This window comes from Actinoplanes sp. NPDC049681 (assembly GCF_044465265.1).
In the GTDB taxonomy this organism is placed as follows: Bacteria; Actinomycetota; Actinomycetes; order Mycobacteriales; family Micromonosporaceae; genus Actinoplanes.
Genome location: NZ_JBITLP010000009.1, coordinates 168228 through 396855, shown reverse-complemented (window position 1 = coordinate 396855; position 228628 = coordinate 168228). Strand labels below are relative to the sequence as shown.

Annotated in this window: 199 protein-coding genes and 1 pseudogene (2 of these 200 only partly in view); 107 read left to right on the top strand and 93 right to left on the bottom strand. The window is 71.7% G+C overall.

Going from position 1 to position 228628, the window contains the following annotated elements:
- The 13 genes from ACIBO8_RS31770 to rsgA form a co-directional block, all read left to right on the top strand.
- Positions 1–123, top strand: the end of a protein-coding gene (locus tag ACIBO8_RS31770) for a GNAT family N-acetyltransferase (RefSeq protein WP_396119084.1). 399 nt of this gene lie to the left of the window's left edge; 123 of the gene's 522 nt are visible here — the last part of the coding sequence; its start codon lies off the left edge, out of view; it ends in the stop codon at positions 121–123.
- Positions 120–1433 (top strand): acetyl-CoA carboxylase biotin carboxylase subunit family protein, encoded by a 1314-nt coding sequence (locus ACIBO8_RS31765; RefSeq protein ID WP_396119083.1) that lies wholly within the window; start codon positions 120–122, stop codon positions 1431–1433. Before ACIBO8_RS31770 ends, ACIBO8_RS31765 begins: the two co-directional genes overlap by 4 nt.
- Positions 1430–2143 (top strand): thioesterase II family protein, encoded by a 714-nt coding sequence (locus ACIBO8_RS31760; RefSeq protein ID WP_396119082.1) that lies wholly within the window; start codon positions 1430–1432, stop codon positions 2141–2143. The genes ACIBO8_RS31765 and ACIBO8_RS31760 overlap by 4 nt, the downstream gene beginning before the upstream one ends.
- Positions 2144–2174: 31 nt before the next feature.
- Positions 2175–4607, top strand: a complete 2433-nt coding sequence (locus ACIBO8_RS31755; protein ID WP_396119081.1) for an amino acid adenylation domain-containing protein — start codon at positions 2175–2177, stop codon at positions 4605–4607.
- Positions 4604–4873, top strand: coding sequence for an acyl carrier protein (locus ACIBO8_RS31750; protein ID WP_396119080.1), 270 nt, complete (start codon positions 4604–4606; stop codon positions 4871–4873). Before ACIBO8_RS31755 ends, ACIBO8_RS31750 begins: the two co-directional genes overlap by 4 nt.
- A complete protein-coding gene (locus ACIBO8_RS31745) occupies positions 4870–9297 on the top strand; it encodes an amino acid adenylation domain-containing protein (protein WP_396119079.1) in 4428 nt (1475 codons plus the stop codon). The genes ACIBO8_RS31750 and ACIBO8_RS31745 overlap by 4 nt, the downstream gene beginning before the upstream one ends.
- Positions 9294–10871: a hypothetical protein gene (locus ACIBO8_RS31740; RefSeq protein WP_396119078.1), complete on the top strand. Its 1578-nt coding sequence runs from the start codon at positions 9294–9296 to the stop codon at positions 10869–10871. Before ACIBO8_RS31745 ends, ACIBO8_RS31740 begins: the two co-directional genes overlap by 4 nt.
- Positions 10868–11929, top strand: a complete 1062-nt coding sequence (locus ACIBO8_RS31735) for a class I SAM-dependent methyltransferase (RefSeq protein ID WP_396119077.1) — start codon at positions 10868–10870, stop codon at positions 11927–11929. The genes ACIBO8_RS31740 and ACIBO8_RS31735 overlap by 4 nt, the downstream gene beginning before the upstream one ends.
- 40 nt (positions 11930–11969) lie before the next feature.
- Entirely contained in the window at positions 11970–12341 is a 372-nt protein-coding gene (locus ACIBO8_RS31730; RefSeq protein WP_396119076.1) for a cupin domain-containing protein, read from the top strand.
- The gene (locus ACIBO8_RS31725; protein ID WP_396119075.1) at positions 12338–13366 is read left to right on the top strand and encodes a pyridoxal phosphate-dependent aminotransferase; all 1029 of its coding nucleotides are present in this window, start codon (positions 12338–12340) and stop codon (positions 13364–13366) included. Before ACIBO8_RS31730 ends, ACIBO8_RS31725 begins: the two co-directional genes overlap by 4 nt.
- A complete protein-coding gene (locus ACIBO8_RS31720) occupies positions 13360–14646 on the top strand; it encodes an MFS transporter (protein WP_396119074.1) in 1287 nt (428 codons plus the stop codon). The genes ACIBO8_RS31725 and ACIBO8_RS31720 overlap by 7 nt, the downstream gene beginning before the upstream one ends.
- Positions 14643–15416, top strand: a complete 774-nt coding sequence (locus ACIBO8_RS31715; protein WP_396119073.1) for a GNAT family N-acetyltransferase — start codon at positions 14643–14645, stop codon at positions 15414–15416. The genes ACIBO8_RS31720 and ACIBO8_RS31715 overlap by 4 nt, the downstream gene beginning before the upstream one ends.
- A gap of 70 nt (positions 15417–15486) precedes the next feature.
- Positions 15487–16527 (top strand): ribosome small subunit-dependent GTPase A, encoded by a 1041-nt coding sequence (rsgA, locus tag ACIBO8_RS31710; protein WP_396119072.1) that lies wholly within the window; start codon positions 15487–15489, stop codon positions 16525–16527.
- A gap of 13 nt (positions 16528–16540) precedes the next feature.
- On the opposite strand, the gene ACIBO8_RS31705 is transcribed toward rsgA, so the two are convergent.
- Together ACIBO8_RS31705 and ACIBO8_RS31700 are read right to left on the bottom strand one after the other, a co-directional pair.
- On the bottom strand, positions 16541–19111 hold the full coding sequence (locus tag ACIBO8_RS31705; protein ID WP_396119071.1) for a S8 family serine peptidase: 2571 nt from the start codon (positions 19109–19111) through the stop codon (positions 16541–16543).
- A gap of 187 nt (positions 19112–19298) precedes the next feature.
- Positions 19299–19592, bottom strand: a complete 294-nt coding sequence (locus tag ACIBO8_RS31700) for a hypothetical protein (RefSeq protein ID WP_396119070.1) — start codon at positions 19590–19592, stop codon at positions 19299–19301.
- Between the two features lie 267 nt (positions 19593–19859).
- On the opposite strand from ACIBO8_RS31700, the gene ACIBO8_RS31695 reads away from it, so the two are divergent.
- On the top strand, positions 19860–22532 hold the full coding sequence (locus ACIBO8_RS31695) for an NB-ARC domain-containing protein (protein ID WP_396119069.1): 2673 nt from the start codon (positions 19860–19862) through the stop codon (positions 22530–22532).
- Here the strand turns inward: ACIBO8_RS31695 and ACIBO8_RS31690 are convergent.
- Positions 22493–23674 (bottom strand): PucR family transcriptional regulator, encoded by a 1182-nt coding sequence (locus ACIBO8_RS31690; protein ID WP_396119067.1) that lies wholly within the window; start codon positions 23672–23674, stop codon positions 22493–22495. The two genes, ACIBO8_RS31695 and ACIBO8_RS31690, sit on opposite strands and share 40 nt — an antisense overlap.
- A gap of 139 nt (positions 23675–23813) precedes the next feature.
- Between ACIBO8_RS31690 and ACIBO8_RS31685 the strand changes: the two genes are divergently transcribed.
- The 4 genes from ACIBO8_RS31685 (at position 23814) to ACIBO8_RS31670 (ending at position 30087) form a co-directional block, all read left to right on the top strand.
- Positions 23814–25370 (top strand): GMC family oxidoreductase, encoded by a 1557-nt coding sequence (locus ACIBO8_RS31685; protein WP_396119066.1) that lies wholly within the window; start codon positions 23814–23816, stop codon positions 25368–25370.
- Positions 25367–27076 (top strand): aldehyde dehydrogenase family protein, encoded by a 1710-nt coding sequence (locus ACIBO8_RS31680; RefSeq protein ID WP_396119065.1) that lies wholly within the window; start codon positions 25367–25369, stop codon positions 27074–27076. Before ACIBO8_RS31685 ends, ACIBO8_RS31680 begins: the two co-directional genes overlap by 4 nt.
- 51 nt (positions 27077–27127) lie before the next feature.
- On the top strand, positions 27128–28711 hold the full coding sequence (locus ACIBO8_RS31675; protein WP_396119064.1) for a diguanylate cyclase: 1584 nt from the start codon (positions 27128–27130) through the stop codon (positions 28709–28711).
- 116 nt (positions 28712–28827) lie between these two features.
- Positions 28828–30087, top strand: coding sequence for a PP2C family protein-serine/threonine phosphatase (locus ACIBO8_RS31670; RefSeq protein WP_396119063.1), 1260 nt, complete (start codon positions 28828–28830; stop codon positions 30085–30087).
- Between the two features lie 138 nt (positions 30088–30225).
- Here ACIBO8_RS31670 and ACIBO8_RS31665 read toward each other — a convergent pair whose 3' ends face one another.
- Positions 30226–30384, bottom strand: coding sequence for a hypothetical protein (locus tag ACIBO8_RS31665; protein WP_366153337.1), 159 nt, complete (start codon positions 30382–30384; stop codon positions 30226–30228).
- Positions 30385–30472: 88 nt separating this feature from the next.
- Entirely contained in the window at positions 30473–30934 is a 462-nt protein-coding gene (locus ACIBO8_RS31660; protein ID WP_396119062.1) for a hemerythrin domain-containing protein, read from the bottom strand.
- A gap of 539 nt (positions 30935–31473) precedes the next feature.
- Here ACIBO8_RS31660 and ACIBO8_RS31655 point away from each other — a divergent pair.
- Entirely contained in the window at positions 31474–32298 is an 825-nt protein-coding gene (locus tag ACIBO8_RS31655) for an ATP-binding protein (RefSeq protein ID WP_396119061.1), read from the top strand.
- A gap of 163 nt (positions 32299–32461) precedes the next feature.
- Here ACIBO8_RS31655 and ACIBO8_RS31650 read toward each other — a convergent pair whose 3' ends face one another.
- The gene (locus ACIBO8_RS31650) at positions 32462–32686 is read right to left on the bottom strand and encodes a hypothetical protein (RefSeq protein WP_396119060.1); all 225 of its coding nucleotides are present in this window, start codon (positions 32684–32686) and stop codon (positions 32462–32464) included.
- A gap of 278 nt (positions 32687–32964) precedes the next feature.
- Here ACIBO8_RS31650 and ACIBO8_RS31645 point away from each other — a divergent pair, with 278 nt between their 5' ends.
- Entirely contained in the window at positions 32965–33486 is a 522-nt protein-coding gene (locus ACIBO8_RS31645; RefSeq protein ID WP_396119058.1) for a GAF domain-containing protein, read from the top strand.
- Between the two features lie 315 nt (positions 33487–33801).
- Here the strand turns inward: ACIBO8_RS31645 and ACIBO8_RS31640 are convergent, their stop codons facing one another.
- The 3 genes from ACIBO8_RS31640 to ACIBO8_RS31630 all read right to left on the bottom strand — a co-directional run bounded on the left by ACIBO8_RS31640 (position 33802) and on the right by ACIBO8_RS31630 (position 36618).
- Positions 33802–34494, bottom strand: coding sequence for a DUF4389 domain-containing protein (locus tag ACIBO8_RS31640; RefSeq protein ID WP_396119057.1), 693 nt, complete (start codon positions 34492–34494; stop codon positions 33802–33804).
- Positions 34495–34861: 367 nt separating this feature from the next.
- A complete protein-coding gene (locus ACIBO8_RS31635) occupies positions 34862–35317 on the bottom strand; it encodes a hypothetical protein (RefSeq protein ID WP_396119056.1) in 456 nt (151 codons plus the stop codon).
- Between the two features lie 233 nt (positions 35318–35550).
- Entirely contained in the window at positions 35551–36618 is a 1068-nt protein-coding gene (locus ACIBO8_RS31630) for a fatty acid desaturase family protein (RefSeq protein ID WP_396119055.1), read from the bottom strand.
- A 464-nt stretch (positions 36619–37082) separates the two neighbouring features.
- Here ACIBO8_RS31630 and ACIBO8_RS31625 point away from each other — a divergent pair, with 464 nt between their 5' ends.
- Together ACIBO8_RS31625 and ACIBO8_RS31620 are read left to right on the top strand one after the other, a co-directional pair.
- Positions 37083–37253: a hypothetical protein gene (locus tag ACIBO8_RS31625; RefSeq protein ID WP_396119054.1), complete on the top strand. Its 171-nt coding sequence runs from the start codon at positions 37083–37085 to the stop codon at positions 37251–37253.
- A gap of 234 nt (positions 37254–37487) precedes the next feature.
- Positions 37488–38279 (top strand): ATP-binding protein, encoded by a 792-nt coding sequence (locus tag ACIBO8_RS31620; RefSeq protein ID WP_396119053.1) that lies wholly within the window; start codon positions 37488–37490, stop codon positions 38277–38279.
- Between the two features lie 21 nt (positions 38280–38300).
- Here ACIBO8_RS31620 and ACIBO8_RS31615 read toward each other — a convergent pair whose 3' ends face one another.
- From ACIBO8_RS31615 to ACIBO8_RS31590, 6 genes are all read right to left on the bottom strand, one after another.
- Positions 38301–39200 (bottom strand): YihY/virulence factor BrkB family protein, encoded by a 900-nt coding sequence (locus ACIBO8_RS31615; RefSeq protein ID WP_396119052.1) that lies wholly within the window; start codon positions 39198–39200, stop codon positions 38301–38303.
- A 141-nt stretch (positions 39201–39341) separates the two neighbouring features.
- Positions 39342–40073: a GAF and ANTAR domain-containing protein gene (locus ACIBO8_RS31610; protein WP_396119051.1), complete on the bottom strand. Its 732-nt coding sequence runs from the start codon at positions 40071–40073 to the stop codon at positions 39342–39344.
- Between the two features lie 37 nt (positions 40074–40110).
- Entirely contained in the window at positions 40111–40833 is a 723-nt protein-coding gene (locus tag ACIBO8_RS31605; RefSeq protein WP_396119187.1) for a GAF and ANTAR domain-containing protein, read from the bottom strand.
- 493 nt (positions 40834–41326) lie between these two features.
- Complete coding sequence (locus ACIBO8_RS31600; RefSeq protein ID WP_396119050.1) at positions 41327–42088, bottom strand: ATP-binding protein; 762 nt, start codon at positions 42086–42088, stop codon at positions 41327–41329.
- Between the two features lie 330 nt (positions 42089–42418).
- On the bottom strand, positions 42419–43396 hold the full coding sequence (locus ACIBO8_RS31595; protein WP_396119049.1) for a nitroreductase: 978 nt from the start codon (positions 43394–43396) through the stop codon (positions 42419–42421).
- The gene (locus tag ACIBO8_RS31590; protein ID WP_396119048.1) at positions 43396–43794 is read right to left on the bottom strand and encodes a DUF5994 family protein; all 399 of its coding nucleotides are present in this window, start codon (positions 43792–43794) and stop codon (positions 43396–43398) included. Before ACIBO8_RS31590 ends, ACIBO8_RS31595 begins: the two co-directional genes overlap by 1 nt.
- A gap of 285 nt (positions 43795–44079) precedes the next feature.
- On the opposite strand from ACIBO8_RS31590, the gene ACIBO8_RS31585 reads away from it, so the two are divergent.
- Entirely contained in the window at positions 44080–44532 is a 453-nt protein-coding gene (locus ACIBO8_RS31585) for a DUF5994 family protein (protein WP_396119047.1), read from the top strand.
- An 82-nt stretch (positions 44533–44614) separates the two neighbouring features.
- Here the strand turns inward: ACIBO8_RS31585 and ACIBO8_RS31580 are convergent, their stop codons facing one another.
- Both ACIBO8_RS31580 and ACIBO8_RS31575 read right to left on the bottom strand, forming a co-directional pair.
- Positions 44615–46072 (bottom strand): hypothetical protein, encoded by a 1458-nt coding sequence (locus ACIBO8_RS31580; RefSeq protein ID WP_396119046.1) that lies wholly within the window; start codon positions 46070–46072, stop codon positions 44615–44617.
- A 7-nt stretch (positions 46073–46079) separates the two neighbouring features.
- Complete coding sequence (locus ACIBO8_RS31575) at positions 46080–46580, bottom strand: hypothetical protein (protein ID WP_396119045.1); 501 nt, start codon at positions 46578–46580, stop codon at positions 46080–46082.
- A 300-nt stretch (positions 46581–46880) separates the two neighbouring features.
- Here ACIBO8_RS31575 and ACIBO8_RS31570 point away from each other — a divergent pair, with 300 nt between their 5' ends.
- The 3 genes from ACIBO8_RS31570 to ACIBO8_RS31560 all read left to right on the top strand — a co-directional run bounded on the left by ACIBO8_RS31570 (position 46881) and on the right by ACIBO8_RS31560 (position 49089).
- Positions 46881–47210 carry a BON domain-containing protein gene (locus ACIBO8_RS31570; RefSeq protein WP_396119044.1) on the top strand — a complete coding sequence of 110 codons (330 nt, stop codon included), beginning with the start codon at positions 46881–46883 and terminating at the stop codon, positions 47208–47210.
- Between the two features lie 214 nt (positions 47211–47424).
- Entirely contained in the window at positions 47425–48294 is an 870-nt protein-coding gene (locus ACIBO8_RS31565; protein WP_396119043.1) for a universal stress protein, read from the top strand.
- A gap of 105 nt (positions 48295–48399) precedes the next feature.
- The gene (locus tag ACIBO8_RS31560) at positions 48400–49089 is read left to right on the top strand and encodes a CBS domain-containing protein (protein ID WP_396119042.1); all 690 of its coding nucleotides are present in this window, start codon (positions 48400–48402) and stop codon (positions 49087–49089) included.
- A 259-nt stretch (positions 49090–49348) separates the two neighbouring features.
- Here ACIBO8_RS31560 and ACIBO8_RS31555 read toward each other — a convergent pair whose 3' ends face one another.
- Positions 49349–50311: a zinc-dependent alcohol dehydrogenase gene (locus ACIBO8_RS31555; protein WP_396119041.1), complete on the bottom strand. Its 963-nt coding sequence runs from the start codon at positions 50309–50311 to the stop codon at positions 49349–49351.
- A gap of 130 nt (positions 50312–50441) precedes the next feature.
- Positions 50442–51029 carry a hypothetical protein gene (locus ACIBO8_RS31550; RefSeq protein ID WP_396119040.1) on the bottom strand — a complete coding sequence of 196 codons (588 nt, stop codon included), beginning with the start codon at positions 51027–51029 and terminating at the stop codon, positions 50442–50444.
- Between the two features lie 639 nt (positions 51030–51668).
- Here ACIBO8_RS31550 and ACIBO8_RS31545 point away from each other — a divergent pair.
- From ACIBO8_RS31545 to ACIBO8_RS31530, 4 genes are all read left to right on the top strand, one after another.
- Entirely contained in the window at positions 51669–52130 is a 462-nt protein-coding gene (locus ACIBO8_RS31545; RefSeq protein WP_396119039.1) for a GNAT family N-acetyltransferase, read from the top strand.
- An 848-nt stretch (positions 52131–52978) separates the two neighbouring features.
- Positions 52979–53476, top strand: coding sequence for a cyclic nucleotide-binding domain-containing protein (locus ACIBO8_RS31540; RefSeq protein WP_396119037.1), 498 nt, complete (start codon positions 52979–52981; stop codon positions 53474–53476).
- A gap of 127 nt (positions 53477–53603) precedes the next feature.
- Entirely contained in the window at positions 53604–54638 is a 1035-nt protein-coding gene (locus ACIBO8_RS31535) for a zinc-binding alcohol dehydrogenase family protein (RefSeq protein WP_396119036.1), read from the top strand.
- A 43-nt stretch (positions 54639–54681) separates the two neighbouring features.
- The gene (locus ACIBO8_RS31530) at positions 54682–54804 is read left to right on the top strand and encodes an Hsp20 family protein (RefSeq protein WP_396119035.1); all 123 of its coding nucleotides are present in this window, start codon (positions 54682–54684) and stop codon (positions 54802–54804) included.
- Positions 54805–54868: 64 nt separating this feature from the next.
- On the opposite strand, the gene ACIBO8_RS31525 is transcribed toward ACIBO8_RS31530, so the two are convergent.
- The gene (locus ACIBO8_RS31525; RefSeq protein WP_396119034.1) at positions 54869–55342 is read right to left on the bottom strand and encodes a universal stress protein; all 474 of its coding nucleotides are present in this window, start codon (positions 55340–55342) and stop codon (positions 54869–54871) included.
- A 243-nt stretch (positions 55343–55585) separates the two neighbouring features.
- On the opposite strand from ACIBO8_RS31525, the gene ACIBO8_RS31520 reads away from it, so the two are divergent.
- Positions 55586–55861, top strand: a complete 276-nt coding sequence (locus ACIBO8_RS31520; protein ID WP_396119033.1) for a hypothetical protein — start codon at positions 55586–55588, stop codon at positions 55859–55861.
- A gap of 78 nt (positions 55862–55939) precedes the next feature.
- Here ACIBO8_RS31520 and ACIBO8_RS31515 read toward each other — a convergent pair whose 3' ends face one another.
- The 5 genes from ACIBO8_RS31515 to ACIBO8_RS31495 all read right to left on the bottom strand — a co-directional run bounded on the left by ACIBO8_RS31515 (position 55940) and on the right by ACIBO8_RS31495 (position 61246).
- Positions 55940–56878 (bottom strand): universal stress protein, encoded by a 939-nt coding sequence (locus ACIBO8_RS31515; protein WP_396119032.1) that lies wholly within the window; start codon positions 56876–56878, stop codon positions 55940–55942.
- Between the two features lie 52 nt (positions 56879–56930).
- Positions 56931–58655, bottom strand: a complete 1725-nt coding sequence (locus ACIBO8_RS31510; RefSeq protein WP_396119031.1) for a GAF domain-containing protein — start codon at positions 58653–58655, stop codon at positions 56931–56933.
- Between the two features lie 166 nt (positions 58656–58821).
- Positions 58822–60279 carry a DUF4389 domain-containing protein gene (locus tag ACIBO8_RS31505; RefSeq protein WP_396119030.1) on the bottom strand — a complete coding sequence of 486 codons (1458 nt, stop codon included), beginning with the start codon at positions 60277–60279 and terminating at the stop codon, positions 58822–58824.
- The gene (locus ACIBO8_RS31500; protein ID WP_396119029.1) at positions 60242–61072 is read right to left on the bottom strand and encodes a universal stress protein; all 831 of its coding nucleotides are present in this window, start codon (positions 61070–61072) and stop codon (positions 60242–60244) included. Before ACIBO8_RS31500 ends, ACIBO8_RS31505 begins: the two co-directional genes overlap by 38 nt.
- 48 nt (positions 61073–61120) lie before the next feature.
- The gene (locus ACIBO8_RS31495) at positions 61121–61246 is read right to left on the bottom strand and encodes a universal stress protein (RefSeq protein WP_396119028.1); all 126 of its coding nucleotides are present in this window, start codon (positions 61244–61246) and stop codon (positions 61121–61123) included.
- Positions 61247–61398: 152 nt separating this feature from the next.
- On the opposite strand from ACIBO8_RS31495, the gene ACIBO8_RS31490 reads away from it, so the two are divergent.
- The 4 genes from ACIBO8_RS31490 (at position 61399) to ACIBO8_RS31475 (ending at position 66219) form a co-directional block, all read left to right on the top strand.
- The gene (locus ACIBO8_RS31490) at positions 61399–62094 is read left to right on the top strand and encodes a CBS domain-containing protein (RefSeq protein WP_396119027.1); all 696 of its coding nucleotides are present in this window, start codon (positions 61399–61401) and stop codon (positions 62092–62094) included.
- A 20-nt stretch (positions 62095–62114) separates the two neighbouring features.
- Positions 62115–62981, top strand: a complete 867-nt coding sequence (locus ACIBO8_RS31485) for a universal stress protein (RefSeq protein ID WP_396119026.1) — start codon at positions 62115–62117, stop codon at positions 62979–62981.
- A 144-nt stretch (positions 62982–63125) separates the two neighbouring features.
- Complete coding sequence (locus tag ACIBO8_RS31480) at positions 63126–65834, top strand: cation-translocating P-type ATPase (protein WP_396119025.1); 2709 nt, start codon at positions 63126–63128, stop codon at positions 65832–65834.
- A gap of 223 nt (positions 65835–66057) precedes the next feature.
- Positions 66058–66219, top strand: coding sequence for an acylphosphatase (locus ACIBO8_RS31475; RefSeq protein ID WP_396119024.1), 162 nt, complete (start codon positions 66058–66060; stop codon positions 66217–66219).
- A gap of 181 nt (positions 66220–66400) precedes the next feature.
- Here ACIBO8_RS31475 and ACIBO8_RS31470 read toward each other — a convergent pair whose 3' ends face one another.
- Complete coding sequence (locus ACIBO8_RS31470) at positions 66401–67201, bottom strand: hypothetical protein (protein ID WP_396119023.1); 801 nt, start codon at positions 67199–67201, stop codon at positions 66401–66403.
- A 199-nt stretch (positions 67202–67400) separates the two neighbouring features.
- On the opposite strand from ACIBO8_RS31470, the gene ACIBO8_RS31465 reads away from it, so the two are divergent.
- The 3 genes from ACIBO8_RS31465 (at position 67401) to ACIBO8_RS31455 (ending at position 69600) form a co-directional block, all read left to right on the top strand.
- Positions 67401–68024, top strand: coding sequence for a hypothetical protein (locus ACIBO8_RS31465; protein ID WP_396119021.1), 624 nt, complete (start codon positions 67401–67403; stop codon positions 68022–68024).
- Between the two features lie 13 nt (positions 68025–68037).
- Positions 68038–69000 carry an Acg family FMN-binding oxidoreductase gene (locus ACIBO8_RS31460; protein ID WP_396119020.1) on the top strand — a complete coding sequence of 321 codons (963 nt, stop codon included), beginning with the start codon at positions 68038–68040 and terminating at the stop codon, positions 68998–69000.
- Between the two features lie 303 nt (positions 69001–69303).
- Entirely contained in the window at positions 69304–69600 is a 297-nt protein-coding gene (locus tag ACIBO8_RS31455; protein WP_396119019.1) for a hypothetical protein, read from the top strand.
- Positions 69601–69783: 183 nt separating this feature from the next.
- Here the strand turns inward: ACIBO8_RS31455 and ACIBO8_RS31450 are convergent, their stop codons facing one another.
- Positions 69784–70785 carry an Acg family FMN-binding oxidoreductase gene (locus tag ACIBO8_RS31450; protein WP_396119018.1) on the bottom strand — a complete coding sequence of 334 codons (1002 nt, stop codon included), beginning with the start codon at positions 70783–70785 and terminating at the stop codon, positions 69784–69786.
- Positions 70786–70905: 120 nt separating this feature from the next.
- Here ACIBO8_RS31450 and ACIBO8_RS31445 point away from each other — a divergent pair, with 120 nt between their 5' ends.
- Positions 70906–71238 (top strand): hypothetical protein, encoded by a 333-nt coding sequence (locus ACIBO8_RS31445; protein WP_396119017.1) that lies wholly within the window; start codon positions 70906–70908, stop codon positions 71236–71238.
- Between the two features lie 29 nt (positions 71239–71267).
- Here ACIBO8_RS31445 and ACIBO8_RS31440 read toward each other — a convergent pair whose 3' ends face one another.
- From ACIBO8_RS31440 to ACIBO8_RS31430, 3 genes are all read right to left on the bottom strand, one after another.
- Complete coding sequence (locus tag ACIBO8_RS31440) at positions 71268–71780, bottom strand: flavodoxin family protein (protein WP_396119016.1); 513 nt, start codon at positions 71778–71780, stop codon at positions 71268–71270.
- A gap of 662 nt (positions 71781–72442) precedes the next feature.
- The gene (locus tag ACIBO8_RS31435; protein WP_396119015.1) at positions 72443–73312 is read right to left on the bottom strand and encodes a universal stress protein; all 870 of its coding nucleotides are present in this window, start codon (positions 73310–73312) and stop codon (positions 72443–72445) included.
- A gap of 82 nt (positions 73313–73394) precedes the next feature.
- A complete protein-coding gene (locus tag ACIBO8_RS31430; RefSeq protein WP_396119014.1) occupies positions 73395–74279 on the bottom strand; it encodes a universal stress protein in 885 nt (294 codons plus the stop codon).
- A gap of 317 nt (positions 74280–74596) precedes the next feature.
- Between ACIBO8_RS31430 and ACIBO8_RS31425 the strand changes: the two genes are divergently transcribed.
- Complete coding sequence (locus ACIBO8_RS31425) at positions 74597–75076, top strand: spore germination protein GerW family protein (protein WP_396119013.1); 480 nt, start codon at positions 74597–74599, stop codon at positions 75074–75076.
- 72 nt (positions 75077–75148) lie between these two features.
- Here ACIBO8_RS31425 and ACIBO8_RS31420 read toward each other — a convergent pair whose 3' ends face one another.
- Both ACIBO8_RS31420 and ACIBO8_RS31415 read right to left on the bottom strand, forming a co-directional pair.
- Positions 75149–75640 (bottom strand): hypothetical protein, encoded by a 492-nt coding sequence (locus tag ACIBO8_RS31420; protein ID WP_396119012.1) that lies wholly within the window; start codon positions 75638–75640, stop codon positions 75149–75151.
- Between the two features lie 17 nt (positions 75641–75657).
- On the bottom strand, positions 75658–75906 hold the full coding sequence (locus ACIBO8_RS31415) for an SHOCT domain-containing protein (protein WP_396119011.1): 249 nt from the start codon (positions 75904–75906) through the stop codon (positions 75658–75660).
- Between the two features lie 251 nt (positions 75907–76157).
- Here ACIBO8_RS31415 and ACIBO8_RS31410 point away from each other — a divergent pair, with 251 nt between their 5' ends.
- Positions 76158–76772: a CBS domain-containing protein gene (locus tag ACIBO8_RS31410; RefSeq protein WP_396119010.1), complete on the top strand. Its 615-nt coding sequence runs from the start codon at positions 76158–76160 to the stop codon at positions 76770–76772.
- A 326-nt stretch (positions 76773–77098) separates the two neighbouring features.
- Positions 77099–78025 carry a universal stress protein gene (locus tag ACIBO8_RS31405; RefSeq protein ID WP_396119009.1) on the top strand — a complete coding sequence of 309 codons (927 nt, stop codon included), beginning with the start codon at positions 77099–77101 and terminating at the stop codon, positions 78023–78025.
- A gap of 112 nt (positions 78026–78137) precedes the next feature.
- Here the strand turns inward: ACIBO8_RS31405 and ACIBO8_RS31400 are convergent, their stop codons facing one another.
- The 5 genes from ACIBO8_RS31400 to ppdK form a co-directional block, all read right to left on the bottom strand.
- A complete protein-coding gene (locus tag ACIBO8_RS31400) occupies positions 78138–80633 on the bottom strand; it encodes a cation-translocating P-type ATPase (protein WP_396119007.1) in 2496 nt (831 codons plus the stop codon).
- Between the two features lie 25 nt (positions 80634–80658).
- Complete coding sequence (gene pflA / locus ACIBO8_RS31395) at positions 80659–81417, bottom strand: pyruvate formate-lyase-activating protein (RefSeq protein WP_396119006.1); 759 nt, start codon at positions 81415–81417, stop codon at positions 80659–80661.
- A complete protein-coding gene (gene pflB, locus ACIBO8_RS31390; RefSeq protein ID WP_396119005.1) occupies positions 81417–83657 on the bottom strand; it encodes a formate C-acetyltransferase in 2241 nt (746 codons plus the stop codon). The genes pflA and pflB overlap by 1 nt, the downstream gene beginning before the upstream one ends.
- A 79-nt stretch (positions 83658–83736) precedes the next feature.
- Entirely contained in the window at positions 83737–84039 is a 303-nt protein-coding gene (locus ACIBO8_RS31385) for a hypothetical protein (RefSeq protein ID WP_396119004.1), read from the bottom strand.
- 8 nt (positions 84040–84047) lie between these two features.
- The gene (gene ppdK / locus ACIBO8_RS31380) at positions 84048–86705 is read right to left on the bottom strand and encodes a pyruvate, phosphate dikinase (RefSeq protein ID WP_396119003.1); all 2658 of its coding nucleotides are present in this window, start codon (positions 86703–86705) and stop codon (positions 84048–84050) included.
- Positions 86706–86833: 128 nt separating this feature from the next.
- On the opposite strand from ppdK, the gene ACIBO8_RS31375 reads away from it, so the two are divergent.
- Both ACIBO8_RS31375 and ACIBO8_RS31370 read left to right on the top strand, forming a co-directional pair.
- Positions 86834–87874 (top strand): alcohol dehydrogenase catalytic domain-containing protein, encoded by a 1041-nt coding sequence (locus ACIBO8_RS31375; protein WP_396119001.1) that lies wholly within the window; start codon positions 86834–86836, stop codon positions 87872–87874.
- Positions 87871–88617: an SRPBCC family protein gene (locus tag ACIBO8_RS31370; protein WP_396119000.1), complete on the top strand. Its 747-nt coding sequence runs from the start codon at positions 87871–87873 to the stop codon at positions 88615–88617. The genes ACIBO8_RS31375 and ACIBO8_RS31370 overlap by 4 nt, the downstream gene beginning before the upstream one ends.
- A 20-nt stretch (positions 88618–88637) precedes the next feature.
- Here the strand turns inward: ACIBO8_RS31370 and ACIBO8_RS31365 are convergent, their stop codons facing one another.
- Together ACIBO8_RS31365 and ACIBO8_RS31360 are read right to left on the bottom strand one after the other, a co-directional pair.
- Entirely contained in the window at positions 88638–88778 is a 141-nt protein-coding gene (locus tag ACIBO8_RS31365; RefSeq protein ID WP_396118999.1) for a hypothetical protein, read from the bottom strand.
- A 251-nt stretch (positions 88779–89029) separates the two neighbouring features.
- The gene (locus ACIBO8_RS31360) at positions 89030–89281 is read right to left on the bottom strand and encodes a YncE family protein (RefSeq protein WP_396119186.1); all 252 of its coding nucleotides are present in this window, start codon (positions 89279–89281) and stop codon (positions 89030–89032) included.
- Positions 89282–89576: 295 nt separating this feature from the next.
- On the opposite strand from ACIBO8_RS31360, the gene ACIBO8_RS31355 reads away from it, so the two are divergent.
- On the top strand, positions 89577–89741 hold the full coding sequence (locus ACIBO8_RS31355) for a hypothetical protein (protein ID WP_396118998.1): 165 nt from the start codon (positions 89577–89579) through the stop codon (positions 89739–89741).
- An 18-nt stretch (positions 89742–89759) separates the two neighbouring features.
- On the opposite strand, the gene ACIBO8_RS31350 is transcribed toward ACIBO8_RS31355, so the two are convergent.
- Positions 89760–90098: an STAS domain-containing protein gene (locus ACIBO8_RS31350; RefSeq protein ID WP_396118997.1), complete on the bottom strand. Its 339-nt coding sequence runs from the start codon at positions 90096–90098 to the stop codon at positions 89760–89762.
- 88 nt (positions 90099–90186) lie between these two features.
- A complete protein-coding gene (locus ACIBO8_RS31345; RefSeq protein WP_396118996.1) occupies positions 90187–90363 on the bottom strand; it encodes a hypothetical protein in 177 nt (58 codons plus the stop codon).
- An 80-nt stretch (positions 90364–90443) separates the two neighbouring features.
- Here ACIBO8_RS31345 and ACIBO8_RS31340 point away from each other — a divergent pair, with 80 nt between their 5' ends.
- The 3 genes from ACIBO8_RS31340 to ACIBO8_RS31330 are packed head-to-tail and all read left to right on the top strand — an operon-like array spanning position 90444 to position 93463.
- Entirely contained in the window at positions 90444–92036 is a 1593-nt protein-coding gene (locus tag ACIBO8_RS31340; RefSeq protein ID WP_396118995.1) for an epoxide hydrolase family protein, read from the top strand.
- The gene (locus tag ACIBO8_RS31335) at positions 92033–92803 is read left to right on the top strand and encodes an SDR family oxidoreductase (protein WP_396118994.1); all 771 of its coding nucleotides are present in this window, start codon (positions 92033–92035) and stop codon (positions 92801–92803) included. Before ACIBO8_RS31340 ends, ACIBO8_RS31335 begins: the two co-directional genes overlap by 4 nt.
- 54 nt (positions 92804–92857) lie before the next feature.
- Positions 92858–93463 carry a YdeI family protein gene (locus ACIBO8_RS31330; protein ID WP_396118993.1) on the top strand — a complete coding sequence of 202 codons (606 nt, stop codon included), beginning with the start codon at positions 92858–92860 and terminating at the stop codon, positions 93461–93463.
- 611 nt (positions 93464–94074) lie between these two features.
- Here the strand turns inward: ACIBO8_RS31330 and ACIBO8_RS31325 are convergent.
- Both ACIBO8_RS31325 and ACIBO8_RS31320 read right to left on the bottom strand, forming a co-directional pair.
- A complete protein-coding gene (locus ACIBO8_RS31325; protein WP_396118992.1) occupies positions 94075–94980 on the bottom strand; it encodes an alpha/beta hydrolase family protein in 906 nt (301 codons plus the stop codon).
- Positions 94981–95001: 21 nt separating this feature from the next.
- Positions 95002–95172 carry a hypothetical protein gene (locus tag ACIBO8_RS31320; RefSeq protein ID WP_396118991.1) on the bottom strand — a complete coding sequence of 57 codons (171 nt, stop codon included), beginning with the start codon at positions 95170–95172 and terminating at the stop codon, positions 95002–95004.
- Between the two features lie 36 nt (positions 95173–95208).
- On the opposite strand from ACIBO8_RS31320, the gene ACIBO8_RS31315 reads away from it, so the two are divergent.
- Positions 95209–95448: a hypothetical protein gene (locus tag ACIBO8_RS31315; RefSeq protein WP_396118990.1), complete on the top strand. Its 240-nt coding sequence runs from the start codon at positions 95209–95211 to the stop codon at positions 95446–95448.
- Between the two features lie 69 nt (positions 95449–95517).
- Positions 95518–96549 (top strand): GGDEF domain-containing protein, encoded by a 1032-nt coding sequence (locus tag ACIBO8_RS31310; protein WP_396118989.1) that lies wholly within the window; start codon positions 95518–95520, stop codon positions 96547–96549.
- Here ACIBO8_RS31310 and ACIBO8_RS31305 read toward each other — a convergent pair.
- The 4 genes from ACIBO8_RS31305 to ACIBO8_RS31290 are packed head-to-tail and all read right to left on the bottom strand — an operon-like array spanning position 96501 to position 101777.
- A complete protein-coding gene (locus tag ACIBO8_RS31305) occupies positions 96501–98606 on the bottom strand; it encodes a 3-hydroxyacyl-CoA dehydrogenase NAD-binding domain-containing protein (protein ID WP_396118988.1) in 2106 nt (701 codons plus the stop codon). The two genes, ACIBO8_RS31310 and ACIBO8_RS31305, sit on opposite strands and share 49 nt — an antisense overlap.
- Positions 98606–99829: an acetyl-CoA C-acetyltransferase gene (locus ACIBO8_RS31300; protein ID WP_396118987.1), complete on the bottom strand. Its 1224-nt coding sequence runs from the start codon at positions 99827–99829 to the stop codon at positions 98606–98608. The genes ACIBO8_RS31305 and ACIBO8_RS31300 overlap by 1 nt, the downstream gene beginning before the upstream one ends.
- A complete protein-coding gene (locus ACIBO8_RS31295; RefSeq protein WP_396118986.1) occupies positions 99819–100958 on the bottom strand; it encodes an acyl-CoA dehydrogenase family protein in 1140 nt (379 codons plus the stop codon). Before ACIBO8_RS31295 ends, ACIBO8_RS31300 begins: the two co-directional genes overlap by 11 nt.
- 18 nt (positions 100959–100976) lie before the next feature.
- Complete coding sequence (locus ACIBO8_RS31290) at positions 100977–101777, bottom strand: alpha/beta fold hydrolase (RefSeq protein WP_396118984.1); 801 nt, start codon at positions 101775–101777, stop codon at positions 100977–100979.
- Between the two features lie 47 nt (positions 101778–101824).
- Here ACIBO8_RS31290 and ACIBO8_RS31285 point away from each other — a divergent pair, with 47 nt between their 5' ends.
- From ACIBO8_RS31285 to ACIBO8_RS31270, 4 genes are read left to right on the top strand one after another with little or no spacing between them, the layout of a single operon-like run.
- A complete protein-coding gene (locus ACIBO8_RS31285; protein ID WP_396118983.1) occupies positions 101825–103486 on the top strand; it encodes a GMC oxidoreductase in 1662 nt (553 codons plus the stop codon).
- A 25-nt stretch (positions 103487–103511) separates the two neighbouring features.
- Entirely contained in the window at positions 103512–104138 is a 627-nt protein-coding gene (locus tag ACIBO8_RS31280; RefSeq protein WP_396118982.1) for a TetR/AcrR family transcriptional regulator, read from the top strand.
- 42 nt (positions 104139–104180) lie between these two features.
- The gene (locus tag ACIBO8_RS31275; RefSeq protein ID WP_396118981.1) at positions 104181–105920 is read left to right on the top strand and encodes an AMP-dependent synthetase/ligase; all 1740 of its coding nucleotides are present in this window, start codon (positions 104181–104183) and stop codon (positions 105918–105920) included.
- On the top strand, positions 105917–107398 hold the full coding sequence (locus tag ACIBO8_RS31270) for a flavin-containing monooxygenase (RefSeq protein ID WP_396118980.1): 1482 nt from the start codon (positions 105917–105919) through the stop codon (positions 107396–107398). The genes ACIBO8_RS31275 and ACIBO8_RS31270 overlap by 4 nt, the downstream gene beginning before the upstream one ends.
- Before the next feature lie 5 nt (positions 107399–107403).
- Here ACIBO8_RS31270 and ACIBO8_RS31265 read toward each other — a convergent pair whose 3' ends face one another.
- Positions 107404–108042 carry an acetoacetate decarboxylase family protein gene (locus tag ACIBO8_RS31265; protein WP_396118979.1) on the bottom strand — a complete coding sequence of 213 codons (639 nt, stop codon included), beginning with the start codon at positions 108040–108042 and terminating at the stop codon, positions 107404–107406.
- Between the two features lie 55 nt (positions 108043–108097).
- Here ACIBO8_RS31265 and ACIBO8_RS31260 point away from each other — a divergent pair, with 55 nt between their 5' ends.
- Positions 108098–109192 (top strand): CaiB/BaiF CoA transferase family protein, encoded by a 1095-nt coding sequence (locus ACIBO8_RS31260; protein ID WP_396118978.1) that lies wholly within the window; start codon positions 108098–108100, stop codon positions 109190–109192.
- Positions 109193–109197: 5 nt separating this feature from the next.
- Here ACIBO8_RS31260 and ACIBO8_RS31255 read toward each other — a convergent pair whose 3' ends face one another.
- Positions 109198–109614, bottom strand: a complete 417-nt coding sequence (locus tag ACIBO8_RS31255) for a class F sortase (RefSeq protein ID WP_396118977.1) — start codon at positions 109612–109614, stop codon at positions 109198–109200.
- 468 nt (positions 109615–110082) lie between these two features.
- Here ACIBO8_RS31255 and ACIBO8_RS31250 point away from each other — a divergent pair, with 468 nt between their 5' ends.
- From ACIBO8_RS31250 to ACIBO8_RS31235, 4 genes are all read left to right on the top strand, one after another.
- Entirely contained in the window at positions 110083–110271 is a 189-nt protein-coding gene (locus ACIBO8_RS31250) for a hypothetical protein (protein WP_396118976.1), read from the top strand.
- Positions 110272–110427: 156 nt separating this feature from the next.
- Positions 110428–111006, top strand: coding sequence for an RNA polymerase sigma factor (locus ACIBO8_RS31245; RefSeq protein ID WP_396118974.1), 579 nt, complete (start codon positions 110428–110430; stop codon positions 111004–111006).
- Positions 110960–111682 carry an anti-sigma factor gene (locus ACIBO8_RS31240; RefSeq protein WP_396118973.1) on the top strand — a complete coding sequence of 241 codons (723 nt, stop codon included), beginning with the start codon at positions 110960–110962 and terminating at the stop codon, positions 111680–111682. Before ACIBO8_RS31245 ends, ACIBO8_RS31240 begins: the two co-directional genes overlap by 47 nt.
- Positions 111683–111786: 104 nt before the next feature.
- Entirely contained in the window at positions 111787–112440 is a 654-nt protein-coding gene (locus tag ACIBO8_RS31235) for a fasciclin domain-containing protein (protein WP_396118972.1), read from the top strand.
- 269 nt (positions 112441–112709) lie between these two features.
- Here the strand turns inward: ACIBO8_RS31235 and ACIBO8_RS31230 are convergent, their stop codons facing one another.
- The 4 genes from ACIBO8_RS31230 to ACIBO8_RS31215 are packed head-to-tail and all read right to left on the bottom strand — an operon-like array spanning position 112710 to position 117838.
- Complete coding sequence (locus ACIBO8_RS31230) at positions 112710–114038, bottom strand: ABC transporter substrate-binding protein (protein ID WP_396118971.1); 1329 nt, start codon at positions 114036–114038, stop codon at positions 112710–112712.
- Positions 114039–114069: 31 nt separating this feature from the next.
- Complete coding sequence (locus ACIBO8_RS31225; RefSeq protein WP_396118970.1) at positions 114070–114972, bottom strand: carbohydrate ABC transporter permease; 903 nt, start codon at positions 114970–114972, stop codon at positions 114070–114072.
- Positions 114969–115850: a carbohydrate ABC transporter permease gene (locus tag ACIBO8_RS31220; protein ID WP_396118969.1), complete on the bottom strand. Its 882-nt coding sequence runs from the start codon at positions 115848–115850 to the stop codon at positions 114969–114971. The genes ACIBO8_RS31225 and ACIBO8_RS31220 overlap by 4 nt, the downstream gene beginning before the upstream one ends.
- Positions 115847–117838 carry a beta-galactosidase gene (locus tag ACIBO8_RS31215; protein ID WP_396118968.1) on the bottom strand — a complete coding sequence of 664 codons (1992 nt, stop codon included), beginning with the start codon at positions 117836–117838 and terminating at the stop codon, positions 115847–115849. Before ACIBO8_RS31215 ends, ACIBO8_RS31220 begins: the two co-directional genes overlap by 4 nt.
- Positions 117839–117967: 129 nt before the next feature.
- Here ACIBO8_RS31215 and ACIBO8_RS31210 point away from each other — a divergent pair, with 129 nt between their 5' ends.
- The 10 genes from ACIBO8_RS31210 to ACIBO8_RS31165 all read left to right on the top strand — a co-directional run bounded on the left by ACIBO8_RS31210 (position 117968) and on the right by ACIBO8_RS31165 (position 125952).
- Positions 117968–118990, top strand: a complete 1023-nt coding sequence (locus tag ACIBO8_RS31210) for a LacI family DNA-binding transcriptional regulator (protein ID WP_396118967.1) — start codon at positions 117968–117970, stop codon at positions 118988–118990.
- Positions 118987–121071, top strand: a complete 2085-nt coding sequence (locus ACIBO8_RS31205; RefSeq protein WP_396118966.1) for an alpha-galactosidase — start codon at positions 118987–118989, stop codon at positions 121069–121071. The genes ACIBO8_RS31210 and ACIBO8_RS31205 overlap by 4 nt, the downstream gene beginning before the upstream one ends.
- A gap of 32 nt (positions 121072–121103) precedes the next feature.
- Entirely contained in the window at positions 121104–121781 is a 678-nt protein-coding gene (locus ACIBO8_RS31200; RefSeq protein WP_396118965.1) for a glycerophosphodiester phosphodiesterase, read from the top strand.
- Positions 121782–121883: 102 nt separating this feature from the next.
- Positions 121884–122498, top strand: a complete 615-nt coding sequence (locus tag ACIBO8_RS31195; protein WP_396118964.1) for a hypothetical protein — start codon at positions 121884–121886, stop codon at positions 122496–122498.
- Positions 122498–122860 carry a hypothetical protein gene (locus ACIBO8_RS31190; RefSeq protein WP_396118963.1) on the top strand — a complete coding sequence of 121 codons (363 nt, stop codon included), beginning with the start codon at positions 122498–122500 and terminating at the stop codon, positions 122858–122860. Before ACIBO8_RS31195 ends, ACIBO8_RS31190 begins: the two co-directional genes overlap by 1 nt.
- A 16-nt stretch (positions 122861–122876) precedes the next feature.
- Entirely contained in the window at positions 122877–123725 is an 849-nt protein-coding gene (locus ACIBO8_RS31185) for a hypothetical protein (protein WP_396118962.1), read from the top strand.
- Complete coding sequence (locus tag ACIBO8_RS31180) at positions 123722–124315, top strand: hypothetical protein (protein WP_396118961.1); 594 nt, start codon at positions 123722–123724, stop codon at positions 124313–124315. The genes ACIBO8_RS31185 and ACIBO8_RS31180 overlap by 4 nt, the downstream gene beginning before the upstream one ends.
- Positions 124312–124569: a hypothetical protein gene (locus tag ACIBO8_RS31175; protein ID WP_396118960.1), complete on the top strand. Its 258-nt coding sequence runs from the start codon at positions 124312–124314 to the stop codon at positions 124567–124569. The genes ACIBO8_RS31180 and ACIBO8_RS31175 overlap by 4 nt, the downstream gene beginning before the upstream one ends.
- 234 nt (positions 124570–124803) lie before the next feature.
- The gene (locus tag ACIBO8_RS31170) at positions 124804–125175 is read left to right on the top strand and encodes a hypothetical protein (protein ID WP_396118959.1); all 372 of its coding nucleotides are present in this window, start codon (positions 124804–124806) and stop codon (positions 125173–125175) included.
- 21 nt (positions 125176–125196) lie between these two features.
- Complete coding sequence (locus ACIBO8_RS31165; protein WP_396118958.1) at positions 125197–125952, top strand: ZIP family metal transporter; 756 nt, start codon at positions 125197–125199, stop codon at positions 125950–125952.
- Between the two features lie 18 nt (positions 125953–125970).
- On the opposite strand, the gene ACIBO8_RS31160 is transcribed toward ACIBO8_RS31165, so the two are convergent.
- Complete coding sequence (locus ACIBO8_RS31160; protein ID WP_396118957.1) at positions 125971–126831, bottom strand: ABC transporter substrate-binding protein; 861 nt, start codon at positions 126829–126831, stop codon at positions 125971–125973.
- Between the two features lie 148 nt (positions 126832–126979).
- On the opposite strand from ACIBO8_RS31160, the gene ACIBO8_RS31155 reads away from it, so the two are divergent.
- Positions 126980–128566 (top strand): methyl-accepting chemotaxis protein, encoded by a 1587-nt coding sequence (locus tag ACIBO8_RS31155; RefSeq protein ID WP_396118956.1) that lies wholly within the window; start codon positions 126980–126982, stop codon positions 128564–128566.
- Between the two features lie 181 nt (positions 128567–128747).
- A complete protein-coding gene (locus ACIBO8_RS31150) occupies positions 128748–129425 on the top strand; it encodes a hypothetical protein (RefSeq protein WP_396118955.1) in 678 nt (225 codons plus the stop codon).
- 94 nt (positions 129426–129519) lie between these two features.
- Here ACIBO8_RS31150 and ACIBO8_RS31145 read toward each other — a convergent pair whose 3' ends face one another.
- Together ACIBO8_RS31145 and ACIBO8_RS31140 are read right to left on the bottom strand one after the other, a co-directional pair.
- Positions 129520–130809, bottom strand: a complete 1290-nt coding sequence (locus ACIBO8_RS31145) for a GAF domain-containing protein (RefSeq protein ID WP_396118954.1) — start codon at positions 130807–130809, stop codon at positions 129520–129522.
- Positions 130810–130968: 159 nt separating this feature from the next.
- Positions 130969–133200, bottom strand: coding sequence for a putative bifunctional diguanylate cyclase/phosphodiesterase (locus tag ACIBO8_RS31140; RefSeq protein ID WP_396118953.1), 2232 nt, complete (start codon positions 133198–133200; stop codon positions 130969–130971).
- A 173-nt stretch (positions 133201–133373) separates the two neighbouring features.
- Here ACIBO8_RS31140 and ACIBO8_RS31135 point away from each other — a divergent pair, with 173 nt between their 5' ends.
- Positions 133374–134639, top strand: a complete 1266-nt coding sequence (locus ACIBO8_RS31135; protein WP_396118952.1) for a calcium-binding protein — start codon at positions 133374–133376, stop codon at positions 134637–134639.
- Here ACIBO8_RS31135 and ACIBO8_RS31130 read toward each other — a convergent pair.
- The 3 genes from ACIBO8_RS31130 to ACIBO8_RS31120 are packed head-to-tail and all read right to left on the bottom strand — an operon-like array spanning position 134626 to position 139529.
- Positions 134626–135819 (bottom strand): MalY/PatB family protein, encoded by a 1194-nt coding sequence (locus ACIBO8_RS31130; protein ID WP_396118951.1) that lies wholly within the window; start codon positions 135817–135819, stop codon positions 134626–134628. The two genes, ACIBO8_RS31135 and ACIBO8_RS31130, sit on opposite strands and share 14 nt — an antisense overlap.
- A 2-nt stretch (positions 135820–135821) precedes the next feature.
- Positions 135822–138284, bottom strand: coding sequence for a fibronectin type III domain-containing protein (locus tag ACIBO8_RS31125; RefSeq protein WP_396118950.1), 2463 nt, complete (start codon positions 138282–138284; stop codon positions 135822–135824).
- A 30-nt stretch (positions 138285–138314) separates the two neighbouring features.
- Positions 138315–139529 carry a polysaccharide biosynthesis protein gene (locus ACIBO8_RS31120; protein ID WP_396118949.1) on the bottom strand — a complete coding sequence of 405 codons (1215 nt, stop codon included), beginning with the start codon at positions 139527–139529 and terminating at the stop codon, positions 138315–138317.
- 48 nt (positions 139530–139577) lie between these two features.
- Here ACIBO8_RS31120 and ACIBO8_RS31115 point away from each other — a divergent pair.
- Positions 139578–141128: pseudogene (locus ACIBO8_RS31115) on the top strand (hypothetical protein); the annotation flags it as partial.
- A 74-nt stretch (positions 141129–141202) separates the two neighbouring features.
- Positions 141203–141379 carry a hypothetical protein gene (locus ACIBO8_RS31110; protein WP_396118948.1) on the top strand — a complete coding sequence of 59 codons (177 nt, stop codon included), beginning with the start codon at positions 141203–141205 and terminating at the stop codon, positions 141377–141379.
- On the opposite strand, the gene ACIBO8_RS31105 is transcribed toward ACIBO8_RS31110, so the two are convergent.
- The gene (locus ACIBO8_RS31105; RefSeq protein ID WP_396119185.1) at positions 141364–142533 is read right to left on the bottom strand and encodes a glycosyltransferase family 4 protein; all 1170 of its coding nucleotides are present in this window, start codon (positions 142531–142533) and stop codon (positions 141364–141366) included. The genes ACIBO8_RS31110 and ACIBO8_RS31105 overlap by 16 nt on opposite strands.
- Positions 142534–142720: 187 nt before the next feature.
- On the opposite strand from ACIBO8_RS31105, the gene ACIBO8_RS31100 reads away from it, so the two are divergent.
- On the top strand, positions 142721–146914 hold the full coding sequence (locus ACIBO8_RS31100; RefSeq protein ID WP_396118947.1) for an alpha-(1->3)-arabinofuranosyltransferase family protein: 4194 nt from the start codon (positions 142721–142723) through the stop codon (positions 146912–146914).
- Here ACIBO8_RS31100 and ACIBO8_RS31095 read toward each other — a convergent pair.
- Positions 146824–148023 carry an acyltransferase family protein gene (locus tag ACIBO8_RS31095; protein ID WP_396118945.1) on the bottom strand — a complete coding sequence of 400 codons (1200 nt, stop codon included), beginning with the start codon at positions 148021–148023 and terminating at the stop codon, positions 146824–146826. The genes ACIBO8_RS31100 and ACIBO8_RS31095 overlap by 91 nt on opposite strands.
- 109 nt (positions 148024–148132) lie before the next feature.
- On the opposite strand from ACIBO8_RS31095, the gene ACIBO8_RS31090 reads away from it, so the two are divergent.
- Complete coding sequence (locus tag ACIBO8_RS31090) at positions 148133–149230, top strand: DUF3068 domain-containing protein (RefSeq protein WP_396118944.1); 1098 nt, start codon at positions 148133–148135, stop codon at positions 149228–149230.
- A 187-nt stretch (positions 149231–149417) separates the two neighbouring features.
- On the top strand, positions 149418–151682 hold the full coding sequence (locus ACIBO8_RS31085; RefSeq protein WP_396118943.1) for an Orn/Lys/Arg decarboxylase N-terminal domain-containing protein: 2265 nt from the start codon (positions 149418–149420) through the stop codon (positions 151680–151682).
- 11 nt (positions 151683–151693) lie between these two features.
- On the opposite strand, the gene ACIBO8_RS31080 is transcribed toward ACIBO8_RS31085, so the two are convergent.
- Positions 151694–152515 (bottom strand): hypothetical protein, encoded by an 822-nt coding sequence (locus ACIBO8_RS31080; RefSeq protein ID WP_396118942.1) that lies wholly within the window; start codon positions 152513–152515, stop codon positions 151694–151696.
- A 391-nt stretch (positions 152516–152906) separates the two neighbouring features.
- On the opposite strand from ACIBO8_RS31080, the gene ACIBO8_RS31075 reads away from it, so the two are divergent.
- Both ACIBO8_RS31075 and ACIBO8_RS31070 read left to right on the top strand, forming a co-directional pair.
- Positions 152907–153215 (top strand): ATP-binding protein, encoded by a 309-nt coding sequence (locus ACIBO8_RS31075; protein ID WP_396118941.1) that lies wholly within the window; start codon positions 152907–152909, stop codon positions 153213–153215.
- 44 nt (positions 153216–153259) lie between these two features.
- Positions 153260–153616 (top strand): nitroreductase family deazaflavin-dependent oxidoreductase, encoded by a 357-nt coding sequence (locus ACIBO8_RS31070; RefSeq protein ID WP_396118940.1) that lies wholly within the window; start codon positions 153260–153262, stop codon positions 153614–153616.
- A 65-nt stretch (positions 153617–153681) separates the two neighbouring features.
- On the opposite strand, the gene ACIBO8_RS31065 is transcribed toward ACIBO8_RS31070, so the two are convergent.
- The 5 genes from ACIBO8_RS31065 to ACIBO8_RS31045 all read right to left on the bottom strand — a co-directional run bounded on the left by ACIBO8_RS31065 (position 153682) and on the right by ACIBO8_RS31045 (position 157159).
- The gene (locus tag ACIBO8_RS31065) at positions 153682–154812 is read right to left on the bottom strand and encodes an SPFH domain-containing protein (RefSeq protein WP_396118939.1); all 1131 of its coding nucleotides are present in this window, start codon (positions 154810–154812) and stop codon (positions 153682–153684) included.
- A gap of 27 nt (positions 154813–154839) precedes the next feature.
- Positions 154840–155079, bottom strand: coding sequence for a hypothetical protein (locus tag ACIBO8_RS31060; RefSeq protein ID WP_396118938.1), 240 nt, complete (start codon positions 155077–155079; stop codon positions 154840–154842).
- A 60-nt stretch (positions 155080–155139) separates the two neighbouring features.
- Positions 155140–155793, bottom strand: coding sequence for a hypothetical protein (locus tag ACIBO8_RS31055; protein ID WP_396118936.1), 654 nt, complete (start codon positions 155791–155793; stop codon positions 155140–155142).
- The gene (locus tag ACIBO8_RS31050) at positions 155790–156317 is read right to left on the bottom strand and encodes a SigE family RNA polymerase sigma factor (RefSeq protein ID WP_396118935.1); all 528 of its coding nucleotides are present in this window, start codon (positions 156315–156317) and stop codon (positions 155790–155792) included. The genes ACIBO8_RS31055 and ACIBO8_RS31050 overlap by 4 nt, the downstream gene beginning before the upstream one ends.
- 98 nt (positions 156318–156415) lie before the next feature.
- Complete coding sequence (locus ACIBO8_RS31045) at positions 156416–157159, bottom strand: hypothetical protein (RefSeq protein WP_396118934.1); 744 nt, start codon at positions 157157–157159, stop codon at positions 156416–156418.
- Between the two features lie 311 nt (positions 157160–157470).
- Here ACIBO8_RS31045 and ACIBO8_RS31040 point away from each other — a divergent pair, with 311 nt between their 5' ends.
- Positions 157471–159300 carry an arabinofuranosidase catalytic domain-containing protein gene (locus ACIBO8_RS31040; RefSeq protein ID WP_396118933.1) on the top strand — a complete coding sequence of 610 codons (1830 nt, stop codon included), beginning with the start codon at positions 157471–157473 and terminating at the stop codon, positions 159298–159300.
- Between the two features lie 99 nt (positions 159301–159399).
- Positions 159400–160053, top strand: a complete 654-nt coding sequence (locus ACIBO8_RS31035; protein ID WP_396118932.1) for a DUF4232 domain-containing protein — start codon at positions 159400–159402, stop codon at positions 160051–160053.
- 73 nt (positions 160054–160126) lie between these two features.
- Here the strand turns inward: ACIBO8_RS31035 and ACIBO8_RS31030 are convergent, their stop codons facing one another.
- The 10 genes from ACIBO8_RS31030 to ACIBO8_RS30985 all read right to left on the bottom strand — a co-directional run bounded on the left by ACIBO8_RS31030 (position 160127) and on the right by ACIBO8_RS30985 (position 170080).
- The gene (locus ACIBO8_RS31030) at positions 160127–160486 is read right to left on the bottom strand and encodes a hypothetical protein (RefSeq protein ID WP_396118931.1); all 360 of its coding nucleotides are present in this window, start codon (positions 160484–160486) and stop codon (positions 160127–160129) included.
- Positions 160483–161235, bottom strand: coding sequence for an FHA domain-containing protein (locus tag ACIBO8_RS31025; RefSeq protein WP_396118930.1), 753 nt, complete (start codon positions 161233–161235; stop codon positions 160483–160485). The genes ACIBO8_RS31030 and ACIBO8_RS31025 overlap by 4 nt, the downstream gene beginning before the upstream one ends.
- A gap of 171 nt (positions 161236–161406) precedes the next feature.
- Positions 161407–162444, bottom strand: a complete 1038-nt coding sequence (locus ACIBO8_RS31020) for a response regulator transcription factor (RefSeq protein ID WP_396118929.1) — start codon at positions 162442–162444, stop codon at positions 161407–161409.
- Positions 162445–163459: 1015 nt separating this feature from the next.
- The gene (locus tag ACIBO8_RS31015; protein WP_396118928.1) at positions 163460–165409 is read right to left on the bottom strand and encodes a GMC family oxidoreductase N-terminal domain-containing protein; all 1950 of its coding nucleotides are present in this window, start codon (positions 165407–165409) and stop codon (positions 163460–163462) included.
- A complete protein-coding gene (locus tag ACIBO8_RS31010; protein WP_396118927.1) occupies positions 165402–166817 on the bottom strand; it encodes a hypothetical protein in 1416 nt (471 codons plus the stop codon). The genes ACIBO8_RS31015 and ACIBO8_RS31010 overlap by 8 nt, the downstream gene beginning before the upstream one ends.
- A complete protein-coding gene (locus ACIBO8_RS31005; protein ID WP_396118926.1) occupies positions 166768–167532 on the bottom strand; it encodes a FadR/GntR family transcriptional regulator in 765 nt (254 codons plus the stop codon). Before ACIBO8_RS31005 ends, ACIBO8_RS31010 begins: the two co-directional genes overlap by 50 nt.
- A 61-nt stretch (positions 167533–167593) precedes the next feature.
- Positions 167594–168373 (bottom strand): thioesterase family protein, encoded by a 780-nt coding sequence (locus ACIBO8_RS31000; RefSeq protein ID WP_396118925.1) that lies wholly within the window; start codon positions 168371–168373, stop codon positions 167594–167596.
- Between the two features lie 172 nt (positions 168374–168545).
- Entirely contained in the window at positions 168546–168812 is a 267-nt protein-coding gene (locus ACIBO8_RS30995; protein ID WP_396118924.1) for a hypothetical protein, read from the bottom strand.
- 197 nt (positions 168813–169009) lie between these two features.
- Positions 169010–169180: a hypothetical protein gene (locus ACIBO8_RS30990; protein ID WP_396118923.1), complete on the bottom strand. Its 171-nt coding sequence runs from the start codon at positions 169178–169180 to the stop codon at positions 169010–169012.
- 273 nt (positions 169181–169453) lie between these two features.
- Positions 169454–170080, bottom strand: a complete 627-nt coding sequence (locus ACIBO8_RS30985) for an FMN-dependent NADH-azoreductase (RefSeq protein ID WP_396118922.1) — start codon at positions 170078–170080, stop codon at positions 169454–169456.
- An 89-nt stretch (positions 170081–170169) separates the two neighbouring features.
- Here ACIBO8_RS30985 and ACIBO8_RS30980 point away from each other — a divergent pair, with 89 nt between their 5' ends.
- Positions 170170–170607, top strand: a complete 438-nt coding sequence (locus ACIBO8_RS30980; protein ID WP_396118921.1) for a MarR family winged helix-turn-helix transcriptional regulator — start codon at positions 170170–170172, stop codon at positions 170605–170607.
- Positions 170608–170626: 19 nt separating this feature from the next.
- On the opposite strand, the gene ACIBO8_RS30975 is transcribed toward ACIBO8_RS30980, so the two are convergent.
- Together ACIBO8_RS30975 and ACIBO8_RS30970 are read right to left on the bottom strand one after the other, a co-directional pair.
- Positions 170627–172138, bottom strand: coding sequence for a diguanylate cyclase domain-containing protein (locus ACIBO8_RS30975; protein WP_396118920.1), 1512 nt, complete (start codon positions 172136–172138; stop codon positions 170627–170629).
- Between the two features lie 147 nt (positions 172139–172285).
- Positions 172286–175267 (bottom strand): heparin lyase I family protein, encoded by a 2982-nt coding sequence (locus ACIBO8_RS30970; protein ID WP_396118918.1) that lies wholly within the window; start codon positions 175265–175267, stop codon positions 172286–172288.
- Positions 175268–175466: 199 nt separating this feature from the next.
- On the opposite strand from ACIBO8_RS30970, the gene ACIBO8_RS30965 reads away from it, so the two are divergent.
- Positions 175467–177932 (top strand): LuxR C-terminal-related transcriptional regulator, encoded by a 2466-nt coding sequence (locus ACIBO8_RS30965; RefSeq protein WP_396118917.1) that lies wholly within the window; start codon positions 175467–175469, stop codon positions 177930–177932.
- Here ACIBO8_RS30965 and ACIBO8_RS30960 read toward each other — a convergent pair.
- Entirely contained in the window at positions 177925–180279 is a 2355-nt protein-coding gene (locus ACIBO8_RS30960; protein WP_396118916.1) for a LuxR C-terminal-related transcriptional regulator, read from the bottom strand. The two genes, ACIBO8_RS30965 and ACIBO8_RS30960, sit on opposite strands and share 8 nt — an antisense overlap.
- Positions 180280–180379: 100 nt before the next feature.
- Here ACIBO8_RS30960 and ACIBO8_RS30955 point away from each other — a divergent pair, with 100 nt between their 5' ends.
- Complete coding sequence (locus ACIBO8_RS30955) at positions 180380–181105, top strand: DUF72 domain-containing protein (RefSeq protein ID WP_396118915.1); 726 nt, start codon at positions 180380–180382, stop codon at positions 181103–181105.
- Here the strand turns inward: ACIBO8_RS30955 and ACIBO8_RS30950 are convergent.
- Positions 181071–181772 (bottom strand): HEAT repeat domain-containing protein, encoded by a 702-nt coding sequence (locus tag ACIBO8_RS30950; protein WP_396118914.1) that lies wholly within the window; start codon positions 181770–181772, stop codon positions 181071–181073. The genes ACIBO8_RS30955 and ACIBO8_RS30950 overlap by 35 nt on opposite strands.
- Positions 181773–181960: 188 nt before the next feature.
- On the opposite strand from ACIBO8_RS30950, the gene ACIBO8_RS30945 reads away from it, so the two are divergent.
- Complete coding sequence (locus ACIBO8_RS30945; protein WP_396119183.1) at positions 181961–183547, top strand: MDR family MFS transporter; 1587 nt, start codon at positions 181961–181963, stop codon at positions 183545–183547.
- A gap of 78 nt (positions 183548–183625) precedes the next feature.
- Entirely contained in the window at positions 183626–184885 is a 1260-nt protein-coding gene (locus ACIBO8_RS30940; protein WP_396118913.1) for a cytochrome P450, read from the top strand.
- A 21-nt stretch (positions 184886–184906) separates the two neighbouring features.
- On the opposite strand, the gene rox is transcribed toward ACIBO8_RS30940, so the two are convergent.
- On the bottom strand, positions 184907–186331 hold the full coding sequence (rox, locus tag ACIBO8_RS30935; protein ID WP_396119182.1) for a rifampin monooxygenase: 1425 nt from the start codon (positions 186329–186331) through the stop codon (positions 184907–184909).
- A gap of 20 nt (positions 186332–186351) precedes the next feature.
- Complete coding sequence (locus tag ACIBO8_RS30930; RefSeq protein WP_396118912.1) at positions 186352–187161, bottom strand: class I SAM-dependent methyltransferase; 810 nt, start codon at positions 187159–187161, stop codon at positions 186352–186354.
- A gap of 74 nt (positions 187162–187235) precedes the next feature.
- Here ACIBO8_RS30930 and ACIBO8_RS30925 point away from each other — a divergent pair, with 74 nt between their 5' ends.
- Positions 187236–188462, top strand: coding sequence for an amidohydrolase family protein (locus tag ACIBO8_RS30925; protein ID WP_396118911.1), 1227 nt, complete (start codon positions 187236–187238; stop codon positions 188460–188462).
- Here the strand turns inward: ACIBO8_RS30925 and ACIBO8_RS30920 are convergent.
- Positions 188438–189112 carry a response regulator transcription factor gene (locus tag ACIBO8_RS30920; RefSeq protein WP_396118910.1) on the bottom strand — a complete coding sequence of 225 codons (675 nt, stop codon included), beginning with the start codon at positions 189110–189112 and terminating at the stop codon, positions 188438–188440. The genes ACIBO8_RS30925 and ACIBO8_RS30920 overlap by 25 nt on opposite strands.
- Positions 189113–189200: 88 nt before the next feature.
- Between ACIBO8_RS30920 and ACIBO8_RS30915 the strand changes: the two genes are divergently transcribed.
- Entirely contained in the window at positions 189201–190574 is a 1374-nt protein-coding gene (locus ACIBO8_RS30915) for a sensor histidine kinase (RefSeq protein WP_396118909.1), read from the top strand.
- Here the strand turns inward: ACIBO8_RS30915 and ACIBO8_RS30910 are convergent.
- Both ACIBO8_RS30910 and ACIBO8_RS30905 read right to left on the bottom strand, forming a co-directional pair.
- The gene (locus ACIBO8_RS30910; protein WP_396118908.1) at positions 190567–191652 is read right to left on the bottom strand and encodes an alpha/beta hydrolase; all 1086 of its coding nucleotides are present in this window, start codon (positions 191650–191652) and stop codon (positions 190567–190569) included. The two genes, ACIBO8_RS30915 and ACIBO8_RS30910, sit on opposite strands and share 8 nt — an antisense overlap.
- Entirely contained in the window at positions 191627–192694 is a 1068-nt protein-coding gene (locus tag ACIBO8_RS30905) for a hypothetical protein (RefSeq protein WP_396118907.1), read from the bottom strand. The genes ACIBO8_RS30910 and ACIBO8_RS30905 overlap by 26 nt, the downstream gene beginning before the upstream one ends.
- Before the next feature lie 97 nt (positions 192695–192791).
- On the opposite strand from ACIBO8_RS30905, the gene ACIBO8_RS30900 reads away from it, so the two are divergent.
- From ACIBO8_RS30900 to ACIBO8_RS30855, 10 genes are all read left to right on the top strand, one after another.
- On the top strand, positions 192792–194570 hold the full coding sequence (locus ACIBO8_RS30900; RefSeq protein ID WP_396118906.1) for a phosphatidylglycerol lysyltransferase domain-containing protein: 1779 nt from the start codon (positions 192792–192794) through the stop codon (positions 194568–194570).
- 57 nt (positions 194571–194627) lie between these two features.
- Entirely contained in the window at positions 194628–195383 is a 756-nt protein-coding gene (locus ACIBO8_RS30895) for an SGNH/GDSL hydrolase family protein (RefSeq protein WP_396118905.1), read from the top strand.
- A 245-nt stretch (positions 195384–195628) separates the two neighbouring features.
- Positions 195629–196165: an ATP-binding protein gene (locus ACIBO8_RS30890; protein ID WP_396118904.1), complete on the top strand. Its 537-nt coding sequence runs from the start codon at positions 195629–195631 to the stop codon at positions 196163–196165.
- Positions 196166–196252: 87 nt separating this feature from the next.
- A complete protein-coding gene (locus ACIBO8_RS30885) occupies positions 196253–196591 on the top strand; it encodes a hypothetical protein (protein ID WP_396118903.1) in 339 nt (112 codons plus the stop codon).
- A gap of 300 nt (positions 196592–196891) precedes the next feature.
- On the top strand, positions 196892–199819 hold the full coding sequence (locus tag ACIBO8_RS30880; RefSeq protein WP_396118902.1) for an AfsR/SARP family transcriptional regulator: 2928 nt from the start codon (positions 196892–196894) through the stop codon (positions 199817–199819).
- A gap of 85 nt (positions 199820–199904) precedes the next feature.
- Positions 199905–200201, top strand: a complete 297-nt coding sequence (locus ACIBO8_RS30875) for a hypothetical protein (protein ID WP_396118901.1) — start codon at positions 199905–199907, stop codon at positions 200199–200201.
- A 13-nt stretch (positions 200202–200214) separates the two neighbouring features.
- Positions 200215–202125, top strand: a complete 1911-nt coding sequence (locus ACIBO8_RS30870) for a RiPP maturation radical SAM C-methyltransferase (protein ID WP_396118900.1) — start codon at positions 200215–200217, stop codon at positions 202123–202125.
- Between the two features lie 123 nt (positions 202126–202248).
- A complete protein-coding gene (locus ACIBO8_RS30865) occupies positions 202249–202800 on the top strand; it encodes a GNAT family N-acetyltransferase (RefSeq protein ID WP_396118899.1) in 552 nt (183 codons plus the stop codon).
- A gap of 252 nt (positions 202801–203052) precedes the next feature.
- Positions 203053–204051, top strand: a complete 999-nt coding sequence (locus ACIBO8_RS30860; RefSeq protein WP_396118898.1) for a hypothetical protein — start codon at positions 203053–203055, stop codon at positions 204049–204051.
- Positions 204048–204911 (top strand): formyltransferase family protein, encoded by an 864-nt coding sequence (locus ACIBO8_RS30855; protein WP_396118897.1) that lies wholly within the window; start codon positions 204048–204050, stop codon positions 204909–204911. The genes ACIBO8_RS30860 and ACIBO8_RS30855 overlap by 4 nt, the downstream gene beginning before the upstream one ends.
- Before the next feature lie 86 nt (positions 204912–204997).
- On the opposite strand, the gene ACIBO8_RS30850 is transcribed toward ACIBO8_RS30855, so the two are convergent.
- From ACIBO8_RS30850 to ACIBO8_RS30840, 3 genes are read right to left on the bottom strand one after another with little or no spacing between them, the layout of a single operon-like run.
- Positions 204998–207496 carry a hypothetical protein gene (locus ACIBO8_RS30850; RefSeq protein WP_396118896.1) on the bottom strand — a complete coding sequence of 833 codons (2499 nt, stop codon included), beginning with the start codon at positions 207494–207496 and terminating at the stop codon, positions 204998–205000.
- A gap of 21 nt (positions 207497–207517) precedes the next feature.
- A complete protein-coding gene (locus tag ACIBO8_RS30845; protein ID WP_396118894.1) occupies positions 207518–208492 on the bottom strand; it encodes an Acg family FMN-binding oxidoreductase in 975 nt (324 codons plus the stop codon).
- Positions 208493–208497: 5 nt separating this feature from the next.
- Positions 208498–210435, bottom strand: a complete 1938-nt coding sequence (locus tag ACIBO8_RS30840) for a glycoside hydrolase family 15 protein (protein WP_396118893.1) — start codon at positions 210433–210435, stop codon at positions 208498–208500.
- Positions 210436–210638: 203 nt separating this feature from the next.
- Between ACIBO8_RS30840 and ACIBO8_RS30835 the strand changes: the two genes are divergently transcribed.
- Both ACIBO8_RS30835 and ACIBO8_RS30830 read left to right on the top strand, forming a co-directional pair.
- Complete coding sequence (locus ACIBO8_RS30835) at positions 210639–211850, top strand: hypothetical protein (protein WP_396118892.1); 1212 nt, start codon at positions 210639–210641, stop codon at positions 211848–211850.
- Positions 211851–212062: 212 nt separating this feature from the next.
- Positions 212063–213538 carry a diguanylate cyclase gene (locus ACIBO8_RS30830; RefSeq protein WP_396118891.1) on the top strand — a complete coding sequence of 492 codons (1476 nt, stop codon included), beginning with the start codon at positions 212063–212065 and terminating at the stop codon, positions 213536–213538.
- Between the two features lie 7 nt (positions 213539–213545).
- Here ACIBO8_RS30830 and ACIBO8_RS30825 read toward each other — a convergent pair whose 3' ends face one another.
- The gene (locus ACIBO8_RS30825; protein WP_396118890.1) at positions 213546–215027 is read right to left on the bottom strand and encodes a gluconokinase; all 1482 of its coding nucleotides are present in this window, start codon (positions 215025–215027) and stop codon (positions 213546–213548) included.
- Between the two features lie 105 nt (positions 215028–215132).
- Complete coding sequence (locus tag ACIBO8_RS30820; RefSeq protein WP_396118888.1) at positions 215133–217535, bottom strand: putative bifunctional diguanylate cyclase/phosphodiesterase; 2403 nt, start codon at positions 217533–217535, stop codon at positions 215133–215135.
- A gap of 230 nt (positions 217536–217765) precedes the next feature.
- On the opposite strand from ACIBO8_RS30820, the gene ACIBO8_RS30815 reads away from it, so the two are divergent.
- The gene (locus ACIBO8_RS30815) at positions 217766–219388 is read left to right on the top strand and encodes an FG-GAP repeat protein (protein WP_396118887.1); all 1623 of its coding nucleotides are present in this window, start codon (positions 217766–217768) and stop codon (positions 219386–219388) included.
- 50 nt (positions 219389–219438) lie between these two features.
- Here the strand turns inward: ACIBO8_RS30815 and ACIBO8_RS30810 are convergent, their stop codons facing one another.
- Positions 219439–221022 (bottom strand): carboxylesterase/lipase family protein, encoded by a 1584-nt coding sequence (locus ACIBO8_RS30810; RefSeq protein ID WP_396118886.1) that lies wholly within the window; start codon positions 221020–221022, stop codon positions 219439–219441.
- Positions 221023–221360: 338 nt separating this feature from the next.
- On the opposite strand from ACIBO8_RS30810, the gene ACIBO8_RS30805 reads away from it, so the two are divergent.
- The 5 genes from ACIBO8_RS30805 to ACIBO8_RS30785 are packed head-to-tail and all read left to right on the top strand — an operon-like array spanning position 221361 to position 226721.
- Positions 221361–222377, top strand: a complete 1017-nt coding sequence (locus tag ACIBO8_RS30805) for a GlxA family transcriptional regulator (RefSeq protein ID WP_396118885.1) — start codon at positions 221361–221363, stop codon at positions 222375–222377.
- Positions 222374–224074, top strand: coding sequence for a thiamine pyrophosphate-binding protein (locus tag ACIBO8_RS30800; protein WP_396118884.1), 1701 nt, complete (start codon positions 222374–222376; stop codon positions 224072–224074). Before ACIBO8_RS30805 ends, ACIBO8_RS30800 begins: the two co-directional genes overlap by 4 nt.
- Positions 224046–224699 carry an SRPBCC family protein gene (locus ACIBO8_RS30795; protein WP_396118883.1) on the top strand — a complete coding sequence of 218 codons (654 nt, stop codon included), beginning with the start codon at positions 224046–224048 and terminating at the stop codon, positions 224697–224699. The genes ACIBO8_RS30800 and ACIBO8_RS30795 overlap by 29 nt, the downstream gene beginning before the upstream one ends.
- Complete coding sequence (locus ACIBO8_RS30790) at positions 224696–225721, top strand: 3-oxoacyl-ACP synthase III family protein (RefSeq protein ID WP_396118882.1); 1026 nt, start codon at positions 224696–224698, stop codon at positions 225719–225721. The genes ACIBO8_RS30795 and ACIBO8_RS30790 overlap by 4 nt, the downstream gene beginning before the upstream one ends.
- Positions 225722–225725: 4 nt before the next feature.
- Positions 225726–226721 carry a histidinol-phosphate transaminase gene (locus ACIBO8_RS30785; RefSeq protein ID WP_396118881.1) on the top strand — a complete coding sequence of 332 codons (996 nt, stop codon included), beginning with the start codon at positions 225726–225728 and terminating at the stop codon, positions 226719–226721.
- Positions 226722–226747: 26 nt separating this feature from the next.
- Here ACIBO8_RS30785 and acpA read toward each other — a convergent pair whose 3' ends face one another.
- Positions 226748–228388 (bottom strand): acid phosphatase, encoded by a 1641-nt coding sequence (acpA, locus tag ACIBO8_RS30780; RefSeq protein ID WP_396118880.1) that lies wholly within the window; start codon positions 228386–228388, stop codon positions 226748–226750.
- Positions 228389–228590: 202 nt separating this feature from the next.
- Between acpA and ACIBO8_RS30775 the strand changes: the two genes are divergently transcribed.
- Positions 228591–228628, top strand: the 5' end (the start) of a protein-coding gene (locus ACIBO8_RS30775; RefSeq protein WP_396118879.1) for an aromatic acid exporter family protein. 1429 nt of this gene lie beyond the right edge of the window; 38 of the gene's 1467 nt are visible here — the first part of the coding sequence; its start codon is at positions 228591–228593; the stop codon falls past the right edge of the window.

Sequence of the window (228628 nt, the reverse complement as noted above, 5' to 3'; positions counted from 1 at the left end):
CCCGACCATGTCCCGTCGCAGCGTGTGCTGACCCGAGCGGGCTTCGTCTTCACCGGCGTCGAGGATGGCGAGAACCGCTACCGCTTGCCGCGGCCCGCCACCGCAGGCGGAGCCACCCCGTGAACGTCGTCGCGTACTTCGAGTCGGCCGGATCGGCCAACCTCGCCGACCTGCTCGACGTCGCCCACGGCTGGTGCGAGCTGGTGGTCGTCAACGCCGGAGACCGGCCCTGGGGGCCCGGCGACGTCGCGGCTCTCAGCGGGCTTGCCCGGCATGTCGACGGATCGGGGCTCGACCCTGCTGGCCTGGCCGTCGCCCTGGGCGGGCACGGCGTCACCGGGCTCATCACCTTCGGCGACGATCTGCTGCCGCTGGTCGCCGAGGTGGCTCAGCTGCTGGGTCTGCCGTACCACGAACCGGCGACCGCCGAGGCGCTGCTGCGCAAGGACGTCCAGCGACGACGGCTGGCAGAAGCGGGCGTCGAGACACTGCGCTGCGCCACTTTCGACGACGCGGCCTCGCTCGCCGCGGCGGTCGCGCACGTCGGCTTCCCGGCCGTGCTCAAGCCGGTCGTGGGCAATGCGAGCACCCATGTCACCCCGGTGGACGACCTCGACGCGCTGCACGCCGCCCTCCGGGTGGCCGAAGCCGACCTCACGATGCCGGCCATGACCGGCGCCGCGTTCGGCTTCGACGCCGGGTACGCCTGGCAGCTCGAGGAGCGCCTGCTCGACGGCGTGCATCCCGCGGGGGAGTGGCTGGGCGACTACGTGTCGGTGGAGAGCGTGGCCCTGGGCGCAGGCAAGTACCGGCACTTCGCCGTCACGGACCGGCTTCCGCTGACCTGGCCGTTCCGGGAGACGGGCCTGCTCACTCCGACGCAACTGCCGGCGGACCTGCTGGAACGCGTCCTCGCCGTCGCCGAGGCGGCCCTGACCACGCTCGGTGTCGCCCACGGACTGACACACACCGAGATCAAGCTGACGCCGGACGGGCCGCGGATCATCGAGGTCAACGGACGGCTCGGCGGCTTCGTGACCAATCTCCTCGGCCGGGTCGGCGGCCCGGACCCGGTGCGGCTGGCACTGCGCGCCGCGGTCGGCGAGCTCGCCGACGAGCAGCTGCCCACCCCGGCCGGGTACGCGCTCGCCATGCTGGTCCAGCCACCCCCGGCGGCGACCCGCCTGGAGCGCCTCGCCGATCTTGCCGCGCTGCGTGCCGTCGACGGCGTCTGGCGCGTAGACACCCGGGTCGCGCCCGGTGAGGCGGTCGACTACCGGACCGGCACCCTCGGCCGCGTACAGACCGTGTGGGTCGCCGGACGCACGGCCGCGGAGCTGCACACCTCGATGGTGCAGGTGCAGGACGTGCTGGCGGCCGGCAATCGCTACCACTGTCCCCCTCCGGCTGCCGACACGAGAGCGACGCCATGACTGCCGTTCCCCTGATCTGCTTCGCACCGGCCGGAGCCGGTGCCGGCTTCTTCCACGACTGGCGCGGGGTGCGCTCCGCCCTTGACGTACGGGGTGCCGAGCTGCCCGGCCGGGAGAAGCGGTTCGCCGAGGAGCCGCACACCGACATGGCGACCCTGGTGGCGGATCTCGTTCCCCGGATCCAGCAGGAGACGGCGGGGCATCGCGCCGTGGTGGTGTTCGGCCACAGCTTCGGCGCGTCCGTCGCGTACGAGGTGGTGCGGGCTCTCGCCGCCGCCGGACGCACCGGCCTGAGCCTGGTCGTCAGCGGCGCGGCGGGACCGGGCGGAGACCCGCGCCCGCAGATCTCCCACCTGCCGGACGAGGAGTTCGTAGCCGCCGTACGCCGCACCGCCGGCTACCACCACCCGGCGCTCGACAATCCGGAGCTGCAGGAGCTGCTGTTGCCCGTGCTTCGCGCCGATGTGGCACTGCACGAGCGGTACCGGCCGGCGGCGGAACCCCGCCTCACCGTGCCCGTGCTGTCGCTGCGCGGATCCGCCGACGACCTGGTCTCGGCCGCCGACACCGCGCGGTGGTCCGATGTGACCGACGGCGCCTACCGCTCCGCGGAATTCCCCGGGGGTCACATGTACCTGGTGGACCGGGCGGACGCCGTCCTCGCCCTGGTGGAGCAGGAACTGGCGGCCGCAGGGCAGCACAGTGGGTGAGCCTGTGGCGCGGGCTGCCACGGCAGGCGCCATGGGCGGATGGCCGCGCGGCGACGCACCGGCCGGCGCCCCGGCACAGCGGCACACGATGTCGGTCAAGGCGCCGGCGCTCCCGCGCGGCGACGCGGCGACCGCCGACCTGCTCGCGGCGTTGTCCCTCGTCCTCACCCGCTGCGGCGCCGGGGACATGCCCATGGTCCTGCTCGACGGTCACGGCGGTGAGTCAGACCGCATCCGCGCCGTACCGGTCGGCATGCCCGCCGCCGACGGCACCGTCGGCGAGTACCGCAAAGCCGCCTCCCGCCGCATCGAGGCGGCCCTGCAGGTCGCCGGGGCGGCCGCCGACCCCGCCGTCGGCCTCTGCCTGACCACTGGCAGCAACCCGGCACGGGCATCCGCGCTGCCGGTCCACCCGATCACGGTCCAGGTCGACGTGGCCGGAGACGGTCGATGGCGTACGGACTGGTGGTACGGACCGGACCAGGTGCCCGGCTGGTGGGTCGAAGAGCTGGCCGGGCTGTTCGCGACCGCGCTGGACGTGCTCACCGGAGGCGTTCAGGACGGCCCGGTGGACGAGCTGGCCCTGCTGGACGCCGAGGGGCGCGACCGGGTCCTGCGCCTCGGGGGCCGGCCGGCCGACGCCGCGCCCGAACTGGTGCACGAGCGGTTCCGGAAGGTCGCCGCGCAGAATCCCGCCGCCGTGGCGCTCACCGACGGCGCTGCCCGGATGACGTACGGGGAGCTCGACGCCCTTACGGATCGGGCGGCCGCCGCGCTGAGGACGGCCGGCGTCCGGACCGGCGACCGGGTCGGCGTATGCCTGGATCGCGGCATCGACCTGCCCGTCGCCCTGCTTGCCGTGCTCAAGGCCGGCGCCGCGTACGTGCCGCTCGACCCCGGATATCCCGAGGCGCGGCTGTCCTTCCTCGTCCAGGACGCCGGACTGACCCACGTGGTCGTGGACGGCCGGGGCGCCGCCCGACTGCCGGCCGCCGGCACGCTGATTCCCTGGCCGGAGGTGCTTGCCACGTCCAGCCGCGACGACGCTCCGGAGCCCCCCGGCGCGGATGGGGCCGGTTCCGCCGCCACCGCGTACGTGATCTACACGTCCGGCTCGACCGGGCGTCCCAAGGGCGTCGTCGTGCCGCACCGCAACGTCGTCGCCCTGATCGATGCCGTACGCGACGACTTCGGCCTCGGCCGCGACGACACCTGGTCATGGTTCCACTCGGCCGCGTTCGACTTCTCCGTCTGGGAGATCTGGGGCTGCCTGCTGAGCGGCGGCCGCCTCGTCGTCGTGCCGTACTGGACGTGCCGCTCACCCGAGCAGTTCCGTGAGCTGCTGGCCCGTGAGGCCGTGACGGTGCTCAGCCAGACGCCCTCGGCGTTCGCCGGGCTGCTCGAGCTGGAACGACGTGGCGGACCCACCCTGCCGCTGCGGCTGGTGGTCTTCGGCGGCGAGCCTCTCGACACCCGGTCGCTCCTGCCCTGGTTCGACCGGTATCCCCCGTCGCGATGCCGGCTGGTGAACATGTTCGGCATCACGGAGACGACGGTGCACGTCACGGCGGAGACGCTCGGCCGTGAGCACGCCGAGACCGGTTCCCGATGCGTCGGTGCGCCGATCCCGGGTTGGGCGGTGCGGGTCGTCGACCCGGCCGGCCGGCTCGTACCCCCGGGTGTGGTGGGCGAGATCGCCGTGGCCGGTGCCGGACTCGCGGACGGCTACCTGCATCGGGCGCAGTTGACCGCTCAGCGCTTCGTCCTGGACCGGCAGTCCGGCGAACGCTGGTACCTCAGCGGTGATCGGGGCCGGCTGCTGCCCGACGGGCGGCTCGAGCATCTGGGCCGCATCGACGGCCAGGTGAAGCTGCGCGGGCATCGCATCGAACCGGACGAGATCCGTGGCGTGCTGCTGGAGGATCCGGCCGTGGTGGCGGCTGCCGTGGTGCTGCGTTCCGGCATCGCCGAGGCGGCCCGGCTCGATGCGTACGTGGTGCTGGCCGCAGGCACCGGCCCGGACACGGTGGCTGCCATCCGGCGGCGGGCGTCCGAGACGTTGCCCGAGTACATGGTTCCGGCCACGGTCACCGCTCTGCCGGTCCTGCCGTTGACCGTGAACGGCAAGCTCGACGTGAGCGCCCTGCCGGAACCGGACCTCCGTACGGTCGATCCGGCATCCGGACCGCCCGTCACGCCGACCGGGAACGACGTGGTGGACGCGCTGCTGGGCGTCTGCCGCTCGCTGCTGGGCTCCGCGCTGCGGCCCGACGACAACTTCTTCGACGCCGGCGGCAACTCGCTGCTGCTCGCGCGTCTGGCCGGGGCCCTGCGCGCCGGCGGATTCCCGGGCGCCACCGTCCGGGCGCTCTACCTGCACCCCACCGCCCGCCGACTCGCCGACCACCTGGCCGGTACGCCCGCCGGCGGGACGGCATCGATCCGAGGGAACCAAGCGCCATGACCACTCCCGTCTTCTCCGACACCGACCTCGCCGCCGCCATCCGCCGGGAGTGGAGCACCGCGCTCAGGCAGGAGGGGGTCACCGACGATGAGAACTTCTTCGCCGCCGGGGGGAACTCCCTGCTCGCCATCGCGATGGTGGGCCGGCTGAGCGCCGTGCTCGGCGTCCGGCTACCGCTGCGGCTGGTGTTCGATCATCAGAGCGTCGCCGAACTGACCCCCGCCGTCCGGCAACTGGTGCCGTCGGACGGCGGAACGCCGCGATGACCACACCATCGACGGGGCCGGCGCTGGCCGCGCGCCCGGCCACCCCCGAGCAGCAACAGATGTGGCTGGCCGTCCAACGCGAACCCGAGTCCGGCAGATTCAACAACCCCATCGACCTGGAGATCCGGGGGCCGCTCGACACGGCTGCGTTGCACGCGGCGCTCGGCGACCTCCTCAGCCGGCACGCGGAGTTGCGCAGCGCCTTCGACACCGAGGGAGGCGAACTTCGGCAGTCGTTCCCGACGACGGTGCCCGTACCGCTGCGCGAGCACCGCCGACCGGGGCCGTACCGCAGGAGCGAAGCGCTGCAATGGGCGGCCGCCGCCGGCGCCCGGCCGTTCGACCTGACGGCCGCGCCGCTGATCAGGGCCGACCTGCTGCACTTCGACGACGGCGCGCTCCTGGTGCTGACCGCGCACCACCTGGTGAGCGACGGCTGGTCCTCCGGCGTCCTGGTGGAGGACCTCATCGGCTTCTACCGTGCGCGGGCCACCGGCACCGCGCCGCAGCCGACGGCCACCCCGCCGGCACCCCGCCCGCAGCCCGGCGAAGCCGACGTACGGTACTGGCGGGCGCTGCTCGACGGGGACTGCGGTCCGCTGGCTCCCGTACCCGATCTGGTTCGCCGGGGTGAAGGGCCGGGCCCCGCCGCCCACCTGCAGTGGTCGCTCGACGACGCAGCCCGGTGCGACCTGTCCGGCCTCGCGCAGCGCGAGCAGGTCTCACCCGCGGTCACGGCGCTGGCATTGTGGGCCTTGCTGCTGCACGCCTGGAGCGGCGAGGACGACGGCGTGCTGGGCATGCCCTTCGCGGGACGGCTCGACCCGGCCACGCACACCGAGGTCGGCCTCTACACCCGGGTCCTGCCGGTCCGCACCCGGCTGCTGCCCGGGCGCCCTTTCCGGGACATGCTGGCCGAGCTACGGGAGCAGGTTCTCGACTCGCTCCTGCACTCCGACGTGGACACCGGCACATTGCGCTCCGGCAGCCCGGCCGCGCGTGAACTGCGCGCCGTCTTCGCCCACCACGGTCGGACCGTGGAACGGTGGACCGCCGAGCGCACCGAGTGGCTGATGGTCGAGCACGAACTGGAGGCGGCCAAGTACGATCTCGCCCTGGCCGTCGTGGAAACGGGCGGCTCGATTCTGCTGCGCATCGACTACGACGCCGCGGTGTACACCGCCGGCACCGTCCGGGAGCTCGGCGAACAGCTGCGCGAACTGCTCACCGTCGCCGCGGCGGATCCGGGCAGCAGCTGTCTGGACCTGCTTGCCGCTCTGGCCGACAGGCGGCCGCAAGGGCACCGGCACGGCCCCGCGCTCGCCGCGACCGGCCCGACGCTGGTCCCGGAACGTGTGCTGGCGCACGCCGCCCGCCGTCCCGGCTCGGTGGCGGTGCAGCACGGCGACGAGGTGCTCAGCTACGGCGAACTCGTCGAGCGTGCCGGTGCGGTCGCCCACTGGCTCACGGGGAAGGCGGTGCGTCCCGGCGACATCGTCGCGCTCCTCCTGCCGCCGGGCATCGACACGGTGGTCGCCATGCTCGCCTGTTCGCTGGCCGGCGCGGCGTACCTGCCGCTCGATCCCGCCTACCCCGACGCGCAACTGGAGATGGTGCTCGCCGACGCCGCACCGGCACTTCTCGTGGCGGCGCCGGACTGCGTGCGGCGGTGCAGCGGTACCGCCACCTCCGTGTACGGCCTGGACGAGGTGATGGACGCCGCGTCAGCGCTGCCGCCCCGCGCGCCCGACGTGCGGATCGACGGCAGCACGGCACTCAACGTGCTGTACACCTCCGGGTCGACCGGGCGGCCGAAGGGCGTCGTGCTGCCGCACCTGGGCGTCGCCCGGCTGATGGGCCACCCCGCCTTCCTCCCGCTCGGCGACGACGACGTCCTGAGCCACCTGTCCCCGCTCAACTTCGACGGCGCCACGTACGAGATCTGGGGAGCGCTCGCGCACGGAGCCCGCCTCGTCGTCCTGGACAAGGAACTCGTCCTCGATCCCCGGGCACTCCGCACGGCCCTGCGCCGGCACGGGGTCACCACGCTGCTCGTCACCACGCCTCTGCTCAACCGCATCATCGAGGACGCGCCCGATGTGCTGCAGTCCCTGCGCCGGGTGTACTTCGGTGGTGAGCTCATCTCCGTACCGCACATCCGCCGGGCGTTGCGCTGGTGCGGTCCCGGCACGCTGCTGCACAGCTACGGGCCCACGGAGAACTCCTTCACCTCCACCTGGTACCCGATCGAGGAGGTGGCCGAGGACGCCCGGACCGTGCCGATCGGCCGCCCGGTGCCCGGCACGAGCGCGTACGTCGTGTTCGAGGGCACCCTGCGGCCCACGCCGCCCGGCGTACCCGGGGAGCTGGTGCTCGGCGGTGCGGGAGTCGCGGACGGCTACCTCGACGACGCGGACCGGACCGCGGCGAAGTTCGTCGCGGACCCGTTCGACCAGCGGCCGGGGGCCCGGCTGTACCGCACCGGCGACCGTGTCCGCTGGACCGTCGACGGGGAGCTCGAGTTCATCGGGCGCAACGACAACCAGGTGAAGATCCGCAGTCAGCGCGTCGAGCTCGGCGAGGTGGAGGCCGCCGTCCTGGGCCATGAGGCGGTCGAATCGGCATTCGTGACGAGCCGTACGAACGCGCGGGGCGAGAAGGAGATCGTCGGTTACGCGGTGCTGGCGCAACCCGATGCGCTGCCCCGATTGCGTGAGCATCTGCGCAGTCGCCTACCGGCCTTCGCCGTGCCACGACACCTCGTGCCGGTCGACCGGCTACCGCTGAAGCCCAACGGCAAGATCGATCGCGCTCGCCTTCCGCAACCGGTGGAGCAGCCGGACCGCCCCGCCGCGCGCCCCCGGCCGCGACGCCGCGGTGCTGACACCGGCGGCACCGCGCGGGTCCGGGCCGCCTGGGCCGAGGTGCTCGGTGGCCAGGCCTTCGGCGACGAGGACAACTTCTTCGAGGTCGGTGGCCACTCCCTGCTCGTGGTCAAGCTCTCGGCGGCGCTGCAGCGGCACACCGGTACGGCGCCGACCATTGCCGACCTGTTCCGTGCGACCACGGTCGCCGCACAGGCTCGGCTCCTGATCGGTGACCGTCCGACCGCTACCGCGGCGATCACCGAGATGGCCGCGAACGGGGACCATGCCGACGACGACATCGCGGTGGTGGGCATGGCCTGCCGGTTCGCCGGATCGCCCGATCTCGCGGCGTTCTGGCGCAACCTGGTCGAGGGCCGGGACTGCCTGCCCAACGGCGACCGGCCCGTCGCCGAGGAGCTTCCCGACGGTCGCCGCCGGATCGCCCGCTGGGGCATGCTCGCCGACGGCCCGGGCTTCGACGCCGCGATGTTCGGCTTCGACGCCGACCAGCTCAAGACGGTCGATCCGCAGCACGGCATCCTGTACGAGTGCCTGTGGGGAGCGGTGGAGAACGCCGCCCTGCGGATGTCCGACATCCACACCCGCACCAGCCTCTACGCCGGCCGGGCCAGCTGGCCGGGGGACCGGGGCCTGCCGGTGCGCGAGGAGATGACGCGCGCCGACGAGGTGGTCGGCAGCGACGCCACCTTCATGCCGAGCCGCTTCTCGTACTGGTTCGACCTGTTCGGGGAGAGCCTGCTGCTGGACACCGCGTGCTCCACCTCGCTGGTCGCCGTCCACCTCGCCTGCGAGAGCCTGCGGCGTGGGGCCAGCGACTACGCCCTCGCCGGCGGCGTGTCGGTGGCCTACCCGGATGACGGCAGCTACCTGTACGTCCCCGGCCACCTCTACGCCCGGGACGGCTTCTGCCGTCCGTTCGACGAGCGGGCCAGCGGCACGGTGGGCGCGGACGGCGCCGGTGCGGTGCTCCTGCGCCGCCTCGGCGACGCCGTACGCGACGGTGACCCCATCCACGCGGTCATCCGAGGCAGCGCCGTCAACAACGACGGACGCGCGAAGGTCGGGTACACCGCGCCCGGCGTCGAGGGCCAGGCCCGGGTGATCCGGCAGGCGCTGGCCTCGGCCGGACTGGACGGTACGGACATCGACTACGTCGAGGGCCACGGGACCGGCACCAGGCTCGGCGACACGATCGAGGTCGCGGCCCTGACCGAGGCCCTCGGCCAGGAGGGGCCACCGGTGGCGGTCGGGTCGGCGAAGGCGTCCATCGGGCACACCAACACCGCCGCGGGCGTGGCGGGTCTGATCAAGACCGTTCTGGCGGTCAGCCACGGGTTCCTTCCGGCGACCCCGCACGTCGGGGAACCGATCGGTGAGCTGCGCAGGCACGGCGACCGGTTCTCCCTGCTGCCCACCGGCCGGGCGTGGCCCGAGCACGACCGGCCGCGCACGGCGGGAGTCAGCTCCTTCGGTGTCGGCGGCACGAATGCGCACGTCATCGTTCAGCAGTACGTACCGGCGGGGGAACTGGCATGAACGCCTTGGTGGAACGACCCGGCGGCTGGCTGGTGCCGGTCTCGGCCCGCAGCGCGAGCGCCCTGGCGGCACTGCGGGTGCGGCTGGCGGATCACCTCGAGGCGCACCCGCAGCTGTCCCTCGATGATGTGGTCACCACGATGGTGCGGGGCCGCGAACCCTTCCCGCACCGCTGCGTGGTCCGCGCCGCCGACCGGGCCGGGATCATCTCCGCCCTGCGCGGTGGACCCGGGGCGCGGCCGGGCCCGGCCGATGCCGGATGGTTCTGCGGGGTCGCGCCGGCCGACCGGCCACCGCGGCTGGTGTTCAGCTTCGGCGCCGGAACGGGCTTCGGCCCCGGTGCCTGTGAGCGCCTCGCCATCGTCCGGCGCTGCGTCGACGAAGCAGAGGCCCTGCTTGTGGAGGGCGGCTCCGGCGATCGGGCGGCGGCAATGACGGTGGCGACCGGGTACGGGGTCGCCGAGCAGCTGCGCGAGTGGGGCCTCGTCCCCGACGGCGCGGCCGGAGTCGGGGTGGGCGCTCTCACCGCGGCGGCGGTGAACGGGCACCTGGACTTCGGGCAAGCCGTGCAGCTCGCGTGGCGTGGCGAACCCGCCCCGCAGCCCGCTGCGGCCGACGCGGCGCCGGAGGCGACCTCCGCCGCCGGGGAAAAGGTCCTGTCGGTGGAGATCAGTCCCGAAGGGCTCACCGCGGCGGCCGGCGACGTCTGGGACGTCGTGGTCGCGGTCGTCCCGCACGCCGACGCGCCGACCTCCGTGGCCAATGCCGTGGCGGAGGCGTGGTGCCTGGGCGCGGACGTGGACCTGCCCACCTTCGGCAGGCGGGTGCACCTGCCCGGCTACCCGTTCGAGCGGGAGCCGGCCGTCGACGCGCCGGTGCCCGTACACCGGGCCGTCGAAACGGCATGGACCGACGTGTTCGGTGCCGAGTCGGCGGTCGACATTCGACCGTGGCAGGCCGTGCACCTGCGCCGGGCCGTGGCAGCACACCTGGGCCACGCTCCGGCCCTGCCCCGGATGGCCGCGGTGACCACCTCGGCGCAGCTGCTGGCGTGCGTGTCGGCAGCGGACGCCGACCGCAGCGGCGGTGCCGAGCATGTCCGGCCGCTGACCGCCCGCGAACAGCGCCTGGTCTTCCACGACGCCGTACGGGCCGGCAGCACCACCGATGAGCACACCGTGGTGGTGACGGTCCGGCTGGACGTGCCGCCGGAGACGGCGGAGCTGGAGCGCGCCCTGCACCAGGTCCAGGCGGACCGGCCGGCCCTGCGGACGATCTTCCGTCGCGACGGGGACCGCTGGACGGCCGTACGCATGCCGGAGCCCCTGGTGACGCTGAGCCGCTCGGCCGCAGGCGGCGGTCCGGACCGCCCCGCCATCCAGCCGGTGGATGCGCCCTTGTTGTACGTCGGACTGCACCCCGCCGGTGACCATGCGGTACTCGTCGTGGCTCTGCACCAGGCGCTCGCCGATCACATCGATGTCGACGAGTTGACCGCCGACCTGCTCGACCGGGCGGCAGGTCGCCACGACCGCACCGCCACCGCCACGACTTCCGCGAGGAGCACAGCATGACACTGTCCCACCCCACCGACCAGATCATGGCGACGCCCGCCGTACCCGCGGACTGGCACGGCACCGCCGCCGTGCCCGTGGACGCGGACCAGGCGTTCAACGGCTACGTCGCCGCCAACGTCGTCTTCGCGCTGGACCGCCTCGGCGCGTGGGCCCGGCTCGTCGAGGGAGACCTGGCGGTGGCACCGTTCGCCGCCGCGCTGCAATTGGACGAACGGATGCTGCGTGAGCTGCTCCGCGCCGCCGCCACATTCGGCTACCTCACCGGCGACGCCACGACCGTGCGCCTCACCGAGGCCGGTGCGGCGATGGCGGCCATGCGCGGCTACTTCACCTGGGCCGTCGGCGGCTACAACGAGCTGTTGGCCGGCGCGGCCGGCGTCGTCTCCCGCGACCGCCGCTTCGGCGTGGACATCCATCGTGACGAGGCGATGGTGGCCATGGGTTCGGCGCAGAACGACGGCTCGTTCATGGCCTCCATCCTCGACGAGGTCCTCGCTGATCTGACCTTCGACGTGCTGGCGGACCTGGGCAGCGGCGTCTCCGCCAGGATCTGCCGCGTCCTCGCCGACCGGGCGGGGGCCCGCGGTCTGGGTCTCGACATCAGCGGCCCCGCCACGAAGCTGGCGGAGCGCACCATCGGGCAGGCGGGTCTCACCGACCGGGTCCAGGCGATGCAGTGCAACGTCCTGGACGTGTTCCTGCGCCAGGAGCACCGCGACGCCCTGGCCGGCGTCGACACGGTGATGAGCTTCTTCCTCATGCACGATCTGCTGGCCGACCCGGCCAGCCGTGCGCAGGTGCTGCCGCGCATGCGGGAGGCGTTCCCGGCGGCCCGGACCTTCGTGCTGGCCGACACCATGCTGCGGCCGGCCGGCGACGAGTCGGCACTGCCCATCTTCTCCTCGGGATACGAGCTCGCTCACGCGCTGATGGGCGTGCCGCTGCACACCCGGGACGAGTACGAGAGGTTGTTCGCCGCCGCCGGCCTGCGGATCAGGCGGATCACGCCGTTCGGTACGCCGCACTCGTGGCTCTACGTCCTCGACGCCGACTGACCGGCGACGCACCTCCGACCGCTGTCCTGAAGGGACCCCCATGACCTCCGCCCAGATCCGCACCGACCTGCCCATCCCGATCGCGGTCGCCGGCCACCACCAGCCGGCGCCGTTCTACCTCACCTCCGACATGTTCGGTGGCGTGCCGGTGCAGATCGCCGGCGGGGAGCTCAGCGACAAGGTGGGCAAGCCGGTCGCCGACCCCCACCGGCACACCGTTCCCGAGATCTACCTGCTGGTGTCCCCGAATCCGGGCGGGGCGCGGATCTCCGTGCTCCTCGACGGCACCGAGCACGAGCTCACCTCGCCCGCCACGTTGTACATCCCGGCCGGCGCGGAGCACCGGTTCGTGACGCTCGCCGCCGAGCCCGGCAGCTACTGCTTCGGCGTGCTCCTGGGAGAGGACGTATGACGGCCGCGCCGACCGATGCCCGCATCAGGCTGCACCTGAGCGAGAACCCGATCGGCCCCAGCCCCGCCGCCCGGGCGGCTGCCCACGCTGCCGTCGACCGGATGCACGTCTACCCCGACCCGGCCCGCACCGGTCTGACCGAGGCGCTGGCCGCGCACTACAAGCTCGATCCCGGTCAGGTGGCCGTCGCGAACGGCAGCGACGAACTGGTGCTGCTGTCGACGCTGGTCATCGGGGACCGGAACCGGCCCGGCCTGGTCAGCGCTGCCACCTTTCCCGGATACCGCATCTGCCTCGACACCGTGGGGCGCGGTCACCGTGCGGTGGCCCTGGCCGGGGGACGGCTCGACGTGGCGGCGTTCACGGCCGGCCTGGCCGACGCCGGAGTCGGCTATGTGTGCAACCCGCACAACCCGACCGGCGGGGCGTTGAGCGCCGGCGACTGGGACGAGCTGGTGGCGGCAGCCGGGCGAACCGGCGTACCGCTCGTCGTGGATGAGGCATATCAGGAGTTCGCCCCGGCGGGTACCCCGTCCGCGCTGGACTACCTGGACAGCGGGGCGCCGGTGCTGGCGCTGCGTACCTTCTCGAAGGCGTACGCGCTGGCGGGTCTGCGGATCGGCTACGCGCTCGGGACCCCGGACCTGATCAGCCGGCTGCGTTCGGCGCAGGGCACCATGCCGTTCTCGGCGAACCGTGCGGGGCAGGCCGCCGCGGTGGCTGCGCTGGCGGATCAGGCACACCTCGCCGGCGTACGGGAAGAGACGCAGCGACGTCGCGACTGGTTCGCCGACCGGCTCTGTGCCCGCGGACGGGCGTACCTGCCCTCGGTGACCAATTTCGTCGCCGTCGCCGTCACCCGTGACGGCGCCTGCCTCGAGCGGGAACTCGAGCAGCGCTACGGGATCCTGGTACGCGATGCCGGACGGTTCGGATTCACCGGGTACCTGCGGGTGTCGCTCGGCACCGAAGCCGAGCTGGACGCCCTGCTGGACGCGCTGACCGAGCGGGATCCGTCGTGCTGAGGTCGAGCTGGTCGCGGGTCGCGGCGCTGCCGGGCCGGGCCAAGGTGCTGCTGTGGACCAACGCCGTCAGCTCGTTCGGCGGAGGCCTGGTGCTGCCCTTCCTGTGGGTGTACCTGCGGGACATCCGCGGCCTGCCGGTCTGGGTACCGGCGGCGACTCTGGCCGTTCAGGCCGCCACCGCCGTTGTCGGGGGACTCGTCTGGGGCGCGTTGCTGGACCGCATGCCGTATCGCGTCGTCGTGCCGACCGTCATGACGATCGCCGGTGTCGGCACCGCCGCGTACGCTCTCGCCGGCACCCCGGTCGTCGCGCTCACCGCGGCCGTCGTCTACGGGATCGGCATCAGCGGCGTCGGCACCGTACTCCGCACGATGTACGCGGCGGTCACCGAGGGAGCGCAGCGCAGCCTGGTCTTCTCCCTGGACTTCGCCGTGTTCAACGGGATGACCGGAGTCGGTGTGGTGGCCGGCGGCCTCGTCAGCGTCGCCCACCTGGGCACCGCGGTCGAACGCTTCTCCGCCCTGTACGTGGCCGACGGGCTCACCTTCGTCATGACCGCGCTGGTCACGGCGGCGCTCCTGCCGCGGGGAACGGCGGACGCCGACCGGCCCGCCGAGCGTCGCCCCGGCAGCTACCTGTCGGTTCTGCGGGACCCGCGGCTGCTGGCGATCCTCGCGGTCATGCTGCTGACCTCGGTGGTCTGCTACGGCCAGTTCCGCTCGGGTCTGCCCGGATACCTCACCGCCAGCGGCGCACTGGGCGCGGGGGGCCTCTCGTTCGCCTTCGCCCTCAACATCGTGGTCGCGGTCGTCACGCAGTTCGCCCTCATGCCGGCGTTGCAGCGGGTGCGGCGCACGACTCTGGTCGGGCTGAGCGGCTTGCTCTTCGCCGGCTGCTGGCTGCTGGTCCTCGTCGCGGGCACCCAGCGCGGCACGGCTGCCGTCGTCCTCGCGGCGGCCGGCGTGACGCTGATGTCGGTCGGCGAGGTGCTGGTCGTTCCGGTCCTGAGCGCGCTGCTCAACGACGTCGTCGGTGACGAGGTGCGCGGCCGGGCCAACGCCCTGTTCTCGACCATGCTGTCGTCCGGAAGCGTGCTGGGCCCGGCCGTGGCGGCGATTCTCCTGCCCCCGTCGAAGGGACTGCCCCTGATGGTGTTCCTCATCGCCGGCAGCCTCCTCACCAGCGGCCTCGTCTGGGTGCTCCGGCGCCGGATCACCGACGATCTCGACCTCGAGCGCACCGAGGAACCCGCCCCGGCCGAACCCGCCCTGCAGTCATGACCCTTCTCGAGAGGAACACCATGCTTCATCACTGGCCACTGTCCGGTCTGCGCCTGCGCACCCCCCGCCTGGAACTGCGCTGGCCCGACCACCAGGACCTGGATGCGCTGGCCGACCGGGCGGCGGAGGGTGTGCACGAGCCCGGGTTCATGCCGTTCTTCTCCCAGTGGACCGACGGCGATCCGGACGTGGTCGCCCGGCGAGTGCTGCAACGGCAGTGGCACGCTGCCGCGACCTGGACGCCTCAGGACTGGACCCTCTACCTCGTCGTCGTCCATGACGGCACCGTGGTGGGCACCCAGAGCCTGGGTGCGAAGGATTTCGCCCTCGGCCGGGAGGCCTTGGTCACCGCCTGGCTGGGCCGGCGATTCCAGGGCAGAGGATTCGGTACGGAGGCCCGCGCGGCCATGCTCGCCCTGGCGTTCGAGGGGCTGGGCGCCGACTACGTCCTGTCCGTGGTCCGCCAGAACAACCTGCCGTCGCTGGGGGTCAGCAAGAAACTCGGGTTCACCAAGGACGGCATCCAGGTCAACGTCGTCCGGGGTGAGCAGGTGCGAAGCGACCGGCTGCGTCTGCACCGCGACTCGTGGGCGACGCACCAGGACGTACCGGTGACCATCGAGGGGCTCGCCGGTGCCCTGGCCATGTTCGGCGCGGACAGGGACGGGCCGGCTCCCGAAGGCGTGGTGACCGTGGTGCCGCAGGCGTCGGTATTGTCGGGCATTCGATACATCGACGAGGCCGACGATCTGGACATGACGGCACGCTGAAACCCGGCGTCCGGTAGCCCGGATGCGAGGATGGCCTCGATGGTGCCGCGCCGACGAAGGGTTCGCTCGCATGGTCTCGTCCTCCCCGGTCCAGGAGGAGCTCGGCAGGCTCGGCTGGTCGCCGGCCGACAACCTTGACTTCGTCGAGGCAGACGACGGCCGGCGACCCGGCCGGGTGGTCATCGCCCATGGACCGACGGTCGAACTCGCGTGGTTCCCGGGTGCCGGGCCGGCCGTGTTCGAGACGTTCGACCTGCGCCGCGACCTGAACCTGCGCCCGGTCGCCGGCGACTGGGTGGCCGTCCAGGACGGACGGATCGTGGAGGTCGGGCCGCGGCGGACCGTCCTGCGGCGACCGGACCCCAACGGCAGGGACACCCAGGTCCTCGCCGCGAACATCGACACCGTCATGATCGTTCTGGCGATCGATCGCGACCCCAGCCTCAAGGCGCTCGAGCGCCTTCAGGTGATGGCCTGGGACAGCGGCGCCGCGCCGGTCCTCGTCCTCACGAAGGTCGACGAGTGCGCCGACCCGGCTGCCGCCGTGGAGCGCGCGACCCAGGCGGCACCGGGCGTCCCCGTCGTCGTGACCAGCTCCTATCAGCGTCTCGGCCTGGACGAGCTGCGCTCGTACCTGGGTCCCGGCACGACCACGACGATGCTCGGCGCGTCCGGCGCCGGGAAGACGTCGCTGCTCAACGCCCTCGAGGGCCGCAACGAGAACGTACGGGAGGTCGGCGCGGGCGGGCAGGGCCGGCACACCACCACGACACGCCGGCTCTTCTTCACCTCCGGCGGTGGTGTCCTCCTCGATGTGCCGGGCATCCGGTCCCTGGATCTCCAGGCCTCCGAAGAGGCGGTCGACGAGACGTTCACCGACATCCTCGAGGCCGCCCACCACTGCCGGTTCCGCGACTGCAACCACGCCGGCGACCGGGGATGCGCCGTCGAGGAGGCGGTCGCGCAGGGCACGATACCGTTGCGCCGGCTCGAGAGCTGGCGGTCGATCCAGCGGGAACTGGCGTACCAGGAACGCAAGAACGATCCGATGGCCATGGCGGAACAGCGCAAGGTCTGGAAGCAGATGTGCAAGGACATCAAGCGACGCTGACCGCCGGCCGTTCTCACCGGAGCCGGGTGACCCGGGGCACGAGCGGTCCGTCCTGGTAGCCCGGCACCGCCGACCCGCCGGTGGTGGCGACAGCGGCGTACGTGCCGTCGCGCGAGAGCACCGCGCCGTCCCAGGCACGCCTCGTGCCGGTGAAGTCGTCCGGGAGCGGTACGTACCAGGCGCCCAGGCGGGCCGTCGTACCGGAGAACCCGGGCACGGAGATGACGCTGCGCCGGTCCTTGGCGGGGTCGAAGCCCGGGTCAGGCCGCTCCACGACCACCAGGGCCCGCAGCCCGTCGCGTGACAGGCGGCCGGCCACCACCCGGTCGGCCGTGGCGGCGGCGCCCGGGTCGCGGCTTGCCACCGCCGTGGTGCCGGTGGTCAGGTCGCGCCAGAAGGCCTGGGTGGTGTACGAGCCGACGTCGCCGGTGAGGTGATCCCAGGAGGTGAACAGCGCATACCTGCCGTCGGCGGACAGGTCGAGCAGTTCGCTCCACGTGTCGGCCCGGCCGTCCGCCCACGCTGACACCATGCGGGTGCCCGCGCTGGTCAGGTCGCGGCGGTACGCGTGTGCCGAGGACGGCGATGCGCCGGTGGCGGCGCTCAGATCCCTGGCGCTGGAGGTGAATCCGACGTAGCGCCCGTCGCCGGAGAGCACGGGGCCGGAGCTGGCGGCGTCACCGGGTGCGCCGGAGCGGTCGACGCTGACCAGGGTCTGCGTGCCGGTGGCGACGGCGGCGACGAGGACCTGGTCGGTGATGGCGTAACCGGTGCCGTTCCACAGTGCCGGTTCGGACGACACGTACCCGACCTTGGCGCCGTCGCTGTTGACCGAGGGTGAACCGCTGTGGCCCGCCGCGTTCCTGCCCGGCGGCCGGCTGATCAGCCTGACGGTGCCGGTGGTGCGGTCGGTCAGGTAGACGTCCGCGGTGTCGTTGGTGTCGGACGTCGACAGCGGCGCGGTCGAGGTGAACGCGATCCAGCGGCCGTCCGCCGAGATGTCCGCGTCCCAGCTTTCTCCGTCTCCGGCGGCGCCGGCCGGCAAGCGACTGATGAGGGCCGTCGTGGCGGTGGACAGGTCGGTGACGTACACGTCGGCCTTGCCGTTGGTGTCGGCGGCGACCACCGGTGCCGAGGTGGTGAAGGCGACGTAGCGGCCGTCGGCGCTCAGCGTGGGGGAGCCGGCGTCGCTGGACAGCTGCCCTCCGCCGGATGCGCGTACCACCGGCACCGACTCGTTCAGCGCCGGCAGCGCGGGGGACCGGGCTGCGACGGTGACTGCGGATGTCGCGCTGCGGCCGGAACTGTCCCGTACGAGCACGGAGAAGGTGACGGGCGACCCGGCGGCCGACGGCGTACCGGACAGCACACCCGCGGAGCTCAGCGTGAGTCCGGGCGGTGGCGCGCCCGCCGAGAGGCCCCAGGTGTACGGCCCGAGTCCTCCGGTGGCCTGCAGGGCGATCCGGTAGGAACGTCCGGTGAGGGCGTCCGGCAACCGCAGGGACCCGGGTACGGTCAGCGGCAGCGCCGTGGTCAGCGTGGTGAGCAGAAGGTTCGCGGTGTCCCCCGGCACGCCGGTGATCACGCGGGGCGTGGCGAGAGACGTGAGCCGGGCGGCGACGGTGGCCGGGCTCAGCGCCGGTTCCCGTCCCAGCAGCAGTGCGGCCGCGCCGGCCACGTGCGGCGTGGCCATGGACGTGCCGGACATCGTGGTGGTGGCCGTGTCCGACCAGTTCGCGGCCGAGGTGATGCTGTCGCCGGGCGCGAGGACGTCGACGCAGGGTCCACGGTTGGAGAAGCCGGCCAGCGTGTCGGTCTGCGTGGTGGCGCCGACCGTGAGCGCGGCGGGCACCCGGGCCGGACTGACCAGGCATGCGTCCCCGCTGTCGTTGCCGGCCGCCGCGGCCACGGTGATGCCGTCGGCGATCGTTGCGGTGACCGCCTGGTCGAGCACCGCGGAGGGGTCACCGCCGAGGCTGAGATTGACGACGGCCGGGCCGCCGGTGTGGTGGGCGATCACCCAGTCGAGGCCGGCGGCGACCGATTCGTCGGTGCCGTTGCCCTGGCAGTCCAGCACCCGTACGCCGATGATGCGGGCCTTCTTGGCGACCCCGTACGTGGTGCCCGCGACGGTGGCGGCCACGTGCGTGCCGTGGCCGTTGCAGTCGGTGGTGCCGAACGGGTCGTCTACGGTGCTGATGCCCGCGGTGCTGCGTCCGGCCAGTTCGGTGTGCGTGGTGCTGACGCCGGTGTCGACGACGTACACGGTGACGCCGGCGCCACCGCCGGTCCAGGCATACGTCCCGTTCAGCGGCAGGGCCCGCTGGTCGACCCGGTCGATGCCCCAGGTGGCCCCGCTCTGCGTGTCGGTCGCATGCACCGGGTGCACCATCGTCACGGCTGCGATGCCCGGATCGCGGCGCAGCCGGGCCGCGGCGGCCGGGGTGAGGTCGGCGCTGAAACCGGGCACCGAGTGCCGCAGCACACGCCGCACCCGTACGCCGGAATCCCGCAGCCGTTCGACCACCCCGCTGCTCTTGACCGTGACCACGTAACGATGGGCGGGTTCGGCGGCAGCAGCCACGGACGGCACTGCCGTCACGGCGAGCAGTGCCGTTGCCGCCGACGCGGCCCACCCTGCCTTGGCGCTGCGGGAACGTTCGTTCCTGACGTGACGCATCATTCTCCGATCGGTCGCGGCGACGGCCCGGCCGCCGACTTCGTCGGCCGTCGCGTCGCTCCACTCTGGTCGTGCCGGCCCGGTTCGACTGTCAGGTGTGCGACCGCCCGCGCCCGTCGGCGCGGCGCACCCGTTCCGCCGCGAGAATCTGCTTGGCTTCCTCGTTCGTGAGCCCGAGCTCCTTGAGCAGGCGACGCTGGGGGATCAGCAGCAGCATGCCGATCCCCACGCCGACGACCGGGCCGGCGACCACCGGCACCCCGGCAACCGCGAGAGCGACGATGACCGGCACGATCAGGACCAGCGTCGCCACCGCCGAGATCTTGAGGTTGCGATGGGAACGGATCAACCGGTCGAGTTCGTTCCGCCGCAATGCGCGCGCCATGGGGCCACCTTTCTCTCGTACGGGCACCGCTCCCGGTCCCGGACGGCCGACGGTAGGCGGTGAGCAGTCCCGGCAGCGGGCGACGGTCCGGCCGCACCACGGATCCGCCCAGGTCAGCGCCCCGCCGCCGGGCGCGTACCGGTCCCCGGGGCGGCCCGGTCCGGGAGGCGGCCCCGACGCCGGCGCCCGGACTTCTACAATCGCGGGAACCCCCGGGCCGAGGAGTCGCGCATGGCATCCGGATCACCACGACCTGATGACGACGCCATGGATCCCCGCACGGCCTTCGCCGCCGCGCTCGTGCAGCTGCGCCGGCGGCTGCCGGAGCTGTCCGACGAAATGCTCGCCCGCCGGGCCTCCTCGGCACCCCTGCCGTCCGGGCGTCGCGTCACCGTCAACGCCCGCCGTGTCGGCGAGTGGTTGCACGGCCGCTCGGTGCCCCGCGACTTCGAGCAGGTCGCCGCGCTGGTGCGGGCGATGGAGACGGCGGCCGGAGGCGTCGCCGCAGGCCGGGAACCGGGCCGGCCGGTCGAGGCCTGGCGCCGGCTGTGGCGTGCGGCGCGGGAGCACCGCACCGCTGCTGCGGCACCGGTGTCGCCGCCCGCGCCCGCGGGACCGGTGCCTGCGCTGGTGGTGGGCCGGCCGCCGAGCGACGCGGCATCGCTGCGCGTACGACCGGCCCCGACCACCAAGATCGACGAGGCACTGCGGGACCAAGCGGTGCGTCAGGTGCTGCTGACCGGACCGGGTGGTGCCGGCAAGACTCAACTCGCAGCGGCGGCGTTCCACCGTGCCCGCGCCGGTGGCGGGCTGTTCGCCTGGGTGCCCGCCTCCTCGCGGCAGTCCGTCCTGACCGCGTACGCCCGGGTGTGGCGAGCCATCGCGAACGGGGCGCTGGACGGGTCCACCTTCGGCACGGACGGCCACGGTCACGAGGAGGAGACCCAGGCCGATCTGCTGATGGCGTGGCTGCGGGCAGCGGACCGCCGATGGCTGATCGTGCTCGACGACGTCGAGGACCCGGCCGAGCTGGACGGACTGTGGCCGACCGGGGAACGGGGGCGCACCATCGTCACCACGCGCCGGCGAGACGCGATGATGATCCGGCCGTCGGTGCGGGTGGTGCCCGTCGGCATGTTCGACCCCGCCGAATCCGTGGCCTACCTGCGCAGCCGGCTGTCGCTGGACCCCGTGGTCGGCCCGCCCGAACCGGCGGACGCCGAACTCGCCGCGCTGGCCGCGGCACTCGGGCACTTCCCGCTCGCACTGTCGCAGGCCGCCGCCTTCCTCATCGACACGGGCATGGACGTGTCCGCATACCGGCGTCTCGTCGAGGACGATCGCGAACGGCTCGCCGACCTGTTCCCGCCGTCGTCACCGGCCGACGGCCATGACCGTACCGTCGCCACCACCTGGCGGCTCGCCGCCGGCCGCGCCGCGGCTCTGGCGCCGCCGGGGACCGTCATGCCGATGCTGCAGCTTGCCGCGGTCCTCGCCCCCACCGGTACGCCCGAGCCGGTACTGATGAGCGCGGCGGCGTGCGAGTGGATCGGGGGAAGCCGGCGGGACGCGCTGCTGGCGCTCCGCGCCCTGCACCGGCTCAGCCTGCTCGACCACCATCAGGGCGTCGTGGTGATGCATGCGCTCGTGCAACGGGCGGTCCGGGAAGCCGTCGCCCCCACCGTGGTGCCGCAGCTGGCCCGCGCGGCCGCCGACGCCCTCGACGAGGCGTGGGCCGCTGCCGACGGCGAGCCCGCGCTCGCCGCCGCCGTGTACGACGGAGTCGCGGCGGTTCGCCGGGCGGTCGGCGACCACCTGTTCGACGGGGGTATGCACCCCGTGCTGCGCAGGGTCGCCGAGTACCTGGCGGCCGTCGGACGCTCGGCCGCCGCCAGGGACGCCGCCGAGGACCTGCTGCGGCAGGCTCGTTCCCGCCACGGCGAGCGGCACCGCGACGTGGTGTTCCTGCAGACCCAGGTGGCGCGGGCCCTCGGTGACCTCGGTGATCCGACGGGCGCGTACGAGTTGCTGGTGCCGCTGCGCCGGCAGGCCGAGCGGCTGCTGGGTCCCCACGATCCGGACACCCTGGAGGTGCGCCTGCACGAGGCCCGGCAGCAGTTCGAAGTCGGCGCCGCGCAGAACGCCCTGCGCGACATGCTGTCCGTCGCGGAGGTTGCCGGCGCGGTCCTCGGCGACGACCACGGGCTGACCCTGCATGCCCGGCGCTACGTCGCGCTGTGCCGGGGCCTGTCCGGCGACCCGGCCGGCGCCCGCACCGGACTGGCCGAGCTGGCGGAGGACCTGTGCGAACGGCTCGGGCCCCGGCACCCGGAGACGCTTCAGGCGCTGTCCGACTCGGGGCGCTGGATCGGCGAGACCGGCGACCCGCACGGCGCCGTCGCGACGTACGAGTCCGCCGTGGAGGGGTTCACGGCCGTTCTCGGCCCGCTGCACCACGAGACGCTCGCCGCGCGGCACAACCTGGCGTACTGGCGGGGCCTGGCCGGCCGGCTCGATCTCGCAGTCGACGAACTGGCTGTCGCCGCCGAGGACGCCGAGCGGGCACTCGGCCGCAGGCACCCGACCACGGTCACGTTCCGCACCAACCTCGCCTACTGGCGGGGGATGGCCGGCGATCCGGTGCGAGGAAGAGCGGAGTTGGCCGCCCTCAAGGAGCTCGTCGACGACATCGTCGGCCCCGCCCACCCGCGCGCCTTGCGGGTCCGGCAGCATCTCGCCGAACTGCGCCACCGGGAGGGGGACCGGGCCGGGGCGGTCGAGGAATTGACGGCCACCGTGGCGGCGATGGGTGAGATCCAGGGTGCCGAGCACGCCCGTACCCGCGAAGCGGCCGAGCTTCTCTCCCGCTGGACCACCGCGGAGTCATCGCCCGCCACCCCTCACACCGCACCGAGTCGGACGGCGCGCAGGCCGAGGTAGAGCTCGGCGCACTCCTGCGCGTGAGCGGTGTGCCGGCCGGTCAGTTCGGCGATGCGGTTGAGCCGGTACAGGACCGTATTGCGGTGGCAATGCAGCCGCTCGGCCGCCCCCGCCGTGGAACCGCCCGCGGCGAACCAGGCGTCCAGGGTGCTCAGCAGGAGAATTCGCTCGTCCGGCGGGAGGCCGTGCACCGGGCCGAGGATCGCGTGGGCCGCCTCGGCGGCCACGTCGGGGCAAGCGGCGGTGAGCATGTCGACCGGTGCGCTGCCGTAGACGTGGGCGCCGCGGACGCCGGACGGCAGGCACCGAACTGCGATCTCCGCCTGCCGTCGCGCGCCTGGCACCTCCACAGGAGAGGTGAACGGCCGGCTGATCCCTACGCGGGCGACCGCGGCGGCCGAGAGCTGATCACGTACCGCGCCCGCCAGCTGTTCGTGCGGCAGGGCGAGCAGGCCCATCCGGTTCCCGCCGTACTCCACCCACTGAGTGTCCACTCCGATCCGGCGCATTCCGTATTCGTCGGCCGGTAGCGGTTCGGCATCGTCTCCGGTCTCGGCGCACACGACGAGAAACGCACCTTGGCGGTCGAGGTGCAGAACTCGGATGATCTCCAAGGCCGCCGTAGCCGTGCCGGCGGTGCCGTCCAGCAACGTGGTGAGCATGAGACCCCGGACGTCCGCGTCCCGGGCCGCCTGTTCGTCGAGGGCCGCCTGGTACGCCTCGGCCGCGGCGCCGGAATACTCGTCGATGACCGCCCACACGTCGGACGCCTTGTGCAGCAACCGGGTCGCAGTCTCCTCGTCGCGGGCGATGCTCAGCAGCCGGTCCCAGAGGAACCTGCCGCCGAGCCGGAAGGCGTGCAGCACGGCGGCGAGCGGGATGCCCTGCTCGGCTTTGAGCCGGCCGGCCGCGCGCGGGGCGCTGAGCGATGTCGGGCCGCCGCGCAGCGCCAGCAGCATCGTCTGCAGGTTGTCGTGCACGGCTGTCCGCAGCTGATCGTGGCTGATCCGGGTGCTTTCGGCGTACGAGTGCTCGCCGCTGAGGATCTGCGAGGTCAGCTCGTCGGTGAGCGCGTCCACGCGGCTCAGCAGCCGGTCGACGAGCTCTGCCACGTACCCGTCTGCGTGCACGGCCGTCGTCATCGTCGGAGTCTGGACCACCGTTGTGCGGCTGCACAAGAGCCGCGTCCGAAGTCCCGCCCGCCGCCTATGGCCCGGATCCGCGGACCGGGTGACTATGCAGGTCACCGGGACGGCAGCGCTCCGGTGAGGGAGGAATCGGATGGACAGCTACGACTACGTCATCGTCGGAGCCGGCTCCGCGGGGTGCGTACTGGCCGCTCGGCTGTCAGCGGACCCGGACGTCCGGGTCGCGCTCATCGAGGCGGGCGGTCCGGACACCGCCCAGGAGATCCATGTTCCGGCCGCCTTCAGCCAGATGTTCATGACCGACCTCGACTGGGCACTCGACTCCGAACCCGAGCCGGGCCTGGACGGTCGGCGGATCTATCTGCCCCGGGGCCGGATGCTCGGCGGCTGCAGCTCGATCAACGCCATGATCTATATCCGGGGGAACCGGGCGGATTACGACGGGTGGTCCGCCGGTGGCGCGACCGGCTGGTCGTACGAGGAGGTGCTGCCGTACTTCCGGCGGTCCGAGGACAACCAGCGCGGCGAGAGCCGGTTCCACGGCGCGGGCGGACCGCTGACGGTCTCGGACGGCCGGTCCCACCACCCGCTCGCCACCGCGTTCGTCGAGGCGGCGGTGCAGGCCGGGTACAAGCACAACGAGGACTTCAACGGCGAGGCGCAACTGGGTGTCGGTGCGTACCAGCTGACCCAGCGGGCCGGCCTGCGCTGCAGTGCCGCGGTCGCGTATCTGCACCCCGCGATGGCGCGGCCGAACCTGACCGTGTTGTCCGGTGCCCGTGCCCACCGCCTGGTGTTCGAGGACGGCCGGGCGGCGGCGGTCGACGTCGAGCGCAACGGCACCGTAGCGCCGGTCCGGGCGGAGCGTGAGGTCATCGTCTCCGCCGGGGCGTACGAGTCCCCGAAGCTGCTCATGCTGTCCGGGATCGGGCCCGCGGCGGTGCTCGCCCCGTTCGGTATCGGCGTCGTGGCTGATCTCCCGGTCGGTGAAGGGCTGCAGGACCACGTCATGTCGCTGCTCAACTTCCGCACCGACGTGGAGTCCCTGCTGACCGCGGCCACCCCGGGGAACGTCGAGCTGTTGCAGCGCGAGGGGCGCGGACCGCTGACGTCCAACGTCGGTGAGGCCGGCGGCTTCTTCTGTACGCGCGCCGACTCCACCGTGCCGGACGTGCAGTTTCACGCCGCCCCGGTGCTGTTCCATCAAGGGGGCCTCGGCCCGGTCCGGGAGCACGGGTTCGCGTTCGGTCCCGCCGTGGTAGCGCCGACCAGCCGCGGGTACGTGACGCTACGGTCGGCTCGGCCGGACGCTGCGCCGCGGATCCTGCACAACTACCTGACCACCCCGGAGGACCGGGAGTCGATCGTCGCCGGGGTGCGCATCGCCCGGGAGATCGCCGCGCAGCGCCCGGTGGCCGGCCTCGTCACGGGTGCGTTCGACGTACCGGCGTCCGACTCGGACGCGGACGTCCTGGCCTGGGTCAGGCGGGTCGGCATGACGCTTTACCATCCCACCTCCACCTGCGCGATCGGCTCCGTCGTCGATCCGCAGCTGCGGGTGTACGGGGTGGCCGGACTGCGGGTCGTCGACGCGTCGGTCTTCCCGTCCGTGCCCCGCGGCAACACCAATGCGCCCACCATCATGGCGGCGGAGAAGGCCGCCGATCTCATCCAGGAGGTGACCCGATGAACTCAGCACTCGCCGCCGACCAGGCGCAGGTCGTCGACCGCGCCGTGGCCGATCTCGCCCGGGGCGAATACACGTGGGCGGGGTACGACGTAGCCCGCCGCCGGGAACTGCTGCAACGGGTGCACGCGGCCACGGCTCAGCAGGCGGAGGCCTGGGTCCGCGCCGCGGCGGCCTACAAGAGGCTGCCCGAGGACAGCCCGTTGCTCGGCGAGGAGTGGATCAGCGGCCCGTACGCGGTACTGACCGGCACCGCCGCCCTCGCGGAGAGCCTGCGGGCCCTGGAGCGGGGTGCCAGCCCGGTCGACGGCTATTCGTTCGGCCGGGCGCCCGGTGGTCGGGTCGCGGTCCGGGTCCTGCCGCACACCCTCTACGACCGGCTGCTGCTGAACGGGTTCAGCGCCGAGGTGTGGATGCCGCCCGGGGTCACGGAGAACGCGGTCCGCGCCGGGGCCGGTCTCGGCCAGCGCCGGCCGACCGAGACCGGCGGCGTCGGTGTGGTGCTGGGCGCCGGGAACGTCACCTCGATCCCGGTCCTGGACGTGCTGTACGAGCTGTACGCGCACAACCGGGTCGTGGCCCTGAAACTCAATCCCCTCGCCGACGGAATGCTGGACGTGTTCCGCCGGGTACTGGCGCCGCTGATCGACGCCGGCCTGGTCCGGGTGCTGACCGGAGGCGCGGACCTCGGCGGGTACCTGGTCCACCACCCGGGTACCGCGCACGTGCACCTGACGGGCAGCGCGGCCACGCACGACGCGATCGTCTTCGGTACCGGCCCGGAGGGCGCCGCCCGCAAGCAGGCCGGCACGCCTCTGCTGGAGAAGCCGGTCACCAGCGAGCTGGGCGGAGTGTCCCCGACCATCGTGGTGCCCGGCACCTGGAGCCCCGCGGACCTGCGTTTCCAGGCCGAGCATGTAGCCACCCAGCGGCTGCACAACGGCGGCTACAACTGCATCGCGGCGCAGGTCGTGGTGGTCAGCTCGGACTGGGCGCAGAAAGACCGTTTTCTGACCGAGTTGCACGCCGCGCTGGCCAGGACCCCGGACCGGCCCTGCTACTACCCGGGCAGCGATGACCGGGTGGCCCGGGCCGTCGCCGCGTACCCGGGCGCGCAGCGGATCGGGGAGCGGGTGCTGATCGGGGGCCTGGACCCGGCGGATCCCGGCCCCGCGCTGGCCGACGAGTACTTCGCGCCGGTCCTGGCCGTGCTCGAGTTGCCCGGCGACGCCGCGTCGTTCCTGGCCGAGGCGGTCGCCACCGCGAACACGGCATTCACCGGAACCCTCGGAGTGAACGTGGTGGCCGATCCGCGCACCATGGCCGCCCTCGGTCCGCGGTTCGACCAAGCGATCGCGGATCTGCGGTACGGCACGGTCGCGGTCAACGCGTGGACCGGGGTCGGCTATCTGACCCCGACGGCGACCTGGGGGGCGTACCCGGGACACACCATCGGCGACGTGCAGAGCGGGATCGGTGTCGTGCACAACGCCGTCCTGCTCGACGGCCCGGAGCGCAGCGTGATCCGGGGTCCGTTCCGTCCGGCGCCCCGCTCGATCATGCACGGCGAGTTCGGGCTGTCGCCGAAGCCGCCGTGGTTCGTCACCAACCGAACCGCGGCCACCACCGGCCGGCTGCTCACCGGCTTCGCCGCCGCGCCGCGCTGGTCCGCCCTGCCGAGGATCTTCGCATCGGCCCTGCGCGGCTGACCCGGCAGAGTCTGGCCCGTCACCGTTGCCTGCCGCAGCGTCGCGGCCGGCATGGCAGGGCTTCCGCAGCTCGGCGCCGCCGCCCATGACCGTCCTCAGGTATGCGGGTTTCTGTCCGATATACCGACCGTGGCAGCCATGGTGCGAAGCCGGACCGGTGAGCGCACGCCGGACCGCGCTCGGCGGGTCGGCCTGGTGTTCGTTCTCGTCGGCGCGGCCCTGGCGCTCACGGCGGCGGTGGCGGCGGTTCTGGGGCCGCGTGTCGCGCTCGGTCGCCCGGGCGTGTTGTACGACGTGTACACGGCATCGATCGTCGTCGCCGCGCTGTCGTGTCTCGCCAGGGCGGTCATGAGTCCTGTGGAGCGCCTGGCCTGGTCGTGCATGAGCGCGGCGCTGGCCACGTGGGCTGCCGGCAACGTCTATTCGATCCTCGAGTTGCAGGACCTGGCCGCATACCCGGTGTTGAGTGCCGGGGACGCCTTCTGGATGTCCTGGTATCCGCTGGTCGGGGCCGGCCTGGTGAGTTTGCTGCGTCGCCGGATCGCCGCCGTGCCTCGCAACCTGTGGCTCGACGGGATCGTGGTGGGTGCGGCGGCGGGCGCCCTGTACGCCGCGACGATCCTGGATTCGAGCCTGCACCCGGACGTCGGCAACAACCCGGCCGCCGTCTTCGCGGCCTTCGCCTACCCCATCGGCGACATGCTGCTCCTCGCATTCGTCGCGAGCATCCTCGGCGTGCACGGCTGGCGGCTCTCGGGAAGCTGGGCCTGGCTTGTCGCCGGCCTCCTCGCATCGACGGTGATCGACGGCGCGTACCTGTCGTCGCACCTGACCGACCGGGTGCTCTACGGCTGCTGGCCCCTGGTCGGGGTGGCGCTCGCGCGTGCGGCCTGGCATTCCGGCGAGAAGCTGGCCCGAGTCGAAGTCACCGGGCGTCGCATGTTCGTGGCGCCGGCGGGATGCGCGCTCGTGATCCTCGCCGTGTTCCTCTACGCCGCGGTAGCACGAGTCAACCTGCTCGCGGTGGGGCTGGCCGCAGTCAGCTTCCTCGCTCTGCTGGGACGGGTGGGACTGCTGTTCGCCGACGTCCGCCGGGCAGCCGCGGCGCTGGAACAGGCCCGCGCGGAGGCCGACCACCTTTCCCGGGTCGATCCCCTCACCGGAACCGCGAACCGGCGCGCCTTCGGCGAGGCCATGAAGGACGTCCGGTCCGACGACATCGGCACCGGCATCCTTCTGGTCGACATCGACCATTTCAAGGGCATCAACGATCGGTACGGCCACGACGCCGGGGACGCGGTGATCGTCGAGGTGACCCGGCGCATGACGGCGAACGTGCGGCGCGACGATGTCGTGGGCAGGTGGGGCGGCGAGGAGTTCTGTGCCCTGCTGCGCCGGATACCCAGTTCGGACGTGCTCAGCCTGATCGCCGAGAACCTGCGGCTGGCGGTCTGCGACCGGCCGATCGACCTGCCCGATGGCCGGACGATCAAGGTGACGGTATCGATCGGAGCCGTTCTGCTCGATCACGTCACCACGCTCGACTTCGCGATCAACGCGGCGGACAAGCATCTGTACGAAGCGAAGGGGAGTGGCCGCAACCAGGTCCGCGCCGGGCTGGCCGTGCATCCTTGAGCTCCACGGTCGGTGTCCTTCCGCTCCCGCGTCACCTCGGCGATGACGATCGAAGAGTTACGGCGGCTGGGGTTGGCGCAGTTCCACCAGCATCGTGCGGGTCTAGGCTCCGCAGCGTGACCACGAACGACATGAGCGGCTCGGATCTCAACGACGTGCTGCTCGCGGTGGAGAAAGCCGCCCCGGTCGACGCTGCGCAGGCGGTGACGCGCACCATCGGGTTGAGCGTCGACGCGTCGTGGGTCTCGTTCCTGGTGGCGGACATGAGCGGCCGTGCCCTGGTACGTCTGGCTCACGTCCCGATCGGTGCCGTGGCCGGCGGCCGCCGGCAGGACGAGGACGTTGCGGTGGTGCTGCCCTTCGACGGCGGCTCTCAGGAGCAGGCCCTCCGCGCTCAGCGGGTGCTGGTCGAGGACGTCGACGGGCAGCACGTAGTGCGCGCACCGGTCACCCAGCGCGGCGAGGCTATCGGGCTGTTGGAGGTCGCGCTGCCGATTGCACCGACCGAAGACGTCCTGCAGCGGGTGTCGCGGGCCGCGCACACGTTGGCGTTCGTGGTGATCGCCAACCGTCGGCACACCGACCTGTTCGAGTGGGGCCAGCGGACGAGTCCGTTCACTCTGGCCGCGGAGATCCAGCGGCGGCTTCTACCCTCGTCGTTCACCTGCGAGGCTGACTCGTTCACGCTGGCCGCATGGCTGGAACCGGCGGCCAGTATCGGCGGCGACACCTTCGACTACAGCCTGGCCCGGGATCTGCTGCACCTGAGCATCACCGACGCGGTGGGCCACGGCGTGCACAGCGCGCTTACCGCGACCCTGTGCGTCGGCGCCCTGCGCAACGCCCGCCGCCGCGGCGGGACCTTGCTCGAACAGGCTCAGGCAGCGGATGATGCGCTCACCGACAACGCCGCCGCCCAATCCCCCTTTGCCACGGGGCTCCTCGGCCGCCTCGACCTGGCCACGGGGACCCTCCACCTCGTCAACGCCGGACATCCCCTCCCGCTGCTCATCCGCAACGGAACCACCGAACCGTTGACGCTGCCCGCCAATCGGCCGTTCGGGGTGCTGCGCCGCAAGCCCTATCAGGTTGCGGAGATCGAATTGCGGCCCGGTGACCGCCTGGTGCTGCTTACCGACGGCATGCTGGAGCGCGGCGCCGCCGCCCTGGACCTGTCCACCCGGCTACAGACCCTGGGCGAACTGCACCCCAGAGAGGTCGTACGTGTCCTCGCCGACCTCGTCCTCGACGTCGCCGGCCCCGTTCTACCCGACGACGCTTGCCTTCTGATCCTCGACTGGCACGGCGGACACGGCACCACCCGACACACCGCAGCCGGCGCGGAACCCCACCGCGCAAGTAGATCGAGCGGTTGACGAGAAGCACTGAGATCGGCGTCGCCGTGTGTCTGGCAGGCCACGGATCCACCGCCGGGATCGGGCTGTTGGGCTGCTGAGCTTGATGGCGCCGGTGCCCGGTATCGCGGCCGTTCGACGCCGAGGGGCGCCAAGGGCTCAGCGGCGCAGTGCCCGACGCCGAACCATGCCGATCGCAGCGGTTCCCACGAACAGGACGATCCCGATGATCGCCAGCCACAGCAGGCCCTTGATGGCAAAGCCCACGATCGCCAGGATGAGCCAGAGCACGAGAAGAACGATCAGAAGTACGAGCATGAGGGCCTCCGTCTCCACTTGGGGCACTCGCAGCGGCCGACCGCGACGACGCCTCGGCTTCAGGTCTTGTGCTGGCACGCGCCAGGTATCAGCAGCGGGCCATGGTCTGAACGTCATGCATTTCGCTGGCCATCATGTGCAACCGTTGGGTGGGCACGTAGCGGCGCAGGAGCGGAAATTCATCGCGTTCTTGATGCAGGGCATGGTCGGCCAGCGCGTCTGCCAAGACCTCGAACCTGGCGTCGAAGTCGGGATGCGTAGCGCCGAGGTGGCCGATTTCGGTGAGCAGACGTTCGACTTGTTCACCGTTGGCCTGAGAGGTGAGGGCAACGGCGTCACCTTCTGCGCTGCTGTTGCGGGCGGCCGGGTGAGCGACACTGAGCTCGCCGAGCTGGTGCAGGTGGACGGCGTGTTGCAGGGCGATGAGGGAACGCTTCTTCCGATCCGGTCCCGCCTCTTGTACGTCGGTGCACAGCTGTCGGATCTGCCGGTGCTCATGACGCAGGACGTCGACGATGTCGGGTGAGATCACTACCTGGAAAGCTTCCATGGCCGCCTCCTGGCGTGCCGAGCGGAGCGCCGAGGTCCAGGGCGGTGTCACCACCAACAGTACGCCCCCCCAGGGCGTGCACATCGGTACGGCAGGAAGCTGGTTTAGGGCACCGACGACGGTGGGGGACGCGCATCTGCACCGCGCGCCCGTCACCAGATCACGCTGGCGGGCGGCCGCCCCATCGCATGTCGCGGCCACGATCGCGATAGCGGCATCGCTGCCGCCGACCCCTGAAGTGAATCGCCGGTTCAGGGCCCTGGCAGCGCCAAGCGGGCGCACGACCCCGGGCCCGGCGAAACGTGATGCACGTCCGCGACCCTTCAACCATCCCTCTCAGGGTGACCAGTGAACCCGCCGACCCTGATATAGCGTGGCGGTGCCGGAGATGGCGATTGTCGCCGGCCCGCTGCCCCAGTCCTCGGTGGCGCACCAAATCTGACAAGGTGCCGGGGAGCAGCTGTGGTCGTCCTAGACCCGTCGCAACACCTATCCGTTGTGCGACAGGGTGACACCCTCGTACGGGTGGAAGGTTCACGGTGACGGCGGCGGGTCGTCACGCGCAAGTGCAGCCGCTCGAGTCCCCGTACCTGCTCACCTCCGCCGCCGATCGTCTTGGCACGGGAGTGGCGGTCACCGGTGACGTCGGCATGGTGGTGGTGGAGGTCGCGGTCTACGGTCGGTGGTCCCCACAGCTGAGTGAACAAGTCTCCGCCGCCTTGCATATGTGCTTGGCCGGGCCCTCTGCTGCGATCATCGTCGACCTGCACGATCTGGGGGATCCTCACGGAGGGAGCCTTCCGTTCTGGTTGGCGCTGTGGCGACAGGCCCGGCTCGGAGCCGCGCCGGTGTACGTGACTTTCTGCCTGCCCACCGCAACAGCGTTGAGTCGGCGCCTCCGATATCTCCAAGGACCGCAACCGCGCGCGTACACCACCCTGCCCGAGGCGCGAGCGGCGACCGCCGGGCGAATGTCTCGCGCGGATCGTCTGCAGATCCGGCTGGAGCCCCGGCCGGCATCGGTCAAGGTCGCCCGCACCCTCGTCACGCGGGCATGTCGTGCATGGGATCGGCAGAAGCTGCTGCATGACACCTGGCTGATCGCGTCCGAGCTGGCGGCCAACGCAGTGGAACACGCTCGCACCGACTTCGTCGTGACCGTGTCACGCAGCAACGCAAGACTGCACGTGGCGATTCATGACTGCGTCGCAAGGTTCCCGCACGCGAGTGAGCTGATGCTCATCGCCCCGCAGGCATCGCTCGGCGAACGGGGACGAGGACTGCGGCTGGTGCACGCGACAGCCGCCTCGTGGGGCACCGTGCCGACGCACGACGGCAAGGTGGTGTGGGCCGCCGTGATCTGACCGGAACGGCCGTCGTATCGATCTGTCGCCTGCCGGCGCAAGATCGCGTTGCGGCGACCAGCCGCCGGTCCCGGACGCACCACCAGGACCGTGCCGGATGATCCGGCTACCGCGCCGCACGAGGTCCGTTCCCGGAGCTGGACGCAGATGCCCACGGTCCCCTTCAGACCACGGCCCCGCGCGGCGCGACCTCGATCGCAGCGACACCCCGGCCGTAGAGCACGACGAGTCGCCCGCCATGTTCCGTGCGCAAGGCTCCGGAATCTCGTGCCAAGGTCGAGACCACGTGTTCCAACAGCTGATCCTCATCGGAGATATCGGGCTCGTCGTACGTGATGTCCATACGGTCGCCGCCGACGAGCCGTACGCGTAGCACCGTAGTCGCCATGTTCCCAAGCTACTCGAGCCGGGATGCCAGGTGCCGTGACGCGTTCGCAGGATGCTCGGCCGGCCCGGGCATGGCTGCTGCCGGTCCGGCGAGTTCAGCGGGTGTAGCGTTGCAGGCGTTGGACTCGTTCGGGTGACTTGGTCCTATTCGACCCGGCCTACCGACTATCGCCTCCGAACCGGGACGGGTGTCGTGAACTCCCCATGATCGGAGGCTCTGATGAGCTCTCTGTCCGTCTTCGCCGTGCCCGCCGTGGACCGCCCATGGCGGTGGGCGTCGTGACCGGCCGATTCGGTACTGAGCCGCCGCGGCAGGACACGCCCGGCGAGCTGGTGACGACTCTGCGAGCCGCGGGTGGCATCACCGCTGTCTGCGGCCACTGCCGCGCCTCGCTCGATGCCATGTCCGGGGTGGGGTTGACCGTGTTCCCCGGCGCGGCGCGGCGGTTCGTGCTGGGAACCGACGGGTCGTTGATCGACCAGATCGAGGACCTCCAGATCAGCCTGGACCAGGGCCCGTGCCTCGACTCGGTGCGTTCACGCACGCCGGTGCTGGTCGAGAACCTGGCAGACTCGGGGGCGACCGTACGGTGGCCGGCATTCACCGCCGAGGCGCGGCACCGAGGTGTCGCGGCGATGTTCGCCTTCCCGATACTGGTCGGTGGGGCGCCGGTGGCAGTGCTGGACCTGTGCCGGGCCAGCCCCGGCCCGCTGTCCCGTTGCGACCATGGCCGGGCCACCTCCTATGCCGCCGCGGTGGCGGTGCTACTCGTCGACGACCCCGCGAGCACGACCCACTGAACCTCGGCCCCGCCCCGCGCGGATGACCGCTCCGGCCGGCTCCGGCGACCGGGCGCTGTCCGCGCAACGCGTCGGCGAGGTCCGCCCGGCGCTCGCCGACACAACTCGCCGAGGACCGGCAGAGCCCCGCCGCCGGTCACCCACCGCGCGGGTTTTCCGACCGCACGGCGCCACCGTCGTCCTGGCCGTTCACGGCGGATGGAGTGTGGCCGGTCAGCGAAGCCGCTGAAGGCCCGGATGGCGCTGAACTACCTGATCCGGTGGCCGGCCGGTATTGCACACGCCCGCCGTGTCGCGCGCGCTCGGGCCCCGGCGCTACCCGATGGACTCGATGACGGTGGTCGCGGGATCGGTCCCGCCGGCGTCGAGGCGGAACGGCGGGTAGACGTCGGTCATCAGCGCGGTGTAGGCGGCCACCCGCAGGACCCATCGGTTGAGGCCGAGGATGAAGTCGTAGAGGCCGCGCGGATATGTGCCGGTGACGGTCAGGATGACCGCTGCGATCAACACCAGCAGGCCGATGAGCCCGCCGGCGGTCCAGCTGTACCCGTGGGTGTCGGAGTTCGCGGCGAACCACGCGCCTCCGCCGGCCAGGATTCCCACGATGACCAGGTGTGGCAGGACGAGCAGCCACCATTTCACCAGGACGAGTCCCCGGGAGAGGCGCTCCGGGTAGGTCACGTACAGGTGGGCGGGATAATCGGGGTCCTCGGCCAGTGTGAACGGCGGATATCGGTCGGTGCCCAAGGCGCTGTAGGCGTAGTAGCTTACTCGCCAGCCCCAGCGGAGCACGCCGACGTTGAAATCAAAGATCGCCCGCGGATAGCGGCCGGTGAACAGGATGGCGAAAAACGCGATGACGGACGACACGAGGAAGGCGACCCATAGGAAGAACAGCACGATGTAGTGCGGAATCGTGAGGACCCATTTCACCAGCCACAGCCAGCGGGACAGGTTCGGTTCCAACTGCGCGTCGACGCGTACAGGATAGGCGGATGTCACGGTCATGACGGTCCTCCTTCAAAGGTGTGGACGGTCGACCGGCACGTCGGCGTGCACCGCAGAGCCGTCGGAGCGCGGGCCCGGTCGGGAATGGTTGGCTCGGGAGTGGCTTTCCGGCGTACGGTGCACGGACCGGCTGCTGGGCGCGTGCCGATTCGATTCCCTGCAGTTGATTCCGCTCAACGCTGCTGGACGCAGCCGGCGTCGCCGCAGGGGGCTGCCGGGGTCTCGAACAGCGTGCCCGGGAGTGACGTCGATGTTCCGACGAGGCCGGACGCCGCTGACTCTACGCTTCATCCCGGTCGGGTAGTACCGACGATCAGGTGTTTCGCCGAGGCAGGACCATCGGTGCCGGCGAATCGGCGAGACGCGGTCAGGGTTGTCGTAAACAGTCGACCGGCCGGTTCAGGAGGGCCGCGACCTCCAGCTCGGCATAGCTGGGCCGCAAGCCCTCCAGGACGGTACGGGCACCGGGCCGAACGGTCTCCCGAGACGCCTCGGCGATCCGGCGCCGTACGATGCTGATGATCCAGCCGATGGCGTCGGCTTCCAGCGTGCGATGGTGACCCGCCAGCCACCACACCTCGGCGTAGCTGGCGGCGAAGATCTCACCGGTCCGGCTAGTACCCGTCAGCTCGACCGTCAGCTCGGTGTGGACCGCCTCCGATGTCCGGTCGAAGAGGGCGACGAAGGCCGGGACACTGCCCTGGGAGATCAGATCGATCAGGACGGAATCGGTGGCCTGCGGGATGTCGATCGTTGCCGGTCCGGCACCGGCCGTTTCGGTGCGCGGTCGGCGGTCGGCTGGTTCGCGAGGATCGTTGATCATGGGACTCCAGGCGGTCGGACATCAGAGGCCGCCGAGGTCTGGAGCGACAGGCACGTGGTCATCGAGCTCTGCCGTCACCGTACGGCCTGCCGGTGCCCCGCAGCCACCGGGTCCCTCGTCCGGGGCCGGTGGCAGAACCGCCGGACCGCCGGACCGCCGGGCCGCCGGACCGCCGGACCGCCGGACCGCCGGACCGCAAATCCTCGCGGGCTGCGCCGGTGGCTGACAGAGACTCAGCGGGATGGGCTGGTGAAGCGGCGGGGCGACAGAACCCGCTGCGGTCGCGCCTCGCGCAGCGGCGCCCCCACGGCGTGCAGATGGCGCAGCGCCTGGCGGTACGAATCGATCAGGCTCGTCTCCTCGTAGGGGACCCCGACCCGCGTGCAGTACGCGCGGACCATGGGTTGCGCCTTGGACAGGTTCGGCGTGGGCATCGCCGGGAACAGGTGGTGCTCGATCTGGTAGTTCAGGCCGCCGAGGAGCACGTCGGTCACCCGGCCGCCGGTGACGTTGCGCGAGGTCAGCACCTGTTTGCGCAGGTAGTCCTCGCCCCCGTCGGGATGCGGCATGCCCTTGTGGTTCGGGGCGAACGTCATGCCCAGGTACACCCCGAACACCGCGTGGTGCACGAGGAAGAACGCCAGGGCCTGGAGCGGCGACAGCACCACGAGCAGGGCGGACACGTACGCGATCCCATGGAGGGCCAGCAAGCCGGCCTCGAGGCCGCGACGCTTCATGCCCGGCCGCAGCAGCGCTTTGACGCTCGAGACACGGAGGTCGATGCTGAGCAGCGTCAGCAGGGGGAAGAACAGCCCTGCCTGGTGGCGGCTGACGAAGCCCTTCACGCCCCGCCGGCCCCAGGCGGACTCGGTGGCCCAGATCAGGAGCTCCGGCTGGACGTCCGGGTCGAGCTCGTCGTGATTGGGGTTGTTGTGGTGGCGGGTGTGCTTGTCCGTCCACCAGCCGTAGCTCATCGCGACACCGGCGTTGGCCAGGATCCGGCCCACCAGTGCGCTCGGTTTCTTCGTGCGGAACACCTGGCGATGAGCGACGTCGTGGCCCAGCAGGCCGACCTGGGCGAACGTGACTCCCAGGAAAACGGCGACCAGCAGGGTCCACCATGACGAGCCGACCATGGCGAAAGCGATCCAGCCACCGGCGAACATCGCGGTGACGACGATGAGGCGTACGGCGTAGTAGATCGGCCGCCGATCGAGCAGCCCGGCGTCGATGATCTGACGATTCAATGCGGCGAAATCGCTACCGGACGATTTCGGCCGTTGCTTGACAGGTGCGCTCATGGCGCGACTCCTAGAAGAAATGCCTGGCAGGAGCGGAGGTGCCGGGCTGGCGAACCGTGAATTGACGACGAGGGCCGCGGAGTCTGGACGGCCGCGTCGCCGCGAGGGCTTGGCTGTGATGAGCTATCCTACCCGGCTGCGAACCGGGCAAACCGGTGCAACGGTTTCCCTGGGACAGGCCGTCGGCACCCACCTGACGCCGATCGCTCTCGACGGCGCGTACAGTGGGCGACGTCCGATGGATCGCCATCGGCGCGCCGGCCTCGGCCGGCGTGGCGCGGTCCGCAGCCCGGTGATCCGGATGCTGATCGCACGATTTCCGCAGACACCGTCCGCCGCCGGGCACGCCGGAGGAGCGGACGGGTCAAGCGCTTCGTCTCCGGTCACGTGTGACGCGGGTGTGCAAGCCGTGACGACCGTGGACCGCCTGTCGCTCAGCGACACCATTCATCAGAGGAATGTGAATGACACCGAATCACGACCACGCGACCCTTTTCGTGGCGCCGCCTATGCCGCCCGGCACCGCCGCGGCCGTCCGGGAGCGCCCGGCCGTCGACGATCAAGGCGAGGCCATGGACCGGCTCCGCCATCCGTTCGCGGTCGGTGGCAACCCTGCGGTCGTGCCCGCTCACTGACCCGGCCCGAAGGTTCCACCCTCTGGTGAGCGTCGATCTTCGGCCGCTTGCTCTATCGTTGAGTCACGTGGGGAGGCTTCCTCCTCGCCAGCTGCTCCGGTCCTCGGCAGTGCGCCCGTACTGACAGAGCGCCCGGGAGCAGCTGTGCTTGGGGATGACCGTCCCGTTCCGCCGGACCATGCGAACGCCGGTAGTGGCCGGTCCACGATGACCGACGCCGCTGACAAAGACCGCGTGGCTCCGCTGAAGCCCCCCTATCTCCTCACCACCCTGACCGATGGTCGCGGTGTAGCGGTGGCCGTCACCGGCGACGCGACCACGGCGGTGGTCGAGATGGCCGCCCACGGGAGCTGGTCGCCGCACTTCGGTAACCAGATCTCCGCCTGCCTGCGGCTGTGCCTGGCCGGCCCGTCCGCCTGGGTCCTCGTCGATCTGCATCATCTCGACGATCCGTCCGGGCTCAGCATGCCGTTCTGGATGGCGGCGTGGCGCCGGGCCTGGCTCGCTGTGCCGCCGGTCAGCCTGGTGTTCTGCCTGCCCGGCAGGAGCACGTTGGGCGGGCGGTTGCGTGTCGCCGAGGCACCGCGACCGCCGCTGTTCACCGGCACGGCGGAGGCGCGCCTCGCCATCGCTGCGCTGGTGTCCCAGACGGATCGGGTGCAGGCGCGGCTGACGCCGCGGCCGGATTGCGTACGCCTTGCCCGCGACCTGGTCAGAGACGCTTGTCGCGCCTGGGCCCTGCCCCATCTGGTGCACGACACCTCGCTGATAGCGTCCGAGCTGGCTACGAACGCGGTCGAACACGCCGGCACCGACTTCGTCGTCACCCTGTCCCGCCGGGCCCGCCGGTTGCATGTGGCGGTGCAGGACGGCGCCACCGGGTTCCCGCGTCTGCCTCGACCGGCGTCGGCCGGTCCCGCAGCATCGCTGCACGGTCGCGGTCTGCTGCTGGTGAACACGATCGCCGCCGCGTGGGGGGCTATGCCGACACGCGGCGGGAAGGTCGTGTGGGCCACGCTGACCTGACCGCCTACCGGGTCGGCGCCGTCAGTCAGCTCGAGGACCGTGGTCGCGGTCCGCGAGGTCGGACGGGCTCCCGGCAGTACTCGTCGCGGTGAGCGCCGCAGCGAACAGCACCATTTGGTTGATGGCGTTCAGGAAGACGAGGAGTCCGACCGATCCGGCGACGAGCTGATAGGTCGGGTTGGTCTCGGTGTGCAGCACATAGAGGCGGCCGAGCGTCTTGAGCAGCTCCAAGCCGAGGGCGACCAGCAGTGCCGGACCGAGCAGGCGGCGCAACGGCATCCGGATGCGGGGGAGCCCGGTGAGGGCACCGCCGGCGAGAACGGCGTTCATCCCGACGGCTACCAGGAATCCGACCGCGCTGAGCAGCCATCGGGACAGGTCCACGCCGGTGTCCGCCGCGTCGACCAACCGATTCGCGACGACCGTGGTCAGTGAGGCCACCGCCAGCGAGGCCGCCAGCAGCAGTCCCAGTCCCGCGAGCACCAGAAGGTCCACGACCACTCGGACGACGATGTTGCCCGGATACTCGGGCAGCTCCCACATCCTGCGGATCGACGACCGCAATGCATCGACCCAGAACCAGCCGGTGATCGGCAGACCGATGAACGCGATGACGCCGATGGTGCCGCGGGCGTCGCGCAGCGCCTGCACGTCGAGGCGGGGCAGATCTTCCGCGACGTACCGCTCGACCGAACGCAGCACCGCCGGGTCGTCCAGGACGAAGCCGAATACGGCGACGCCCAGCAAGCCCAGCGCGAACGTGGCGAAGAACGCGTAGTAGGTCACCGCGGCGGCGAGCCGGCCGCCGTCGGCCCGGTCGTAGCGGACCCCGGCCCGGATCAGGTGATCGAGCCACCCGACCCGGTGCCGCACCTGCCGGAAGGCATCCGCGAGCCACCGCCCAGAACGCTGATCCCCCACGTTGCGGTGATACCCCTGGGCGGTCCCGTTACGCGGACGACGCGAGAGACGTCGTCCGGCCGCGCGGGCGGAACCACCAGCGTCCTGACGACGTGGACCGCCGTCGGCCGGATGTCTTCTCCCGTACACGAAGGTCCGCGATCAGGGGGAGAGGATCCGCGCGGCCAAGCCGGGTTCCGCCGTGACAGCATGGGCGACATCCGTCAGTTTGCGGTTGTGATTGCGGGCGAATCGGCGGATCGCGGTGAACGCCTCGTCCACGGAGACGCCGCACGCCTGAGCGACCGCACCCTTGGCCTGTTCGATGACGATCCGGCTGTTGAGCGCGCCCTGGAGCTGTTCGGTCAGGATCTCGCCATGGCGGATCGTACGTTCCTGCAGGAGCCCGATCGCCGCGATGTCGGTGAGGGCTTGCATGATCGGTACGTCGGCGCCGGTGAAGTCCCCGCCTTTGGTGCCGCCGAAGACATTCAGCGCACCGATCACCTGCTGGCGTACCCGCATCGGGAAGGCGTGCACCGACTGGTAGCCGGCCGAGGTCGCGCGAGGTGCGAAGCGGGGCCAGCGTCCGGCGGCCGCCGCGAGGTCGACGTTGATGACCGGCTGCCCGGCGGTGAACGCCTCCAGACAGGGCCCTTCCTCGTTCTGCAACTGGAACAGCTCGAGCAGCTTGGCGTCCTCGTCGGAGGCGGCCATGAACTCCAGGCGCCCGCGCTGGTCGGCCATGACCAGTCCGGTGGCAGCGGCGCCGACCAGGTCGGTGGCCCGTTCGGTGAGCATGTGCAAGAACTCGATGAGGTCGAAGTCGTCGACGAGAGTGTCGGCCGCCTCGACGAAGATCGCCGCGAGTCGCTCCGCGGATACGGTCGTCATGCCTGCCTCCCGGCTTGCCGTGCACTGTCGCGGTCGGTCATGAAGAGTCCTTTTCGAGGCGCAGACGGCGGGTGACGATGTCGCGCGCCACGTCATCGAGAGGGCGGTTCTCTGCATAGGCGTAGGCGCGCATCCGGGACAGCGCCTCAGCGAGGCTGACGCTGAGCTGGATCATGACCATGCCCTGGGCCTGGAACACCGCCGCACGGTTGCCCACGTCGGCGGCCTCCCTGCCGGGCGTCACGGTGCCGTCTTCGGCCCCGCGTTGCCGGTCGAGCAGCGCCTCCACGGTCACGTCCGCGAATGCTAGTGCCAGCGGAAGCTCCTCGTCGGTCAGCGGCCCGGCCCGCTGCCGGAACACGTCGAGAATGCCCAGGCGGGCGGCGCCGACCTGCAACGGGAACGCGAACACGGCGCGTACACCGTCCTGTACGGCGGCCGAGGCATAACTGGGCCACCGGCGGTGCACCGCGCTGCCCCCGAGGTCGGCGATTAGGACCGGCCGGCGTGTCGTGAACGCGTCGATGCAGGGTCCCTCGCCCATGACGAATTGCAGGTCCTCGGCGCGTTCGCTCAGCGGGTCGGACGCGGCGCAGACCCCTCGGGTGCCGTCGTCGGTCATCACGCTGATGCCGGCACCCGACGCCGACAAGGCCTGCGCGGCCGTGCGGCATACGTCGCGAAGGAAGTCACCGGTCGTCCTCTGCTGCTGCGTGGAGGCGGCTACCAGGCGGCGGACGGCCCGAGTCGGCTCATCCATCGGTTTCACCGTCGAGAGTCGCCAGGGCCGGCCTGCGGCCTGATCGCCTGTTCGACGCCATTCGTCGCATAGCCGCACCCTTTCCTTTGGGTGCCGCCGAGGCCGAGGCAGCAGATCCGTAGGTAGCCTATCGTGCCGCCGGAGTCTGGCCGTTGAAGCGGCGAAAGGGCTCCGTCGCCGGCAGCCCGCCATCGCGGCGGCCCCGAAAGCGGCACCAGTGGACAGAGCAAGCACAACCCGGTGCTGGCGGGGCCGTAGGTAGTGACCAGATCCCACACCGGGTCCCGGTGCTGCCTTCCGCAGAGAATGCTGGTCACCTGCCGTCATCGGGAGACCTCGTGTCCGCCTCGGCGCCACCGTGACGAGTTCGGACCCGGCACCACAGACGCCGGCATCCCACCGAAACGAAGGGATCCTCCGCCTCCCGGCGGCGTTCACTCCACGCTACCCCGGGCGGCTGGAAATGGCCGCACGTACGAGGGGTGATAGCGGGTCAGTGGGGTGGTGGCGGCCGGAGGGTGGCCCACACCATCTTGCCGTTGCGGGCGGGCAGTGCTCCCCAGGTGGAGGAGGCGGCCTCCACGACGCGTAGTCCCAGGCCGCTTCGTACAGCGGGTGCGGTGTTGCCGGACACGGGCCGTTGCGGCAGTCGAGGATCGCGGTCGCAGACGGCTAGATGCAGCCCGACGTCGCGGTTGGTGCTGCCGAGGCGGGAGATGATCAGGTCGATCGGGGTGCCGGCGTGGTCCGTGGCGTTGACGATCAGTTCGGAGACCACCAGACGGGCGGTGTGGATCAGGGCCGTGAGATGCCATCGCCGGCAGGCGTCGGCGACGGCCTCTCGGGCTGTGACGGCGGCGGCCGGCTCGGGCAGCAGCGGTAGCCGCAGTTGGTCGCTGAGCGGGCCCTGCCCGGCGAGCGCGGCGTGCGCGTCCGCGACGGTGGCGGACACCGGGAGACGGCGGCGGGCGCCGGGCCGGGTCAGTCGGGCTGCCAGCGCCGTCGTGGCAGGCAGAGTCGCCAGCACCGGCACCGGTGGGTACAAGGCGGCGCCCTGGGCGCGGGCGGTCAGCCACAGTGGAACGCTGTCGGCGCGTGGATCATCGAGGCGGTGCAGGTCGATCACGATGCCACCGGCAAACCCGGCGAGGCATGTGGACACTGCCTGGTGCGCCTGCTGCCATAACGGGAGCCTCCAGCGGCCGTGCACGGCGAGGTCGATGATTCCGGTGTCGCAGTCGACCACCGTCGTCACCGATGCATCGTGGTCGTCGTGGTGGTGTCCATACAGTGGGCCTGGCTCCACGCCGACGCCTCCAGCCGGGCAGTCCGCCTCCCCGCGACCGGCGGAGTATCCAGTTACTCACCGATACTACGCCTATACAAATCGTGAGGCCGAATCACGTCGGACCGGGGCCATGCGGACACGCCGGATCAGCCACAGGCTCGCATGCTGGCAGTGGGGGACCCGGTGATCCGGTGGGATCTCGAGGCCGGCGGACAGGCCGGAACCCGGACGGGGATCCAGGCCGGTGCGTGGCCCCCATGATGAACAAGCTCTCCCGGCCCCTCCGCTGAGGGATGGTCAGCTCTCTGCCGGTCCCGGTACCGCGGCGTCCTGACCCGGACGCTTCATGGTCTCAGCGGCCGTCAGACGCGTGCTGCGCGGCGCGGCCGTCGCGGTCGCGTGACGACCGAGACGCAGCATCAAGTACGGGCAGCCGAACTCGGGAATCGCCCGTCGCAGCAGCTCCCGAGCGCCGGCGTGCTCGATCGGTGCGCTGAAAGGCAGAACGGACACCCCCATGCCGGTGGCGACGAGGGAGCCGGCGGACAGCGCCTCGCCGGCGTGCAGCCAGTCGAGGTCCTGGTCACGTGGGCCGTGCAGGACCGCGAACGTCGCGGCTCGGTCGTGCTCGCCGTGCGCGATGGGCAGCGGCAAGCCGTCGGCGGCACCGGCGATCCGATCACCGCCGGTCCACAGTGCCAGCTCCGCATGCCATTGAGCGTCGACCGGTTCAGTGTTGTCGGCGCGGCCTGTCGCCACCGTGAGGCCGAGCACCTGGTCCGGACGGAGCACGCCGAGGCGGACATGCTGCGCCTCGAACGCCGCCCTGATGGTGTCCAGATCCTCCGGCTCGATCGGGTCACCGGTGACCGGGCGCGGATCCGTGTGACGCAGCGCGATGGCCCGGGCCAGGTCGGCGGTGTCCGGGCTGACCGGGGCGGCGCCGTCGATGTGCAGGCGCGCGAGGTGGTCCGGGTCGGCGTCGTCGGGCCGGCGGGTAACCGTCACCCGCCAGCCCCGCGCGGCGAGGGTGAGCCGCGCGTGGTGCAGGGCGGCGCCGCAGCCGATCGTGGCGAGCCGCCGGTCAGGCTCGCCGAGATCTACCATCCGGGCGTGGTCCGCGAACAGGTCCAGAACGCCGTTGCTCACGCGCCATCGCCACGGCTGTGTGTTGTACGCCGACGGTGCCTTCCCGGCCGCGACGACCGCTCGGTAGAAGGCCTCGTTCGTGATCCGGCCGCTGATGGGGCGTACGACACCCGGCGAGGCTGCCATCATCGGCCTGCCCGCGTGCCTAGTGGACCGGGTTCCCGCTCACCTGGTGGTGGCCCGGGCGGTGCCACCCGCAGGGTGAAGGTTCCGCCGTCGGCGCAGATGACGGTGATCATCGCCGGCGATCGGCCGGCCACGTAACCCACGGTGATGACACGGCCGGCCGTGAAGAGGTGGTGGGGCCGGATCGCCCAGTTCGCGGCGCCGAGCAGCAGCCGCGTCACCGGTCCGCGGACCTGCTCGAGGACCGGAACCAGTACCCGCAGCTCCGCGCTGAGATCCGTCGCGCTCGGCCGCCAGGTGCCGTCGAGCAACGTGTAGTGGAGCCGGACCGACGCCAGTCGTGCTCGGGGTCGGCCGGTCGGGGCGGGCGGTGCGGACTGGGTGATCAGCGATGCCATGGCGTTCCCGTCGTCCGGGACCAACGCAGGCGCCGCCTGCCCCGATGACAGGGGCCGGATCGAGGTCCACCGAGGCCTTGAGGGGGCGCGCCCGGCGACCGCCGGGTCAGCGCACGCCGGCCGGAGCCGGCACCGACGGCGGAGCCATCGGTCGCGACATCACTGTACGCGTGTTCGACGCCGGGAGCGTACGGTGAAGGGACACCGGCTTCTCGACGTTTCCCGACGAGCGCACGTCGCGCTCGATCTCGATGGCGCGGATGTCGTCCAGAGAGAGGCATCGTCATGACTCCGACCAGCGTGGCCCCGGCCGCACCACCACTCGATGACGCCGTACGCCTGCGGCTGGACCCGCATCCTTCCCGGACCACCGTCCTCGACGGGGCCTGGTGGCCCCGATCGACCGATGTCGTCGCGGAACTCCCTTCGCTGGTGGAGGCTCTGGCCGGGCTCCGGGGCGAGACCACGCACGTGCTGCTGAACACCGCCGAGTGGGACCTTCCCCACCCACGGCGGGCCGCCGTCGGCCACCGGGCGGTGCGGCTGGGGTGGTTCACCTCCCAGCCCGCGGGGTTGGTCACCATCATCTGCGAGTACGGGCACGACCGCTTCGATCTGCTGGTCGTACCGCCCGATGCGAGCCGGGCATCGGCCGACATCGCGTCGACCGCCGCGGCGGACGCCACCGACAAGCGCCACACGCCCGAACTGCTGACCGGGATCGAGCACAGCGGCTGACCGCGGAGCGTCGCGACCGCCGGAGTCGTCCTCGTCGAGCTCGCGCCGCCCAGCCAGGAAAGGCCACTCCGCGGCGCAGTGGTCAGGTGAGGAGCTCGACGAGGGGGAACGAGCGGTTGCGGCGCGGCGGGATCACGTAGTTCTGCCGGTGCGAGGCGCGCATCATGCCGTTGATGCCGCTGTCGCGCGCTGCGATGTTGTAGGGCGCCTGGCGCAGGTCCGTACCGTCGGGAAGCATGCCGTCCATGGCGAGCCGGGCCCGGTGGAACAGGTGATGTCCCGGTACGAAGGCGACGAAGTGCAGCCCGGGTTTGTCGGCGGGACCGACGCCGCCCGGTGCCCACGAGAACGGGTCGTCGAGCGTGTTGAAATCCTCGCGCAGCGGCACCGCGGTCCCCTTGGTGCGGGTACGCCCGTAGTTGTCGATGACGTCGGCGCCCAGCCGGGTGGCGAGCTGCAACAGCGAGTTGTGCCCGCTCTGGTGCAGGTTCGCGGCGTCCTGCTTGACGTCCGCCAGGCTCGCCACCTGGGCGGCGCCGTTGGGCACGGTCACCGTCCCCGGGGCCTGCGCGGGCGTACGGGGCGAGAACATCCGCTTCGTCCGCGTGCTGAAGTCGAAGCTCCGGTACCAGGTGTCGATGTCCAGGTACAGGTGCGACAGGTGCATGGCGCAACCGGCAGCGAAGTATCCGCCGGGCCATTGGTCGGTGATCCTCGGCAGGGTCTCGAAGCTGGGGACGTTGTCCGGAGCCAGCGCCTGTGTCTGCGTGCTGGTGAACCCCATCATGAGCTGGGCGCGGTCGGGGATGCTGCTCGCGCCCGGGACACCGGCGGCGAGTGCCAGGGTACGGCCGATGCTCGGCTTGTCGAAGCCGCGGCCCAGGAAGCCGGTGCGCTTGCTCGTCAGGTCGAACAGGTCGCCGATGTAGGCCTTGCTGCTCTGGTCCTCGAACAGTGCCCGCTCGGCCCCGCTGACGATGTTCGAGGAGTCGCTACGGAACTTGAACATGACGTGGTTGTCTTCCAGGACCATGCTCGCGTCGTCGCTCGGGAACCGGATCGCGTCGAGGACGGCGTACTGCCGAGGATCGGTGCCGGGGATGGCCGGCAGATATGCGGGCCACAGCGAGGGTACGAACGTCCGGAAGAACGGCAGTCCCCACCCGACGACCATCGTGAGCCCGGCGGCGTTGGACGAGTACGGGCTCTCCACGGCGGCCAGCGCGTTCTCGACGCGCGTCTTCGCGTTCTTGAGCGCACTCACCGTCCACGCGGTCCGGCTGGTCAGCTTGGCGGTGATGACGTCGTTGTACAGCGGCGGGATCGCGACGGTGACGCCGTTGTCCAGGATGACCTCGACGTTGTCGACCAGGTACTGCTCCTGGCGCCGCCTCGGCGGGGCGGCCGCCGCCCGCGCCGGTCCACCGCCGAGCTCGTCGAGCAGCTCGTATACGCCGCGGGAGCTGATCGCGGCCAGCGACACAGCGGCCGTACGCCGCAGCAGTCCCCGGCGGGTGGTCCCGCGATCCGGTGTCGTCATCGGCACCTCACCCTCGTCCCCGGCAGCTCATCGACCACTGCTCGGCGGCCACGTCGGCCCCGCCCGATCCGTCGACCGTCTCGCGTACTGTCGCGGACAGCTCGTAGTTGGGCGTCTTGCCCTGGCTGATCAGCAGGAACGAGTAGACGTCGCGGTGCACCGCGGGCAGGTCCGGGCCGGTGGACCATGACCCGTTGGTGGTCTCGTTGCTGAGGTACTTCGTGCCCGTGGTGATGCTGACGCCGCTCAGGTGGGCGTTCAAGTGGTCCTTGACCTGGTATCCGGTGCGGCCGTTCGCGGTCGTGGTGATGACGATGTGGATGTCGCCGTCGAGGTTCAGGACATCGCCGGGAGAACACGGGTTCGTCCGCACGTCGGCGGGAACGTGGATCGTGGCGTTCACGACAGTGGCCGCTTCCGCGGGCAGCACGGCGATCGTCGCCGTCCCGGCGACGAGCGGGGCGGCGACCAGAACGGGAAGCGTGCGCCTGACGAGTCTTCTGCTCATGGAAAGTCCCTGGACGCTGGGGGCGGATATCGACGATCATCTAGGTCGTCGCGCTTGGGTGAGCCTGCCAGGACGGTTCCGTGATCGGTACCACTGCGCGCGGAAATGGGCCGATCGTCCGGGTGGGCCTCGTCCGGCCCGTCGGATGCGCCCGCCGGAGCGGGGTTGTTCCGCCGCCGCGACCGCGGTTGCTCAGGTCCCCCGGCAAAGGGACTGGAGCCTCTGCCGCCGCAGGCTTGACGGAGGGAAGGTCACGTCGGGAGGTGTCCTGCAGCCTCACGCCCGGCAAGTGGCTGGGCGATGGATGGCGAAGGCGTCAAGCGGCTGCCGGTCATCAACGATCTCGGACGGCCGGTCGGGATCCTCGCCCGCGGTGATCTGCTAAAAGTGCATCTGCGCCCGGACGACGACATCCGCGGTGACGTCATGGACGCGATTGTTGACGTGATCGGTGCCCAGGCATCGGGCGAACTGACGGTCGATGTCCGCGACGGCGTCGTGACTCTCGGCGGCCGGACCGACAGGTGGTCCACGGCAGACATCGCGGCACGCCTCACGCGCCTGATCGCGGGCGTAGCCGAGGTCGTCGACGACGTGTCGTGGGACCACGACGACCGGGGTGCTCCATAGCTTGTCCCCACCGGACCCTCGTCGCCGCCGCCTGCGTCGCGCCGGCGTTGTGCCGGGACGTACTCCCGGCCACCGGCCGGCGGCGCCGGCGGCGCGCCGGGGGCAGAGCCGCAGGTCCCGTTCGACCCCAGTCAGCCGGCAGCCCAGCGGCGGGTGACGCCATGACGGACCTTCGGCCCTGTGCCGTGGCGGCGCCGCGCGGAAGGCTGGAACCATGACCGGACACGCACCCCGATTGATGATCGGCTTCGACGGTTCCCCTTCGGCGATGGGCGCGATCGATGCCGGCGCGGCGTTGTTCCCCGGCGCGCATGCCAGCGTCGTCCACCTGTGGACGCCACCGTTCGCCAGTGACGCGCTACGGCACCGGCTCTGGACCGGAACGGGCGGGGTCGACCCGTTCGTCGAGGCGGTCGAGCGCGAAGGCGCTCGCGAGGCGGAACGCATCGCGCGGGCCGGTGTCGTCCTCGCGCGTGCCGCGGGCTGGGAAGCCGAGCCGGTGGTCGAGCGCGGCTACGGCGGCGACGGAGTTCAGTTCGCCGAGCTGGCCGAGAAGCTCGACGCCCAGCTCGTGCTCGTGGGCTCTCGAGGGCTGGGCGGCACGCGGGCGTTGCTCGGCAGCGTGTCCGACATGGTGGTCCACTACGCCCGGCGGCCCGTCCTGGTGATACCGCAACCGCTGCTGGCCGACGAGGCCGCAGCCCTGACCGCCGGCCCGATCGTGACCGGCTGGGACGGCTCCGCCGACGCCCACGCTGCCCTGGTGGCCGCCGGAGAACTGTTCGCAGGGCGGGAGATCGTCCCCGTCGGTGTGGAGGACGGGACCGGGCACGGGCCGCAGGTCGGCGGCCGGGCCGTCACGGTGCTCCACCGGGAGGGCTTGCTGCCCGGATCCGCACGGTCGACGGCCGCTGCGCTGTGCGGGTACGCCCGCACCCGGCGGGCGGCCGTCGTCGTCGTGGGCTCGCGTGGCCGTTCGGCGGTCGAGGAGATCGTGCTCGGTTCCGTGGTCATGGCGACGCTGCACCACGCGTACCGGCCGGTTCTGGTGGTGCCCCGGACCACGCCGCGTGGCCGTCGCTGACGGTCCCCAGCCGTGCCGCAGGGCCTGCTGGTCCGGGACCGTCGGCCCCTGACCGATGCCGGGTGTGCCTTCTAGCGTTCGACATGACGCGACAAGGAGGTTGTGATGAAGAACTGGCATGTGGACGACGTCATGACGCAGGCAGTCGTCACGGTCACGGAGGACACGCCCTATCGGGCGGTGGTGGACCTGCTCATCCGGCACCGACTCAGCGCCGTACCCGTGGTCGACGACTTCGGGCGGGTCACCGGCGTGGTGTCGGAGGCCGACCTCCTGCGAAAGATCGAGTACGCGGGCGACGAGAAGCCCCGGCTGTTCGAGGGCCGGCGCCGTCGCGGCGAGCGCGTCAAGGCCGACGCGCGGACCGCCGCGGACCTCATGAGCTCCCCGGCGGTGGCCGCGCTGAAGGGCACCCCGATCGCCGCCGCAGCCCGCGAGATGGACCGGGAAGGCGTCAAGCGGTTGCCCGTGGTCGACGACCTGGGCCGCCTGGTGGGGATCGTCTCCCGCGGCGACCTGCTCAAGGTTCACCTGCGCCCGGACGACGACATCCGCCGCGACGTGCAGGAGGGCATCCTGCACATCTATCTCGCGGACGGCGGCCCCCGGGTCGAGGTCACGGTGCAGGACGGCCTGGTCGCTCTCAAGGGTCACGTCGACCGGTGGTCGAGTGCGGACATCGCCAAGCGGCTCACCCGCCAGATCGCCGGCGTCGTCGGTGTCGTCGACGAACTCGAGTACGACTACGACGACAGCAACATCCACGGGACCGGCATCGCGTTCGGCGCCGCCTGACGCCGACACCTCGGCCGGGAGCTGTCGGTGCGGTTCCTCGGAGTGCTCGCCGACCGGCTCAAGCGATGCGGGTACGCCTGGCCGAGGTGTGCGCGTACGCCGACGAACCGGCGGATTCCGGCGAGCCCGGACCATGAGATTCTGCGCCTGCCCGGAAAGCGCTCACGGAACGGCCCAGGACCGCCGCAGGTCCCGGACAGCGCAGCCGTCCGGGACCTGCAGGTGCGGGCGCGACTCGGCGTCGACCCTGGGGATCGGCTCAAGGCAGCAACAGGAGGTGGGCCGGGACTCCGGCCGCGAGGACGTCCTCCATCGCCGAGTTGATGTCGTCCAGAGCGCGCGGCTCGACCATGACCCTCGTCCGTCCGGCGGCGTGCAGTCGGAAGACCTCGGCGAAGTCCGCGCGGATGCCCTTGAGGACGGTCTGGAAGATCGGCAGGGCCATCGTGCTGCCCTTGGGCGAGGACACGAGGATCAGCCGGCCGCCGCGGCGCAGCGACGCGTGAGCCTGCTCTATGATCCGCGGGCTCGCGGCGAGCACGACGGCGACGTCGGCACCGCCGAGCGCCTCGATCGCCGCGACCGGGTCCGTGGTGGCCGCGTTGACGACGTGGGCGGCCCCGAGCCGCTTGGCAAGAGCAAGCTTCTCCTCGGTGACATCGATGGCGATGGTCTCGCCGCCGAAGATCTGGGCGTACTGCTGGGCGAGGTGTCCCAGACCGCCGATCCCGAAGATCGCCACGCGGTCGCCCGGGCTGACCCCACCGACCTTGACCGCCCTGTACGTGGTGACGCCGGCACAGGTCAGCGGTGCGACCTCGGCCGGGTCGATGCCTTCGGGTACGCGCACGACATAGCGGGCGTCGGCGAGGGCGAACGCGGCGTGCCCGCCGTCGACCGAGCAGCCGGTGTTCTGCTGTGCCTCGCACGGCGTCTCCCACCCCGTGACGCAGTAATCGCAGGTGCCGCAGGCGTGCCCGAGCCAGGGGATCGCGACGCGGTCGCCGGTGGTGTGCTCCGTGACACCGGGGCCGACGAGCTCCACGATGCCGACCCCCTCGTGTCCCGGCAGGAACGGCGGAGTGGGCCGGGCCGGCCCGTCGCCGCGGGCGGCGTGGATGTCGGTGTGGCACAGCCCGCTCGCCTCGATGCGGACGAGCAGCTGACCGGCGCCGGGGGTGGGCGTCGGCACTTCCTTGATTTCCAGCGGCTCGGCTCGCATGGCGTTCCTCCCTCGCTGTCCACCGGCCCGTGAGCCGCCCGGCCAGGTAGCGCCGTGAGGCTCCGGCCGGGCGGATGACGAGTACCGACTGATCTGCACGTGTCCCGTTCGGCGGGTCGCCGGCCGGGGATCAGATCAGCCAACGGTTGCGCTGCACGAAGGGCAGCCCCGCCCACCAGCGGCCCAGGCCCCAGGTGTGCCCGGCGTACGTCAGCGCGAGCGCAATGGCGCCGGCCGCGTACATGAAGTGGTAGTCGGTGATCGGGTTCGTGGAGCCGCTGGGCTTGCCGGCGCTGGTGTGCTGAGCGAGCGGGAATTCGGCGAGCCACATGAACGCCATCATGAGCGTCGCTGCCCCGGCGGCGATGCGCATGCCGATGCCCAGGATCAAGGCGAGACCGATGCCGAGCAGGCCGAGCATGAACAGCCGGTCGGCCCACGGGTCGCCGGCGATCGAGTGGGCGGTGCCCTGGAACGGACCGACGTCGATCGACGACAGGAAGCCCTTGGTGGGGGAGCCGCCGTTGATCCAGGCGCGTTCGGACGGGGTTGCGTAGTTCCAGCCGAAGGTCTTGTCGAGGAACGCCCATAGGAAGACGAAGCCGAGCGAGATGCGGAACACGGCCAACGCCCGCGCGGCGGTCTTGGTGAGCATGGAGCCGGGTGCCTCGACGCTTTCGAGATGGTGAACCGCGGGTCCGCGGCCGATGGTTGTCATGGTGTCCTCCCCAATTGATGTCTTGACCTGACGATGCTCCGCTCGCCACGGCTACGCCCGGGTCTGAGCGCCCGATCCCGTCGGGACTTAGGTCCCGATCAAGGGGCGGTAGCCGGGAAACGGCAGCCGGGCCGTCCTCGCCGCCGCGATCACCTCGTCGGCATCGGAGACGCTGCTGGTACGCCGGGCCAAGCGTGTCGACACCGTCGCCGGGTCCGCCACGCAACGGAGTTCGGTGAGCACGGCTGTGGCAGAGCCGGGCAACGTGCGGGCGGCCGCCGGTGGCGGTCGCGGTTCCACGAGGCGTCGAGTACGACGGTCTCGCCCTGCGCCAGCAGCGTGCTCGCCCGGCGCAGCACCTCGGCGTACACCCGAGCAAATCAGGACGCAGGCGAGGCTGACGGCGCCGTCGTGGATGTCGAGGCGGCGTTCGAGCGCACGGCGAGACGGCGGAATTGCTGCAGCAGGGCGAGGGGCGGGTCGCCGACGGGTAGACCTAAACCAGCTGGCGAATGGCCCCGCGCGCCGCCGGTCAAGCGGGTAGAACCGGCCAGGAAGATACTGGACATGGATAACGCGCGGGAGGGTGTCTCCCTCCGTCCGGGACTCAGGCAAGACGTTGCTGCGGTCGTAGCCCTGATGGACGGCGCCGTGGAATGGCTAGTCGCCGGGGGCCGTACCCGTCAATGGGGAACCGACCCGTATTCAGCCGACCCGCGGCGGGTTGCCGTGATCACGGGCCTAGCCTCCGGCGGAAACCTGTACGTGGCTGTCAGCGGGGGCATCGTGGCCGGGGCGCTGGGCCTCGGTCCGGCACCGAGCTACGTGCCTCCTGCGGTGGAGCCGGAACTCTACATCCAGCTGTTAGTGACCGACCGCGCTTGGGCCGGGCGCGGAATCGGTGGCCGATTGCTCGAGCACGCACGCACGATCGCTCGCGCTGCGGGTGTGAGGCTCCTTCGCCTCGACTGCTATGCCGCTCCGGACCGGGCCCTGGTTCGCTACTACGAGCAGCAGGGATTCACCGCGACCGACAGCTTCGAAGTCGAAGGGCCATCCGGACCGTGGCCGGGCCAGGTGCTTGAACAGCGTCTGACCTGATGCCGTCGGCGAAGGTCTGCTCCACGACGTAGCGCAACCCGCCACGCCCTTCAACGCCGGGCGTCTTGGTACAACGTCGTCGGCGGGGACGCCGAGGTGACGATGCCTTTCTCGCCCACGGTGGCGTCGCCGCCGAGCACCCCAGTAGTGCGGTCCACCCGTGCATCGCCAGGTGGCCGGGCCACGCCGCCGGAGAACGGCCGCGCAGGCTGAGCGTCAACTGACGGCGGTGCCGACCAATTCCCCGACGCCGAACGTGACTGCCATGGCCGCGCCGCCCCACCGACCAGCCGGGATGGCCTTCGGCGCGGGCTGGATTGCATGCGTCGCCGGCGAGGCGCCACCGGGGCCACGGCTGCTCAGCGGCCGGACCAGGTCCCGTCCTGACGACGGTGGGTCTGGTGGCGCTGAGGCCATCCCTTCATCTCCTCGGCCCGGTTGCTGTGCCGGAGCTCCGGTGGCGTCGAGTTCAGCATCGCTCACCGCTGCCGCAGGTGGCAGGGCCGATGGCCATCGAAACCGGCGGGTAGCACGTCCCGGCGGCCCCGGCCTCACGACCCTGTCCGCCGGCCGCACCGTCGGGCAGCATCAAGCCACGGACGCCGCTGTCCTCGTCGCGACGAGGAGATCAGAGGGAGGACGATGATGACGACCTTCCATCCCCCGGGGTCACCTCGATGAACGACACCGACCAATTGCGCCGGCCGCCAGTCACCCGGCGGAGGATCGCATCCGGCGGGAGATGGACCAGCTCAGCCGCGGCTGAACGTGACCGCACCGGTCTCCTCGCCCGGACCGCGTCGCCAACCGGGCGGTCCGGTCGCGGCGACAGCACTTGGAGGAACAGCATGACTCCGCTGACCGTCTTCGACCGTCTTGCGCTGCACCCGTTCACGGGTGACCTGCGCACCGAGTGGTTGCGGAAACTGGGCGCGCTGGGCCGGCCGGTCCTGCGTCACCCGGGAGTCCGCCTGTTCCACGAAGGTGCCCCGGCGAACAGCTTCTGGCTGCTCACCGCCGGCGCGGTCGCTCTCGACTTCGCGGTCCCCGGGCGCGGTGACATCGTGATCGAGCGGGTCGATGCGCCGGCGCCGGTGGGCTGGTCGTGGATGCTGCCGCCGTACCGGTGGTCGCTGGGCGCTGTGGTCGCCGACGAGTGCCACGCTATCGAGTTCGACGCTCCGCGGGTGCGCGGGCTCATGGCCGAGGACGGCGAGCTGGGACGGGAGCTCGCGATGCGCTTCAACGCGGTGCTCGCCGACCGGCTGAAAGCGGCGCGGGTTCGCCTGGCCGAACTGTACGCATACCCCGCCGCGCCGAGCGAGGCGGAACGGCCTGCCGGCTGAGGACGGGACCTTCGGCGCGATCGGTCGACGGTGGGTCCAGTGGCCACAGCGTCGCAGTCGACGGCCCCGTCGCACGCCGGCGCTGAGCGGGCCGGTCGGCCCTGGGCGGTGCTCCGGCGGCACGGCCATGCTGGACGCTGACGTCGACGGTGGGGAGGCCTCCATGCTGGGCTGGCAGGTGCGTGAGCCGGGTCCCGATCTCGCCAGGGCGGTGCGGCGGGTGCCGATGCCGGTGCCGCGGCCGGGTCCCGGCGAGCTGCTCGTGGCGGTGGACGCCTGCGGCGTGTGCCGCACGGATCTGCACGTGGCGGCCGGTGAGCTGCCCGTGCACCGTGCCTCGGTCGTGCCGGGTCACGAGGTGGTCGGGCACGTGCTCGAGCTCGGCGACGGCGTCACCGGCTTCCGGCCGGGCGATCGCGTCGGGGTGGCCTGGCTGCGTGAGACGTGTGGGCAGTGCCGCTACTGCCGGTCGGGCGCGGAGAACCTGTGCGCGCGGTCGCGCTACACCGGCTGGGACGCCGACGGCGGCTATGCCGACTGCACGACGGTACGCGCCGACTTCGCTTACGTCCTGCCGGACGGATACCCGGTCGTGGAGCTGGCGCCGCTGCTGTGCGCCGGCATCATCGGCTTCCGGGCGCTGCGGCGCGCCGAACTTCCGGCGGGCGGCCGACTGGGGATCTACGGCTTCGGCGCGTCGGCACACCTGACGGCTCAGATCGCGATGGCGCAGGGGGCGCGGGTCCACGTGCTCACGCGTTCCACGTCGGCGCAGAAGCTGGCGCTCGAGCTGGGCGCGACCTCCGCTGGTGCCGCGGACGACGCCCCACCGGAACCTCTCGATGCCGCCATTCTGTTCGCACCGGTCGGCGAACTGGTGCCGGTGGCACTGCGAGCCCTCGATCGTGGCGGTACGCTGGCGGTCGCCGGGATCTATCTCACCGAGATTCCGCCCTTGCATTACGACCGCGAGCTCTTCCAGGAGCGCACGCTGCGCAGCGTCACCTCCAACACCCGTATGGACGGCCAGGATCTGCTGGCCTTCGCCGCCACGCATCACCTGGCCGTCGCGACCACCGCCTATCCGATGGCCGGGGCCGCGCAGGCCCTGGCTGATCTTGCCGCGGACCGGGTCAACGGCGCTGCGGTGCTGGTCTGCTGAGGCAGGAGCAGGGCGGATAGGACGACGTGCTAGCCGCGTCGTCATGGAGGCCGCCGATGAGGCGGGAATCAAGGCCACGTATCGCAAAGGGATCCTGGAGGTGGTCGTGCCGCTGACCGCGCCGGCGCCGTCCGCCCGTGAGATCGAGATCACGGCCGGCGAGTGACGCCGGAATCCGCGACGGGCCGGTACCTCACCGGCCCGCCCCGGCATGCGTCGGGCGGTGCAGGTCACTGGCGGACAGCCGGTTCGGACGCCGGTTGCACCCGGTCCGCCGGAACGGGGATCACCACGACGGGACATGCGGCCTTGCGGATACATCCTTCGCTGACCGACCCGAGCACGGTGTGCCGGATGCGGCTGTGCCCGTGGCTGCCCAGCACCAGCAGGTCCGCCGTGCGACCCGCGGCCGACAGGACATCGGCCGGACTTCCCTCGATGACCTCGCCGGCCACGGGCACGCGGGAGCCGAACCGTGCGACCAGTGCCTTGATTTCACGGTCGAGAACCTCGCGGGCGTGCGCGGCAGCTTCCTGCGGGCTCGTGGCAGCAATCGGGCCGTACTCCATGCCGTCCCAGGACCAGGCGATGACGGCCTGGACGGCGCCGCCTCGCCCTGCTGCCTCGGTGGCTGCCCAATCCAGGGCGCGCCGGCCTCCTTCGGAACCGTCGACCCCGGCGACGATGAGGTACGTGGCACTCATGGCTGCTCCTTTCGTCAGGCCGTTTCACTGCGGCACTCCCATTGACGTCCCAGGCGTGAAGCCGGGGTAGGGCGGATGTGCCCGTGCGCCCGGGACGTTGGTCGTCGTGCCGACCTATCCCCGCGGAGGACTGGCGGAATGGCTTTCGCCGGTCCGGCCCCGTGGCCTCGCAGCGTCGGGACCTCTGGCCCGTGTCCCGCATCGGTCGCGCGTCGAGGATGGACGGTGAGGCAGGGGGCGACGATGCTGATTATGGTGGTCATGACGGTCATGACTGCGTTGGTGGTGACATCGACGTGGTTGGGGATCAAGGACTGGACGCGCAACCTGGCGGAGGACCGCGATGATCCACCAATGTCGATGACGGTGCCGGAAACGCTCGAAGGCGTCCTGGTGCGGCAGGTGATTGACCACGAGATCACCGGGCAGCAGTACCGCAATGCCATGCACCGGCTCGCCGAGCGCGACGCCGACCTGCACCCGTTGCCTGGCCTGCCGGATGACTCGCCGCCGCGCTGATCCGCCGGAGGAACGGCTGCCGTTCAGTGCAGCAGAACGTCGGCGACGTCCCGGCGCGGTGCGGTTCGCCGTAGCCGTTCACAGCGGTTCTCCTTCGCGCTGGTTGACCGGGACGACGGCGACCGGGCAGGGCGCCTGAGCCGCCACGGTCAGGGGCACGTCGCCGGTCCGGACGCGACTGACGACTCCGCGGTGCTTGTCGCCGACCACCAGCAGCCGGGCCCCCGCGCCGGCCCGGATGAGCGCACCGGCTACGGATCCGTGCAGGACGGCGCGCCGTACAGCGACCGCAGGGTCTTTCAGAGTCCACGGTTCGGTCTCCGCGGCCAGCAGCTCCAGGGCGTGCGGCTCGGTGGCGAAATTGGTTGACAACGTCACGTCGTCGTAGAAGTAGTCGTCCCGGCTCACGTCGGAGACGTGCACGGCGGCCAATGGGAAGCCGCGCTCGGCGGCGTAGCCGAAGGCGAACTCCATGGCGGTCCGAGCGGCCGACGATCCGTCCAGACCCACCACCACGTGTCCGGCCAGCGGCGAGGCGGAGGCCGGCCGCATCTGCGGCCTGACGACAACGACGGGACAGTGTGCGTGCCGCAGAGTGCGGTGTACCGTTCGGCCCTGATCGCCGGCGCCGATCACCAGCAGGCGCACCCCGGCCGACGCCTCGGCCATCTGGACCGCCGGGTCGCCGCTGCGGATCCGCAGCGCGACGCGCTGGCCGCCGAGGCGTGCCCGCGCCTTCGCCACGGCCCGGGCCAGCGGCGGATCGACGACCTCCACCTGGGCGATCACCGGTTTGCCGGTCATCCGTTCCAGAGGTGAGCCGGGCGGGCAGATGTGCAGAAGCACGAGCCGGGCACCTGTCAATTCGGCGTGCTCGACGGCCCACGCCAACGCCTGCCATCCGCCGGCTCCGCCGATGCCGGCCGCGATCGAGGTGCCCATGGCGGTCGTCTGCTTCCTCTTGGTGGTGACGTCGTACGTCCCGCCGTCACGGCGGAATCTGTGCCGTCCGGTCACCTCCCACCGTGCCGCCTACCAGCATCGACCGCTCAGGGTCCAAAGTCCTGTTTCAGTCCGTGATGGGGACCCGCCACGTCAGGACCGTTCCGCTGCCGTCGGAGCGGGCCTGCACCTGAAACCCGCCGCCGAGGTCGTGCGCCCGTTCGGCCATGTTCACCAGACCGCTGCGAGCCCGTGCCGGGTCGAAGCCGACCCCGTCGTCCTCGACGCTGAGCACGGCTTCATCGCCGGTGGCGCGCAGGGAGATCCGCGCCGTGCTTGCCCGGGCATGCCGGGCGATGTTCGACAACGCCTCGCGGAGCACGGCCATCAGCTGCGGCTGGATGTCGTCGGGGATCGCGCTGTCGATCGGCCCGGACGTCTCCAGGATCGGCCGGAACCCCAGCCCGTGGGTGGCGGCCTCCAGGGCGTCGTGCAGGTCGGTGCGCAGCGACGGACCGGTCGGGGCACGCAGTTCGAAGATCGAGCGGCGGATGTCCCGGATGGTGGCGTCGAGTTCGTCGACGGCTGTGCTGATGCGGGTGGCCACTTCCGGCTTGACCGCCTGGTGCACGGCGCCCTGCAGGTGCATGCCGGTGGCGAACAGCCGTTGGATGACCACGTCGTGCAGATCCCGCGCGATGCGTTCCCGATCCTCCAGCAGGACGAGCTGCTGGCGTTCCTCCTGCGCCCGGGCCCGTTCGAGCGCCAGTGCCGCCTGCCCGGCGAAGGTCGACAGCTGCACCGCGTCCTCGTCGGTCGGTGGCTGCCCTGCGGGCTGGGTCACGATGAGGACACCGTGCAGAGTGTCCGGGCCGGCCAGCGGAACGGCCATCGCCGGACCGTCGGGCACGGCGGCGGGCCAGTCGGTGACCGTACGCAGATTCTCCAGAGTCCGGTACTTCTCGCGCCCGAACTCGGCAGCCGCCGCGTCGTCGACCGGAATGATCTTCCCGACGAGATCCACGCACGAGGGATCGGCGCCGTCGGCGACCTCGATGGTGTAATGGGCTTCGTCCTCGTCGTAGAGCATGACCAGGACCAGCTCTGCGCCGGCGACCTCGCGGGCCCGGCGCGCGATCAGCCGGAGCGCCTCGGTGCGGTGTACCTGGCCGAGCAGCACGCCGGTGATCTCGGCGCTGGCGGCGAGCCAGCGTTCCCGTCGTCTCGCCAGGGCGTACAGGCGGGCGTTGTCGATCGCCACGCCCGCGGCCGCTGCCAGCGCGACCACGATCTCCTCGTCGTCGTCACCGAACTCGGCGGCCCCCTGCTTCTCGGAGAGGTAGAGATTGCCGAAGATCTGGCCGCGGGTGCGGACCGGGACGCCGAGGAAGCTGTGCATGGGCGGGTGATGCGGCGGGAAACCGTACGAGTCCGGGTGCTTGCGGATGTCCGGTAGGCGTACCGGACGCGGATCGGTGATGAGCAGGCCGAGCACGCCGCGGCCGCGTGGCAGGTCCCCGATCCTGGCGTGGACCGCCGGGTCCATGCCGTGGGTGATGAAGTCGACGAGGTCGGTACGGTCGGCGCCGATCACGCCCAGCGCGCCGTAGCGGGCACCCACGAGGGCGCACGCGGCTTCGACGATGCGTTGTAGCGTGCTGCGCAGATCAAGGTCGCTGCCGATGCCGACCACCGCGTCCAGCAGGGAGCGCAGCCGTTCCCGGCTGGCCATGACGTCACCGACGCGGTCGAGCATCTCCTGCAGAAGCTCGTCGAGCCGCACGCGCGAGAGCGGGCTGAGTCCGAGCGACGGAGGGGAGAGCCGGTCCTCGTGCTGGAGTCCTTCGGCCATTGGCTCAGGCTAGCCCCAGCCCGATGCCGGGCGACAGGGGTTCGGCTCCGGGAGGGGCCACGGTGCGCGGAACGTAAAGAGATTGGTACATGTCGCTCTTAGCGGTCATATTCAACTGCGCGAGCGCGCCGAGGCGTACGCCTCGGCGCGCTCGAATGCACCGCGATCAGGTCGAGGTCGTCACCGTCGGCCGATCCGTCCCGTACGGCGGTGGCGAAGTGCCGCCCGGCGGCGCGGGAGGCATCGGCGGTCCGGTGTGCCGACGGCCCAGCGCGGTGCCGCCGACGACGATCAGCAGGACCGCCAGGACGCCGAGAACGAGCCCGGTGATGAGCAGCCCGGCGCCGAGTCCGGTGAGGTCGGGCACCTGCACCGCGGCTCGCACATCGGCGGAGACGCCGGTGGAGCCGTCGGCGTTGGCCAGCACCACCGCGAAGTCGCCGTCGACGACGCGCCACGTGACCTCCGCGCCCGACGTGCCGGTGACCGACGCCAGCCAGAAGTCCTGGGCTCCGGGTGCCGGCACCGCTCGTACCGCGCCGGCCTCGCGCCGGTAGCTGACCGTCCGGCCCGTCACGTCGCTGATCCGATCACGGGCCGTCCCGGCCAGCCACCGGTCCACATCCGCGCGGCGGCCGATCCCGACGAACACCGCCTCGCCGCTCGCGCTGTCGGCGATGATCCGCATGCCACCCACGTCGGCGAGGGACCGAGTCCAGACGTCGGCGTTCTCGATGGTGATGTCCTCGCTGGTTACCGCGGCGGTCGCGGTGCTGAGCTGCCAGAGCGGGCTAGTCACATACCCGGCGCGGTCGCGGGCACGGTCGAAGGCCAGCAGGGCGCCCCCAGCCATGCCCGCGCCCACCGCCGGCAGTAACAGGATCACGCCGGCCACCAGGGCGGTCACCGGCGCGGCGACCGAACCCTCGGGAACGTTCCGGCGGGCCGGCGCGCCAATCGGCGGGTCGTCCGGGGCGTCGTCCGGCTCCCGCTCGCCCTGATCCAGCCGGAACGGTGGGTACGGCGTGAGCAGCGCAAGATACGCGATCACCCGCAGACTCCAGCGGGCTATGCCGACGAGCAGGTCGTACAGGCCACGCGGGTAACGGCCGGCGAACAGCAAGCCGATCCCGGCGATGAGGACGCCGGCGCTGACCACACCGATCGGCACGTCGGCGCCGACGGTGTCACTGTCGAACACCAGGGTCGCGGCGCCGGTGAGGGCTCCGACGAGCGCAAGGTGTGGAATCGCGAAGAGCCACGCGACCAGCGGCAGCCAGCGCTGCGGCCGTGCGGGTTCGTCGACCCGCAGGCGAGCCGGATAGTCGGGTACGTCGGCCAGCGTGAACGGCGGGTACCGGTCAGTGCCGAGCGCCTGGTAGCCGTAGTAGCCCACGCGCCACGTCCAGCGCAGCACGCCGACGTTGTACGCCTGGATCGCGTGCGGATACCTGCCGGTGATCAGGACAGCGAGGTACGCGACGACGGTGAGCACGGCGAAGCCCACCCAGAGGACGGCCAGGATGAGGGAATGCGGAATCAGAAGCAGCCATTTGACGAGCCACAGCCACCGGCTCAGCGGCTCGTCACGGCGTGCCTCGACCCGCAGCGGATAGCGGTTCATGACACCTCCTGCAACAGTCGCCTCCACCAGACCGCTTCAGGCACCGCCGCCGGCAGGGCCACACGTCCCCTTGCAGCCGGACACCTGGCAGGGCCGTAGGGCCACTGTCCCAGCAGCCCACAACGCGGGTATGCACCACGAGCACCGGGCAGTCCGCGTGACGCAGCAGGGACAAGGTGGTCGAACCCAGAAGCGCGCTCGCGATCGCGCCGTGCCCGTGGCGGCCAACTATGAGCAGCCGAGCCAGCTGCGACGCAGCGGTCAAGGCGCTCGCGGCGTTCCGGTGCGACAGGCCCAGTGTGGAGTCGACCTGAGGATACTCGTCCTGCCAGGGTGCCAGCAGCGCGTACAGCCGCTCTCGTTCTGCCTCCTCCAGCAGGCCGATCTCGCCGAGGGTGGGCGGAGCGGTACCGGCCCATGGCAGCATGGCCGAGCTGTAGCTGTGCACCACACGCAGACCGCATCCCAGCGCGTCGGCCGTCTCGTACGCCTGCTGCAGGACCGTCTCGCCGCGCGGCGAGGAGTCCACTCCAGCGGCGACCGGCCCGCCGCGCGCATCTGTGCGCCCTCGCACGACCACGACCGGGCCCGCGGCGTGCAGGGCGACTCGCCGGCCCACCGCATCCCGCTGCAGGCCGGTGCGCCGTCCGCGTGCCCGGCTGCCGACCACGACGAGACCGACGGTGCCGGAGAGCTCGATCAGGTGCGAGGCCGCGTCACCGATCAGCGAGTCAGCCTCGAGCGAGATGCCGGGGGAGGCGGCGCGGGCCTGCTGCAGTGCGGCCGAGACCACGGCGTCGGGCGAGTGGCTGTCGCCTGCCTGCCGCGGGGCGTCGTAGTCCTAGTCGAAGCAGTGGACGACGCGCAGCAGAACGCCGCGCCGGGCGGCCTCCGCTGCGCCCCACCGGACCGCCGCCTGCCCTGCGGGCGTTCCATCGGTACCCACGACGATGTCGCTGCGTGCCATAGCGCGCCTCCTTGTACCGGCTTCAGTCATCGTCGGCCGGCCCGGAGGTCGCGAGGTAGGGCAGCCGGTCCCGCTGCCAGGGGGTCGCACGACTCTGCTGGTCCGGTCCCGCCGCCCGTAGCGTCGAAGAGGAAGGAGACGGAGGTGCGGCCATGAAGCTGTGGCGGGTGGACGACGTGATGACCAGGGACGTCGTCGCTGTTGAGGTGGGGACGCCGTACCGGACGGTCGTGGACCTGCTGGTCGGCCGGCGCATCAGCGCCGTGCCGGTCGTTGATCGGTCCCAGCGGGTCGTCGGCATCGTCTCGGAGGCCGACCTGCTGCACAAGGTCGAGGCCCCCGGGACCGTGCGACCGTGGTTCCGGTTCAGCCGGCGCCGCCGGGCGGAGGACGCCAAGGCAGCGGGCCGTACCGTCGAGAATGTGATGACTGCGCCGGTGGTCACGATCCTGCCCTCCCAGTCCGTCGCGGCCGCGGCCCGTCGGATGCACGATGTCAAGGTCAAGCGCCTGCCGGTCGAGGACGACCTGGGCCGGTTGATCGGCATCGTCACCCGCAGCGATCTGCTCAAAATCCATCTCTGCAGCGACTCGGACATCCGCCGTGACGTGACCGACGAGGTCCTGCCGCACGTTCTGGGTGCCCCGGGCGCGACGGTCCGCGTGGAGACCAGGGACGGTGTGGTGACGCTACGCGGTCGAGTGCACGTCCGGGCGGCCGCGCAGCGGATCGTGTCGCTGGCGGGTCAGGTTCCCGGAGTGGTCGACGTGACGGACGAACTTACCTACGACGTCGACGACAGCATATTCGTCGGATCCGACCGCGGGATGCCCTTCGGTGTCGCCTGACAAGCCGGAAGGTTGCCATCATGACCAGAACCGCACTCCGAGTGACCGTCGGCTTCGACGCCTCTCCGGCGTCGACCGCCGCCATCGACGCCGTCGCACGGTTGTTCCCCGGCGCCCATGCGAGCATCGTTCACCTGTGGACGCCTCCGTTCGCCAGCGATGTCCTTCGGCGGCGCCTCTGGTCGGGCACGGCGGGGCTCGACCGCTTCGTCGAGGCGGTCGAGCAGGAAGGCGCCAGGGAGGCCGAGCGTATCGCCGGCATCGGCGTCACCCTCGCGCGCGCCGCTGGCTGGGAGGCGGAAGCCCTGACTGCACGTAGCTACGGCGGTGACGGAGTGCAGGTCGCCGAACTGGCAGAGAAGCTCGATGCGCAGGTCATCGTCGTGGGTTCGCGAGGGCTCGGCGGTACTAAGGCGCTGCTGGGCAGTGTCTCCGACATGGTCGTGCATTACAGCCGGCGGCCCGTGCTGGTGGTGCCGCACCCGCTCCTGGCCGGCGAGTTCGCGGCCCTGGCCGCCGGCCCGGTCGTCACCGGTTGGGACGGATCCAGCGGCGCTTCGTCTGCCCTCGCCGTCGCAGAGTCCCTCTTTGCGGGGCGGGAGATCATCCCGGTGGCCGTGGAGGATGGTGCCGGGCACGGGGCCGAAGCCAGCCGCACCGCCGTGACGGTGCTACCGCGCAGCGGCATGCTACCGCGCACCGGCCGGTCCACAGCCGAGGTATTAAGTGCGTATGCCCGCACGCGGGCGGCGGCCGTCGTCGCGGTGGGCTCGCGGGGCCGTTCGGCGATCGCGGAGATCCTCCTCGGTTCCGTGGCGATGGCCACGCTGCACCACGCCGACCGACCGGTCCTGGTCGTGCCCCATGTGATGCCACGTAAGCAGTAACGACGTTCGGCGGCGGCGCGGCCACCATCGCGCGCTGACCGGCGTACGGGAGCGGACAGGTGCCGGGCGCATCCTGCCGTTGGACCGCCCGGCCCGGGCCGGTCGGCCCTGTCCGTGCCCGCGACCGCGCAGAAGCCTGAAACCATGACGCAGACGACCACGGAACCTGTTGCAATCGACGAACGGCGGCCTCCGGTCGAACTCTTCCGGGATCTGCGCACCGGTCCCGCCGGGCTGGGCACCAGGGAAGCCGCCCGCCGGCTCACCGTTTACGGCCCCAACGAGCTGTCCCGTCGCGGCGGCCGGCGGTGGCCGCGTGAGCTGCTGGCGCAATTCACCCAACCGCTCGCCGTCCTTCTCATGGTGGCTGCGGTCCTCGCTTGGGTTGGCGGGACGCCTGCCCTGGCGGTTGCCGTGGTCGCCGTGATTCTGCTGAACGCCGCCTTCGCGTTCGTTCAGGAAATGCAGGCCGAACGGGCGGTCGAGGCGTTGGCGGCGTACCTGCCCGTCTCCGCGCGGGTGCTGCGCGACGGGGTGCTGTGCGACGTACCGGCCCGGGAGCTGGTCCCGGGCGACGTCATGGTCGTCGAGGAGGGTGACCGGATCTGCGCCGACGGCCGCTTGGTGGAGGGCTCGCTGTCGGTGGACTTGTCGGCGCTCAACGGCGAATCGGTGCCGGCGACGCGCTCGGCGGATGCACAGGTGGTGGCCGGCCCCTTGCTGGAGGCTCGGGAGCTGGTGTTCAGCGGGACGGTGTGCACGGCCGGCGAAGGGCGGGCGGTCGTCGCCCGTACCGGTATGCACACTGAGATCGGCCGTATCGCCGCGCTCTCGCAACGCGGCCGTAGCGAGCCCAGCCCGCTCGAGCGTCAGGTCCGCCGGGCGACCTGGATCATCGCGGGTGTGGCCGTCGCCGCCGGGGTGGCGTTCCTGCCGATCGGCGTCGTCGCCGGGCTGAGCTGGGCCGCCGCCATCAGTTTCGCCATCGGGCTCATCGTGGCCAACGTGCCCGAGGGCCTGCTGCCGACGATCACGCTCGCCCTGGCCGTCGGGGTGCGGGAACTGGCCCGGGCCGGCGCGGTGGTCAAGCGGTTGTCCGCCGTGGAGACCCTCGGCTCCACATCGGTCATCTGCACGGACAAGACGGGCACCCTGACGGAGAACCGCATGCAGGTGGCCCGCGTGTGGCTGTACGGCACGGAACTCGAAGCCGCCGCCGCGTCGGGCGACGGACGAGCCCGGGAGCTCGCCGGCGTGGCCGCCCGCTGCACGACCGCACGAATGGCGGGCGACGGGGCGCCGCACGACACCGGAGACCCGATGGAGCTGGCGCTGCTCCGCTTCGCGGACCGGCTGTCGGTGCCGGTGCACGCCGCCGAGCGTGACGCCGAGCGGACTCTGCTGTACGCCTTTGACAGCCGCCTCAAGCGAATGTCCACGGTCGATGGGGCGCGGGTGCACACCAAGGGTGCCGTGGAGTCTCTGCTGCCGCTGTGCCACCGGGTCGTCGACCCGCAGGGCCGCAAGGTGGAACTCACCGCCGCGGTACGCGCCGAGCTGCAGGCCGCCGTCGACCGTTACGCCCACGCGGGTCTCCGGGTGCTGGCTGTCGCCTGTGGCTTCGCCGGTAACGGCCACGCCGCGCAGCCGCGGGACAGAGCCGAGGCGGACATGACGCTGCTGGGACTGCTCGCCCTCGCGGATCCGCTGCGCCCGGGGGTTGCCGGGGCGGTCGCCGACGCGCACCGGGCCGGGATCCGCGTCCACGTCATCACGGGCGACTACGGGCCGACGGCGGCCGAGATCGCCCGTCAGGCGGGTATCGCCGCCGGCGGGCGGGTCGTCACGGGGTCCGAGCTGGAGGCGATGGGCGACATCGACCTCGACAGGTTGCTCACGAGGGACGAGGAGATCGTCTTTGCGCGCTCGACGCCTGAGGGCAAGCTGCGCATCTGCGAGGCGCTGCGGGCGACGGGCCGGATCGTGGCGATGACCGGGGACGGGGTCAACGACGCCCCCGCCCTGCGGCACGCCGACATCGGCGTGGCGATGGGCTGCTCCGGCACCGACGTCGCCCGTGAGGCCGCCACGATGGTCCTCACCGATGACAACTTCGCCACGATCGTCCGTGCCGTGCACGCCGGGCGGCGCGTCTACGACAACGTTCGCAAGTTCGTGCTCTACATCTTCGCTCACGCCGTACCCGAGGTCGTGCCGTTCCTGATCTTCGCCCTGTCGGGCGGGGCGATCCCGCTGCCCTTGACCGTATTGCAGATCCTCGCCATCGACCTCGGCACTGAAACACTGCCGGCGCTGGCGCTGGGGCGCGAACCGGCGGAACCCGGCCTGATGAGCCGTCCGCCGCGTTCAGCAAAGGTCGGTGTCATCGACAGGTCCCTACTGCTGCGCGCCTGGGGGCTGCTCGGGGTCACGTCGGCCGCGCTGGTCATGGCCGGGTTCTTCTGGTCGCTGTGGCGGGCCGGCTGGCACCCAGGGGCGGCGACCGGCGCGGGCAGCCCGCTGCACGAGGCCCTCCGGGTAGCCACCACCATGACCTTCGCCGGGATCGTCGCCTGCCAGATCGGTACGGCGTTCGCGGCGCGCACCGACCGGGCCTCACTGCGTTCGATCGGCGTCTTCAGCAACCGCCTACTGCTGGGAGGTATCGCGTTCGAACTGCTGTTCGCCGCGGCCGTCATCTACCTGCCGCCGTTGCAGGCCCTGTTCGGCACGGCCGCCCTCGGCCCCGCGCACCTGGTCTTCCTGGCCCCGTTTCCGCTGCTGGTGTGGGGGGTGGACGAGCTGTATCGACGGCACCGCCGGATCAGGGAGGCGCGAGTGCTGTCCTCCTGAGGGGCGAGGGCAACGCCGGGCCCGCTCGTGCGGACCCGGCGTTGCCGGCGTCAGCTGTCACCCGGTCGCCTGCCTCACGGTCGACGGTCGTCAGTTGAGCGCTGCCCGTAACGTCGCCGACGGTGAGATGCCGTACTTGGCCTGGTAAGCGGCAGGGAATCAGCCCAGGTGCGATCTCGGCCACGGAGCGGGCAGCTCCGCCACGTGACCTGGTGAGTCCGGCATGACGAAGCTGGACACCTGTCGCCGGCACACCGCCTGGCGCATGCGGTTATGCGGAACCGTTCAAGGGGTGGGCTTCCGGCCGTTCGTGCACCGGATCGCGACCGGGCTCGGCTGGACGGCGTTGTCCGCGACGTCGACGGTGACGTCTGCATCGCAGTGAGCGCGACCGCGGCGAACGGGTCGACGCCCACGTCGACGTCAACGGCGTCCCGGTGCACGTGCACGCGGTGGGCAGCGGGCTGCAGGAAGCCACCGACCTCATGCAGCAGAAGCTGCGTTCCTGCCTGCGCCGCATCCGGCGCCGCCCGGGGCAGGGGCCGCCCGCGCCAACGGTGAGCGGCTCACCACAGTGGGGTGAGCAATCCCAGATGTCCGTCGAAGCGCTGATAGAGCACGGCCGCCCGGCCCGAACCGATTCCGGTGAAGGCCAGGAACGGCGCCGGTGAGGCGTCCAGCGCCCGGGCAGCTTCGGGAAGGGTGAGGCCGGGCAGGCGCGATGGCCCGCCGGCGACCGGTACGCCGGCGGGCGCAGCGCCCAGCAACTCCGGGCGGTCGGCGGCGAGCCGGTATCCGGCGGCACCGGCACGCGTGGCGACGGTGTCCTGGCCGCTCGACTCGTCCACGAACAGGTGGAAGTCGTAGTGGCGCAGGTCCATGGTGAGCGCGGCAGCGCCGAAGTCCTGCACCGCCGGCGGACAGCTCTTGTACCGGGCGACCCGCCGTACCCTTCCACCGACCTTGATCACGGGCGGGATCACCCGCGCCGGCCGCAGGTCCCATGGTTCGCCCGCGAAGGACGGTGGACCGGCTTCGCTGCCCGTCAAGCGACGGTGCAGGCGGCGGACGCGCGGCACGAGCGCCGCCACCGCCTGACCGACCGCGTCGGCGCTCGTGCCGGCTGCCGTCTGACTGCGCACCATCCGGCCGGACAGCTCCACGTTGATCTGGGCGATGGCGACGGTTTCCCGGTCGGACCCGCGATACGCGGCGAGCTTCACCCGGACGTGATCGCCTCCGGCGGCCGTCAGCGGCGCCGTGGCGAGGGCATGGTGCACGTACGCGATGTCCTCGGTGGTCACCGAGCCGCGCACGAGGATGTCGACGTCGAGGTCGGGCACGACCGCGGTTCTGAACCCTGGCATCGGCAGCTCCTTCCGGTGCTCCACTCTGTGTGACTGAGTGATCACCTGCAAGGGGTCGAAGGACCCGAGTTTCGGGTTTCCCACGCGTCGGGAGTCCGGCAGGCCCGCGGGCATGGGCCGGGCGGCTCTGGTCCCGGCCGGTCCCTGGGGGACATGCTCGACCAGGGACAAGGCCATTTCCGGACGCAGGGAGGCTCCGATGAAACGGATGTTCGGGCGCATGCTCGCCGCCCTCGCCGGGGCCGCGGTCCTCCTGGGAGGATGCGCCGGTAACAGCGGTAGTACACCTCAGTCGACCGGCTCGGCCTCCGCGCCCCGGCCGGTGATCACCCGGTCACTGACCCGGACGCCCACGCCGGACCGCAGCGGTGCGCCCGCGGCGTCCCCGCAGTCCAGCTGGACCTCAGGGCCGGTCGCCGTGCGGCACGATCCACCCGTACCCCCGGTCCCGGTCGTCTCCTCGATCCGATACGCGGCCCATTCGCAGGAGGGCTTCGACCGGATCGTCCTCGACATCCAGGGCGCCCTTCCGGGCTACTCCGTCCGCTACGTGCCGGAGGTCCGCGCCGACCCCTCCGACCAGCCGATCCGCATGCCCGGCCGGCGGTACCTGCTGATGGTGCTCACCCCTGCCCAGGCACACCGCGACGACGGCACCGCGACGGTATCGACTGTTCACCCCACCGGCCTTCCGGTGCTCAAGGGGTACGCCGTCGCCGGTGACTTCGAGGGCCATGTCTCCGTCGCGCTCGGGCTCGACGTCGTCGTCGGTTACCGCGTCGGCGAGCTGCCCGGCCGCATCTACCTCGACGTTGCCGCCTGAAGGGACCTGACCGATGACCTCGTCGCCGACCCTCTCGCCGACCGCTCTACAGGAATGCGTACGAGCCGCCACGGCGGCGCCGTCGCTGCACAACAGCCAGCCGTGGCTCTTCCGGGTCACCAACGGCGGCGTGGACGTGTACGCCGACCGCCGCCGCAGGCTGGACGTGCTGGACCCGGCCGGCAGGGAGATGCTCATCAGCGTCGGCGCCGCCGTGTTCACCCTGCGCCTGGCGATCCGGCGCGCGGGCTTCCTCTCCCGGCCGGTCCTGTTTCCCCACTCCGGCGATCCGGACCTCGTGGCCCGGGTGAACATCGACCGCCCGGCACCAGCCGGTCCGGCGGTGGAAGCACTGGCCGAGGCCATAGCCCATCGGCACACCAACCGGCGGCCGTTCGCCCGTTCCGCCGTGCCGGCGGCCGTCATGGAGCACCTGCGGGATGCCGCGCGCCGGGAAGGCGCCGTGCTCCTCGTCGCGGACGCCGCCACGAGAGACGCAATCGTCGCGCTCTCCCGCGCGGCGGACCATGCTCTCCGGACCCGGGGCGGCTACCGGGCCGAGACGACGCGGTGGACGCGGCCGGCCCGGCGCGACGGGGTACCCCGTACGGCGATCGGACCGTGGGAGGCCCTGGAGACCGTGCCCAGCCGCGACTTCGGGCTGCTTCCGGCGCTGCCGCCGGAGACGGCCGTGTTCGAGCCGTACCCGACGATCCTGGTGCTTGCGACGACGGGCGACCACCGCCATGACTGGGTGACCGCTGGCCAGGCGCTGCAGCGGGTGCTGCTCGCCGCGACGTGGCAGAACCTGGCCACCACACCGGTCAGCCAGCCGGTGGAGGTGCCGGCGATCCGCCGGCGGCTCACCGCCGGCACCGAGGGCTTGTGGGCCCAAATGGTCGTCCGCATCGGGTACGGCCGTCCGACGCCGGTCACCTCGCGTCGCCAGTTGTCCGAGGTGCTGGTGCAGGTGTGACTTCCCACGTCGTCTGGGCGCTTCTTCGTCGCATCTGCCGCCCGCGCACGACCGGAGAAGCCGGTTGCACCCGGAGCCGCGGTAGCACGGTGCTGCCGTTACCGGGGTCCAGGTAGAGGTCGTTGCTGGAGGTCAGCACGGCGACCAGGTCGAGATAGCCGTCGCGGTCGAACTCGCCATGTCTCGTTGTGCGCTTGCCGCCCGCTCGCGGGCAGAGCATCTGTGCCCGATGACGAGGGACTTTAGGCCATGCCGCCGACCCGGCCGGGCATTGAACATGGGCGATGAGAGGAGGTGGTCCGAATGCTCGGCGTGGTCTTTCTGGTCGCGCTCTTGGCGGCGCTCATCGTGGCCTCGGCCTGGCTTTCCCTCCGCGGCTTGGTGAACGAGAGTGCGGATTCCGTCAGGACGGTGGACGAGGCCGCGACGACCGCACCCCGGCCCCGAACCCTCGAAGGAGTCCTGGCCGGCCAACTCATCGACCACCAGATCACCCGCCGTCAGTACCGGCGGGCCATGCACGGCCTGGCTGAGCGGGATGCGGAAAGGCATCCGTTACCCGACCTGCCGGAAATCCCGCCCGGCGGCGCGACGACGTGAAAGCGGAGTCGTCGACGGGGTCGAGGAGGCACCATGCCACCGTCCACGCACCAGCGACCCGGCCCGGCGGTGGCCTCGCGGCCGCGACGCCGTCCGCATCGGCACGGTGGTCGAGGGCGAACCGGGCAGGGGCCGCGGAGCCGCACCTCGACCGGGGCGCCGGTGGCCGGCCGGGCGCCGCGGTCACTCGTCGCAGATCTCGATCACCTCGGCGGCCGGGCGCCGCGGGGCCGGCGGCAGCTCGTCGGCGGAGTCGAGGTGACCCAGACGGATCACCACGTACGGCTCGCCGACGCCCGCCAGCAGGTCGGTGAGCAGGCGCCGCGGCCACTCCACCTCGATGGTGTCGCTCAGCGGCGCGGTGGCCAGGCCCTCGGCCGTGGCTGTCAGCAGCAGAGCGGACAGCGCCTCGCCGCCGCGGAGGAGGTCTTCCGGACGTTCGGAGAGTCCGAAGAGCACGACGTACGCAGCGCCGAGATCGAAGCCTTCACCGGGAGCGAGCCCTGCAGTGCCGTCCGGCGCGTAGTCGCGCACCGGCACACGCCGGGGCGCCCGCTGCACCGCCGTGCTGGCCGGCACCCCGTCACCGCTGTCCTCCGGGCGGTGGGTCCATCGCCACAGCTCTTCCCGGTACGCCGGGTCGCGCAGCTCCGCGTCGGCGGCCCGGCCGGTGGAAGTGGCCAGCATCGGCATCTGATCACGGCGCACGACGTGCAGGTACGCGCCCTCGGCCTCGACCGTCCGGCGCAGCCTGGTCAGTGTGTCCTCGGCGACGGGCTGCTCGCCGAACGACCGACGGTCGGTGCGACGGCGGGGGATCGCGGCGGCCATGCGCTCGGCGTCCGGCTCGGCCGTCGCCGTACCCGTGAGCGTGATCAGCGCAAGCAGGTCGGCATCGCCACCCTCGGGCAGGCGGATCACGTGCGGGGTCCAGCCCGCCGCTGCCAGGGCCACCCGGGCATGGTGCAGCGCGGCACCGCAGCTGAGCATGAGCAGCCGGCGGCCGGGGTCGGTCGCGGTGAGGGACCGGCTGAGGTCGGCGTACAGCTCGAGCCGGTCCCGGCTGAGGCGCCACCGCCACGGCTGGGTGTTGAAAACGGAAGGAGCGTGCAGCGACGCGCGCGCCGCCGCCTCGAGTGCCTCGGCGGCCCGGCTTCGCGCCGGTCGCTCGGACGATGCGGTCATGACGGAGACCTCCTGCCTTCCCTTTCCACGGTGAGGGATCGGGCTGGCCCTGATCAGGGCCGAAAGTCCTCTGCACCATGACGTATCCGACCTGGCAGCCCGGCTCACGGTGACGAAACTGTGCCGCCGGACGCGGCGCTGCGGTACGCCTTCGTGGAGGCCGGGCGCCGGGGTTCGGAGGTCCTGGTCCTCGCTGTCGGACGGGTGACCCCGTCCGACAAGTATCCGGCGGTCGCTTCGACCTTCGAGACCCGCCGTACGGGCGATCCGGTGATCGTGCTCTGCGCGGCCAGCCGGCGATGCGCGCTGGCGGTGCTTCCTCGCAAGGAAGATGCGCTCGGCGTGGCGGTCCTGCGTTTCCAGATCCGTTGCTCCCATTGCCCGGTCGTGGTGATCGGTGACGGCGACGGCCGTCGATCACCCGGCAGGACTGGTGCCGCACGCCGGCCCTGATCGTCTGGACGTTCCTGCTGCGAACGAGCTCACACGCTGTGGAGTGGGAGGGCGGCGGCCGCGAGCTCGGCGCCCCACCGGCGGGCCCGCCGTTCCTCGTCCGGCGCTAGCGGCCCGGCCGTCCCGGTGACCACGAAACTCTGCGCGGGCCGCACGATGCGGCACCCCAGCCGGCGGAGCTGCTTCTGCGCCCTACGGGCCGCGGACCCCGGCAGGAACGGCTTGTTGATTTTGGTGTCGAAGGCGGCCGCCGCCACGCCGCCCAGCGCCGCGGCGCAGGCCAACCACTCGCGTAGGCCGGCATCGACCGCACCGGGCCGTACTTCGCCCTGCTGACGCGCCTGTTCCCGCGTCGACGGGCGGGTCATTCCGAAGGCGTGGGTCGGCCCGCCGGCGACGATCAGATCGACGCCGAACGCTCGTGGCATCGTGGCGACGTCCGCGACGGTGACCTCGTAGCCGTCCCGCAGTCCGTCAGCGATCGCCAGTGCCACCCTCTCGGTGTTGCCGTACATGGATTCGTAAACCACCAGTGCTTTCATGACCGCCTCCCTCCTGTCCTCCACCTTCGTCTCGTCCGCCTGAAGTGCCCAGGGTCGAACGGCCCTCGTTCGCCCGTCGCGGGTCGGAGGCCGGACGATCGCGTTCGCGGCTGCCGTGATCCTCGCTCCGCCGCTGCAGGCCTCTTCCGTACGTAGAGGGAGGAGCCGGTCAGTCGACCAGGGCCACCCGGGGTGAAGACCATTCGGTGCATCGGGTCGGTGCGCTCGGCCGCAGACAGGGCGTCGCCGGGAATTCGTCCCGCCACGGTGGCCCTCCTTCCGCGATGTCGGCATAACCGACGATGCGCTGCCCGGCTCATGAGCAGCCGGGCCTCATCTCCCGACCCTGCCGGACTTGCGTCCCTGCGCGGCTCGTACGAGGCGCTGGTGCGTCGATGCCGCACTGCCGTCCTGCAGCGCATGTCCGTGCTCGTCGTCGCCGATGTGCGCGGTGCACCGTTTTACCTCGGTACAGCTCTCGTGACGGCCGACCTCAGCGACTGTCCCGAGCAAACTGTGAGCATGCGTCGGCCGAGATGGTGCTACCCATCCGCCGATAGGTCCCGGCTTCGGGCGTCGGCCCGACCGTTCTAGCTCGACCCCGGGGCTCGCGCAGACGGCGTACGCACCGTGGCGCTGAGCCCCGATGCATACGCCTCGCATTATGCCTCGTGTCGCTCGTGCACGATGGCCACGTTGCACGCGGCATGGTGGAGCAGGTGCTGGCTGACGGATCCGAGGACCATGCCCCGTAGCGCGCCACGACCGCGGCAGCCCACGACCACCAGCCGGGCATCGCTACCGGCCCGGGTCAGTGCGGCCGCCGGGTGCTCCGTTACCACTTCGGATCGCATCGTGAGCTGCGGGAACTTGTCCCGCCAGGGCGCCAGCAGCTCGTCCAGCGACCGGCGCAGCACGTTGAGCGACGCCTGGACCTCCTCCGGGCTCTCGACCCAGAGGCCCGTCAACGGCGGGCGTGCCCGCAAGACCCTCAGGGTGGCGCCGCGGGAGGCGGCCTGCTCCACGGCGAAGCCCAGAGCGAGCTGGGCGGCGTGGGAGTCGTTGACACCCACGACGATGTCGCCGCCGGCCGCCGCCTCCCCGCGTACCACGACCACCGGGCAGTGCGCGTGCGCACTGACCGCCACGCCGACCGATCCCAGGAGGTTGGCCACCGCGCTGTGACCCCGGCTGCCCACGACGACCAGTCCGGCGTGAGCGGACCGCTGGACCAGGCTCAATGCGGCGGACGCCTGCAGGGAGGAGATCTCGGTCTGTACCTGCGGGTGGCTGATCGCGGCGGAGGCGACCACCTCGTGCAGGGATTCGTCGATCGCGCGTTCCGTTTCACCGTCGGGCCACACCGCCGGAGAAGGGACGCCGGCGGCAGCGGGCGCCCAGCTCGGCCATTCGTACGCGTAGAAGAATTGCACCGATGCGCCGGTCAGCGCCGCTTCGTCGAGCGCCCAGGCGGCCGCGGCTCGTGCCTCACTCGACCGGTCGTATCCGACGATGATTTTCTGAGCAGTCATGATGGCGCCCCCTTCGCGAGCGGTCCGATGGTCGAAGCCGGCGCAGTGCCGGGATCCGGCTCGGTGCCGACGAGCCGGGTGCTCACACCGTCTGCCGTTGCGGGGGGCGGGCGATGTAGACCGGGCAGTCGGAGTGGTGCAGGAGCTGCAGGGTGGTCGATCCCAGGACGGCGCCGGCCATGACGCCGCGGCCGTGGCTGCCGGTCACGAGCAACTGGGCGCGATGGGAGATTCCGGTCAGCGTGGCGGCGGCGCTGTCGTGCGAGAGCATGGTGCTGACCGAGACCGAGGGGTACTTCGCCTGCCAGGGAGCCACGAGCTGGTCGAGTCGGTCCCGTTCGCTGGCGTCCTGATCCGGGACGGCGACGTCGGTCGCCGGCACGCTGCTTGTCAGCCACAGTGGCACGACGGGCAGGTAGGCACGGACGACAGCGAGGGCGGCGCCGCGTCCGGCGGCCGCCTCGAAGGCGGTGCCGACCACGTGATCGGCGGCCGCCGAGTCGTCGACACCGACCGCGACCGGACCGCTGGTGATGTCGTCGCGGCCGCGGACGACCACCACCGGGCACGGGGCGTGGACGGCGACGCGCTGGCTCACCGAGCCGAGCAGCAGGCTGGCGAAGCCGCCGCGGCCGCGGTTGCCCACGACCATGAGTTCGGCTCTCTCGGCGGCGGCGAGCAGCTGGGCGGCCGCGTGGCCCATGAGCGTGTCCATCTCGATCCGCACGTCGGGGGCGACCTTACGAGCCTGGTCGAAGCCGGTCGCCGTCACCGCCTCGGCCATCTGGCGGGCGATGTCTACGTACTGGTTGCCGGAGTCGAAGCGGGCCTCGCGCCATTCCCAGTCGTACGCGTACACGATCCGCAGCAGCGCATCGCGGCGATCCGCCTCGCGCGCCGCCCACCGTACCGCTGCCTCGGCGGACGCCGTCCCGTCGGTGGCAACGATGATTGCTCTGGTCGTCATGGTTCCCCCTTCGTCATCCCCGATCGTCGACCCCGGTCGATGGCCGGAGCAGGGCACAAGGTCCTGCTTCCGGAAGCCGGTCAGCGCTTCCACCCGGCGCGCAGCTGAGGTCCTTCGGCTCTGGTGACGTCACGCCGGTGGGCGCACGATGAGAGTGAACCCACCGGTACCGGGGTGAAAGCCTCGGGTGGCGGAGGTGGTGACGGGACCGCGGCTGCGAGTCCACCGACGGCCGTCGCCTTTCCCGCCGCAGGGCTCGAGGAGCGCCCGCCGGTGGGTCCGCATGAACGACGCCTTCGAGGAAGGAGCTGAGTGCCATGACGGTTGCGCCCACCCAGGACGCCCGACTGCTCGACATGCTTCGGGAGGTGGTGGACAACGCCACGGTCGGCAAGGTGTTCGGTGCCCCGATCACCCAGGGCCAGACCATCGTGCTACCGGTCGCCAAGGTCGGTGGCGGCGCCGGCGGAGGCAGCGGCACGGGACCGGCGCCGGACGGGCAGCCCAACGGGGGCACGGGTGGGGGGCTCGGGATGTCGGCGAAGCCCTTGGGGGTGTTCGTGCTGAGCGCAGGAAAGGTGTCCTGGCATCCCGCGATCGACGTCAATCGCGTTGTGCTCGGCGGCCAGGTGGTCGCCGTAACGGCGCTGATTCTGGCCCGGACCCTGGTCAAGGCGCGCGCGGATACGGCCCGGCATCGCGGTGCGATGCGTCGGCTGTACGAATCATCCAGCCGCCTGCGCCGGATCGGCCGCCCGTCCCGGTCGTCACGCATGCGTGCCAAGCTCGTCCGGTAGCAGGAAGTGGCACGGTTCCGCCGCGAAACGGCAGCGGAACCGTGCGCACAGCCGTCCCCGTCATCGCGGAACTCAGTGGGCCACAGCGATGTCGCGGCGTGCGAACAACGGCATTGCCGCCGCCACGACGACGGCTGCCACCGTAGGCATCAGCAGGTACGCCGCCCGGAACCCCGCCCCGACCGGCCCGTCGCTCAACGCCTGCGAGAACGGTGACAGCGGCTGCCATGGTTCGACCGAGGCGACGAGCTCACCGGCCACGTACAGCAGGTACGCGGCGACCGCTCCCGCCGCCGCGACGCCGATCGCCATGCCGCGGCGTCCGGTGACCGCACCGACGGCCAGCGCCAGGGGAGCCGAACGGGCGCCGCGGCCGATCGCGTACGTCAGGAAGGGCACCGGAACCAGGGCGCTGGACAGCTCGGCATTGACGAAACCGGTACCCGTACCGAAGTCGTCCAGGTTGAACAGCTTGCGCATCGCTTCCGGATAGGTGGCGAGGAACTGCTGCAGGTCCGGCATCTTGCCGATCGACGGCCAGAGGGCCGTTTCCAGCAGCACCACGGGCGGGGACAGGGCCGCTATCGGCGTGAGGCCCGCAGGACGTGGAGGCGCTGCTCGTACTCGTCGGTGGTGATGTCACCGCGGGCCAGCCGGTCGGCCAGCACCTTCTCGGCGTCGTCCACCGAGCCGCCCACTGCGGGAGGCACAGTGTCGCGGCTGACCAGCGGACGCACGACCACGACGACCAGCAACGTGAGGAGCAACGCCACGGTGAGAAGCATGAGGATCCAGCCTCCGGCGCCCATACCGCTTCCGTAGTACATCATGATCCAGGCCCCCTTCTGTGCGGCTGAGGTCCATCCTGCTCCCGAGCCGGGAACGGCACACGGGCCGAACGGCCCGACCGTGCCTTGCCGGTGTTGCGGCGATGGATGGCGCAGGAGCGGCCCGGCGTCACAGGCCCTTCGGCCCTGCCCCGGCCACCCGCTCAGCGAAAGGCTGGAGGCGAAAGCAAAAGCGGGAGGCTGACCATGACCTACCGCATCTCACCCAGCAGATGCCACCCGGAGGTGACACCTTGCGCGCCAAGGACATCATGAGCAGCCCGGTCCACGCGGTCCGGCAGAACGCATCGGTCGAGAGCGCCGCGGAGCTCATGGCCGCCAAAGCGGTGACCGCCCTGCCGGTGCTCGACGCCGACGACCTGCTCGTCGGCATGGTCAGCGAGAGCGACCTGCTGTGGCACCGGGTGCCCTCCGACCCCACCGCCCACATGCGCCGGCATGCCGACACCGACCCGGCGTACCGACCGGGCATGGTCGTCGAGGTCATGTCGCCGTACCCGCTGGTCACCACGCCCGACACCGACGTCGCCGACGTGGCCGAGGGCATGCTGCGGCATGACGTGCGGAGCATGCCGGTCCTCGACGGCCGCAAGGTCGTGGGCATCATCAGTCGCCGCGACATTCTGCGCGCGATGGTTCGCAGCGACGAGGTGCTGGCCAAGGACGTCCAGCACCGCCTCGACGAGTACGCCGACGGGGAACACCGGTGGACCGCGGTCGTGGACGGCGGCGTGGCCACGGTCGAAGGCACCTTCACCGACGACACCGAGCGCGCGGTGGCCGAGGTCCTGGCGCGGACTGTGCCCGGCGTGGCATCGGCCAGGATCAAGGTGGTGACACCGTCCTGACGGCCGTGACCACAAGGGCTGCTCCGCGTTGTCGGAGCAGCCCTTCGTCGCATCAGCGGTACGAAGAGATCAGCGGCATGAAGGGTGCACAGCATCGGGTCGGGCTCGGCCCCGCCGGCGGCAGGCCGCAGCTTCACGTCCACCGCCCGGACTCCGTGCGGTCCGGGCGATGTAGACCGGCAGTCGGCATGGTGCAGCAGTTGCATGGCGGTAGAGCCCAGGAAGGCGACGGCTGGGCGGGGCGTTGCCGAAACATGCCGAAAGACCCGTACGAGGCGGTCCGCCGGCCGTGACGCCGGGGTGCCGCGCGCGCCTACGGTGCGGGTATGGACAGCGTCGAGTCGTGGAAACGAGACCTTCCCGTGGTGGCCGGCATCGACGGGTCGCGCTCTCACCCGGAGATCGTCGACCTCGCCGCCGACCAGGCCGCCCGCCACCGCGCGCCGTTGCTCATCGTCCACGTCGGGCCTGGCCACTACTCAGGCGCGTTCCGGGTTCGCGGTGTGGTGCCCACCCCGGACGACGGACTGCACCTTCTGGACCTGGCGGCGCGCCGGGCCGCCCTGCGGATCCCCGGCCTCGAGGTCGCCACGGAGCTCGCCGACGGCAGCGCCGCCCAGGTGCTGGTGGCCCGCTCCGAGCGCGCCCGGCTCGTAGTGGTGGGCCACCGGGACGGCCTGCTCGCCCAGCCGAGCTGGGGGTCCACGACCGCCTACCTAGCGCACCACGGGTCTTGCCCGTTACTGGTGCATCGGGGGTCTGTCCCCCGCAGCGGTCCGATCCTCCTGGCTGTGTCCGGGCAGACCTGCACGACCTTGACCATCCGGTCTGCCTTCGAGGAAGCCGCCGCCGGCGGATGCCGGCTGGTCGCGTTGCACGTCTGGACGTACACGGACCCCGCACCGGCCGGAGGGACGACCGCGGCGGCGCTGGTCGCCGCGCGGCGCGACGCCGAGGCGCGGCTCGCCGAAGTGATCGAAAGCCGGGCCCCGCGGTTCCCGGACGTCGAGGTCGAGCGGCTGCTCGTGCGTGATGTGGAACTCGGCTACACGCTGGAGCGGGCGTCTCGGCGCGCGCAGCTGCTGATTGCCGGCATGGGACGCAGCGGGCGGTTCGTAGAACTGCTCTACGGCTCACCCGGGCCTGTGCTTCGGCACCCGACAGCATGCCCGGTGTTGCTGATCCCGGCGCACCGGGTGGCTCCCGGACCGGCGCAGGAGTCACGGCCCGCCGCTGCCGCCGACCGGAGCTGACCCTGCTTCGCCGGTAGGCCGCCCGAGGGCACAGCCGCGCAGGGTGATCCGGTCGGTTCTCGAGGTGCTCGAGGTGAAAGCGTCCTACCCGGAATGAATCGTCCGCCCGGCGTCAGGTGGTGAAGCGGTTTCGGTGCACGAGGCGCAGTGCCACTCCCGGGATCGCCGCAACGCCCGCGCACATGAGCAACTCCGGCACGGTGAGCGCCTCGGTGCCGAGCAGTGTTTGCAGCGGCGGCAGCAGCACGCCGCTCACCTGCAGGATGGCGGACAACGTGACGGCTGCGATCAGTGAACGGTTGCCCGGAGTGCCGGGACCGGCCTTGGCGCGTACGGCGAGGGCGACGCCCAGCTGGGCAAGGCCGAGAACGACGAACATCACCGACTGCCACGGCCGTCCACCCTGGTGTGCGACCACACCGGCGGCGAGGACCACGGTCGCCAGGCAGAGGCCGCCGGCGAGCACGCTGGCGAGCAGCCCGTCGCCGAGCACGGATTCCTGCGGCGAGCGGGGCCCGCGGCGCAGCACGCCCTGCTCGGCCGGTTCCGCGCCCAGCGCCACGCCGGGCACGCCGTGGGTGAGCAGATTGATCCAGAGCAGCTGGCCGGGCAACAGGGCCAGTGGCATCCCGAGCAGCGGCCCGGCGAGCATCACCAGCAGTTCGGCGATGCCGCCGGACAGCGCGTACCGCAGGAACCTGCGGATGTTGTCGTAGATGCGGCGGCCCTCGCCGATCGCGTCCGCCACGGTGGCCAGCGTGTCGTCGACGAGCACGAGCTCGGCAGCTTGCCGGGCGACCTCGGTGCCGCCGCCCATGGCGACGCCGATATCGGCGCGGCGCAGCATGGGCGCGTCGTTCACCCCGTCCCCGACGGCCGCGACCACCTCACCCCGCCGCTGCAGGCCGGCGATGACGTCGAGTTTCTGTTCCGGCTGAACGCGGGCGAACACCCGGGCCTGCGCGATGTCGCCGGCGCTCGACGGGCTGGTGGCGACGCGGTCGCCGGGGCCGAGAATGCCGAGCCGGCCGCCGATGGCGCCGGCGGTGGCAGGATGATCGCCGGTGATGAGCAGCAGGCGAATACCGGCGGTCTCGAACGCCGCGGCAGTGTCCCGGGCGTCCGCACGGAGCGGGTCGCCGATGCCGAACAGGCCGGCGGTTCGCAGGGGTGGCAACGCCCCCGGGTCTGCCGGTGAGGTGGTGACGGCGGTCGCAACGGCCAGTACGCGGAGTCCGTCGGCCGCCAGGACCGCAGCGGCGGCGAGCAACGCAGAATCGCTCCCGGGGTCCAGAACGCTCTCCGGCGCGCCCTTGCGGACGACGAGGAACGTGCCGTCGGGTTGCCGATGCACGGTGGTCATCCGGCGAGTGGCTTGGTCGAAGGGGTCTTCGGCGATCCGGGGCATCGCGGCTCGTTCTGCGGCGATGTCCACGCCGCAGCGTGCGGCGAAGGCGACCAAAGCGGCCTCCATGGGATCTCCCGCCGCGGTCCATTCGGTGTGCTCATGATCGGGAGCGACGAGATCCGCGTCGTTGCACAACGCGCCCGCGCGGGCCAGCAGTCGCAGCGCGGCCGGCCGGTCCACCGGACAGATCTCGCCGTCCGGTGCGTAGCCCGTACCGGTGACGGTGTAGAAGGTGCCGTCCGCGGTGACGGCTTGCTGGACCGCCATCCGGTTCTGCGTCAGCGTGCCGGTCTTGTCGGACGCGATGACGGTGACGGAGCCGAGGGTCTCGACCGCGTGCAGGCGGCGCGGGATCGCCCTCGTCCGGGCCATCCGCCGGGCTCCGAGCGCCAGGGCGAGGGTCACCACGGCGGGCAGGCTTTCGGGTACGGCGGCCACGACGAGGCTGACGGCGGTGAGGGCCATCCGGGCGAGCGGCTGGCCCGCGAGGACTCCTAGAGCGAAGACGACGGCGGAGACCGCGATCGCGGTCATGCCGAGGATGCGACCGAGCCCGGCGATGCGCCGCTGCAGGGGGGTCGGCCCGGGCTTGGTGCCGGCGACCAGAGCGGTGATCCGGCCCAGCGCGCCCGCCGCGCCGGTACGGACGACGATCCCGGCGGCGCGTCCGGTAGTCAGCACCGTCCCGGAGGCGGCCTCGTCGTCGACGACCCGGGACACCGGTACGGACTCACCGGTCAGTGCGGATTCGTCGAAGGTCGCGCGCTGCGCCTCGGTGAGCCGTACATCGGCCGGGACGACATCGCCTGCCTCGAGGCGTACGAGGTCATCGCGGACCAGATCGGCGGCGGGCAGGATCATGTCTCTGCCGTCCCGGACCACGCGGGCTGTCGGGGCGGCGAGACGGTCGAGCGCCGCTATCGCCGCGTCCGCGCGCACCTCCTGGACCACGCCGATCAGCGTGTTGACGGTGACGACCAGGACGATGACCGCGGTGTCCGCAAGATCACCGAGCAGACTGGTGATCACCGCCGCGACGAGCAGGAGGGCGATCAAAGGGTCGGCGAGTTGCCGTCCGACGCGGGCGGCGAGGCGGCGGGGGGCCGGCGCGGCCACTGTGTTGGGTCCCTCCGACCCCAGCCGTGCCACTGCCTCCGCGGTGGTGAGTCCGCGACCCGCCGCCGCTGTGGTTGTGCCCACGGTGCCCCCTCCCTCGGTGGACCGATCAGTACACGGTCAGCCCGTGCCCGCGGAACTGTGTGCGAACTCGTTCCACCAGCGCCGCGTCGGGTGCCGGCGTGCCGGTGAGCGGGAACGGAATGCCGAGGACGGCGTACTTGGGCGCGCCGAGGCGGTGGAAAGGCAGAACCTCGACGCGGGCGACGGTGGGTATGGCCGCCGCGATCGAGGCGACCGCGTCGACGCCGGCCGGGTCGTCGGTGAGGCCGGGTACGAGCACGAACCGCACCCAGATGGCGATGCCCCGGTCGGCGACGCGGTGCGCGAAGCGTACGGTCGGTTCCAGTCGTCCGGTACGGGTGACCCGCCGGTACGTGGCGGGATCGCCGGCCTTGATATCGAGCAGCACCAGGTCGGTCGCCTCGAGCAGGGCGTCGTCGGCCTGGTCACCCAGAAAGCCGCTGGTGTCCACGGCGGTGTGCAGGCGCATCTTCTTGCATCCGCGCAGCACCTCGCGGGTGAAGCCGGGTTGTTGCAGCGGTTCGCCGCCGCTGATCGTCACCCCGCCGCCGGCGACCTTGAGGAACCGCTCGTAGCGGCGGATCTCGGTGAGCAGCTCGTCGGCGGTGGTGGGCCGGCCGTTGCGCCGGTACCAGGTGTCGGGGCTGTGGCAGTACTGGCAGCGCAGCGGGCAGCCGGCGAGGAATGCGACGAAGCGGGTGCCCGGCCCGTCCACTCCGGTGGAGATGTCGAAGGAGTGGAGGGAGCCGGTCACCGGCGGGGCCGCCGCGGTGAGGGTGGTCATCACAGCGACCCGTGGAAAGTCCGCGACAGCACGTCGCGCTGCTGTTCGGCGGTCAGTTTGACGAAGTTCACCGCGTACCCGGACACCCGGATGGTCAGCTGTGGGTACTTCTCGGGGTGCGCCATGGCATCCTCGAGCGTTTCGCGGTCGAGCACGTTGACGTTCATGTGGAAGCCGCCGCCGTCGGTGTACCCGTCGAGGACCCCGGCGAGGTTGACGATGCGCTCGTCGCGGGAGTGGCCGAGGCCGTCGGGGGTGACGGTGATGGTGAGCGAGATCCCGTCGCGGGCGGACCGGTAGGGCAGCTTGGCGACGGAGAGCGCGGCGGCGACCATACCGTGCTTGTCGCGGCCGTTCATCGGGTTGGCGCCGGGTGCGAACGGCTCGCCGGCGCGCCGGCCGTCGGGGGTGTTGCCGGTGTGCGCGCCGTAGACGACGTTCGAGGTGATGGTCAGGACGGACAGGCTCGGCTCGGCGCCGCGGTAGGCGGGCTGCCGCCGGATCTTGGTCATGAACCGCTCGACCAGGTCGACGGCGATGGCGTCGGCGCGGTCGTCGTTGTTGCCGTAGGTCGGGAACTCGCCGTCGACGCTGTAGTCGACGACCAGGCCGGTCTCGTCCCGCAGCGCCTTGACCTGGGCGTACTTGATGGCGCTGAGACTGTCCGCGGCGACGGACAGCCCGGCGATGCCGGTGGCGAGGAACCGGTGCACCGGGTAGTCGTGCAGCGCCATCTCGAGGCGTTCGTACGCGTACTTGTCGTGCATGTAGTGGATGACGTTGAGTGCGTCCACGTACGTCTCGGCGAGCCAGTCCAGCATGCGGTCGTAGGCGGCCATCACCTCGTCGTAGTCCAGGACATCGGCGGTGACGGGCGCGGCCTCAGGAGCCACCTGTTCGCCGGTCATCTCGTCGCGGCCGCCGTTGATCGCGTACAGCACAGCCTTGGCGAGGTTCGCGCGGGCGCCGAAGAACTGCATGTCCTTGCCGACACGCATCGCCGAGACGCAGCACGCGATCGCGGTGTCGTCGCTGTAGGCGGGGCGGATGAGCTCGTCGTTCTCGTACTGGATCGAGCTGGTGTCGATCGACACCTGCGCGCAGAACCGCTTGAAGCCCTCCGGCAGTGCCGGTGACCAGAGCACGGTGAGGTTGGGTTCGGGTGCGGGGCCGAGGTTGTAGAGGGTCTGCAGATACCGGAAGCTGGTGCGGGTGACGAGCGGGCGGCCGTCGCAGCCGATGCCGCCGAGGGCCTCGGTGACCCAGGTCGGGTCGCCGGAGAACAGCTGGTCGTACTCCGGGGTGCGCAGGAACCGGATGATCCGCAGTTTGATCACGAAGTCGTCGACGAGCTCCTGGGCCTGCCGTTCGGTGAGCCGGCCCTCGGCCAGATCACGCTGCAGGTAGATGTCGATGAAGGAGGAGGTACGGCCCAGCGACATCGCGGCGCCGTTCTGTTCCTTGGTGGCGCCCAGGTAGGCGAAGTACAGCCATTGGATCGCCTCGCGCCCGGTGGCGGCGGGACCGGAGATGTCGTGGCCGTAGCGGCCGGCCATGAACCGGAGCTCCTGCAGCGCGCGGATCTGCTCGGCCAGTTCCTCGCGGTCGCGGATGACCTCCTCGGACGACAGCTGCTCGTCCAGTTCCGCCCTGTGCTCCTGCCGTTCGGCGATGAGCCGGTCCACGCCGTAGAGGGCGACCCTCCGGTAGTCCCCGATGATCCGGCCGCGGCCGTAGGCGTCGGGCAGACCGGTGATGATGTGCGAGCGTCGCGCGGCCTTCACGTCGGCGGGGTAGGCGTCGAAAACGCCGTCGTTGTGGGTCTTGCGGTACCGGCTGAAGATCGCCTTGACGGCCGGGTCGAGGCTGTACCCGTACGCCGCAAGCCCGGCCTGCACCATCCGCAGCCCCCCGTTGGGCATGACGGCCCGGCGCAGCGGAGCGCTGGTCTGCAGTCCGACGATCAGCTCGTGATCCCGGTCGACGTAGCCGGGCTCGTGCGAGGTGATCGTGGACGGCGTGTGGGTGTCCACGTCGTAGATGCCCCGGCGGCGCTCTTCCACGAACATCCGCTGCAGCTGCCGCCAGATCCGCCCGGTGCGGTGCGTCGGACCGGTCAGGAACTCCGCCCCACCGGCGTACGGCTCGATGTTGTCGTGGATGAACCCGCTGACGTCGATCGTCTTACGCCAGCCGGTGCCGCGGAAGCCGTGCCAGGCATCGTGGGCTGTGGTGACCATGGGCCCTCCTTCGTCTGCCTCCAGCCTTCCTGCGCCGGCGCCGGCCGAGCAGGGCCGGAGGTCCCGGCCGCGCGGGCCCTCAGTGCTCCTCGACGAGCCGATGAGCGCGAAGCAGCCGAGCCCACCAGGGACGCGCAGCTCGCAGGGGCGGGCGGGTGGTGTGCTTGAGGCTGATCCAGCCGCCCGGACCCATGGTCACCGCGCCGATCGCCGGGCGCCGGCGCACGGCCAGGCCGATCGACACGCCCGCGCTCGCCACCGCGGCGGTCGCCAAGGCGGCCAGCGCGACGGCGGTGGCATCCACGGCCGGCACGAACCGGCCGTCGATGTAGGCACCGATCTCCCGGTCGCCTCGGCGCACCGGAGTAACCGTGGTGACCATGACGCCTCCTATCGGCTGTCGGAACCGCCTGCCCGGCAGGCGGCACGTCCGGCCTCGAGCCGGGCTACGGGTACGCGGAACGGCGAGCAGGACACGTAGTCGAGGCCGGCGTCGTGGAAGAACCGCACCGAGGCGGGGTCGCCGCCGTGTTCGCCGCAGACGCCCACGGTGAGGCCGGGCCGGGCGGCGCGGCCGCGGTCGACGGCGATGCGGACGAGCTCGCCCACGCCGTCGGCGTCGATGGTCTCGAACGGCGATGCGGCGAAGATGCCGAGTGCCAGGTAGCGGCAGAAGAACGCGCCTTCCACGTCGTCGCGGGAGAATCCCCACGTCATCTGGGTCAGGTCGTTGGTGCCGAAGGAGAAGAACTCGGCCGCGCTCGCGATCTGCCCGGCGGTTAAGGCCGCGCGCGGCACCTCGATCATGGTGCCGATCCGGATCGGCGGCGCGCCGGGCACGCCGGCCAGGACGGACTCGGCTTCGCCGCGTACCGTCTCCAATTCCTGGACCGCGCCGACCAGCGGAACCATGATCTCCGGTCGCGGGTCGCCGCCGTCGGCGACCCGCGCGGCCGCGGCCTGCGCGATCGCCCGGACCTGCATGGCGAACAAGCCGGGTACGACCAGACCGAGGCGTACGCCGCGCAGGCCCAGCATGGGGTTCTGTTCGTGCATCCGGCGCACCGCCGCGAGAAGGCTGCCGTCACGGCCGGGGTCCTCGCCTAGCGCCTCGGCCCGGGCCACCCGTGCGGTGAGCTCCTCCAGCGGCGGTAGGAACTCGTGCAGCGGCGGGTCGATCAGCCGGATCGTCACCGGCAGGCCGTCCATGGCGGCGAGCAGGTCCTCGAAGTCCTTGCGTTGCAGGGGAAGCAGCGCCGCCAGCGCTTCGTCGCGCTCGGAGTCGGTGTCCGCCAGGATCAGCCTTTCGACCAGCTGCCGACGGTCGCCCAGGAACATGTGCTCGGTGCGGCACAGGCCGACGCCGGTCGCACCGAAGCGGCGGGCGCGGGCGGCGTCGGTGGCCGTGTCGGCGTTGGCGTGCACCGCGAGCCGGGCGCGGTGACCGGCGTGGATCATCAATCGTTCCACCGCCGTCAGCAGGGGGTCACCGTTTGCGGACAGCTCGCCCTCGAAGTACCGCACGACGGGCGAGGGGCGGACGGGTACCGCACCGGGATAGATCTTGCCGGTCATGCCGTCGATCGAGATGACGTCCCCAGCGTGCAGGGTGCGGCCGGCCACCGTGACGGAGTCACCGTCGATGCGAAGGTCCTCGGCGCCGCAGACACAGGTCTTGCCCATGCCGCGTGCCACCACGGCGGCGTGCGAGGTCTTGCCACCGCGCGAGGTGAGGATGCCCTGGGAGGCGATCATGCCGGGCAGGTCGTCGGGGTTGGTCTCGCGGCGTACCAGGATGACCGGCCCGGTGGCCGCGGCCGCCGCGGTGGAGTCGAAGACGATCGCGCCGACGGCTGCGCCCGGAGATGCGGGTACGCCGACGGTGAGCGGCGGGGGAGCGGCGTCGGTGTCGAAGCTGGGGAACATCAGCTGGGCGAGTTGCGCGCCGGAGACCCGCTGCAGCGCCTCGTCGAGACTGATGGTCCCCTCGTCGACCAGTTGCGCGGCGATGACGAAGGCCGCGGCAGGGGTTCGTTTGCCGACGCGGGTCTGCAGCATCCACAACGTACCGTTCTCGATGGTGAATTCGATGTCGCACAGGTCGCGGTAGCGCTGTTCGAGGCGCTGCATGACGGACATCAACTGCCGGTAGCTCACCGGGTCGATGGTGGCCAGCTCGGTGAGGCTCACGGTGTTGCGGATGCCGGCGACCACATCCTCGCCCTGGGCGTTGCGCAGGTAGTCGCCGTAGACGCCGCGGCGGCCGGTGGCCGGGTCGCGGGTGAAGGCCACACCGGTGCCGGAGCTGTCGCCCCGGTTGCCGAAGACCATGGCCATGACGTTCACGGCAGTGCCGAGATTCTGAGGGATGCGCTCCTGGCGGCGGTAGAGCACGGCGCGTTCGGCGTTCCACGAGCGGAACACCGAACCGATGGCCAGGAACAGCTGTTCATGCACGGCCTGCGGGAAGGCGCGGCCGGTGTGTTCCTGAAAGATCTTCTTGTACGCGTACACCAGGTCTTGCAGCTGGGCCGTGCTCAGCTCGGCGTCCGTGGCGACGCCGGCGGTGGCCCGGGCAGCGGCCAGTTCCGTCTCGAAGGCGTCGGCGGGCACGTCGAAGACCGTCCTGCCGAACATCTGGATGAGCCGCCGGTACGAGTCCCAGGCGAAGCGCTCATCGCCGCTCTGCCGGGCGAGGCCGGCGACAGTCACGTCGTTGAGGCCGATGTCCAGAATCGTCTCCATCATCCCGGGCATCGAGAACTTCGCGCCCGAGCGAACCGACACCAGCAGCGGATCGCGCGAGTCACCGAACGTCTTCTCGATCCTGGCCTGCATGAGCCGAAGATGATCTTCCACGTCCGACAGCAAGCCGGCGGGCATCGCGCCGGTACGCAGGTATTCGCGGCAGGCCTCCGTGGTCACGGTGAAGCCCGGCGGCACCGGCAGGCCCATCCTGGTCATCTCGGCGAGGTTGGCACCCTTGCCGCCGAGCAGATCCTTGAGGTCCTTGTTGCCCTCGATGAAGTCGTACACGTATCGGGTCATCGCGGTCGCACCCCTTCTCTTTCCTCGTTGGTAGCCGCGTGGAGGGCCCGCCTTGTAGGGCCGGACGTCCCTACTCACCGGGCCGCGACAGGACGAGCGTGGAGGCGAGGACAGCGAAAGGAGCCGTCATGAAAGGGCTTGTCTACGGCGGACCGGGAGTCCGGTCCTGGACGGAGATTCCCGATGCCCGAATCCAGGATCCGCGTGACGCGGTCATCCGGGTCGACGCGGTCACCATCTGCGGTACGGACCTGCACATCCTGGGTGGCGACGTGCCCGAGGTGGCTTCCGGCCGGGTGCTCGGACACGAGGCCGTCGGTACGGTCGTCGACGTCGGCGGCGGCGTCGCCGGACTGACACCGGGAGACCGGGTAGTGGCGTCGTGCATCTCCGCCTGCGGGATCTGCCGCTACTGCCGGGAGGGCGTGTACGGCCAGTGCCGTGGCGGTGGCGGCTGGATCCTCGGCCACCTCGTCGACGGCGTCCAGGCGGAGTACGCACGGATCCCGTTCGCCGACCTGTCCACGTACAAGCTGCCGGAGCAGGTCAGCGACGAGGCGGCCGTGCTGCTCGCCGACATCCTGCCCACCTCGTACGAGGTCGGCGTCCTCAACGGCCAGGTGCGCCCGGGCGACACCGTGGTGATCGTGGGTGCCGGACCGATCGGGCTGGCGGCCGTGGTGACCGCGCGGCTCTTCTCGCCCGCCCACATCGTGGTGGTCGACAAAGCGGAGAGCCGGCTGCAGGCGGCGAAGATGTTCGGCGCCGACACGACGGTGGTGGCCGGCGCGGAGGACCCGATGTCCGTCGTGCAGGCGCTGACCGGCGGGCTCGGCGCGGACGTGGCGATGGAGGCCGTCGGCACGCCGCAGACCTTCGAGCTGTGCGCGACGCTGGTGCGGCCCGGTGGCCGGGTGGCGAACATCGGCGTGCACGGCAAGCCGGCCACGTTGCACCTGGAAGACCTGTGGATCCGTGATGTCACGATCACCACCGGCCTGGTCGACACGTCGTCGACGCCGAAGCTGCTCGCCATGCTCGTCGCCGGGCAACTCGACCTCGGGCACATGGTCACGCACCGGTTCGGCCTCGAGGAGTTCATGGCGGCGTACGACGTCTTCGCGGACCCGGCACACTCGGGCGCGCTGAAAGTGGTGCTGTCGCGATGAGAACCCCGACACTGCTCGCCGCCGCCGTCCTGACGGCGGCGGCCGTGGCCGGCTCACCGCCGGTCCGGCACCGGATGCTCACGTGGGGCGCCACCCCCGAGGAAGCGGCCGGGCCCCTGGCCGGCGACGACCTGCTGCCGGACGCCCCGCTGATCTCCACCCGCGCGATCACCATCGGTGCCCAGCCGGCGGCCGTCTGGCCGTGGCTGGTGCAGATGGGCAGCGGCCGCGGCGGCGCGTACACCTATGACTGGATCGAGAACCTGTTCGGCCTGAACATGCACAGCGCCGACGAGGTCCTTCCGCAGTTCCAGCAGCTCACCGTCGGCGACGTCCTGCCGCTGGGCGCGACCGGGCCCGCCATGCGGGTCGAGATCTGCGACAGGGAGCGAACCCTGGCCATCCGCTCTACCGACGGCGCCTGGGTGTGGATCTTCGCGCTCCGCCCGGAGGCCGGCGGTACGCGACTCATCAGCCGGAACCGGATCAGGATCTCCGGCGCCGGCCCGGTCCGTCGGTTCCTCTACGACCTGGTGATGACGCCCGGCAGTCTCGTCATGGAACGCCGGATGCTGCTGGGCATCAAGCAACGCGCCGAGCGGCCCGGAGCACATCATCCGGCGTCCTCGGCATCGTCCGGGCGGACAGGCCTGTGCCTCGGCGCGAGTCGAAAGGCCCCAGCCCGCCCGCCCTCCAGTCCTCCAGCCGACCAGGCGCAAGCGGGGCCGGCAGCACATCGTTGAGGCGTCGACAAATGCAGCCCTCATCCCGGGCCGACCGGGCCTCCGCCGTGGACCAGGATCAGGCGGACCGGCTCCTTCGCATAGTGCCGGAGTTTCCCTGCGCCACCTGGGGAGGCGACGAGCAGCGCACCGGCGGACATGTGGAACTCCAACTCGCTCATCTCGTGGGCGCTGGCGGTGAGCGGCCACCCGGTCCGGCACATAGTTCCGCCGCCGGGTGGCCGGGCGCCGGGCTGGACAGCCGGCCTTGTGGTCGCCGCCCGGCAGCGGCCAACGCAGCAGACCGGTCAGCGGCCCGTCCGCCGCGCCGCGGGCCTGCGGCGCGGTGACGATGCCGTAGCAGAGGGCGGACATGACCGCGGCCGTCATGGGCGGGGCCGGCGCGGTACGGAGAGCTCCGGCGCGGCGTCGGTCACCGAAGGATGCCGGTGTGCCCGAGGGAGTAGCGGCCCGGCTGGGGCCATACGCACAGGCCGTACGGTTGCCGGCCGGTTTTGATGCGCGCGAGCAGGTGCCCGGTGCCGGTGTCGATCGCGTACACCTCGGCGTTGTAGCGGCCGGAGAGCCACAGCACCTTGCCGTCGGCGGAGACGCCATCCATGTCGGGGCTGGTGCGGCCGGGTAACCGCCACTTCCTGACCACGCTACGGGTGGCGAAGCTGATCACCGACACGCTGCCCTCGCCCCGGTTCGCGATGTACAGCAACCGGGAGTCCCGGCTCGGGTAGAGGCCGCGCGCCGGCGCCGGTCGGCTCGAACGACGGCATGGTGAAGCGGTCGCCGTGAAGCGGCGCGTCGGCGGGACGCACCAGGCCGGCGGCAGGATGCGAGGTCGTCGTCGATCGCCGGACGGCCGAAGCGGTCACGGTCCGGCTGAGCCCGGCCGTCCAGGACAGCGGTCACCGCCCGGGCCGGCGGGTCGGTCCAGTCGGTCCCGGGTCATCGGTACGCCCTGCGGGGTGAACCAGCCCATCGTGCCCCGCCGGGCGCCACACGCCTTGGAACCGGTGGACGTCGGCGGGCTCGACCAGGCCGCGAACGTCGAAGGGTTCGCCCGCATGAATGTCAACCTCGGCTTCGGGCAGGGCCGGGGAACAGTTGTGTACCGCTATGACACTCGCTGACGAGCGCGGGACTACTCGTCACGCCGCTGCGTCGGTCCGGACATGCCGCAGGCGCTGGCGCGGCACCCCGGCCGCGCTCAGCCGGCCGGCGACCTCGGTCGACGAGTTGTCGAGGAACACCGCGACCTTCAGGTCCTCGCCGAGGTCGCATGCCGCGACGAGCGCGCCCAGGTTGATCGGGTCGAGGTCGTCCAGGTCCCGCAGGTCGAGGATCAGCCGCAGCGGGCGGATGTGGCGGACCGCCCGCACGAGGATGCGACGCAGCTCGACCGCATCGTCGGCGTGCAGGACACCGTGGGGCTGGATGACGAGGTTTCCGTCGGGGCTGGTTTCAACGTCGACCGTCGCACCGGTCATCGTGTCGCCTTCCACTACCGGGGATGCTCCGAGCCGCCAAGACTAGGCGCTGAGCGAACGCCCGTCGACTTCTTCGGGAAACTTCACCTCACAGTGCTGTCACGATCGCTGCCGCGCTGAGGGCCAGGCCGACGATCAGGCACAACGCCAGCCCGGTAGCGGTGAGGCGGCGGTTGAGGGGGCGGGCGCCGGACGCGGGGGCGCTCTGAGCCAGCCAGGTCGTGCCGCCCAGGAGCAGCAGTACCGCGATCTCTGCGAAGATCATGTCGATCACCTCAAGCAAGCGGTCTGTTGCTCTCAGTGTCGGCTGGATCGCGGAACCGCCACGTCGCGCGGGAGTGAACGTTGCATGAACTGCGGCTCGTCGCACGGACCGAGCAGGCCGATCTGCCACGCGGCTCGTACACGGCGGTGTCGTGCACCAGCGTGCGGGACGACATTGGTTCCGGGCATCAGGTTGAGGTGCTGCAACATCAATTTCCCACGGGAGGCCCTCTGCGGCCTGGTACGGCGAGCCGGCTCGGAACCTCCCATTCCGTCACCGCGTATTCGGTCACGATCCGCGCTTCAGGGAATCAGCCGGCAGGCCGGGAATGTAAGCGTGCGCCGGCGCGCCGGACATCATCCCGGCGGGGTGAGGTATCGCCGTTGCAGAGTTCCGACAATTCCGCCAGCCCCTCATCGAGCGGGCCAGGGTTGCGAAAGAGGGGAAGTGCTGACATGACCACACGCGAGCGGCGGCCCGACGGCCGCATCCGGCCGTTCACCGTACAGATTCCCAAAGACGCGCTCGACGATCTCCAGCGTCGTCTGGCGGCGACGCGCTGGCCGACCGGAGAGATCGCCAGCGACCGGTCTCAGGGTGTGCAACTGGCAGTGATGCAGGCGCTGCGCCAGTACTGGGCGACTCAGTACGACGGACAGCGGGTCGAATCCCGGCTCAACGCACTGCCGCAATTCATCACCGAGATCGATGGGGTGGACATCCACTTCGTGCACGTCAGATCCCACCACCGGGACGCGCTGCCGCTGATCATGACCCACGGCTGGCCGGGCTCGGTCATCGAGATGCTCGACTCGGTCGGCCCGCTCACCGATCCCACCACGCACGGCGGCACCGCCCAGGATGCGTTCCACCTCGTGCTGCCGTCGCTGCCCGGGTACGGCTTCTCGGGTGAGCCGGCCGAGCTCGGGTGGGATCTCGTGCGGACCGCGCGCGCATGGTCGGAACTCATGCGCCGACTCGGCTATGACCGCTATGTGGCCCAGGGCGGTGACGTCGGCGCCGGTGTCACCGACGCGATGGGACGTCTGGGTCCCGATGGGCTGGCGGGTATCCACACCAACCTGCTCGTACCTGCGCTCAACGACCCGACGTCGCTGCCGAGCGACGCGGAGCCGGAACGTGCGGCGCTCGCCGCCATCAAGACCTTCCAGACCAGCGGGAACGGCTACTTCGTGGAGATGTCCACCCGGCCGCAGACGATCGGGTACGCGCTGCTGGACTCGCCGGCCGCGCTCGCCGCCTGGATGGTCGACCACGACACCGACGCCTACTACAAGATTGCCCGCGCGTTCGTCGACGGTCAGCCTTCGGGCAACCTCACCCGCGACAACATCCTCGACAACATCACGGCCTACTGGCTGACCGGCACCGGCGCATCCGCGGCCCGGTCGTACTGGGAGGCTTACGGGCCGGACGCGCCCGCCGCGGGCAGCGCGCCGCTCCCGCCGCCCCGAGTGCCGGTCGGCTTCAGCACGTTCCCGGGCGAGATCTGGCGTACGCCGCGCAGCTGGGCCGAGAAGGCCTACCCGACTCTCGACTATTTCGGCGAGGCCGAACGCGGCGGCCACTTCGCTGCCTGGGAAGAGCCGGAGCTGTTCGCGGCGCAACTCCGTGCCGCCTTCCGTCCATTGCGGCGGGAAGGTCTGTCATGAAAATCGTCGTAGTCGGCGGAACCGGCCTGATCGGTTCGAGACTCGTGACGAGACTCGGGGCGCAGGGCCATGAAATGGTGGCGGCAGCCCCGAACACGGGGGTCGACACGCTCACCGGTGACGGGCTCGCCGACGCGCTGGAGGGTGCGTCAGTGGTGATAGACGTGTCGAACTCGCCGTCGTTCGAGGACGACGCGGTGATGAGGTTCTTCGACACCTCCACCCGTCATCTGCTCGCCGGTGAAGCCCTGGCCGGCGTCGCCCACCACGTCGCGCTGTCGGTGGTAGGGGCCGACCGGTTGCCCGAGAGCGGCTATTTCCGGGCGAAGGTCGCTCAGGAGCATCTGATCGAGAGAGCTTCGGTCCCGTATTCGATCGTGCACGCGACACAGTTCTTCGAGTTCGTGAGCAGCATTGTCGATGCCGCCACCGTCGACGGTACGGTGCGGGTCGCGCCGGTCTGGTTCCAGCCGATAGCGGGCGATGACGTGGCCGAGGCGGTCGCCCGCATCGCGACCGGGCCGCCCTTGAACGCCCACGTCGAGGTCGCCGGGCCCGAGCGGTCCCGGATGGACGATTTCCTCCGGAGAGTGCTGGCCGCTCGTCACGATCCGCGTGAGGTCGTCACCGACCCTCACGCCCGCTACTTCGGCGCCGAGCTGAGCGAGGGGACGCTGGTGCCGCGCGGTGACGCGATCCTCGCCGAGACCCGCTACCGCGACTGGGCGGGCCGGACGACGGTTGCCGGGATTTCGTTCTTGCCGTGACGGAGCGACCCATGTCCGGCCCGAGCAGCGCATCCCGTCGGTTAGCCTGCCGTCATGGCGAGCGCCGAGCTGGATGAGTTGATCGTCGCGGACGCCGAGGCGCTGCGCGCGTGGTTGTCGGCCCACCACGCCACGTCGCCCGGAGTTTGGCTGGGCCTGACCAAGAAGGGCGGCACGGTCACCACGCTGACCTGGCAGCTGGCGGTCGATGAGGCACTCTGCTTCGGCTGGATCGACGGGCAGACCCGGAAAGGGGATCACGAGATCTCCTGGATCCGGTATACGCCCCGTAGACCCCGCAGCGCCTGGTCACAACGCAACATCGCCAACGTGGCTCGGTTGGAGGCGCAGGGACGCATGCTGCCCCCGGGCCGCGCCGCGGTAGACGCCGCGAAAGCGGACGGGCGGTGGGCGACGGCCTACGCGCCTGCGTCAGAAGCCGAGGCACCGGCCGACCTCCTCGCCGCCATCGCCGCCGTACCGGCTGCCCAGGCCATGTTCGACGTACTCACCAAGACCAACCGGTTCGCTCTCATCTACCGGCTCAATGCCGTCAAACGAGCGCAGACCCGCGAGCGGAAGATCGGCGAGTTCGTCGCCATGCTGGCCCGTCACGAGACGATCTATCCGCAGAAAGCCAAGCCTCCGACTTCGCGTTGATCGCTCCTGGACGCTGTGGTCGGATATCGACGATCATCTAAGGTTGTCGCGCTTGGTGGGCCTGCCGGCCCGTTTCGTGATCGGTGCCGCGGCGTGCGGAAATGGGCCGATCGTCCGGGTGGGCCTCGGTCGGCCCGGCAGTCTCGGACCTGGGAGACCAACTATCTGGATCTCATCCTCGACAGCCCTGATGAGACTGGCTCCCGAGCATTCAGGAAGTTCCTGGAACTCTGCCGGGCGGAAGCCCGCAGGTCGGCATCGACCCCCGCTGGGCGGCTCGAACACATGCCGCGATGCGCCGTGCCGGCCTGTCCGAGGTCACGACCAGCACGCACGCAAGCTCCTGGACCGGTGGGACGGGAGCGTGCGTCCTCCACCGGAGCAACACCTTCCAACTCGAGAGCAAGCTCATCGAGGACGGCTTCACCGAGGAGGAACTGAAAACGCTCCGGGAAATCCTCCTCCACTCCCGCTTCGCCATTTCCTCATATCTCATGTTCACGACGGTGGGACGGCGACGGCAATAGCGAGCTGGCTGCCCTCCGCCGGCCGTGGTACGGCCGGCGGCACCCGGCTGTAGAGCTCGGTTCGGCTCGGGCGAGCAGCAGCGCTCAGCTCACGCCCTCGAACCGAACCTGCGGGTCGTCCTTGGCCTGGGCCCCCCAGACCGCGTCGTAGCGGGAGGTGTCACCGGACAGCGTGTAGCGGAACCAGTCGGTGAGCAGCCGGCGGGTCAGCTTGAGTTGCGTGGCCCGGTCGATGGTCCCGCTGTCGCAGAAGATGCTGGTGCTGTCCATGAATCCGCAGTGGTAGCCGCCGATGATGGTGCGCAGCTGCTTCGGGGCCGGTTTGGCGTTGTAGATGGGGATCTGGTGGTCGGCCGGCGGCGCGATCGTGTCGTGGTCGCCTGCCACGAGCATGGCGGGGATCCGTACGGTCGCGGCGGCCGTCACCGCGGACGGATTCGTCTCGGCTGCGGCCAGGTTGGCGACCGAGCGTACGTTCGGGTTGCGGGCCGCCGCCAGGATGCTGGCGCCACCGCCCATCGAGTGGCCGGACAGGGCGAGGGCCTTGGGGTCGACGTGGCCGGCGAAGCGTGAACCTGTGGTGGTGTCCTGGACGACGAACCAGGTCAGCGTGGCGTTGAGGTCGTCGGCGAAGGCCGAGTGGCTGGGGGACAGGCCGCCCTGTGACGTGGGTGCGGCCACGATGTAGCCCCACGAGGCCAGGTGGGACAGGGTCGAGGTGTATTTCCCGACGCTCTGGAAGAAGCCGTGCCCGAAGGCGATGACCCCGAAGTCGCCGGCGGCCACGGGCTGGTTGGCGCCGGCCGTCGTGGCCGGATACCAGACCTTCGCGGTGAACGACCGGCCTGAGGCGTTGACGGTGACGTCGGTGCTGCCGACGGCGTAGGCCCCCGGCGCGGAGCTGTCGTCGGCGGTGGCGGCGAGCGCCGGGGCCGGGGCGACGAACATCGATGAGGCGAGAGTGAGGGTGGCCAGTGCTGTCCGGAACATCGTTCCTCCAGGTGGGAAGGACTATGCCATCTGTTTCAGCGCTTCCGGTGCCGACTCGGCGGGTTGCGCCGGTCGCCGCCCGAGCAGCGCGAACGGCCAGATCAGAAGAACCAGTACGGCGAGCAGGAGGTACTCGATCATCGGGATGCGCACGATCTCGTCGAGGCGGGCGAAGCCGCGCCACGAGTACACGCCGATCGCCGCCGCTGCCGGGTAACCGACCAGACGATGAGCCGCACGATCGAGCGGCTGGACCGTACGGGTCACGTGCAGCGCGCGGCCGACCGGCGAGATCGCCGGCGCATCCTGGTCGCGATCAACGACGAGGGCGTGACGGCGCTGGCCGCCGCTCGGCGCGAGGAGCGCCGGTCCGAGCTCCTGCTCGGCGCGGTGGACGACTACGACCACCTCCGCCACCAGCTCATCACCTTGATCACGGTGGCCGCACCGCCCGATGCCGCACCTTGACGCGGTGCTAAACGGTAGCGATCTTCGGTGCTGCTCAGCGTGCTCGGCCGGCGTCCGATCGGATCCCCTGTGACGAGGTTCGCACCGGACGCGCCGCGGTACCGCCGCGACATGCATCTGGCCGGCATGCTGACGATGATCAACTTCGCCATCGGCACGGGCTACTGCCTCTTCACGCTCGACCAGCCGCACCACCCGGTCATCCTCGCTGTGTGGAGCTTCGGCGTGCTGATGGGCATCGCGGTCCTCGTGCGCCGGGTGCACAGCCTGGGGCGGGCGACGCGGCGTGCACTGATGGTCGGCCTGTCGATGACCAGTACGGCCATCGTCACCATCGGCGCGATGCTGGACGGCGGTGCCGGCTCGCCCGCGGCGTTCGGGTTCTTCCCCGTCATGATCTTCATCGCGATCAGCACTCCGCCCCGGGTGCTCATCCCGTTGGAGGTGTTCAACGGCGCTGCGTATCTCGTCGTCGCCGCGGTCGGTGCCCCTACCCGGCCGGGCTACGTGTTCATCAGCCTGGCCGGCATGATCGGTACGATCAGCATCTGCGCGATGCAGGGCAGCCTGGTGGCGCGTCAACGTGCCGAACTGCGTCTCATCGCTCACCTCGATCCGTTGACGGGAGCGCTGAACCGGCGCGGCCTGGAGTTCCGGGCCGCCGATTCGGCCGCAGCGGAGGCGGCGGTCATCTGCCTGGATTTCGACGGCTTCAAGCAGCTCAATGACACCCAGGGCCACGCGGCCGGTGACGACCTGCTCTGCTGGTCGGTGGCGGCCATGCGTACCGTGCTGCGCGCGGATGATCTGGTGGTGCGCCTCGGCGGGGACGAGTTCGCTGTCGTGCTCTCCCGGGTCGACGACGTCGAGGGGGTCAAGACCAGGCTGGTTCGCGCGCTCGGTGAACGGATCGCTGCGAGCGCGGGAACCGCATCGGCGCCCCGGGACGGCGCGACGGTCGCCGATCTGATGGCCGTGGCCGACAAGCGGCTCTACGACGTCAAACGGAACCGGAAGCGGTCCGCGCCGCTGCCGCAGGCGGACGACATCGCTCAGGACGTCCACCCGGCGCCGGCCGGTGGGGCGAAGCGGTCGCCGTAGAGGTGCGCCAGCTCGCTCGCGCGGGCCGCGAAGCCTGCGGGGCCGCCGCGGAACTGGCGTACGAAGCGCAGCACTCCGCCCGTCCACGCGGGGAATCCGATGCCCAGCAGTGAGCCGATGTTGCCGTCGGCTTCCGAGCGCAGCACACCTTCGTCCAGGCACCGCAGCGCGTCGAGCGATTCGGCGAACAGCAGCCGGTGCTGCAGATCCGCCAGCGGAAGCTGGCGACCCGCGGGCGTCTGCATGGCTGCCAGGCCGCTCCAGAGCCGCCGGCGGCGCCCGTTCTCGTAGTCGTAGAAGCCGCGGCCCTCGGCTCGGCCCGGACGCTCGTGGCCGTCCAGCAGCTCGTCGACGACGGCGTGGGCCGGCAGGGCGACGAAGTCAGGGCCCAGGGCCGACTCGAACTGGCGCCGGATCCGGCGGATCAGGCTCAGCGAGACCTCGTCGGCGAGCGCGAGCGGGCCGGTCGGGTAGCCGGCCTGCAGCGCCGCCTGTTCGATCGAGGGTGCCGGGACGCCTTCGGCGAGCATGCCGATCGCCTCGTCCAGGAAGCGGCCGATCACCCGGCTGGTGAAGAAGCCGCGTCCGTCGTTGACCACGATCGGGGTCTTCCCGAGGCGCCGGGCCAGGTCGAAAGCCCGGGCCACCGCGGCGTCCCCGGTCTGCTCGCCGACCACGATCTCCAGCAACGGCATGCGGTCGACGGGGGAGAAGAAGTGCATCCCGAGGAAATCAGCGGGCCGGCTGACGCCGCCGGCCAGGCCGGATATCGGCAGTGTCGAGGTGTTGGAGGCGAGTAGCGCTCCCGGTGCGAGCACCGGTTCCACCTCGGCGAAGACCGTACGCTTCAAGCCGGGGTCCTCGAACACCGCCTCGATGACGGCGTCGCAGCCCGCAAGCGTCCCCACGTCGGCCGTCGTGGTGATCCGTGCCGAGATCTGCGCCGCCCGGTCATCGCCGCGGCGGCCCGCCAGCATCTGCGCATGTGCCAGCGCCTTCGCGGCCGCCTCCTCGGTCACGTCCTTGACGACGACCTCCAGGCCCGCCCTGGCACACGCGTAGGCGATGCCGGCGCCCATCATGCCCGCGCCGAGCACCGCGACCCGGGTCACCGCGGGCACGTCGACGGCCGGCCGGCTCGCGCCACCCTCGACCGCGTTGCGGTCGACGAAGAAGGCACCGATCATGTTCTTGGCGATCTGACCGGTGAGAACGCTGATCAGGTATTGGGTCTCGATGCGCAGGGCGGTGTCCAGGTCGGTCCGCGCCCCCTCCACGGCCGTGGCCAGGATGGCCTCGGGTGCCGGCATCCGGTTGCCTTTGAGCCGTTTGCGCAGCCCGGCCGGCAGTAACGGGAGCTGCGCGGCCAGCGAAGGGCTGGACGGCGTGCCGCCGGGCATCCGGTATCCGCGGCGATCCCACGGCTGGTCCGCGGCCGGGTTCGCGGCTATCCACTCGCGGGCCTGGGCGAGCATGTCGTCGGGGGTGGCCGCGACCGTGTCGACGAGTCCGGCGGCCAGGGCGTCGGCCGGACGGAATTGCCGACCGGTCAGCAGCACGGTGGTCAGGGCCGTCGTCAGGCCCATCATCCGTACGGTACGGGTGATGCCGCCCGCCCCCGGCAGCAGCCCCAGGGTGACCTCGGGGAGTCCGATCCGGGATCCGGGCGCGTCCAGGGCGATGCGGTGATGGCAGGCCAGCGCGATCTCGAACCCGCCGCCGAGTGCGGTGCCGTTGATCGCCGCGACCACCGGCCGGCCCAGCCGCTCCAGCCTGCGCAGGTCGTCCTTGATCCGGGTGAGCAGCGCGTCGAGCGCGGGCGAGTCCGCCGGCGTGGCGGTGATCATCGAGGACAGATCACCGCCGACGAAGAACGTGTCCTTCGCGCTCGTGACGATGACCCCGGTGACGGTGTCCAGCTCCGACTCGAGCCGGTTCAGCGCGGCGCCCATCGACTCGGCGTACGCCTGGTTCATGATGTTGGTTGACCGGTGCGGGTCGTCGAAGGTGAGGGTGACGATGCCGTCGCCGTCGTGCTGGTAGCCGACCGTTGTCATCAGGAGACCCGTTCGATGATCGTGGCGACGCCCATGCCGCCGCCGATGCAGAGGGTGATCAGGGCGCGCTGCCGGTCGCGGCGTTCGAGTTCGTCCAGGGCCGTGCCGAGCAGCATCGCGCCGGTGGCGCCGAGGGGGTGGCCGAGGGCGATCGCCCCGCCGTTGACGTTGACCTGATCCGGATCGAGCTCCAGATCGCGGATGTACTTGAGCACGACGGCCGCGAAGGCTTCGTTGATCTCGTAGAGGTCGATGTCGGACGGAGTGAGCCCGGCGATGGCCAGCGCCTTGCGGGTGGCCGGGATGGGACCGGTCAGCATCAGCGTCGGGTCGGCACCGCTGACCGCGGCGGCGATGATCCGGGCCCGGGGGGTGAGGCCCAGGTCCTCGCCGGCGGAGCCGGAGCCGATGAGGACGAGCGATGCGCCGTCCACGATGCCGGACGAGTTCCCGGCATGGTGGACGTGGTCGACGGCTTCGAGCCAGTGGAACTTCTGCAGCGCCACGGCGTCGAAGCCGCCTTCCTCGCCGAGATCCGCGAAGGACGGCTTGAGGGCGGCGAGGGTCGCTCGGGTGGTTTCCGGGCGCAGATGCTCGTCAGCCTCGAGGACGACGCTGCCGTTCCGGTCGCGCACGGGGATGACGGACCGTGCGAAGTGCCCGCCGGCCCACGCTTTGGCGGCCCGTTCCTGCGACACCTGCGCCCATCCGTCGACGTCGGTGCGGCTGAAGCCCTCCAGCGTGGCGATCAGGTCGGCGCTGATGCCCTGCGGAACGAACGACGTGGCCAGGGCGGTCTCCGGGTCATCGGCCCACGCGCCGCCGTCCGATCCCATCGGCACCCGCGACATCGATTCGACGCCGCCGGCCAGCAGCAGGTGGTCCCAGCCGGAGCGGATGCGCGCCGCGGCGGTGTTGACGGCCTCCAGTCCGGAGGCGCAGAAGCGGTTGAGCTGAACGCCGGCGACGTGGTCCGGCAGGCCCGCGAGCAGTGCCGCCGCCCGGGGCAGAACACCGCCCTGTTCCCCGATCGGCGTCACGATGCCCATGACGAGGTCGTCGAGGCGGGCGGTATCCAGGCCGGGTTGCCGTTCGCGGAGTGCATCGATCAAGCCGACCACCAGGGAGATGGGCTTCGTCGCGTGCAGCGAGCCGGTTCGGCGGCCGCGTCCGCGTGGGGTGCGGACGGCGTCGTAGACGTACGCGTGGCCGTCAGAGGGCACGGGCGATCAGCTCCTTCATGATCTCGTTGGTGCCGCCGTAGATCTTCTGGGCGCGGGCATCGGCGTACATCCGCGCTATCGGGTAGTCGGTGGTGTATCCGTTACCGCCGAACAGTTGCAGGCATCTGTCGACGACCTCGCACTGTCCTTCGGTGAGCCAGTGCTTCGCCATCGCCGCGGTGGCGGCGTCCAGCTCGCCGCGCAGGTGCCGCGCGATGCAGTCGTCGAGGAAGACGCGACTCACCCTGGTCCGGGTCGCACACTCGGCGAGGACCATGCGGGTGTTCTGGTGACCGATCAGCGGTCTGCCGAAGGCGGTGCGCTCTTTCGCGTACGCGGTCGTCAGTGCGAGCGCGCGTTCCATCACCGCCACCGCGCCGACGCCGATCACCAGGCGTTCCTGGGGCAGCTGGTGCATGAGCTGGGCGAAGCCCAGCCCCTCGGCGCCGCCGAGGAGGTTGCCGGCCGGGACCCGGAAGTCGTCGAAGAAGAGTTCGGCGGTGTCGTTGTCCTTGAGGCCGAGCTTGGACAGCAGCCGTCCCCGCAGGAAGCCCGGCGGGTCGCCGACGACCTCGCAGACCAGCAGCGAGATCCCGGCGGCGCGGGCGGCCGGATCGGTCTTGACCGCGAGGATGACGAGGTCGGCGAGTCCGCCGTTGCTGATGAAGGTCTTGGCGCCGTTCACCACGTAGGCGTCGCCGTCGCGCCGGGCGCTGGTCCGCATGGCCTGGAGATCGGAGCCCGCGTCCGGTTCGGTCATCGCGATCGCTCCGAGCAGGTCGCCGCGGCACAGTCCGGGGAGCCAGCGCTGCTTCTGCTCCTCGCTGCCGTAGGCGACGAGATATCCGGTGACGATGCCGCTGTGCACCGCGAGGCCGAGGCTGGTGTCGCCGGAGTACGCCTGCTCGTGCAGCAGGACGGCCTCATGACTGAAGTCGCCGTCTCCGCCGCCGTAGGCCGCCGGTACGGACAGTCCGAGCAGGCCAAGCTCGCCGGCCTTGCGGTAGTGCTCGCGGTCGGGGTGGCCCTGCTCGAGAAGACGCGCGGCATGCGGCAGCACCTGCTTGGCGAAGAACGCGCGGATCAGCTCGGCGAGGTCGTCATGCTCGGGTTCGCGCCATGAGGACATGGCGTTTACCTTCACCGGCTATTGGCAAGCTGTCAATAGCTCCGCGCAACGCCGCGGATCGTCGAGGAACGGAAGGTGCCCGCAGCCGGGGAGGAGCACGTGGCGAGCGCTCGGAAGGGCGGCGCGAGCCCGTGCGGCCTGCCCGCGGTACGGGAGGACCAGGTCGCGCGTACCCCAGGCGACGGTCACCGGGATGCCGGCCAGCGCCCCGGGGTCGTGGGCGATCTCGTGGTGCCACGCACCGAATGCCCGGCGCGCCGTGTCGAAGCCGGGTGCGGTGACCAAGGCGCGAGCCGAGCCGAGGCATTCCGCCGCGGACAGTCGCGACGGGTGGCCGTAGAAGGGCGAACACAGCGCCGTCCGTGCGGGCCGGAACGTCACGAGGCGGGGCAGGACCGGATCGAGTGCGGCGCTCAACCTGCGGCTGCCGCCGACCACCGTCTGGCACCACCGTCGCCCGGCCCGCCGCCAGAAGCCGACCGGTGCGAAGGCTGTGACGGCGCTCGCCCGGCCGCGCCGGCCCAGCTCGAGAGCGATGCCACCGCCCAGGGAACTGCCCGCCACCTCGGGCGCCGCAAGACCCAGCGCATCCAGGAAATCCGCGACCAGGCCGGCCAGGTGGTCCACCGATCCGGCGCACGCGGTGCGCGGCGGAGGTTCCCACGCGGGGGAGGCGCCGAAGCCGGGCAGGTCGAGCGCGATCACGTCATGATGCCGGCTGGCCTCGTCCAGGACCGGCTCCCACACCTGCCACCGGCTGCCGATGCCGTGGATGAGCACGAGCGGCGGTCCGCTGCCGCGCCGATGATGAGCGAGCATGCCCGGTCCCTTGTTGACAGCCTGACAACAGGGTGCCACGGTAGCCCATGGCGTACGACTACGGCGTCCTGATCATCGGCTCCGGCTTCGGTGGCGGGGTCGCGGCCCTGCGGCTCGCCGAGAAGGGCTATCGCGTCGGCGTGCTCGAGGCCGGTCGTCGCTTCGCTGACGAACACTTCGCCAAGACCTCCTGGCGGCTGCGCGACTACATCTTCGCTCCCGCTCTCGGCTGCTACGGCATCCTGCGGCTGACCCTGCTGCCCCACGTGCTGGTGATGTCGGGTGCCGGGGTGGGCGGCGGGTCGCTCGGCTACGCCAACACCCTCTACGAGCCGCCGGACGCCTTCTACGCCGACCCGCAGTGGGCGTCGATCACCGATTGGAAGGATGAGCTCGCCCCCTCCTTCGACCAGGCGTCGAGGATGCTGGGGGTGGTGACCAATCCGATCGAGACACCCGCGGACCGGACCCTGCGCGCCGTCGCGGACGATCTCGGCGCCGGGCACACGTACCGGCGTACGCCGGTGGGTGTGCTCTTCGGCGACGTGCCCGGCACCCCTGTCCCGGACCCCTTCTTCGGCGGGGCCGGACCCGCGCGCCGGACCTGCACCAGCTGCGGCGCCTGCATGACCGGCTGCCGCGTGGGCGCCAAGAACACGATCGTCAAGAACTACCTGCACCTCGCCGAGGCGGCCGGCGCGGTCGTTCATCCGATGACCACCGCGGTGGGCGTCGTGCCGCTGGCGGGCGGCGGGTACGCGGTGACCACCCGTGCCACGGGCGGAGTGCGCCGCCGCCGCTTCACCGCGGAGCAAGTGATCTTTGCGGCGGGGGCGCTCGGTACGCAGCGACTCCTGCACCGGATGCGTGCACGCGGCGTCCTGCCGCACATCTCTGCGCGACTGGGCGAACTCAGCCGCACCAACTCGGAGTCGATCCTGGGCGCGCGTTCCCGGCGGCGCGACGTGGACATGAGCCGCGGCGTCGCGATCACATCCTCGATCCACCCCGACCCGGTGACCCACGTCGAACCCGTACGCTACGGGCCCGGCAGCAATCTGCTGGCGCTGCTGGCGACCGTGCTCGTCGACGACACCGGGGGGCGGCGGCGCTGGGTGGCGGGCCTGCGGGAACTGGCTCGGTCGTGGCGCGATCTGCGCCTGCTGACGTCGCCGCGGCGCTGGTCGCAGCAGACCATCGTGCTACTGGCCATGCAGCCGCTCGACAACTCCCTGACCCTGTTCCGGCGGCGGGGCAGGCTCGCCAGTCGTCCCGGGGTCGGCGCGCCGAGTCCGGCGTGGGTGCCCGCCGCGCACGATGTCGCGCGCCGGGTGGCCGAGAAGGTGAACGGCGTACCGCTCGGCGCGGTCACCGAACTCGTCGGGCGGCCGGTGACCGGGCACTTCATCGGCGGCTGCGCGATCGGCCGTGACCCGGCGAGCGGCGTGGTGGACGCCTACCACCGGTTGTTCGGTCATCCCGGGCTCCATGTCCTCGACGGGTCCGCGGTCGCCGCGAACCCGGGCGTCAACCCGTCGCTGACCATCACCGCGCTCGCCGAGCGCGCGGTCTCGTTCTGGCCCAATGCGGGCGACCCCGACCCGAGGCCGGAGCCCGGCATGCCGTACGCCCGCCTCCTGCCGGTGCCTCCTCGCCAACCCGCCGTCCCCGCCGCGGCTCCCGCCGCCCTGCGCCTTCGCCGACTGTGAAGGAGGCGAACGATAGGGTCGGCGCGTGGGTGAGGAGACGGCGCAGACGCGCAGACGGCTGGAACCGGACGTCCGGCGAGGGCAGATCCTGGCCTGCGCGGTGCGCCTGTTCGCCGAGCGGCCGTTCGCCGAGGTGTCGACGACCGACATCGCCCGTACCGCCGGGGTGGCCCGCGGGCTGATCAACCACTACTTCGGCACCAAGAAGGACCTCTACCTGGAGGTCATCAGGTCGATGCTGACCATTCCCGAGGTGGCCGTCGAGCGGCTGCCGGCCGGCGACCTGCGTACCCGTGTGGACGCGAGCGTGGCCTGGTTCCTCGACGTGGTGTCCAGGCACAGCACGTCGTGGCTCGCCGCCGCGGCCGCCGGAGGCATGACCCATGACGCCGATGTGGAGCGGGTGCTGGCAGAGGCGGAAGACGTCGCGGCGGACAGCATCCTGGTGGCGGTCGGGCTGGCCGACGTGAGCGAGCATCGGGAGCAGTTGCGCGGCATGACGCGCGCCTACGTCGGCCTCGCTTCCGCGACCGCGAAGGAATGGCTCAGGCGCGATGTGCTGAGCCGCGAGCAGGTGCATCTGCTGCTCGCGACGACGCTGATGGCACTCGTGGAATCGGTGTTCCCGACGGTCATGACAGCCTCGCGGTAAGCCTATTGGCAACCCGCCAACAGGTTGCTAACGTTCGGCACCATGACGGCCACCCTGGGTGGCACTGCCACCCCTACCACCATGTGCGAGGCGTTCCAGGCCACCGTGGTGCGCCAGCCCAGCACTGTCGCGTTGCGTACCGCGGGCGGCGGCACGGTCCTGACCTGGGCCCGCTACGCCGCCGAGGTCCGCCGGATCGCGGCCGGGCTCGCGGCCCTGGGCGTGCGCCGCGGCGACCCGATCGCCTTGCTGCTGACCAACCGCCCCGAGTTCCACCTCGTCGACACCGCGGCCCAGCATCTCGGCGCCGTACCGTTCTCCTGCTATCACAATGCCGCGCCTGCCCAGATCGCCCACCTGCTGAACGACTCCGGCGCACGCCTCGCCGTGACGGAGCGCCGGCTCAGTGCCCTCCTGACCGATGGCCCGGCCCGGCCGTCGCGGCTCATCGTCGTCGACGGCCCCGCCGGGAGCCTCACCCTCGACGACGTCGCCGGCCGGGGCGCACCCGGCTTCGATCTGGAAGCCGCCGCCCGGGCCGTCGCCCCCGGCGACCTGCTGACATTGGTGTACACCTCAGGCACCACCGGGGCGCCCAAGGCAGTGGAGATCACCCACGCCGCCATGGCGGCCATGGCCACGTCCAGCGCGGCCGCGCTCGGCATGCGCGCCGGCGACCGGCTGATCTCCTTCCTGCCCTCGGCGCACATCGCCGACCGCTGGGCCAACCATTACCTGCACAGCTGGGTCGGTACCGAGGTGACCACCCTTGCCGACCCGCGCGACATCCTGGACGCTCTGCGCGACGTCCGTCCCACGTTGTTCGGTGCGGTTCCGCAGATCTGGCAGCGGCTCGCCGCCGGCGTACGCCACATGCTCGGGGCCGACCCGCACCTGCAGCACGCGGTCGACGTCGCTCTGCAATACGCCGCGGCCCGGCGCTCGGGCGAGGTGCCGGCCGACCTGGCGGCGGCCTACCGGGTGGCGGACCAGCGCGCGCTGAGCGGCCTCCGTGCTCACCTGGGACTGGACCGGGTTCGGCTGGCCGTCACCGCCGCCGCCCCCGCGCCGCCGGCCATGGTGGAGTTCGTCAACGCCCTCGGCGTCCCGCTCAGCGAGGCGTGGGGCATGTCGGAGCTGTCCGGCATGGCGACCATGAACCCGCCGGGGGACATCCGTCCGGGAACGGTCGGGCGGCCGCTGCCGGGCGTCGAGATCCGCCTCGCTCCGGACGGCGAGCTCCTGGTCCGCGGCGCCATGGTGATGCGCGGATATCGCGGGCGCCCGGAGGACACCCGCGCGGCTGTGGACCCCGACGGCTGGCTTCATACCGGCGACGTCGCCATCGTCGATGCCGACGGCTACGTGAGCATCGTCGATCGCAAGAAGGAAATTGTGATCACCTCGGGTGGCGAGAACGTCGCGCCCGCGCGGGTGGAGTTGGCGATCAAGACACACTGCCCGCTCGTCGCCCACGCCGTGGTCGCCGGCGACGCCCGTCCGTACCTGGTCGCGCTCCTCGTGCTGGACCCCGAGGCGGTGGAGGCGTCCGCGCTTCCCGATCCCCAGGCGCTCCGGAAGGTGATCGACGCCGGCATCGACGCGGCGAACGGCACCCTGTCGCGGGCGGAACAGGTACGGGCGTTCACCGTCCTCACCGACGGCGCATGGACGCCCGGCGGCGACATGGTGACCGCGACCATGAAGGTGCGGCGACGGCCGGTCCTGCAGGCGTACGCGGAGCGCATCGAGGCGCTGTATGCGCAGGCGCAGCGCCCATGACGGCCCGGCCCCGGGTGGTGATCATCGGTGGCGGCTTCGGCGGCGTGGCGGTCGCCGCGGCGTTGCACCGCGCCGGCTTCACGAACGTGATGCTGCTGGAACGAGCTGACCGCATCGGGGGAGTGTGGCGCGACAACGGGTACCCCGGGTGCGCCTGCGACGTCCCGGCCCCGCTGTACTCGTACTCGTTCGCCCCCAACCCTGAGTGGTCACGACGGTTTCCGTCGCACGCGGAGATCCTGGCTTACCTGGACCGGTGCGTCACCGACCTCGGGCTCCGGCACCTCGTGCGCCTCGGTACCGAGGTGACCGATGCCGGCTGGGACGAGGACGGCCAATGCTGGCGGCTCCGTACGGCGGGAGGCGAGGAGATCATCGCGGACGTTGTCGTGCCCGCCTGTGGGCAGCTGTCACGTCCCGCGGTCCCGGACATTCCCGGGGCCGCGTCATTTCGCGGTCCCGCCCTCCACACCGCCCGGTGGGATCCGGCCTTGCGAGTCGACGGCAAGCGGGTGGCGGTGATCGGCACCGGCGCGAGCGCGATCCAGATCGTCCCGGCCATCGCCGGGGCCGCCTGCGGCGTCATCGTCTTCCAGCGCAGCGCTCCGTGGACTCTTCCCAAGCCTGACCGCCGCTACGGGAGAACACGGCGGGCTCTGTTCCGGCGATTTCCGTTCCTCATGCGGGCGTCGCGGGCCGGAACCTATGCCATGACCGTCTTCACCGGAGCCGCGGTCCTCGGCAACCCGGTGGCAGGCGCCGTGCTGCGCGCGGCCTCGCGGGTCCAACGCCGGTGGCAGATCCGCGATCCCCGGCTGCGGGCTCGGATCACGCCGGTCGAGCCGATGGGCTGCAAACGCGTGCTGTTCACGAGTTCGTGGCTGCCCGCGCTGGCCCGCCCCGACGTCGACCTCGTGACCGAACCGATCGTGGCGGTGACGCCGGACTCCGTGCGTACGGCGGACGGCGTCGATCATCCTTGCGACGTGATCGTCTACGGCACGGGTTTCACGGCGACGGAGTTCCTCGTGCCGATGCGCGTGGCCGGGCGGGACGGTGCGTTGCTCGACGACGTCTGGCGCGACGGCGCGCACGCGTACCTCGGCATGACCGTTCCCGGGTTCCCCAACATGTTCCTGGTCTACGGCCCCAACACCAATACCGGAAACACTTCGGTCATCCTCTTCCACGAGGCGCAGGCCCGTTACATCGTCCAGGCGGTCTCCCGGATCGCGCGCGGGAACGGCCCGCTGGACGTCCGGCCGGATGTCGCGGCGGCCTACGACGAGGAACTCCAGGCCCGCCTGGCCGGCAGCGTCTGGACCGCCTGCCGCAGCTGGTACCGGACGGCGAGCGGGCGCGTCGTCACCAACTGGCCCGGCAACGCCCGTGAGTACCGGCGCCGGACGGCCCGCTTGCAGCCGGACGACTTCCGTGCCGGCGTACGGACCGCCCGCAGGACGGCTTCCGGCCGATGAAGGAATCAGGGGCGCCCCGCGGGGGTGGACGGCTTCACGCCGAATGTCAGCCGGAAATCGGTCAGCGCCAGCGTGAGCAGCGGCCGCCGACCGGCAAGGTAGCCCAGCGGCCCGCCCGGCTCGGCCCGCCAGGCAGCCCGGTGCAGCCGCAGGCCCGCCCGGCCCCGTACCGTGGTGCGCTTGACGGTGCCGCCCAGGTCCTGCACCACGCGCATCGGCGTCGGCCATCGCCCCGGCAGCCGCACCCCCGCACGGAAGGATGCCGAACCGATCGCGCCGGCGACTCCGTCGGTGCGGCCGTCCGGCGCCGTCCGCACGCTCAGCTCGGCGAGGTCCTTCGGAATGCCCCAGAGTTCGCGCCCGCCGTCGCGCGACTCCGCGCTGTCCACCCAGATCTCGGTGATGCATACCCGCGGGCGCCACCCCTCGCGCACCAGCACCGCCGACAGCAATTCCTGGTAGTGCAGCACGCCACCCGGCTCGTAGCGCACCCATGCCGCGCCGACGAGGGCCTGCCGGCCGAACGGCAGCCGCCGCACGGTCGTCGCGAGCCCGCCGGGCAACGGTGCCAGGGCCGAGCGGGGCACGGCGAAGAGCGACAGATAGAGCTGACCGCGCAGGTTCCAGGGCTCGGGCGGATACATGGCAGGCGACCTCCCGGGCATCATCGTATCGATATCGGACTATCAGGAGCAGAGGGTGCCGGACAAGGGTGGACCGCTGGGCGGCCTCAAGGTCGTCGAGCTCGGCGGGATCGGACCGGCGCCGTTCGCCGGGATGCTGCTGGCCGATCTGGGCGCCGACGTGGTGCGGGTGGACCGGCCCGGCCCGGGCTCGCCGCTGGCCGGCGATCCGGGCCTCGACCTGCTGAACCGGGGAAAGCGCTCGATCACGGCCGACCTGCGGCGGGACGACGGTCGCGAACTCGTGCTCGACCTGGTCGAGCGGGCCGCCGTGCTCATCGAGGGTTTCCGGCCCGGTGTGGCCGAGCGCCTGGGAGTGGGCCCCGAGCCGGCGCTGGACCGCAACCCCGCCCTCGTCTACGGACGGATGACCGGCTGGGGACAGGACGGCCCCCTCGCCGCCAGCGCCGGCCACGACATCACCTATCTGGCCATCACCGGTGCGTTGCACGCGACGGGCCGGGCCGGTGGGCCGCCGCAGGTGCCGGTGAACCTGCTCGGGGACTTCGGTGGCGGCGCGCTCTACCTGGTGGTCGGCGTGCTCGCGGCGCTGCGCAGCGGCCGTGGTCAGGTCGTCGACGCCGCTGTCACCGACGGGGTCGTCCATCTCACCACCCTGCTGCACGGACTGATCGCCGAGGGCCGCTGGCGCGACGACCGCGGGGTGAACCTGCTGGACACCGGCGCGCCGTTCTACGACGTCTATCGGGCCAAGGACGGCGGCTATCTCGCCGTCGGTGCGCTCGAACCGCAGTTCTACGCCGAGTTCATCCGCCTGCTCGCGCCCGGCGGCGACCTGCCGGAGCAGCACGACCGGGCACGGTGGCCGGAACTGCGCGCCGCCATCGCCGCCGCCTTCGCGACCCGGACCCGGCAGGAGTGGGCCGCCGTCTTCGAGGGGACCGAGGCCTGCGTCGCCCCGGTCCTGTCCCTCGCCGAAGCCGCCCGGCACCCGCACCTGGTGTCGAGACAGACCTTCGATCGGCGCGGCGGCGTGCTGCAACCGTCGGCGGCGCCGCGATTCTCGGAAACCCCGCTGCGGCCCGCACGGCGTCCCCCGGTGCCCGGCGAGCACCTTCGCGAGGTACGCACGGATTGGGGACTGGAGTGAGAGCACTATCGCGGCACCGCGGTCACCACGACGTTGTCGCGGTAGCGGCGGATACGCCGGTCGAACGGGCCACCACACGTGATCAGGGTGAGGCGGAGCCTGCCGTCCCGGGCGAAGTAGCGGTCGAGGGGGATTCTCGTCTTGGCGTACCGTTCGCGGCCGACGACCTGGAAGACCCGGCCGGCGCCGGCCCGGCCGGTCAGGGTGATCTCGTCGCCCGGCGCGAGGTCGCCCAGCCGGAAGAGCGCGCCCTTGCCCCGATCCGCGCTGTCGACGTGACCGGCGATGACGATCGAGCCGGCGTCGGCCGTCACTCCCGGCCCGAACTCGTACCAGCCCACCCGGTCGATGCTGGACGGCACATCGAGTTCACCGGTGGCCGTGTCGACACCGACCGCCGCGACCATGGCAGTCAGGTCCAACGCCGGAATAATCAGGATCTGCGGCCGGTCCGTCGCTGTCCCGGTCGGCAGGGCACCGTCTCGCACCGGTACGCCCACGGCTGCGGCGTAGCCGAGGGAGCGGGTGCACCGGCCAAGGCGGAGACGGCGGACGCACCGACATCCGGCGTAAGCCGCGAGCGGTACGCGGCGACGCGGCCACCAGCAGCTCGAGCGTCGTCCCGCGACGATGGCGACGGCGCGCCCCCGAGGCTTCCTCGGCGACGAGCCGCGCAAGCGGGATGCGATCGCCTGGAAGGCGGCACAACGCCGTCCGCCGGGCGCGCCGTCCTCGGACAAGCCGCTCAACGCCGGGCGGTGGCGGTCCCGCGACCACCGCGCAGCCGGAGCGCACCGGCCAGAATCACCAGGAGGCCGGCGGTGCCGAGGGCGTACCAGGGCAGGGTCGGCGAGGCCACCGGTGCCGCTGGGCACGACGCCGGGTGCGGAATGCAGACCGCCGATCGTCTGCGCGACCACGTCCAGCGACTTCTTCTCGGCCGAGCCGACGGCGTGGACGATGGTCGCCGTGTCTTCCTTCAGGTCGGGCCGATCACCGGACAGGTTCTTGAAGATCGGTTCGCCGCGGTGTGCCGCACGATCAGCCGGGCCCGGCCCGGGCGGCGCGTCGTAGCGTGAGGATGGGCATGAGAGCTCCCTGTCGCATCGAGCTTGGTGATTTGGTCTTCGATCCGGCGCACGCCGATGGATGCACGCCCGCACGAGACGAGTCGATGCATCCGAACGGGCCTGTGCGGGCGTACCGGGTGTGGAGGACGTGGTGGAGGGAGGTCGATGGGTCCCGGGGATGAGCTCGCCGAGCAGTTGCGCGACGGCGACGAAAGAGCTTTGCGTACGGCTTACGAGCAGTACGGCGGCGCCGTGTTGCTGCTCGCCCAGCGGGTGCTCGGCAATCGCGCCGACGCCGAGGACGTCACTCAGGCGACGTTCGTGGCGGCCTGGATGGGACGCGAGACGTTCGATCCGGAGCGCGGCTCGGTGCTGGGCTGGCTCCTGGGCATCGCCCGGCGCAAGGCGGTGGACCGGATCCGGTCGGCCGCCCGCGAGGAACGGGTCAGCGACACCGTACGGTCGCAGCCGTTGCCCGCACCGCCGGTCGACACCCCGGAGCGGGTCGTCGACCGGCTGGTGGTCGCCGACGAGCTGAACCGGCTGCCGAGTGAGCAGCGGCGCACGCTGGAGCTGGCGTTCTTCGACGACCTGACGCATCCGCAGATCGCGGCCGTGACAGGGTTGCCGCTGGGCACCGTGAAGAGTCACATTCGCCGTGGGATGGCGAACTTGCGACGTCGATGGGAGGTGGACGGTGCAGCATCTGGACCCCGATCGGCTGGTCCTTCTCGCGCTCTCTGAGGACGCGGCGGATCCTGACGAGTCCGTTCACCTGGCCGGCTGCGGCGGTTGCCGGGACGAGCTGCGGGCCCTGCACCACGTCGCCGAGCTGGGCGTGGAGGCCGGCGACCTGCGGGCCCTGCCCCCGCCGCCCGAGCACGTGTGGGCCGGTATCCAGTCCGACATCGCCGCCATGGCGCCGGTCGCCGGGCCGCGGCCGGCCGCCGTCGTGCCGATGGGTCGCCGGTCGGCCCGCCGTCGGCCCCGATGGGTGGCTCCGCTGGTGTCGGCCGTGGCCGCCGCGGTGGTCGCGATCGCCGGTACGGCCGTCGCGATGGGCGCCTTCGACCGCTCGCCCGACGCGGACGTCACCGCCCGGGCGACATTGTCGCCGTTACCCTCGGCGCCGGCCGGTGCGTCGGGCAAGGTGCGGGTGCTGAGCGACGGCGAGATGGTGGTGGACGTGCGTCATCTTCCGCTGACGACCGGATTCCACGAGGTGTGGCTCATCGATCCCGACGACCAGAAGAAAATGATCTCGCTGGGAAGCCTGTCCGGGCGGCCCGAGGTGGTGCTGCCCGTTCCGCCGGGCACGGACCTCAACCGCTACCGGCTGGTGGACGTCTCGGACGAGGCTCACGACGGCGACGCGGCCCACTCGGGCAAGAGCCTGCTGCGCGGCACGCTGACCTACTGAGCCGGCCGGCCGCAGCGGGAGTGTGCATCCAAGGCGGTGGTCACGGACGAAGTACGGGGCAGTGGCACCGACGCCACCACCCGTACCGGAAAGGACGCACGAAGATGTGGTTCACCCGACTCGGTAAGCGTGCCGTAGCAGTGACGACCGCCGCCCTCTTCGCCTCGGCCCTGACCTCAGCGCCGGCCATGGCGAACGGCAAGACGCAGACGCTGGGCACCAAGTCCCTCGCCGAGGTCCTGACCGCCGACAAGAGCGGCTTCGACCACAAGGGCAGCGACTACGACATCCTGACCGCCGCGGTGCTGGCCGTGCTGGACGCCAAGCCCGCCAGCCCGGTCGGCGTGCTGGCCGACGGCTCGACGGCGCTCACCGCGTTCATCCCGAACGATCGCGCGTTCCAACGGCTGGTGGCGGACATCCAGCACAGCAGGACCCTCCCCAGCGAGAAGAGCGCGTTCACGGCGGTCGCCGGGCTCGGCATCGACACGGTCGAGTCGGTTCTGCTCTACCACGTCGTGCCGGGCGCCACGGTCGACCGCAAGGCCGCCTTCAAGTCGGACGGCGCGCGGCTGACGACGGCGGCGGGGGCTCCCGTCACCGTGGACGTGTACGGCACCTGCTGGAAGCGGATCAGGCTGATCGACGCCGACCGCAACGACCGTGACCCGCGCGTCGTCAAGTACGACATCAACAAGGGCAACCAGCAGATCGCCCACGGCATCGACCGGGTTCTGCGCCCGATCGACCTGCCCTGACATCCGGTTCGGGCGGGTGCCGGCCGTACGTGCGGCGCCCGCCCGAGGCCTCAGGTGCGGGCCGGGCCCCGACGAGGTGGCGGACGCTCCGGGCGGCCGGTGGCGCGACTGAGCGGAGTGACGTACGGGGGATCCGGAGCCGGGCGTGGCAGCGCTCGTTCGCACCGACACGAGCCGCCCGGCTCCGGATCATTTCCGGCGCGGGCCCGATGCGGGGGGAAAGAGCCCAGCGCTGGTCGTGGTGCCGTCGGATCCGACGGCGCCGGTCGCTACTCCTTGACCGGGATGGATTGCGACTTGAGAGTGGCCACGGTGGACTGCTGGGCGGCCGTCAGCGCGTCCATCAGCGTGCCCCGCCCCGACACCGCCGCCTTGAAGCCGTCGGAGGCGTCGGCGTACGTCTTGGTCATCGTGGGTCCCCAGGTGAAGTCCGGCTTCACCTCGGCGGAGGCCTCGGCGAACAGGTCGTAGATGGGCTGGTCGCCGTAGAACTTGACACCCTTCTTCAGTACGGGCAGCTGGGTGCCGGTCCTGGTGGCGGGGTAGAGGTTCGCCTTCTCGTTGAGCAGGGTGAGGGCCTCGTCGGACGTGTTGAGCCAGAGCGCGAACTGCGCGGCCTCGTACGGGTGCTTGGAGCCCTTGAAGACGACGGTGCTGGAGCCGCCCCAGTTGCCCGCCACCTTGTCGCCGGCGTTCCACTGCGGCATCGGGGCGACGGCCCACTTGCCCGCGGTCTTCGGAGCGCCGGTGGCGATGGAGTTGGCACCCCAGACGGCGGAGACCCAGGTCCACGCCTTGCTCGAGTTGTAGGCGTTGTTCCACTCCGGCGTCCACGGCGGCACGGACGAGACCAGCTTGCGGTTGATCAGGTCCTGCCAGTAGCCGGCCACCTTGGTCGTCGCCGGGTCGGTCAGGCTCACCGACCAGGTGTTGCCGTCGTTGGCGAACCAGTGACCGCCCGCCTGCCACGCGAAGCCGGCGAACTGGTTGATGTCGCTCTGGGAGAAGTTGGTGATGAACCCGCCGGCGGCCTTCACCTTGGTGGCGGCGTCCGCGTACTCCTGCCAGGTGGTGGGCACCTTGATGTCGTTCGCCTCGAAGAGATCCTTGCGGTAGAACATCGCCATCGGGCCGGCGTCCTGCGGGATGCCGTACGCCGACCCCTGCTCACCGAAGCTCACCTGGTTCCAGGTCCAGTCCACGAACTGGCTCTGTGCCTTGGTGACGATGTCGCAGCCGCCGAGGTCGGTCAGGCCGTCCTGGACCCGGAAGCTGGGCAGCGCGTCGTACTCGACCTGGCCGAGGTCCGGGGCATTGCCGGCCTTCAGCTGGTTGAAGAAGTTCTGGTAGGTGCCGGCGTTGCCGGCGGGCCCGGTCTGCACCTTGACCTGGATGTTCGGGTTCTTGGCGTTCCAGACGTCGACCACCGACTGGATCTCCGGGACCCAGGAGGTGAAGGTGAGATCCACTTTACCGGCCGACGGCGCACAGGCCGCCTTCCCGGCGGAACCGGAGGCCGGGTCGTCGCTGCCGGAGCAGCCCGACAGGGCCAGTGCCGACAGGAGCACGACGGCTGTCGTTCGCATCGTGGTGCGCATGGTCACTTCCTTGTTGAGGGCGGGGGGAGTGTCACTTGAGCGAGCCGGTGCCGAGACCGCCTCGCCAGAAGCGCTGCAGAAGCAGGAAGATGATGATCATCGGAATGATCGAGACGAGCGCTCCGATCAGGACCAGCCCGCGCAGCTGGGGGTTCTGGTCGGCCTGGGAGTTCCAGGTGTAGAGGCCGAGCGTCACCGGGAACAGCTTCTCGTCGCCCAGCATGATGAGCGGCAGCAGGAAGTTGTTCCAGATGGCCACGAAATGGAACAGGAAGATGGTGATGAAGGCGGGGACCATCAGCCGTGCGGACACGGTGAAGAAGGTGCGCGCCTCGCCGGCCCCGTCGATGCGGGCCGCCTCCAGCAGATCGTCGGGAACGCTCGCGGAGGCGTAGATCCGGGCCAGGTAGACCCCGAAGGGATTGACCAGACTCGGGATGAAGACCGACCAGAAGGTGTTCGCGGCGTGCATCTTGCTGAACATGAGGAACAGCGGCAGCGCCAAGGCGGTGGCGGGCACGAGGACGCCGCCGAGGATGACGTTGAACAGCACCTCGCGGCCCCGGAAACGGTATTTCGCGAGGGCGTAGCCGCACATGCCGCTCAGGAGCGTGCCCAGCAGCGCGGCGCCACCGGTGTAGGCCAGGCTGTTGCCGAGCCAGCGGACGAAGATGCCGTCGCGGTAGCTGAACAGTGCCCGCAGGTTCTCGGCGAGCCGGAAGTCGTCGAACCACAGCGGGGAACCGTCGACGAGCTGCGCCTGGCTCTTGGTGGCGCCCACGAGCAACCACCACAGCGGCACGAGCACGTACACGGCGGCGACCGTCATGATGAGCATGCCGGTGATCCGGCCACCGAGGCCTCTGCCGGACGGGGACTTCGGCGGCGCGGCCGGTTCGCGCAGCGGCCGGCGTGCCGCGGAGATGACGCTCATCGGATCTCCCGGCGCTGGGTGACCTTCAGGAAGGCGAAGGACAGAACGAAGATCGACAGGGCCAGCACGACCGAGAAGGCGGCGGCGAGGTTGAAGTTGGGGATCGACGAGGTGGAGTAGACCGTCAGGTTCGGCGTGTACGTGCTGGAGACGGCGGAGCTGAAGCTGCGGAAGACCTGCGGCTCGGCGAGCAGCTGCAGGGTGCCGATGATCGAGAACACGGTGGTCAGCACGAGCGCCGGCATCACCAGCGGGATCTTGATCGACACGGCGGTGCGGATCGCGCCGGCGCCGTCCAGCTTCGCCGCCTCGTAGATCTCGGTCGGGACGGCCAGCAGCGCCGAATAGATGATCAGCATGTTGTACCCGACGTAGACCCAGGTCACGACGTTGGCCATCGCCCACAGCACCAGATCGGCGGAGAGCAGGTCGACGTTGCGGGTCACCGCGGTGAACGGCGACAGGTTGGGGGAGTAGAGGTAACCCCACATGATCGCCGCTACGACGCCCGGCACCGCGTACGGGAGGAAGAACGCCAGCCGGAAGAGCCGGCGGCCGCGCACCAGGCCGGAGTCGAGCAGAAGGGCGAACAGCAGGGCGAGGCCGAGCATGATCGGCACCTGCACCACGCCGAAGAGCAGGACCCGACCGACCGAGGACCAGAAGGGACCGTCGGCGAAGACGCGCTCGTACTGGGCGAAGCGGCCGAACACCTCTCGCGCCGGCCCGAACGTGCCGGTGCGCTCGACGACGTAGAGGGACTGGATGACGGCGTACACGATCGGAATGACGTAGAACAGGGCGAACAGCACGCCGAAGGGGAGGACGAAGAACAGGACGGCGCGGGTGTGCCGGTTGACGGCTGTGGACGTACTCATCGCGGTTGTTCCTCCCTCACGACCCGGACCGCACCTGCGGGAACGAGCAGGGAACCGGTGATGTCCCGGTCCTCGACGAGGTCGCGGCCCGTGGCGGGAACCTCGACCTCGGCGGTGCCGTGATTGATGACGAACAGGTAGCTGCGGTCGCCGCCGCAGCGACGCACGACTTCGAGGCTGCCGTCGCTCTCCGGACCGGTACGCGCCACTCCGGCCGCGGTGAGCGCCTGACTCAGGACGTCGCGCAGAGCTGCCGGCTCGAGCTGGGTGGCGACGTACCAGCCGGTGCCCTCGCCGAACGCATTGCGCGTCACCGCAGGGACGCCGGGGAGCGGGCCGTCGGTGTACGTGCTGATCGCGGTCGCCGTGCGCAGGTGCAGGTGCTCGGCCCACACGCCGGCGCGGCCGCCGGAGCTGAGCTCGAGGGTGTCGCCGGGCAGCAGCGGGAAGAACTCCTCGACCGAGATGCCGAGCATGTCGCGGAACGCGCCCGGGTAGCCACCCAGGCGGACCCGGTCGGCCTCGTCGGCGATCCCGCTGAAGAAGGTGACGAGGGCGTGCCCGCCGGCGGCGACGTAGTCGTTCAACGCCTGCGCATCCCCGTCGGAGACGGCGTAGAGGCACGGTACGACGACGAAGCGGTAGCCGCTCAGGTCGGCGCCAGGGGCGACGACGTCCACGGTCACCCCGAGGCGGCGCAGCTCGCGGTGCACGGCGTGGACCTGGTCGAGATAGCCTACGGCCTCCGACGGGCGGCCCTCACCCTCGGCGGACCACCACGCCGGCCAGCTGAACACCAGTGCCGTGTCCGCGACGACCCGGGTGCCCGCCACTTCCGCCAGGCGGCCCAGCACGGCCGAGAGGTGCAGAACCTCGCGCCAGACGGCCGTGTCGGTGCCCGCGTGCGGCACGAGTGCGGAATGGAACTTCTCCGCGCCCTGCGGCGACGCCCGCCACTGGAAGAAGCAGATCGCGTCCGCGCCGCGCGCCACGTGGGTCACGGAGTTGCGCACCATCTGCCCGGGGGTCTTGGCCACGTTGTACGGCTGCCAGTTGACGGCGCTGGTGGACTGTTCCATCAGCATCCAGGGCCGGCCGCCGGCCAGTCCGCGGGTCAGGTCCGCGGCGAACGACAGTTCGGCCACGGGGTCGCCGAGCCGGTGGTCCAGGTAGTGGTCGTTGGCCACCACGTCCATGTGCGGCGCCCATTGCCAGTAGTCCAGGTTCCGGATGTGGGCGGTGACCATGAAGTTCGTCGTCACGGGGATGGCGCTGTGCCGCCGGATCACCTCGGCCTCGGCGCGGTAGCAGCCGAGCAGTTCGTCGGAGCTGAACCGGTGGAAGTCGAGGACCTGTCCGGGGTTGCGCAACGACAGCGCGGCGCGCGGTGGCTGGATCTCGGCCCAGTCGCCGTAGCGCTGGCTCCAAAACGTGGTGCCCCACGCGGCGTTCAGCGCATCGATGGTGCCGTGCCGCTGCTGCAGCCAGGTGCGGAACGCGGCGGCGCTCGTGTCGCAGTAACACAGGGCGTTGTGGCAGCCGAGCTCGTTGGAGACGTGCCAGAGGGCGACGGCGGGGTGGCGGGCGTAGCGCTTGGCCACCTGCTCGACCAGGGCCAGGGCGTACCGCCGGAACACCGGTGAGCTGGGGCACCACGCCTGGCGACCGCCAGGGTGGCGGGTGGTGCCGTCGGCGGCGACCGGGAGCACCTCGGGGTGGCGGGTGGTCAGCCAGGGCGGCGGCGACGCCGTACCGGTGCCCAGGTTGATCCGGATCCCGCGGGAGTGCAGCAGGTCGACGACGGTATCGAGGCGCTCGAAGTCGTAGTCGCCGGCCCGGGGCTCGACGTCGGACCAGCCGAAGATGTTGATGGCCACCAGGCCGACCCCGGCCTCGGCCATGAGCTCGACGTCCTCTTGCCACACGTGCGGCGGCCACTGTTCCGGGTTGTAGTCACACCCGAGCGTGATGGCGCCCGCTGTGATCATTCCTGCTCCCTCCCGGTGTGTGTACGTGCACACATTCGAGCGAAGGATATTGCCGGACGCCGTGTGTGAACGTGCACACATTAAGATGTGGATCTCGTGGAGGTCAAGGCCAGCCGATAAAGTGACGCCGTGCCGTTGTCCCGCCCCTCCTCACGCCGTGCGACCGTGCACGACGTGGCCGCCGCCGCCGGCGTCTCGCGGGGCACCGTCAGCCGGGTCATCAACGGCGGGTACGTCTCGCCGCAGGCCCGGGCCGCGATCGAGGCCGCCATCGCCCAGGTCGGCTACGTGCCCAACACCGCCGCCCGCAACTTGGTCCGGCAGCGTTCCCAGGCGGTCGGGTTCGTCGTCCTCGAGCCGCACATGCTGTTCCTCGAGGACCCCAACATCGGCGCGATCATGCTGGGGGCCAACGCGGCGTTGTCGGACGCGGACTACCAGATGGTCAACCTCGTGGTGGACTCGGAGCGCGACACCGAGCGGGTCAGCCGCTACCTCAGCGGCGGGTTCGTCGACGGCGTGATCATCGTCTCGGCGCGTACCCACGACCCGATCATCCGGGTCCTGGCCCAGCTGGCCATCCCGGCCACGTACGTCGGCCACCCCCGCGACATCGACCCCGGCATCCCCTTCGTCGGCATCGACAACGTCGGGTCGGCCCGGCTGATCACCGAGCGGCTCATGGCCACCGGGCGCCGGCGCATCGGCATGATCGCCGCCGCCGTCGACCGGGACAGCGGCGCCGACCGCGTCACCGGCTTCCAGCAGGCGCTCGGCCGCCGCTTCCGCCCGGAGATGGTCGCCGAGGTGCCGCTCTACGACTACTCGTGGGGCACCAAGGGGATGCGCGTGCTGCTCGAACGCGACCCGGACATCGACGGGGTCTTCGCCGGCTCCGACGCCCTCGCGGCCGGCGCCCTGGAGGCGTTGCGGGACGCCGGACTGGCCGTACCGCGGGATGTCGGCATCGTGGGCTTCGACGACAGCTCCTGGGCCCTGCGCACCCAACCCCATCTGTCCACCGTCCACCAGCCGGCGACGGACCTCGGCGCTCGTGCCGCGGACCTGGTCCTCAGGCAGCTCCGCGGCGACGATGTCGACGCGGGGGGAGTCCTGCTGCCCACGCCGGTCGTCTGGCGAGGTTCCGCTTGAGCTCGATCGAGATGTCCGGGGACGGCGCCACCGTGGCGGTCCATACCCGGAGCACCACGTACGCCCTGCACATCGACGCCGCCGCCGGCAGCCTGCGGCCGGTCCACTGGGGATCGCGCCTGGACCTGGCCGCGGCACGTGCCCTCCCCGCACGGCCCTCGGCGCACACCGACACCTTCGAGGCGCCGTGGGAGGCCGCGGAGGACTACCCGGCCCAGGGCTCGCGCCGGTTCGGCGCCGCAGCGCTGGGCGGATGGTTCCCCGACGGCTCCGCCGACTGCGAGCTGACCGTCGTCGACCAGCGCGTCGACGGGGACCAGCTCACCGTCATGCTGACCGACACCCGTCAGCCACTCGCCGTCGACCTGCACTACCGGCCGGTGGCCGGCACCGACGTCATCGAACGCTGGGCGGTCCTGCACCACACCGGCGATGCCGGCATCATCGACCTGCATCGGTACGACGCCGGCGCCTGGTGTGTGCCTCCGCGCGACGACTACCGCATCAGCCACGTCACCGGCGCGTGGTCGGCGGAGGGCCTGGTGCACCGCACCGCCCTCCCCGTGGCCGAGACCCACTTCACCAGCCGCCGCGGCGTCACCGGACACCATGCGAACCCCTGGGTCATGGTGGACGACGGCACGGCCCGGGAAGAGCACGGTGAGGTCTGGTCGATGGCGCTGGCGCACAGCGGTTCCTGGCGCATCACCGCCTCACGCAGCCACGCCGGCCGCTGTGCGGTCCTGGGCGGTGCGGGGCACGAGGGGGTCCGCCACCGGCTCGGCCCGGGGGAGGCGTTCACCACCCCCGTCTTCGCCGGCCTCTACACCGGCGGAGGCTTCGGGGCGGCGAGCCGGGGCTGGCATGCGTACCAGCGCGGCCACGTCGTCCCGCACGCGAGCGAGCTGCGGCCGGTGCTCTACAACTCGTGGGAGGCCACGACCTTCGACGTCACCCAGGAAGGTCAGCTCGCCCTGGCGAGGCTGGCCGCGGACCTGGGTGCCGAGCTGTTCGTGGTCGACGACGGCTGGTTCGGGGCGCGCACCAGCGACCGCGCCGGCCTGGGCGACTGGACACCGAACCCGCACCGCTTCAGGGACGGGCTCGGCCCCGTCGCCGAGGAGATCCGCGGTCTCGGTATGGGCTTCGGCATCTGGGTGGAGCCCGAGATGACCAACCCCGACAGCGACCTCTATCGCACCCACCCGGACTGGGTGCATCACACCCCGGGTCATCGGCGTACGGAGCTGCGCAATCAGCTCGTGCTCGACTTCGGACGCGCCGATGTGCGCGAGTGGGCCTGGCAGTGGCTCGACGGCCTGGTCCGCGACACCGGGGCGGCGTTGCTGAAGTGGGACTTCAACCGCCCGATCACCGAGGCCGCGCAGGACGCATGGACCGGTCATGCCCGGGGCGTGTACGCCGTCGTCGACCGCCTCCGCGCCGCCCACCCGCAGCTGCGCATCGAGTCCTGCGCGGGTGGCGGCGGACGGGTCGACCTCGGCATCATGGCCCGTACCGACCAGTTCTGGACCAGCGACAACACCGACGCCGTCGACCGGCTCACCATCCAGCACGGGCACACCCAGCTGTACGCGCCCCGCTCGATGGTCGCCTGGGTCACCGACAGCCCGAACCCGCTGACCGAGCGGGTCGTGCCGCTGCCGTTCCGGTTCCACGTGGCGATGACCGGCACCCTGGGAATCGGCGGCGACCTGACTACCTGGGACACCGGCGAACTCGCCAACGCCCGCCGGCTCGTCGCCCAGTACAAGGACATCCGGCCCGTCGTGCAGCATGGCGAGCTGTACCGCCTGCGCGATCCGCGCGAGACGGTGTCAGCTGTGCAGTATCTGCACGGCGACCGCGTCGTGGTCTTCATTTTCCAGGTGGGCGCGCAGTTCGCTGCCCCGCTGCGGTCGCTGCCGCTGGCCGGGTTGGATCCCACCGCCACCTACCGCGACGACGACACCGGTGACGTGTACGGCGGGGCCACGCTCGCCGGACCGGGCCTGCCCGTGCGGCTGCCCGGCGGCGACTACGCGAGTGCCCTCGTCCGCCTCACCCGGCTGAGGACGTAACTCCACGGGCTGGCCGTGGATACCCTGCGAGCATGGCTGATCACCGGATGCTCGCCGTCGCTCACCGGGCCGGCAACACCGTCGCCGGGCTGCGGGCCGCGTTGACGTCCGGGGCGGATCTCGTCGAGGCGGACGTGCACCTCTACCGGGGCGCCCTCGAGATGCGGCACAGCCGCGCGCTCGGGCCTCACCTGTTCTGGGACAGGTCGGGCGGCATCGTCCGGCGGCGCACGGTCGCGGTGCCGGAGCTCGACGAGATCCTCACGGTCGCGGCCGGGGATCCGCGGCTCTTGCTGGATCTCAAGGGTCGCTCCCGTGCGGTCGCGCATCGGGTCGCCGAGACGTTGCAGGCGCGGTGTCCGGGCGTACCGGTTGCGGTCTGTACGAAAGAGTGGGCGATGCTCGAGGCGTTCCCGCCGCAGATGAACGTGCGGCGGATCCTGTCCGCCGCCAGCGCGCTCCAACTGGCCCGGCTGCGTGTACGGATGCGCCGCGAACGCGTGGACGGCGTCTCGATCCGGCTGCGATTGCTGAGCGCCCCGGTGGTGGCCGAGCTTCGCCGAGCCACCGACCTGGTGCTGGCGTGGCCGGTCGATTCCGAGGCCGAGCTCGCGCACGCGGCACGGCTCGGCGTGACCGGCGTGATCAGTAAGAACATGACGATGGTGAGCCGGCTGGCGCACCATCGCGGGGTCACCGATCCGGCCTAGCTTGGGTACCATGACCGGGCTGGAAGATCGGGGGATGTTCTGACCAGGGATTTAGAGGCGCGGGAATTCGATGCCTATCGCATCGGTGACACCAGCCGGTTCGTGACCAACCTCGAGGACGAGATGCGCGATGCCCGTCCGGGGGAACCCGTGCGCGGTCTTGACGCCATCGAGGGCTCGGATGCCTCGGGCACGGTCTACTGCGTGGTGGATCTGACCGGTGCGGTCGTCCAGGTCGGCATCACCGACGGCTGGTGGGAGGAGGTCGGTGCGCACGGGGTGGCGCCGGCCGTTCTGCAGGCATTGCAGCTCGCGCGCGAAAAGGCCGGTATCGCGAAACTCATGCTTGCTCGATACGGCCGCCCGCTTCCCTCGCCGAGCCCGGCCGTGAGCCACGCCGAGCCGGAGCCGGAGTATGCCGGGCCGGAGTACGACGACCAGGCCGGCCGGGCCGAGGCCGCGCGCCGGAAGATCGACCGGGCCGCCGCCTCGCTGGCCGAGTCGAGTCGTTTCCTGCGAGCCGTGAACAGTGGCGAGCGCCGGCAGGTGGTCGGGCCGCGTGGCCTTTTCCGGGTGCACGTCGAGGGTCTCCGCGTCGTCGGTGCGTCGGTGAACGAGCATGGGCTGCGCGCGGATGACGCCGCTGCGCTCGCCGATGATGCTCGCGAGGCGTTGCTCGCCGTCCGGGGCCGGCTCGCTGACCATGGGGAGAGATGATGGGCGATTACAACTGGTTCTCCGAGGAGAACCTTCAGGTCGCGACCGAGGGTCTGTACGAAGAGGCCAAGAAGTGGGAGGGCCTGGCGGACCGGATGCTGTCCGTCGTCTCGCTCGCCGCCGGTCAGAGCCTTCAGCCGAGTGCGTTCTCGGTCATCGTGGACGGGCCGGTCGGTCTCGCCACCACCAGCGACCTCAACGGCGGCTACCAGAAGATGTTCGACTGGCTCAACGCTCTGTTCCAGCAGGGTGCCGTCCAGTTCGAGGCCATGGCCGTCGCGTTGAAGAACAACGCCGAGTGGTACGACCACACCGACGCGAACACGGCGCAGAACTTCGACGACATCGCCAAGCAGTCCTGACGCAACGGGAGAAACGGTGACTAATCCGCTGCCTCCGGGCGCGACCGGTACCGATCAGACCTTCGCCCCCGCCCTGCTGGGGGCCTTCCGGGACGGAGTGTCCGTGCTGGAACAGGGGATCCAGCAGATCCAGGACGCCTGGAACGGCCTGATCAACGCGGTCAACGGCTTCATCCAGCGCGTCAACGACTATCTGGACAACCGGCACTTCTGGCAGAAGCCCTTCGACTGGCTCTTCGACGACCTGCAGGAGGGCTGCGAGAAGGTCAAGGCGGTGATCCTCAAGGTCCAGGAGAAGGTGAACTCGGTCCTGGACACGGTGCAGAAGGCGGTGAACGGCTCGATCCCGGTCTTCTCGCTCTTCGAGGTCGGCATGGACTGGGGCACCAAGATCAAGACGCCGCTCTCCGACATCGCCCCCGACCTGACCCCGTCCGGCAAGATCGACAGCTGGCGCGGTCCGGCGCATGAGACCTTCAAGACCCGGGTCCAGGATCAGGCCGACGCGATCGACGCCGTGGTCGGCAAGGTCACGGCCACCAGCACCTGGTTGTCCAGCGTGGCGGAGGCCAACGTGGACTTCGTCGCCGACCTGACCACTCAGGTGTCCGACGTCGTCTCCACGCTCACCGCTGTCGGCGCCGACGTGGCCGAGGTCGCCGCGACCGACGTGGCGGGCGCGTTGCAAGCGTCGAATCACGCGTCCGAGGGCACCGGCCAGGCCGTGGCGCTGATCCTCAACTACCTCGCCAGCCTGGCGAGCCGCCTGGCCGGAGTGGTGGCTCAGATCAACGAGCTGGCCAACGAGTACGGCGACCACACGGGGCTTCCCCGCGGTCAGTGGCCCCAGGCGGTCAACGCATGAGAGGCCGCCCGATCGCGTGGGGACTGATCGCTGTGGCCGCCCTCGCGGGATGCTCGAGCCCCGACGTGTCGCCGATCGACTCGACGATCCCCACGCCGTCCGGCCCGGTGGCGTCCCGTTCACTGCCGCCGGTCGCGCACAAGTGGAGCGTCGCGGCAGTGAAATGCCCGGAGTTGACCGTCGCCGCTGCTCAGCAGCTCAAGGTCGGCGGCAGGGGAACTCAGACCAGGTCCACCGGGTCCGACGACTTCAGCAAGATCGTCGAGTGCCGCTGGGGTCCGGAGGACCGGAGCGCCACCTCGGTGACCGCGAAGCTGTCGGTGTGGGCCGACCAGGCCGGCGCCGACGCGGGCTGGCAGACCGTCAGCACCGCCCTCGTCAAGCCCGAGCCGCTGGCGGGGGTCGGTGAGGAGGCGTTCGTGTCCCGGCCGCTGGACCTTCGCGGCGTCCAGGTCGACGTACGTACCGGGAACGCCTACGTGACCATCCACCTGATTCCCGCCGCCGGTGCCGCCGGTGGCGACGCCGAGCTGCGCGAAGCCGCTGCGGCGATCGCCGGCGACGTCATCGACGATCTGGTGCCGGCGTGACGCTTCCCCGGCCGTCCCGTGAGTTCATCGCCGAGGATGTGCTCTCCGGGCGCGCCAACCCGGACACCTTTCCCTTCCGGTACATCTTCCTGACGAGTGGGGACGCGGCCAGCTTCCGCGCCGGCCATGCCGGCCTCCTCGCCCGGGCGGACGTCGTCTTCACCGCGGTCGAGCTGCTGGAGACGCGAGGCTGGGAGTTCCTGCACGTTCTCGAGGGCGGCCAGGTCGCCTATCTGCGCCGGGCGGCCCGCTGAGTTCTGCGCCCTCACGAAGGTGCGCCACAAGACGCCACGGAGCATGTGCGGGGCCGCGGCCTCTGCCGGCCAATATCTTTGCCATGTGCAACGTTTGTCTTGTGCATGGAGGGTTATGTCAGGGGGCGTACTCGTCCCGGCCGACGACCGGCCGAGCCACGGCCTGGAGTTCCCGGACGAGGCCGGGTCCCCGTACCGGATCGCCTGAGCAGCAGAGATGAACAGGAGTAGACCATGATCGCGGTCGTTCGCGCGGCGGGCTCCGACTCCACCCGCTGGCATCTGGTACGCCGTACCGGCGTGAGCGCCGACGTCCTCGCTCACGCCGTCGCGCCGCTCCCGGCGAGCCCCGGCGACCGCTGCGGGCAGCCTTGGCTGCCGGCTGTACGCAAGCTGCGCGACGGCGACGGAGTGATGACGGTCGCGGCCACCGGCGACGGGCATTTCCGCTGGACCCTGACCGGCGCGCACGACGCGATGGTCGCCGAGTCGCCGGGGGTGTACCGCGACGCCGAGGCCTGCCGGGAAAGCTTCCGGGCCGCACAGGACGCCGCCCGGCTCGCCCTGGGCGGCCGGCAGCACCACGACCTCCTCCGTGTCCCGTAAGCCCCGTCGAGAGGAAATGCCATGCCACAGTGGTTGCAAGCCGGTGGCTGGGGTCTGCTGGCCGGATCCGCCCTGCTCATCGGCGCGGCGATCGGATATCTGGCCCGCGTGCCGCGGCATGTCGTGGCGTCGGTCATGGGCTTCGGAGCCGGTGTCCTGCTCTCGGCGGTCGCCTTCGAACTCATCTCCGAAGCCCACGACCGTGCCGGGCTCACCCCGACGGTGATCGGCGCCGTCATCGGCGCCGTGACCTACACCGGATGCAACGTCGTTCTGGCCCGTCGAGGCGCGCGCCACCGCAAACGGTCGGGCGATCAGCAGCCGTCCGAGCAGCAACAGTCCGGCTCGGGCACGGCCATCGCACTGGGCGCCCTGCTCGACGGCATTCCCGAGTCGATCGTGATCGGAACGAGCCTGCTGGGCGGCGGCGCCGTCGGCGTGGTGACCGTGGCGGCGGTGTTCATCAGCAACGTTCCCGAGGGCCTGTCCAGCGCCGCCGGCATGCGCCACGGCGGCCGCAGCCCCCGGTACGTCTTCGGGCTCTGGACGGCGATCGCCCTGATCAGTGCGCTCGCCGCGATCGCCGGGTACACGCTGCTCGGCGGTGCGCCCGCTGCCGTACTGGCCGGGGTCACCGCGCTGGCCGGCGGCGCGATCCTGGCGATGGTCGCCGACACGATGATTCCCGAGGCCTTCGAGAACGCCCATCTGCTCATCGGCCTGGTCACCGTGGTCGGCTTCCTGATCGCGTTCGGCCTGTCGACCGCCGGCCAGTAGCAGCGGCGGGCCGGCCCGTCAGACCCCGCCGTCGATGGCGGCGGTGGTCAGCGCCTCGGCCCCGAGGCCCCACTTGTCGAGGATCTTGGTGTAGGTCCCGTCGGCGATGAGTTCGCGCAGGGCGAGCTGGACGGCGTGGCGCAGTTCCGGCCGGTCCTTGGCCAGGCCGATGCCCATGGGGCTGGCCTCGAGCTGGACCCCGGTGAGCTTGAACGCGCCCTGGCCGGCCTTGACCTGGGCGGCGGCGCTGGTGTACCCGTCGACGACGGCGTCGACGGTGCCCTTCTTCAGCATCGGGTACGCCTCGCCCGAGCCGACGGCCCGCACCCGCGGGGCGGCGCGTCCCGCGGCGGTGCACAACTTGGCCTGCGACGCCACGAGGTCGGATTGGGTGGTGTCCGCCTGGAAGCCGACCGTGCGACCGCAGACCGCGTCGAGGCCGTCGATGCCGGCGGGGTTCGCCTGCGCCACGACGACCTGAGATCCCTCGACGAGATAGTCGACGTAGGTGAGCTTCTGCTGCCGCTCGGCGTTGTCGGTCATGCCGGACATGACGGCGTCCGCTTTGTGCTGGGCGACGGTGGGGATGATGTCGTCCCAGGCGACGTTGCGAAACTCCAGACGCAGGTTCAGCCGCTCGGTCAGGGCGACGGCGAGATCGTAGTCGACGCCCTGCGGCTGCTTCTGGTCGTCGTAGAACTCGAACGGCGGGTAGGCGATCTCCGCCGCGACGACGAGGACGCCGGCCTTGCGTACGTCGGCGGGGACCGCGGCCGCCGCGTCGCCCTGCCGGTTCGGCGCCGCGACCGAGTAGCTCGCGCCGCCGATGATCACCACGGCGCCGACGGCCAGTGCCGTCATGACACGGACTGCGCGCATGAGCTTCTCCCGGGACCTCGACTACGTCTGTTCCTCCCATCGGCCGGCGGCTGCGCGGGATGAGGGACTGAGCCACGGCTCAGCTTTTTCCGGAGTCGGCCGAACCGTATGACGTCTACTGCATCGGAAGGTCACCATGGTCCGAGTTGTGCCGCGCCTGACGCTGGGCCGCAAGATCGTCACGCTGGCAACGGCCGGCCTGATGCTGGTCCTGGCCGTCGGTGGGATCGGTCTGCTCGCGGGCGCCCAGCAGCAGCGCGCCCAGGAGCGCCTGGTACGCGCCACGGACGCCGTCCGGGCGGACCGGGCTGTCGCGGCCGCACAGGCGGTGTTGCGCGGAGACGTGCTCGCATCCATGGTCGCCCGCACCGCTGAGCAGCGCCGCGCCGCGCTCGACGGCCTCGGCGGTGACGCCGCGACGCTGCGCGACAGCATCGCCGCCCTGCACGCCGACAGCGCCCCCGCACCGGTACGCGCGGCGGCTGCGGGCCTGGACGACAAGGTCGAGCTGCTGATCACGCTGAGCCAGCGGCTGGTGAGCCTGGCCAACCTCGGTGTCACCGACCCCGGCCAGGACCGGGCCCGTGCCGCGCTGCCCGAGTTCCAGAAGTCGTCCGACGCCCTCGGCGCCTCGCTGAAGCCGGTCGAGGCGGCCATTTCCGCGGAGGCCCGCCAGGCCCGCCTCGACGCCGACGCCGCCCAGCGTTCCGCCCGCACGCTCACCATCGCCGGCAGCATCGCCGCCGCCGTGCTGCTGCTGGGCTCCGCCGTCGTCCTGGCCCGGCACACCAGCCGCCGCCTCAAGGACTGCCTGCACGTGGCCAACGCCATCGCCGACAAGAACCTCACCGTCCGGCCGCGCGTCACGGGGTCGGACGAGCTGACCGAGCTGTCTCTGGCGATGGGCCGGGCCACCGAGAACGTGCGTACGGCCATCACCGAGCTGGACGAGGCGGCCGACACCCTCGCCAGCGCGTCCGAGGAGATGCACGCCACGAGCGGCAGCATGACCCACGGCGCCGAGACGACGGTGGAGCGTACGTCGGTCCTGTCTACCGCGGCCGGCACGGTCCACGAGGCGGTGAACGCGGCCGCGTCCAGCGTCAACAGCATCGGCGACTCCATCGACGAGATCGCCGCACGCACCGACGACGCGCGGCGGATCGCCGCCGACGCCTCCGGTGCGGCGGAGACGTCCGGGCAGCTCGCGCAGCGTCTCCACACCTCGAGCGCCGCCATCGGCGACGTGGTCAAGCTGATCAACTCGATCGCCGAGCAGACCAACCTGCTCGCCCTCAACGCCACCATCGAGGCCGCCCGGGCCGGAGAGTCCGGCAAGGGCTTCTCCGTCGTCGCCGGTGAGGTCAAGGACCTGGCCCGGGAGACCGCCGCGGCCACCGAGGACATCTCCCGGCAGATCGACGCCATCCAGCGCGACTCGCAGGCCATGCGCGACGGCATCGCCGAGGTCGCCCGCATCGTCGGCGACATCAACGGCACCCAGGACGTCATCGGCAACGCCGTGGACGCCCAGAGCCGCGCGACGGCCGAGATCTCCGCCAGTGTGGAGCGCGCCGTGGCCGCCGTCGACGGCATCACGAACAGCCTCGAAGAGGTCGTCCAAGGGGCATCCCTGACCAGCGTCGGCGCCGGCGAGACCCAGAGCGCGGCGACCGACCTGGCCCGGCTCGCGGCCCAGCTACGAAACCTCGTCCGCGAGTTCCAGCTCGCCTGATCTCCGTTCCGGAACGCCGTGGTCCGTCCACAGTGCTGCCGCAGCGGTAGCAGCGTTGGCACGTTTCCGTGAGTTGCCGCGGCGGCGGAGCCGCCATGCTGATTCCTGCCCGCGCATCACGAGAAGTGAATGCGGGAAGGCGCATCGCGCCGCATGAATCTCACGGGGAAGGAACACTTCGATGCATCGTCTCGCCCAGGTCTTCGGGGCTACCACGCTGGTGGCCCTCGCTGCCGCCTGCAGCAGCACCACGACCCGGCATGAGGACGCCGCCGCGGTACCGGCCGGTGCCGGTTCGTCCGCGGCCGCACCGGCCGCATCGGCCGGCAATGCTCCGGCAGCCACACCCACGCCCCGGGCGTCGTCGAGCGCGTCGCCGACGTCCCAGCCGGTCAAGATGACCGATCCGGCCCACCTGACCATCCACCCGGACCACATCGGACCGCTGAAGATCGGCATGAGCCTGCGTGCCGCCAAGGCGACCGGCCTGATCGTCGTCAACACCGACCAGGACGCTGCCGGTTCCGGCGGCTGCGTGAGCGCGCACTGGAAGGGCCAGTCGGAGCACGTCTGGATGGTCTTCAACGGCAGGTACGGGCTGCGCGCCCTCGACTCGTTCGGCGACCAGAAGACGCCGGAGGGCATCAAGCCCGGCAGCACGCTGGCCGCGGTGCGCCGGGCGTATCCGCACCTCACGTGGCGCGTTGACGGCGACGAAACCCCCGATGCGCGGCGAACCGGCGGCGACGCCTTGGTGGACGCCGTGAAGGGCGACGGCGCGCACTACCGGATCAACATCCAGAAGAAGAAGGTCACCGACGTGCAGCTGGAAAGCGACCGAACCGGCTGCTACGAGTGACAGCCCGCGCCCGCATGCACTGACGTCGGAGGCCGGGGCCTTCCTCCAGCGCTGGTTGGCGGAAGGCCCGGCCGGGCCCCTGACACCTCCGCCGTCAGCGGTGCACGTAGGCGGCGAGGCCACCGAGCTCTTCGCTGGCGATGAATACCGACCGTACGTTGATGATGGCTTCCTCGGCGTGGGCGGTGCAGCCCCACGCCGAGTCGCCCCACGAGTCGGCGACCTTGAGTTCGGCCGGTGCGGTGCACCCTTGCTTGCCGCCGAGCTGACAGTGTGCGGGGCGCGGGGTGGCGGCCTGCGCGGCCGCGGCGGCGCGCATCCGGGCAGCGAGTTCCGCGGCTGCGACGGCGCGCTGTTCCGCATCGGCGCGCAGCTTCCGTTCTGCTTCCACCGCTTCGGCCAGGGCGTCGTGGGCTGCCTTGGCGCGTGCCTCGGCGGCGGTCTTCGCCTGCTCGATGTGGTGGCGCTCGATGGCCAGGGCCGCGGTGTCGGCGAAGACGCGGGTGAGCGCGAGATCGCTCTCCTGCGGGACGCGCGGGGTGCGGTGGTAGATGGCGAAGGTGCCCAGCAGGGTGCCGTCGCGAGCCAGGATCGGCGCGGACCAGCAAGCGGCGAGCCCGGCCCGCTCGGCCAGGTCGCGGAAGTCGGTCCAGAACGGGTGGGCGGCGATGTCGCTGACGATGACCGGTTGCCTGCGGTGGGCGGCCGTGCCGCAGGAGCCGACACCCTCACCGGTGGCGATCCCGTCGATGGCCTGGTTGTAGAAGTCCGGCAAGCTCGGCGCGGCGCCGTGACGCAGGTGCTGCCCGTCGGACTCGGCGAGCAGGATGGAGACGAGCATCTCCTGGGGAGCCACGTTTTCGATACAGCGGGCCATCCCGTCGAGCACTTCGCTCAGGGGTGCCTGGCGGGCGATCTGTTCGAGGACGGCGCGGTGTTCGGCCATCAGCCGCTGGGCGTGCTTGACCTGGGTGATCTCCACGCCGATGACCCGGATCGCCGTCACGCTGCCGTCGGCGTCCCGGCGAGGCTCGTACGTGAAGTCGAAGAATGCCTCCCGCGCGTGCACTCCGGTGCCCACTGTGATGCGTACATCACTGCCGGTGAAGGACTCGCCCGTACGGTAGACCTGATCCAGCAGCTCGACGAAGCCCTGGTCCGCCAGTTCGGGCATCAGCTCGGCGACCGTGACGCCGGTGCGTGCCCGTTGCTCGCCGATGGCGGCGAAGAAGGCCGGGTTCGCCGCCTCCACCATGTGCTCCGGCCCCGTGAGCAACGCGAAAGCGACGCTGGACTGCCCGAACAGGGCCCGCAGGTCCTCGTCTGCTGCGCCCCCGGCACCAGCCGGATCGGCGGTGGCGCGTTGGTCTGGTACCGCCGTCATGGTGTGCGTCCCCTCATCCTCTGCGCTGCGAATGGTAGATGGATCGGGTGCCGGCCGCAGTGCGGCACGACCGTCCTCGCCGAGCACGACGGACCGGGGACCACCTTCCACATCACCATGCCCGCCAAGATGCCGAGCTGACTCGACGACCGATCCGCGTCACGGCGATGCGGGTGGTGCATGCGCAGGCGTCACGGTCGCGAGGGGATTCGCCCGCGAACTCGTACCGGCAGTGCTGCGCCGGCGTAGGTAGTCGTACAGGTCGGCCAGCGGCGCGGGCCTGGCGAAGAGGTATCCCTGGGCGAGATCGCAGTGCAGGGCGCGTAGTCGTTCGGCCTGGGTGGGGGTCTCGACGGCCTCGGCGATCGTGGTGAGCTCGAGGCTGCGCCCGAGTTCGACGATCGCGCGGATGAACGCGAGCTCGCGCACGCCCCCGGTCTCGATCTGCTGTGCGGTGAAGGAGCCGTCCATCTTGAGGATGTCGACGGGCAGTTCGCGCAGGTACGCCAGGGAGGAGTAGCCGGTGCCGAAGTCGTCGACGGCGATACGAACCCCGTTCTCGCGCAGTTGTTGCAGTTGGGCGGTGACAGTGGCGGCATCGGTGATGGAAGTGACCAGGACCGTTTCGGTGATCTCGACGATCAAGGCCGGCCCGGGTACGTCGCTGGTGTGCAGCAGGTGCAGCAGCCGGGTCGCGAACAGTGGGTCGCGCAGTTGATGCGCGGAGACGTTCACGGTGACGGCGACCCCGTTCTCGCGCCAGAGCCGGCGAAGGTCCGTGCTGACCTGGCGGAGAACCCAGTCGCCGATCGCGGTGATGGCACCGCTCTGTTCGGCCAGCGGAATGAAACGGTCCGGAGGGATGCGGGTTCCGTCGGGACGGGTCCAGCGCAGCAGCGCTTCCGCAGCCACCACGTCCCCGGTGGCCAGTTCGACGATCGGTTGGTAGTGCACCCCGAGTTCGCCCGCTTCCACGGCCTGGTGCAACTGGGCCACCAGTTCGGTGTTGGCCAGGCGCTCTGCGTGCACGGCCGGGTCGAAGAACGCGACCTGGTCCCCACCGCGTGCTTGGGCAGTGCGCCGCGCCAGGTCCGCGTCGCGCAGAGCCTGCGAGCCCGGTTGCCCGGCCGGTACGCGAACCGCGCCGATGCTGACGGCGAAGCGTCGTGCGCCCAGCCCGCGCAACCGGTAGGGGCGGTGCACGGCGGCGAGGACGCGCCGGCCGAGATCGTCCTCGTCGGCATCGTCGTACACGGCGAACTCGTCGGCCGCCAGGCGCACCACGGTGGCATCGCTCGGTACGGCGGCGCGGATCCGTTCGCCGGTCTCGACCAGGATTTCGTCGCCGGCCTGCTGGCCGAAGGTGTCGTTGAAGTCGCGGAAGCCGTCGAGGTCGATCAGCCACAGCAGGTGGGAACGCCGGCCGGGCCGGTCCAGCCGTTCCTGCAGCATGACGCGGTTGCCCAGGCCGGTGAGCGGGTCCAGCTGCGCACGGTGGTTCAGCAGCGCGGCGAGTTGGGACAGCCGGACGATCAGCAGCGCGGACATCGCGGAGCCGAGGACTTCGAGCACGACCAGCCGCGTCACCTGATCGCGAGGCACTGCCGTGACGAGGCCGGCAATGCTCAGCAAGCTGATGCCGGCGGTCAGTGACACGTAGGCCGCCAGCCGGCGCCGGGACGCCGGTGACGGGTTGCCCGGCACGCTGCCGGTGCTGCGCGCCATCGACGGGTGCAGCGCCGCACCTCCGATGAGCAGGTAGGAGCCCAGATAACCGATCCCGGTGTACTTCTCGCGGCCGTCGCCGGCGATCAGCAGTGCGTGATAGCAGGTGTCGGTCAGCACGAGTAGTGCGGCCGAGGTGACCATCAACCGGTAGGCGGGGGTGCGTACCCGGGAGATCACCACGACGCGCACGCTCAGGACGAGGATCAGCAAGTCCATGCCGACGTAGAACAGGTAGCTGCCCAGGCGAAGCCCGGAGAAGCGACTGTCGAACAACAGGGGCGCGAACACCAGGATCCACAGCGCGGCGCCGCCGCCGACTGCCGCGATGGCGGCATCCACCGCCCCGTTGCGTTGGCGAGCGGGTCGCACCCACCGGTAGACGCTGGCCGCCAGGAACACCAATGCGCCCGCGTAGCAGGCATCGCCGGCGGAGGGAAACCGTGGCACCCCGCTCTCGTCCATCGCCAACGCCCAGCCCACATTGGCGAGCAGGGACATGGCGACCGACAACGCCAGCAACCACCAGGGTGCGGGCCAGACCGGCCGGTATCGGCGTACCCCCGCCGCGATCGCCACGATCACCGAAGCCGCGACAGCGACGTACACCCACACCCGCACCGACGGCGGAGACAGCGACCCCCCGACGAGTACGACGGCGCCCACGCTGAGGTACCAGCGGTACAGTCCCGCTACACCGGTGGTGGGTACCGACCGCGGAGAAATCTGGCGGCTCACCACCTATGGATAGCAACGCCCGGTTGCGACCGAGTCCTAATCCCCAGTACCCGCGGGCCTCCAGCGGTCTGACCTTTGCGACCTGCAAGGGGCAGCAAGCCGTGGCATTCGTGCTTTACGATGCGGGCCGCCCGGATTACCGCTGCTCGTGTCATGGAGGTCGCCCGATAATGTCGCACCGTTCCTGGTCTGCTGGAGTCGGCACTGCACTGACCGTCACCCTGACGGCGGTCGGACTGGGCGCGCCGGCGCAGGCGGCCGCTACCGGTACGGCGAAGGTGGTGGGCACCACCAAGGTGACTTTCACGGCAGCCTCCGGCAAGGCGAACTCCGTCACGGTGACCCGTTCGGGCAGAGTGATCACGATCGATGACAAGGTCGCCGTCAAGCCCGGTCACGGTTGCCGGAAGGACGGCCACGACGCCACGAAGGTGGCTTGCACGACCCCCTCGACGCCGACGCTCGTCACCATCGATGCGGGTGACAAGAACGACGTCATCACCAACAAGACCAACCTCGAGATGATCGGGCTCGGCGGCAGCGGGAACGACACCATCACGGGCGGCAGTGTCCGGGACTCGCGGCTCGACGGTGGCGCCGGCAACGACAAGGTGTACGGCGGGGGCGGCAACGACGACCTCTACGGCGGCTCGGGCAACGACCGGCTCAACGGTGGTGCGGATGCCGACGAGCTCGACGGTGGAACCGGGGCCGACCTTCTCCAAGGTGGTGCCGGCAGTGACCACGCCATCTACTGGACCCGGACACGAGGCGTGAACGCCGACCTGGACGGAAAGGCGGACGACGGGGAGCGGGGCGAGAAGGACACCATCGCGACCGACGTGGAGAACCTGTGGGGAGGCTTCGGCAACGACACCCTGACGGGTAACGAGCAGTCGAACTACATCGACGGCGGGGGCGGCAAGGACCTCATCCGCGGCGGTGCGGGCAATGACCTGATCGGCGCCGAGGGTTCACTGGGTAACACCATCTACGGCCAGGCCGGTGACGACTACATCAACGCCGGCGACGGCAACGACATGGTGTGGGGCGGCGCCGGCGCCGACTTCATCTACGGGGAGTCCGGCAACGACAAGGTGTACGGCGAGGCCGGCAAGGACGTGGTCGAGGGCGACGAAGGGAATGACGACCTGCGGGGCGGCCCGGACGACGACTGGCTGACCGGAGGCGCGGGCAACGACAAACTCTTCGGTGAGGCCGGTGACGACCAGATCCGGGGCACCGGTGACATCGTCTCCGGAGAGTCCGACACCGAGCTCGACGCGGCCGACGGTGGACCCGACGGCACCGAGGCGGGCGACACCTGTTCCGTCGGCGCTGCCGGTACGAAGGTCAACTGCGAATAGCCGCGCCCATGCGTTGCACGGCTTCGCGCAGGATCGCGGAGGACGTCCCGAAGTTGATCCGGACGAACCCGGCTCCGCCCGTGCCGAAGACGTGGCCCGAACTCAGCGCCACTCGAGCCTCGTCGAGAAACATCTTCGCGGGCCCGGACAGGTCGCCCACCACACCGGGTGCGTCCGGTGCGCCGGTCGAGTGCAGTCCCAGCCGTCGGCAGTCCACCCAGGCGAGGTAGGTCGCCTCAGGGCGGACCATGTCGACGAGCGGCAGATGTTCGGACACCAGCGACGCGAGGAGACTGCGGTTCTGGTCGAGGCCCTGCAGGAGGGCATCGAGCCAAGCGCGACCATGATTGAGGGCGGCGGTGTGGGCCAGGACGCCGAGATGGCTCGGTCCGTGGCTGACTTCTTCGGGCAGCCGGGCCAGGTCGGCGGCGGCCGCGGGCCCGGCGACCAGCAGAGCGGCCTTCAGGCCCGCCAGGTTCCACCCCTTCGACGCGGAGAACAGCGCGAACGCGTCCTCGGCTCCGGGCACGCTCAGGTACGGGACGAACTGCGCGCCCGGCAGGACCAGGGGTGCGTGGATCTCGTCGGCGACGACCCGTACGCCGTGCCGACGCGCGAGCGCCGCAACGGCGGTCAACTCGGCGCGGGTATGCGCGGCGCCGGTCGGATTGTGCGGGTTGCACAACAGCAGCACCGCACGGGGCGAAAGCCGTCGGGCCGCGGTGAACGCCCCGGCGAGCGCATCGAGGTCGAGCCGCCCGTCAGGGCCCAGCGGTGCCTCGACCACGCGGCGGCCGGCGTGGCTGACGAAGGCGTAGAACGGTGGATAGACCGGGGCGCAGACGACGACGGCGTCACCGGGTTCGGTGATCAACCGTAAGGTCTCCACGATCCCCATCATCACGTCCGGCACGACGGCGGTCCGTTCGATCGCGATCCCGTCCCAGTCCCAGCGGTCCGCCGCGAAGCCGGCCAGCGCGTCGGCGTAGGCACGGCCGCCGGGGTAGCCGGTGTCACCCGCATCGATCGCCCGGTGCAGGATCTCGGCCACCGCGGGGGCGAGCGGGACGTCCATCTCGGCGACCCACAGCGGCAGCACATCGTCCGGGTGAGCGGTCCATTTGATGCTGGTGCGGGTGCGCAACTGGTCGAGTGTCAACTGCTCGAGCGGGTTGGCCATGCCTACGACACTAGGGCCGCGGCGACCGGCGAGACCGACTCGTCCGGCAGCACGATCCGGAACTCGTACCGGTGGCCGCTGGTCAGCCTGGCCGTCTCGAAACGGTTGCCGTACACCGGGAAAGGGTCGGTGCGCCAGTCCTCGCCGGCGGTCGCATCCCGCAGCTGGATCCGGTACATCAGCCCGCTGCGGTTCTCCTGCCAGGTGACGGTGGCCGCGCCGGCTGTCTCGCTGAGGGCCACGATGAGGGTGGGCATGGGCGCGGCGAGGCGTACCGTGACGGCCTTGGACCGGGGACCGGTGTCGCCGTCGCGGAATGCGGCCACCTGGAACTCGTACGTGTGGCCGTCGATCAGGTTGTGCACCGTCGCCTCGGTGCCCTCGACCGGCACCTCCTCGCGGACGAACTGCCGCTCGCCCGCGGTCACGTCGCGCCGGAACAGCCAGTACCAGGCCGAGCCGGTGGATTGCCAGGTCAGCTTGCCGAAGCCCGGACCGGCCTCCGCCTTCAGCCCCGCCGGCACCTCGTCCCCGGCGGCGACATCCGCCCGCGCGGTGACCGTCGGCGACCACGGGCTCTCCCCGCCGTCGTTGACCGCGGCGACCGCGAACTCGTACTCGTGGGCCGGGGTCAGCGGGCCGGTGTCGAAGGTGGTGCCCATCGCCAGGCCCGGCGGCCCCCACCGGGTCTCGTCCCGGGTCAGGTCGCGGCGATAGATCCGGTAGCCGATGTCCGGCGCGACCTGCTGCCAGGTCAGCTGGATCGAGCCGTCGGCCTCGGCCTCGGCGGTGGGCCGGCCGGGTGCCGGAGGTACGGCCACGGTGGGCGTGATCTGTACGGGCTGAGAAGGCCTGCTGCGGCCGCCACCGCCGACGGCCACCACCGTGATGTCGTACCGGTGGCCGTTCCGCAGCGGGCCGATCGTGGCGCTCAGGCCGGGGTACGTGCCGGCCGACGACGGTTCGGCGGTGCGGTCGCGCACGACCACTTCGAACAGCTGGACGTACGGGATCGGCTGCCAGTGCACGGTGACCCGGCCGTCCGGTCCGGACTCGGCGCGTACTCCGGTCGGGGCGCCCGGAGGTGGCACGGTGGCCCGCATCGTCGCGGTGGCGGACAGCGGGCTCTCCCGGCGGCCGGCCACGGCGGTCACGGCGAACGCGTACTCGTGCCCGTTGACCAGGAAGTCCGAACGGAAACTCGTCGCCGGGCCGGGTCCTTCGCCGGGCAGGCGTACGAAATGCGTCTGCGCCTCGGTGACGTCGCGCCGGTAGATCCGGTAGGTGATCCCGTCGCCGCGCACCGGCTGCCAGGTCAGGCCGGCGGTGCCGGCGCCGTCGGCGGAGGCCGTGAGGCCGTGCGGTGCCGGCGGGCGCCGGGCCGAGGAACCGGAAGGCGGCCACTCGACCTCCACGAACCGCGGCCGGTAGATGCTCGCGTCGGCATAGGTGACCGCCAGGTCCAGGTCGTTGACGTTGTAGGAGATCAGCAGCCGGCCCTTGCGGGCGAGGTCGAGGTGCAGGTCGGCGTCGTAGACGATGTGGCCGGCCCGGACCTCGGGCGCGCTGAACAGGTAGTGCGGACCGCCGAACGGGCCGGTCGGCGACGTCGCGGTGTACGCCACGAAGTCCGCGCTGAAGGTCAGATTGTTCTCGTGGGTGACCAGGACGTAATAGCCGCCGACCCGGCGTACGCCGAAGTTCGTGCCGACGCCGCTGAGCAGTCGCGCCGACTCGGACTCGGTGGTGGACCACGCGGAGCCGGTCCAGAATTCCCAGGAGTGCGTGAGGTCCGTGCCGTGCACCCGGGCCAGGTGCGCGAATTTCATGGCACCGGCCGCCTCGGTGCCGTAGACGTATGTCCACTCGCCGTCCGGCATCACCTCGGAGCCCCACGAGATCGTGGTGCCCAGCGGCAGCTCCCGCACGGTGCCGAGGGCCAGACCGGGCAGCTCGAAGGTGGCCAGCCCGGTGCCGGTCAGCCGGTGGTCCAGCGGGCCGGCGCCGGTGCGCCGATACCGGTTCACCAGCACCTGGACCGTGCCGCCGGTGACCGCCGCGTCGCCCACCCAGGAGAACTCGTCGTCCGGCTCGGTGGGCACCAGCGACGCTCGCCGCTCGGGCGTACCGCCGGAGCGCAGCGGGCCGAGCTCCGTGCCGGTCTGCACGATCGCCGAGTTGTGGATCAGCCCGGAGGTACGGGGCCGGGAGCCGTCCGCGCCGGGGCTGCCGAGGTACGTGTCCGAGAAGAGCCAGAGGGTCCGGCCGTCGGGCAGCGGCACCGAGGCCGTCCGGTCGGCGCCGAGCCAGGTGCCCGACGTGTCGCCGTACCGTTGGAACATCGCGGTCAGCTCGTCGGCGGCGATCCCGCCGCCGTCGTCCGGTGAGCCCGGCGAAGCTGCCGCCGCCAGGGTCGCTGCCGCCAGCGCCACCGCCAGCACGCATCCCAGCGTTCGCCGCGCCACCCAGTGCACTTCCGCCCCCCCGTCCGATTCTCAGCCGACCGAGAGACTTTCATCCTCTGGTCGCACGTCGGGAACGGGTGTGCGGACCCGGAGCGCCACCAGCCCGCCCATCACGATCAGGGCGGCCGCGGCGGCGCCCAGCGCACCCAGCGCGATGCCCTCGACGGTGTGCGGCAGCACGAGCCAGGCCGCGAGCACGAACACCGCGGTGATTGCGCACAGCGGCGCCGACGGCCACTTCGCCCCGGCCGCCACCTGCGCGTTGACCAGCATGAACACCACGCCGTAGCAGGCGCCGGTGGCCGCGAAGATCCAGGCGTGCCGCCCGAGTTCCACGTAGCCCGGGCCGCCGGCGAGCCGGAACGCCAGGCCGCCGACGAGGGCCGCGGCGGACACCAGCACGGCGCCGCACGCGCCGACCAGCAGCAGGCCGAGGCGCAGCGTGCGGCGGTTGCCCTGGGCCAGCCGGGGCAGGGCCAGGATCGTCACCACCTGCGGTGCCCACAGCGCACCCTTGGTGAGGACCGTGCCGACCGCGTACGCCCCGGAGGCGTCCGGTGCCAGGAAGCGGCGGGCGAGCAGCAGGTCGGCGTACGAGACCACGAGCATCGCGAGGGTCGCTCCGCCGGCGGTCAGCACGGCACGCAGGGGGAGCGGCTCGCCTTCCTTCGGTACGCCCGTTCGGCGGGCGAGCAGGTGGAGCACCGGCAGGGCGAGGATCGCGGTGGCCGCCCCGATGAGCAGCGACGGGATCAGCCCGGCGCCGGCGGCCAGGCCCAGGACGACGCCGCCGTACCGCCCCCCGGCCACCACCGCGATGCCGGCCGCGAGCGGCAGGAACCGCTGGTCGCCCTGCATCTCGCCGAGCCACCGGCCGGCGGCGACCACGCCTACCGTGGAGACCGCGGCCAGTGCCGTCGCGGCGGCCGGAAGGTGCAGCACGGTGACCGCGACCGGCATGGCGAGCAGCAGTGCGCCGGCGGCCCCGAGCACCGTGTAGAGCGCGGACCGGGTGGTGGGCACCGGACCGGAGCGAGCCCGGTGTACGGCCACCGCGATCTGCAGTCCGGTGCTCGCCACCCCGGCGATCGCGGTCATGGCGAGCAGCGTGGCCAGCGCGCTGAGATCGGCGGCGGTGAGCTTGCGCGCCCCGAGCACGGGTACGACGTACGCCAGCGCGTTGGCCAGCACGCCCGCGGCGGTGACCGCGAGCCCCGCCGTGCCGATCCCGTTACCTTTCGCCATTCCTGCCCGTCCTGGTTCCTGTCGTGGCCGCGTGGATCAGACTAGGTCGTGACATTGCGACGGCTCGCCCTTCCGACGACGGCGCTCCTGGTCACCGTGCTGGTGCTCGCGCCGCTGGCCGCGCCGGGTTACGTCCTCTCCTACGACATGGTGTTCGTGCCCCGTCAGCCGCTGCGCTGGGAACTCGTCGCGCCGTCGGCCACGCTGCCGCGGGCGGTGCCGCTGGACGCGCTGGTCTCGCTCGTCACCCAGGCGGTGCCGGGCTGGCTGGTGCAGCGGGTGGTGCTGGCCGCGGTGCTGCTCCTTGCGGCGCTCGGCGCGGGCCGTCTGGTCCCGGCCGGGCGGCTCGGCACCCGGCTGATCGCCGCAGTGGCGTACGCGTGGACCCCGTACCTCGCCGAGCGGCTGCTGCTCGGGCAGTGGGGACTGCTGCTCGCGTACGCCGCCCTGCCCTGGATCGTGTCCGCCGCCCCGCGCATCCGTGAGGGTGACCGCCGGGCCCTTCCCGCGCTGCTCGGATTCGCCGCGCTGGCGGCGGTGACCCCGACCGGCGGGGTGATCGCCCTGGCGGCCGTCGCGGCGCTCGCCGCGCGCCGTACCGTCCTGAGCGCCGTGGCGGTGGCCGGGACGGCGCTGCTCAACGCACCCTGGCTGATCGCCGGCGTGCTGACCGACGCCGACGCCCGCACCGACCCGGCCGGCGTCGCCGCCTTCGCGGCCCGCGGTGAGGGCTGGAGCGGTCCGCTCGGTGCGCTGGCCGGCACCGGCGGGATCTGGAACGCGCAGACCACGCTGCCCAGCCGGGCGTCGGTGCTGGCCCCGCTCGGCACGCTGCTGCTGGTCGGGCTGGCGGTGGCCGGCTGGCGTCCGCTGCGGGACCGCTGGCCGGCGGGCGTCGCGGCGCGCCTGCTCGCGCTGGCCGGCGGCGGCTTCCTGGTCGCCGCGTTCGTGCTGCTGCCGGGCGGCCGGGCGGTCCTGGAGCGGCTGGTCGCGGTGGTGCCCGCGGGAGGCCTCTTCCGGGACGGTCACAAGTTCATCCTCCCGTACGCTCTGCTGCTCTGCCTGCTGGCGGCCCTCGGCGCCGAACGCGCCGCGACCGTCGCCCGGGATCGCGCCGGCCGGGAGAGCGCCGCGCGGGTGGTGCTGGCCGGTGTCCTGCTGCTGCCGGTGGCGTTGCAGCCCGATCTCGCCTACGGCGCCGGGGGCCGGCTGCGGCCGGTGCCCTACCCGGCGGACTTCGCGGCGGTGGCCCGGATCGTGGCCGACCGCCCGGGTGCGGTGGTCTCGCTGCCGTTCGCCGCCTATCACACCTACTCCTGGAATCGTCGGCGGACCGTGCTGGATCCGCTGCCGCGCTACCTCGACGCCGAGGTGCTGACCGACGACCGGCTGGTCGTGGGGAATCTGGTGGTGGCCGGGGAGGACCACCGGGCCACCGCGGTCCGGCAGGCCCTGGCTTCCGGTGCGCCGCTGTCCCGGCTGGGGGTGCGCTGGGTGGTGGTGCAGCAGGTCGCGGGGGGTGTCCCGGTGCCGGATGCCGCCCTGGCCGGACTCCGGCTGATTCACGACGGACCGTTCCTGGACCTGTACGAGAACCCTCTTCGCAGGGAAGTTACTAGGTGGTAGCGTCCCCGCCCACGCAGAGCCGACAAGCTTCTAGGAGGAGTCACATGATGAGCAGAGCCCTTCCGCTGCTGCTGGCCGGGGTCGTGGCGCTCGGTCTGGGCGCGCTCGGCACGGCGGCCCTGGTCAACAGCCTCGCCGGCTCGTCCAAGGCGACGGCGGGCAGCGTGAACGAGGAACAGGTGACCCGGGACGTCCTGCAGACGGGCGTCTACGGCACCAGGTGAGCGCGCGGTCCCGGCGTGCGAGGCGCCGGGACCGACGCCCTCGGCAGCTCCACCAGAGCGGCGAACTTCTCCCCGGCCGACGGCCAGGTGAACCGGTCCGCGTGTGCCCGGGCCGCGCTGCCCATCTCGGTGCGCAGCGCGTCGTCGGCGAGCAGCACACGCACCTTCGCGATGAAGTCGGCGTGATCCTCGGCGAGCAGGCCGGTACGGCCGTCGACCAGCGATTCCTCCACCCCGCCCGCGCCCCGGAACGCGATGTTCGGCGTGCCCACCGCGCCCGCCTCCACGATGGTGAGGCCCCAGCCCTCCTTGAGCGAGGGCGTCAGCGCGAGCCACGCCTCGCTCATCAGGACGCGCTTCTCCTCGTCGCTGACGAAGCCGGCGAATCGCACCCGCTCGGCGATGCCCAGATTCTTCGCGTACGCCCGCAGCTCGTCCTCCCACCAGCCCTGGCCGGCCACCACCAGGCTCAGGCCGGGGAACTGCGAGCACAGTTCGGCCACCGCGTCCAGCGCCATCTCCACCCGCTTGTGCGGCACGAGGCGGCCCACCACCACGAGCGACGGCTCCGGCGTACGGGCGACCGGCGCGGCCGGGGCCATCTCCGGCGTGCCGTTGTGAACGATCGTGACGCGCTCCGGGTCGATGCCGAGGACGGCCAGCTCGTCGCGGGTCGCGGCGGAGACGGTGACGTAGCGGCACCTCCGGTAGACCCGCGGCGCCAGCCATGACTCGATCCACCAGCCGATCCGGGCGAGCCGCGGCGTCAGGACGACCGGCCACTGCTCGCGGTGCACGTGGTGCACGAGGGCGATGACCGGACGGCGGCACCACAACGGGGACAGGAAGGGCAGGCCGTTACCGACGTCGACCAGGACGTCGGGCCGGCCGCCGCGGCGCCGGCTCAGCGGGCCGAGGCCGACCATGCCGAGCAGGTAGGCGAGCGCGGCACGCAGGTAGACCGTGTGACGGCCGCCGCGGCGCAGGACGCGCAGTCCCGCGGCCGTCGTCTCCTCGGCCGGGCCCTCGCTGTGAGCCGCGCAGAAGAGGGTCGCCCGGTGCCCCCTGCGGATCAGTTCCTCGGCGATCTTCTCCACGTAGACCTCGGAACCACCACCATGGGGATTGCGGGTGTCCCGCCAGTTGAGGAACATGACGTGCCGGTCGGTAGCGGCTGATATGTTCACATTCACCTCTACTGGTGAGTAACATTGTTGGCCGCGTCACACTATGGGCGGTCCGGGGACGCCACAATGGCGAAACAGGAGGACGATGCATCACCCACTTAACCGAGTCGAACAGGCCGAAGTGGGTGGTCGAGTTCCTCGTTCGGTCTGGCGGATGCGCCTGCTCACGGTCTGCCTCGGCCTCACCGCGCTGGCCTTCCTGCAAGATCCAGGGCTCACCGTGATCGACACCAAGGTCGACCTCACGGTCGACCCGGCGGGGTGGCTGGCCCGCGCGCTGCACGTCTGGGATCCGGCCGGCACGTTCGGGCAGCTGCAGAACCAGGCGTACGGCTACCTCTGGCCGATGGGCTCGTTCTACCTGGTCGGCAAGCTGCTCGCGATCCCGGCCTGGGTGACCCAGCGGCTCTGGTGGACCGTGGTCATGACGGTCGCGTGCACCGGCCTGGTGAAGCTGGCCGAGCGGCTCGGCATCGGCTCGCCGTGGGCCCGGCTGATCGCCGGCGCCGCCTTCGCGCTCTCGCCCAGAATGATCACGGAGCTCGGCCCGATCTCCGTCGAGGCGTGGCCCAGCGCGCTGGCGCCGTGGGTGCTGATCCCGCTCGTCGGGCTGGCCCGGGGCGCACCGCTGCTGCGCTCGGTGGCCCTGTCCGCCCTGGTCGTGGCGTGCGCCGGGGGCGTGAACGCGACCGCCGTCATGGCCGTGCTCCCGCTCGCCGCGCTCTGGCTGCTCGGGCTGCGCCCGCCCGCTCTGCGGATCAAGGCGCTCGTCGCCTGGGGCGTCGCGGTCGGCTGCGCCACCGCGTGGTGGGTGGTGCCGCTGCTCCTGCTGGGCCGGTACAGCCCGCCGTTCCTGGACTACATCGAGACCGGGGCGGTGACCACGGCGCCCACCGACATGGTGTCGGTGCTGCGCGGGGCGTCGCACTGGCACGCGTACCTGAGCAGCTCGTTCGGCCCGCCGTGGACGGCCGGCTGGCGGCTGGCCACCGAGCGGCCACTGGTCGTGGCCTCCCTGGTGGTGGCCGGCCTCGGCATCGCCGGGCTGGCCCGCCGCGGCATGCCGCACCGGTGGTTCCTGATCACCGGGCTGCTGGTCGGCCTCGCCCTGGTCGGCCTGGGGCACGTCGGCGCGGTCCCCGGCCTCTTCGCCGAGTCCCAGCGGGCGTTCCTCGACGGGGCCGGCGCACCGCTACGCAACGTGCACAAGTTCGATGTGATCGTCCGGCTCCCGTTGATCCTCGGTCTCGCCCACCTCCTCACGGTGTTCGCCCGGGCGGCCAGCACGGCCACCGGCCCGCGGGTCGGCCCGGCCCGGTGGCGCGCGGGCGCGCTGACCGGCGTGGCCCTGATCGGCGTGGCCGGGGTGGCGGCGCCCGCCCTCGGCGGCGGGCTGGCCGCGCAGGGCAGCTTCCGGACCGTGCCGGGCTACTGGCGGGAGGCGTCCGGCTGGCTCAACCGGCACCTCGACCAGGAGCACGTGCTGGTGGTCCCGGGTAGCCGCTTCCCGCGCTACCTGTGGGGCAGCCCGAGTGACGAGATCACCCAGCCGCTGCTGGACAAGCGGTGGGGCGTGCGCAGCTCGATCCCGCTCACTCCGCCGGAGACCATCCGGGTGCTGGACGCCATCGACCACACCCTGACCAGCGGCGCCGGCTCGGCCGGGCTGGCGCAGTACCTGGCCCGCTCCGGGGTGCGCTACCTGCTCCTGCGCTCGGACCTGGACTACGGCCGCTCCGGCGCCACCCAGCCGGCGATCGTGCGGCAGTCGCTGGCCCGCTCGCCGGGACTGCGCCAGGTCGCCGGATTCGGCCCGGACGTGGGCGGCGGTCACCTGCCCGGCATCTTCGTCGACAACGGGCTCAACCCGCGGATCCGGGCGCTGGAGGTCTGGGAGGTCACGCAGGCCGTCGCGCCGGTGGTGGCGTACGACGCCGGCCACCTCACCACGGTGGTGGGGGGCCCGGAGTCGGTGCTCGACGCGGCGGCCGCCGGAGTGCTGCCGGCCGGGCCCACGGTGCTGGCCGGGGACCGTACCAAGGAAACCGCCGCCGGGCCGGTGCTGCTCACCGACGGGCTGCGCCGCAGGGAAGTGTCCTTCGGCCTGTCCCACGACAGCGCCTCGGCCACCATGCAGGCCGGCGAGCGGGGCCGGCTCGACGCACCGGCCCGCGACTACCTGCCGGCGTGGAGCGAGGGCAACGAGACGGTCGTCGGCTACCGGGGGATCCGGACGGTTACGGCCTCCAGCTCGTTCGCCGAGGCGCAACCGTTGTCCGGGGCGCGGCCCGCGTACCAGCCGTTCGCGGCGCTCGACGGCGACGCCGACACCTCGTGGCGCTCGGCGCCCGGGACGGTCGCCACCGACCAGTGGTTCGAGGTACGCCTGCCGGACGCCCAGCTGATCCGCGAGGTGCGGCTGACGTTCGACCTGGGCACCGATTCGATACCCACCCGGATCACCGTGACCTCCGGGCCGAACCCACCGGTGAGCCTCGACGTCACCGGCACGACGATGACCGTGCCGTTGAGCGCCGCACAGCGCTCCGACCGGATCCGGGTCGCATTCGACCGGGTCCAGGACGTACGCCTGGGCTTCGGCGGCGTCGGCATCACGGAGCTGACCATCCCCGGGCTGCGCGCCGAGCGGACCCTCGTGGTGCCGCGCAGCCCGGTACCCGGCGTGGCGCCCGGCATGGTCTTCACCGCCGCCCCGGCCGTGCCCGCCTGCTACTTCGTGAACGACGGCCACCCGGCCTGCAACGGCGACCTGGCCCGCGCCTCGGAGGACGGCACCCGGATCGACCGGACCGCGACCGTCCCCGTCGCCGCGCGCTACGACCTCACCGTCAAGGCTCGCCCACGACCCGGTTCGGCGCTCAACGCGCTGCTCGACGCCGGCGGCCGGGCGGCGGTGGCCCAAGGGATCATCCCGACCGTCACCGCGTCCAGCATCGGCGTGCTGGAGCCGTCCGCCCGCCCGGGCGCGGTCGCCGACGGCGATCCGGGCACCGCCTGGTACGCCGCCGACGACGACAAGCACCCGTGGCTGCGGATGGTCTGGCCGTCGAGCAGGAAGATCTTCGGGGTACGGCTGACGGTCGGGGCCGACACGGCAGCGGCCCGGCCGTGGCAGATCACCGCGATCGGCGACGGGGACGTCCGCAACGGCTTCCTGGACGACGGCGGGACGCTGCTGTTCGATCCGCCGATGACCACCGACGAGGTGACCCTGCTCATCGCCGACACGGTGCGCGCGGCGTCCTACGACCCGTACCGCAACGTGCAGCGCGAGCTACCGGTGGCGGTCGGCGAGTTCACCGCGCTGCCGGACCCCGCGCCGGCCCGGGCGCCGGAGACCACGACGGTCGACCTTGGCTGCGGCAGCGGGCCGCAGGTCGTGGTGGACGGCGTCGCCCGGTCCACGGCGCTCGTCGCCAGTCGCCGTGACCTTCTCCAACTGCGCGAGGTCGATGCTCACGTGTGCGGCGCCGGAGCGGCGGACCCGGTGCCGGTGGCCGCCGGCGAGACCCGGATCGTGGCCGCCGCCTCGAAGCTGGCCACGCCCAGCAGCCTGGTCATGACCCCGGTGAGCAACCGGCGCGGCGTGCCCTGGCGGGACTTCGGCGACGCGGCCGCCGGGACGGGCCCTGAGACTCCGGTACGGGTCGACGCCTGGGCCGCCACGACCCGCCGGCTGCACCTGGACGCCTACCCGAACCAGCGGGTCATCGCACTGCGCGAGAACGCGAACGTCGGCTGGAGGGCCAGCATCGGCGGCCATGTTCTGCCGTCCGTGGTGGTCGACGGCTGGCAACAGGCCTGGCTCGTGCCGCCCGGCGCGAGCGGCGAGGTGGTGCTGCGCTTCGGACCGGACCGGGTCTACGGCGCCGCCATGATCGGCGGCGCCGTGCTCCTCACCGGTGTGGCGGTGACCGGTGCCCTGGCCGGACGGGACGGGGGCGGCCCTCCCGTCCCGGTGCCCGCCTACGGCCGGCGACGCCGCCGGGTGGTGCTGCCGCTCGTGTTCGGCGGTGTCGCGCTGGTGTCCGTGGGCGGTGTGGCGGCGGCCGGCCTGGTCCTGCTCGGCGCGGCCGCCGTCCTCATGGCACGGATCCTGCAGCCGTACCTCGTGCACCACGACCGGCGGCGGCTGCGCCGGCTCGGGCTGCTGGCGGGCTGGCTGCTGCCGGTCGGGTTCTTCGCACTGGCGGGCCTGCTCGCGGTGCGCCTCGGTGGGCACACCGCGGCGCTGCCTCAGCTGACCGCGGTCGGCTCGGCCGTCATGCTGTGGCTCTCCGTGGTGCTGGGCCGCGGCGGTCTCGGCCAGCGGTGGCTCAAGCGCTGAGCCGGCTTCTCGATCAGGTAGTAGCTGAGGGCGGCGAGCGTCAGCCCGCCACCCACGGTGATCAGGTACGTGGACAGCAGCGGCCCCGTGAACTCCGGCCGCCCGGTCAGCGCGTACAGCTCCTCGAGCACGAACGGGTGCCACAGGAACAGGCCGTACGACACGGTGCCCAGCCAGCGGGCCGTACCGCCGCCGAAGATCTCCTTGGTCCGGGTGTGCGGCCCGAACGCCAGCGGCACCACGATCAGGATCGCCAGCAGGGTGTAAAGCAGCAGCTTGAGCCCGAACTCGGTCGCGGTCGGTTCGGCCAGGTCCCGCGGGCCAGCGATCGGCGTAGTGGCGATCGCGTAGACCGCCAGTGCGCCCACCCAGCAGGTCAGCGGCGCCGCTCCGACCTCGTCCAGGAAGCGCCAGCGTGGCCGGTGGCCGTGCCGCAGAGCCACGTGCACCGCGGCCAGTGCCATGCCGCCGCCGAACCACAGGCCGTACGCCGGCAGCCACATGGTGTGCAGGCTGCCGGACAGCACCCCGGCGCCGATCAGCCCCACCCACGTGCCGGTGATCAGGAACCCGCCGGCGATGATCGCCCATGGCCGCCCGGTCCGCTTGCGCCCGCTCACCAGCAGCGCGGCCAGCAGCGGCAGCACCGCGTAGAACGCCACCTCGGTGGCCAGGCTCCAGGTCTGGCTCAGGCCGTGCCGGAGATGGTCGGGTGCGTAGATCTGGGTCAGCGTGAAGTGCCGCAGCCAGTCGCCGGCCGTGGCGTCGTCGTTGCGCGGCAGCACCAGCAGGCAGACGGCCACCGTCACCCAGTACGCCGGAAGCACCCGCAAGGCCCGCCGCCACAGGTAGCGGCCGGTGCCCGGACCCGGCTCGCCGGAGGCCTGAGCGTGCGCCCAGGGCCGGTACAGCAGGAATCCGGACAGTACGAAGAACACCGCCACTCCGGAGTCCATCCGGGCGAACCAACCGCTCCACGGTCCGCCGCCGGTGTTCAAACCGGTCGCGAAGCCGACGTGGTGGCCCACCACCGCGAGCGCGCCGATGACGCGTACCGCGTCAAGTGCGGGAACGCGATGCAGCGTGGCAGGCGAAATCGGTGCAGACATTGGGCCGTCCAAGGGTTCCGTAACTATGTGACTGGCGAGTAACCTCCCGGCAATTATCGGCGACGGCCCCCATGCGGAACAGCGGCCGGCCGGCTGAAGGGAAGGTTCGATGAAAGCTCGCTTGGGTGTCGTCCTGTTCGGCATCGGCGTTTTCGCCGTGGTAATCGCCGCGGGGCTCGCGTTCTACGTCGCGCCGTCGGTCGCCCGGCTCCCGTACGACCTTAAGCTCTGCACGGCGACGGTGAAGCAGGACTGCCTGCAGCCGAGTGTCGCCGAGGCGCAGAATGCCCATTTCCTTTACACCAAGGGCGGCGACGCACCGGAAGTCGGAATCAAGACCGGCACGCTGCGGTCCACCACCGAGATCTCCCCGCTGCCGGACACCACCGACAAGGAGCTGACCGGTGACCTCGCGGGCGAGGCCGTCGTCTGGAGGGGCCTCGGTACGGTCGTCTGGACCGAGAGAAACGAGATGGTCAGCCAGTACGAGGCGCTGATCGCCCTCGACCGGGACACCGCCGCGGGCGTCGACTGGAAGGGCCAGCGGCTCAACGACGTGGCCGCGCCGGAGGTTCCTGATCCGGTCTCCTACACCGGCCAGCTGTACAAGTTCCCGTTCGGCACCGAGCGGAAGAACTACGAGTACTTCGACCGGGACCTGCGCAAGGCGCTGCCGATCCAGTACAAGGACACCGAAAAGATCGACGGGCTTGAGGTTTATCGCTTCGAGCAGGTCATTCCGGAAACCACGGTGAATATCTCGCAGGACCGCATCGCGTCGCTGATCGGCACGTTCGCCAAGACGGCCACGAGCGGCGAGGTGAAGTACAGCAACACCCGTACCATTTGGGTCGAGCCGGTGACCGGGAACTTCATCAAGGTGTCCGAGCAACAGCGCAAAACCTTCGTGCCGGACAAGGGTGCGCCGACCGAACTTCTCAACGGCGACTTCGTGTACACCCCCGACACGGTGTCGCACAATGTCGCGTCGGCCGGTGAGACCAAGCGCCAGATCCAGCTGATCAGCCTCTGGGTGCCGATCGGCCTGGCCGTGCTCGGCGCGATTCTGCTGATCGTCGGACCCTGGATGGTGACCACGGGCCGCAAGGCCGCCCGCGGCCGCCACGAGGAGCTCACCGGCGAGAGTGACGTGCCCGAGGGCGAGGCCGCCGAGGGCGAGGACGAGGACGGCAGGGTCACGGCCTGACCGCTCCGCAGACCAGGCCCGCACCCCCGCCAGGGTGCGGGCCTGCTCCTTCGGCACCGCCGCCCGGCGGATGTCACCCGGCTCGGGGACCCGTACGGGGTTCCCGCCCGGATCGCTCTCGTCCTGGCTAGGTTCACGGCGATGCAGATGCCCCGCTGGGCCAGCTACCGCCGAGAGGGCGTTCACCTTGTCGTTCCCGGTCACGATCGTCACGCCCGCGGGAGGTCCCGCCGGGGCGCAACGGCCACTGGAACTTCTGGAAGATGCCCTGGTCCGCGCGGGTCTGGAGCTCGGGCGGTTCGGTGACGAAGGGCGCGGCACCGAGCGGCTGGGGATGCTGGCGCACGTGGCCCGGTCGAGCTCGGCTGTTCTCTACACGCTGAAGCTCACCGTCCACCGGTCCCACGACGGGCCCGAGGAACCCTCCGACGTGGCCGCCGTCCGGGCGGCCGCCGAGTTCGTGCAGGTCGTCCGCGCGCACAATGACCGCGTACCGATCCTGCTGTTCGGGGAGCAGTTGACGGCGCGACGGATTCCGCAGTCGGTGCTCTCGCGGATCGACGGTGTCGTCAACGCGTACGAGGACACTCCGGACTTCCTGGCTCGCAAGATCCAGCGGGAGGTCAGCCACTATCTCGGCCAGCTGGCGCCGCCCTTCTTCGCGGCGCTGATGCGCTACGCCAACGACGGCGCCTACTCCTGGCACTGTCCCGGGCACTCCGGCGGCACCGCGTTCCTGAAAAGCCCCGTCGGCACGCTCTTCCACGACTTCTTCGGCGAGAACCTGCTGCGTGCCGACGTGTGCAACGCCGTCGAGGAGCTGGGGCAGCTGCTCGATCACACCGGCCCCATCGCCGACAGCGAACGCCTCGCCGCCAGGACGTTCCGCGCCGACCACCTCTACTTCGTCACGAACGGCACCTCCACCTCCAACAAGATCGTGTGGAACTCGCTGGTCGGGCCGGGCGACATCGTCGCGGTGGACCGCAACTGCCACAAGTCGGTCCTGCACGCCATCATGCTGACCGGGGCCGTACCGATCTATCTGATGCCGACCCGCAACAAGGCCGGCATCATCGGACCCATCCCGCGCAGCGAATTCACCGCCGCCGCGTTGCAGGCGAAGATCGACGCAAGCCCGCTGATCGCCGACAAGAGCAGACGGATCCGCCTGCTGGCCCTGACCCAGTCCACCTACGACGGCATCATCTACCGCGCGGACGAGTTGCGGAGAAGCCTCGACGGCGTCGTCGACGCCCTGCACTTCGACGAGGCCTGGCTGCCGCACGCCGGTTTTCACGAGCTGTACGAAGGGATGCACGGCGTCGCCAACGACCGCGAGCGCACCGAGCGGACCGTGGTCTACTCCACCCAGTCCACCCACAAACTTCTCGCCGGCCTTTCCCAGGCGTCCCAGATCCTCGTCCAGGACACCGCCGGCGGCCACTTCGACAGCCGGGTCCTGGCCCAGGCGTACCGCATGCACACCTCGACCAGCCCGCAGTACGCCATCATCGCCAGCTGCGACGTGTCCGCCGAGATGATGGCCGGCAGACGCGGCCCGGCCCTCGTCGAGGAGAGCATCACCGAGGCGATGGAGTTCCGCCGCACCATCATCCGCGTCGGCCAGGAGCGCGAGGACTGGTGGTTCGACGTCTGGGGACCGGACACCCCGCCCCGGACCGGACTGCCCGACCGCGCCGAATGGGAGCTGACCGCCGACGCCGCATGGCACGGCTTCGACCGGGTCGACGACGGTTTCACCATGCTCGACCCGATCAAGGTCACTCTCACCATGCCGGGCCTCACCGTGCACGGCGAATTCAGCGAACCCGGCTCGCCGAGCATCCCGGGCGTGGTGCTGGCGCGCTACCTCGCCGAGCACGGCGTCGTGGTGGAGAAGACCGGCCTGTACTCGCTGCTCGTGCTCTTCACCATCGGTATCACCAAGGGCCGCTGGAACTCCCTGGTCGCCGAGCTGCACCGCTTCAAGAGCGCCTACGACGGCAACGCCGCGATCGAACGGCTCATGCCGGCCTTCGCCGCGGCCTATCCCGGGTACGCCGGGCTCGGGCTGCGCGACCTCTGCGATGCCCTGCATGCCACGTACCGCGACGCCGACCTCGCCGAACTGACCGCGGCGATCTACACCGAGCCCGTCGAGCAGGTGACGCTCCCGGGCGACGCGTGGACCGCCATGGCCGCCGGGCGGGTCGAACACGTGCCGGTGGAGGACCTGACCGGCCGTACGACGGCGGTGCTTCTCACCCCGTACCCGCCGGGGATTCCCCTGCTGGTCCCCGGCGAGCGGATCAACGCGACGATCGTGCGCTTCCTCCGGCACGAACAGGCCCTCGCCCAGCGGTGGCCCGGCTTCACCGGCATCACCCACGGCGTCGCCGACGAGGGCCCCGGCAATCAGCGTACGGTCGCCTGCCTGCTCGCCCCGTAGCCGGCCCGGCGTCAGGAGCGGGGGTGCAGCCGCCGCTCGAAGCCCGGCATGTCGATGTGCGGGTCGAGGCCGTCGCCGGAGGAGACCTGGGCGGCCATGCGCTGGGTGAGGCGGCGGGCCCCGGGCCGGCGGCGGCCGTTGGCGTCCGGCACCTCGGGCTGGCTGAGCAGCTCGGCCATGTCGCCCATCGAGCGGGCGATCTCCTCGAACGGGATGTACAGCGCGCGGTTCGCGGGCGAGCCGAGGTACTCGAAGGGCGGGGAACCGGCCATCGCCACGAACCGGACACCGAGCATGTCGAGGTTCCGGAAGGCGGCCGAGTCGAGCATGCAGACGACGTGCCGGACGTTCCAGCGGTGACCCGCGTTGATGAACGTACGGTAGAGCATGCTGCTGACGGTGAGGCCGTTGCGATCGGCGCGGTAGCGGGGGAGCACCGCGAGCGTCGCGTAGTCCCAGATCTTGCCGCCGTCGTGCATGCCGTGCGCCTCGACGATCTCGGACAGCGACACGCCGATCAGACCGGGCGCATCATCCAGCGTCTTGCCGCCGCCCTCGATGGCCCGTGCGGCGCCCGCCGGCAGCCCGGTCTCCCGGTCGAGCACCAGGAAGAAGTAGCTCTGCTCCTCGTACGGGGTGTACTCGGCGAGCATCGCGGCCTCGTCCAGCGCGAACGACTCCTCGAACACGATCCGCTCGACGGTCCGCGCGACGTCCGCCAGCGGGTCGTGCGAGGCGAGGGCGAGGGCGACGAAACGGTTCTCCGACGCGTGTTCCCTGAGCGCCTCCGCGCAGAGGTCACCGATGGTGGCGTCGTCGAGGGCATAGGTCATCTGGGGGGCTCCTAGCGGTGCCGGCGAGGGGGACGGGCTGCGCGCTTCAGGCATACCGGGCGAATCGAACTTATGAAGGATTAGGCATGAATCGGGCGACGTCAAGAAGGTAAAAATCACACCGGCGGCGGGCCGTCAGGCGCGGTGACGGAAGTGACTTGGCAGGCTTCAGCGGTATCCCCATGGCGTCGACGCGCGCCCACGCTCGTCCGGGTTGACCTGTGAGCGGAAGGGTGTCGCGGTGCAGGAACCGGTGCGGTGCGACATGGTGGCCGGTGACACGGCGCGCGCGCCGGGTCGGAGTGCACATGGACATCGTGGCGGCCGACCCCGACATCCGGCGTGAGCTGCGGGCCGCCGGCCTGACGCAGCTCCATCCGCCTGTACCTGCGTGCACCTGGCCGATGAGTTCCACCGCTACCGGTTCCTGCTGGCCGTGAGCGAGATGATGAGCAATGCGGTCTGTCACGGCGGGGGTAGCGGACGGCAGCGGATCTGGTGCACCGGCGGCGCCCTGCTGGCCCGGATCAGCGACCACGGGCGGGGCATCGCGGGCGGGACGGGCCCGACGGAGCCGCGGGCGGGTCCCGGAGCCGGCCGAGGATTGTGGCTCGCGCGCGAAGTGCGCGCCGGCGTACACGTCAGTACGAGCCCGGCCGGCACGAGCGTGCTGCTGCGCTACCTTCTCCCGCCGGGCTGAACGCACCTTGACCTGAAGTCCACTTCAGGTACGAGCATGGGTGCGTGACGGTGACGGATGACGTACGGCAAGCGCTGGACCGGCAGCGGACGATCGAGATCACCACGACGGGACGCCGGAGCGGGCAGCCGCGGCGGATCGAGACGTGGCGCTACCGCGCCGCGGGACGCTACTGGCTGACCGGAAGCCCGGGCTCCCGCGACTGGTACGCCAACCTGCTCGCCGAGCCGGCGTTCACGCTGCATCTGAACGGTATGGACGTTGCGGCACGAGCGCGCCCGGTGACCGATCCCGGCGAACGCGCACGCGTACTCGGTGAGATAGTGGCGGCCCTGAACGGCGCCGGGAGCCTGGGGAGCTGGCTCGACGGAAGCCCTCTGGTGGAAATCGAGCTTGGCTGACGAACCGTGCCGGCCGGTGCGGCATCCCCCGCCGGGGCCCGGGTCGGGAGGATGCCGCGAACCGCTCAGGCGTTCTGGCGCGTCTCGACCCGGTTGCCGTTGAGCGGCGCCACGTCGGTGCCGGGCGGGTTCGCGCGCAGGCCCGCGCGGATCGTCTCGAGCATCGCCGTGCCCTGTGCCGCGAGCGACGCCACCACGCTGTTCAGGCCTTCGGCGCCGTCCAGCACGGTGACGTTGGCGCCTTGCAGGCCCTGGGCGGCGGCTCGGAGCAGTTCCGGCAGCTGCTGGATCACCATCTGGTCCAGGGCGATCCGGTCCTGCGCGGCCGCTGCCTCGGCGGACAGTTTGGTGGCGTCGGCCTCCGCCTGGGCCAGGGTGCGGATCCGCGCGGCCTCTGCTTCAGCGGGGCGGACCACCTCGGCGATCAGTTCGGCCTGGCGTAGCTCGGCGTTCTTCTGGGCGACGAGCGACCGTTCGACCAGCACGTCCTGCTGGGCCCGGGCGGCGGCCAGGGGGCCGGCCTGGGCGGCGGTCTGCTGAGCCTGGTCGATCTCCGCCTGGTACTGGGCTCGGGCGATGGCCGTCTGCCGGGCGTACTCCGCCTGGAACCGGGCGCTTTCCTGTTGTGCCATCGCGCTCGCCTGATCGGCCGCCGCCTGGGCGATCGCCGCGTCCTGGTTGACCTTCGCCTGGTGCGGGGCGGCGAGCGCCTGGATGTAGCCGACGCCCTTGTCGTCGATGCTGCTGATCTGCAGGGAGTCGACGGCGAGGCCGATCCGCGCCATCTCGGTCTTGCTGGCGTCGACGATGGCGTCGGCGAGGGTCTGCTGCTCGCGGATGATCGCCTCGACGGTCATGCTGCCGATGATGCTGCGCAGGTGGCCGCTGAAGATCCGGCCGACCAGGGTGGGCATCTGCCGCTGGTCGCCCTGGAAGCGGCGCGCGGCGGCGGCGATGGACTCGTGGTCGTCGCCGACCTTGAACGCGATGACGGCCTGCACGGCGAGGGTCAGGCCCTGCTTGGTGTAGCAGTCCTCGATCACCTCGGCCTCCTGCATGGCGAGGGTGAGGCGGGTGGCCTTGGAGATGACGGGCGGGACGAAGACGCCGTGCCCAGTGACGATCTTGAACGGCAACGCGTCCGCCCCACGCTGCTTCCGACCGCTGATCAGAAGTGCTTCGTTGGGGGCGGGCACCCGATAACCGAACACGTTAGAGCCCTTCTAGGAAGCCTCGGGCGAAACCGTCCGCGGCACAGACGGCCATGGCTCCACGTCGACCTGACGTGCGCCACGGTTGTTGATGACGAGGACCTCCGTGCCGGCGGCCAGCGCGGTCGCGGCGTACCCGAGGTAGTAGTGCGCGATCCCTTCCACCACGACCCGGACCTCCCCGGGGAGGTCGCCGCCGCGGATCCCGATGCTCACGGTTCCCACCTTGCCGACCACCGTCTGCCTCGCCACGGCTGCATTGTGCGCCTCGGATGCCAGCGCTGGACAGCCGCCGTGCGGAGAAGTGATCAGTCAGCCTTCGGCGGTGCAGAACCCGGTGTTCTTGGGGATGCCGTACTCGGAGCAGGAGAACGAGCTGCCCTCGGCCTTCCTCTTCCAGGCCTTCGTGGTCGCGTCGTACTTGAACAGGACGAGGCCGTCGCCCTGCTGCTCGGGCGTGGGTGCGGTGAGCTCGGAGGTGGCCCAGCCCTGGGAGCAGCGGATGCTGGACGCCTTGATCCGCCAGCCGGCGTCGAGGTGGGCCGCTTCCTGCAGGGTGGGCGCCTTGACCGGGCAGCCGTCCGTGACCGCCGGGGACGACGACGGCGGACGGCTGGTTGCCTGGTTGTGGGTGGCGGGTGTCGTCGGGGTCGTCGTGCTGGTCCTGGGTGCGGCCGGCCTGCTCGGGGGTGTGGCCCGGTGGAGGGGATTCGCCGTGCTGGGCGCGGTGCTGAGGCTCGGGGCGGGCGCGGCGGGGGTCGCCGGGGGCTGCTGGCGATGCACCAGGGCGATCGGTACGCCGATGGCGAGCACCGCCGCGGCCAGGGCGGTGCCCGATACGACGGCGCGGCGGCGGGCGAGCCGGCGGGAGGTCCGCAGCGTCCGTTCGTACAGATCGCTGGTGCCGCCGTGCTCCGCGAGGTCGGCCATGGTCCGGCGAAGGTGATGCAGGTCGTCGTCGCTCATCGGGCTGCTCCCTTCGTCGCCGAGGATTCGAGCAGGTCAGGGGCGATGGTGCGCAGACGGGCCAGCGCCTTGCTGGTCTGGCTCTTGACGGTGCCGATCGAGCAGGACAGCAGGGTGGCCGCCTCGGCCTCGGTGCGGTCCTCGAAGTAACGAAGCACCAGGACGGCGCGTTGCCGGCGGGTCAGCCGGGCCAGCGCCTGATGCAGGCTGATCTGCAGGTCGACGCGGTCGCTGTGGTCGCCGGCGGGGTGCGGCGCGTCCTGCAGCTCGCCGGGCAGTGACTCGGCGAACCGCCGGCGGCGCCACCGGCTGATGTGCAGGTGGTACATCGCCGTGCGGGTGTACGCCTCGAAATGCCCCTCGTCGGCCAGCTTGCGCAGCGCCCGGTGCGTGCGGGCCAGCGCGTCCTGCACCAGGTCCTCCGCCAGGTGCCGATCGCCGGTGAGCAGGAACGCGGTGCGCAGCAGGGCCGGCGTACGCGTACGGACGAAGTCGCTGAAGTCAGCAGCAACCGCATCATCCACGCCTGGCCCGCCCCCAAGATCTTTTCATCGGCGGCACTGTACCGAAGCTCCGCACCCGCAGGGGTGGCCCGCCCGCCCGGGCGGGCCACCACGACGGATCAATCCTGGTGGGAACAGAGGCCGTACGTGGCGCAGTCGATCGAGCTGCCCTCGGCCTTCTTCTTCCAGGTGTGGGTGGCGGCGGTGTACTTGAACAGGATGACGCCGTCGCCCTGCTGTGCGGCGGTGGGGGCGAGGGGCTCGGCGGTGGCCCAGCCCTTCGCGCAGCGGATGCTGGACGCTTTGATCCGCCAGCCGTCGGACAGGTGCGCCGCCCGCTGCAGGGTGGTGGCGCTCACCGGGCAACCGTCGTCGCTCGGCGCGGAGTGCGCGCAGGCCCCCAGGGTCGCGGTCGCACCGGCCGGCACTCCGAGCGCCGCGCAGTCGAGTGAGCTGCCCTCGGCCTTCTTCTTCCAGGTGTGGGTGGCGGCGGTGTACTTGAACAGGATGACGCCGTCGCCCTGCTGTGCGGCGGTGGGGGCGAGGGGCTCGGCGGTGGCCCAGCCCTTCGCGCAGCGGATGCTGGACGCTTTGATCCGCCAGCCGTCGGACAGGTGCGCCGCCCGCTGCAGGGTCGTCGCGCTTACCGGGCAACCACTGGTTCCGGCGGTACGGGCACTGCCGCCGTTCCCGGCCGTACTGACGATGGGCGAGGTGCCGGTCTTCGGGGCAGGGCCGGCGGCGACGGACGCCGAGGGCGCCGGGGCTGCCTGGGGGGCAACGGCATCCTGGCCGTCGCACGCCGCCAGGCCGAACAGGGCGGCACCGGCGGCCACGGCGAACAAGTGAGCACGCAAACGCATCAGAGAACCTCTTCGTGAGTCAGGGAGAGTGCACATCCGGCGCTGGCTTCACCGGTATCCGCCAACGCTGTGCCGGTCGCCGCGCCCGCCGGCCGAGCGGACCCATGAGCGACCTGCACACCTGGGTACACGCCACCTCGGGGGCCGGGGTTGCCGCCACTTCCCAGAAATCTGGACCGAACAAAAAGCAACATTTGCAATCGCATATTGACTGGATCGACCAGCGAGCGTAATTTCCCGTTCAAAAGGTCGACCACCGTCAATGTCTGCCATGCCGGCACTGCGCAGACGGTCGTCAGGAGTGCATCCCCATGCGCAGAACTCGCTCCCGGCTCCTCGCCATCGGCGCGGCGCTGGCCATCGTCCTCGGCACGCTCTTCGGCATGCCGGGCCCGGCCTCCGCCGCCACGTCCCTGCCCTGTGACATCTACGGCGCGGCAGGTACGCCCTGCGTCGCCGCCCACAGCACCGTGCGTGCGTTGTTCGCCGCGTACGCCGGACCGCTCTATCAGCTCACCCGCGCCTCCGACCGCGCCACCCACGACGTCGGCCTGCTCGCCGCCGGCGGGTACGCCAACGCCGGTGACCACGACGCCTTCTGCAACGGCACCACGTGCGGCATCACGAAGATCTACGACCAGAGTGCCCGGCACAACGATCTGACCGTGTCGCCCGCCGGAACCGCCGGGCCGGCCGACTATCCCGCCGATGCGAGCGAGATCGCGATCACGGCCGGCGGCCACAAGGCGTACGGAATCTGGATCTCACCCCAGCACGGTTACCGTCACTACGTCGGTTCCGGGGTGGCCCAGAACGGCGCCCCCGAGGGCATGTACATGGTGGCCAGTGGAACGCACGTCGGCTCCGACTGCTGCTTCGACTACGGCAATGCCGAGGCGCAGGTCGCCGACACCGGCAACGGGCACATGGACGCCGTCAGCATCGCCACGACCTGCTACTTCCCGCCGTGCACCGGGTCCGGGCCGTGGGTGGAGGCGGACCTGGAGAACGGCATGTTCCAGGGCGCCAACGGCTCCAACACGGCGAACCTCGGCAACAACAGCACCTATGTCACGGCGCTTCTGAAGAACAACGGCCAGACGACGTACGCCCTCAAAGGCGGCAACTCGCAGTCCGGCGGCCTGAGCACCTGGTGGAACGGTGCCCTGCCCAACCGCGGGGGCTACATCCCGATGCACCAGGAAGGGTCGATCATCCTCGGCACGGGCGGTGACAACAGCAACCGCAACATGGGTACGTTCTTCGAAGGCGTGATGACCTCCGGTTACCCGACCGACGCCGCCGACAACGCCGTGCAGGCCAGCATCGTGTCCGTGGGCTACTCGGGACAGACCAACGTGCCCAACGGCCCGAAGGGGACGATCACCGGCCCCGGCGGCAAGTGCGTCGACGTCGCCGCCGACGACACCGGCCAGAATCTCGCCGCGGTGCAGTTGTGGGACTGCCAGTCGTACGCGTCGGACCAGCACTGGGCCCACTTCGCCGACACCACGCTGCGCACACTGGGCCGCTGCCTCGACATCAACGGCAACGGTACGGCCAACGGCACGCAGGTCGAGCTCTACGACTGCAACGGTGTCGGTGGCCAGAAGTGGGTGCAGCAGGCCGACGGCTCGCTGCGCAACCCGCAGTCCGGCCGGTGCCTCGACTCGCCCAGCGGCGCCACCGGCAACGGCACGCGGCTGCAGATCTGGGACTGCAACGGGTCGGCGGCCCAGAAGTTCGCCGTCAACGGCGGCGGCACGACGGTCGGCCCCGCCGGCAAGTGCGTGGACGTCGCCGCCGACGACACCGGCGGCAACGGTGCGGCCGTGCAGCTGTGGGACTGCCAGTCGTACGCGGTGGACCAGCACTGGTTCCACAACGCCAACGGCTCACTGCGTACGCTCGGCCGCTGCCTCGACATCAACGGCAACGGTACGGCCAACGGCACCCAGGTGGAGCTCTGGGACTGCAACGGTGTCGGCGGGCAGGTCTGGCAGCAGCAGGCCGACGGTTCCCTGCGCAACCCGCAGTCCGGGCGATGCCTCGACTCGCCCAACGGCGCCACCGGCAACGGCACCCGGTTGCAGATCTGGGACTGCAACGGCTCGGCGGCCCAGAAGTTCTCGCTGAGCTGACGAAGAGGGGGTACGGGCGCCGGGCCCGTACCCCCGGCTTCACCGGACTGGCACGAAGCGGGGATGGAAGGCGGCCGCTGTCTTCCTAAGGTCGATCCCATGAATTGGCGTCCTTTGCTTGCCGTCCCCGCCGTCTGCACCGCCGCGCTTCTCGCCCTCACCGCGTGCGGTCAGGACACCTCGTCGACTCCGCCGGCTGCCGGGGGGTCCACGGCCTCCTCGTCGGCTCCGGCGGCCGCGGGCGGGTCCACGGCCTCCCCGGCCCGCAAGGGATCGGCCCCCGCTGGGGTGAAGACCTCGCCGGCGAAGCCGACCGGAGGTGACCCGGGCGCGCCCACGTGCACGACTTCCGGCCTGAAGATCACGGTCGACGCTCCGGACGGAGGCGCCGGGCACAGCATCGCCGCGGTGCACTTCCGGAACACCGGTGCGACCTGCCGGATCAAGGGCTACCCGACCGTCGTGGGCCGTGCCGCGGACGGCACCGTGGCGCAGACCGCGCGGCAGACCCTGAGCGGCTACGCCGGTGGTGTGCGCGGCGAGATCTCGCCGTACCTGCTGCACGAGGGCGACACCGCGACGGCGCTGATCGAGACCCTCAACGCCAACGAGGACGGCACCGCCTGCGAGCCGGTGACCGAGCTGCGGGTCAGCCCGCCCAAGCAGACCGGCTCGGTGACCGTGCCCTGGTCCGGCGGCTGCGCCCGGTTCGAGGTGCACCCGGTGGTCCGCGGCCTCACCGGCCGGGAGTGACGACTGCGGCCGGATCCGAGTTCCGGCCGCAGCCGGTCGAGCGTCCGCCGGCGGCGGTGCCGACCGGCGGTCGTCAGATCAGCGGCAGGCCGACCAGCGCGCCGAGCGCGCGCAGCGAGGTGAGCAGCGCGGTTCCGGCGGTGGCGAGGGCGCCGGCGTCCCGCAGCCCGGCGACGAACCGCTGCAGATGCGAGGCCGCCGCGGCCTTGTCCGGCAGCGCCTTCTCGGCCTCGTCGAGCCGCGCCTCAGCCGCCTTGCGCTCCGCGCCGGTCAGGCGGAGCTCGTCCAGCGCCTCGCGGAGGCGGTTCAGCTCCACCGCCGTGCCACCGCCGATGGTCTGGTCCCGGCCCGCGACGTACTGGTCCCGGCCGGCGACGAACTGATTGCCCGAGCCGGTATTGACCGGTCCGTTGACGTTGCCGAACGTGTTCATGCGCCGCCCCTCCGTTCCTCACGTTTGCGGGCCGCCTTGGACATGCCGCTGCCGATGCCCGCCAGGATGCCGCCGAGCAGGAACGCGCCGGCGCCGACCGGCAGGATGGGCACCCCCGGCACCAGCTCGGCCGCCATCGGGTTCTGTCCCACCGGATCGTCGATCGAGGAGCCGAACGCGATCATGAAGAAGTAACCGACCAGCGCGAATCCGCCGAGCGCGAGCAGCATGCCGACGATCATCAGGAAGCGGCCGAAGCCCTTGCCCTGGAACATCTCGTCCGAGGCGTCGTAGTCGTTGGTGTGCGTGATCCGGTCGCCGATGTGCAGGTCGCGCCCGGCCACGTGCTGATCGCGCCCGGCCACGTACTGGTTGCCCGAGCCGGTGTTCACCGGTCCGTGCACGTCGCCGAACCGTGTGGGCTGTGGCTGCTGCGGCGCCGGTGTGTCGTACCGGAGCCGGACGTGGCCCAATTGCACGGTGTCACCGGGGAACAGCGGCCGGGCCTGGTCCCGCAGCCGGTCGTCGTTCACCCACGTGCCGTTGGTCGAGCCGAGATCCCGGAGCACGACCCGATCGCCGTGCCGGGTCACCAGGATGTGCCTGCGGCTGACCGAGCCGTCGGTGACGAGGCCGGCCGGACTGTCCCGGCCCACGGTGGTGTCGCCGAACGGGATGTCCCACGCCGCGTGCGTCGTCGGCCCGTCGATCACGACCAGCCGATGCGGTGCGCCCCACCTCGGGTCCATGCCTTAGAGTGCGCGCCCACCAGGCAGGAGGAACGCATCTGTCGACAACCTGACCAGGGCGGACCGATCGCGCGCGACATGCGAGCGCTACTGGTCGCCGCTCGCCCAGCGGCACGTGCTCGCCGCCGGGCAGTCAGCACTTCTCGGGCGGCTCTTCGACTGAACGAGCGATCATGGCGTGGCGCCGGCTCGCGTGAGTTCCGCCGGGATGTACAGGCCTTGACGCTGGGCGCGCATCGTGGCCAAGGTCCTCGAGGAGGCGTCCAGTTTCACCAGGATGTGCTCGATCTCGGCGACGATCGTACGGATCGGGACGTGCAGGGTCGCCGCGATGTGCGCCCGGGAGCCGCCCGCGATCAGCAGGCCGAGGATCTGCAAATCGCGCGTCGTCAGCCCGTGCAACGGCGGTGGTGGCGACAGCAGCACCACCATCTGCAGGCGGCTCGCGGGCTGCGGTGGACAGGAGAACGCGGTGACCCGCAGCAGCGGTGGGTCCTGCCCGCTCGCGTCGTCGTGCCGGCACAGGAACGCGGTCCGGACCTGCCCGTCGGCCACCCGCGCGGCCGCGGCGGCCAGTACGGGCTCACCGCGCGCCAGCAAGGCATGACCGCGTAGACCGGGCAGCGCGGTGGCGCCGCCGTCCTGGCTGACGACCACGCCGGCGACCGCATCTGTCACCACCGAGGCGAGGACGTCGAAGGTGCGCAGCGGATCCACCGCATCGGCGATCAGCGGCATGACCATGTGCAGCAGGGCGCAGGTGGCCTCGCTGGCCGGCCGGGGATCCGCGGTGTTGATGGTGAACAGGCCGAGGAAGCGACCGTCTGTGGTGTACAGGCCGCTGCCGAGGCCTTCGCGAAAGCCGGCCGGATACAGGTACTCGGCCCACAGGGGCAGCTCGTCCGGGATCGGCGCCAGGTCGCTGACCCGCAGCGGCCGGTGACTTCCGTGCAGGTCCACCTGCTCCAGGTCGCTGACCAGGGCCGGACTGTCCAGATACCCGCGCGCCGCGTCGAAACCCAGGCGAACCAGCGGCACATGCCGGCGGTGTTCGGCGTCGAACAGGGTGATGAACGCGCCGTCGAAGGGAGCGATGCGTTTCAATGGTTCCAGCAGTGCCTGGGCCCGGTCGGCGATGCTGCCCGGGATGGTCGCTATGCCGGCGATCTCAGCCGCCACCTGCGGCGCGCAGGCAGGCAGCCCAACCATGTCTCACCATCCAGACGACATCGGCGGCGGTGGGTGCTACTCATTTTTGCACCTTCCGGTCGGAGTAACCTAATGAGGCCTGATTGACACCCGGTTGTGGACTCGGCTGACCATCGGACAGGACCAGGCCATGAACGCACATCGCCCCTCGCCCGCGGAGCTGGCCGCCGACATCATGGCGCTCGGGGCCCGGCCGGCACCTCTCGTGGCACGCGCCAGGACGCTCCTGCAGATCCTGCAGCCGCTGGTCCGTTTCGATGCGGCTCACCTGGACCTGCTCGACCCGGAACGCCAGACCGTGCCGTCGCTGGCCCGCTACGGCTACCCGGCCCAGGTCGAGCGTTATCTCGACACCCCTGCGCGGATCCACGACCTGGAACTGGCCGGGATCCTCCAGCGATATCGGCCCCAGCAGTTGCACGAGCTTCCGGTGCCGCCCGACGAGATATCCGCCTGGGTCGAGTACCTGCGACCGGCCGGCTTCGGCAACGGCATCGGCGTCCCGTTGGTGACCCCGGACGGCCGCTACCTCGGCCTCTTCTCCGCCCACACCGAAGAGACCGCACCTCTCGGCGACGACGCCTGCGGCGTTCTCGCCGGGCTCGCCCCGCTGATCGCCCGCGCCGTCGACCCGTTACGCACCCTGACCGCCCTGGCCTCGCTGGTCACCGATGCGGTCGCCGGCGTCATCATCACCCGCGCCGGCAACACCGCTCCACTGCCCGGCCTGCCCGGCCACCCGCTGCTGGCCCCGGGCTCGCCGGTCGTCCGTGAGGCGGTCGACTGCCTGGAGTCCCGCGACATCCATGCCACGTTCGTGACCACGGCCGGCCGTTCCGGCGGCTATCTCAAGGCCACCGTCCTGGCCAGCCCGGAACAGCCCCTCGGACATCTCGGCGGGGTCGTGCTCCTCTCGCCCCCCGGCGACCTGCACGGCCTCACCCACCGGGAGCTGACGATCCTCGGCATGCTGCTCGCCGGCTGGCCCCAGCAGCGCATCGCCGCCCGCCTGCACCTACCGGCCTTCGCGCTGCTCACGGTGCTCGAGCGGATCCGCGTCAAGTTCCGCGCCCGCACCCGGGACACCGCCGTCATGCGCGCGGCCGGCATGGGCCTGTTCCTGCCGCCGCGTCTCACCCGACGACAACCGAGGTGAGCCCTGCGCCTCGGCTGCCGCCGCCCGGCCGACGGCCAGGGCGATCGCCATGATGCTGAGCTGGGGATTCACCTCCGGACAGCCGGGCAGTGCGGACGCGTCGGCCACCCATACCCCGCGTACGCCGCGCAGCCGTCCGTCCGGGTCCACCGGCGCCCGCTGGGGGTCGGCGCCCATCCGCACGCTGCCCGTCGGGTGGAACGCCGCAAGGTGCAGCTGCCGGGCATCGGCTGTGGAGACCGCGTCGCGCAGCTCGGCGAGGCTGTACGCGTACGGGCGGTGGCCGAGTCCGGTGAGGACCACGCCGGCGCCGGCGGCGAACAGCAGCTCCCCGATGGCCACGATGGCGAGCCGCAGCCGGTCGGCGTCGCCGTCAGCCAGCCGGTAGCGCACCAGCCGGGCCCCGACCCGGCCGCCGGGCCGGTCGGCGATCATCGCCCCCACGGTCGCCAGCCGGTCCGCGGAGGCGAGCTCGGCGTGCAGCTCCCTTCCGATGCCGGGTGGCACGAACGACATCAGCCCCGGGGGACCGGCGGTGGCCTCGATGAGGACGCCGTCGTCGTGCAGCTGCTCGACGCCGACGCTCTGCAGGACGCCCCGCCAGGCGGTCACCGGCTCGCTGAAACGGCCGGCCACACTGACGGCGGGGTGCACGGCGAGCCCGCGGCCGACTCCGGGATGGCCGTGCAGCCCCGACCTGGCCAGCAATCGGGGTGTCTCCACCGCCCCTGCCGCCGCCACGACGAGCGGTGCGGCGATCAGCCGTGCGCCGAAGCGCACCCCGACGGCGCGCCCGCGGGCCGTGACGATCCGCTCCACCCGGGCGCCGGTCACCACGACCGCACCGGCGGCGCACGCCTGTGGCAGGGCATTGAGGTGTACGCCGTTCTTGGCGTTGCGCGGGCAGCCGACGACGCACTGGCAGGAGCCGGCACACCCGGGGGCGTTGCGGCGCATCGGCGCAGCCTTCCAGCCCAGCGCTGCGGCGCCGGCCAGCACCAGCTCGCCGTTGCGGCCCAGCCCGTTCAGCGGCTGGGGTGCCACCCGCAGCGTGTCCTCGACCTCGTCCAGCAACGGCGCGAACCGTGCCGGGTCGGCCAGCGAGACGCCGTGCACATCGCGCCAGCGCCGCAGAACCCGTTGCGGTGTGCGGTAACAGGTGCCCGAGTTGACGAGCGTCGTGCCGCCGACGCCGCGCCCCTGCGGCAGGAGCACCGGCGGGTTGCCGAGCGCGAAGGTCGCGCCGCCGTCGCGATAGAGGTCCACGAAACGGTCGGCCGGCGGCCGCTCGCGGAACTCGGCCGCGGTGAACCGCCGGCCCTCCTCCAGGACGACCACCGACAGTCCCGCCCGCGCCAGCTCACGGGCCGCCATCGCGCCACCGGCCCCGGAGCCGATCACGACGGCGTCCGCACGGCTGCGCCGGGGCCAATCGCCGACGGCCACGCAGGTGAGCGCCGGTTCGGGGGCCGGTGGGGAGGCCGGTGCCGGGGCCGTACGCTCGGGGTGCCCCGCCGCCGCGGCCAGCAGCAGCGGCATCTTCACCGCATCGAGCAGCGCCCGGCCAGCGGGCCGGCCGCTGACAACGGTGAGGACGGCCTCCCGGGTGGACGGGTCGAGCCGGGCGAGCGACTCGCCGCTCAGCATCCGGGCGGCCAGGTCCAGCCCGCCACCGGCGACGCCGAGCCCGAGCCGTACGGGCCGGGGGAAGGCGGCCGCCAGCCGGGTCAGCTGGCTGGCGATCCGGCGACCCTCGTCGGCGTCGGTCCCGAGCAGGGCAGCGGCCAGGGCGCCGAGGCGGTCAGTCACGCTCGCCCACCTCCGCGTGTGCGGTCCCGGTCAGCTTCCAGCGCCGTTCCTCGTGCCAGCCGCGGCGGTGGCGCCGTTCCAGCAGGACGACGGCGTCGGCCACCTCGCAGTTGTGGCAGACCGCCGGAGCCCCGTCCGGGTCGGCGTACGGCACGGCGACGGTGCGCTCGGGCGGCATGGTCACGGCTACGGAGATCCGGTGGTTGCCGCCGCGTCCGGTGACCGTCCAGTGCGGCCGTCCCAGGCGGGCGCGGAAACGCAGCGCCGCCAGCAATGGATCGCCGGCCGGGTACTCGGCGCCGCCGACGCGCAGCCGGACGAACGGCAGGGCGGGCAGCCGGTTGAGTCCCGGCCGGGTGGAGACGGCCGCCACCACCTCGCACACGTCGCCGTCGCCGAGGTCGGCGTGCAGCCAGGCCCACCGGCGGGCGTTGCCGTGGCCGTAGATGCGGGCGACGTTCCCCGGTGCGTCGGCGAGAGCCAGCTCCCGCTCTCCTACCTGGATCGTCCCGGTGAACCGTCCCGTCGGCACGGGGAGGATCTGGGCGGCCGGCAGCAGCTCGCGGTGCCAGGCCCAGCGGGGGAAGGTGAACATCGGTGCGCCGGCGCCGGTGACCCGCAGCCGCCAGCTCAGGTCACCGGCCGCGCCGGCCAGCTCCTGCGCGGTGACCGTGATTCCGCCGGCGTCGAACCCGGTGCCCGGGCGCTCGGCGGGCCAGGGGACCGGGCCGAAGCGTTCCCAGACCGGTGCGGCGTCACTCGGGAAGACCGCGGCCCATCCGTGTGCCCGAGCGGGGGAGCCGTCGGCCGGGGCCACGAGCTCGTGGTGCAGCCAGACGCCGGTGCCGGTCTTCGGGTCGGTGACGGTCGCGTACCAGACCTCGAGCCGCCCGGGCTGACCCCGCCACCGGGACGGCAGCAGGTCGTCCGGCCGGGGGAGCGGCGCGCCCCGGGTGCCCGGCGCCGCCGGCCAGGGCCGTCGTCCGCGGCTCAGCCGCATGCTGGACAGGAACGGCAGGAGATCACGGCGAAGGTCGAACACCAGCCGGGCGTCGCCCACGACGGTCCCGTCGGCGTCCAGCAGCCGGGCGGTCAGCCTGGTCATGCTCATCAGCGGATGGCGTACGGTCACCGCCTTGCCGCCGTCGAGCCGCAGCCGCCTTCCGTCGAGCGCGGTGAAGGCGAGCCGGTAGCCGATCCGGCCGGCCCGCAACGGAGCGATCTCCATGCTGCCGGTCGCCGCGGGATCGTCGGCGAACCCGGTTATCCGTACCCGGCCGGTCGCCCCGGCCCGCAGGTCGACGAGGGGGTGCAGGGCGCCCGGTGCGGTGAAGCGCAGGCTCAGCGTGATGGGCCGCTCAGCGGTCTCCCCGCTCAGCCGTACCGCCCCGGTCATCACTTCTCGCATCGTCGTGAACACCGTCGCCTCCCAGCATGAGTCGTTCGGTGACGAGGTAGTAGGCGTCGGCGGCGGCGTGTGCCGCTGCCGGGTCTCCGGATCGGACGGCCTCCACCAGCGGGGTGATCCGCCGCGCGGCAGCGGCGGCATCGGCGAACGGGCCGGCGAAGAGTTCCCGTACGTCGTCGTAGGCCCGCAGCAGAGAGTTGACCAGCAGCTCGTACACCCGGTTGCCGGAGGCTGCGGCGAGAGCGCGATGAACCTCGGCCTCGGCCCGCTGAGCCGGGCCCGGACCCGGCGCGGCGGCGATCGCGTCGCGGAGCCGGGCCAGCCGCTCGCGGTCCGCCTCGCCCGCGTGCTCGGCGGCGTGGGTCGCGATCAGCGAGCCGATCTCACGGCGCACGGCGAACACCTCGGTCAGCCAGCTCGGCCCGTCCAGCGACACCAGGAAGGGCAGCAGATCGGGGCCCGCGGTACGCCGGAAGTCGCGGACGCGGGTGCCGATCCCGTGGCGGGTCTCCAGCAGGCCCGCCTCCACGAGACGGACCAGGGCGTGCTTGAGCGACGTACGGGTCACCCCGTAGCCCGCGGCCAACTCCCGTTCGGGCGGGAGCAGGCTGCCGGCGGCGTACCGCTGGGCGAGCACGTCGGCGCGCAGCCGCTCGACCAGTTCGTCGACGACGGAGCTGCGCGCAATGGGCGAGTGGATCGGTGGATCAGCCACTCGACCACAGTGTCAGAGACGTGCATGCTCGTCAATGGGTGGCCGCGATCTCCCGGGCGCGCTACCGGGCGGCGACGAACAGGCTCTGGGCCGCCCGGCCGAGGCTGCCCGATTCGTCGTGCAGGGCGCTGTCCGCGAGCCCGATGCCGTCGGCCTCGATGACGGTACGCGCGTCCAGGCAGACCCACTCGCCGGCCGGGTAGCGGTGCAGATGCACGTCCAGGTCGGTATTGACGAACAGGTGGGTCCGGAAGTCCAGCACATTGCTGACGCCGTTACCCGAGTCGGCGGCGACCAGGACGCGCGTCAGCGGGCTCGGCGTCTCACCGTCCACCAGCGGCACCCGCATCCGCATCCAGCACGTCGCCGGCCCCGGCTCGAGGAACGATCCCGCCGCGAACCGGGTCTCCATCGCCGTGTGGTAGCCCTCGTCGTAGGGCACCGGGAAGAACGGCCGATCCGGTGCGGATTCCGGGCCGGGCGGCGGTGCGGCGCCGGGCACGCCGGGCGCGGCCCGCTCGGCGGTGCGGATGAGCACCGCCGTGGCGCGCATCGCTGCCGGCCCGCCGTCCGGGGTCAGCTCCGCCTCGACCACCTCCACGCTGCGACCTGCACGCACCACCCGTGTGCTGATCGTCAGCGGTCCGATGGGTACGGGCCGGGCGATGTCGAAGGTGAGCCGGGCGACCCGGGCGTCGGCGCGCGCACCCGGCCGGCGCTCGACGGCCCGGCCGATCAGCGCGGCGGGCGGGCCGGCGTGCTGGGAAGCGGCATCCCACGGTCCACGGGTGAGCGGCGTTGCCTCGAACCGATCCTCGGCCACCTGGCGATAGAACGACACGCCGCGATCCTACCCACCGGTAACCTCACGGACGTCGACGATGTCGGCCTTGAAGCGGATGCGCCGGTGACGCGCCAGGTGGAATCCGGCGGCACCGGCCGCGACGAGGAACGCACCCGGGTAGGGATCGTCAGTACCACGTACGCGGGGGATCCGCTGCGGTGCGCCCAGTTCAGCCTGGACGGCCCGTTGTTGCGGACGCCGATGGTCGCCTCCTCCTCTCGCCGGCGCGCCCGTGCACCGCTTCGCCGAGCGCGACCAGGTCGGTGCGGTGCTTGCCGGCAGCGGTGACCCTCAGCCTTGCGGTGTTGTTCTGCGGATGGAAATCGGCCTGCGGCGGTCCTACGACGACCGGCTCGGGGTGCCAGCTGACGTCCTTCAGCGCGAGCTTAGGTCCGCTGCCGCGGATCGGCGAGGCGATGCCCGGCGGCCAGGCCATGCTGGAACGCCATGTCCGTCTCGTGGAGGCGTCCCGGCTTGAGGTCGTCCTCGAGGGTGCAGACCCTCGCGACGCCGCCCGCGGTTCCGGCAATCGCTGAACCGTTCCGGCGTCTGGAACGCGTAATCGGTGCTGCCGGCGAGTGAGACTCCGTGCACCACCGTGGTGCCGCTGTTGGCGAGCCGGAGCTTGGCCACCTACGACTTGCCCGATTGCACGTCGCCGGGGCTCATGCTCGCGCCGAGCTCGACCGGCTCGGCGATGGTGACCGTGCTGGTGGCGCTGACCGGTGCGACCCGGTCCGCGAAGAACGTCGCGGTGATGCCGCCCACCGTGCCGGCCGCGGCATCCAGTCCCGGTGGGCACACTGGAACTGCACCTCGGGGTCGCCGGTGCAGCTGCTCGACCCCTCCGCCTCGAAGAGGCTGACGCCGGGCAGGCCGGTGAGCCGGTGGATGAGCCGGGGATTCGTGAGCGACGCCACGCGGTCGGCCTTGATGCGCAGATGCGAGTCCCGGCCGTGGCCGGCCGGCAGCGCCAGGTCGGGGAAGCGGACGCTGACCACGGCAACCGTCGGCGCGGGCGGAGGCCGGCGTGGCCACCCCGAGAACGGCCGCGACGGCGAGACCGGAGCTCGTGCCTCAGAAGACCTTGGCGAGATCTCGTGCCTGGGCGTGAGCCAGCCGGCGACCCTCCTCGGCGTCGGCGGTGGCGAGGTTGGGGCGGAAGTGGATGGTGCGGATGTCGTCGACACCCGCCCAGCGCAGCCAGTCCTCGAGGTAGGGCGCCTGGAAGTCGGAGCCGAAGCCGGGGCCACGGCCCGGACCGTAGACGGCGCTGGTGTAGATGACGGCGGCCCGCTTGCCCTTCAGGAGTCCGGTGTATCCCGCGGTGGGGTCGAAGCCGAACACCATGCCGGGCTGGCTGACGACGTCGATGAATTGCTTGAGGATGTACGGGATCCCGGCGTTCCACATCGGCACGCTGAACAGGTAACGGTCGGCGGCGTCGAAGCGGCGGAACGTCTCGATGGCGGCGTTCCACGCGCCGGCGGCCGTGCCCTGCGGTTGTTCGCCGGCGAAGACGGCCATCTTGGCGGCTGCGGCGTCGGGCCCGAACGCGGGCAGCGTGCCGTCCCACAGGTCGTACTCCTCGATCGTCAGGCCGGGGTCCGTGTCGCGCGCGGTGCCGAGGAACGTGGTGGCGATGGCGAGCGATTCGGAGCGCGGCCCGCGGGGCGACGCGGAGATGTGCAGCAGCTTGGTCATGGCGGGTTCTCCTTCGATTCCATATGCGTGCGCACGCACATTCTTACTCCGATGCGTGCGCACGCACAAGAATGGCGTAGGATCACGTGATGAGCGACACCGATGTGGCCGCCTGGGCGGCGTTGCTGCGCGTGCACACCGCCTTGGTCCCGCGGCTCGACCGGGAGCTGCAGGCCACCTGTGGGCTGCCGTTGACCTGGTACGACGTCCTGCTGGAGCTCAACTCGGCGCCCGGTCGCCGGCTCAGCATGGGGGAGCTGGGGGAGCGGGCGGTGGTGAGCCGCACCCGGGTCAGCCGCGTCGTCGACCAGCTCGTGGCGGCCGGCCTGGTCGCGCGCGAGGCGAACCCGGACGACCGGCGATCCGCCTTCGCGGCGATCACCGATCCCGGCCGTGCCCGCCTCCGCGCGGCTGCCCCCGTGTATCTGGAGGGCATCCATCGCCACTTCACGTCGCGCATGACGGCCCGGGAGTCCGCCACTGTCGCCCGCGCGCTGGAGAAGGTGCTGGCGAACCCGCCCGGATGACTTCGCCTCGGCGGTGGCGTCAGGCGGCTTGCACCGTCTCGCCGTCGTACTGCCGCCAGGTGCTGGCACCTGACCGCTTGGCCTCGTACATCGCCAGATCGGCGCGGTGCAGGAGTCCGTTGACGGTGTCGGTCCCGGGCAGACTGATCGCGATGCCGATGCTGGCTTGCGGCTGCATCGGAACGCCGGCCACCAGCACGGGGTTCCGCATCTCGGACAGGATGCGTTCGGCGACGGCGTGAGCCTTCTCCTCGGTGCCCGGGCCGCCGAGGGCGATCGCGAATTCGTCGCCACCCAGCCGGCTCACCGTGTCCGAGCCGAGCACGCAGCGGCGCAGCAGCGCGGCGTACGCGGACAGCAGCTCGTCGCCGGCCTCGTGCCCCAGGGTGTCGTTGATCTGTTTGAAGCCGTTCATGTCGATGAGCAGGACGGCGACCGGGTGGCCGGAGCGCTGCGAACGGGCCAGGGCGAGGCCGAGCTCGTCGCGCAGCCGGGCCCGGTTCGCCAGGCCGGTCATGGAGTCGCTGGTGGCCAGGGCGTGGTTCTCGCGCAGCGCGACGACCTGCCGCAGCACCACCAGCCCGGTGATCATCATGGAGCCCAGAACGAGACCGCCCCAGGGGTACAGCGGCTGCCGTACGGCTACCAGGATCATGATGAGGTAGCTGACGCCCACCGCGGCGTACGGCATGGCGGCGACCGACGGGGACCGTCCCTGTCCGGTCGCGACCACCCGGTGCCGGCCGGCGGTGTGGCACTGCTCGACCGCCGCCAGCGCCATCAGCAGGTACGCGGTCAGCCAGCAGATGAACTGCCAATACTGATAGTGCTGGACCGCGTGCGCGCTGCGGGAGTAGCCGAGGTAGGCGTCCCCGACGATGAACAGGCCCATCGCGGTGGCCAGCATCGTCAGCGGGCGCCGGAGGGTTGCGGACGCGCCCCGGAGAAGGACGACAGCCGCGCCGAAGGCCAGCGCGAGATCGCCCACCGGGTAGGCCACGGCGACCAGGGTCACGTGTGCGGGCACCCCGCGGGCGGCCAGCGCCGGCCCGAGCGTGAACTGCCACATCACGACAAATCCGCCGGCCAGCACGGTGGCGACGTCCATCAGCAGCTTGCGGCCCTGCCGGGCGGTCCGTGCCCGCAGCGGGAACAACAGGAGCCCGGCCAGCATCACCGGGACGAAGGCCAGCCGGACGGCATCGCCGACGGAGGGGAAGCGGGTGCCGGACACCTGAAAGCCGACCGTTGCGGCCCCCAGCATGGCGAAGCTCACCGCGGTGAGGCCCCATGCGGCGCGGGTACGCCGGTCCAAGCCCGATCGCGTGGCCGCGCACCCCGCGAGCACGGCCGCCAGGACGGTGTAACCGAGCAGGAACGGACCCACGATCAGCTCCGGAGGTGTCCCGCCGTCACGCCCGATGATCACGCGCACCACCGGTACCAGGTACACCAGGCACAGTCCGCCGGCCACCAGGCGCCACGGGTTCCCGCGCACACCGGAGACGGTGCGGATCACTGCCTTGATCATGCCGGTGTTCCTCCGGGAGCTCGCGACGACGGCCGGGTCCAGCGGGACTTGCTGAATCAGCGATCGGACGGGCGGCGAGCCACCTGAGGAAAGCGTGCGCACGGCAACGGCCCCGCCCCTGACGGGACGGGGCCGCGGCGCGGTCCTTCAGCGCACCCGGGCCGTGCCCCACAGCGCCGGTTGCGCGAATCGGGTCAGGCCTGCCCAGTCGTACGAGACGGGCTTGGCCGCCTGGTCGCTGTCCGTGTCGTTGTTCGCCAGGTCGAGGCCGAAGGAGGAGCCGGTACGGGGCACGCCCCCGATCGCGGACCACGGGACGGTCAGCTCAACGGTGTAGCCGGTGCTCGTGCGGCTGACCTGGGACGTGGCGCCGGCGTTCCAGCTCCGGTCCCAGCCGGCCGCCGACCCCCGCTCGTCGGTCAGGGCGTTGGTCGCGCTGACCAGCAGGTGGTAGTCGTCCGGGTCCACCAGGGCGGGCCGGGTGGTGTTGCGGTCGATCATGAGTTCGATGCCGTCGCCGTTCCAGACCTCACCGTCGCGCCCGGCCCCGGAGGGGAGCACGGCTGCGTCCGTGACCGTGGCGGTGAGGTGCAGATTCCGGTCGTCGCGGGACAGCCGGGCGGTCATGGTGTTGTCGGCGCCCTTGAGCGTGATCGCGGAGCCGGCCCTCGTCAGGTCGTACGTGAGTGCCGGGGCCGGAGCCGATCCGCCGATCAGGGCGGCCAGCTTGGCGCGGGCGGTGTCGATCGCGGCGGCGGCCGGGGCGGCCGCGTGCGTCGACGGGTAGAGGGTGCCCGCCACGGACCGTGCCTCGGCGGCGTGGCCCGCCTTGTCCGCCAGCCTCAGGTATTCGTAGTCCTGGTATCCGTTGCGGATCATCTTCATCCGCAGTGACTCCAGTGGGATCGGCGTGGTGCCGCCGATCCGGGACGTCGTACCCGGGTAGAACAGCGTGCCGTCGCCGTTGCCGCCGAAGCCCCACTGGTCGGTCCAGGCCGTGGCCAGCTGCTGGGTCGTGGAGTAGTACAGTTCCCCGCTCGCCCGGTAGCGGTAGGCGAGCCAGCCCATCGCCCGGTTCTGGGCCGCCTGGGTGTCGATCGTGTAGTCGAGCCACGGCTGCGCGAACTTGGCGTCCCTCTCGTTCGCCCCGCCGCACCCGGACACGTCGCAGGAGGTGTAGAGCCACATCTCCTTGCCGGGCTTCGCCGTGAAGGCGCGGTAGGCGGCCGGCTGGTCGCCGGAACTCTCGTCGAGGTGATCGACCACGGGGGTGATCACGTCCGTGATCGCGTGCTGGGGGTCGTACCGGTCGGCGTCCGCGAGGTCGGCGGTCATCACGTTGGGCAGCCCGGGCCAGGTCCTCTTGTATCCGGTGACGGCGTTCCGGCAGGCGCTCCACTTGGCCGCCCGGTCGCCCGGCTCGTCGCAGTTGTGCGCGTCGTAGGTCACCGCCCGGCCGGCGAAGCTGCCGGCTTCCGCGACCGTCTTCCAGTCCGGCAGGTGCCGGGTGTCGACGGCGACGGTGGTCAGCCGGGCGCCCGGCAGCTGGGTGTTCGCCGTGCCCTTGATCAGGGGCAGCAGGTACGTGTCGAAGGCGGCCCGCTGCGCGCCTGCGGTCGGTGGCTGGAACTGCGCGTTGGCGATCGTCATCCGGTCGTCGAGCGCCAGCCGGGCGAAGTCCGCGTTCGTGCGCCAGGCACGCTGCAGGTTCGCCGCGCTGGACCAGGCGTCGCACGAGCCGTAGAGCGCGTCGCAGCCGGCGGACCAGCCGATGCTCCACAGCGACCGCAGGGACGAGGTGGACGGCAGGGTGAAACCGCGGACGTCGAGGTGGATCGGCACCTCGGCCCGGCCCCGGCTGCCGGTGACCGTCAGCGAACCGTCGTACCCGCCGGCGGCCTGGTCGCGGGGAACGAGCACGTCGGCGAAGACCACCCGGTTCTGCCCGCGCGGGACGTCGACCGGGAAGGCGTTGCGGCGCTGGCCGTAGAGCCGGTCGACCGCGGGGATCAGCGCATCCGGCCAGGCCCCGACGGCCCGGCCGCCGGCGGACGCCTGCCGGGTCGTGAGGTAGTCCTCCCGGTACAGCGTGACGTTCGCGTTCGGGATGGTGCCGCCCGTGCCGGTCAGCGGCCGGCCCGGGGCGACCGTCACGCGCTCCTGGCCGCCGGCGAGGACGACCTGGAACGAGACGAACTCGTTGCGAGCGCCGGCCAGCGTGGCCGTACGCGTGCCGGCCACGCTCGTGGCGTTGCGCATGACCTTCTGGGTCGCCGGCACCACGGTGTATCCGGCGTCGGAGGCGGGCGGCGGCGCCGCAGTGGTCGCGGTGGGGGCCGGTGTCTGCGGCACCGTCGCGCCGGGGGCGACACTGGCGTAGCCCGCCCGCTGGTCGCCGATCCGCAGGGCGTCGTAGACCATGCTGCGGTGGCTGGTGTCGGACGGTTTCGGCCGGCCGTCCCAGTCCCACTTGTAGATGCCGAACTTGAAGTACGGCGAGTGGGCGCTGTCGTCGTGTGTCCGGCCGGTGCGGCTGACCACCCGGTCCCCGTCGCGCCATACTTCGAGGACTCCGGAGGTGTCCGTACGCCAGGCGACATGGAACACCCAGTCGGTCCAGCCGCCGGTCCGGTACGCCCCGAGGTCGATCATCTCACCCCGGAAGTCGATCTTCCAGTGCCCGTTGTTGGTCAGCAGCGCGAGCGGCGGGGAGCCGTTGTTGCTCTGCTGGTGCCACTGACTGACGATCTCGGAGGACCGGTCGGGCGACCAGTCCGTCGCCAGCGCGATGCTGAAGCCGTACCAGCGTTCCAGCCCCGCGGCCTGCTGATCGGGCTGGCTGAGCTCGCTGCGCGTACTGCTCGAGACGTCGGGGTCGCCGCGGTCCAGGGTGAACTGGGCGGCGTGCTCGCCGTCGCGGGCGGGTCCGGTGACGACTTTGAGCGATTTGTCGCAGCAGTACTGCTTGTGCCAGCCGGTCGGTGGCAGCGTGCGGTCGGCGGCGTTCTCCCAGTCGAGGGTGGTCAGGAGCCCGGGACGCCCGGTACCGGTGGCGGCCGGCTCGTGCGTGCCGGCCAGGGCGATCGGCACGCCTGCCGCCACCATGGCGCCGGCCACGATGCCGGTCACCAGAAGTCCTGCCCGGGTTCGTCCGGGCGTACGCGAAGTCACGGTGTGGTCCTTCCAGGGGATTGAGGGGCGTCAACATGGTGGTGCGGCACACCGGTGGAGCACCTGAGTAATCACTGCTCAATTCCGCGGGCCCCGGTTGCGGCCGACGCGCCGGGCGAGGCAGGCTGGCCGGCGCGCGGAGAGGAGAGCTGCCCGGATGCCGGACTCGCTGATCAGCCGGCTGGCGGCAGTGCTGACCGACACCGCATCGGCCGGTGGAATCCTGCTGACCGGTCCGCCGGGGATCGGCCGTACCCGGCTCACCCGGCTCGTGCTCGACGCGTGCGCCGGCCGGGCCCTCGTCCGGAGGCCCGGCGATCTCCCGGTGCCGCCCGCCGGATCGGCATCACAGCGGTACGCCGCGACGACGCGCGCACTGCACCGGCTGGCCGCGGGCCGTACGCCCGTCGTCCTCGGCGTCGACGACCTGCACCTGCTGGATCCCGGCATCGCGCGGATGGTCGAGCACCTCGCCGACGCGCAGGTGGTGCGCCTGCTGGCCACCGCCCCGAGCGACGCCACCGGCGCGGCACCGGTGGCACCCCTGCTGCGCCGGGGTGTGCTGCGGCGCCACCGCGTTCCACCGCTCAGCCCGGCCGAGGTCGGTGCCGCGGTGACGGCAATCCTCGGCGGGCGCGCCGACTCGGTGACGGTCGCCGAGCTGTGGCGCCACACCCAGGGCAACCCGCGGCTGCTGCGGGTGCTGCTGGAGGCCGCACCGGCTGCCGGCACCCTGATCCAGCGGGCGGGCACGTGGCGCTGGACCGGCCGGATGCCGCTGGACGGGATGCGGGACGCGGTACGCGTACTGGTCGGCGAGGTGCCGGCGGCGGCCGTACGGTTCCTGGCCGTGGCGGGATCGGTGCCGGTCGCCGTCCTCGAGCGGCTCGCCGACCAGCGCACCCTGGAACGCCTGGAGGAGCGGGAGGTCATCCGGGTCGACCGGGAGGGCGGTGAGCTGGTCGTGCGGCTGAGCCAACCGCTGCACACGGCGTTGCTGCTGGAACGGATGACGCCGGGCGGCATGTCGGAGACGCTGCGCGAACTGGTCGGCGCCGGGAGGGCAGTGGGCGTGGACCACGTACGGCTGGCGGACTGGCGGCTCCGCGGCGGCCTTCCCGTCGCGCCGCGCCGCCTGCTGGCGGCCGCGGAGGCCGCCCTGACCCGTGGCGAAGCGACACTGGCGCAGCGGTTGGCCGGCGGTGTCGGTACGCCTCTGGGCGACGCCGTGGTGGCTCAGGCGCTGGTCGTCGACGGCCGGGTGGCCGAGGCCGAGACGGCGTTCGGCCGGCTCGCCGACCAACTGCCGCCGCGGCTGCAGGCACTGCGGATCGTCAACCTGCTGTGGGGACTGCGCCGGCCGGACGAGGCCGTACGGCTGGCCGGGGATGCGCTCGCCGCGCTCGAATCGCCGTACCCGCCGGAGCTGGAGCTCGCCCGCGAGGCGCTCGCCCTGTTCACCACGGCGGTCGCCGGGACGGCGCCGGCAGCGCCCCCGCCCGATGATCCGCTGCTGGCCAGCACGGCCGCCGCCGTCCGCGGCTACCGGATGATCTTCAGTGGCCGTCCGGGAAGGATCGTGGAGGAGCATCACGACGATCTGGTGTGGCCGTCCATGCGGGGGTCGGCGCGCGCGTGCCACGTGCACGCCCTGGTGCTCACCGGACGGCTCACCACGGCCAGGACCGTCGCCGCCGACTACTACGACGCGGCGGCCGGGCGCGGTGAGCCGGCCGAACTCGCGCCGCTGGCGATGCAACGAGGCGTTTGTGAATGGTGGGCGGGCAATCCGGCACGCGCTATGCCCTTCCTCGGGGAGGCGGCCGCGCTGCTCGACGACCGGGTGCCGTACCCGGTGCAGGCGTACGTCTCCAGCGAGTACGCCGTGTGCCTGGCCGCCCTGGGCGACCGCGCCCGGGCCGGCCGGGTGCTGGCCGAGGCCCGGGCCGCCCTGCCGCCCGGCGCGCCGTTGCGTGACCACCTGCTCGTCGGCGAGATCCGGGTGCTCGCGCTGACCGGTGAGCTGTCCGCCGCCGCGGGGGCATCGGTGCGCCGGGCGGCCCGCAATCTGCGCGAGGGGCGGCTGACCAGTGCGGCCGAGGGCTACTACCTCGCGGTCCGGCTGACCGGGGACCCGGCTGCCGCTCGGCGGCTCACCGAGGTGGCCGGCCGGTGCGACGGCGACCTCCTCGGCCTTTTCGCCGCGCACGCGACGGCGCTCGTCGAGGACGACGGGGACGGGCTGCGGGCCGTCGCCGAGCAGTTCGCGGCCGGCGGCTATCTGGGGTTCGCGCTGGAGGCCGTGACGTCAGCGGCCCGGCTGGCGCAGCGCGCCGGCGACGACCGGGCGGCCGCCGAGCTGAGCCGCCGGGCGGCCCGGCTCACCCTCGCCTGCGACGGGTTCCGGCCGCCCTGGTTGCACCCGACGCAGCGGTCGGTGCGGCTGGGAGCACGGGAACTCGAGGCGTGCGAACTGGCCGCCGAGGGACTCGACAACCAGCAGATCGCCGAGCGGATGGGGATCGCGCTGCGTACCGTGACCAATCATCTGGCCCGCGCGTACGCGAAGCTGGGTGTGCGGGCCCGCCAGGACCTCGCCGGCGCCTTGGCCGCGCTCAAGTGAGGCCCAGCGCGGGGCCCAGTTCGCGGCGGCCGGCAACGTGCAGTTTCTCGTACGCCCGCTGCAGATGGTTTCCCACGGTCCGCACCGAGATGCCCAGCCGTTGTGAGATCGCGGCGTTCGGCAGGCCGGCCGCGGCCAGCTCGCACACCTCCCGCTCGCGTCCGGTCAGAGCGGCCGCAGCCACCTCACCCGGCATCCAGGCCGGGCGGTAGCCGTCGCAGCGGGCCACGAGCCGTTCAGCCTGTCCCGGGTGGACGCCGGCGGATGCCTCGGCCGCCAGTCCGAGATATCCCAGCCGCTCGAATGCGGCCGCGCAGTCGAGGAGTTCCTCGCGGTCGGCGGCGGCCAACGCGGCGGCGTGCCGGGCCAGCAGCGGGAAGAGTGGACTGTCGCAGGCGGAGACCACGGTGGCGAGCTCCTGGGCGAGTGCCTTGGACGGTCCCAGACGGCAGGCGAGATACAGCGCCTCCATCGCGTCGGTCAGACGGCCGGCGGCGAGCATGTCGGTGGCGAGCGTGGTGGCCAGCTCGGCGGCGTGGGCGTAGCGGCCGGTCAACGCCACCACCTGCAGTCCGGTCATGCGCAGTTGCCCGTCGAGTCCCGGGCCGGCCGGGAACCGTTCGCGCAGGTCGGCGATCAACGCGGACGCCGTACCGCCGTCGCCCAGCGCGGCCCGGCAGACGGCGTACTCGCTGCGCGCGTAGGCCTGGATCGGGAACGGGACCCGGTCGTCGAGCAGGGCCACCGCCTCGCGCAGGAAGGGCAACGCCCGCATGGGATTGCCCGCCCACCACTCGCACACGCCGCGCGTCAACGCCAGGGGTGCGACCTCGGCCGGCTCGCCGCCGGCGACCGCGGCGTCGTAGTACGCCCGTGCCGTGTCCCGCGCCCGGGTGATGCGCCCCGTCAGCACGAGCGCATGGACGTGACAGGCGGCCGCCGAGCCGCGCATCGAGGGCCACAGGCGCGGGGAACCGCCGTGGTCCCGTGCGACCCGCTCGGGCGAGCCTGCGAAAGTGAGCCGGAACGTGTCGAGCGCGACGCCCGCGGCGGCCAGGACCGGATCGGCGGTGTCGGCAGCCGGCGCGGCGCCCGCTCCGGGCACGAAGAGGGCGGCGGCCTGGGCGGCGGTGCCCCCGGCGGCGACGGGCTCCACCCGCCGGAGACCCCACAGCCGGTTCAGCGCCCGTACCTCATGGCACTCCGTCCGCCGCAGCACCTCCTCGGCCTCGTCCGGCCGGTCCTGCGCGACCAGCGCCCGGCCCAGCAGCGGCAGATCACCGGCCATCCGCGCCAGGCGCTCGGCCGCCCGCGCGTCGCCGCTCTCGAGTGCCCGGGATGCGGCGCCGCGCGACTCGGCCGTCGGCAGGCACTCGCCCGCGGCCGCCCGCCATTCCACCATCAGTTCACCGGGAACCGCGGACCCGGCCGCCGCGGCGGCCACCAGCCGCTGGTAGATGCGGCGGCGGCGGAGCGTGCTCTGCGGCGCGCGCACGGCCCGTGCGTAGAGCGGCCGGCGCAGGGTGATCACCGAACCGCCGGTGAGCTCGATCAGCCGGCGCCGTTGCAAGCTCTCGACGGCCGCCCGCGGGACGAGCCCGGCGAGCACGGACACCGGGGCGCCCTCGGCGCAGGCCAGAAATTCCAGCGCGTCGAGCTCCTCCCGCGCCGGCTGTCCGGTGACCGCGAGCAACAGGTCACGCAGCCCCGGGCCGGACGGCGGCGCGCCGATCCAGCGCCGCACACCCTCGCGTTCCACGAGCGCACCGGCGGTGCGCCCTTCCTCCACCAGGTGCATCAGCAAGCGCGGATTGCCGCCCGAGCTCCGCCAGATCTCGTACGCGGTGAGCCCGTCCACCGGTCCACCCAGGACGTCCTCGACCAGCCGCCTCGCCGGCTCCCGGCCCAGCGGGGACACCGGGAGGTGCCGGACGGGCCGCCGGACCGTCATGGGCGTCGGCGGCTCGGCGCCATCCGTACAGGCGAGCAGCCAGGCGGCTTGGGTCGGAGCGATGCGGCGCAAGAGCGCGGCGGACTGCTCATCCACGTGCTGCGCGTTGTCGACGACGAGCAGCAACGGCCGTCCCCCGGCCAGCTCGAGGATGCGGCGGGCACCGGCGCGTACCGTCGCGGGCCCGCCATCGGCCGGGAACCATCCCGGAAGCAGGGCGCCCGCCGCAGCGAACGGTTCCCCGGCACTGGCGGCCGTGCCGGCGGTCTCGAAAGCGGCTCCGCTCCATCGGCGGCGCATCCGGTGGATCAGGTGGGTCTTCCCGACCCCGACCTCGCCGGTGACCACGACGGTCTCACCCGGTGCGGGTAGCGCGCCTGCCGGGTCGATAGCCATGCGCGCCTCCCGCCTTCAGCGGTCGAATGGTACCGGGGCTCCCCGGGGGCTCGGCGCCATCGATGTGACACCCGTCGGGATCGAGGGTATGCACCACCGCATGACTCCGGTGAAGGTGGGGCTGTGCGGGGCCGCGATGGCGCTGACGGCCTACGCGCAACGCTTCCGGGTGCTGGAGGTGCAGCAGACGTTCTACGAGCCGCCCCGCGAGGCGACGCTGCGGCGGTGGCGGGCAAGCGTTCCACCGGGGTTCGAGTTCACCGTCAAGGCGTGGCAGCTGATCACCCACGAGGCGAAGAGCCCCACGTACCGGCGCCTGCGCACACCGCTGACCGCCGAGGAACGCGCCGAGGCCGGCGGTTTCCGGTGGACACCCGTCGTCGAGCGCGCGTGGGAAACCACGCTCAGCTGCGCGGCGATCCTGGAGGCGACCGCGGTCCTGCTCCAATGCCCGGCGAGCTTCCGGCCCACCGAGGCCGCCATCGCCAGGTTTCGCGAGTTCCTGTCCAAGGCGCGCCGGCCGTCCGGTGTCCGGTTGGTGTGGGAGCCGCGCGGCCCGTGGCCGGACGAGGTGGTGCGGGGTCTGTGCGAGGAGTTGGACGTGACCCACGCGGCCGACCCGTTCGTACGTCCCAGCCTGACACCGCTGGCGTACTACCGGCTGCACGGCATCACCGGCGCCCGTCACGTGTACACGGATGCCGAGCTGGCGCAGCTCGCCGGGACCGTCGGCGCCGGGCCGGCGTACGTGATGTTCAACAACCTGCCGCGCGCCGCCGACGCCTGGCGGTTCAGCCGGCTGCTGAGCGGTTCGCACGTAGCCTGAGCCGGCGTTCCACCAAGTCGCACGCCCACCATTCGCTCGTCTCGTACCCCGAGTCTGCTGCCATCCGCCGGAGCGCAGCGAGGGCGGCCGGGTCACCGCGCAACGCCAGACCCGCTGCGGCCTGGAAACGCGCGTCGCGATGGTCGTCGTCCACGTGCGCCGCCAGGGCCTCGTGCACCTGCGGAAGGCCGATCTCGGAGTCGCCGAGCGTACGCAGCGCCGCCGCCCGGACGGTGGCGTCGGGGTCCTCGGCGAGATCGAGGAGCGCGGCGACGACGTCATCCGCGACGTCGGGCGCCACCGGCGGGTCAGCGGAGTACCGGCTCGATGATCCGATGGCGCGATCCAGTTCACCGGCCACACGGCGACGGATGCCGGGGTCGCGGTGGCGGGCGTGCGGCACGACGTCACTCATGTCCACGGGACCGTCGCTGTCCCACGGGGTGGTGAACTCCGCGAATGCGCTGATGACCTGGCCGAGGGCGATCGGGTCGTCCTCCGCGCCGAGGCGCGGCCTGAGCGCCTCCGCCATCATCGGGTCGGGTGCGCTCCGGCTGAAGCTCATCATCAGGACGAGCTCGCTGGCGAATTGCCGCATCCGGACCGACGGGTCGCTCAACCGGTCGGCAGCCCACCGAAGGGTTGCGTCGCGGTCCAAGCGGTTCATCAACGTGTGGATCAGGCCATCCCACTCGGGAGTCTCAGGTGGGTGGTTCTCCCACACGCGCGGTACGTCCGCGAAGCGGTCATGCGGCACTGGCAGCTCCTCCGCGTATGTCGTGATCGGGAGACAGTATGAGCCGTGCGAACTAGCCTGACGGGGTGGAGTCCGCGGACGGCACGCAGCCGGCCGGTATGCAGCGCGAGGTTCTCGTCGTCCTGCCGGGGCTCATGCTGGCCATGATGCTGGCGATGCTCGACAACTTCATCGTCGGCACCGCGATGCCCCGGATCGTCGGTGAGCTCGGCGGCCTGTCCCACCTGTCGTGGGTGGTCACCGCGTACGTGCTGGGCACGACGGTCTCCACCCCGATCTGGGGCAAGATGGGCGACCAGTTCGGCCGCAAGGCCATCTTCCTCACCTCGATCGTCATCTTCCTGATCGGCTCGGCGCTGTGCGGCGCCGCGGGCTCCGAGGCGTTCGGTGGCACCGGCGATGGCATGACCGAACTCATCGCGTTCCGTGCCGTCCAGGGTCTCGGCGCCGGTGGCCTCATCGTCAACGTCATGGCGATCATCGGCGACCTCGTGCCGCCGCGCGAACGCGGCCGCTACCAGGGCATCATGGCGGCGGTCATGTCGCTGGCGATGATCGCGGGCCCGCTCGCCGGCGGCTTCATCACCGACCACCTCAGCTGGCGCTGGGCCTTCTACGTCAACCTGCCGCTCGGCGGCCTCGCCTTGCTGGTGCTGGCCACCACGCTGCACCTGCCACGACGGCGCAGCCCGCACCGCATCGACTGGCCGGGGGCCGGGCTGCTCACCGTGGCCATCACCGCCCTGGTGCTGATCACCACCTGGGGTGGCAGCGAGTACGCCTGGGCCTCGGCGCAGATCCTCGGCCTCGCCGTGCTGGCCGCCGTGAGCCTGGCGCTGTTCATCGCCGTGGAGCGGCGCGTGCCGGAGCCGATCATCCCGCTCGGGTTGTTCGGCAACCGCAACTTCAGCCTCATCTCCGGCGTCGGCTTCCTGCTCGGCTTCGCCATGTTCGGCGCGCTGAACTTCCTGCCGCTCTACCAGCAGACCGTGCAGGGCTCGTCGGCCACGAACTCCGGCCTGCTCCTGCTGCCGATGATGGCCGCGGCGATGGTCGTCTCCCTGTTCGTCGGGCAGATCATCACCCGTACCGGCAGGTACAAGGCCTTCCCGGTGCTGGGGGGCGTCGTGATGGCCGTCGCGATGGTGCTGTTGTCCCGCCAGGACGTCCACACGAGTCCCGCCCGTACCGGGCTGTTCATCGCCGTGCTCGGCGTCGGCATGGGCTTCCTCATGCAGACCACCATGCTCATCGCCCAGAACAGCGTCGATCAGAAGGACCTCGGCGTGTCCAGCAGCGCCGCCACCTTCTTCCGCTCCATCGGCGGTTCGTTCGGCGTGTCGCTGTTCGGCGCCGTCTTCAACCACCAGCTCACCGCCGAGCTCGGTGCCCGTCTCGGCGCCGCCGGAACCACGCTGACCAGTGGCGGCGGACGGGTCGACCCGGCGTCGCTCAAGCAGCTGCCCGCTCCCGTACGGCTGGGTTTCCTGGAGTCGATAGCCACCGCGATCTCCGATGTCTTCGTCTGGGCCATCGGGTTCGCCGTCGCGGTGCCCGTCCTGGCGCTGTTCATCGTCGAGATCCCGCTCCGGGGTCGCGATCCCCAGGCCCCGACACCGAAGAGCGCCGCGGACATCGCCGCCCGGGACGCTCAGCAGAACACCGCGCTCTCCGCCCTCGAGTGATCGCACGCCGAAGTCCCGCGGCTGCCCGCCGTCTCGTGTGATCCTGCTGGCGTGGCCGGGTCGGGGTTGACTTCCTTGGTGTCCGCGGTGCGGTCGCAGGTGCTGGGGCTTCTCATGCCGCGGATGGCGGGCGGAAATCCGTACGGCGATCTCGCATCGCTGCCGGACGAGGTGCTCTGGCCGCTGCACCGTGATGGTCTGGACCCGGTGGATCTGCTTGCCGAGACCCGCGGGCGGGAACCGGTGAGCCGGCTGCCCGCGCCGTTCGGGGTCCGGGTGTGGCTGGTCACCGGCTATGAGCCGGTTCGTGAGGTGTTGTGCGCCCTGGAGGGGTTCAGCAACGACTTCGCCAAGTTCGCCGGCCGGATCCGGATCGGCGCGGGTGCCGATCCCGGCGGTCTCGGGTTCTCCGATCCGCCGGTGCACACGCGGCTGCGTCGGATGCTGACACCCGAGTTCACCATGCGCCGGCTGGCCCGGCTGCAGCCGCGGATCGAGGCCATCGTCGAGGACCGGCTGGACGCGTTGAGCGCCGCCGGCGTGCCGGCCGATCTGTGGCAGGAGTGGGCGCTGCCGATCCCGGCTCTGACCATCTGTGAGCTGCTCGGCGTGCCGGTCGCGGACCGCGCGTACTTTCAGCAGTTGAGCACCGATCGATTCGACCTGGCCGGCGGTGCGCGTGCCTCGCTGGACGCGGTCGCCGACTCGCTGGCGTACTTCCGAGAGCTGATCACGAAGGAGCGACGCGACCCCGGCGAAGGGCTGCTCGGCGCGCTTGTCCGTAGCCATGGCGCCGAGATCGACGACCGCGAGCTGGCGGGCCTGGCCGACGGGGTGCTGACCGGTGGCCTGGAGACGTCGGCCAGCATGCTGGCGCTCGGCGCGCTGGTGCTGATGACTGACGCCACGATGGCCGCGCGGATGCGTGCCGGCGACGACGTGGACGCGACGGTCGAGGAGTTGCTGCGCTACCTGTCCGTCGTGCAGGTGGCGTTCCCCCGGGTGGCGGTGCGCGACCTGCAGATCGCCGGCGTGCCGATTCGTGCCGGTGATGTGGTGATGTGCTCGCTCAGCGGCGCCAACCGTGACCGGCTGTTCGGCGACGACCCGGATCGGTGCGATCCGGACCGAGGGCCCGGCCGCTCGCACCTGGCGTTCGGTCACGGCGTGCACCGCTGCATCGGCGCCGAGCTGGCCCGGATGGAATTGCGCACGGCGTTGCCCGCCCTGCTCCGGCGCTTCCCGCTGCTGCGGCCGGCGATCGACCCCGCCGAGGTGAGGTTCCGCCGCGCCTCGATCGTCTTCGGCGTGGACTGCCTGCCGGTCAGGACGACCTGACCACAGGCCGTCCCGGTGAGCTCAGCCGGCGGGCTCGCCGAACCAGCGGGCGAGCTGATCGTCCAGATCGTGCTGATCGTCGCCGATCCAGGCGACATGGCCGTCGGGACGCAGCAGGACGCCGGGAACATCCAGCGCGGCGGTCCGATCCGCGAGGTGATCGACCCGGTCGGACCAGCCGCCGGCGCTGAGCCGTTCCGTGCGGTCCAGCAGCAGGCCACGGCCGCGATGCAGCAGATCGTAGAGGCGGCCCTGATGCACGTCGATGTCGCGCAGGCGGCGGCCGAGCAGGTCCGGGCCCGGCCCGAAGTCGTAGCGGACGCCGACCGCCGTGATCTTCTCGATCAGGTAGCGGTTCACCTCCTCGAAGTCCATCAGTTCGGTGAGCAGCCTGCGCACGGCCTGCGGGCCCGGTCCGGGGGACAGCAGCTCCGCCTGGGCACGGGCGTTGTCCAGCACGTCCGCGGCGACCGGATGACGTTCCGCCTGGTAGGTGTCCAGCAGTGTTTCCGGCGCCCAGCCGCATACCTGCGCCGCCAGTTTCCAGCCGAGGTTGAACGCGTCCTGGATGCCCAGGTTGAGACCCTGCCCGCCGATGGGCGGATGGATGTGCGCCGCGTCGCCGGCCAGCAGCACCCGTCCGACCCGATACCGCTCGGCCAGGCGCGTGGCATCGCCGAAGCGGGACAACCAGCGCGGTGAGTGCACCCCGAAGTCGGTGCCGGCGACGGCGCGCAACTGGTGCCGGAAATCCTCCAGGGTGGGTGGTGCCGCAGAACCGCTGACGCCTGCGACGGGGACGACGACGCGGTACGCCCCGCCGCCGAAGGGCTGGAGGCTGAACTGCTTGACGGTCTTCCTGATCTCGGCCACGCCGGCGGCGATCACCTCCGGCGGCACACCTACCTCCATCTCGCCCATCAGCGTCTCGTTCCGCGAGGGCTCGCCGGGGAAGCCGACGCCGAGCAGTTTGCGTACCGTACTTCGCGCGCCGTCACAGCCGACGAGATAGCGCGAACGCAGCTGCTCGCCGCCGGCCAGCTCGACGGTCACACCGTCCTCGTCCTGCTCGAGGCAGGTCACCGCACCGCCGCGCCGGATGTGCGCACCCAGAGCGATCGCGTGCTGCTCGAGCAGGTCGACGATGACCGGCTGCGGGATGCCCAGCAGATAGGCGTGCGCCGAATCCAGGCCGCCGGGCGCGGGTTTGTCGATGGCGGCGAAGAAGCCGCCGGCGGGACGCCTTCTACCCCGTTCGAGAATGCGCTCGAGCAGGCCGCGCATCGCCATCAGCTCGACACTGCGGATGTGCAGGCCGACTATTCGGACGAACGACACGGGCTCGGTCTCCTGCTCCAGGACGAGTACCCGGACGCCGTGCAGCCGCAGCTCGGCGGCCAGCGTCGCACCGGTCGGGCCGCATCCGGCAATGATCACGTCGAAGATCGCACCCACCGGCTGTCGTATCAGCCGTGCTTGCGCGCGGTGACGACGAAGGCCGCCATGGTGGCATCGACCGGACCGTCGCCGAAGCGTTCCGCCACGGCCTCGCACACCGCGTCGGTGACCGCGGACAGGCCGTCCGCGTCCCGCGCGGTGATCTCGTGACGGACGGGTGTGCCCTGGCAGAAGCCGACGGCCACCTCACGGGCGGACGGCGCCCCGCTCGGCAGCGTCACCGCCTCCACGCTGACCCCGGTGAACCCGGCGGCCTCGACGGAGTCGCGGATCGTCGCCGGGTCGTGGTATCCGTGCGGGGTCCGGGACATGAACCGCGGAGGATCGTCCGGGAAGTACCGGGCCAGTGCGGAGGCGACCGCCGCCGCTGCCGGGGTGCTCTCGATCCGGTCCCAGACGCTGAACACCAGCGTGCCGCCGGGTGCCAGGACCCGATGCATCTCGCGGTAGGCCCCGTCCTTGTCGGGCAGGAACATCACGCCGAACTGGCAGTACACCGCGTCGAAGCTGTCGTCGGCGAAGGGCAGATCCTGTGCGTCGGCCGCCCGGAACTCCACATCCTCGGAGTCGATGCGCTTCGCCGCGACGTCGAGCATGGCCTGCTGCAGGTCGGTGGCGACGATCCGGGTGCCGGCCGGAACCCTCTGTGCCACCTCCGCGGTGGCGATGCCCGTGCCGGCGGCGAGCTCCAGCGCCTTCCGGATCGGCAGGTCGGCCAGCCGGGTGGCGAGGTCTTCGGCGTACGGCCGGAAGAGCATCGGACCGAGGCACCGGTCGTAGACCTCAGGTATCGAACCGACGAACTCCCGGTCACTCATCGGATCACTGTAAACCTCACGCACCCGGGCAAGTTTCAGCCGGACGGTCACGCGGCGCGGCGTACTGTCTGCGCATGGCGAGCGCATCGGTGTCCGACCGGCCACGGTTGACGGCGATCCGGGCCGCCGCGCTGTTCGACGGCGTGTCCGCGACTCTGATCCGCGAGCCGGTGGTGGTGCTGGACGGCCCGGCCATCCTCAGGATCGACCAGGGGACCGTGCCGCACGGCGCACAGGTGGTCGACCTGCCCGGCACGACCCTGCTGCCCGGCCTGATCGACCCGCACGTCCACCTCGCCTTCGACGCGAGCGCCGACCCGGTCGCCGCGCTGGCCGCCCGGGACGACAACGCCGCGCTCGCCGCGATGACCGCCGCCGGCCACGCCGCCCTGCGCGCCGGGATCACGACGGTTCGCGACCTCGGCGACCGCGGCTACCTGTCCCTGAGCCTGCGGGATGCCCCGGGCCTGCCCACCATCGTGGCGGCCGGTCCACCGGTCACCACCCCGGCGGGGCACTGCCATTTCCTCGGCGGCGCGGCCGACCCGGAACCCCGGGCGCTGCGGGCGGCGGTACGCGAACGTGCCGGTCGCGGCGTCGACGTGATCAAGGTGATGGCCAGCGGCGGCACCATGACGCCGGGCACCCGCCAGGAGGTCGCCCAGTTCACGCCCGAGCAGCTGACGGTGATCGTCGACGAGGCGCATCGGCTCGGCCTGCCGGTCACCGCGCACGCCCACGGCACCGGAGCCATCCGCGCGGCCCTCGACGCCGGCGTGGACGGCATGGAGCACGTGTCGTTCTGGAGCGCCGACGGGGTGGACGAGCCGGGTGACCTGCTCGGCCGCATCTCCGCCAGCGGCGTGACGGTGGGCATCACCGCCGGTGTTGCGCCGGTGCCCGGGGCCGCGCCGCCGCCGGTGGTGGCGATGCGGATGCCACGGATCGTCGCCAACACCCGGGCGATGTACGGGGCCGGGGCGCGCATGGTCATCGGCACGGACGGCGGCATCGGGCTGACCAAACCGCACGACGTGCTCCCGTACGCGCTGATCCAGACCTCGATGATCGGCCTCGAGGCCGCGACGGCGTTGCGCCTGGCCACCTCGGCGGCGGCCGAGGCGTGCGGTCTCGGCGATCGTAAGGGGCGCCTCAGGGCCGGCTTCGACGCCGACATCCTGGCCGTGCAGGGAAATCCGCTGCTCGACCTCGCCGCGCTGCGGCACGTCCGGGCGGTCTTCGCCCGCGGAGTCCCGGTCGATCCGCGCCCGCCCGGTCAGGCGTCAGGGTCGAGCAGGTAACCGGCGCCGCGCATGGTGCGGATCGTGTCGCGGCCGAACGGGCGGTCCACCTTGTCGCGCAGGTATCTCACGTACACGTCCACGACGTTGGATCCGCCCTCGTAGGCGAAGTCCCAGACGTGCTCGATGAGATACGTCCGGGTCAGGGTTTCTCCCGCCCGGCGCATCAGCTCCTGCAGCAGGGCGAACTCCCTGGGCGACAGCGGAATCGGGGTTTCCGCCCGATGCACCGATCGGCGGGCGGGATCCAGCACGAGATCGCCGACCTGGATCCGGGCCGGCCGCTGCAGGGGCTCGCGCCGGGTCAGCGCCCGCACGCGCGCCAGCAGCTCGTCGAACGCGAACGGCTTGGTGAGGTAGTCGTCGGCTCCGGCGTCGAGGCCCCGTACCTTGTCGAGGGTCGCTCCGCGGGCGGTGAGCAGCAGCACCGGGACCCACCGGCCGTTCTCCCGGATCTGCCGGCAGACCTCGAAGCCGTCCGGGGCGGGAATCATGGCGTCCAGGACGACGACGTCGAGGATCGTCTCGTTGATCGCCCACAGGGCGTCCGTGCCGGTGGCGACCGTGTCCACGGCGTAACCGGCCCGGCGCAGGCCATGCTGGAGCATCGCGGCCATCGCCGGGTCGTCCTCGACGACCAGGACCCTCACAGATCCAGGGTACGACCGGCAGCCGTCCATACCTGATGCTGGAGGGTTCATCATGAGAGGACGGTGAGGGCCAGGCGGAGGTGATCCGGTGCGACTCGTTCCCGCGTCCCTGCGCGCCCGGCTGGCGCTGGTGTTCGGGATCGGCACCTCGGTCGTGGTGCTGGTGTCCCTGTCGCTGCTCTACGTGGCGCTGGACCGGCAGCTCGACGGCGCGGTCGACGCGGATCTCGCCGCGCGGAGCAACGACCTCGGGGCGAGTGTGGGTGCGCACGATCTCAGCGCGGTGGCCAACGATCCCATGGCGCAGCTGTACGCCGCCGACGGTTCGCCCATCGCGACGGCGGCGGCCATCTCCGGGCGCGTCCTGCTGGACCCCGCCGAGGTGCGCGCCGTCCATGGCACGACCGTCCGCAGCGTCACCCTGCCCGCCCGAGCGACCGGCGTCCCGCTGCGCGTACGGGTCCTCTCGCGACCCGTCGGCGGATCCGCGCAGGTCCTGGCCGTTGCCCAGCCGCTGGCCGCCGTCGAACGCGCCGGCGCGCGCCAGATGGTCGTCCTGGCCGTGGCGACTCCCGTGCTGATCGCCGCCCTGGCCGCGCTGGGCCTGATGTTGCTGCGCGCGGCGTTGCGCCCGGTCGAGCTGCTGACCCGCGAGGCCGCCGCGATATCCACGGTCGACGCCGATCGCCGGCTGCCGGTGGTGGGCGGCGACGACGAGATCGCCCACCTCGCCGCGACCCTCGAGGGCATGCTCTCGCGGTTGTCCGTCGCCTTCGCCCGCGAGCGGGCCTTCGTCGACGACGCCAGTCATGAACTGCGCACCCCCATCGCCGTGCTCCAGGGCGAGATCGACCTCGCCCTGGCGGCGGCCGACGATCCCGAGGAGGTGCGGCGATCGCTGCTGGCGGCGCAGCGGCAGGTGCTCAAGCTGGGGCGCCTGGCCGAGGACCTCCTCCTGCTCGCCCGGGAGCGCATGGGATCCGTGGTGGTGTACCGCGAACCGGTCGACCTGGGCGACCTGGCCCGGGCCGAGGCGAGCGCCCTGGCCGCGGTCACCGGCCTGACCGTGGACGTGCGCGGTGGCCCCGTGGTCGTGGAGGCCGACGGTGACCGGCTCCGCCAGGTGCTGACCAACCTCGCGGCCAACAGCGTCGAGGCCGGCGCGACCTCGGCGCGGGTCACCGTGAGCGCCGGGCACGACTACATCGGCATCGAATGGGCCGACGACGGCCCGGGGTTCCCGCCGGGCCTGCTCGATGCCGCGTTCGAGCGGTTCGTGCGCGGTGATCCCTCCCGGACGTCCTCCACCGGCGCCGGCCTCGGACTGTCCATAGTCCGCGCGATCGTCGCCGCTCACGGGGGCACGGCCAAGCTGACGAACGGCCCACCCCTGGGCGGCGCGGTCGTCACCGTCCGGCTCCCGCTCACCGCCCCGCGTCCGGCGGAGACGACCGTCAGGTAGGAGGCGCGACGGCGAGGGCCGCCGTCGCAGGGGAGGGCTGCGTCCGGCCGGCGGTCGGCCGTCCCAGCGAGGCGGACAGCCAGTCCAGGGCCGGTACCTCCATCGCCTGCCACGTCCGGGAATTGTGCCCGCCGCCGCTGACGTACGACGTCGTGACGCTCAGCGGTGAGTGGGCGGCCCGGGCCAGGGCGACGGTGTCGCGCATCGAGGCCAGGTCGGTTCTCGCGCAGGCCAGGTAGAGCCCCACCGCGGGTGCCGGGAGATGACCGAGCCGCCAGAGGTCGTCGTAGAGCGTCTTCTCGGTGCCGTCGCCGATGGGGATGCCGGGCTCCGCGTAGCCGGACAGGCTGGCGGCGGCGCTGTACCGGCCGGGGTGGCGCAGGACCAGGTCGGTGGCGCAGTAGCCGCCGGCGGAGTATCCGATGAGCGCCCATCCGCCGGCGTCGGCGCGTACGCGGAGCCGGGAGCGTGTGGTGGCCGGCACGTCGACCGTCAGGAACGTCTCCGCCTGTGCGCCGTGGACGAGGTTGGCGCATTCGGTGTCGAGCATCGTCTCCGGGCTCGTATAGGGGAACACCACGACGGTGGGTGCCATCCGTCCCGCGGCGATCTCGCTGTCGAGCACGGCGCTGACGTGCAGCTTGTCGAACCATTGCAGCGGCGACGACGGGTAGCCGTGCAGGGCCTCGATGACCGGGAAACGGGTGCCGGGCTCGGCGTCGTACCGTGCCGGCAGGTAGACGTACATGGGCATGGTCAGACCGCTGGCCTTGCCGTGGACGGTCAGGGTGACGACCCGTCCGGCGCCGGTCTCGCCGGCCGGGGCGGGCGGGACCGCGGGGACCGCGCCGGTCGTCGATCCGGCCAGGCTCGACCAGGTCGGGTAGGCGTCGACCTGCCGGTTGACCCAGATCAGTCCGGCCGCCGCCGCGGTGACCAGGCAGGCCCCGACGGTCACGGCACGGGCCAGGATCCGCCACCGGCCGCGGGCGGCGCCCCAGGTCGCGCCGAGCACGCCGGCGGCGATCACCGCGACGGCGACGGCGAACAGTTCAGCGGTGAGGCTGTCCGGACGCACGACTACCTCCTGATCGGGCGCCGGCGCGCACCGTCGTGGACGGGTGATGGGGGACATGCCGCCGGCCCCGGTGGACCGGGACATAGCTGACGGCCGGTGCGGGCACGGCCAGGGGTGGCGGTGTCTGGTGGCAGGCCCAGTCCAGGGCCGTCGGAAGCGCGGTCGCGGGATCCGCGGCAAGATGCGCGGGCGGCGGATTCCCGGACCAGCCTGCCGGGAGCGGCGCGGCACGGCCGACGACGGCCACCTCGACGCCTGCCGGCAATTCGCGCCACGCGGCGGGTACGGCGCCGCCCGAACGGCTCAGCGCTTGCTGGGCGGTGACGGTGGCGGCAGCGCCCGGCACCAGGGCTGCCGCCGGGTAGCGTGCCGGCGCCGCGGTGATCGTCCGCTCGGCGAGCGCGGCGTCCGACGCGCTCGCGACCAGGGCCCAGTGGCGCCCGGTCACGCGCAGGTCCCGGGTCAGGGCTGCGGGCAGGGTCACGGCGACGACCTCGTCCCTGGTCGCCGGCGTGGTCCGGGCGAACAGGACGACTGCGGGCCCCGCGCCGGCCGCGGCCTTGCGGGCGGCTGCGACCTCCGCAGCCGGGGTCCAGTCGGCGGTGCCGTCGATGACCACCAGCGCCGGATAGCGCCAGCGCGGATGGCGCAGGTATCCCGGCGGGATCACCACGACCGGCGCGGTGGCCAGGCGCCAGCCGGTCCAGCCGCGGGGCTGCCAGACGATGGGCAGGCTCGCATCCGGGTGCTTGCCGGCGTCCGTCCGCAGCCATCGATCGAGATCCCCGGGTACGGCCGTGGGCGCCGCCCGGTCGGTGGCGGTGGACCGGGAAAGATCGCTCCACGCGGCGTAGAACCCCTGCGATCTGTTCACGACCAGCCCGACGCTGAACAGCAGCAACGCCTCCGTCAGGAGCACAGCCGTGGTGCGCCGCAGCAGCCGCAGGCGCCCGCCGCGGTTCCAGGTCACGACGGTGGCGGCCAGCGCGAGGACCGTACCGAGAACGACCAGGATCATCAGGGGTGCACCGGTCGGGGACATACGGACGGAGCCTGCCTGCGCGACGATGAGAAACCCGTGAGAGCAGCCGGCCGGCTGTCTCATCGTTCTCTCACCGGTGCCGCTCTACGGTCCGGCCATGACCGCATCAGCAGCCACCTCGGGCACGGACCGCCGTGACGCCGCCTGGAGTCCCCGGCCGCCCGTGCCGCGCGCGGCGATCGCCCGCGTGGTGCAGCTCGCCGGGGTGTTCGACGTCGCCGGTGCCGTCCTGCCCGGCCGGCACGACCGGATCGCGGCCCTTCTCGAGTTCGTGCCGGCGACCGGGATGCTGTCGGCCCGCGCCGCCACGGCGGTGGCCGGCGTCCTGCTCGTCCATCTCGGCGCCGGCCTGCGCCGCGGTAAGCACCGGGCATGGCAGCTCGCCGTCGCCCTGGCCGGTGCCGGGGTCGTCCTGCACATCCTCAAGGGGCTGGACTTCGACGCGGCGGCCGTTTCGGCCGCCCTCCTGGTGTTCCTGGTCGCCGTACGCAAAAGGTTCCGTGCCGTTCCCGGCCCGCGGAGCCGGTGGCACGCCTTGGCCGCACTCGCGGGCTTCACGAGCAGCGGCTTCGTCCTCGGCCTGATCGAGATCGCCATCCGCTCCGACCGGCTCGTCAGCACGCCGGGAGTCAAGCTGTGGGCCGAGGAGTCCGCGCTCGGGCTCGTGGGGATCACCGGGCCCCTGCGCTTCGTCCACCCGCTGGCCGCCGAGATGGTCGGCATCACCACCGGGACGTTCGGCCTTCTCTCGGTGGTGGCGGCCGCCGTGCTGCTGCTGCAGCCAGGCGGCCGGCGGGTGACCCGTACCGTCGCCGACGACCAGCGATTGCGAGACCTGCTCGACCGATACGGCGGCAACGATTCGCTCGGATATTTCGCGCTCCGCGCGGACAAGGCGCTGATCTGGGCACCGTCGCGGCAGGCGGTGGTGGCCTACCGGATCGTGTACGGCGTCAGCCTCGCCGCGGGCGATCCGATCGGCGTGGAGGCGGCGTGGCCGGAGGCGATCCTGGCCTGGCTCGAGGACTGCGAGCGGCACGGCTGGACGCCGGCGGTCCTGGGCTGCAGCCACGCCGGCGGCAGGGCGTACCGGCGGTGCGGCCTCGACGTGATCGAGCTCGGCGACGAGGCCATCCTGGATGTCGGCACCTTCACCCTGCTGGGGCGGCCGATGCGGGCGGTACGGCAGGCCGTGAATCGCATGCAGCGGGCCGGTTACACCTGCACCGTCGTGCGGCAGCGGGACCTGGCTCCCGGCGATCTCGCGGAGGTGTCGCACGCGGTCGACACGTTCCGCAACGGTGGCGTCGAACGGGGCTTCTCCATGGCGCTGTCCCGGCTCGGTGCCCCCGGCGACGGCGACTGCGTCCTGGTGCTGGCCCACGACGGGCGAGGCCGGCTGCGCGGGGTGCTGCAGTTCGTGCCCTGGGGGACCGACGGGCTCTCCCTCGACCTGATGCGCGGTGACCGTACCGCGGACAACGGCCTGACCGAGCTGATGATCGTCACTGCCATCGAGGCGGGACCGCTGCTGGGCGTACGGCGGTTGTCGCTGAACTTCGCCGTCCTGCGCTCGGTGTTCGCCCGTGCGGAGGAGCTCGGTGCGGGTCCGGTGCTCAGACTCTGGCACCGGATGCTGAAGGCGGCCTCCAGGGTCTGGCAGATCGAGTCGCTGTATCGGGCCAACGCCAAGTTCCGGCCCGCCTGGCAGCCCCGTTACCTGTGCTTCCCCACCGCCAGGGACCTTCCGCGGATAGCCGTCGCCGCGCTGACCGCCGAATCGTTCCTGCCCTCCGGCGACTCTCCTCGGCGGGTAAACGTCGCCCGCAAGCCGGCCGCAGCCGCCCCGCGCGAACTATCATCGGACCGTCGGTGATTTCTCGCGCTAGTGGCCGGGCGTCCGTGCCCGCAGGCCATCCGAAGGGACAGCCCTATGACCCGGTGCCACCGCGGTGCGCGCCGGGTGGCCCTCTTCCTCATCGTGATCTTCCTGGCCGGATGCGCCTCGCCCGCGGATTCACTGCTCGCTCCGGCCGCGCGGCCGCCCGGGTCGCCGGTGGTGGTCGCCCTGGGCGACTCGGTTCCGGCGGGAACCGCATGCGGCTGCACGCCCTTCCCCGACCTGTACGCGCAGATGCTGTCCCCGAGCGCCGTGTCGCTGAACCTGGCCCAGCCCGGCTTCACCACGACCGACGTCCAGGAGCAGCTGGCCGACGGCGGCGTCCGTGACCACCTCAGTTCCGCCACGGTCGTGCTGCTGATGGCGGGCGCGAACGACATGGCCGAGGTATTCGGCGACGGCGACGCCGCGTACCTCTCCACCGCCCGGCGCATCGAGGCCGTCACCACCGACGTCGTCGGCACGATCCGCCGCGAATACAGTCCCGCCGTCACCGTCGTCGTGCTGGGCTACTGGAACGTCCTCAAGGACGGCGCGGTCGGGCTGGCCACGTACGGCCCGGCCGGCCTGCGCGAAGCCCAGCAGGCCACGCACTACGTCAACGACGCCCTGCAACAGGCCGCCAACCGGTCGGGCGCCACCTATCTGGCCGTCGACGAGGCCTTCGAAGGAACCCGCCGCCGCCCGCAGGACCCGACGGACCTGCTCACCCTGGACGGCGATCATCCGAACACGGCCGGGCACAGAGCCATCGCCCGGACGATCTACGCCGCCGCCCCCGGCGGATGACCGCGACCGCGCGAAACGCGTGCTTTCGCTCATGGTGCGAGTGCGGCGCGGTGGCCGTGTCGGTGCGCCGGCATCGGTGTTAACGCGGTGTGCGGCCGCCGTACCTCTTACACCGACAGGATCTTGGCTCGGTTGACGGTGTCACCGTCGAGCTGGATCCGGACACCTCCATCATCGTGCTGACGGTGCACGGCATCTGGGGCCCGTCGTTGAAGCGCGAGGTGAGCGTGGCGATTCTCAGGTGCTTGAGCGGGCATCCCGCGACGCTGGTCATCGACCTGCAGGCGATGGCCGACCCGCGTGCCGCAAGTGTGCCGACGTGGATCAACGCGCAGCGGACGGGCCAGGAGACGGACCCGGCGGTCCGGGTCGTCGTCTCCGCCTCGCCGGATTCCGCGCTCGCCCAGCGCCTGCAGCGCCTCGGCGCCGAACGGTTCCTGCCGGTCTTCGCGAGCATGCCGTCGGCGCGGGCCGCGGCCGCCCAGCGTCTGCCGGTGACCGGCCGGTTGAGCTTGCGGCTGCCCGCCGGCCCCAGCGCCGCGGCGGTTGCCCGCGCCGCCGCCACCGACGTGTGTACGGCCTGGCGGATGACCCACCTGCGCGAGCGGGCATGCGTGGTGATCACCGAGCTGGTGCGCAACGCCGTCCTGCATGCCGGCTCGCCGGTCGACGTGCTCCTGTCCCGGCGGGGCGACGGGATCCACCTGGCCGTGCGCGACGGCGGCAAGGTGGGCCGGGCCACGATCTACTCCTGGGGTGACCGGAGCCGACCGGCTCCCTGACTCCTGCCGACTTCGACGGGGTCGGGAATACCGGCCAACTGACCGGCCGGTTTGGCGGAGAATGGCGGTGGAGAGACGGGGGATCCGATGACGGTCATTGCGCAGGGGTACCCGCTGTGGTGTGCGGCCCAGGACGGCGCCGAGGTGAGAAGCGGCCGGGTGGTCGGCTGGATGTCGGAGCTGGTGTCGCCCGAGGTCCTGGCCGCGGAGAAGGTCGCCGACGCGGTGGCGGCGTCCGGCGCCGATGCCCGATTCTCTCCGCTCGTGACCTGGGAAGCACCCCGCGGCGGGCTGGTGGCGGCCGGACTGGTCCGATGCGGCAGGGACGAAAAAGGGCACTTCGTCCCCTTGCACTTCGGCGACACCCGCGAGGAAGCGATCGCGGCGCTGAACCACTCCCAGCAGCATCGGCAGGGCTCGTCCTGACGTAGCGGCCCGCAGCCGGGTTCGGCTGCGGTTGATCCGGCGCTGACATTCACGTAGCCGTCGCAGCGATCGTCTGCGACGGCCGTTTGCTGTGCCCGCCCGACGTATCTGCACGCGGGCGCCCGGCTCGTATCCATGCGGGGGAGTGGCGGCTGTCCATGCGGGGGAGTGGTGGCGTCGCGTGGCCGGCTGAGCCGGAGCGACCCGATAGATGCACTTCTGACAGAATTCGTCGACGTCGATGACCGTCGACCTGGCGCTCGTAGACTGTGGGCCCTGTCTCTGCAACGGGAGGCTGCATTGGACACGCCGGGCGAGGCCGAGCCGGTTGCGTCGTCCGCCGCGGCGGACGACACGCCGGGTCCGGCGCTGCGCGTCGAGGTGCTCGGCCCGCTGCAGGCCTGGCAGGGTGACACCTGCCTGACCCTGGGCCCGGTGCAGCAGCGTGTCGTGCTGTCCGTGCTCGCGCTGCACGCCAACCGGCCGTTGCGCCGCGAGCAGCTGATCGAGGCGGTCTGGGGCGAGGCCGCCCCCGCCTATGCCGTCAATCTGGTGCACAAGTACATCTCCGGGCTGCGTCGCGCGTTCGATCCGGTGCGGTCCGCGGGGTCTCCGTCGCGGCTGCTCGCCTGGACGGATGTCGGATACCGGTTGTCCCTGCCGCCCGGCTGCCTCGACCTGGAGGTCTTCGACCGCGAGATCGGGCGGGCCCGGTCCGCCCGGGCGGCGGGTGACCTGCCGGAGGCGGCGCAGGCGGTGCACGCCGCGCTGCAGCTGTGGCGCGGTCCGGCCTTCGACGGGTTGACCAGCCCGTTGCTGGACGCCGAGCGGGAGCGGCTCGGGGAGCGCCGGATCAGTGTGCTCGAGGAGCGCATCGAGATCGATCTGGCCATGGGCAACGACCAGGACCTCGTCGCCGAACTTCAGCGCCTGGTCGCCGAGTATCCGTTGCGGGAGCGCCTGCGCGGGAGCCTGATGACCGCGCTGTACCGCAGTGGACGGCAGGGGGAGGCGCTGGCCGCGTTCCGCGCGGTGGCCCAGTACCTCAAGGAGGAGCTGGGCGTCGATCCCTCGGCCGACCTGCAGGAGCTCTACCAGCGCATCCTGGTCAACGATCCCGCCCTGGCCCGGGTCGCGCCGCCCGCCCGGCCGGTCGCCGAGCCGGCCGGGGTGGAGTCCGGCCCGGGGCTGACCGTGCCGGCGCAGCTGCCGTACGCGATCCCGCACTTCGTGGGCCGCGACGCCGAGCTGCGCCGCCTCGACGAGCTGGTCGCGGAGGACGGCGGCGACGGCCTGGTGATCGCGGTGGTCACCGGTACGGCCGGGGTCGGGAAGACCTCGCTGGCGGTGCACTGGGCGCACCGGATCAGCGGCGGATTCCCCGACGGACAGCTCTACGTGGACCTGCGCGGCTTCGACCCGAACCTGTCCCCGGTGGAGTCCGGGGAGGCCCTGCGCGGTTTTCTGGACGCCCTGGGCGTGCCGGCGCGGCGGGTGCCGCCCACCTTGGAGCAGCAGGCGGCGCTGTACCGCAGTCTGCTCGCCGGCCGGCGGGTGATGGTGGTGCTGGACAACGCCCGCGACACCGAGCAGGTGATGCCGCTGCTGCCCGGTTCGGCCGGCTGCCTGGTGCTGGTGACCAGCCGCAGCCGGCTGTCCGGCCTGGTCGCGGCCGGGGCCGTCGCGGTGCCGGTGGATCTGCTGACCGCCGACGAGGGGCGGCAGATGCTGCGTGGCCGGATCGGCCGGTCCCGCGTCGAGGCGGAGCCCGGGGCGGTGGACGACATCATCGCCGTCTCGGCGCGGCTGCCGCTGGCGCTGGCCATCGTGGCGGCGCGGGCGGCGGCCCATCCCCGGTTCTCGCTCGCCGCGCTCGCCGGTGATCTCGGCCAGGCCCGGGGCGGCCTGGACGCGTTCGTGGGCGAGGACGGGACCACGGATGCGCGGGCGGTGCTGTCGTGGTCGTACCACCTGCTCACGGCGCCGGCGGCGCGGCTGTTCCGGCTGCTGGGGTTGCACCCCGGGCCGGACATCTCGCTGACCGCGGCCGCCAGCCTGGCCGGTGTGCCGGTGCCCGAGGCGCGCCGGCTGCTCACGGCGCTCTGCGGCGCGCATCTGCTGGACGAGGTCACGCCCGGGCGGTTCGGGTTCCACGATCTGCTGCGGGCGTACGCGGCCGAGCAGGCGCGCGCGCCGGGCGCGGACAGCGAGCGTGAGACGGCTCTGGTGCGGATGTTCGACCACTATCTCCACACCGCCCATGCCGCCGACCGGCTGCTCTACCCGTACCGGGAACCGCTCGACGTCGGGAAGCCGGCGGCGGCCGTGACCACGACGGAGCTCCCGGACGCGGAGCGGGCGATGGCCTGGTTCGTCGCCGAGCATCCGAATCTGCTCGCGGCGATCACGCTGGCCACGAGCGCCGGCCATGACTCCTATGCGTACGGCCTCGCCTGGACGATGACCGCCTTCCTCAACTACCAGGGGCACTGGCACGACTGGGCCGCCACGATGGAGGCCGCCCTGCAGGCCGCCCGGCGGCTCGGCGACCTCGGCGGCCAGGCCCAGGCGCACCGCCTGCTCAACCTCGCCCACCTGCAGCTGGGCCGGCTGGACGAGGCCGGCGCCCACGCCCGGCAGGCGCTGCGGGTCTTCGCCGAGCTCGGCGACCTCCCCGGTCAGGCCCGGATCCACCTGAACTTCGGGCGGGTGCTGGAGCGGCAGTGCCACTTCCAGCAGGCCCTCGACCAGGCCCGCCAGGCGCTGGAGCTCTTCCGGCAGGCCGGCGACCCGCCCGGTGAGGCCGACGCGCTGAACTGGGTGGGGTGGTATCACAGCCAGCTCGGCTACCACGAGCAGGCACTGGAGTACTGCCACCAGTCGCTGGTCGTGCACCAGGGCTCGGGGGACTGGCCGGGCCGCGCCGACACCTGGGACAGCCTCGGCTACGCGCATCACCATCTCGGTCATCACGACGAGGCGATCTCGTGTTACGAGCAGGCGCTCGCGCTCTGGCATGATCTCGGCGACCGCTACCAGGTCGCGATGACGCTGCTGCGGCTCGGCGACACCCACCGGGCGGCGGGCGATCAGGAGGCCGCCCGTGACGCCTGGCTGCGGGCGATGCAGATCTTCGACGGCTTGGGGCACCCGGAGGCCGCCACGATCCGGTCCAAACTCGACCTCCTGACCCATGGGCCGCACGTCGAAAAGGGTCATCGACGATAATAATTGGCCGCTACGCTGGCCCGTAGGGACCGGGTCGGGTGCCGTCGTCCGGGACCGGCACGAGGCGACCAGCGAAAGGAAAGAGATGTCCGAGAAAACCCGTGCACCGAGAACGACCCGCGGGGGGTCGGGTGCCATCATCGGGGGACTCGCTGTCGGTGCCCTTCTGGGTACGCCGGTAGCCGCCTCCCCGGCGGCAGCGGCGGAGCCGCCGGTCATCGTCACGGAGGCCGGCGCAACGGTCTCCCGCTGCGTGGCGGCCCGAGTCGCGGCCGACGAGCAGGTGACGGCCATCCGCGAACAGTTCCAGACGTCCTTCACCGCCGGTGCCATGACACCGGTGCGGACGGACCTCATGCCGATCATCTGTGACCCACGCTAGCCAGACATCCGCGATGCGTGAGCCGATCGCGCTGCGCCCGCTCGGACCGACGGCCGATGGTCCGAGCGCGGCGCAGCGCGCCGCCTGGCCGATGGCGCTGGTCTCCATGCCGTTCATGATGGCCGACCGGCCCTCGATCCAGCTGGGCCTGCTCAAGGCCGTCGCGGCCGGCCACGGCTACGACGTACGGACCCTGCACGCCAACCTGGACTTCGCCGCCCGGATCGGTGCCGACACCTACCGGTCGCTGTGCGAGGACCGGGGGCTGATGATCGGCGACTGGCTCTTCTCCCGCGAGGCCTTCGGTGACGACGCGCCCGACCCGGACGGCGCCCTGCTCGACGACTTCGCCGCCGAGCTCGGCCTGCCCGGCCGCAGCCCGGAGGACAGCCGGAAACTGCTGCTGCGGATGCGCGATCAGGACGTCCCGGCCTACCTGGACGCACTGGTGGACGGCTTCCCCTGGGACGAGGTCCGGGTCGTCGGGTTCACCTGTACGTTCCAGCAGAACGCGGCCTCGTTCGCGCTGGCCCGGCGGCTGAAGCGCCGATTTCCCCAGCTCGTGACGGTGTTCGGCGGCGCCAACTTCGAGGACGAGATGGGACTCGAGTACGTCCGCCGCGTCGACTGCATCGACTACGCCGTGATCGGAGAGGGCGACGTGGCCCTGCCCGAGCTGCTGGCGGCCCTGGCCACCGGCGCCGACCCGGGCGCGGTCCCCGGCGTCGCCCGCCGTACACCCGACGGCGTGTCGGCGGCTCCCGCGCGGGCACCGTACGGCCGCCTCGACGAGTCGCCGCTGCCGGATTATGACGAATATTTCGCGCGGGCCGAGGCGCTGGGGCTGCAGCCGCGTACCGGCCTCCGCACCGTCCGCATCCCGTTCGAGTCGGCCCGCGGGTGCTGGTGGGGCGCGAAGCACCACTGCACGTTCTGCGGACTCAACGGCTCGACCATGAGCTTCCGGGCCAAGTCGGCCCCGCGGGTGTCGGCCGAGCTGGCGGCGCAGGCGCGGCGCTACCGCAGCTTCCGCTTCGAGGCCGTGGACAACATCGTGGACACCTCGTACCTGACCGGGTTGTTCCCCGAGCTGGCCGCCTCCGGTACGACGTACGACATCTTCTACGAGGTCAAGGCCAACCTGAGCCGGGAGCAGCTGAGGCTGTTGCGCCAGGGCGGCGTGACCCACCTGCAGCCCGGCATCGAGTCGCTGAGCACGCGGGTGCTCGCCCTGATGCGCAAGGGCGTCCGTGCCGGGCAGAATGTGAACGTGCTGCGCTGGGGTCAGCACTACGGCATCACGATCTCCTGGAACATCCTCTGGGGCTTCCCGGGCGAGTCCCCCGAGGACTACCGGGAGCAGGCGGCGGTCGTACCGCACCTGGTGCACCTGCGGCCTCCGGTGGGCGCCGGCCCGGTGTGGCTGGAGCGGTTCAGCCCCCTCTTCACCCAGCCGGACTCCGGTGTCCGGGAACGCCGGCCCGAGCGTGGCTACCGCTACGTCTACCCCGAGGGCTTCGACCTCGACCGGCTCGCCTACTTCTTCGAGTACGAGCTCGCCGACCCGCTGCCCCAGCAGACGTACGCCGGCCTGCGCGCAGCCGTCGAGGACTGGCAGGCGGCCTGGGAGCGCCCCGAACCGCCGACGCTCACCTACTTCGCCGCCCCCGGATTCCTCCAGATCTACGACGGCCGGCAGCCCGGCGCGGAGGGCACGTACACCTTCGAGGGAGATCTTGCCGAGATCTACCTCGCCTGCGTCGACCGCCCGATCGGGGCCGCCGCCGTGCGTGAGCGCCTCGGCGGGCGCCTGCCGCTCGAGGCCGTCCGGGCGGCGTTCGCCGGCTTCGCCGAGCGTGGCCTCATGTTCCTCGACGGTTCCGCCGCCCTCGCCCTGGCCCTTCCGGCGGGGGCCACGCGGTGAGACACCCGCCCCGGCGGTCCTGACTGGCAGGACGGATGGCGCATCCCACCGTTCCCGCGGTTCCGCCGCGGCGGTGCGATGGCCGATGATGCTGTGACCCGCGACCGAATCCCTGAGGTGGCAATGGACGATCACGTGGCCCTGCGGCCCTTCTCCGAACAGGACCTGTCCTTCCTCGAACGCCTGAGCTCGGACCCGAGCGTCAGCGGGCGGTACGTCTGGGCCGGCTTCCGGGACCCCCGGGCCCGGCGCCGGCGGTGGGAGAAGGACGGGTACGTCGGTGCCGACTCGGCGGCTCTCGCGGTGGTCGGCGACGACCCGGAGCTTGGCCCCGACACGGTCCTGGGCATCGCGAGCTGGGAGGCCAAGGACCGCGGCGGGCCGCCCGGGGGCTGCTACGAGATCGGCCTCGCGCTGCTGCCGGAATACCGGGGGCGTGGCCTGGGCACCGCGGCGCAGGGCGAGATGGTGCGCCACCTGTTCCACTGCACGCTGGCCTACCGGCTGGAGGCGCAGACGGACGCCGACAACATCGCCGAGCAGCGGGCGCTGGAACGGGTCGGCTTCCGCCGCGAGGGGGTGCTGCGCTGCGCGAGGTTCCGCGAGGGCGAGTGGCGCGACATGCTCATGTACGGCCTCCTGCGCTCTGACCTGCGCATCGAGGGCGGCGACTGAGCGGGCGGGGGCGACCGGTCAGCGAGGCTTCCCGCCGCCGTTCCAGCGCTTGTTCCACCCCCGTCGCGCACGATGGACCCCGCAAGTCACGCCGCAGGGCGTGCCGGCAGCGGCAACGGGGGACACCGTGCTCGTACTGACCCATCAGGACCAGAGATTCCTGTACTCGCAGAGCGCCACGGCCGTGCCGCACTCGGCCTTTCCACGCCGGCCGGACCGGCCCCGGGGACCCCTCACCGGGGCGGTGCCGGCATGAGCGCGCCGATCGGCTGGCTGGGCCTCATCGCCGGCGAGTGGACGATCAACGGGGACGCGAGCTCCTGTGCACGGCGTACGGTGCGGGCCGGGCGGGCGCTGGGTCTGCGTACCCTCGCGGTCAGCACCGATGAACGGTGCCTGGCCCGGCTGGCCGCCGACGGATGGTCGCTGAGGCCGGCGTCCGGCCTCGACCCTGCCAGCATCGCCACGGCGTTCGCCCCCGCCGGAAGCCGGGCCATCGCCCCGGCCTTCCTCGTCGGCGACGGCCCCGGACTGTCGGACACGACGGCCCGGGTGGCGGCGCTGCTGGGCGCCCGGAATCCCGATCCGGGTGCGGTGGCCCGGTCCGCCGGCCTGGTCGCCGGCCGGCGGACCGCGGTCGCGCCGCGCAACCGGGCGGGATGCCGCTACGTGGTCCAGGCGCAGGACGGCCACGTCATCGGCATCGCCGAGGACGTCACCGTGGACGGCTCCGGCCGCGACTACGACTGTCCGGGCAGCGCGCGGGGCTGGACGGCTCACCGGCTGAGGAGCCGTGCCCGTGCCGCGCTCGCCGCTGCCGGGCTGACCCTCGGTCCCGCCGAGGTGGTCCTGTACGCCGAGGGCCGCCACGTGACCGTCGAGAGTCTGGCGCCGGGCCGGATCGACGGCTGCATCGCCTCGGTGATCGAGCTCGCGACCGGGCACGACGTGATCCTCGGCGCGGTGCGGTCCGCGGTCTCGGCCGCCCTCCCGCCCCCGCACCGCCCCACCCGCCACCACCCGAGCCGGCACGCCTGCCTGCGCCGCGCGGACCTGCGGGGCGCCCCGGCCCGCGTCGATGCCACCTGGGTCGACCTGCCCGGACTCGTCTCGGTACGCCCCGGCGCGCAGGGCGCCGTCGTCACCGTCGCGGACGACCGTACGAGCGCATCGTGGGGGGCGCGCTCGGCTGTGGAGCGGCTGGCGGGCTGGTCCTCGAGGTCTTCGGCGGTGCCGGGCGGTGTCCGGTGACACCGCTGCGGCTGGCGCTGATCCGCGGCGACGACCATCAGCACCGCTACCTCGAGTCGCTGCTGGCGGCCCGCTTCGACCTGGCGCTGGTGGTCGTCGAGCCGGAGTCCGCCCGGGTCGCCGCGCTGCGCCGCCTCCGCCGCTACCGCGACTGGATCTACCACCTCTACCACCGCCTCCGCCGGGCCATCACCGGCAAGGACGCCTACCGCAGGCAGTACTTCGCGCACAGCCCCGAGCTCTGGGCGGATCCCGGCCCCCGGCGCCTGAGGGTGCGCTCGGTCAACGACGACGCGGTCGTGGACGCGCTGAGAGCGGTGTTCGTCGACGTGGTGGTGGTCATCGGCTGCTCGGCGCTGTCGAAGGCTACGCTCGACGCCGCCGGCCCGCTGGTGATCAATGTGCACAGCGGCTGCCTGCCCTACTACCGGGGCGAGCACGCATTCTTCTTCGCCGTCTACGAAAGACGCTTCGACCGGATCGGCTCGACCATTCACCGCGCGGGCCCCGGCATCGGTACGGGAGAACTGATCGAGGTCGTGCGCCCGCAGGTGAGCGGCGACGAGCTGCCGGAACAGCTGCGCTGCCGCTCGGACCTGCTCGCCATCCACCGGCTCGCCGGCTGGCTGGAGATCCTCGAGCGCGGGGGCGAGCTGCCGTCGTACGCACAGCCCGCGGGCGGGCACACGTACGGCATCCGCGACCGCGGACCCACCCACGACCTGCGGTACCTCCTGCGCCGGTGGCTGGGCTCGGCCGGACCGCTTCCCCCGGCCACCGACGCCCGGCGGCCGGTGACCCTCGAGGGAGCGGTGCGTCAGGACTCCGACCCCTCGAGGGCCCTCCGGCCGGTCAGTTGACGACGAAGGACTGCGACACCACGGCGGGCGATCCGCCCGCTACCGAGTCGCCGACCGCCTTCGGTGCCCGTTGACCGAGGTCCCATCTATGTCAGGGTGACCGCGAGTGTGTGCCGGCCCGGCCCGGTCGTGGTGATCACCTCATCGCCGCGTGCGGTCTGCACCCGTCGCGCTCGGGCCGCGTGCCCGTCCACCGTCACGGACGTGACCTGGGCGCCGGCCGGTACGACGGCGCCGAGCGTCAGGCGTGCGCGCACCGCCGCGTCGACGGTGACCGACAGGACGTTGCCGCGGGCGGCCGCGCGTACGTCGACGTGGCCGGTGCCGACCAGGATGTCCGTACCCGCGATCTGCCGCCCCGCCGGGATCAGCGGCACCACGGCCAGCCGCCCGTGGCCCAGGTCGGGCGCCACGCCCAGCTGCTGATGGATCACCGGCCAGAGCACGCCGTACGTACCCCACGCCTGTATCACGCTGGACCGGCTCAGGAAATCCTTGCCCATGTTCGATCCGAAGCCCGGTGACGGCAGGATCTCCGGCATCGCTCCGGGCATCTCCCAGACACTCGGGTCGAGCTGGCTGCGCGCGTTGGCGGTGGTGTAGCGCTGCTGCGGGGCTGTCCGGCCGTAGTTGCCCTCGGCCACCGCCATGATGGCGTTGCCCAGGGAGAAGATGTCCCGTTCGGACGGTACGGCGGAGACCACGCTGTCGCACGACGGTCCGGGGTTGCCGGCGGGATCACTGGTGGGGCCGGTTCCGGTGTGGAAGAAGCCGAACTCGCCGGTGAAACAGTCCCGCTCACGCTGGGCCAGCCCGGTCGTGGCGTGGCCGGTCGAGGCGACCGGACCGGCCGGTAGTTCCGCCTCCATGGGCGTCGCGCCGATCCAGTACCGCTGGTACACCTTCACGTCGCCCGGGTCGGTGAGCGAATCCGCGTACGAGCGGGCGTCGCCGCCGTACCACCAGGCCGGCTCGAAATTCCGCGCGCGCCGGGCGGCCTGGGTCTCGGCCCATGCCGCGGTCGCGCGGTCGCCCTTCGCGCGCGCCATGTCGGCCAGGTCCAGGAGGCCGCGGATGGTGTAGACGGCCACGTCCAGCTTCTCGTCGCCCATGCCGGGGCGCTCCACGTTGCCGCTGCCCTCCGGCCAGCCGTCGGCGTCGGCGTCCAGGCCGAGCGCGTACCGCATGGCTCGCACCGAGAAGTCGTACAGGTCGTCGCGGAACGCGTCGTCACCGGTCCAACGCCAGACCAGCGCCACCGCGCTGGGGAACTTCACCGTCTCGTCGGTGTTGCCGACGTCGGCATCGGTGCCGTAGTAGACCTGGCCGTCCGGCGTGACCTCGTGCACCACCTTGCCCGAGCGGCCGTTCGTGATCTCGCTGAGGTCCCGCAGCGTCCGGAGATGGCCCTCGATGGCCGCGAACTGTCCGGCGGCCACCGCGGCGAAGGCGCTGTACTCCCCGTCGGTGGCGAAGATCCACGGGTAGTCCGGCCAGCCGGCGCCGATCCAGCGGGCCCGGTCCACCACGCCCGCCGGCGGCGGGTACTCGGTGCCCTCGTTGCTGGCGAACACGTGCAGGTCCCGCGATTCCTGGACGGAGTCGGCCAGGTTCTGCTTGGACCACTCCACGCTCCGCTGCAGGAGCCGGTCGCCGGGCAGGTCGACGCGGCTGTGCCGGGCCACGGTGGCCCGCGCGTCCCGCTTCGCGGCCAGCGCGCCGGCCGGGTCGTGCAACGCCCGGGCCAGTTCCGCCTGGGCCGGCGCGAGGCCCTGGTCGGAGCCCGCGACCGCGAACCACACCGTGCGGGCCGAGGCGCCGACCGCGACGTCGTAGGTGAGCCGGCCGCCCGTACCCCTGCCGTAAGGTCCGTCGTCACAGACCGCGGGCGTCGGGTCGCCGCAGACCACGGCGCCCTGCGGGCCGCGCATGCCGGCGCCGAGCGCATGACCTGCCGGGGTCAGGCTGCTGCCGACCAGCGCCGCCCAGTCGTGCGGCCGGGCGTTCGGGACCGGCGGCGTGCCGCGGTCCCGGAAGATCAGGTTGCGGCCGTCGAACGAACCGGCATCGGGCAGGTTGGCCGCGGCCTGGCCGGGGGTGGTCCAACCCCACGGGTACGCCGAGAGCAGTTCCGAGTGCGCGTCCATCGTCAGGTGAACAGTTCCGGCGCCGGCTGGGAACCGCAGCCCGATGAGCGCCGCGCGCCCGCCGTCCGGAACGACATCAGTCCGCTCGACGGTGAGGCCATCCGGCCCGGCCAGGGTCATGGTGGTGTACCCGGTGCCCTCGGTGAACCGCTCGGCCTTCAGCCAGGTCCCGTTCGCGCCGAACCAGACACCGTCCAGCAGCTTGATCGGTGGTGTCCAGAAGCCGCCCATCTCGCCGCGGATGTGCCACCCGGTGGCGGGATAGGTGGCGTCCTCGGCACCCACTTGGTAGAGCCGGTCCCCGGTGACCACGAACCTGCGGTCACCCAGCCGCTGAGTCTCCGACAGCCCGGCGACGGGTGCGGCGGCGGTGGGTCCGTACCCCGCCAGACCGATGACGGCGCCGATGACGGCGGCTGCGGCGACGTGACGCTTCATGGGCACGCTCCCGTGTAGAGATCAGCTGATGACTGTGCCGGGCCGGCGCCGTGGCGTCGGCGGTGGCGCCTCGGCCGCCACCGGAACTCCGATCCGCAGCGCCAGGTACGGCCGGCCCTCCGGCAGCAGGCTCCGCACCATCCGCCGGGATTCCCCGACCTCCAGCACGTCGCTCATCGGCGCGGCGCCGAGGCCTTCGACGACGGCGGTGAGCAGCACGGCGGAAAGCGCCTCGCCGGCGCGCAGCCACTCGACCGCCGTGTCGCCGGGTCCGTACAGGACGGCGTACGCCGTACCGCTGTCGTCGCCCGGGCCGATTGCCAGGCCCGGGGTGCCGCCGGGGGCGAAGTCGCGGACCGGCACCGCGCGCGGACCGGCCGGGACAGCGGTGCCGGCCGGCACCCCGTCGCCGCTGCCCGGCGGTCGATGCGTCCATTCGTCCAGTGCGCGGCGGTACGCCGGATCCGCCTGCTCGGCCGCCGCAGCGTTCGTGGCCGCCGTCGCGAGCGCCGGGACCTGGTCGCGGCTCAGCAGGTGAAGAGCGGTCCCCTCGACCTGCGCCGCCTCGCGCAGCCGGCGCAGGGCGGCCTCCGGCACCGGGGTGGCGCCGAACGGCCGGCGGTCGGTGCGGCGGCGCGGAACGGCCCCGCGCAGCCGGCGTACCCGGTCATCAGGTTCGGCCCGGCCGCGCACGTCGATGCGCGCCAGCAGGTCGGGCGAAGCCGGATCCGGGAAACGGGTGACGGCGATCCGGCGACCGGCCGCGGTGAGCCCAAGCCGCGCGTGGTGCAGGGCGGCGCCGCAGCTGAGCAGCAGCTGCCGGCCGCCCGGATCGGTCACGGCGAGCGTGCGGTCCGGCTCGCGCAGCAGCTCGAGGGCGTTGCTGCGGACCCGCCATCGCCACGGCTGGGTGTTGAACACCGAGGGCGCACGCTGTGCCAGGCGCGCCGCCTCGGCGAGCGCCCGCATCAGGTCGGTGGGCCGTGCGGCCGGCATGGCGGTCAGCCACCGGCGACGTTGGCGGGGGCGAACTGACCCGGCGCGCGGCTCTGCTCGGCACGGATGACGTGCATGACCGCGTTGATCAGCGCCAGGTGGGTGAACGCCTGCGGGAAGTTGCCGAGGTGCCGGCCGCTGTAGGTGTCGATCTCCTCGGCGTACAGCTCCAGCGGGCTGGCGTACGCCAGCAGCCGCTCGCACAGCTTGCGGGCCTGCTCGACCTCGCCGACCTCGACCAGTGCGGAGGCCAGCCAGAACGAGCAGATGGTGAAGGTGCCCTCCTCGCCGCTCAGCCCGTCGTCGGTCTCCTCGACCCGGTAGCGCAGCACCAGGCCGTCCACGGTCAGCTCGTCGGCGATCGCCAGGACGGTGGCGCGGATCCGCGGGTCGTCCGGGGGCAGGAACCGCATGAGCGGGAGCAGCAGCGCCGACGCGTCGAGCGCGGAGGAGCCGTACCGCTGGACGAAGACCCCGCGGGCGTCGACGCCCTTGGCGCAGACCTCCGCGTGGATCTGGTCGGCCAGGGTCTGCCACTTCTCGGCGTACTCCGGCTCGTCGTAGAGGCGTGCCAGGCGGGCGCCGCGGTCCAGGGCGACCCAGCACATGACCTTGCTGGACACGAAGTGCTGCGGCTCGCCGCGGACCTCCCAGATGCCCCGGTCCGGCTCCTCCCAATGCGCGGCGGCCTGCTCGACCTGGCGCTTGAGGACCGGCCACAGCGACTCGGGCAGCTGTTCGCGGGACCGCGCGTGCAGGTACACGGAGTCCAGGACGGCTCCCCAGACGTCGTGCTGCCGCTGCTTGTACGCCGCGTTGCCCACCCGTACCGGAAACGCGCCCTCGTAGCCGGACAGGTGCGGCAGCGACTCCTCCTCGATCTCGCGCTCGCCGCCCACCCGGTACATGACCTGCAGGTCGTTGCCGTCGCGGCAGGCGTCCTGGATGAAGTAGAAGAAGTCGTTCGCCTCCCGGTCGAAACCGAGCGTGTAGAGGCCCCACAGGGCGAAGGTCGAATCGCGCACCCAGGCGTAGCGGTAGTCCCAGTTGCGCTCGCCGTGCGGCGTCTCGGGCAGCGCCATCGTCGCCGCGGCCAGCAGAGCGCCGGTCGGGGCGTACGTCAGTCCCTTGAGAGTCAGCGCGCTGCGCTGCAGATAGCTGCGCCAGGGATGGTCCGGGAAGTCTCCCAGCGTGATCCACTGTCGCCAGTACTCCGAGGTGCGGCCCATCCGCTCCTGCGCCTCGTCCAGCGTGCGCGGCGGCGGCAGCGGGGACCACGACAGCGCGACGAAATGCGTGTCGCCCTCGACCATGCGGGTACGCGCGTTGAGCCCCCGGCCCTCGATGCCCGGCCGCAGATCCGTGGTCAGCCGCAGGGTGACGTCGCAGTCCGGGGCCTCGGCAACGACGTCGCCGTAGCCCTGGCCCTCGTAGCGCCACGACGGCTCGCGCCGCCCGTAGTCGAAGACCGGCTCGCAGGTCATCGAGAGATCCACCGAGCCGCTGACGCACCGTACCGTCCGCAGCAGGCAATGCTCGGCGTCGTAGTCGGTCGGCGAGCGGCGATGGGTACGCGACCGTTGCTCGACGTTGTGCCACGGGCCCATGCACAGGGCGTCCCGCACGATCAGCCACCCGGTCCGGGTCTGCCACGTGGTCTCCACCATGAGGCTGCCCGGCAGGTACCGCCGGGCGGCGGGAACCATCTCGTCGTACGGCCCCAGCCGGAACGCGCCGGCGCTGCGGTCCAGCATGGTGGTGAAGACGCTGGGGGAGTCCGGGCGGGGCAGGCACATCCACTCGACCGCCCCGTTGGGCGCCACCAGGCAGGTGACCTCGCAGTCCGAGAGGAACGCGTACTCGGCGATCGGCGGGAAGGGGCTGCGCGCCCACTGCTGGGGCGGCAGCATCGCGCTCAGCTTCTCCAGCGGCGCTTCGTCCATATCGTGATGGTCGCCCTCCGATGCCGTCCACGCCAGCGCTGGAGCCAGGTCCGTCGCGTGGAGGGATGGTCACGCTGATCATGGTGAAGCGGCTCGCGGTCCTTGAGTCGGATATGCGGCAATAGTTCTCTTCGAGAAGGTGTTCACTCTGCGAATTGGCGTTGTTACGTTGCGTGAAGTCCATTCCTAGCGAGGAGAACCCGATGCGCACGTCACGCTTGAGCACTGTCATGTCGATCGCGATGGGGCTGGTCCTGGCCGCCTCGTCGGCCGCCGCCGCAGCGAGGTCGGACAAGCCGCCGCTCGATCCGCCGCCCTGGAGCGGCACGCTGCCGGGCGCCGGTTCCCCGCCCGGCGGCTTCACCGACTGGGCCGACCTGATGAAGGTCCAGGCCCGCCTCGATGCGGCTGCCGACCGCATCGGCGCGGCCGGCGGGGAAGGCTTCTCGGGAATCGTCGTCTCTCCCGAGACCCGCAAGCTTCGCCTCTACTGGAAGGGGCGTCCGCCCGCCCAGGTGCGTGAGGTGATCGACGCGCAGGATGTCGCGGTCGACGTCCTGTCCGCCCGCTTCTCCAAGAAGGAACTGACCGCGGCGGCCAACCGGGTGCTGCGTCAGTCCGGAGTCACCGCGGCCTCCGCGGATCCCGAAGGGGACGGTCTGGTCGTCGCGGCCAAGCCCGGACACAAGCCCAGTGACCCCACCGTTCCGATCGTCCGGCTGGAGGTCGCCGACCCCACGCCGCTGTCCCGCAACGACGACTGGGCACCGTACTGGGGTGGGGCCCGCTGGGGGACCAGCTGGACCGGGCAGGGCTGCTCCACCGGGTTCGCCATCTGGGTCGGGGGCTACACCAAGATGCTCTCCGCCGCCCACTGCGGCGCCAACGGCCAGACCGCGTACGACGGCGGTGGTCAGGTCATGGGCTCCATCTCCGGCGACAACAACAGCTACGACACCCTCTACATCAACGCCTCGTCCGCCGGGCGCATCTACGACGGCGGCGTGGGCAGCGGCGAGTTCTCCAAGCCGGTGGCCTACGCCTCGCGCAGCTACGTCGGCGACTGGCTGTGCACCTCGGGCTCGTACTCGGGTGCCCTCTGCAACATCCGGGTGACGGCGACGAACATGACGATCAACATCGGCTACTACGTGTACGGCATCGTGCGGGCCGAGCAGGTGAACCACACCAGCGCCGCCGGCAACGGTGACAGCGGCGGGCCGGTGTTCTCCCTGTCGTCCGACCCCAACCGCGTCGTCGCCAAGGGCACCATCACCGCGGGCGACCCGTCCTCGGCGCCCGCCGCCTGCACCGGCGTTCCGGCCGGCCCCGGCCGTAGCTGCACCTGGCGCATGTACTACGCCGACATCACCACGGCCTTCAGCCTGTACGGGGCTTCCATCGTCACCGGCTAGCCACGCCGTTGAACAGGGGGCGCTGACTACGAACGGTCAGCGCCCCCATTCGCGCCATGCCGCGGCCGGGATGAATGGCATGACGTCCGAATGTGGCCCGCGAATTCGATTACACCTTCTACGAGGCGTGAGCGGAGAACGCTTGCTCAACCCCCGCCGCGCCCAGCCGATAGGAGAGCGTCCGGCCGTCGGGGAGTAGGAGGTGCAGTTCCGTGCTCAGCCGTGTTCCCGGATGGGCGCGCTTCCTGGCCGCCGGGTTGTCGATCATCGTGCTCTACCTGTGGCTGCCGGACAGCCCGGTGCAGCAGGCCTGGTACGACAGCCTGGCAGCTGCCGGCGTCGTCGCGATCGCGGTCGGGATCCGGCGCAACCGGCCGGAGCGGCCGGCCGCCTGGTGGCTGCTGGCCGGCGGCCAGATGGCGAACATGGCCGGCGACGGCATCTACTTCTACGTGCAGAACATCCTGCACGACGACGGCTTTCCGGCCCCGTACGACGTCTCGTACCTGGTCAGTTACGTGTTGATGGTGATCGGGCTGCTGCTCCTGCTGCGCAGCCGCAGCGCGGGGCGCGATCGGGCGGGCCTGGTCGACTCCATGATCATCGCCAGCGCCTTCGCGCTGGTCAGCTGGGTCTTCCTCATGCGGCCCGTGGCCGAGGACCAGGGGCTCGGGCTGCTCGGCCAGCTCATCGCCATGGCATACCCGGCCCTCGACCTGCTGGTGCTGGCGATGCTCGCCTGGCTCCTGACCAGCGACGGGCCCCGCAACATCTCGTTCCTGCTGGTGACCGCGGACATGGTCGGCTTCCTCGTCGGCGACTACTTCTGGGCGTTCGCGCAGCAGACCGCCTACGACCCGGGAACCCTCGGCAGCCGGCTGATCGACTGCGCGTACCTGATCGGCTATGTCTGCTTCGGTGCCGCCGCCCTGCATCCCGCCATGACGAAGATCGGCCGGCCGGTCGGCCGCGAACGGGTCCGGCCCATGACGCTGCGGCGCCTGTCGCTGCTCACCGCGGCAACCCTGGTCGCACCCGCGCTGTTGCTCTGGCAGGCCTGGACCGGCCACGGGCGGGTGCTGGACGCGTACGCGATCGTGATCGGCTGCGTGACCATGTTCCTGCTCGTGGTGACCCGGATGACCATGCTGATGCGTCAGGTGCACGCGCAGGCCCTCGTGCTGGCCGAGCAGGCCGGGCAGCTGCGCCGGGCGGCGCGGCAGGACCCGCTGACCGGGTTGCCCAACCGGCGGGCCTGGGACGAGGCGCTGCCCGCGGCGATGCGCCGCGCGGCCCGTGACGGTACGGCCCTCGCACTGGCGATCCTGGACCTCGACCACTTCAAGCGGTTCAACGACACCCACGGCCACCAGGCCGGCGACCGGCTGCTCAGGGAGGCGGCGGCCACCTGGGCGGCCCATCTACGCACGGTAGACCTGGTGGCCCGGTACGGCGGTGAGGAATTCGTGGTGCTCCTGCCCGGCGCCACCTTGGCCGAGGCAGCGCAGTCTCTCGACCGGCTGCGCACCGTGTGCCCCATGGGGAGCACCTTCTCGGCCGGTGTGGCGACCTGGGACGGCACGGAGGACGGCGACGAGCTTGTCGCCCGCGCGGACCGCGCGCTCTACCGCGCCAAGCAGGCGGGCCGTAACCGCGTCGAGTGCGACCTGGTGGTTGCCGGCGTCTGAGGTGCGCTCAGCCGCGTACGAGCGCGTCGTACACCTGAGCGAACCGTGCCCGCCGTTCGGCGTAGTGCTCGACGTGCGCGGGGCGGGGCTCGTACGTCGCACCGGTGGCCCGGGGTGCGCGCGGCACGTCCGGTGCCAGCACGTCGAGTGCGAGCAGTGCCGTGCCGCGCTGCGTGGCGCGCCGCCGGGTCACGTGCGTGACGGGTCGCCCGAGGACGTCCGCCAGGACCTGGAGCCATTCGGGCTGGTCGTTGCTGACCCGGCCCGCCGCCGCGACCTCGAGGATCCCCGGGGCGGCCGGGTTCAGCTCCTCGGCGACGCGCGCGTACGTCATGGCGACGCCTTCGACGATCCCGCGGAACAGGGTGTCCGCGTCCGTGGCCGCTGACACCCCGCCGAACACGGCGCGTGCTCCGCCGACCCAGCCGGGCGCGCGCTCACCGGTGAGGTACGGCAGCACGAGCGGCGTGGCGCTGCTCGGCGGCGCGGTGAGGGCGCCCGCGAGCGCGGGGCTGAGGCGTAACGTGCTCTGCGCCCAGCTGACGGCGCGGCCGACATCGTTGATGGCCCCGCCGAGCAGCGTGCGTCCTGCGTCGACGCGGTAGTTCCACAGTCCGAACGGCAGGGGATCGGCGGGGCCGTCGAGCAGTACGCGCAGCGCACCGCTGGTGGCCGTCGCCGCGGTGAGCACCGTGGCGTCGGCCGCCCCGGACCCGATGTTGCTGGCGAAGCCGTCGGTGATGACGGGGAACCACACGGCCCGCGCGAGGGCCGGCCGGCGTGCCGGGGCGGCCGGTGGTGCCGGTTCTGTCATGTCCCGCGGCGCGGACAGCTGCTCGGGCCTGAGGCCGGCGGCGGCCAGCAGCTCGGCGTCGAGCTCGCCGGTGCGGCGGTCCAGCAGGCCGGTCCACGCGACGGTGGACGTGCCGGCGAGCGGGTGCCCGGTCAGGCGGGCCAGGACGTACTCGCCCAGGGACCACCATCCGGCGACCTGGGCGACGAGACGCGGCTCTGCCGTCGTGAGCCAGCGCAGGCGCGGGGCGTGGTAGCTGGTGTGCAGGCGGGTGCCGGTGCGCTGCTGCACCGCGCGCTCGTCGAGCTCCTGCCGCAGCGCCGTGACCGCGGCGGCGCTGCGGGAATCGGCGTAGGTCAGGCACGGGGTGAGCGCGCGTCCGGCCGCGTCGACCCCGATCAGCGAGGCGGCGAAGGTGTCCATCGCGACGCCCGCGATGCGGGTTCCCAGCCGCCGGTCGCCGGCCACGGCGTCGAAAATCTGCTCGACCTCCGCGGTCACCTGGTCGGGATCGATGATCGAGGTGCCGTCGGGCGCGACCGTGAAGGCGTGCAGGACCTTGTGCTGCAGGCGGTGGACCCGCCGCCCGGACGCGTCGTGCACGCCGCCGCGGGTGGCGGTGGATCCGATGTCCAGGGCGAGGACCAGCGGGTCCAGCGCCTCGTCGAGGGCGACGTCTTCGTCGTTCCGGCTCATCGCGTTCCCCGTCGTCGGCGGCGGCGCCGGGTCTCCGGCGGCCCTTGCCAACCTAGCCCCGAACGGCCGCCGCCGCCCGGCAAGGACACGACGGGCGCGGTTGCTTCAGGCGGCCGTGAGGTGGCCGCCGTGCGGCGGGACGTCGCCCCGCGGAGAGGTCGCAGCGGCGAGCAATTCGTCGACGGCTTCCCGGGTCATCGGGCGGTGGAACAGAAATCCCTGCGCGAGGTGGCAGTTCATGTGCTGGAGCAGGGCCGCCTGCTGCGGCGTTTCGACGCCTTCGGCGATGGTGCTCAGCCGCAGCGTCTCGCTCAGGTGCAGGATGGCGCGGATGAAGGCGTGATCCTGCGGGCCCGGGGCGCTGCCGCCGTCGGAGCGGACGAACGAACGGTCGATCTTGAGGATGTCGACCGGCAGATGCCGCAGGTACGACAGGGAGGCGTAGCCGGTACCGAAGTCGTCGATGGCGATCCGGATGCCGTGCTCGCGGAGCCGGTGCAGGCAGGTCTGCACGTGGCTGGCGCCGGGGCTGGTCACGGCGACCAGTGCGGTCTCGGTGATCTCCAGGATGAGGGCCGTCGGCGGCAGCCCGCTCGCCGACAGTGCGTCGAGGACCGTCCGGGCGAAATGCGGGTCGGACAGCTGATGGCCCGACACGTTCACCGACAGGCTCAGACCGAACCGCTCGTGCCACGCGACGGCCTGCTCAGTAGCCTGGCGCAGGACCCAGGCGCCGATCGCCACGATGAGACCGCTGTTCTCGGCGGCCGGGATGAACTCGTCGGGCGGAACCTCGGTGCCGTCCGGTCTGGTCCAGCGCAGCAGCGCCTCCAAGGACCGCACCTCGCCGGTGCGCGAGTCGACCACCGGCTGGTAGTGCAGGCGGAATGCGGCGTCGGTCAGGGCGCGGCGGAGGTCGTCCACGAGCCGGGCGGTGTCCAGGCGATGGCTGCGCATCCCGGTGTCGAAGGCGGTCACGCGGCTGCGGCCGTCGGCCTTGGCGGCACGCAGGGCCACCCCGGCATCGCGCAACACCTCGGCGGCGGTCAGCGGTCCGTCCATCATGCGGTAGCCGACGCTCGCGGTGACGACGACCTCGCGGTCGCCCTGCGCGTACGGGATGCGGCCGGCCGCCAGGATCTGTGCGGCGCGCAGCGCGGGATCGGCGGCCGCCGGGTCCTCCAGAAGCAGCGCGAACTCGTCGGCGCCGACCCGGGCCAGGCTGTCGGATTCGGTGAGCAGGCCCAGCAGGCGCGCCGACAACTTGACCAGGACCTGGTCGCCGGCCTCGTGGCCGAGCGTGTCGTTGAGGTCGGCGAAGCCGTCCAGGCCTACCAGCAACAAGGCCGGCGAGCCGGTGCCCCGGCGGCGAGCGATCGCCCGCTCCACCCGCTCCAGCAGCAGCGCGCGGTTCGGCAGGCCGGTGAGGGGGTCGTGCAGGGCGCGGTGGGTGAGTTGCCGCTGCAGCGTCTCCTGGTCGCGCAGGGCCTTCGTCAGCTCGACGGCCTGCCGGTCCAGCATGGCCGCCCGGCGCTGGGCGACCCGGGCCAGCATCCCGAGCCGTACGACGAGCAGGGTCGAGATGACGGCGCCCAGCAGCGTCGGCACGAGTGTGTCGTACCAGGCGGTGCTGTCGGCGTACCGATGCACGAAGCGAACGCCGGTGACGACAGCGAGCGGGCACAGGAAGGCCAGGCCGGCGAAGGTCAGCAGCCGGCCGGTGCGGACGCCGCTCGTGGCGCGGCGGACCCGGCCGATGTTCGCGGCCGACGGGTGCAGCGACGCGGCGCCGAACAGGAGCGCCCAGGTGAGCCACAGGGCGTTGTCGAGGTTGCTCACCGAGATGTAGCCGTCCAGCCCCACCCGGGCGAAGTACACGACGTCGCCGGCGAGCAGCGCGAAGACCGAGGCTGTCAGCAGGGCGCTGGCCGGGCGCCGGGACCCGGTCGTGAAGGTCAGGCGGGCGAGGCCGGTGAGGATCAGCAGATCACAGACCGCGTACGCCATCCAGGTGCCCACCATGGCCGAGTTCGCGCCGGGCTGGTGCAGGTACGGCTGCATCACCACGGTCCACCAGAACGCGGCCACTCCCGCGGTGACCACTCCCGCGTCGACGAGTTCCGCCGCCGTCCAGCTCCAGGAGCGCCGTGGCACGGTCACCGCCAGGCCCGCGATGAGCAGCCCGTACATCAGGAAGTAGACGCCGTCCACGACCGACAGGAAGACGCCCTGTCCGTAGATCTCGAAGCCGATCGCGAACATGGTGTTCGCCAGCATGGACACGGCCAGCGCGGCGATCATCAGCCACCACCCGGCGGCGCGCGCGGGGCGGTGCCGCCGCACCCCGGCGATCGCCGCCACCACGCCTGACCCCATGATCAGGGCGAAGACCGCGATGCCCACGGTGCGCGGGCAGAACAGGAACGCCACCACGGCGAGCGAGCCCAGGAACAGGTACGCCGCCCACGCGCCGCTACGAGTCGGCCGCCACGCCACAGACCATTCCATGTAGAACCGCCTTCGACGCGCTCCCGGCCGAGCAGCCTGGGCCGTCCGATCATGGAACGGCCGGCCCGGTGCAGAAGGGGACCATTCAGGGTGCAGATCGGTATCAAAGCGCGTTCTCCCGGCTTCGTGCCATCCGGACGGTCCTCCCCTTCCGGCGGGTCCACAGTGCACGGTTGGATCGGAGTATCCGCCTCGGGGGAGGTGGGCATTGTTCTGAACGGGGGAAGTTCTTGATCAAGAAGTATGTGGCCGCGGCCGCGATGTCCGGCATCGTCCTCGCCGTCCTGGCTCCGGTCTCGGCGTACGCCGCGCCGGCGGCCCGGACGATCACCCGCGACGGTGCCTCGATCACGTTCCAGCGGGTGGCCGCGCCCGCGACACCGCGATCCGGCACCGGGCCGACCACGTCCGACTTCGACGGCGACGGCCTCGACGACATCGCCGCGACGGCTCGCGGTGGGGTCGTCGTGCGGTATTCGTCCGGTGGGCACACCGACTACATCGGCAAGACCGGCGGCGGCACCGCCATCACGCTGGGTGCCGCGATCGCCGGCGGCGACTTCGACGGCGACGGGTACGACGACCTGGTGGTCGGCGACCCCACGGAGGTCGACGGCACCAACCGTACGGCGGCCGGTGGCCTGTGGATCCTGCCGGGCTCGGCCGGCGGCCTGAAGGTGTCCGCGATCCGTCACCTCAACCAGAGCAGCGCAGGCGTACCCGGCACCGCGGAGGCCGGGGACGAGTTCGGCGGCGCGCTCGCGGCCGGCGACGTCAACGGCGACGGCCGTGCCGACCTGGCCGTCGGCCTGCCCGGGGAGAGCGCCGGGTCGGTCGCGGACGCCGGCGGCGCGGTGATGTTCCTGAGCGACGCCCAGGGTGTCAGCACCACCGGTGCGCGATGGCTCGACCAGGGCACGGCGAACATGCCGGGAACGCCGACCGCCTTCGACCGTTTCGGCAGCGAGCTGGCTATCGGCCACTTCAACCACGACGGGTACGGGGATCTCGCGATCGCCAGCCCCGGCGAGAACGAGGGTGGAACCGGACCGAGCCGCGGCATGGTCAACCTGATCCTGGGCAGCGGCGCCGGCCTCAACGTGATCGGCGTCTTCTCCGTCGAGGGTGACGACTTCGGCAGCGTGGCACCGGACGTGCGGCCGGTCCGGCTCGGGTACGGCGGGCTGGCGCTGGCCGACGTGAACGGCGACGGCGCGGATGAGCTGTTCGCCGGCACGCCGGAGGCCGCGGTCGCCGGTGCTGCCGGGGCCGGCATGGTGGCGGTTCTGGAAGGCAGCAACGACGGCTTCTTCGTCACCGCGTCCTCGGTCGTGACCCGCAAGACCGCCGATGTGCCGGGTGACCCGGCGGCGGCCGACTCCTTCGGCGCCGCGGTGGCGGCCGGTGACGTCACCGGCGACGGCTTCGGCGATCTCGTCGTCGGCGTACCGGGGCAGGACGTCGTGGACGCCCCGATGGCTCCGCCCGGCACGGTGCGTGACGCCGGTGTGGTGAGCCAGTTCCGCGGTTCGGCGACCGGTCTGGTGGCACGCGGGGACCTCTCCCAGGGATACGAATACGTCGACGGCATCTCGGAGCCCGGTGACCGCTTCGGTCACGACGTCCGCCTCGTGAACCTGGACGGCGCCGACGGCCTGGACGCCCTGATCTCGTCCCCGGGCGAGCGCGGCGCCGACGCCGGAGCTCCGGCCCCGGCACCGGGCGACACTCCGGGCGCCGTCTACGAGTGCCTCGGGGGCGACCCGAACTTCATGTACGGCACCCACCGCACCACCGGCACCGACGTGGCGGTTCCGGGCTTCGACACCGACGTCTACGGGTACGTGCTCTGACCGCTGGGCCGCCCGGATCACGCATCCGGGCGGCCTTGCGTCGTTCTGCACTACCCGGCCGGCTCCCAGAACTCGCACTGATGGTCGACGGCGAAGGTACGGACCGGTCCGACCGCCAGCGGCACCAGCGACTGGACCACGTCTCGCCGGGGGCCGTAGTGCGGCCAGGCCGGCGCTGTAGTCGTGGTGGGGGCGCCGGTCGCTGCGAAGCGGCCCCAGTAGTCCATCACGCGGGTGGAGAGCGTCCGCTGCTGGGGCGTGAGCTGGTCCGCTCCGGGCCCCGTACCGAACAAGTACGGCAGCTCCGCGGCGTGGAAGGCGCCGAGCGGCATGAGGGGATCGGTCACGATGAACTCCGGCGCAGCCGGGTCGGCGAACTCGTAGGCGTACGTGGGCACGCGTGCCGACAGCAGCGCGGCGGTGCGCCGTGTCGGGCAGGCGAACCGCGCGTCGGTGATCACCGTGGCCAGGGCGATGCCGGGGCTCGCGTACCGGTCGGCGGGGTATCGGGCCAGGACGGCGTCGGCCCGGTCGCCGAACTGTTGCCGGATGATCTCCGGGTAACGGGCCGCCGTGACCGGGTCGCCGGCGAGGTCGTACAGCAGCGCCACGAACAGCCGGTACTCGTCGTGGGTGCTGCCCAGCAGGACCGGCACGCGGTGCAGCCGGCCGGCGGCGATGGCCGTGGCCGGCTGCTCCGGCAGCACGGCGCCGTCGACGTACGGCCCGAAGCTGCCCAGCTCGGTCCCGGCCGCCGCCAGCAGGGCCGGCACGGGCAGGGCCCGCAGGCACGCCGGCCGGGTGACGGGATCGGTGCAGCCCAGCGTCGTGGCAAGTGCGGCACCCTGCTGCTCGGCGGCGGCCGCGGTGCGTACCGGGGTCACGCACGGCCCGCTCTGCACGACCGCACGGTGGAACAGGCCGGCCGCTGTCGGCGACACGAGATGCGCGCACACGCTGGCGGCGCCGGCGGACTCACCGAAGATCGTGACCCGGGAGGGATCGCCGCCGAAGGCGGCGGCGTTTCGGCGTACCCATCGCAGCGCGGCTTGTTGGTCCCGGATCCCGGCGTTGTCGTCCTCGGTGGACGAGCCGGGTGTGCGGAGGAAGCCGAAGACGCCGAGCCGGTAATTGACGGTGACCACCACCGCGCCGGTCCGTTCGGCGAGCTCGCTGCCGTCGTAGTCGCTGCCGGCGCCGCTGAGGAAGGCGCCGCCGTGCAGCCACACCATGACCGGATGGCGCCGGCCGGCCGGGCGCGGCGTGTAGACGTCGAGGTACAGGCAGTCCTCGGTGGTGCTTCCCTTCGCGGAGTCGCCGGGCAGGACCGACGGCAGCTGGGGGCAGGGGCTCCCCGATCGAGTCGCATCGCGGACCTCCGACCAGGCCTCGGGTGGCTGCGGGGCGCCCCAGCGCAGTGGGCCCACGGGCGGGGCCGCGTACGGGATGCCGCGGAACGCGCGATGGCCGTACGCCACGATGCCGGCCACCGGGCCGTCGGCCGTGCGGACCACCGCACCGCGGGCCGCGCCGCTCGCGCCGGCCGCGCGTGGTGGGGTGAGAGTAGCGCCGACGGTCAGCAGCGTGAGAACTGCGAGGACCATCCGCGGGATCACGGTGTTACCGCTTCGCATGACGGGCTCCTTCAACGACGCCGCGGCAGGCCCACGGCCGGACCGGATCTGTAGCGACCGTTCCATACAGATCGATGTCGGTCTACCTCTTGGCCGCGGATGTGCGGGATTCGTACATCCACGCGCGGGTCGCCCGCCGTCAGATACGTCACTATCGCGGTCGCCGTTGTGACGGCCGGACTTCCCGCATCGCGCCGCTTGAGCATCGTCTGTGCAGGGCAGCGCGGCCGCCGCCCGCCAGCTGCCGGTCGGCTGACACATCACAAGGTCCGGCCTTGGCAGGATTCGTCAAGGGCTTGTCATTGTGGCCACCCGGGTCGCCGCGAAATGGTCTATCCGTGGCGAAACGACGTGTCGTAGTGGTGACTTACCCCGGCAGCCAAGCGCTGGACATCACGGGACCGGTGGAGGTGTTCGACACCGCCACCCGGCTCCTGGACCGGACGGACGCGGGCTATCTCGTCGAGTGCGTCTCGGCTCAGGCGCCGTTGGTCCGGACGTGCTCCGGCGTGGCGATCGAGGCGGCGCCTCTCGCGGCGGCGGACGGCCCGGTGGACACGCTTCTGGTGCCGGGCGGTTGGGGGCTGCATGATGCGCTCGCCGACGACGCGCTGATCTCCTGGATCGCCACCGCCGCCGCGCGGTCCCGGCGGGTGACCTCGGTGTGCGGCGGGGCGTTCCTCCTGGCGGAGGCGGGGTTGCTCGCCGGGCGTCGCGCGACGACGCACTGGGCGTACAGCGCGGACATGGCGCGCCGCTACCCGGACGTGGTCGTCGACCCCAAGCCGATCTTCATCCGGGACGGCCGGTTCATGACGTCCGCCGGGGTGTCGACCGGGATCGACATGGCGCTGTCCCTGGTGGAGGAGGACCACGGCCCCCGGCTCGCGCTGGAGGTCGCGCGGTACCTGGTGCTGTTCTTCAAACGCCACGGCGAACAGTCGCAGTTCAGCGCCGTCATGGATGCGCAGTTCGCCACCGATGCACCGATCCGGGCCGCTCAGGAATGGGCGCTGGACAACCTCGGCCGGCCCTTGCTCGTGGCGGACATGGCTCAGCGGGCCAACATGAGCCCTCGCCACTTCGCCCGGGTGTTCCGCCGCGAGGCGGGGGTGACCCCGGGGCAGTACGTCGAGCAGGCGCGCATCGCCCGCGGCCGCAGGCTCCTGGAGACCACCGAACTGCCGGTCACCAGCGTGGCCCGCCGGTGTGGTTTCACCACCGCGGAGACCTTTCTCCGAGCGTTCAGCCGGACCGTCGGCGTCACACCGACCGAGTACCGCGATCGGTTCCAGACCACGTCCGCCGTCGGCGTCGCCGTCGACTCCGATCGGGTGGGAGCAGTGCCGCGATGAGAGCAGCCGAGTTTCGTCTGGTCGACCGGGTGGTCGACGATCTGGCGAGGTCCGGCGTCGACCACGTGTTCGGCGTCGGCGGGGCCAACATCGAGGATCTGTACGACGCGATCCACCGCAGCCGGAGCGCCGTCCGCGGCATCGTCGCCAAGCACGAGTTCTCCGCCGTCACGATGGCCGACGGGTACGCGCGCGCCACCGGCCGGCTGGGCGTCGTCGCGGCCACGTCCGGCGGCGGCGCCATGAACCTGGTGCCCGGCCTGGCGGAGGCGCACGCCTCGCGGATCCCGCTGCTGGCGTTGGTCGGGCAGCCACCCGCGGCGCTGGACGGGCAGGGCGCCTTCCAGGACTCCAGCGGCAAGGGCGGCTCGTTCGACGCCGGGCAGATCTTCGCACCGATCTCCCGGTTCTGCGCCCGGGTCGACCGGCCGGACACCATCGGGGAGCTCCTTCCGCAGGCGGTCGCCGCGGCGCAGCGCGAACCCCGGGGACCGGCCGTGCTGCTGTTGCCGAAGGACGTTCAGCAGGCTTCCGTCGAGCGGGGCGGTGTGATCCTTCCCGTACCGACGTCGGGGGTGGACTCCGGGGCCGTCGATCGCGCTGTGACCGTCCTGGGCGCCGCAACCGCCGTGCTCGTCATCGCCGGTGAGGGAGTGGCCGCCTCGGACGCGCGGGCCGAGGTGGCCGAGCTCGCCCGGCGAACGGGGGCCTGGGTGGCGGTCACGCCGGACGCCAAGGACGTCTTCGACAACCGTGATCCGCGGTTCGTGGGCGTGTCGGGGGTGATGGGCCACCCGACGGTCTCGGATTGCCTGCGCCGCGCCGACGTCTGCCTGCTCGTGGGCACGAGGTTACCGATCATGGCGCGAGGCGGGCTGGATGAGCTTCTCGCCCGTACGACGGTGATCTGCGTCGACCCCGAGGCGCCGTTCGTTGCGGGTCTGTCCCTGCGCGGTGACGTGCGGGGCGCCCTGCGCGCCCTCATCGCCCGGCTCCCTGAGCAGTCGAGGCCATGCCCGGGCCACGCCGGCCCGCTACCCCTGCCCACGCCACCGTTTCGCGGCGCCGGCACTCCGTACGCCGAAGCCTTCGGCGTCATCGACACGGTGGTGCCCGACGACTCCCACGTCTTCGTCGACGCCGGAAACGCGGCCGCCGCGGCGATCCACCTGCTCCCGGCACGGCGCCGGGGCCGGTTCGTGGTCGCCGTGGGGATGGGCGGCATGGGATACGCCTTCGGCGCCGGCATCGGCGCGGCGCTCGCCTCGCGGCAACGCACCTTCGTGCTCGCCGGCGATGGGGCGTTCTTCATGCACGGCATGGAGGTGCACACCGCCGTCGAATACGAAGTGCCGGTCACCTTCGTGATCTTCAACAACAACGCCCACGGCATGTGCGTCACCCGCGAACAGCTCTTCTACGGCGACGACTACACCTACAACACTTTCCGCCCGACCGACATCGCCGGCGCGATGGCCGCGGCGTTCCCCACGCTTTCGGTCACCTACGCCGGCACTGCGGGACAGCTGCACCGAGCGTTGCGGCGCAGCACCGCCCTCCGCGGCCCGGCGCTCGTCGAGGTGGCCGTCGACCCGCGCGAGGTCCCGCCCTTCCTGCCCTTCCTGACCGCGCTCGGTCAGCAACCGCCAGACAGCGAGGAGGCATCCCGTGAGCACCGACCCGTCCATGTTGGCTGACATTCCCGGTCTGATGCGCGTGGAGAGCACCGCTCAGAACGAACTTGTCGCCCGATGTCAGGAACTGACCCGCCCGGCATATCCGCACCAGCAGGTCTACGGCACCTACTGCACCATCCAGGACCACGTGAGCTGTCCGCCGGAGCAGGTCTACGACTACCTCCGCCAGGGGCATCACCTGGAGGAGTGGACATACAGCCTGCGCGACTTCGAGCCGTCCGGCGTTCCCGGACTCTGGGCGGGTCATGACCGGTTGGAGCAGGACACCCGCATCTACTGCCGGACCGTCGCCAACGCCGAGGCCATGACCGTGGATTATCACTGCTCGTGGGACCAGGGCGACGAGCTTTGGATGATCTATCTGATGCGGGTCATCCCGGCCCCGCTGGTGCTCGGCCGGCCGGGCTCCGTCGTCACCTGGACCAACTGCCGCCACCCCCACTACGACCGCAATCCGTACCCGGATCTCGCCGCGCGGCCGGGCCGGCCATGGGTCGGTGACTACTGGGACCTGTTCTACGCCGGTCACACCATCGAGATGGGCAACCTCAAAGCGATCCTGGAACACCGGTACGCCGCAGGGGTGCCGGTGAGCGTGCCGCCGGTCCGGGCGGTGGCGCGGTGACCGGCGCGCCGATCGTCAGCCTCACCGACGTCGCTGCGTACCTGCCCGGCGAGCCGGTCGGGCTCGACTTCTTCACCCGCGGCGCGCAAGCCGGTGACGAGCTACGGGACAACGTGATGTTCAAGGCGCCGACGTGGCGACACCACGTCGCGGCCGACGAGACGAACGTCGACCTCGCGGAGCGCGCCGTGCAGACCCTGATGGACCGGCACGGCGCCGACGAGATCCGCTCGACCGAGGTGTTGCTCGTGCACACGCAGTTGCCGGACCTTCCCATCGTCGGCGCGGGCACCGAGATCGCGCGCCGGCTCGGGTTGCGTCCCGAGTGGCTGGTCGACGTGGCGAACGCCGGTTGTGCCTCGTTCGTGTACATGCTCAAGCTGGCTCGTCAGATCCTCGCCACCACGGACGCGACGAGGGCCCTGATCTGCAACGTGCAGACCGCCGCCGGTCAGCTGTTCACCCAGTCCGACGTACGCCGGCTCGCCCAGTCCGCGATCCCCGGTGACGGGTGCGGGGTGGGCTACGTGACCGCCGGCGGCCCGTCGCCCGTGCTCGAGCTGACCACGCGTCACATCGGCGAGTTCGCCGGCGACATGAGGCTGGTCACCGACGACGGCCGCCGGTACTGGGAGACCCGCACCTCCCAGCTGAAGATCGGATTCACGGAGGAGTCGGTGGCCGCCGTACTGGCGCGGGGCAACCGGCTGGTCCCCGAGGCGGTCGACGACCTGTGCCGGCGCCTGGGGCTGACAACCGGCGACATCGATGTGCTCATCACCAACCAGCCCAACCGGACATTCCTTCGCAACTGGCGGGAGGCGCTGGGGTTGCCGCCCGAGCGGCACCCGGACACGTTCGACGAGTGCGGCAACACGTTCGGCGCAGCAATCCCCGTCACCCTCGACCGAGCCGTTCGCTCGGGACAGGTGCACGCCGGCGACCTGGTGGTCCTGGGCGGGTTCGCGCACGCCGGCGACTTCACCGGCGCGGCGGCCGTGCGCTGGCAGGAAGGGCGTTGACAGGGTGGACACCACGACGCTGCACGCGCTGGCCCTCAACGAGAGCCCGTACCCGCCGCTGCCTTCGGTGCAGGCGGCGATGGCCCGGGCGGTGGCACAGGCCAACCGGTACCCGGACCTCTTCCCGGACCGGTTGGCCGCGCACATCGCCGACCGGTGGTCGGTGGCGCCGCGGTGCGTCGCGGTCGGCAGCGGATCGGTGGGGGTCGCGCTTCAACTCCTCCGGGCCGTGGTCCGTCCGGGCGACCGCGTCGCCTACGGATGGCGCACCTTCGACGGCTACCCGCTGCTCGCGCAGATGGTCGGCGCGCAGTCCCTTGCCGTGCCGCTTCTGCCCGACGGCCGTCAGGACCTGGCGGCCCTCGCCGCGGTGGCCGGCTCGCGCACCCGGGTGCTGGTGATCTGCAACCCGCACAACCCGACAGGCAGCGCCGTGCTGGCGGACGAGCTCGCCGCCCTCCTCCACCGGGTACCGGTCGACGTCACCGTGGTGCTGGACGAGGCGTACGCCGAGTTCGCCCGCCATCCGCACCTCGCCGACGGACCCGCTGTGCTGGGCCTGCACCCGAACCTGGTGGTGCTGCGCACCTTCTCGAAGGCGTACGGCCTCGCAGCTCTGCGGGTGGGCTATGCGCTGGGCAGCCCCGATCTGATGGACCGGGTCCGGCGGCAGCAGTTGCCGTTCGGGATCAACGCCGTGGCGACCGCCGCGGTCGAGGCCTCCCTGGAGGCCGGCGATGAGCTGCGCCGCAGGGTCGACGCCGTGGTGGCCGAGCGCGACCGGCTGGGCCGGGAGCTGCGCGCCGCGGGTTGGCGGATACCGCCCAGCGACGCCAACTGCCTGTGGCTCGCCGAGCCGGACCGGGCAGACGCCGGCGCGGCCGCTCTCGCCGCGGCCGGCGTGCAGGTCCGGGCCTATGCCGGAGAGGGAATCCGGGTGACCGTCGGCAGCCGGGACGCCAACGACGCGGTGCTCGCCACGCTGGCGTCCCTGACCTAGCCGCAGTACGGGCCGATCGCGGTGAATCAGTGGCGCCGGATCCCGCCGACGTGGAGCGCGGGGCCCAGGTCGTTGACGCGGGCGTCCCGGCCGAAGCGGGTGTCGAGGGGTGCCAGGCCGTACTGCTGCTCGATGGTGCGCACGATGGACGTGGTGTCGTAGGACGTGTGGTCGACGCCCGACCTGCGCAGCGAACGGGAGATCAGCAGGGCGGGGATGCGGGTGCCGGGCCCGTACTCGTCGGAGGGGCCGGGCGTGGCGTGCCGGCCCTGGCCGGGCGGGACGACGTGATCCCACTGCCCGCCGAACTCGTCGTAGGTCACCACGATCAGCGTACGGTCGGCCTGCGGACCGTTCGTGACCGCGTTGACCAGGTCCACCAGGTGCCGCTCGCCGTTGTCGGTGCTGGCGTAGCCGGGGTGCTCGTTCTCCGCCCCGTACGGCTTGACGAAGCTGACCGCCGGGAGCGTCCCCTGGCGCGCGGCCGCGAGGAACGAAGTTTCGTCCTGGAGGTGGTCGCGGGGGTGCTCGCCGGTGCGCGGGTCGACGTAGCCGGGCGCGTACCGGGCGAAGTAGTTGAACGGCTGGTGGTGGTACTGGAACAGCGGCCCGGGGTGTCCCCCCGCCGCGTCGTTCCATCCGCCGGCGTACCAGGCCCAGCTGACGTTCCGCTCGGACAGCTCGTCGCCGATCGTGCGGCGGTAGTTCGGCGCGGCCGGGTCGACGTCGTTGACCAGCGGCAGCGTGTTGGCGCCACCCGCCGAGGGCGGGTTGGCCGGCTGAACGGTGTTGACGGCGTAGTCGCCGCAGGCGAAGCCGGGCCGTCCCGGGCAGGCCTGGGTGAGCGGCCCGTCGTTGAGTGCCGGGTCGCTGGTGTGCAGCGGGTACGCCCGGACGCCGGTGCCCGCCGCGGCCGGATTGGGGTTGGGGAAGCCTTCGGCGTCGATGACCGAGTGGGCCGTGGCGGGCGCACCCGGCCACGGCGGTGCCTGGGCGGCGACCAGATACTGGTGATTGAGGAACGACCCGCCGAACGCGGCCTGGAAGAACCGGTCCGCGACCACGTAGTGCGGCGCGCCGGCGGCGTGCAGGTACTGGTAGACCGGCAGCTGGCGGGTGTCGTAGTAGCCCTGGGTGAGCCCGACCGCATCACTGCCGGTGCTGTAGCGGTCCATCCGGCCGCCGTCCAGCTGGTACTGCTCCTGGTAGAACCGGTGCACCAGGTCGCGGGTGCAACCCCCGGGCGTGCCACCCGGGCAGGTCGGGCTCTCGGGGGTGACGTAGTCGTTGATGGAGAACGGCCGGTTCACGAAATGACTCGCGTAGGAGAACCCGTTGCTCGCCGTGTCGGTGCCGCAGGCGGCGTCGAGCGGCGGCGTCGCCAAGCTCGGGTCGTTCTGGAAGAGGCACCGGTACGCGGAGCCGTCCTGCCTGACCTGCGTGCTGCGGCGCGCGTAGCCGGGTGCGCCGCGGCCGTCGACGCTGCGACCGCCGACGCGCCCCCAGTCGGCGTACAGGTTGTCGAAGCTGTGATTCTCCTGGTAGATGACCACGAGGTGGGTGAAGGGGCCGAGCGGGCCGGACCGGCCATGGGCGGCCGCGGCCGGTGCGGCAGCCGCCGCAAGAACGAGGATGATCGCACCCAGGACCGCGCTCCACCGTCTCATGCCCACTCCCGCCATCGTCCGACTCAGCGCAACGTATCGCGGGGACGCGGCCGATCACCGTTGTCGCTCGTGGCATCCATCGTCGATTCTCACCACCCGGGCGCCGGAACCGGGCGTCTGCCAGGGCAGACCCGGCGCGCCGCCCCGAATCCGGTTCACAATGAAGCCGTACCGCCGGCTGCTCACCGCGTGAGGAGGAGCGATGCGGCTGCCCACGTACCTGCACCGGATTCCCGGCTT

Coding starts and splice junctions, on each gene's coding strand:
- ACIBO8_RS31535 (WP_396119036.1), top strand. CDS start 53,604: ATGCTGGACGCTGACGTCGACGGTGGGGAGGCCTCCATGCTGGGCTGG.
- ACIBO8_RS30945 (WP_396119183.1), top strand. CDS start 181,961: ATGCAGCGCGAGGTTCTCGTCGTCCTGCCGGGGCTCATGCTGGCCATG.
- ACIBO8_RS31750 (WP_396119080.1), top strand. CDS start 4,604: ATGACCACTCCCGTCTTCTCCGACACCGACCTCGCCGCCGCCATCCGC.
- ACIBO8_RS30865 (WP_396118899.1), top strand. CDS start 202,249: ATGGACGATCACGTGGCCCTGCGGCCCTTCTCCGAACAGGACCTGTCC.
- ACIBO8_RS31470 (WP_396119023.1), bottom strand. CDS start 67,201: ATGCCAGGGTTCAGAACCGCGGTCGTGCCCGACCTCGACGTCGACATC.
- ACIBO8_RS30900 (WP_396118906.1), top strand. CDS start 192,792: ATGACCGCATCAGCAGCCACCTCGGGCACGGACCGCCGTGACGCCGCC.
- ACIBO8_RS30995 (WP_396118924.1), bottom strand. CDS start 168,812: ATGGCCTGGCCGCCGGGCATCGCCTCGCCGATCCGCGGCAGCGGACCT.
- ACIBO8_RS31520 (WP_396119033.1), top strand. CDS start 55,586: ATGCTGATTATGGTGGTCATGACGGTCATGACTGCGTTGGTGGTGACA.
- ACIBO8_RS31485 (WP_396119026.1), top strand. CDS start 62,115: ATGACCAGAACCGCACTCCGAGTGACCGTCGGCTTCGACGCCTCTCCG.
- ACIBO8_RS30955 (WP_396118915.1), top strand. CDS start 180,380: ATGACTCCGGTGAAGGTGGGGCTGTGCGGGGCCGCGATGGCGCTGACG.
- ACIBO8_RS31315 (WP_396118990.1), top strand. CDS start 95,209: ATGAGCCGCACGATCGAGCGGCTGGACCGTACGGGTCACGTGCAGCGC.
- ACIBO8_RS30850 (WP_396118896.1), bottom strand. CDS start 207,496: ATGAAGCGTCACGTCGCCGCAGCCGCCGTCATCGGCGCCGTCATCGGT.
- ACIBO8_RS31490 (WP_396119027.1), top strand. CDS start 61,399: ATGAAGCTGTGGCGGGTGGACGACGTGATGACCAGGGACGTCGTCGCT.
- ACIBO8_RS31480 (WP_396119025.1), top strand. CDS start 63,126: ATGACGCAGACGACCACGGAACCTGTTGCAATCGACGAACGGCGGCCT.
- ACIBO8_RS31755 (WP_396119081.1), top strand. CDS start 2,175: ATGGGCGGATGGCCGCGCGGCGACGCACCGGCCGGCGCCCCGGCACAG.
- ACIBO8_RS31460 (WP_396119020.1), top strand. CDS start 68,038: ATGACCTCGTCGCCGACCCTCTCGCCGACCGCTCTACAGGAATGCGTA.
- ACIBO8_RS31095 (WP_396118945.1), bottom strand. CDS start 148,023: ATGTCTGCACCGATTTCGCCTGCCACGCTGCATCGCGTTCCCGCACTT.
- ACIBO8_RS31145 (WP_396118954.1), bottom strand. CDS start 130,809: ATGACGGCGGTACCAGACCAACGCGCCACCGCCGATCCGGCTGGTGCC.
- ACIBO8_RS31350 (WP_396118997.1), bottom strand. CDS start 90,098: ATGACCGGTGCGACGGTCGACGTTGAAACCAGCCCCGACGGAAACCTC.
- ACIBO8_RS31740 (WP_396119078.1), top strand. CDS start 9,294: ATGAACGCCTTGGTGGAACGACCCGGCGGCTGGCTGGTGCCGGTCTCG.
- ACIBO8_RS31585 (WP_396119047.1), top strand. CDS start 44,080: ATGACTCCGACCAGCGTGGCCCCGGCCGCACCACCACTCGATGACGCC.
- ACIBO8_RS31160 (WP_396118957.1), bottom strand. CDS start 126,831: ATGCGCGCAGTCCGTGTCATGACGGCACTGGCCGTCGGCGCCGTGGTG.
- ACIBO8_RS31465 (WP_396119021.1), top strand. CDS start 67,401: ATGAAACGGATGTTCGGGCGCATGCTCGCCGCCCTCGCCGGGGCCGCG.
- ACIBO8_RS31150 (WP_396118955.1), top strand. CDS start 128,748: ATGCATCGTCTCGCCCAGGTCTTCGGGGCTACCACGCTGGTGGCCCTC.
- ACIBO8_RS30975 (WP_396118920.1), bottom strand. CDS start 172,138: ATGATCAAGGCAGTGATCCGCACCGTCTCCGGTGTGCGCGGGAACCCG.
- ACIBO8_RS31530 (WP_396119035.1), top strand. CDS start 54,682: ATGGAGGCCGCCGATGAGGCGGGAATCAAGGCCACGTATCGCAAAGGG.
- ACIBO8_RS31525 (WP_396119034.1), bottom strand. CDS start 55,342: ATGAGTGCCACGTACCTCATCGTCGCCGGGGTCGACGGTTCCGAAGGA.
- ACIBO8_RS31245 (WP_396118974.1), top strand. CDS start 110,428: ATGGGTCCCGGGGATGAGCTCGCCGAGCAGTTGCGCGACGGCGACGAA.
- ACIBO8_RS31215 (WP_396118968.1), bottom strand. CDS start 117,838: ATGATCACAGCGGGCGCCATCACGCTCGGGTGTGACTACAACCCGGAA.
- ACIBO8_RS31545 (WP_396119039.1), top strand. CDS start 51,669: ATGGACGGCGCCGTGGAATGGCTAGTCGCCGGGGGCCGTACCCGTCAA.
- ACIBO8_RS31335 (WP_396118994.1), top strand. CDS start 92,033: ATGAAAATCGTCGTAGTCGGCGGAACCGGCCTGATCGGTTCGAGACTC.
- ACIBO8_RS31130 (WP_396118951.1), bottom strand. CDS start 135,819: ATGGCCAACCCGCTCGAGCAGTTGACACTCGACCAGTTGCGCACCCGC.
- pflA (WP_396119006.1), bottom strand. CDS start 81,417: ATGACCACCCTCACCGCGGCGGCCCCGCCGGTGACCGGCTCCCTCCAC.
- ACIBO8_RS31305 (WP_396118988.1), bottom strand. CDS start 98,606: ATGACAACGGTCGGCTACCAGCACGACGGCGACGGCATCGTCACCCTC.
- ACIBO8_RS30825 (WP_396118890.1), bottom strand. CDS start 215,027: ATGAGCCGGAACGACGAAGACGTCGCCCTCGACGAGGCGCTGGACCCG.
- ACIBO8_RS31625 (WP_396119054.1), top strand. CDS start 37,083: ATGACACCGAATCACGACCACGCGACCCTTTTCGTGGCGCCGCCTATG.
- ACIBO8_RS31425 (WP_396119013.1), top strand. CDS start 74,597: ATGACGGTTGCGCCCACCCAGGACGCCCGACTGCTCGACATGCTTCGG.
- ACIBO8_RS31180 (WP_396118961.1), top strand. CDS start 123,722: ATGAGAGGCCGCCCGATCGCGTGGGGACTGATCGCTGTGGCCGCCCTC.
- ACIBO8_RS31055 (WP_396118936.1), bottom strand. CDS start 155,793: ATGAGCGACGACGACCTGCATCACCTTCGCCGGACCATGGCCGACCTC.
- ACIBO8_RS31505 (WP_396119030.1), bottom strand. CDS start 60,279: ATGAACCGCTATCCGCTGCGGGTCGAGGCACGCCGTGACGAGCCGCTG.
- acpA (WP_396118880.1), bottom strand. CDS start 228,388: ATGAGACGGTGGAGCGCGGTCCTGGGTGCGATCATCCTCGTTCTTGCG.
- ACIBO8_RS31345 (WP_396118996.1), bottom strand. CDS start 90,363: ATGATCTTCGCAGAGATCGCGGTACTGCTGCTCCTGGGCGGCACGACC.
- ACIBO8_RS31550 (WP_396119040.1), bottom strand. CDS start 51,029: ATGACAACCATCGGCCGCGGACCCGCGGTTCACCATCTCGAAAGCGTC.
- ppdK (WP_396119003.1), bottom strand. CDS start 86,705: ATGACCCGATACGTGTACGACTTCATCGAGGGCAACAAGGACCTCAAG.
- ACIBO8_RS31170 (WP_396118959.1), top strand. CDS start 124,804: ATGATCGCGGTCGTTCGCGCGGCGGGCTCCGACTCCACCCGCTGGCAT.
- ACIBO8_RS31250 (WP_396118976.1), top strand. CDS start 110,083: ATGCAGACCGCCGATCGTCTGCGCGACCACGTCCAGCGACTTCTTCTC.
- ACIBO8_RS31435 (WP_396119015.1), bottom strand. CDS start 73,312: ATGACTGCTCAGAAAATCATCGTCGGATACGACCGGTCGAGTGAGGCA.
- ACIBO8_RS31660 (WP_396119062.1), bottom strand. CDS start 30,934: ATGGAAGCTTTCCAGGTAGTGATCTCACCCGACATCGTCGACGTCCTG.
- ACIBO8_RS31495 (WP_396119028.1), bottom strand. CDS start 61,246: ATGGCACGCAGCGACATCGTCGTGGGTACCGATGGAACGCCCGCAGGG.
- ACIBO8_RS31025 (WP_396118930.1), bottom strand. CDS start 161,235: ATGGACCCGAGGTGGGGCGCACCGCATCGGCTGGTCGTGATCGACGGG.
- ACIBO8_RS31105 (WP_396119185.1), bottom strand. CDS start 142,533: ATGTTCCTCAACTGGCGGGACACCCGCAATCCCCATGGTGGTGGTTCC.
- ACIBO8_RS31575 (WP_396119045.1), bottom strand. CDS start 46,580: ATGAGCAGAAGACTCGTCAGGCGCACGCTTCCCGTTCTGGTCGCCGCC.
- ACIBO8_RS30870 (WP_396118900.1), top strand. CDS start 200,215: ATGCGTGAGCCGATCGCGCTGCGCCCGCTCGGACCGACGGCCGATGGT.
- ACIBO8_RS31695 (WP_396119069.1), top strand. CDS start 19,860: ATGGATCCCCGCACGGCCTTCGCCGCCGCGCTCGTGCAGCTGCGCCGG.
- ACIBO8_RS31375 (WP_396119001.1), top strand. CDS start 86,834: ATGAAAGGGCTTGTCTACGGCGGACCGGGAGTCCGGTCCTGGACGGAG.
- ACIBO8_RS30820 (WP_396118888.1), bottom strand. CDS start 217,535: ATGGAATGGTCTGTGGCGTGGCGGCCGACTCGTAGCGGCGCGTGGGCG.
- ACIBO8_RS30960 (WP_396118916.1), bottom strand. CDS start 180,279: ATGGCTATCGACCCGGCAGGCGCGCTACCCGCACCGGGTGAGACCGTC.
- ACIBO8_RS31455 (WP_396119019.1), top strand. CDS start 69,304: ATGCTCGGCGTGGTCTTTCTGGTCGCGCTCTTGGCGGCGCTCATCGTG.
- ACIBO8_RS31715 (WP_396119073.1), top strand. CDS start 14,643: ATGACCCTTCTCGAGAGGAACACCATGCTTCATCACTGGCCACTGTCC.
- ACIBO8_RS31415 (WP_396119011.1), bottom strand. CDS start 75,906: ATGATGTACTACGGAAGCGGTATGGGCGCCGGAGGCTGGATCCTCATG.
- ACIBO8_RS30810 (WP_396118886.1), bottom strand. CDS start 221,022: ATGCGAAGCGGTAACACCGTGATCCCGCGGATGGTCCTCGCAGTTCTC.
- ACIBO8_RS31690 (WP_396119067.1), bottom strand. CDS start 23,674: ATGACGACGGCCGTGCACGCAGACGGGTACGTGGCAGAGCTCGTCGAC.
- ACIBO8_RS31475 (WP_396119024.1), top strand. CDS start 66,058: ATGACGAAGCTGGACACCTGTCGCCGGCACACCGCCTGGCGCATGCGG.
- ACIBO8_RS31590 (WP_396119048.1), bottom strand. CDS start 43,794: ATGGCATCGCTGATCACCCAGTCCGCACCGCCCGCCCCGACCGGCCGA.
- ACIBO8_RS31665 (WP_366153337.1), bottom strand. CDS start 30,384: ATGCTCGTACTTCTGATCGTTCTTCTCGTGCTCTGGCTCATCCTGGCG.
- ACIBO8_RS30860 (WP_396118898.1), top strand. CDS start 203,053: ATGAGCGCGCCGATCGGCTGGCTGGGCCTCATCGCCGGCGAGTGGACG.
- ACIBO8_RS30905 (WP_396118907.1), bottom strand. CDS start 192,694: ATGTCCCCGACCGGTGCACCCCTGATGATCCTGGTCGTTCTCGGTACG.
- ACIBO8_RS31290 (WP_396118984.1), bottom strand. CDS start 101,777: ATGCTCGCTCATCATCGGCGCGGCAGCGGACCGCCGCTCGTGCTCATC.
- ACIBO8_RS31700 (WP_396119070.1), bottom strand. CDS start 19,592: ATGGCGCGCGCATTGCGGCGGAACGAACTCGACCGGTTGATCCGTTCC.
- ACIBO8_RS31040 (WP_396118933.1), top strand. CDS start 157,471: ATGCGCAGAACTCGCTCCCGGCTCCTCGCCATCGGCGCGGCGCTGGCC.
- ACIBO8_RS31165 (WP_396118958.1), top strand. CDS start 125,197: ATGCCACAGTGGTTGCAAGCCGGTGGCTGGGGTCTGCTGGCCGGATCC.
- ACIBO8_RS30895 (WP_396118905.1), top strand. CDS start 194,628: ATGACCCGGTGCCACCGCGGTGCGCGCCGGGTGGCCCTCTTCCTCATC.
- ACIBO8_RS31090 (WP_396118944.1), top strand. CDS start 148,133: ATGAAAGCTCGCTTGGGTGTCGTCCTGTTCGGCATCGGCGTTTTCGCC.
- ACIBO8_RS31675 (WP_396119064.1), top strand. CDS start 27,128: ATGGCAGGGCTTCCGCAGCTCGGCGCCGCCGCCCATGACCGTCCTCAG.
- ACIBO8_RS30875 (WP_396118901.1), top strand. CDS start 199,905: ATGTCCGAGAAAACCCGTGCACCGAGAACGACCCGCGGGGGGTCGGGT.
- ACIBO8_RS31605 (WP_396119187.1), bottom strand. CDS start 40,833: ATGGATGAGCCGACTCGGGCCGTCCGCCGCCTGGTAGCCGCCTCCACG.
- ACIBO8_RS31640 (WP_396119057.1), bottom strand. CDS start 34,494: ATGACCGTGACATCCGCCTATCCTGTACGCGTCGACGCGCAGTTGGAA.
- ACIBO8_RS30885 (WP_396118903.1), top strand. CDS start 196,253: ATGACGGTCATTGCGCAGGGGTACCCGCTGTGGTGTGCGGCCCAGGAC.
- ACIBO8_RS31630 (WP_396119055.1), bottom strand. CDS start 36,618: ATGAGCGCACCTGTCAAGCAACGGCCGAAATCGTCCGGTAGCGATTTC.
- ACIBO8_RS31035 (WP_396118932.1), top strand. CDS start 159,400: ATGAATTGGCGTCCTTTGCTTGCCGTCCCCGCCGTCTGCACCGCCGCG.
- ACIBO8_RS31555 (WP_396119041.1), bottom strand. CDS start 50,311: ATGCGAGCCGAGCCGCTGGAAATCAAGGAAGTGCCGACGCCCACCCCC.
- ACIBO8_RS31385 (WP_396119004.1), bottom strand. CDS start 84,039: ATGGTCACCACGGTTACTCCGGTGCGCCGAGGCGACCGGGAGATCGGT.
- ACIBO8_RS31295 (WP_396118986.1), bottom strand. CDS start 100,958: ATGTCCTCATGGCGCGAACCCGAGCATGACGACCTCGCCGAGCTGATC.
- ACIBO8_RS31330 (WP_396118993.1), top strand. CDS start 92,858: ATGGCGAGCGCCGAGCTGGATGAGTTGATCGTCGCGGACGCCGAGGCG.
- ACIBO8_RS31610 (WP_396119051.1), bottom strand. CDS start 40,073: ATGACGACCGTATCCGCGGAGCGACTCGCGGCGATCTTCGTCGAGGCG.
- ACIBO8_RS31405 (WP_396119009.1), top strand. CDS start 77,099: ATGGACAGCGTCGAGTCGTGGAAACGAGACCTTCCCGTGGTGGCCGGC.
- ACIBO8_RS31265 (WP_396118979.1), bottom strand. CDS start 108,042: ATGTATCCGCCCGAGCCCTGGAACCTGCGCGGTCAGCTCTATCTGTCG.
- ACIBO8_RS31110 (WP_396118948.1), top strand. CDS start 141,203: ATGAGCAGAGCCCTTCCGCTGCTGCTGGCCGGGGTCGTGGCGCTCGGT.
- ACIBO8_RS31120 (WP_396118949.1), bottom strand. CDS start 139,529: ATGGCGAAAGGTAACGGGATCGGCACGGCGGGGCTCGCGGTCACCGCC.
- ACIBO8_RS30800 (WP_396118884.1), top strand. CDS start 222,374: ATGAGAGCAGCCGAGTTTCGTCTGGTCGACCGGGTGGTCGACGATCTG.
- ACIBO8_RS30835 (WP_396118892.1), top strand. CDS start 210,639: ATGCGCACGTCACGCTTGAGCACTGTCATGTCGATCGCGATGGGGCTG.
- ACIBO8_RS30980 (WP_396118921.1), top strand. CDS start 170,170: ATGAGCGACACCGATGTGGCCGCCTGGGCGGCGTTGCTGCGCGTGCAC.
- ACIBO8_RS31220 (WP_396118969.1), bottom strand. CDS start 115,850: ATGAGTACGTCCACAGCCGTCAACCGGCACACCCGCGCCGTCCTGTTC.
- ACIBO8_RS30845 (WP_396118894.1), bottom strand. CDS start 208,492: ATGCCGGCCGCACGGCCCACCGACCTGATGCGGGCGCTCGCCGAGGCG.
- ACIBO8_RS31190 (WP_396118963.1), top strand. CDS start 122,498: ATGGGCGATTACAACTGGTTCTCCGAGGAGAACCTTCAGGTCGCGACC.
- ACIBO8_RS30925 (WP_396118911.1), top strand. CDS start 187,236: ATGGCGAGCGCATCGGTGTCCGACCGGCCACGGTTGACGGCGATCCGG.
- ACIBO8_RS31510 (WP_396119031.1), bottom strand. CDS start 58,655: ATGGCCGAAGGACTCCAGCACGAGGACCGGCTCTCCCCTCCGTCGCTC.
- ACIBO8_RS31570 (WP_396119044.1), top strand. CDS start 46,881: ATGGATGGCGAAGGCGTCAAGCGGCTGCCGGTCATCAACGATCTCGGA.
- ACIBO8_RS30950 (WP_396118914.1), bottom strand. CDS start 181,772: ATGAACCGCTTGGACCGCGACGCAACCCTTCGGTGGGCTGCCGACCGG.
- ACIBO8_RS31270 (WP_396118980.1), top strand. CDS start 105,917: ATGACGGCCCGGCCCCGGGTGGTGATCATCGGTGGCGGCTTCGGCGGC.
- ACIBO8_RS31595 (WP_396119049.1), bottom strand. CDS start 43,396: ATGGCAGCCTCGCCGGGTGTCGTACGCCCCATCAGCGGCCGGATCACG.
- ACIBO8_RS31450 (WP_396119018.1), bottom strand. CDS start 70,785: ATGACCGCATCGTCCGAGCGACCGGCGCGAAGCCGGGCCGCCGAGGCA.
- ACIBO8_RS31010 (WP_396118927.1), bottom strand. CDS start 166,817: ATGCGAGAAGTGATGACCGGGGCGGTACGGCTGAGCGGGGAGACCGCT.
- ACIBO8_RS31275 (WP_396118981.1), top strand. CDS start 104,181: ATGACGGCCACCCTGGGTGGCACTGCCACCCCTACCACCATGTGCGAG.
- ACIBO8_RS30930 (WP_396118912.1), bottom strand. CDS start 187,161: ATGAGTGACCGGGAGTTCGTCGGTTCGATACCTGAGGTCTACGACCGG.
- ACIBO8_RS31680 (WP_396119065.1), top strand. CDS start 25,367: ATGAACTCAGCACTCGCCGCCGACCAGGCGCAGGTCGTCGACCGCGCC.
- pflB (WP_396119005.1), bottom strand. CDS start 83,657: ATGGTCACCACAGCCCACGATGCCTGGCACGGCTTCCGCGGCACCGGC.
- ACIBO8_RS31560 (WP_396119042.1), top strand. CDS start 48,400: ATGAAGAACTGGCATGTGGACGACGTCATGACGCAGGCAGTCGTCACG.
- ACIBO8_RS31370 (WP_396119000.1), top strand. CDS start 87,871: ATGAGAACCCCGACACTGCTCGCCGCCGCCGTCCTGACGGCGGCGGCC.
- ACIBO8_RS30985 (WP_396118922.1), bottom strand. CDS start 170,080: ATGACCAAGCTGCTGCACATCTCCGCGTCGCCCCGCGGGCCGCGCTCC.
- ACIBO8_RS31045 (WP_396118934.1), bottom strand. CDS start 157,159: ATGCGTTTGCGTGCTCACTTGTTCGCCGTGGCCGCCGGTGCCGCCCTG.
- ACIBO8_RS31735 (WP_396119077.1), top strand. CDS start 10,868: ATGACACTGTCCCACCCCACCGACCAGATCATGGCGACGCCCGCCGTA.
- ACIBO8_RS31760 (WP_396119082.1), top strand. CDS start 1,430: ATGACTGCCGTTCCCCTGATCTGCTTCGCACCGGCCGGAGCCGGTGCC.
- ACIBO8_RS31745 (WP_396119079.1), top strand. CDS start 4,870: ATGACCACACCATCGACGGGGCCGGCGCTGGCCGCGCGCCCGGCCACC.
- ACIBO8_RS31030 (WP_396118931.1), bottom strand. CDS start 160,486: ATGAACACGTTCGGCAACGTCAACGGACCGGTCAATACCGGCTCGGGC.
- ACIBO8_RS31100 (WP_396118947.1), top strand. CDS start 142,721: ATGCGCCTGCTCACGGTCTGCCTCGGCCTCACCGCGCTGGCCTTCCTG.
- ACIBO8_RS31225 (WP_396118970.1), bottom strand. CDS start 114,972: ATGAGCGTCATCTCCGCGGCACGCCGGCCGCTGCGCGAACCGGCCGCG.
- ACIBO8_RS31430 (WP_396119014.1), bottom strand. CDS start 74,279: ATGACGACCAGAGCAATCATCGTTGCCACCGACGGGACGGCGTCCGCC.
- ACIBO8_RS31580 (WP_396119046.1), bottom strand. CDS start 46,072: ATGACGACACCGGATCGCGGGACCACCCGCCGGGGACTGCTGCGGCGT.
- ACIBO8_RS31235 (WP_396118972.1), top strand. CDS start 111,787: ATGTGGTTCACCCGACTCGGTAAGCGTGCCGTAGCAGTGACGACCGCC.
- rsgA (WP_396119072.1), top strand. CDS start 15,487: ATGGTCTCGTCCTCCCCGGTCCAGGAGGAGCTCGGCAGGCTCGGCTGG.
- ACIBO8_RS31080 (WP_396118942.1), bottom strand. CDS start 152,515: ATGACCTATGCCCTCGACGACGCCACCATCGGTGACCTCTGCGCGGAG.
- ACIBO8_RS30840 (WP_396118893.1), bottom strand. CDS start 210,435: ATGGACGAAGCGCCGCTGGAGAAGCTGAGCGCGATGCTGCCGCCCCAG.
- ACIBO8_RS31285 (WP_396118983.1), top strand. CDS start 101,825: ATGGCGTACGACTACGGCGTCCTGATCATCGGCTCCGGCTTCGGTGGC.
- ACIBO8_RS31230 (WP_396118971.1), bottom strand. CDS start 114,038: ATGCGCACCACGATGCGAACGACAGCCGTCGTGCTCCTGTCGGCACTG.
- ACIBO8_RS31635 (WP_396119056.1), bottom strand. CDS start 35,317: ATGATCAACGATCCTCGCGAACCAGCCGACCGCCGACCGCGCACCGAA.
- ACIBO8_RS31365 (WP_396118999.1), bottom strand. CDS start 88,778: ATGAGCGAGTTGGAGTTCCACATGTCCGCCGGTGCGCTGCTCGTCGCC.
- ACIBO8_RS30965 (WP_396118917.1), top strand. CDS start 175,467: ATGCCGGACTCGCTGATCAGCCGGCTGGCGGCAGTGCTGACCGACACC.
- ACIBO8_RS31200 (WP_396118965.1), top strand. CDS start 121,104: ATGGCTGATCACCGGATGCTCGCCGTCGCTCACCGGGCCGGCAACACC.
- ACIBO8_RS31685 (WP_396119066.1), top strand. CDS start 23,814: ATGGACAGCTACGACTACGTCATCGTCGGAGCCGGCTCCGCGGGGTGC.
- ACIBO8_RS31325 (WP_396118992.1), bottom strand. CDS start 94,980: ATGTTCCGGACAGCACTGGCCACCCTCACTCTCGCCTCATCGATGTTC.
- ACIBO8_RS31650 (WP_396119060.1), bottom strand. CDS start 32,686: ATGGCGACTACGGTGCTACGCGTACGGCTCGTCGGCGGCGACCGTATG.
- ACIBO8_RS31540 (WP_396119037.1), top strand. CDS start 52,979: ATGACTCCGCTGACCGTCTTCGACCGTCTTGCGCTGCACCCGTTCACG.
- ACIBO8_RS31440 (WP_396119016.1), bottom strand. CDS start 71,780: ATGAAAGCACTGGTGGTTTACGAATCCATGTACGGCAACACCGAGAGG.
- ACIBO8_RS31020 (WP_396118929.1), bottom strand. CDS start 162,444: ATGGTTGGGCTGCCTGCCTGCGCGCCGCAGGTGGCGGCTGAGATCGCC.
- ACIBO8_RS31725 (WP_396119075.1), top strand. CDS start 12,338: ATGACGGCCGCGCCGACCGATGCCCGCATCAGGCTGCACCTGAGCGAG.
- ACIBO8_RS31565 (WP_396119043.1), top strand. CDS start 47,425: ATGACCGGACACGCACCCCGATTGATGATCGGCTTCGACGGTTCCCCT.
- ACIBO8_RS31730 (WP_396119076.1), top strand. CDS start 11,970: ATGACCTCCGCCCAGATCCGCACCGACCTGCCCATCCCGATCGCGGTC.